This is a genomic window from Pseudomonas sp. B14(2022) (assembly GCF_012030485.1).
In the GTDB taxonomy this organism is placed as follows: Bacteria; Pseudomonadota; Gammaproteobacteria; order Pseudomonadales; family Pseudomonadaceae; genus Aquipseudomonas.
Genome location: NZ_JAAUVM010000008.1, coordinates 1 through 230,686, shown reverse-complemented (window position 1 = coordinate 230,686; position 230,686 = coordinate 1). Strand labels below are relative to the sequence as shown.

Here is a 230,686-nt window from a genome sequence, read left to right as displayed (position 1 = left end):
GATCCAGCAGACCCTGCGCGAGTTTTACGTGCGCTCGCGCTTTCATGACGACCAGGCCGCTGCCGACCGCGCTGTCACCCTGCGGCGTTTACTCAGCCACCAGTCCGGCCTGCCCAGTGAACACCTGCGTGACCTGCGCAGCACCTACGCCATGGGGCAGATGCCGATGCGCGTGTCGGGGGTTTGGCTGAGCAGCCCGCCAGGCTCGCAGGTGGCGTATTCCAACCTCGGTTATGCCCTGGTGGGCGCGGCCATCGAGCGCAGCAGCGGCAAAAGCTTTGAAGCCCAGTTGCAAAACAGCCTGCTCAAGCCGCTGGAAATGAACCAGTCGAGTTTTGTCGGCACCGCCAGCCAGCAGGCGTTCCGCGCCCTGGGCTACACGGACGGCGTTGCCAGTACCGATGGCCCGGTGCGCGACATCGCCGCCAGCGGCCTGTGGGCAAGCCCGAAAGACCTCGGGCATTACGTGCACATGCTCTTCGCCCAAGGCGTCTACAAAGGCAACCGCGTGCTGGGCAGCACTTCGATTGACGCGATGTTCACCCAGCAGAACACCGGCAATGCGCTGGACTTCGATTGCCAGATGGGCTTGGGCTGGTTCCTCGCCCCATGCGGTGACGAACCCGTCGGCCCCGGTATACGCACCTACCAGCACAGCGGTGGCGGCGACGATTTTGCCGCGCAGTTGAGCCTGCTGCCCGACCAGCAACTGGCCGTGATCATCATGGCCAATGACAGCAACGCCGAAGACCTGGTGGCCGGCCTGGCCACCGACACCCTGCGCCTGCTGCTCCAGGCGCAAACCGGCCACGCGGTCTGCGCCGACGACTGCCAGGCGCCCAGCCACGGCCTGAAACTGCGCCACGTGCCGGCCGCCATCGACCGCAAGCGCCTGGCCGGGTTCTACGCCACCGCCTGGGGCGTGTTCCGGATCAAGGATGACGATCAGCGGCTGTCGGGCCAGTTGGCCGGCTACACCTTCGAATTGTTGCGCGACGACGACGGCTGGTTGCGCGCGCAGAAGAAAGTGCTCGGCTTCTGGCTCAAGGACCTCGGCGAACTGGGCCGCGTGCAACTGGACGTGATCAGCGTGCAAGGCCGCCAGATGCTCACCGCCCGCAGCCACGGCCAGCGCGTGGCTATCGGTGAGCGCATCGAGCCGCTGCCCTTGCCCTCGGCCTGGGCCGACACCATCGGCACCTATCAAGTGCTCAACACCCATGAGCCGGACGCCCCCCTGAGCGGCATCAGCGTGCGCCTGGAAGACGGCTTCCTGGTGATCCGCGGCCAACTGCACGACGAACCGCTGACCGACTACATCCTGCTGCCGATCGACAACGCCCATGCGGTCCTCGCCGGTAACGGCTACGGCCTGGGCGATACGGTGAGCCGCCAGATCAACGGTCTCAGCGCCTCGGGCTACGCCTTCAAACGCACCCGCTCCCCTCATAAACCCTTGGCCTTCTAACCCCATATGGAACCCTTTATGCGCTCAACCCCCCTGTACCTGTCGCTTTCCTCACTCTGCCTGCTGGCCGCTGCCGACCGCGCAATTGCCGAAGACTGGCAATACAGCCTCAAGGCCGGCATGGCCAACGTGCCCCGCTACAGCGGCAGCGATGAACGCATGACCGCGCCGGTGCTGGGCGGCAAAGTCGTCAGCCCCTGGGGGATCTTCCTCGACACCGACAAAGGCCTGGGCTGGGGCTATGAAGGCAACGCCTTGAGCTTCAGCACCTATATCGGTGCCAGCCATTCACGCAAGGACAAGAATCAAAGCCTGCACGCCGGCTCGAAGCGGCTCAAGGGCATGGGCGAGATCAAGGCCCGCCCGCAAGTGGGAGTGAGTGCCGGCTATAACCTGGGGGGTGTGATTGTCGGCGCAACCCTGGAGCACGCACTCAAGGAAGATGACCACAAGGACAGCGGCAAGGCGTTCACCCACCTGGAGCTGAGCCTGGGCACCACGCTCTACGACGGCCGCTACGGATCGGTCGATGCCAGCCTCAACAGTCACTTTGGTGACCGCAATTACCTGCAGACCTGGTACGGCGTGACCACCGGCCAGGCCGCGCAAAGTCGCTTCAAGGCCTACAAGGCCGGTGCGGGCAATATCAGCAATGGCATGAACCTGGTGTGGAGCCTGCCGATCAGCGAGCACACCCAGTTCTCGACCCTGCTGGATGTGCAATACCTGGCGGATGACGCGGGCAAGAGCCCGATTGTGGAGCGGCGCTTGCAGACCTCGGTGATGGGGGTGTTGGAATACACCTTTTGACCGGGTAAGCCCGTCAGAAAATGTGGGAAGGGGCTGGCTCCCTCCCACATTTGCCTCCCACTGTTCTCCGGATACCTATTCGGCATAAGCCCACGTCATGCGAAACGACGCCCCGCCCCACTCCGAATCCAACACCTGCACTTGCCCGCCATGCCACTGCGACACCCGCTGCACCAGCGCCAGGCCGAGGCCGAAGCCGCCGGTGCGGCGATCGCGGCTGGCATCCAGGCGTATGAAGGGCTGGAAGATCCTGGCCCGACCTTCCTCGGGCACGCCAGGGCCGTCGTCACACACACGCACTTCGTAGCCCTCGCCGAACTTGACCAGCGACACCTCGACCCGGCGCTCGGCATAACGGATGGCATTGCGCAGCAGGTTGATCACGGCGCGGGCCATGAAGCGCGGTTCGATCTGGATAACGTCGACCTCGCAGGTACGCAGCGTCAGCTGGATACCGGCCGCCTCCGCCTCCAGCGCGACGCTGCCGATCACGCTGTCGAGCCAGCTGTGAGCCTCGATGCGCTCGCGGGTAACCTGGGTGGCGCCGCGCTCCAGACTGGCGTAGGTGAGCAGTTCGGACACCATCTCCTCCAGCTCGCCGAGGTCGGCGTACATATCGGCGATCAATTCGCCCCGCTGGTGCGGGTCGGCCTGTTGCTTGAGCTGGTCGAGCTCGAACGATAACCGTGCAATCGGTGTACGCAGCTCGTGGGACACGGCATTGGTGAGTTCACGCTGGTTGGCGATCAGGCTTTCGATGCGCTCGGCCATCTGGTTGAAGTGCCCGGCCAGCGCACGCACGGTGGAGCTGCGCGGCAGCAGGATGCGCGAGCCGAGGTCGTTGTCGCCAAAACGTTGCGCGGCCAGGCGGATATGTTCCAGGTCGCGCCAATGCGGGCGCACCCAGAAATACAGGACGATGGCCAGGCACACCCCGAGAAAACCATACGCCCACAGGTATAACCACTTGGGCTCTTCCGGCAGCTTGATTTCCAGCAGTTGCGAGCCACCGTCGATGGCCGTGAGAAACTCCATGAAGTCGCCGCGCACTACCAGCAGGCCCTGGTCCAAGAGCTTTCGTTCGCGCTCGGTGAGGGCCTGGGTTTCCTTCTGCACCAGCTTCAGCAGCAACCCATAATGAGGCTGCAACTCGGCCAGCCGGGCCTGGCGCGCCTCGCCTTGCAGAGGACGCAATTGCTCCACCAGCCCATACGCCGGGCCACGCAGGGCTTCGCGATTATAGGTCTCGTTGGCTTCGGGGAGCAGCTCGTCGAAGGTGTAGTTGACCAGCCAGATCGCTCCTGCAAGGCCGATCGCCAGAATCACATACAGGCGCAGAAACAGGCGCAGCATCTAGACCTCCCACGCAAACGGATTGAATAGATAACCCTTGCCCCAGATGGTCTTGATGCACACCGGCTCACGGGGGTTGTCATTGAGCTTGCCGCGCAGCTTGCTGATGTACACGTCGACGCTGCGGTTAAGGCCATCGAAGGCGATGCCGCGCATGCGGTTGAGGATGTCGTCGCGGGAAAGAATCTTCCCCGCGCTGCTGGCCAGCAACCACAGCAGTTCGAACTCCATGGTGGTGAGGTCGATCTGCTCGTCCCCCAGGCTGACCACCCGGCAACTGCGGTCAATCGCCAAGCGGCCGAACGCGAGGGCGCCGCGCACCGTCGGCTCCGGCGCCTGGCGACGTTGCAGGGCGCGCAGGCGGGCCAGGAGTACCGGCGGCTTGATCGGTTTGATCACATAGTCGTCGGCACCCGACTCCAGGCCGAGGATGTGGTCGAGGTCGTCTTCCTTGGCGGTGAGAATCACAATCGGCGTGTCGGACACGTTGCGAATCTCGCGGCACACGTGCAAGCCGCTCTGACCCGGCAGCATCAGGTCGAGCACGACGATCTTCGGTTTGAACGCCAGGAACGCCGCGAACGCTTCATCGCCGCGATGCACCACGCGCACCTCAAACCCATGCTGTGACAGAAAATGCGCGATCAGCCCTGCCAGCTTCTCGTCGTCCTCAACGAGCAGGACCTTGCCCAAACCCAGGTTTTCCATAAGTTCTCAGTGTGCAGACGCAGATTGAAGAGCGGGCATTATAGGTGGCAAGCTGGGCAACTAACGTAACTGGCCAGCTGGCGCCGACGAAGCTTCATGCTTTTAAGAGTTTTTAACAAATAGCCTGCAATCTTTAACGCCATTCACAGGGAGTTGTATGCGCAAGGATTACCTGGCGTTCTTCGTTTCACTGTTCCTGTCACGGCTGGCGGACCAGATTCTGTTGTTTATCGTGCCGCTGATTGTGTTCCAGACCACCCACAGCGTGTCCTGGGCGGGGCTGGCGTTTTTCGTTGAGTCACTGCCGCGCTATCTGGCGTTCCCGGTGTGCGGGGCGTTGTGCGACAAGTATTCACCTGTGCGCATCCTGCATATCAGCCAGGTTTACCGGGCGTTGGCCTGTGTGGCGGCGGTGGCCTTGTATGGGATGTTCGACGGTATCTACTGGCTGGTGCTGCTGTCGGCGTTGTGCGGGGTGCTGACGACCCAGGGCATCATGGCCCGCGAAGTGTTGATGCCCCATGTCTTCCAGCAATACAGCTATGCCAAGACCCTCTCCTACTCGCAGATCGCCGACCAGAGCGGCCTGGTGCTCGGGCCGCTGGTGGCCGCGCTGATGCTGGAGGTGTGGGCCTGGCATTGGGTGGTGCTGGGGGTTGCCGGGTTGTTTGTGCTGGCGAACCTGGCGATGCTGGCCTGGCAGCGTAAAACCACGGCAAACCTGGAAACCCATCAGCAGCACCGGGATATCTGGCTGCAACCGCTGCGCATCGCCTTCGGGCATATCCGTAACCTGGTGGAGCTGAAGCGGATCATTACCCTGGCGGTCGGCGTGAACCTGATCATCGGCGTGACGCTGGCCACCTCCGCCGCCATGGTCACCGGCCTGTACGCCGCCGACAAGGACACCTATGCCCTGCTCCAGGCGGCCGGCGCGGGGGTGACCATCGCGATTCTGTTTTACCTGGCGCGCGCCACCTTGCCCTTGAAAGTGCTGGGCGGGCTGTCTTATTCGATGATAGGCGCCGGCGCGCTGATCATGGCGGTCAGCCCCAACCTGTGGGCGTACACCCTGGGCTTCCTGCTGGTCACCGGCTTCGACAAGATGTTCAACGTCTACCTGCGCAGCACCCGTCAGCGGGTCATTCCCGTGCAGGACTTCGGCAAGACGGTGGGCGTGATCACCTTGCTCAACAACCTGCCCCAGCCGCTGGCCGGCCTGGTGATTGCACTGCTGGCTGCGCCCTTGGGCACGCAAACGGTGATCCTGCTACTGACCGGGATCACCGCATTGATCGGCGTGGCCGTGGCCTCAGGCTGGCACGCCACTGTGAAAGCGGAACTCGATGTCGGGTGATTCGATCAGGTCCTGCTCCGCCGCCCTCACCCGCTCGATCACCTGGGCGATATCCTTGGCGTCGCCATACTGGTAGGCCAGCTTCAGGTAACCCTGGAAGTGCCGCGCCTCGCTTTTCAGCAGCCCGAAATAAAACTTGCCGAGTTCTTCGTCCAAATGCGGCACCAGTGCTTCGAAACGCTCGCAACTGCGTGCTTCGATAAACGCGCCGACGACCAGGGTGTCCACCAGCTTGACCGGCTCGTGGCTGCGTACCACCTTGCGCAACCCCGAGGCGTAACGCCCGGCATGCAACTGGCGCAGTTCGACTTTGCGCTTTTTCATCAGGCGCATGACCTGCTCGTGGTGCACCAGTTCTTCCCGGGCCAGGCGCGACATCATATTGATCAGGTCAACGTGGCCATGGTACTTGGCGATCAGGCTCAGGGCGGTGCTGGCTGCTTTGAATTCGCAGTTCTTGTGGTCGATCAGCAGGGTGTCCTGGTCGGCCAATGCGGCCTGCACCCAGGCATCGGGGGTGGAGCAACCGAGGAATTCGTGGATTTCGGGCAGGTTCATCGGGCTCACGGGCAAAGGATCACAAAAGGCCGCCGATTATACCGACCGCGCCGCAGACCACCAGCCACCGGCCTTGATGTGCATCAACATGACGTCTGGCGGGCAGCAACTATAGTTGTTCCACGCCCACCCTTTTGGAGATCCGACCATGCAAGCCATTCGCAGCATCCTGGTGGTCATCGAGCCCGAGCATTCGGAAAGCCTGGCCCTCAAGCGCGCCAAGCTGATCGCCGGGGTTACCGGCGCGCACCTGCACTTGCTGGTCTGCGACCGGAAACACGAGCACTCGGCGCTGTTGAGCCTGCTCAAGTCCGGTTTGCAGGAGGACGGTTACAGCGTCAGCACGGAGCAGGCGTGGAACGAAAGCCTGCATGACACCATTATCGAGGTGCAGCAGGCTGAAGGCTGCGGGCTGGTGATCAAGCAGCACTTTCCCGACAGCCCGCTGAAAAAAGCGCTGCTGACACCGGCGGACTGGAAGCTGCTGCGCTTCTGCCCGACGCCGGTGTTGCTGGTCAAGACGTCCACGCCTTGGGCGGAGAGAGTGATTCTGGCGGCGATTGATGTGGGCAACACCGATGCCGAGCACCGCTCGCTGCATAATTCGATCATCGATCACGGCTTTGATATCGCCAGCCTGGCGAAGGCGCAGCTGCACGTGATCAGCGCCCACCCATCGCCGATGTTGTCGGCGGCGGACCCAACGTTTCAACTCAAGGAAACCATCGAGGCGCGCTATCGCGAGCAGTGCAAGGCGTTCCAGGCGGAATTCGATGTGGATGACGCACACCTGCATATCGAGGAAGGCCCGGCGGATGTGCTGATTCCCTTCGCGGCGCATAAATGGCAGGCGGCCGTGACCATTATCGGCACCGTGGCGCGCACCGGGATTTCCGGGGCGCTGATCGGCAATACGGCGGAGGTGATACTGGATGCGGTGGAAAGTGATGTGCTGGTGCTCAAGCCGCAGACATTGATGGATCACCTGGAAGAACTGGCGACCAAGGCCTGACGCCGATCCCCCAGACAACCGAGATCCAATGTGGGAGGGGGCTTGCCCCCCCACATTTGGATGTGTGTTGTCAGTCAGCGAGCGCATCTTTCAGGAAAGCCGGGGCGATATAGCGCTGGTAATGCGCCTCGGACAGGATAAAGAACTCACGGTCGATGGCATCGCGCAGTTCCGGCAAGGCCCAGTCGCGAAACTCCGGCAACAGCACCATGCCGTACGCTTCCAGGTTATTGATCACCCGCGCCCCGCGGGCAATCAGCTGGTACGCCCAGCAGTACTCGGACTGGTGCGGCACGAAACGGATCTTGCGCTGCTCCAGTTGGCCTCGCAGGGTCTTGGGGTCGAAAATCTCGAGCTTGCCGGCCATCACCTGCACCAACAGTTGCTCCAGCCGCAGCCAGACCGCGCGTTTTTCTTCTTCGTTATAGCCATTCCACTGGATCACTTCGTGGTGGAAGCGCTTGCAGCCACGGCACACAAGATCGCCGTAAACCGTTGAGCAGAGGCCGACGCAGGGGGTCTTGATGGTTTGGTTGGACATGGGCAACAACACGCAAATCAGCGAAACAGTGCGCCATGTTAGCCCTTTGTCTAAGGTTGTTCACCCAGCAAACTTGGTGATGCAACTTACCTTTAGAAATTTTTTGCCGTAGAATCATCCGGCCTTGTAAGGCGCCAATAATCCGCTGGAAGCTGTTTTCAAAGCGTCACGAGCACAGTCGTTCCTTCAGAACGGTGTTGGCGATGGTTATCACCCGGTAGGTAATAGCCAGCGCCAACCCTCATCAGTTCCGTTCTGCAGGCGTAAAACTTTGAAAGCAGCTTCTGTAAGGAATGCCGGCAGCGCTGGCTTTGCGGCCCAAAAAGCCCCCGAGCGCATGCGTGCCGTTCATTTCTGGATGAGCGTCCCGTGGGACCACTGATGAGGGTAATAACTGTGCTTGAAGCCTACCGCAAACATATCGAAGAGCGTGCAGCACTGGGTATCGTTCCCCAGCCGCTTAACGCCGAACAAACCGCAGGCCTGGTCGAGCTGCTGAAGAATCCTCCGGCTGGCGAAGAAGAATTCCTCGTTGACCTGATCACCAACCGCATTCCACCAGGCGTTGACGAAGCTGCCTACGTCAAGGCCGGTTTCCTGTCTGCCCTGGCCAAGGGCGAAGCCACTTCCCCCCTGATCGACAAGAAACGCGCTGTTGAACTGCTCGGCACCATGCAGGGCGGCTACAACATCGTGACTTTGGTCGAGCTGCTGGACGACGCCGAGCTGGCGCCTGTCGCGGCCGCCCAACTCAAGCACACCCTGCTGATGTTCGACGCGTTCCACGACGTCGCCGAAAAAGCCCGCAACGGCAACGAGCACGCCAAAGGCGTGATCCAGTCCTGGGCTGACGGCGAGTGGTTCCGCAACCGCCCGACCCTGGCCGACAAGATCAGCCTGCGCGTGTTCAAGGTCACCGGCGAAACCAACACCGACGACCTGTCCCCTGCCCCGGACGCCTGGTCCCGCCCTGACATCCCGCTGCACGCCCTGGCCATGCTGAAAATGGCACGTGAAGGCATCGTGCCGGACGAGCAAGGCAAGACCGGCCCGATGAAGCAGATCGAAGAAATGCGCGGCCAAGGCTTCCCGATCGCCTACGTCGGTGACGTGGTCGGTACCGGTTCTTCGCGTAAATCCGCTACCAACTCGGTACTGTGGTTCTTCGGCGACGACGTTCCTTACGTGCCGAACAAGCGCGCCGGCGGCTTCTGCTTCGGCAGCAAGATCGCTCCAATCTTCTACAACACCATGGAAGATGCCGGCGCACTGCCAATCGAATTCGACGTGACCAACATGAACATGGGCGACGTGATCGACCTGTACCCTCATGCTGGCAAAGTCTGCAAACACGGCACCGACGAAGTCCTGACCACCTTCGAAATGAAGACCCCGGTCCTGTTGGACGAAGTTCGCGCCGGTGGCCGTATCCCGCTGATCATCGGCCGTGGCCTGACCGACAAGGCTCGCGCCGAGCTGGGCCTGGGCCCTACCGACCTGTTCAAGCTGCCTGAAGCACCGGTCGACACCGGCAAGGGTTTCACCCTGGCCCAGAAAATGGTCGGCAAGGCGTGCGGCCTGCCGGAAGGCAAAGGCGTTCGTCCAGGTACGTACTGCGAACCGAAGATGACCACCGTGGGTTCCCAGGACACCACCGGTCCGATGACCCGTGACGAGCTGAAAGACCTGGCGTGCCTGGGCTTCTCGACCGACCTGGTGATGCAGTCCTTCTGCCACACCGCGGCGTATCCAAAGCCGATCGACGTGACCACCCACCACACCCTGCCTGACTTCATCATGACCCGTGGCGGTGTATCGCTGCGTCCAGGCGACGGCATCATCCACAGCTGGCTGAACCGCATGCTGCTGCCGGATACCGTCGGCACCGGTGGTGACTCCCACACCCGTTTCCCGATGGGCATCTCGTTCCCGGCCGGTTCCGGTCTGGTCGCGTTCGCCGCCGCCACCGGCGTCATGCCGCTGGACATGCCGGAATCGATCCTGGTGCGCTTCAAAGGCAAAATGAAACCTGGCATCACCCTGCGTGACCTGGTTCATGCCATTCCTTACTACGCGATCCAGGCTGGCCTGCTGACCGTAGAGAAGAAAGGCAAGAAAAACGCCTTCTCCGGCCGCATCCTGGAAATCGAAGGCCTGAACGACCTGACGCTGGAGCAGGCTTTCGAGCTCTCCGACGCCTCGGCTGAACGTTCGGCTGCCGGTTGCACCATCAAGCTGTCGAAAGACTCCGTCACCGAGTACCTGAACTCCAACATCACCCTGCTGCGCTGGATGATCGGCGAAGGCTACGGCGATGCACGCACCCTGGAACGTCGCGCCCAAGCGATGGAAGCCTGGGTAGCCAACCCGGAACTGATGGAAGCCGATGCCGACGCGGAATACGCCGAAATCATCGAGATCGACCTGGCCGAAATCAACGAGCCGATCCTCTGCGCACCGAACGACCCGGACGACGCCCGTCTGTTGTCCAGCGTTGCCGGCGAGAAGATCGACGAAGTGTTCATCGGTTCGTGCATGACCAACATCGGTCACTTCCGCGCTGCCGGTAAGCTGCTGGAGCAAGTCAAGGGTCAGCTGCCAACGCGTCTGTGGCTGTCGCCGCCGACCAAGATGGACGCTCACCAGCTGACCGAAGAAGGCTACTACGGCATCTACGGCAAGGCTGGCGCGCGCATGGAAATGCCGGGCTGCTCGCTGTGCATGGGTAACCAGGCACGTGTAGAGCCGAACTCGACCGTGGTATCGACGTCGACCCGTAACTTCCCGAACCGTCTGGGTGATGGCGCGAACGTCTACCTGGCTTCGGCTGAGCTGGCGGCAGTCGCCTCCACCCTGGGTCGCCTGCCGACCGTCGAAGAGTACATGGGCTACGCAGCGAAACTGGACACCATGGCCAGTGACGTCTACCGCTACCTGAACTTCGACCAGATCGCCGAGTTCCGCAAAATCGCAGCAAGCGCCAACATCCCGGTCATTCAAGCTTAACGGTGTGTTGATGTGAAAGACGCCGCGTATCGCAAGGTACGCGGCGTTTTTTTATGCCTGGAATACAAACACACTCAGTTCCGTCACTGACCCACCGCTATCGGGGGCAAGCCCCACGCGTCACGCTTTGCTCACCTCAAGCGCCAGCTGCACCGCGCCATCGACGCTCAAGCCACTGAGCAGCACATGGGGCGCCAATGCTTCAGGCAACCCCTGCAACACCTCACGGGCCTCATGCCGCACGCGGGCCAGCACCAGGCGCTTGCCCTCCCCGTGCACCTGGGCAAAGAACGCCGCCAGCGCTTCGATGCTGGTACCGTCGAGGTCCGGCGATTCTTCCAGGCTCAACACCACCGCCTCGACCGGCGACTGACGCATCAGGCGCAAGGCCGCGCCCAGGATGCGCTCGGCATTCGCAAAAAACAGCGCTTCGCTGGGCCGTACGATCAATACCCCCGGCACGGCCAGGGCATCGACATGGTGCTGGCGGTCGACAAAGTCATGGCTGCCACCCAGGCGGCCCAGCACTTGAATGTCGGCGGACGACATCTGGCGCAGCATCAACATCACACTGATCGCGACCGCGAGCAGCAGACCATCCAGCACGCCCAGCACCAGCACCGCCGTCACCGCACAGATCACCAGCACGCGATCGCGGCGCCACAGGAAATAACGCCCCAGCGGCTGCAAGCTCAAGCCTCGACCCAGGGCATAGATGACAACCGCCGCCAGCACGGGCTCCGGCGTGAGCGCGACATAGGGCAGCACCGTCAGCACGATCAGCAATATCACCAGCGCCGCGACAATCCCCGCCAGGCGCGAATAGGCGCCGGCCGCCTCGTTGGCCGAGGTCGCCGAATATCCGGCACCGGCCGGCATGCCGTGGAACAGACCGGAGACCAGATTGGCCGCGCCCAGCGCCAGCAGGTCACGGTTGGATGACACGCGGTCGCCATGCTTGAGCGCGAACGAACTGATAGAGCCGTAGGACTCTGCGTACAGGATCATCACCAGCGCAAACGCCAATTCCCCGAGGCGCAGCCAGTCGGCAAACGGCAGTACCGGCAAATGCCCCAGCTCCAGGCGCAGGTCGATCATGCCGATCTGCGCCACGCCATAGGCCTGCAGGTCCAGGTACTGCCCGGCAGCAATGCCGAGCACCACGACCACCAGGCCACCGGGCAGGCGCGGGAAGCGTGCGCACAGCCACAACACCAGCAACGCCAGCGCCGCCACCAGTGCCGCCGGCCAATTCCAGCGCGGTAGCTGCTCCAGCAACTGCGGCAGAAAACGGATCAGGTTGTTATCGGTCAGGTGCACGCCCACCACACTGGCCAATTGTTTAAGGATGATGGTCAGCGCCAGGCCGAAGGCGAAGCCACGCAACACCGGCTTGGCGATAAACGAGGTGACGCCGCCAAGCTTGAACAGGCCGGCCAACAGGAAAAACACCCCGGTCAGCAACACCAGCCCGAAGGCCAGGGACAGCCTCAATGTCGGGTCATCCCCCGCCAGGCTGGCCGTGGCGGCCGCCAACACCGCTGCCGACGACGAGGTGGCCGAGACAATCGCAAAGCGGCTGGTGCCGAACAGGCCGTAGCACACCAACCCGGCAAACAGCGCGATCACCCCGGCCTGGGGCGGCAGCGCGGCAATACTGGAATAGGCAACGGCCTCCGGCAGCAGCAAACCCGCGATGGATAAACCGGCCAGCACGTCTTGGATGCGGTTCGACGGTACGACAACGGGCGCATCGGTTTCAGTCTTCAATCGGCCCAACCCATCCTGGCAAAAAGCGTGCGTAAGCTTAGCCCTCATTGCCCGGCTGCGGTTGAGCCGCGTCAGCTTTTGCGCAGGCAAAAAAAAGCCGATTCGTGCTGTGCACGAATCGGCCTGTTTGCGTACGCCCCGGTGTCAGGACATCAGCGAGTAAATCAATGCAGTAATCGCCACCAGGCCCACCCCCGTGACAAACACGTTGGACGCCTGCCCACGGTACTTAGCCATGGCCGGCACCTTGCGGATCGCGTACATCGGCATCAGGAACAGGATCGATGCAATGATCGGCCCGCCCAGGGTCTGGATCATGCCGAGGATGCTTGGGTTCAGCGTGGCCACGATCCAGCACACCACCAGCATGAAGGCGGCGGTCATGCGGTCGAGGGTCTTGGCGGCCGGGCGGCGACCGCTTTTGAGCACCAGGCCCTTGAGGCCTTCGCTGGCACCGATGTAGTGGCCCAGGAACGACTTGGCAATCGCCACGAACGCGATCAACGGCGCGGCAAACGCGATGGTCGGGTTGTTGAAGTGGTTGGCCAGGTACGACAGGATCGACAGGTTCTGCGCTTTCGCCTCACCCAACTGCGCCGGCGACAGGGTCAGCACGCAGCTGAACACGAAGAACAGCACCATCACCACCATCAACAGGTGCGCGCGGGACAGGATCTGCGAACTGCGTTCATCGGCGTGTTCGCCATACTGGCGCTTCTGGTCGACTGCGAACGCCGAGATGATCGGCGAGTGGTTGAACGAGAACACCATCACCGGAATCGCCAGCCATAGGGTATTGAGCAGGGCCGCAGGCGCCGGGACCACACTCGCAGTGCTGAGGATCCCACCGTTCCAATGCGGGATCAGGTACACCGCGAGGAACAGCAAGGCGACGATAAACGGGTACACCATCATGCTCATGGCCTTGACGATCACCTGTTCACCGCACCGCACCACCGCCAGCAAACCGAAGATCAGCACAAACGCCAGCAGTGCCCGTGGCGGCGGCATGATGTGCAACTGGTGTTCCATAAAGCTGCTGACCGTGTTGGTCAGGGCCACGCTGTAGATCAGCAGGATCGGGAAGATCGCGAAGAAGTACAGCAGCGTGATCAACGCACCGGCCTTGACGCCGAAATGTTCTTCGACCACATCGGTAATGTCGGAACCGGCACGACCGGAGAGTACGAAACGGGTCAGGCCACGGTGGGCAAAGAACGTCATCGGGAACGCCAGCACCGCCAGGATCACCAAGGGCCAGAAGCCGCCCAGGCCGGCGTTGATCGGCAGGAACAAAGTGCCGGCGCCAATGGCGGTGCCGAACAGGCCAAGCATCCAGGTGGTGTCCTGGCGGCTCCAGCTTGTGAGGGTTGCAGGTGTCGTTGCATAGCGTTCGTCGACGCTATTGGCCTGATCATTCATCCGGTCGGATCTCCGCATTTACACGGCCGGGACGAGTCAGAAAAACCTGACAGGCAGCGCCCCGACCATAGAAGGGGCCGGATTGTCCGGGATTCTCGTGAATAAGCAAAGACTTAGCTGAGGAACGGTTGACCGGTGCAGGCGCTCAGGAGCAGCCATAGCCAAGGGTGCCAGGGTGATGCCGCCGGCTTCTTGAATGACTGCCAAGAAGCTTCCAAGAGATCGACTTGAGCGGCTGACTTTAATATTCCTCGTACTTTTTAGAGAAACCTCCTACAGAAAAACCAGATAACTTTCATAGCCAATTAAAATTCAAACCCCCAAACCATTATAATTGTTACACAACCATACATCGCCATTGAGCGCACCAGAACCCCGAACTAACATCGCGCCGCCTCAATCGAAAAAAAACAACAACATGCTATTTAAATAACAAGGATTCGAACATGCGAAGATTCACTGTTGTTTTTACTGGTTTGTTAATCACGGGCCTACTTTTCTCGTCCGAAAGTTACGCCAATCAAGCGGCACCTGAACCTGACATTCACGCACTGGCCTCCTCGCCCCAATGGCTGACCACCAAGGTTTATATCGAAGGCGAGCCGGACACCGACGTCAAGGCCAACTACCCCGGCGTGGTCGGCATCTCGATGTGGGACCCGCAGCGCAATCGCTATGAGTTCTTCTACACCGATACAGGCCGCTCGAAATACGCCGATGGCGGCGGCGGTTATTTCCTTGTCACCGGCGACAAGCAGACCCATATCCTGGTCCCTGACGTTGGCCCGACCAGAACCATTGTCAGAAGGCTCGAAAAACTCGACAGCAGCGAATTCACCTATTCTCGCGAAGTGCCGCGCGACATGGTCAGCACTAACCCTCCCGTTCGAATTTATGTGGTGCACGCGCCCTACACCGGCCCCATGAAGACAGTCATGTCGAACTAATTAAACATTAATGTTTAGCGATAATATCGAATAACAAGCGAGGCACCTGACAATGAACAAGCGCAAACTCTTAATACCTGCACTGCTGGCCGCAACCCTGTTAACCGGTGTAGCGACTGCACAAACGTCAACAACCCCTCCGGTAAAAAACGCGGCTGCCACGCCGGACAACGCCGTCATGTTGACCGTGTTTCTTAAACACGATCAATCACGCCCGCTGGGCGAGTTGAAAGAACAACTGGCCAAGCAGGCGTTTCACAAAGTATTCCCGCCTGCCGGGGTGGAAGTGGTCAGTTGGAACATCACCATGGGCATCGGGCAAGTCGTCGTGCTGCGCCTGCCGGCGTCGCGGCTGGCAGAAGTCAACCTGGCGATTGAAAACACCGCATGGGGTGTCTACACCACGGAATTCTTCCCCACCTACAATTTCATGCCCATCGCACAAGCAGAGCAGGAAAAGGCACGCCAATGAGCTGTCGGATCAGTCCCTAGGGGCCGTACGAAACACCCTACTATCCGTTGACAGCCGCGCGCGTGACGCAGCATGATCGGGGCCATGAACCTGACTCAGCCATTCCTCACCCGCACCACCACCACGACCGCTCCAGGCGGGTCGTGCGGTTGCCGTGGGTGCTTGAACTAAACACTTCACGGATTCACCCCAAGGCCCCGCCAGCAATGGACGGGGCCTTTTTATTGCTCCGTCGCCTGGCATTCACAAGGAGCAACACCATGACTGACGCCCTATTAATCATCGATATGCAAACCGGCTTGTACGACGCCCCGGACAAACCTTTCGAACGCGAGCGTGTCCTTGCCACCATCAACCAACTGATCGGGCGAGCCCGTGAAGCGAATAGGCCGATCTTCGTCGCCCGCCATACCGGCCCGGAAGGCTCGCCGATAGCAGCAGGCAGCCCGTATTGGCAACTGTGGCACGGGCTGCACGTAGACGAGGCCCGCGACCACCTCTTCAATAAAACCCGCCCCAGTTGCTTCCTGGGCACCAACCTGGCGCAGCAACTGCGCGCCGCAGAGGTCCATCAGTTGGTCATTGTCGGGATGAAAACCCAGTTCTGCATCGACACCACCTGCCGGGTGGCGGTAGAACTGGGCTTTTCGGTGGTATTGCCTGAAGACGGCCATACCTGCATGGACACCTTGGCACTGAACGCCAAGGCAATTATCGAGCATCACAACGCGACGCTGGCGGGGGCGTTTGCGCGGCGTGTGAAAGCAGCTGACGTCAACTTCTGACAAGGCATTGACGACAATTCATTTAAATCAGGAACGTTAATCCCAAACCGCCCCACCCAGATAACGCATCTAACTTTGGAGATTTCACCATGACCACTTCCTCCCTGAACCTGTCCAACGCCGGTCAGTTGGTCGACAGCGTATCGTCCTACATTGCCGCTCAAATCGATCCAAAAGAAAAGCCCAAGCCACCGCAGACAGATACGTTCCCGTTCAACGGCATTGAGTATTCCGCCGCGCCCAAACCTCGCAACACCATGATCCCCACACCGCGAATTGGCTAAAGCGCCGTGACTCATCAGGGTGGTGGATCCATGCGATGGGTTCATCGCCCCCTCACCGCGCCTTAAAGCCTCTCACGCCACCGTCACGGGAAATGTCGCATACTCTCTCTTCCATCCTGCCCCTTAGGAAGAGCCGCCTCATGCCCGCAACCGTTCTGGTCCTGGTTGAAACCATCAACGACTACCTGCCGATCATCGAGAGCAACGACTTTCATGTGATTCTGGCGCCAACCCCCTCCGAACGCGCCCAAGCCATCAAGACCCATGGCGGGCAAATCAAGGCCGTGCTCACCCGTGGCCCGCTGGGGCTGTACGCCGAGGAAATCGCCGCCCTGCCGCTGCTGGAGATTATCTGCGTGATCGGCGCCGGCTATGAGCATGTAGACCTGCAGGCCGCCAGCAATCGCGGGATTGTCGTCACCAATGGCGCCGGGGTGAATGCGCCGTCGGTGGCCGACCACGCCATGGCGCTGCTGCTGTCGCTGGTGCGCGGCATTCCCCAGACGGACGCAGCGGTGCGCCGTAGCGAGTGGCCCAAGGTCATGCGCCCGTCCCTGGGCGGCAAGCAACTGGGTATCCTCGGGCTGGGTGCGGTGGGCCTGGAGATCGCCAAGCGCGCAGCCCTCGGCTTTGGCATGCAAGTGAGCTATCACAACCGCCAGCCGCGCGATGACGTGGACTACACCTACTGCTCCACTGCCGTGGAACTGGCGCGTGCCTCGGACTTCCTGATCCTGGCCACGCCCGGCGGCGCCGGCACGCGCCACTTGATCGACCGTCACGCCCTTGACGCCCTCGGCCCGAATGGTTACCTGGTGAATATCGGCCGTGGCAGCGTGGTGGTCACCGACGACCTGGTCGCCGCCCTTGAGCAACGCCGTATCGGTGGCGCCGCGCTGGACGTGTTCGACGATGAACCCAAGGTGCCGGATGCCCTCAAGCGCTTGAGCAATACCGTGCTCACGTCCCATGTAGCCGGGCTGTCACCGGAAGCCGCCCACGATACCGTGCAGCGTGTGGCCGACAACCTGCTGGAGTACTTCGCCGGCCGTCCGGTGCTCACCCCGGTCGTCCTGCCCCCGCCCGTAAAATGACCAATCAGGCACGCTGATCACCCTTCAACACGCTAACCTATTAAGCCGCCCCGTCCTTGTCGCTGGGCGGTGGTGCGCATTAGATTAGGAAATAGTCCGACGCCTTTAGAATAAGCAGAAGGGATAAGCATGGCGCTTAACGACCAATCGACCCAGATTCGCCCAGGCGAAGAACTTGATGCCAACCTGATCGATCCCTACCTCAAGGCCCATATCCCGGGCCTGAGCGGCATGCCCACGATCAGCCAGTTCCCCGGTGGTGCGTCCAACCTCACCTACCTGCTGGAATACCCGGACCAGGAGTTCGTGCTGCGTCGCCCACCCTTTGGCCACAAGGCCAAGTCCGCCCACGACATGGGCCGCGAATACCGCATTCTAAATCAGCTCAAGGATGGCTTCCCGTATTGCCCCAAGGCCTATGTGCACTGCACCGACGAGTCGGTGATCGGCGCCGAGTTCTATGTGATGGAACGGGTCAACGGCATCATCCTGCGTTCCGACCTGCCCGCCGAACTGGGCCTGGATGCCACCCAGACCGAGGCGCTGTGCAAAAGCTTTATCGACAAGTTCGTCGAACTGCACCAGGTCGACTACCGCGCCTGCGGCCTGGCCGACCTGGGCAAGCCGGAAGGTTATGTGGCACGCCAGATCGGCGGCTGGAGCGATCGCTACGAGAAAGCCCTGACCCCCGACGCGCCCAAATGGGAGGCCGTACGCGCCTGGCTCAACGAAAAAATGCCCGCCGACCATCCCACCTCGAGCATCGTGCACAACGACTACCGCTTCGATAACGTGATCCTCGACCCGCACAACCCGATGCAGATCATCGGCGTGCTGGATTGGGAACTGACCACCCTCGGCGACCCGCTGATGGACCTGGGCAACACCCTCGCCTACTGGATCGAAGCCGGCGACCCGGCACCGGTACAACTGATGCGCCGCCAACCGAGCAATGCCCCCGGCATGCTCACCCGCCGCCAGTTCGTGGATTACTACGCCGAGCGCTCGGGCATCCAGATCGACAATTTCGACTTCTACTACACCTACGGCCTGTTCCGCCTGGCCGGCATCGTGCAGCAGATCTACTACCGCTTCTTCCACGGCCAGACCCAGGACAAACGCTTTGCGCAGTTCATCCAGATGAACAAGCTGCTGGAGCAGATGAGCCTGAATGTCATCGGTAAATCAGCCCTCTAAGGAATCGCTAATGTCCAAGACCCACCTGTTCGACCTCGACGGCAAGATTGCCTTTGTGTCCGGCGCCAGCCGTGGCATCGGTGAAGCCATCGCCAAGTTGCTGGCCCAGCAAGGCGCCCATGTGATCGTCTCCAGCCGCAAGCTCGAAGGCTGCCAGCATGTGGCGGATGCCATCATCGCCGACGGCGGCAAGGCCACGGCAATTGCCTGTCATATCGGCGAGATGGAGCAGATCACCCAAGTGTTCGCCGGGATTCGCGAGCAGTTCGGCCGCCTGGACATCCTGGTCAACAATGCCGCGACCAACCCGCAGTTCTGCAACGTACTGGACACCGACCTCGGCGCCTTCCAGAAGACCGTGGACGTGAACATTCGTGGCTACTTCTTCATGTCGGTGGAAGCCGGCAAGCTGATGCGTGAGAACGGCGGCGGCAGCATCATCAACGTGGCGTCGATTAACGGTATTTCGCCGGGGGTGTTCCAGGGCATCTACTCGGTGACCAAGGCCGCCGTGATCAACATGACCAAGGTGTTCGCCAAGGAATGCGCCGAGTTCGGCATTCGTTGCAACGCCCTGCTGCCGGGCCTGACCGACACCAAGTTCGCCTCGGCGCTGGTGAAGAACGACGCGATCCTGAAAATGGCCCTGGCGCAGATCCCGCTCAAGCGCGTGGCCGACCCGAGCGAGATGGCCGGCGCGGTGCTGTATTTGGCCAGCGACGCGTCGAGCTACACCACCGGTGTGTCGCTGAATGTGGATGGCGGCTTCCTGTCCTGAGTGCGCCTGGGTTTCTACAGATCGATTTACGCGTAACCTTGGCGCAGATCGATCTGTCTCAGGATGAAACATGGAACTCCACATCGTCATCAACGGGCGCAAGGACCTGGCGGCCCAGCTTTATCAGCAGTTGCGTGAAGCCATCGCCACCGGGCGTCTCTCGGCGGGCGCGCAACTGCCACCCAGCCGCCTGCTGGCCGAGCAATTAGGTGTATCGCGCAAGACCGTATCCGACACCTACGCCACGTTGACCTACGAAGGCCTGCTGGTGGGCAAGATTGGCCGTGGCACCTTCGTCAACGCGTGGGCGCCACAGCCGAATCGCGTGCAGACCGCCACCGACGTGGCCTGCGCCGCCAACCTGGCGAAGTGGCAGTCGCTGCCCTCGCCCATGCGCCATCCCACCCGCGACAGCACGTTGCGCTACGAATTTATCGGCGGCGCCACCAGCCGCAACCAGTTCCCCCAGGACGAATGGCGGCGCTGCACCCAGGACGCGCTGCGGCGCATCGCCCAGAACAGTGGGTTCTACAGCCAGCCCGAAGGGTTGCCGGCACTGCGCAGTGCCATCGCCGGGCATATCGCGTTTTCCCGTGGGGTCAAATGCCGCGACAGCGACATCGTGGTCACCAACGGCGCGCAGCAGGCGTTGGATCTGATCGCCCGTGTGGTGCTGGAGCCGGGCAGCATCGTCGCCATGGAAGATCCCGGCTACAGCCCCGCGCGCCAGTTGTTCATGGCGATGGGGGCGCGGGTCATCGGTGTGCCCGTCGATGAGCAAGGCATCCAGGTCGAGCAGGTCCCCGATGGCGCACGGCTGATCTACGTCACGCCCTCCCACCAGTTTCCCCTCGGCATGCCCATGAGCCTGTCACGTCGAGAGGCACTGCTGGCGCGCGCCTTCGAGCTGGGTGCGATCATCATCGAGGACGACTACGACAGCGAGTTCCGCTACGAAGGCCGCCCCACCGATTCCCTGCAAAGCATGGACAGCCGTGGCGTGGTCACCTACGTCGGCACCTTCTCTAAAACCCTGCTGCCCGAGCTGCGCCTGGGCTACGCGGTGCTGCCACCGGCGATTTACGGCGCGGTGCTCAAGGCCAAGCAATTGACCGACCAGCACAGCTCCACGTTGCCGCAATGGGCGCTGGCCAAGTTCATCAGTGAAGGCTATTTGCTCAAGCATATTCGCCGCTGCCACACCGTGTACGCCGGGCGCCGCGAGCGCATTTTGCAGCGCCTGGCGGGCGACCTGTCGCCGTGGTTCGAAGCGGTCCCCACCGTGGCCGGGTTCCATATGGCGGCGTTGAGCAAAGTACCGGTGAATATCCCGTTGTTGATGGAACTGGCGCGCCAGGTGGAAGTCGGCCTGTACCCGCTGGATGTGTTCTTCCACGACACGCCGGTGCGCCCGGGCCTGATCATCGGGTTTGGGGCCATCGAGACCCTCGACATCGACCCGGCGCTGGACAAGGTGCGCGATATTCTCCAGCAGATTGGCTAAGGGGTTTTCCGGCGGATTGGTCATTGGTCGCTCGAAAATCCCGGCGTACGGTGGGCAGGTCTCGAACTTCTCGGAAACTTCGCCATGAAACGCCTGCTCGCCACCCCCCTGATGCTCGCCTCGCTCAGCGCCTTTGCCCATGAGCCCGTGTACAACCAGGAATCGATCAAAGTCCTGCAAGAACACGCGCTGACCACTGTGCCCGGCAAGAAAACTCTCATGCTCACCGTCGACTACGCCCCCGGCCAGGCCAGCGTGCCCCATAGCCATACTGGCACGGCCGTGGCCTACGTGCTCGAAGGCGCGATCACTTCGCGGGTCAATGATGAGAAAGCGAAAACCTACAAGGTCGGCGAATCGTTCTACGAGCCGGCCGGCTCGCGGCATTTCGAATCCAGCAATGCCAGCCAGACCCAGCCGGCCAGGTTGCTGGTGGTGATGGTGCTGGATGACAAGGCCGAGGTGCTGACCCCGCTTCCAAAATGATCAACCGAACCACCAATCAGAGGTGTGGGTGGGGTGCTAAATGTGGGAGGGGCTTGCCCGCGATAGCGGTGAGTCAGCGACTCACGGGCGTTTGAACTGGCGGCGCAGCGCTTCAATCTTTGGACGGCACGCACACCCTTCAAGGTGATCATTGACCATCCCCATCGCCTGCATCAGCGCATACATCGTGGTCGGCCCGACGAACGTCCAGCCACGTTTCTTCAAGGCCTTGGACAGTCGCACCGAGGCCGGTGAGGTGGGGTTGCCAATCCAGTAAGCCAGGTCCACCACTGCCGGGCGCTCTTCGGGGCCGGGTTCGAATGCCCACAACCACTGCGCCAGCGAGCCGGTCTCTTCCACCAGCTCACACGCCCGGCGGGCGTTGTTGATCGTGGAAACGATCTTCGCCCGATTACGCACGATGCCCGGGTCCTGCATCAGCCGCTCGATATCCGCCTCGCCGTAATGCGCCACCCGGCGAAAATCAAACCCTTCGAACGCGGCGCGAAACTGCTCGCGCTTGCGCAGGATGGTGATCCAGGCCATACCGGCCTGAAAACCTTCCAGGCAAATCTTCTCGTACAGCTGAACATCATCCGCCACCGGCACGCCCCACTCGTGGTCGTGATAACGGGGGTATTCCGGCGCAGCCGTGCGCCAGGTGCAGTGGGTCTGCCCGGTTTCGTCGGTGGTCAGTCCTGAGTTATCCATCCATCACCTCATGTGCCAGGCGGCGGATGATAAGCGAAAAAATTTGTGCGCCGCCAACCGCTCAAGCATCAACCTTCTCGACCAACTGGTCAGACCGCAACCTTCCAACCGACGAATTATTACTTGTGATTTCAAAAATACCTGGCCTAGACTGGCCACGCACTGGACTTACCGGTATGACCACAACAATTAAGCCCCGGAACCACCGGGGCACCGAATAGAGATCTCTCCCATGCTCAGATGGTGCTCGCGTTCGATTTTCCTGCAAGTCGTGATTGGCCTGATGCTCGGCATCGTGTGCGGCCTGGCCCTTCCCGAATTCTCCTCGCAACTCAAGCCCCTGGGTGACGGCTTTATCAAGCTGATCAAGATGCTGATCGGCCTGATCGTGTTCTGCGTGGTGGTCAGTGGTATTTCCGGGGCCGGCGACTTGAAGAAGGTCGGGCGCATCGGCCTCAAGTCGGTGATCTACTTCGAAGTGCTCACCACCATCGCGCTGGTGATCGGCCTGATCATGGCCTTCAGCACCGGGATCGGCACGGGCGCCAATATCCATCTGGAACAGCTGTCCTCCGCCGGCCTCAATGAACTGGCCGACAAGGGCCAGCACATCAAGGGCACCAGCCAGTTCCTGATGGACCTGATCCCCAACTCGGTGATCGGCGCCTTTGCCGACAACAATGTGCTGCAAGTGCTGCTGTTTTCGGTACTGTTCGGCAGCGCGTTGAACCTGGTGGGCGAAGCGGCTTCCGGTATCACACGGCTGATCAACGAACTGAGCCACGTGATTTTCCGCATCATGGGCATGATCGTGCGCCTGGCGCCCATCGGCGTGTTTGGTGCGATCGCCTTCACCACCAGCACCTACGGGCTGGACTCCCTGCAACACTTGGGGAGCCTGGTGGGCCTGTTCTACCTGACCTGCTTCGCCTTCGTCGCGCTGATCCTCGGCCTGGTGATGCGCGTGTCTGGGCTGCGCATGCTGCCGCTGCTCAAGTACCTGCGCGAAGAGCTGCTGATCGTGATGGGCACCGCCTCCTCCGACGCGGTGCTGCCGCAGGTCATGCGCAAACTCGAACACCTGGGCATTGGCAGCTCCACCGTGGGCCTGGTGATTCCCACCGGGTATTCATTCAACCTCGACGGTTTCTCGATCTACCTGACCCTGGCCATCGTGTTTATCGCCAACGCCACCGGTACACCGCTGTCGATGACCGACCTGATGACCATCCTGCTGGTGTCGTTGATCACCTCCAAGGGCGCCCATGGGATTCCCGGCTCGGCGCTGGTGATCCTGGCGGCAACGCTCACGGCGATCCCGGCGATTCCGGTGGTCGGTTTGGTGCTGGTATTGGCAGTGGATTGGTTCATGGGCATCGGTCGCGCCTTGACCAACCTGATCGGCAACTGCGTGGCCACCGTGGCCATTGCCCGCTGGGAAAAAGACATCGATATCCAACGCGCCAACAAGGTGCTCGACGGCCAGCAAGGCTATGCGTTCCAGGCCAAGAAGCCGGTAGTGCCGGCGCACCAGGAGTTCTAACGCTGTCTCATGGGCAACACTGGCTAATGTGGGAGGGGGCTTGCCCCCGGATGAGGACGGTCAGTTGATCTATCTGTAACTGATCCACCGCCATCGAGGGCAAGCCCCCTCCCACATGACTGTATTAGCAACATTAAGGAAGTATCGACGTGATCAGCACCTCAACCGTCGTCAATTCAGTCGTAGAAAAACTCCGCGCCGCCCTGGCGCGGGGTCAGTGGCGCCGGGGCGAAATGTTGCCCGGCCAGCGCGAACTGGCCGAACAGATGGGCATCAGCCGCCCCAGCCTGCGTGAAGCGGTCATCGTGCTCGAAACCCTCGGCCTGGTGCGCTCCATGCCCGGCAAAGGCGTGGTTGTGCTCGAAACCAGCGTCAGCGAACCGCAATCGAGCGACGCCGTGGCCGACGCCAGTCTCGAAGACATCCTTCAACTGCGCTACACCCTCGAACCCTTTATCGTCGGCCTTGTGGCCCAGTCCATCAGCAGCAAGGAAGTCGGCCAATTGCGCCTGACCCTGATGGACATGCGCGAGGCCCTGGATGCCGGTGACGCCGAAGCCGGCATGAACGCCTACCTCGATTTTCACGAAGAACTGTTCGCGCTCACCTCCAACCCGATCTTCCAGAACGTGGTTCAGCAAACCAGCAACGCCCTCAAGCAAAGCGCCCAGGTACTGCGCAACTCCCCCGAGCACCTGGCGGAACGCCTGCAGGAAAATGAAGCGGTGGTCCGCGCCATCCGCAACAAGAACAGCGCCCTGGCCAGCGCCGAGATGCGTCGGCACATCCTCCAGGAAGGCCTGCGCATGGGCATTCACTTGAACATCCCGGACGACCACCTGGGCAGTTGATTTTTTGGAGACCGGCCATGACCGCTCACGCCCTGCAACACGACCCCTTCCTGCCGACCCTGCGCCTGGTGGCCGGTAAAAAGCCTTCGGTGGATGACATCTACCCACGGTTGTTCGACGCGATCCTCGAACAACGCATCGCCCCGTCCAGCCGCTTTACCGAAGAGGGCCTGGGCGAAAGCTTTGGCGTCAGCCGCAGCGTGATCCGGCGGGTGCTGGCCAAGCTGTCCCATCAGCAAGTGGTCATCCTGCGTCCCAACCAGAGGGCCCAGGTGGCGGCGCCGGATGCCCAGCAGGCGCGGCAGATCCTGGAAGCACGGCGCATGACCGAAATCACGGTGGTGCAATTGGCCTGCGCCCAGGCAACATCCGCGCATATACGCCAGCTGCGCGAGCTGATAGCACGGGAACGCGACTGTATTGAACGCAACCAGCGAGGGCCGGCGATTCGATTGTCAGGGGAGTTTCACCTGCAATTGGCGCAGATGGCGGGCAACGCGCCGTTGGCGCAGTTCATCAACAGCCTGGTGCCGTTGACGTCGTTGATCATTGCCCAATTCGAAGCAAAAGCCTGCACGTATTGCGCGTGGCAGGAGCATGTGGCGATTGTGGATGCGGTGGAGCAACGCGACTCAAGCACCGCAGTGGCCCTGATGACCCAGCACCTGGATCACCTGGAAAGCAAATTACTCAAACACCACTGACCTTCAGATAAATGAAGATCCAAATGTGGGAGGGGGCTTGCTCCCGATCGCGGTGGGTCAGTCATGTATGTATTGACTGACCCACCGCGATCAGGAGCAAGTCGAATCGTCGCACCGCCCCTCCCACATTGGTTTCACCCAGGCATCAAGCCGGTTGCAGCACCGACTGACCACTCAACGCCAGGTCCAGCAACTCACGGTTGGCCACCGCGTACATGGCGTAGTCCGTGCCGACCGCAGCACGAATTTCCACCATCATTGCGACCCAACGATCAGCCATGTCCTTGTGCTGCTCAAGCCACAGGGCCACGCGGGCTTCCATGTCTTGTGGCGCGTCGGCCATTTGCAGGACGGAAATGGTGATCGCCCGTTGCTGCCAGTCCACATCGTCGCGGAACGCTTCACGAGCCTGGGCCTGCCAGTTGTTAGCCACGGGCAGATCGCTGATCTGCTGCAGGTACCACGGCAGGTCCAGGGCGCTGCCGACGGCGAAGTAGGCCCTGGCCACTTCGGCGGCGTCGTGCCCGGTGACGTCGGCGGCTTCGATGATCGGCAGCAAGGTGTACAGGTGAGTAGTGCCTGCAACCATGCGCGCCAACAACTCCGGTACACCGGCTTCGGTGTAGGCCTGGTAGCGGGTCTGCCAGCCTTCGCGGGTCGGACCTTCCAGCAGTTCGTCGAGCTTGAGGCCCAACGCAGCCAGGTGCGGACCGAAGTGCGCGGTGTCACGGCCGGCGTCCTGCTCGTTGCGACGGCTGCGCAGGAACCAGCGCGTGGCGCGACGGCCCAGGCGCATCAGCTCATCCATCAACTGCAATTGCACGTCAGCGGAGACCTGGTGGTCCAGGGCTTCGATCTGACGGAACCAGTGCGGGAGGTGGAAGATGTCGCGCACGATCACATAAGCACCGGCCACGTTCGCCGGGCTCATGCCGGTCGACTCCTTGAGTCGCTGAACGAAGGTGATGCCCATGTGGTTGACCAGGTCGTTGGCGATCTGGGTGCTGACGATCTCGCGCTTCAGGCGATGGCGGCGCATGGCCTCGCCGAACTTGGCCACCAGGCTCGGTGGGAACGCAGTCTCCATGTCACGGGTGAGGTATTCGTCATCCGGTACCAGCGACTTGAGCAGCGCTTCCTTGAGGTCGATCTTGCTGTAGGAAATCAGCACCGACAGCTCCGGACGGGTCAGGCCCTTGCCGGTCGCGGCGCGCTCGGTGAGCTGCTCCTCGGTCGGCAGGTACTCGATGGCGCGGTCCAGCTTGCCACGGCCTTCCAGGTCGCTCATCAGGCGCTTGTACTCGGCAGCACGCTCGTAGGCACGTCGTGCAGCCAGGGACAGGGCCTGGGTCTGCTTGTAGTTGTTGCCCAACACCAGGCTGCCGACTTCGTCGGTCATGCTCGCCAGCAACTGGTTGCGTTGCTTGTCGGTCATGTCACCGGCCTGCACCACTTCGTTGAGCAGGATCTTGATGTTCACTTCGTGGTCGGAGCAGTCCACACCACCGGCGTTGTCGATGAAGTCGGTGTTGGAGCCGCCGCCATTGAGGCCGAACTCCACACGACCCAGCTGGGTCATGCCGAGGTTACCGCCCTCGCCCACTACCTTGCAGCGCAACTCGTTGCCGTTGACGCGCAGCGCGTCGTTGGCCTTGTCGCCTACATCGGCATGGCTTTCGGTGCTGGCCTTGACGTAGGTACCGATACCGCCGTTCCACAACAGGTCCACCGGCGCCTTGAGCAAGGCGTTCAGCAGTTCGGTCGGGGTCAGCTTGTCGGCCGAAATGTCGAAGCGTTCCTTCATCTGTGGCGAGATGGCAATGCTCTTCGCGCTGCGCGAGAAGATACCGCCGCCTTCGGACATGATGCTGGTGTCGTAGTCGGTCCAGGCCGAACGCGGCAGCTCGAACATGCGCTGGCGCTCGACGAAGCTGGTGGCCGGGTTCGGGTTCGGGTCGATGAAGATATGCAGGTGGTTGAAGGCCGCGACCAGTTGCAGCTTGTCGGACATCAACAAGCCGTTACCGAACACGTCACCGGCCATATCGCCGACGCCCACCACGGTGATGCTGTCTTCCTGCACGTTGATGCCGCGCTCACGGAAGTGACGCTGCACACCGACCCACGCGCCCTTGGCGGTGATGCCCATTTTCTTGTGGTCGTAACCGGCGGAACCACCGGAGGCGAACGCATCGCCCAGCCAGAAGCCGTAGTCGATGGCGATGCCGTTGGCGATGTCGGAGAAGGTCGCAGTGCCCTTGTCCGCTGCCACCACCAGGTACGGGTCATCGTCGTCATGGCGCACGACGTTGGCCGGCGGCACCAGAGCGCCGTCCTTGAGGTTGTCGGTGATGTCCAACAGGCCGGAAATGAAGATGCGGTAGCAGGCGATGCCCTCGGCCGCGATCTCGTCACGGCTGCCGCCCAATGGCAGGCGACGCGGCAGGAAGCCGCCCTTGGCGCCCACCGGTACGATCACCGAGTTCTTCACTTGCTGGGCTTTTACCAGGCCGAGCACTTCGGTACGGAAGTCTTCTTCACGGTCGGACCAGCGCAGGCCGCCACGGGCAACGTTGCCAAAGCGCAGGTGCACGCCTTCGACACGCGGCGAGTAGACAAAGATTTCAAACTTCGGCACCGGCTTGGGCAGCTCGGGGATGGCGCGCGGGTCGAACTTGAAGCTGAAGTACGACTTGTTCTGGCCGTTGGCGTCGGTCTGGTAGAAGTTGGTGCGCAGGGTGGCCTTGATCAGGTCCAGGTAGCGACGCAGGATGCGGTCTTCGTTGAGCACCTGGACGTCGTCCAGGGCCGTGAGGATCGCTTGTTCCAGGCGCTGCTGCTTGTCTTCCAGGTCATCGGCGGTGAGCTTGCGCGCCAGGTAGAAGCGGGTCTTGAACAACCGGGTCAACTCGCGGGCGATGTCGGTGTGGTTGTTCAGGGTGCTGGCGATGTAGCCGAGGTCGAAGCCCAGGCGGATCTGCTTCAGGTAACGGGCGTAGGCACGCAGCAGCGCGACGTCGCGCCATGGCAGGCCAGCGGTGAGCACCAGGCGGTTGAACGCATCGTTTTCGGCGTCGCCATGCACGATGTGCACGAACGCGTCCTGCAGGGTGTCGTTGAGCTGCTGGATATCCAGGTTCACGCCTTCGGCGGCGATGAACGCGAAATCATGGATCCAGAACTCGCGGCCGTTGGCATGGCGCAGGCGGTACGGGAATTCACCCAGCACGCGCAGGCCAAGGTTTTCCAGGATCGGCAACACGTCGGACAGCGCCAGCGGGGTATCCGCGTGGTAAAGCTTGCAATGCAGCTCACGCTGGCCGGACACCTGGCCCAGCGGCTGATAGAAGCTCATCACCAGCGGATTGGCTTCGGTGAGGCTGAGCAGGTGCTGCATGTCGACCACAGCCGAATGCGCAGCGAAGCGCTCGCGGTAACCGGCCGGGAAGCCTTTCGGGAAATCCGCCAGCACGTTGGTGCCGTGGGCTTCGCCGAAGCTTTCCACTACCAGGCTGGAGTAGTCGTCCTGCCAACTGCGGCAGGCCTGCACCACTTCTTTTTCCAGTTGCAGCGTGTCGATGTCCAGGCGGTTCTTCGGGTCGACCCGCAGAATCAGCTGCACGCGCGCCAGCACGGATTCGGAGAAGAAGGTCCAGAATTCGCAGTCCGAGGCTTTCAGGCGATCCATCAGCACTTGCTGGATCTTCTGGCGCACTTCGGTGGAATAGATGTCGCGCGGCACGTAGGCCAGGCAGTAGCAGAAACGACCGTACGGGTCTTTGCGCAGGAACACGCGGATCTTGTTGCGTTCCTGGATCTGCACGATCGACATCACGGTGCTGAACAGCTCGTCGACCGGGGTCTGGAACAGGTCGTCACGGGGCAGCACTTCAACGACCTGGGCAAGCTCCTTGCCCAGGTGCGCCTTGGCCTGGAAGCCCGAACGGCGTTCGATCTCCGCGACCTTGCGGCGGATATAAGGGATGACGCGCACGCTTTCGCCATACACCGAAGAGGTGTAGAGGCCCATGAAGCGGCATTCCTTGATCACCTTGCCGTCGGCATCGATCTGGCGGATCGACACATAGTCCGGGTAAGCCGGGCGGTGGACGCGGCTTGGGTGCGCGGCCTTGGCGAACGACAGCACGGTCGGCTCGCGCAGGTACGACACGGCGTAGTCTTCGATGCGCAGGTCGTCGGCGGTCAGGCCGGCGCGCAGCAGTTTGGTCAGACCGAGGAACGAGCTGGCGTCATATTCGATATGACCGCCTTCCGCCTCGTCACGTACCACAAACTCTTCATAGCCGAGGAAGGTGAAGTGGTTGCCCACCAGCCATTCCAGGAAGTTCTTGATCTCGGCTTTCTCTTCGCCGTCGATGCCGAACGGGCTGGCGTCGATACCGTCGAGCAGCTCCTGGACCTTGGCCTTCATCGGTTCGAAATCGGCCACGGCCACGCGCACTTCGCCCAGTACCTGCTCAAGCTCTTTGCTCAGCACGTTGAGTTCGGCAGCGTTGGCACAGCGGTCGATTTCCAGGTACATCAGCGATTCTTGCTGGATGCCTTCGCCCTGGGTGCCCTTGGGCAGGATTTCCAGCAACTCGCCCTTGCTGCCACGGCGCGCGCTGAGCACGGTGGTCTGCAGGGTGTGGATGCTGTAGCCACGGCGGTTCAGCTCGGTGCGTACCGAGTCCACCAGGAATGGCAGGTCATGGTGCAGCACTTCGACCGCGGTGTGGGTCGATTGCCAGCCATGACGTTCGTAATCGGGGTTGTAGACCCGCACTTGCGGTTGGGTGTGATCAAAGCGCTCAAGCAGGCGCCAGGCAGACAGGGTGCAACCGGCCAGGTCGGAAAGGCGACGCTGGGTCAGTTCATCCAGGGAAATGATGCCGAAGAATTGTTCAGCGAACAGCGCCACTTGTGGCAGTGCCTGTTCACTGATGTGCTGCGCCAGTGCCGCTTGCAGTTGATGCTGGAAGTCGGCCTTGCTGGCTGCGGTGAAGAACGCCATCTGTGGTACTCCGCTTGGGCTTGTTATTGATGGAAGCGTCGCGTGTTATCCCCTGGTGGGGAGACCGTCAGCTCTGTTCGCAGGTAACGAGTTAAGCACCATAAACGAATCAGGGTGACAGGTGGGTGAAGCTGGACAAGACAGTCAGGTCACATACAACGTCCATAAGATGCGCACCTTGCCGGGTGACGGTACGACGGGCAGGTCAGGCGCCTGGCACATGCACATCCGTTGCGCAGCTTAACGAGTGTGGGAAGCCAGCTGCTTGCGATGCTGCGACATATTCGGTCATCGGTACGCAGGGTTGGGGTTGCGTCTTGGGCAACCCGGAATTCCCGGTAGAAAAACCGGCTATTTCCCCCGCCACGAGTACCGAAAATGACTGGTATTGCCCGTCAGGTCATGCGCTGGGTCTGACACAGGAAGCAGCACAAAATTCGCCGCAATGGCACAATTGCCTACGCAACGCCCTACCCCAGACAGGATTCCCCATGCTGCAACTGAAAACCGACGCCCTGATGGCCACCCCGTGCGACGACGAAGAAGACAACATGGCCATGCTCTGCTGCCACGGCAAGAACGGCGAGATGTTCATGCTGACCCGCTACCCCGACGAAGACGAAGTGGAGCTGACCTGGGACTACGAGCCTTCGACCCTGGACGGCTTGAAAGTCACCCTGGGGGACACAACCCTGCGGGTCGAACTGGCCGCAGGCGATGCCGATGCCCTGGGTGGCAAGGACCAACTGGAGATAACCCACGCCACCGCCACGGCGGATATGGCAGAAGTGGAACAAACCCTGCAGAACATTCTCAAGGGCACCGGCACCTACATCCGCACCTGAATCGCAGTTGCGCAGCCAGCAACGACGGTGCTTGACCGTTGGTCGCCACTGTTATTTCTAACGGTACCCGGCCCCGTGTTTTAAGCCTTAGCTGATCAAAGCAACGGTAACTGCACGGGTGCCTTGATGAAACCCATCAGCGAGTTTCCGGCTATTGGGCTTTTGGCCACTGCTTCATCAGCGCTGGCGGCATCCGCAGCCAACACTGATTATTCGCACTTGATCCTGCTGATCAAAGACGACGGATCCAGGTCGCGAAATCTTCAGGACCGTGTCGATCCCTCCAGCACCTTCCAGCACCACGTGTCCAACATCAAGCCGCTGATAACGCCGACCAAGACCCGCACGCAGGGGGATGTAGAAGCCCTGCGCCGGCATCGACAGGACCGCTACTACACATGATCATCAAAGCCCCTGACGCGCCTCCGGTCGGCGACTGCACCGCCCCGTGGATTGCGAGCAAGGTGTATGCCGTGGTCGGCGTCGCCGTGAGTGACGGACGCGGCGGGGTGCCCTGCCCTTGAAGCAAAGGCGGTGAGCGGGCATGCCTGCTCACCGCCATTTGTGCCTCTCACACAATTTTCCTACAAGTTTTGCTAAAAATACCCCGCGCGCCGTTAGTCGCCACCCCCTGCCATGCATTAAAGTAGGCGCCCCAGGCTGTCGTTTGTTACATGACGCACAGGCTCATCTCTCCAGGAACCGTCATCGATGGAACATCGTGAAGCGCTGCTCGCGCTGCGAACCTTTCTTTCTACGCAGATTCTCGGCCAGGAAAAACTCATCGATCGCCTGCTGATCGCCCTGCTTGCCGACGGCCATATGCTGGTGGAAGGCGCGCCGGGCCTGGCCAAGACCAAGGCGATCAAAGAGCTGGCCGAAGGCATCGAAGCGCAGTTCCATCGTATCCAGTTCACCCCCGACCTGTTGCCCGCGGACATCACCGGCACCGAGATCTATCGCCCGGAAACCGGCAGTTTCGTATTCCAGCAAGGGCCGATCTTCCACAACCTGGTGCTGGCGGACGAAATCAACCGCGCCCCGGCCAAGGTGCAATCAGCCCTGCTGGAGGCCATGGCCGAACGCCAGGTCAGCGTCGGGCGCAGTACCTACGACCTGTCTCCGCTGTTTCTGGTGATGGCCACTCAAAACCCCATCGAGCAGGAAGGCACCTACCCACTGCCCGAAGCCCAGCTCGACCGTTTCCTGATGCACGTCAAGATCGGCTTCCCCGACGCGGCCGTCGAACGGCGCATCCTGCAACAGGCGCGTGGTGAAGCCCTCAACGGTGAAACCAAGCCCGAGCGCCGGGTCAGCCAGCAGGCGATCTTTGCCGCGCGCAAGGAAATCCTCGGCCTGTACATGGCCGATGCGGTGGAGGAATACCTGGTGCAACTGGTCATGGCCACGCGCACCCCGGCCAAGTTCGACCCGGAAATGGCCGAGTGGATCGCCTACGGCGCCAGCCCGCGTGGCTCCATCGCCCTGGACCGCTGCGCACGCGCCCATGCCTGGCTGGCCGGCCGCGACTTTGTCAGCCCGGAGGATATCCAGGCGGTGCTGTTCGACGTGCTGCGCCATCGCATCATCCTGTCGTTCGAAGCCGAAGCGGCCGGGATTGACCAGGACCGTGTGGTGCAACGCATTCTCGACGTCGTTGCCGTCGCTTGAAGTCGATGAACGCCAGCGATGGGGTGCGCGTCACGCTCAGCGAACTGATCGAGATGCGCCACCGCGTGCGCGAAGTGCAGCTGTTTTCCACGCCAAGCCAGCGCAGCCCGCTGATCGGCCTGCACCACTCCAAGCTGCGCGGGCGCGGTGTCGACTTCGACCAGGTGCGCGTGTACCAGGCCGGCGACGATGTGCGCACCATCGACTGGCGCGTGACGGCGCGCACCCAGGAGCCGCACACCAAGCTGTTCCACGAAGAGCGCGAACGGCCGATCTTCATCATGGTGGAGCAAAGCTGCCGGCTGTTTTTCGGCTCGGGGCAGATGTTCAAGTCAGTACTCGCCGCTCAAGCCGCCAGCCTGATCGGCTGGGCGGCCCTGGGCCACAACGACCGCGTCGGCGGGCTGGTGTTCGGCGACAACGAGCACTACGAAATCAAGCCGCGACGCAGCAAGCAGAGCCTGCTGCAATTGCTCAACCGCTTGGTGCGCGTCAACCAGAGCCTGGACACCGAAAGCCGCCCGGAGGCCGACGCCCTGGGCATGGCCCTGCGCCGTGGCCGCGAAGTGCTGCGCCCCGGCAGCCTGGTGATTGTGATCTGCGACGAGCGCGCCCTCACCGAAGGTGCCGAGCAACAATTGAGCCTGCTGTCACGCCATTGCGACTTGCTGCTGTTGCCGATCTCCGACCCGCTGGACCACGCCCTGCCCGCCGCCGGGCTGCTGCGCTTTGCCGAACGGGGCGCGCAGCTGGAACTGGACACCCTGAACTTCGACTTGCGCCAGGCCTACAAGGCCCAGGCCGAAGCGCGCATCGCCCGCTGGGAACTGCTCGCGCAGAAACTGCGAATCCTGCTGATGCCCCTGAGCACCCAGAGCGAAATGGTCGAACAACTGCGCGAATACCTCAACCCGCAACGCCCGGTTAAAAAGCAATGAGCAGCCTCGACCAACTGCAACCGCTGATCGCCCCGCCGCCCATTGGCTTCTGGCCCCCTGCGCCGGGCTGGTGGTTGCTGTTGCTGATGATCCCGCTGCTGGGCTGGGGCCTATGGTCGCTGCGCCGTTTGCTGCCGACTCGACGCCCCATGACCCGCGCCGAACAACCGCTGGACCCTTTGCGCATCGCCGCGCTGGCCGAGCTGGCATTGATGCCCAAGCCTTACGACGGCGCCCCCGCCGGGGCCTGGCTGCAACAGCTCAACGGCTTGCTCAAGCGCCTGTGCCGCAACGACTACCCCTATAGCCAAAGCCATACCCTCAACGGCCGCAAATGGCTGGCATTCCTCGACAACCGCTGCCCGGCCGCCGGCCTCACGCGCTGGATGGTATTGGTCGAAGGCGCCTATAAACCCGAATGCAAGCTCGACGACAAAGCTATCGCCGGCCTGACCCAAGCCGTCGATACCTGGATTCGCAAACATGTTTGAGTTCGCCTGGCCGTGGATCTTCGCCCTGTTGCCGCTCCCCTGGTTGATGCGTTTTATCCTCCCGGCGGCCGACAGCGGCGAGCCGGCGCTGAAAGTCAGCTACCTCGGCGACCTCGAAAGCCTTGCGGGCCGCCGTGCGCGGGTCAACTTGCCGGGCTGGCGCCAACAGGCGCCCTTCGTGGTGCTGTGGCTGCTGCTGCTGACCGCCGCTGCGCGCCCGGAATGGCTCGGCGAACCGCTGCCGATTGCCGCCAGCGGCCGCGACTTGCTGGTGGCGGTGGACGTGTCCGGCTCCATGGACTTTCCCGATATGCACTGGCAGGGCGAAGACGTGAGTCGCCTGAACCTGGTCAAGCATCTGCTCGGCGACTTCCTTGAAGGCCGCGAAGGCGACCGCGTGGGCCTGATCCTGTTCGGCAGCCAGGCCTACCTGCAAGCGCCACTGACCTTCGACCGGCGCACCGTGCGCACTTGGCTGGATGAAGCGCGCATCGGCATCGCCGGCAAGAACACCGCCATTGGCGATGCCATAGGCCTGGCGCTGAAACGCCTGCGCCAGCGGCCTGCGCAAAGCCGTGTACTGGTGCTGGTCACCGATGGCGCCAACAACGCCGGGCAGATCGACCCGCTGACCGCCGCGCGTCTGGCGGCCGAAGAAGGGGTGAAGATCTACCCCATCGGCATCGGCGCCGACCCTGAACAAACCGGTTCCCTGGGTATCCTGGGCGTCAACCCGAGCCTGGATCTCGACGAGCCGGCACTCAAGGCCATCGCTGAAGCCACCGCAGGCCAATACTTCCGTGCCCGCGATGGCCAAGAGCTGGAAGCGATCAAGCAAACATTGGACAAGCTTGAGCCCGTCGAACAGCAACCCACCCAGGCACGCCCGGCGCAGGCGCTGTACAGCGGACCGTTGGCCCTGGCGCTGATCCTGAGCATGTTGCTGGTGATCCAGGAACGCTGGCCGAACAACGCACTGCAACGCGCGTACAACAAACTGTCGAGCAAGGGGATCTTCCTGCAACAGCATCCGGAATGGCGCCAGCGTCTTAAACGCCTGCGTTTGCGGAGGCGTCGATGATCGCCCTGTGGCCGCACTGGTTCCGCCCCTGGTGGCTGTTGCTGCTGCCGCTGCTCGGCTGGTTGCTGTGGCAACTGTGGCACCGGCAGAAGCGCGCCGGACGCTGGCAGATGATCCTGCCGCCGGCCTTTCACGCCGTGCTGCTCAGCGGCGGCAACGGGCGCGAAAGCAAGTCGCCGTGGGTGTTGCTGGGCCTCGCTTGGCTGCTGGCCGTGCTGGCGTTGCTGGGTCCCAGTTGGCAACGGGTTGAACAAACCAGCCAGAAACCCTCCGACCCATTGGTGGTGCTGCTCGAGCTGACCCCGGAAATGCTCGCCACCGACAGCCCGCCCAACCGCCTCGAACAGGCACGGCGCAAGCTCTTCGACTTGTTGCAGGCGCGCAGCGACGCGCAAACCGCCGTCGTCGTGTATGCCGGTAGCGCCCACACCCTCGTGCCGCTGTCGGACGACCTGGCCACCAGCCGCAACCTGCTCGACGCCCTGCGCCCCTCGATCATGCCGGAGTCCGGCCACCGCGCCGACCTCGCCGTGGAGAAAGCCCTGGAGCTGCTCAAGCAGGGCGGTCTGGGTCAGGGTCGCCTGCTGCTGGTCGGCTCCTCGTTGTCAAAACAGGAACGCCAGGGCATTCGCCTGCTGCTGCAAGGCAACCAGGCGCCGAGCCTGTCGATCCTGGGCGTCGGCAGCCGTGAAGGCACACCGGTGACCCAGGAAAGCGGTGAATTCCTCAAGGACGAGCAAGGCGCGATCCTGGTACCCCGCCTCGACAGCCCGACACTCAAGGCCTTCGCCAGCGAAATGGGCGGCCGTTACCGCGCCGCGCGCCTGGACGATCAAGACCTGCGCCAGCTCGGCGTGCTGGACCCGCCCCAAGCCCTGCGCAACGATGGCCAGTTGCAGCACCTCGACACCTGGGCCGACCAGGGTTACTGGCTGCTGCTGCCGCTGTTGCTGCTGGCCGCCTGCGCCGGGCGGCGCGGCTGGTTGTTCTTTTTACCACTGCTGCTCCTGGGCGCGCCGCAACCCAGCTATGCCTTTGAATTCCAGGATTTGTGGCTGCGTGCGGACCAGCAGGGCCAATACCTGCTCAAGAAGAAACGCCCCGCCGAGGCCGCAGAGCACTTCCAGGACCCGCAGTGGCAAGGCGTCGCCCTGTATGAGGCCGGCAACTATGCCGAGGCCATCAAGCGGTTCGCCGAGGGTAATGACGCCTACTCCCACTACAATCGTGGCAACGCCCTGGCCAGGTCAGGTGAACTCGAAGCAGCCATCGACGCCTACGAACAAGCCCTGGAAGCCCAGCCCGACCTGCAACCGGCGCTGAAAAACAAGGCCCTGGTAGAAGCGCTGATCCAGGAACAGGCAGAACCCGAGCCTGAGAAGCCTGCAAAAAACGAGGATGACGAAACCACCCAACCCGGCCAAACTGCGCAACCGGGCGCCACTGGGCAAAATGCCACAGGTGGCGAGCAGTCGTCCCAGGGCCAGGGCCAGGGCGAAGCCGGCAGCGGCGATACCCAGGCCGGCACCCCGCCGCACGCCGGCGGCAACGACGTGCCGAGCAGCGAGTTGGGCGATGAGCAAACCACCACCCCGCCGCTGCGTCCCACCGACGCCAACCTCGACGGTGAACACCGCCAGGCCCTGGAGCAATGGCTGCAGGAGATCCCGGACAACCCCGGCGAACTGCTGCGACGCAAATTCTGGTACGAACAGCAACAGCATCAGGACAAGACTCGATGAGCCGCCGCACCACCCTTCTGCTTCTGCTCGCGTTGTCGGCAGGCCACGCCCAGGCGGCCAGCCTGGTCGCCAGCGTCGACCGCAACCGCCTCAATTCCGGGGAAACGGTGGAACTGACGGTGGAATCCACCGATGTCACCCAGTTCGGCAAGCCCGACCTGTCGCCCCTGGATGCGCAGTTCGAAGTCAGCGGCACACGCCAGCTCAACCAACTTACGACGCTGGGTGGCGATAACCATGCGACCACACGCTGGATCATTACCCTGCTGCCCAAGGAAAACGGCACGGTGGTGATTCCGCCGTTGCAAGTGGGCGAATACACGACCCAGCCGATCAGCCTGCAAGTGCTGGAAACCACCAGCCAGGACACCAACGCCGAGCTGGCCCCGGTGTTTGTCGAAGCCAACATCGACCAGACCAGCGTCTATGTGCAGGCCCAGGCATTGTTGACCGTGCGCGTGTACCACTCGGTGTCGCTGTACGACGACAGCAGCTTGACGCCGTTGCAGATCCCCGATGCTCGTGTCGAGCAGTTGGGCGAGTCGCGCACCTATGAAAAGGTCATCAACAGCATCCGCCATGGCGTGATCGAAACCCGCTACGCGATCTACCCGCAACACAGCGGCCCCCTGGAGATTCCCTCACAGACGTTCAGCGCCACGCTGGTGGAGTCGCGTCCGCCCCAGGAAAATACGCTGCAAGGCACCAAGCCCGGCAAACTGATCCACGTGAGTTCGGCGGCGCTGCCACTGGTGGTCAAGCCCAAGCCGGCGCTGTACCCCGTCGATGCCCCATGGTTGCCGGCCCGCAGCCTCATCTTGAACGAGAGCTGGAACCCGGAGCCTGAGCATGTACAAGTCGGCGACTCCCTGACCCGCAGCCTGACCGTCAAGGCCGAGGGCCTGTCCAGCGCCCAACTGCCGGCCTTGCCCAGCACCGACATCAACGGCCTGCGCCGCTACCCGGACCAGCCGGTGCTCGGTAACCAGACCAGTGACCGTGGCCTGATCGGCAGTCGCGAAGACCGCGAGGCCCTGGTGCCCAACCGTGTCGGCGCCCTGGAACTGCCCGCCGTCGAGGTGGTGTGGTGGAACACCCACGAAGACCACCTGGAGCGCACCAGCCTACCGGCCCGCACCCTGCAAGTGGCCAACAACCCCAGCCTGGCGGTGGACACGCCGGCCACCCCGACCATCATCACCGCGCCGGACGACAGCCGCCTGTGGTTGTGGCAACTCAGCACACTGATCCTGGCCTGCACCACCCTGCTGGGCTTCGGCCTGTGGTGGCGTGCCCGTTGGCAACCGGCGGTACTACGCGCTGCGCAAACCGGCCCGAGCCCACGCACCTTGCTCGACGACCTCAAGCGCGCCACCCAGGCCAACGACCCCCAGGCCACGCGCCAGGCGCTGGATGCCTGGGCGCGGCAACAGCCGGAAACCCTGGCGGATATGGCGGCGCGGTTTGTGCCGTTGTCGGATGCGTTGGATGGGCTCAATGGCGCGCTGTACAGCGAGAGTGGCCAGTACTGGCTGGGCGAAGACCTGTGGCGCGCGATCAAGGCCATCCCGATGACCGAGCGTGAGCTGGACCCGGCAACCGATACCACCAGCCTGCCGCCGCTGTACCCCAAATAAGCTGGATTCAGCCCACGCCACGCAACCCCGTGGGAGCGAGCTTGCCCACGAAGGCGGTCTGTCAGTAAAAAATCTGCTGCATGTTGATGTGCGTCGCCCCGTGCCTGCGTGCGGGCATCGACAGACGTCTTCCATTAATGACTGCCCACTCGTCGCTACTGTTAACTCTGACAGGTGCTGAATCGCATCTATTTGACGCTAAATCCTGTGTACGACCTGCCGCGCGTCACTCGCCGGTACGGGTCATTTCGCTACTCACAGGACGCCTGATCATGGATCAAGAACAGCTCTCCAACCCGCGGCTGCCTGCCGTACGCTCGCCCTTACATCCTGAACCTGGGTCTGACGACTTTTTCGACCTGACCACCCCCGAATACCATGCCCCCGTGCCGTTTTCCGAGCTCCCACTCTACATCCCCGGCATGACCACGCCTGTGGTCGGCTTCGACGGTGGGATCAATTTGGCCGCCCTGGACAACCATCGCGACGAGGGTCTGCTGTGCATCCTGTTGCCCTATCTGGACATGACGCAACTGGATTTCATCGAGCTGTTCTACCGCGATGTCATCACGCCCGTAGCGACTCACACGGTGACCAAGGAACAAGCCGACAAGGGCATTCAGATCCCGTTGTACATCCCCCGTACACGGTTTACAGACGGCCCCGTGGAACCGGTTTTTTTCCGGGTTACGCGAGTGCTTGGCGGAACGGAGGAGACTCGCCGCTTCAGGCTCAAAATCGACACTGTAGCGCCTGCCGGGCCGGATCCGATACCTAGCGAACCGTGGCATTCCAACCTTGGCGCGCCCGAGCCGGATACCGACTTCGTCGATGAAACAGCAGCCGGTCTGGGGGTGAAGGTGACAATTCCCTTCTACCCCCTCGACATCAACAGGCCCGCCAACACCCACCGCACGGTGCGGGACCGCATTCGCCTGAGCATTGGCGGATTTATCCTCAACCACCGGATCACCGAAGGCGAGGCGGCCGGCCGCGAGCCGATTGTAATCTGGGTGTATGCGGGCACCTGGGCGCAGATCGGCAGCGGCTCACACGTCTGCGAGTACGAAGTCGTCGATGAGGTGGGTAACTATTCCCCAGGCTGGTCACCGGCGGTGCTGATCGAGGTCGAGCTGGATGATGGCGCCGAACCGCTGCTGCCTGAGTGCTACATCTACGAAGCACCTGCGGACGTCCTTGATGTGGACGAGCAGATGGGGGCAGACGCCACCATCGAAGTCTCCGTTCATCGCTTTGACTATGTGGTCGGCGATCTGATTCGGGTCAGGGCTATTGGCCGCAATGCGCAGGGGGCGAGCGTCACCACCTACTACGAACACCGCGTCACTGTCACCGGGCGCAATGCCCGCATCCCCTTCCCGTTCGAGGATTTTGCGCCACTGGTGGGCGGCCGTGTGCAATTGTCCTATGAGCGCATACGCGCTGGCGTTCCAAACCGGCGCTCGCACACGACTATCGTGCAGGTCACCGGCACACCGATCAACATCAGCTTGCCAGCACCTCGCGTGGATGAGGCGCCGGACGGCGTCACCCTGCCGCCGGAATCGGCATATGTCACCGTGAGAATTGACGAATACACAGGCCAGGATCCTTTCGACCTGGTCACTCTGTTCCTGGTTGGCGTGTATGCCAACGGTTCGCGGTATTACCGCGAGGTTTACAAAGCGGCCGGCGAAGGGCCTATCACCTTCCGGTTGGCGAACGGGGTCAACGGCGATATCGCCAAACTCGAAGGCGGTACCCTCAGGCTTTCTTATACCGCCACTAACGCCCAAGGAACTCGTCCCTCGCAGGATCTGCTGCTCGATGTCGGATTACCCCAGGCTTCGTTGCCTGAACCATTCGTGGAACAGGCACCGCCCCCCGAGTATGTGTTCGATCCAGACCAGTCGAGCGGTGACGCACACATCCTGGTCCGGGCACACACCGATATACAAGAAGATGACATCATCACCTTGTACTTCGAAGGTAGCGCCAGCGGCGGCAGTGCGCCCCCCATCATCTTCCAGGTATTGCCGCACTGGGTTGGCCGCGATCTGCCATTTAACGTCCAGCGCCAGTATGTTCTGGCCAATCTCAACGGATCGGCGCGCATTTACTACACCCTCACCCGTCCGGGTGCGCGCACGCGATTATCCCATGCCGTCGTGATGAAAGTCGGTGCCATGCTGACCTTGGATGTACCTGAAGTGCTGGAGGCCACGAAGACAGGCCCGACGAGTGCGCAGATGAATCCGTTGCATATCGATCAAGCGGCGGTATTCACCATCCGCGTGAGGTATGCGCCGATGCTTTATACCGATGACATCACCGTCTTCCTGTTCGGCAAGCCCGGTTTCGCGATACCGGCCATCAAACCGAAGCCCGGCGACCCGTCCTTGGGGTATGTTGATTTCTATGCCTCCGGCAGGAATATCGCGGCTCATCTGGGGCAGGTACTCAGAGTGGGCTATAGCGTCCACCGCCAGGGTGCCCTCACAAACTCCGAGATACTGGACTTGCGGGTACTGGCGTTTGATGAGCTGACGCCCAATCCACTTCCCTTTCCAAGGATCAACGACATCGCCCCCGGCGGAACGCTGAACCTCAACACCATTGCCGGCGATGCGACCGCCGCCGTGGCCAAGTGGCCCCTGAGTGCGGCGGGCGATTGGGTGTGGCTGACCTGCAGCAGCGCAGGCGTAGATGACTTGAACCTGTTGACGGCGCACCCGCTTACCTCAGCGGAGGCGGCGAATGGGTTGCACAACCTGCCAGTACCGCGCAGTTGGCTGGAGTCGATCCCCAACAACAGTCCCATCCATGTGAAGTTCCAGGCAACGTTCGATGGCACCCTGGATGCCGAGAGCATCGTCACCTTTCCGATCACGACATACACCGTTGTGCAGCGGAGCAAGCTGTCGATGGAATGGCCTTTCACTACCGGCAGCTGGCACGGCTGGAGCCCAGATGGACAATACCGAGACACAAACAACATCGCCAATGAAGGCGTAGGGCTTGGGATTGGCTCGTATACCGACGGGCCTTACAACTTTTCCGGGCCGGTCATCGCGTATACAGTCCAGGTACAAGCCAACAAGACCTATGACTTGAGCTTTTCACTGCGCGCGATACGAGCCACGGGCGCAAACGCAACCAATATCTATCTCACCGTCAGTGGCAGCGCTATCGGCTCAGCCGTGAACACACAAAGACAGACGATCTGGCGCACCGGCACTGGTGTCTATACCGCGCCGGTCACAGGCTCGGTAAAGCTTGGTCTACACAACACGATCTCCAGTGGCGACGGGAATGACTTCTACATCGGGCATGTCACGATGAAGGAACGGTAACTAACTGAAACAACTGATCGTTCCCACCTCGCCCGGGAACGATCAGCCCTCTCCTCCAGGTTTACAGGTAAACTCCCCCCTTTTCAGCTTCCCCACGGAGTTCGCCTTGCGTCTGTTCCACACCTCCGACTGGCACCTTGGCCAAAACCTCCACGGCCAGGAACGCGACTTCGAACACGCCTGCTTCCTCGAGTGGCTGCTGCGCCAGATCGCGGCCCAGCATCCCGATGTGCTGTTGATCGCCGGCGACATCTTCGACACCGTCAACCCGCCGCTCAAGGCCCAGGAGCGGCTGTATGACTTCATCATCAGCGCCCACGAACAAAACCCGAAACTGACCATTGTGATGATTGCCGGCAACCACGACTCCGGCTCGCGGATCGAACTGCCCGCGCCGTTGATGCGGCGCCTGCGCACCCATGCGCTGGGCCGCGTGCTATGGCTGGACGACGGCCAGCTGGACGCAGAACGCCTGCTGATTCCCCTGCCGGATGCCAAGGGCAAGGTCGCCGCGTGGTGCCTGGCGCTGCCGTTCCTGCGCCCGGCGGAAGTTACCGGTGCGCACCTGGGCGATGATTACCTGCACGGGATTGGCCAGGTCCATGAATGGTTGATCGCCGCGGCTAACGCCAAGCGTAAAAAAGGCCAGGCGCTGATTGCCATCAGCCATGCGCACATGGCCGGTGGCTCAGTGTCGGAAGACTCCGAGCGCAGCCTGATCATCGGCAATGCCGAGGCGCTGCCGGCCAAACTGTTCGACAAAAGTATCGGCTATGTTGCCCTCGGCCATTTGCACAAGCCGCAAAAGGTCAATGGCGAGGAGCGCATTCGCTACAGCGGTTCGCCGATTCCGCTGTCGTTTTCCGAAATTGGCTATAAGCACCAGATTCTCGACGTGACGTTCCAGGGCGAACGATTGGTCAGCGTCGAACCGCTGCTGATTCCCCGTTCGGTCAACCTGCAACGCCTGGAAGCCGCGCCCCTGGCCGACATCCTCAAGGCCCTGGCGGACTTGCCCGATATCGACCTGCTCGCCGAAACCCAGCGCCACCCCTGGCTGGAAGTGCGCGTGCGCCTCGACGAGCCGCAACCGGACCTGCGCCAACAGATCGAAACCGCCCTGCAAGGCAAGGCGGTGCGCCTGGTGCGCATCGCTGCCGAGTACGCCGGCAAACGTGGCAGCGACACCACCGATGATGAGCGCCTGATCGAACTCGACCAGCTCACGCCCCAGGAGCTGTTCAGCCGCGCCTGGCAGGACAGCTACGGCAGTGAAGTGGATGAACAGACCTTGAAGGATTTCGCCGTGCTGCTCCAGGAAGTGCAACAGGCAGGTGAACAGCCATGAAGATCCTCGCCATCCGCCTGAAAAACCTCGCGTCCCTGGCCGGGCCGTTCGAGATCGACTTTACCGCAGAGCCCCTGGCCAGCGCCGGACTGTTCGCCATTACCGGGCCGACCGGCGCCGGTAAAAGTACCCTGCTGGATGCCCTGTGCCTGGCGCTGTTTGGCGCCGTGCCACGCCTGGGCGATACCGGCCAGGCCAAGATGCCGGATGCCGACAGCGATATTTCCATCGGCGACCCACGCACCCTGATCCGTCGCGGCACCGGTGGCGGTTATGCCGAAGTTGACTTTGTCGGCGTCAGCGGCCGTCGCTACCGTGCGCGCTGGGAAGCCAATCGCGCCCGCGACAAGGCCAGCGGCAAGTTGCAGAACAGTCGGCAAAGCCTGATCGACCTGGACAGCGACCAACTGCTGGCCAGCCAGAAGACCGAATACAAGACCCAGCTGGAATTGGCCCTGGGCCTGAACTTCGAGCAGTTCACCCGCGCCGTGCTGCTGGCCCAGAGTGAGTTCAGCGCCTTCCTCAAGGCCAATGACAACGAACGCAGCGAACTGCTGGAAAAGCTCACCGACACCGCGCTGTACACCCAGCTCGGCCGCCGCGCGTTCGATAAGGCCAAGGAGGCCAAAGACGCGCACAAATACTTGCAGGACCAGGCCACCGGCGTGGTGCCCCTGGCCCCTGAAGCGCGCGCCGAACTGGACGAGCAATTCGACGCGGCCCAGCAACAGCTCAAGACCCAGCAGGCGCAGCTCAAGCAGCTGGAATTGCAGCACACCTGGCTCAAGGAATTGCGCGAATGGCAGGACCGCCAGCGCAATGCCACCGAACAGTTGCAGCGCGCGCAAGCGGAGTGGGACAGCCAGGGGGCACAGCGCCAAGACCTGAGCCGCCTGGACCAACTGGCGCCGCAACGACATCAGTTTGCGCGCCTGGCAGAACTCGACACCTTGCTCAAGCCGCTGGCTACGCAAATTCAGGCGCATATCGAGCAACAGGCCGAGTTGCAGACTCGTCAGGAACAGGCCCTGCAACAGCAGGCCTCAGCCCAAGCCGCTTTGGCCGATGCCGTGAAGCAACAGACCGACGCCGCCCCGCTGCTGCACCAGGCCTTCGCCGAACAGAACACCCTCGCCCACTTGACCAAGGACCTGGCCAAGCGCAGCGAGGATAAGCAGCAACAAGAAGCCGCCTGCGCCGAAGGCCAGACGCTGCTCCAAGGCTTACAGGCCAAGCACACCCACGTTGCCGAACGCCTGCAACGCCTGGCCGCCGAACTTGAACGCAGCAGCGCCCTCGCCCCGCTCAGCGAGGCTTGGAACGCCTACCGCGATCGCCTGCAACAACTGATGCTGATCGGTAATCGCCTGAAGAAAGGCCAGGCCGAACTGCCGCAACTGGAACAACGTGCCACGACCGCCGCGGAAAAATTCGCCCAACAACGTGACGCGCTGGACCTGCTGTACCAGGAAGCCGGTGCCGAGCCGCACGCCGTGGCCGAGCAGGTCCAACTGCTGGCCAGCCTGCTGCAAGACAATCGCAAGCAGCAACGCGCCTTCGAAGACCTGTCTCGCCTGTGGGACAGCCAACAACAGCTGGACCAGCAAGCCACAGTCCTGACGCAAAAACTCGCAGACGCCCAACAGCAGCGCGAACAACTGAACCAGACCGGCCTGCAAACCAAAGCCGAACTCACCGTTGCCGAACAGACCCTGACGGTGACCAAGCAACTGCTGGAACGCCAACGCCTGGCCCGCAGCGCCAGCGTCGAGGAACTGCGCGAGCAATTGCAGGACGGCCAGCCCTGCCCGGTGTGCGGCAGCCACGAGCATCCGTATCACCAGCCCGAAGCCCTGCTGCAAAGCCTTGGCCGCCACGACGACCAAGAAGAAGCAACGGCGCAGAATACCGTTGATACCCTCAAGGAAAAACTCACCGAGTTGCGCGGCGAAGTCGGTGGCTTGATTGCCCAACAGAAGGAGTTCCTGCAACAACAGGAGCAACTGGCCACCCAGCAGCAAGCGCTCAAACCCAGCCTGGACGCCCATCCGCTGGCGGCCTCGCTGTTCAACCAAGACCAAAGCAAACGCAGCCATTGGTTGGCCCAGCAACTCAGCCAACTGACCCAAAGCATCACCCAGGACGAACAACGCCAGGGCGCCCTGCTCAACCTGCAGCAAAACGCCGGGCGCTTGCAGCAGCAACTGCAAGCCGCCCAGGACGCGAGCCAGCAGGCGCGCCAATTGCTGGTGGACCAGCAGCGCGAGCTGTCCAACGACCGTGAACGTCTCGACGAAGAACTCACCGCCTTTGCCCACCTGCTGCCCGCCGACACACTGGAAGGCTTGCGCAGCGACCCGGCCGCGACCTTTATGCAGTTGGACCAGCAGGTCAGCCAACGCCTTGAACAGCTGGGTCACCAGAAGGATGAGCTCGCCGAGCAGCAGGAACGCCAGCAGGCCATCGAGAAAGAGCACACCCATCAGCTGCATCGCCAACAGCAACTCGACGCCCTGAACCAGCAATTTACCGAACTGGCAGCGCAGCAACAGGCCGCCCAGGAAAAACTCAGTGCCTTGCTGGGCGAGCACGCCAGCGCCGAACACTGGCAGCAGCAGTTGGAACAGGCCGTGGTGCAGTCACGCCAGAGCGAGGCCGACGCCAACCTACAGTTGCAGGACATCCGCAACCAGCTGATCCAACTGGCCGCCGACCTCAAGGCCCACCAGGAGCGCCAGCAATCCTTCGAAGCCGAACAGCACACCCTCGAGGCCCGTACCAACGAATGGCGCGCCCTGCACCCCGAACTGGATGACGAGGGCCTGGCGCGTCTGCTGGCTTTCGATGACGCGCACATCAGCGCGCTGCGCCAGCATCTGCACAGCAGCGAAAAAGCCGTCGAGCAAGCCAAGGTGTTGCTGCAAGAGCGCGAACAACGCCTCGCCGAACACCAGGCCCTGCACAACGGCAACCTGGACGCCGAACAACTCGATGGCGCCCTGGCCGCGCTCAATCAACAATTGGCCGAGGGCGAGAAACACTGCGCCGAACTGCGCGCGCGCCAGTCCGAAGACCAGCGTCGCCAGGACGCCAACAGTGCCCTGGCCGAGCAAATCACCAAGGCCTATGAAGAGTGGCAACGCTGGGCGCGCCTGAACGCGCTGATCGGCTCAGCCAGCGGCGACACCTTCCGCAAGATCGCCCAGGCCTACAACCTCGACCTGCTGGTGCACCACGCCAACGTGCAGCTGCGCCAACTGGTGCGCCGCTACCGCCTCAAGCGCGGCGGCAGCATGTTGGGCCTGCTGGTGATGGACACGGAAATGGGCGATGAACTGCGCTCGGTGCACTCGTTGTCCGGCGGCGAGACGTTCCTGGTGTCCCTGGCGCTGGCGTTGGGTCTGGCGTCGATGGCCTCAAGCACGTTGAAGATCGAGTCGCTGTTTATCGACGAAGGCTTCGGCAGCCTCGACCCCGAGTCCCTGCAATTGGCGATGGACGCCCTCGACGGGTTGCAGGCCCAGGGGCGCAAAGTGGCAGTGATCTCCCACGTGCAGGAAATGCACGAACGCATCCCGGTACAGATCCAGGTCAAGCGCCAGGGCAATGGCTTGAGCACCCTGGAGGTCAAGTGAGCGAGGCGCTGCTGTATTCGTTCCGGCGCTGCCCCTATGCCATGCGCGCACGCCTGGCGCTGCGCTACTCGGGGGTGGCGGTGCGGATTGTCGAGGTGAGCCTCAAGGCCAAACCGGCCGAGATGCTGGCGCTGTCGCCCAAAGGCACGGTGCCGGTGCTGGTGGTGGATGGCGAAGTGATCGACGAGAGCCTGGCGATCATGCGGTGGGCCTTGGCCCGGCACGACCCGGATAACTGGTTGTTGCAGGGAGATCCGGCGGTACTTGAGCTGATCGCCGAGAACGATTCGACGTTCAAACATCACTTGAATCGATACAAGTACGCCGAACGCTACCCCGAGCAGCCGATGGAACACTATCGAGCCGAAGGCGAGGTGTTCTTGCAGAAGCTTGAGGGGTTGCTGGCCCAACACGCCTATCTGCTGGCCGACCACCCTAGCCTGGCGGACATGGCGCTTGCGCCGTTTATACGGCAGTTTGCCCACGTGGACCGCGAATGGTTTGCCGGTACGCCGTACAAAGCGTTGCAACGCTGGTTGGAAGACTTCCTGCAATCCCCCCTGTTTATCGGCGTGATGGCGAAGGCTTAGCCTTCGATCAGGCTCAACAACCGCTCGCGGGCGATCTCCGGTTCGCCGTCCGACAACTGCACGGATGACAGGATCGGGGTGGAATAAAGGGCGAGGATAAGTGCGGCGAGTCGAAGTGCCATGCTGTCGATTCCATGAAAGAGGGCGTCAATATTTAAGCGTCAATTTTAACACATGGCAATACGCCACCACCTCATTTTTTTCTTTGACAGATACACAAACGCCAAACCACTCGAACGCGCGCTTACGTTCCAGTGGTTTGGCGTCTGCTTGTGTGCAGGGTCAATCAGCGCTCATTGCTGGGTCTTGTGATCCAGGGCGGCGTAGAAGTTGGCGCTTTGTTGCAGGTATTTCTGGGTGTAGGCACTGGTGCTGGATTTTGTGCCGCTGACTTCCACGCTGGCAGCGGCAGGCAGGGCCACGGTGGCGGAAACGGCGGAGGCGGCGATGACGGAGAAGAGATTCAAGTTCATGTCGGTAACCCTTGTATTCGTTTGGTTGGGTGGCCGGGGAAGGCCTTGGAACCCAACTTACGCCCGAGGGTTGAAGCTTAGAAATGCTTTGAAACAGTAGCCGCTATTAATACAATTAATACTAAGGGTCAGGCCCCGCACTGCGAGGCCTGTGGCTTATTGACGCACCAGAAACTTGAGGTCGCTGGGGGCATCGATCGGCAATTTCTGCACGGTTTTACCCAGCAGGCCGGTCTTGGGGTCACGCTCGACCACCACGATTTCGTTGCTCTTCTGGTTGGCGATCAGCAGGAACTTGCCGCTCGGATCGAGGCTGAACTCCCTCGGGTGGTCGCCTTCGACGCTGCGGCGCTGCAGCTCCTTGAGGTGGGCGGTGGCCGGGTCCACGCCAAATACGATGATCTGGTTGGCGGTGCCGCGATTGCTCACGTAGAGGAACTTGCCATCGCTGGAGGCGTGCAGTGCGGCGCCGGCCTTGTCGGACACCGGTTGCCCGGCGGCGTAGTCGACCAATTGGGTCTGGCGAAGCGTGCCGTCGGCGTAATCAAACACCGCGATCTGGGCGCTCATCTCGGTGGTCAGCCAGGCATGCTTGCCATCGGCGCTGAACAGCAGGTGGCGCGGGCCGCTGCCCGGTGGCAAGGGCACCGATGCCGGGTTGGCAGGGGTCAGCGGCAGTTCGTGATTGGCCTTGGGGTCGTAGCGGTAGGCGAAGACCTTGTCCGCGCCCAGGTCCTGCACAAACACGTACTTGCCATCCGGCGACGACACCACCGAATGCACATGGTTGGAGGCCTGGCGCTCGGGATTGACGCGACTGGCCGGGTGCCCGCTCAACTGCACCGGGGCCGACAGCTTGCCGGCAGCGTCCACCGGCAGGATTGCCAGGCTGCCGCCCGGATCTTCCACCACCGAATAATTGGCGACGAACAGGTAACGCCCATCCGCGGCGACGCTGGAATGGGTCGGCTCGTTGCCCAGGCTCTGCACCTGGTTGATCAGGGTGAGCTGATGACTCTTCGGGTCGATGCTGTAGCTGCTCACGCGACCGACCGGGTCTTGCTGGCCAGGGCCGTTCTCATTGACCACAAACAGATGCTTCTGGTCTTTCGAGACCGTCAGCCACGACGGGTTGGCGGCCTTCGCGGCCAGTACCGGCTTGCCTTGGAACTGACCGGTGCGGCTGTCGAATTGCAGGCGATAAATGCCTTCGCTGGAGCCGGCGGTGTAGCTGCCCACCAACAACTCATAGGTGTCAGCCGGTGCAGCCTGCACCGACATCGCGCCCACACTGCCGGCCATCAGCAGCGGCCAGAATTTACGCATCATCATGCTCGTCTTCCTCGTCGTTATTGTTGCCGGTGAAGGCGGCCATGCACACCAGGCGGTGCTCGCCCGAATCACCGGTGAGGGTCCAGCTTTGCAAGGCGTCATCAAAGGTCGCAGCCTCTATTTGCGCCAGGCTGAACGTCCAGCGTTTCTCGGCCCGACCGTCCATGCTCTTGATCAGCAGCTGTTGATCGTCGAGCGTGAAATCAAAGGCGTGCAGCCCATCGATTTCGAGCATGTCGCTGGTTTGGAGTTCAGTAAGCAGGGAGGCGGCAGTCATCAGGTTCATTCATCGCTGGAAAAAACGCTGATGATAGGCCAATCCGGCGATGCCGTCGTGCCGCGATAGCGGGCTACCGCACCGCGGCGGCCGGCGCTTGCCATTCTGGGGGCGAACTCCCCACAGAACGGAATCTCCTATGCCAGACACTTCAATCGCCCCGCCGACGGGGCCCCTGCAGTTCGCACACCGCAGCAACACCCCCGCCCTGGCGGTCTCCCAGCAGTTCGCCACACGCCCGACGTTGCGCCAGGTGGTCGAACTGCACCTGCACGAACGCCTGCAGGAACAGTTCCCATCGCTGCATCTGGATCTGTCCACCCTCAAGCTGGCCATCCCCAACCAACGGCGCGGCTGGGACCTCAGGCGCTTGACCGATGTGGTCCTCGAACACCTGGGCAATGGCACGGCCCTGAACCTGACCCAGGCGGTCGACCAGCGCCGCTGCTTCCTGTCCCAGCGCCCGCCCTCACGCTTGACCTTTGAGGCCAACGGCCCGCGCGAGCCGGACATGGCGGTGATCGAACGGCTGATCCTGGACCTGGCCTTCACCCTGCCCATCGCTTTTCAGCAAGCCCTGGCCACCTATTGGAACGGCGATGCCGACACGGGCACCAGCCGCTGGCAATGGCTCGGCGATCTGCTGGCGGATACCCTCAAAAGCAGCGCAAGTCTGCTGCCCGCCGGCACGCCGCGAGACATGCTGGACAGCCTGACCCGCCAGCCTGACCGGCGCGAACGCCAGGCGGGGCCCGGCGGCTTTGTGCATGCTTACTGCCTGGAAGCCTGTGTGACCCAGCAGGAACGCGAAGCTCGCCTGTTGAGCAGCGACCTGCTGTTGGTACAAGGCCACCAGGCCTTGCTGTGCCAGGCGTCGGGCAGCGTCGAGCCATTTGCTTCATTGGAGGCCTTCACCCAAGCCTGGGGCCAGCGCCTGAGCCAGCGGTTGCAGGTCGACAAGGTGGTGGTCAGGCGCTACGAGCCCGATGGCAATCTCTTCGATACCCAGGCCGCCCTGTTGCTCAACCAGCAACTGGACGACCTCGAAGCCATCGCCCTGCCCGCCACCGACGGCGTGCGCAGTCTGGAGCAGCGATTTGCCCAGGCGACGGACCCCAGCTCAGCCTTCATCGCTGCGCCGGCGCCCGACCCGACACATCAGGACGCCATCCACACGGCGCTGCCCGCCTGGCTGCAGACCGCCACTGCCCAGCAGCGCTTCGCCTATCGCCAGGGTCTGTTGGAACAGGCACACCTGCAGCGCCAACAGACCGGGGCGTCGTTCCTGGACGGGGTCGAGAGCCTGCCGGCCTTTGCCTCCCGCACCCTGCGCGAGCAGATGCGCCGCGACCACCCCGGCTCCACCGTGGACCCGGACAACCTGCGGCTGACCTTCCACGTCCCGGTGGGTGACTTGCACGGCGGCTACCTGGCACCGGTGACCCTGGGCCTGACCGAGCTGGCCATCAAGAACCTCGCCGCCGCGCCTCCCGGCCGCATGACCTTGCAGGACACATCCGGGGCCGCCCTCCCGGCCTGGCTGACCGAGGACTACATCCTCGGGGAAAAAGGCCTGTTCCACAGCACGCCCGGCCTGATCCGCCAAGTGGATATCGGCCGGGACTACCCGCAACAGCTGCGGGGCCTGCTGCTGGGCGACACCCCACAGGTACGCCGGCGTGAGATGCTGTTCGGCCAGGCGCTGACGGTGCAACTGCCGCGCCAGGCCCTGGAACTGGCGATTCGCGGGCAACAGGGCTTCAGCTTCCTGGGTTATCGCTACGTCAAGGCCGTGCTGCACGCCAGCACGGCGGGGCGCGTGGTCGATACCCTCGACATCGTGATGCGCCCGCTGGCCTTCGCCCGCAAGCCCGCTGCCGTGCCGGATATCGTCGGCAATATGTTTATCGTCGAGGCCCGTGACATCGACGCCGGGCCGTGCATTCTCTACCGCCCGCTGTACTCAGACGCGTTTCAGCAATTCGCCAGCCGCGCGGCCCTGTTCGACGCCATCGCCCAACCCGGTGCGCTGCAAGACAGCGTGCTGGCCTGGATGACCGACAAGGCCCGGCCGATCTACAGCCACGATGGCTTCCGCAGCCCGCATATCCTGCGCTTCGGCCAGGGCGACGACACGGTACAGTGGCCAGCACCGCCGCCTGCACAGTTGGCACATGACGCCAATGGCGACGAGGTCCAGGGTTCCCTGGCCCAATGCCTGGCCACCGGCAACCTGACCCAGTATCTCTACGGCAGCAACGCCCGGGCGCTGGTGGACCTGGCGGACCGCGACTCGGTGTCCAATGCCGAAAGCCGTTGGGCGGTGTTGCTCGAAGGGGGCTGGTTGTTGTTCAACGCCCTGCTGATGCCGCTGCTGCGCGGGCCGGCGATGGTCGCCGGCTGGATGGTGCAACTGGCGGTCAGCCTCCAGCACGATATGGCCGCCCTGCAAGGCGACGATGCCGCCGCCCGCGAGCTGGCCTGGGTCGACGTGCTGCTCAATATCGGCCTGATCCTGCTGCACATGGGCACCCGGCAACACCCGACCATCGAGTTACCCTCGGAGCCCGCCTTGCCGGCCACCCTCGCGGCCCTACAGCGCCCCACAGGCCTTGCGCCACACCCGACCACACCGGTGGAACTGGGGCCGGTGGGCCTGCCCGCGGAGCCGCCGGCCGGCGACCGGACCCTGGTCGACTTCATTCACTCCAACGCCCGCGACGCCAGCCGTCGACGACTGCTCGATGCCCTGCGCGAGCTGCGGGTGCCATGGCCGGTGCCGGCGCCCGAGCCGCTGGAAGTCGGCATGTTCAAAGGGCTGTACCGCATCGACCAGCAATGGCATGCCTCGGTGGCAGGCCTGCTGTTTCGGGTCGCCATCGTGCCGGAATTCGGCGAAGTGACGCTGATCCACCCGCAAAAACCGCAACATCCGGGGTTTGCACTGGCACGCAATGCCCGTGGCCAATGGGGCCTGGACCTGGGCCTGAAACTGCGCGGTGGCGGGCCGAAAAACCGGCTCAAGGCCAAGCTGGCGCAGATCGACCAGCAGCGCACCCAAGTGTCGGATGAAATCAATCGCATCAGTGATGAGGTCAGCAGCCTGATCAAACGCCTGCAGCCTATCGACCAGGTGCTGGATGCCGCCCGCCTGAAGTTCGAGCAGGCCCACAATGCCTTGGGCCTGGCCCGCAACCGCTTGCGCGGCGCACCTGACGACCCGACGCGGGTGGCCGAGCACCTGGCCAGCGTCGCTCAGCGCTCTCGGGCCAGGGCCGGCTTCCAGGCATTTCAGGAGCGCTTCGACGTGGCCGCCGCCGAGTTGCTGCAACAACGGCGCACGTTGATTGAGGCCTACGCCCGGATGAAGGCGGTGGACAGCCACTTTGACTACGAAGGGCTGTGCGTGGAGCAATACCAGTCGATCCTGGCCACCGATGAAATTCGTGTCAGCCAGTTGTCGTCCCTGTACCTGGCGACGTTCATGTCCGAGCAGGGTGAGTCGCTGATCGACCTGCAAAGCCGCGCCCAGGACGCGGGGGCAATCCGCTATGTCAAAGACCTGCTGGAAACCAACTTCGCCGTGTCCGAGCGCCATGCCCAGGCAATGATCGCCATCGAGGACACCCTGGAGGCGATGGCCACACGCTTGAAAACCGGCGCGGCCCAGCGCCTGAACTACCTCAACGGGCATCCCAAGCGCCGGTTCTACAACCGCCTCAATGCCACCCTCGAATCCCTGGATGTACTGACCGAGTTGAGCATCGACCAGACGATCCCGGCCACAACGCCCCAGGAGCAGTATTTCCTGGCCCGCCATGAGCACCTGCAATCCTCCCTGTCTTCCCTGGAAGACTCACACCTGGACCTGCTGACCACCGAGGGTTTCACCCCGACCGAGCGCAAGGAGGTGCTGGCCAACCTGGTCAGGCATTACAACCGGCGCTTGCAGATTTACCAGAGCCTGCTGGAGCTCGACTCGCCCCTGGTGCACCCGCGGCATATGCCGCTGTTGATCGAGCGCTTGTACACCGCGCGCGACAGCGCCGAGGCCGACCTGGCCGCGCTGCTGCGCGAAGATGAATTCCTGCCGCCGCAACCGGGCGCCTTCAAACCGGTGCGATCCCCGTCAAGAACCAAACGCGTATTCAAGTCACGGGACAAAGGCGCCTTGGTCGGTGAACTGGAGCCGGCACAAAGTGACCAGCCCTTCCCTACCATCGTGACCCGCAACCCCATTACCCAGCAGGTCAGCGGGCGCTTCATGGAGCACCCCAACGAGGGGTGGGTGGAGATTATCGAGGCCAGGCCCAGCCGCCCCGTCGAGCCACCCCAGGCCCCCGCGCTGTCCACGCTGCGCAGCCAGGCGCAACGGTTGCTGGAAGAAGTGCCGGCCATCGAGCGCTCTATCGAGTTCCAGAAGAAGAAACTCGGCGACCCGACGCGTCGAGATGATCTCAACCCGCGTGACTGGCACGACATGCTCGCGCACCAGGCCGAGCGCCTCGACAGCGTCGCCGTCGAGTTGTCCAGCCACACGGCCGATAAGCCGGACGTGCTCCAGACCGTCGAGCGCCTGCGCCTGCGCGCCGACGAGTTGCGCAGCCAAGGCCGCCAGCATTGCATCGAGGGCTACAAGGCTCAACGCCCGCGCCAGGAAAACATCGAGTTCCTGCGGGCCCATGCCGCGATCGATATCGGCCTGGTCCACGGCCCGCAACGCACCGCCGCCAAGGACTATGTGTCGGAGTTCGCCGTGCGCGAGAAGAACCGTCTCACGGTGCTGTGGTATGCCCACTTTCACTACAGCCAGGCCGACAGCCCGCCGGGCGCTTATACGGCGGCGCATCTCAAGCGTCCCGAACAGCGCTTTGTCACCCTCAAGGACCTGATCGCCCAGGCCGGGGCAGACAACCGAAGCATCGTGCGCGACCTGTACAACCCGATCACCGCACCGCTGGATCAGCGCCTGTTCCTAAGCCTGCTGCCCAGCTGAAATCCCGCCATGAACGGCATCGCTTTGCCAAAAAGGATGTTTATGCAAGCCCCTCATTCTATTGCCCACGCCGTCAGCGCTCGCTTCGCTGATCGACCGACACTGGACAGCGTGATTCGCCAGCAACTCGCCACGGCCATCGGCGCCGGATACCCCAGCCTGAGCCTGGACCTCAGCCGCACACGCCTGGCCAGGCCACAACGCCGAGGCTGGCTGCTGCAGCCCTTTATGCAGGTGGTCCACGACGCCCTGGCCAGTGGTGTGGCGTTGGACTTCAGCGACGTGAACGGCTCGCCCTGGTACCTCTCGGACGAGCCCCCCAAGCGCCTGAAGTTGCCCGGTGTGACCGGGGAAAAACTCGATATGCAGGTCATCGCGACGCTGGTCGACGAACTGCCACGCATCCTGCCCATCGCCCTGCAAAATGCGCTGACCGAATACTGGGATAGCGGCCCCTGGCGCTGGCTGGCTGGCGTATTGAGAGACGCCCTGCGCATCAGTGCCCTGAGCCAGGCCAGTCTGGACCCACCCGCCAGGGAGACCCTCGAGCAGTTGCTCGAGAGGCCGGACCGCGAGGCACGCATCGCACGTCATGGGGCGAATGCCGTGATTGCGTACAGCCTGGAAGCCACACTCACAACCGCCGAACGCAGCGTGACCCTGATCGGGCCGCAGTTGGCTCTGGTCCGCGCCTTCAACGGCAAGGTTTCGGTGCTGTTGTGCAGCCCGGAACACTCCGTCGAGACGTTCGAGAGCATGGACGCACTGATCCAGGCCTACGGCCAACAATTGAGCCGCCGGTACCAGGTCGATGACATCTTGATTCAACGCTACGAGCCCGACGGCGATCCCTTCGAGCACCAAGCGTCGATGATCCTCAATCGCCAACTCGAAGACCTGGGCAGCCTGCGCCTGCCCACCGGCCAGCCCTTCAGCACCTGGCAGGCGCTGTACGCCGACATCACCGACCCGGGGCATTTTTTGCGCGATGCGCCGGCCGCCCCAGCGCGAACCCTGGACAGCTTGCGCCAGCACCTGCCGACCTGGCTGCGCGACGCCAGTTCCGACGACCAGGCCACGTACAGGCGCTATACCCTGGCGCTCGCCGGGGCCAAACGGCGGGCTGCGGGGCGTAACGCGTTCAGTGACATCGATGACCTGCGTACCTACACCGTCAACGCGCTGTTGCAAGCCTTGCAGCAGGATGCCGTGACCTTGGGCATGTCGGCGCTCATTCCGCCCTCGGTCGCCGCCCTGCATCCCGATGACCTGCAACTGAGCTTCGCCATCGCCGCCGGCTATCCGGGTACCGCCGGGATCATCCGGCATGAACGCATGAGCCTGACCGACCTGGCCATCGACAACGTGTCCAGCCGCCCCAGCGGCAGCGTGACCCTCACCCACCGGCTCGGCTTGCCCCTACCGGCCTGGCTGACCGCCGACTACCTGATGGGTGCCGACGGCCCGGTGGCACGCGCGGACATCGGCCAGTACTACCCGCGCCTGCTGGAAACACATCTGCTTGGCGAAAGCGCCGAGGCACGCCAGCGTGAAACCCTGTTCGCCGAACAACAGGCCGTGCAGTTGCCCTTGCTGGCCCTGGAACTGAACCTCAAGCAGCAAGCGGGCCTGAGCGCCACGGGTGCGCGCCTGGTAGCGGCACTGATGGAGCCTGATGCTGCCAACCACAGGGCCGACCAACGGCCCGTGGTGATCCGCCACCTGGCGCTGCTGCGGACGCCCGGCGCCCAACCGGACACGGTCACCGCGATGTACTTGATCGAGGCCGAAGACATCCGCGTCGGCCCCCATGTGTTGTACCGCCCGCTGTATGCCGAGGCACTCCAGGAATTTGCCAGCCGCGAGGCCCTATTCGAGGCCATCGCGGAGAGCGGCCCCTTGCAGGACAGCGTGTTGACCTGGCTGAGTGACAAAGCCCGGCCCATCTACGCCAATGGCGGGTTCCGCGAGCCCCACTCGCTGCGCTTTGGCCAGGGCGACGAATTCGCCCCCTTGAGTAAACCGGCGCCGGCCACGCTGTCCGTCGATGGTATCAATGACGAGCTGCAACAATGCCGGGTGACCGGGCGCCTGATGAGCTACTTGTACAGCGACCACGCGCGGGCCCTGGTGGAGCAGGCCAATCGTGAATCGGTGTCCAACAGCGAAGGCCGCTGGCAGGTGCTGCGCGAAGGCAGCAGCTTGTTGTTCGGTAACCTGTTGCTGCCACTGCTGCGTGGGCCGGCCATGCTGACCGGCTGGCTGTGGGGCCTGATGGCCAGCCTGGACCAGGACATCCCGGCGCTGGCCTCCCAAGACCCGCAAACCCGAGAGCTGGCGACCGTCGACCTGCTGCTCAACCTCGGCTTGCTGTTGCTTGAGGCCGTTCCCGTGGTGATCGCCGCACCCTCTGCGCTGGAGGTAGGCCTCAAGGACGAAGCATTGCCCGAGCCCCTGGCCCCGTGGATCGCCGAGGAGTGGCCGCTGCCGCCACCGCCCAGGATCCGTGAAGGCGCTGTCATCCTGCCGGGCGCGCCAGCGCAGACGGGCAAAACTCTACTGGACTTGAGTTTTACCCAGGCACGCCAGCGTCTGACCACGATCCAGCGCAGCCGCCTGACCAGCTTCCGCGCGCATCGCCCGACGCCCCTGCCCCAACCGGTATTGAACGGGCCACGTCGCGGGCTCTACCTGGTGGAGAACACCTGGCATGCCCTGGTGGAGGACGAGTGGCTGCAGGTGGCCCTGGAGCCGGAGGGCGATATCCGCGTGGTGATGCCTGGCGACGCGACGCACCACGGCCCCTACTTGCGCAGCGAGAGCGACGGGACCTGGTCGGTCGACATGCGGCTGCGCCTGCGTGGCGGCATGCCGCCCAAGCGGATTGCCGCCGAACGCCAGCGCCAGGCGCAGCGCATCAGCGAACTCAAGCTCAGCTTCGAACAGTTCATCCAGGGCCAGGCGGCCCAGCAGAGTCGGATCGACATTATCCTGGGGGTGATGACCAGAACCGACGAGGACCCACGCTTCAGCGAAACGCAACGGGCCGACAGTCGCCAACGCTTCGATACGGCGCTGCAGGAACAGACGCAGGCCTACCAGCAACAGCTGGACAGCCTGCAAGAGCGCAGCGCGCTGGGGATTGCCTTGCCGCCCCAGGCGGTGGCGAGCTTATTGGAAAATATCGTCAACAACGCGCGCAAACATGTGGTGGTGGCCGAAAAAGACCGTACAGCGCTTTACCACAACAACAGTCGCTTCACCGTCAAGGGCGCACGCCTGGCCGAAGCGGTACTGACCGACTTCGCGGCTTACCGCGAGTTCATCCGCGCAATGACTGCCATCAATGAACGCTCGGCCCATTGGCTCGAACGGCGTGACCGCTATCTCGACCAGCTGTTCAGCCTCGGCGACGCCGGGGCTGAATACTACAAGCGCCTGACCTGGGAACGCCCGCAGGAAATCAGTGCCTTGGCCGTCAAGGCCCTGCTGATGCGCAACTATGAACTGATGACCCATAAACACCCTGATCATCCCTTGGTGAGTGTACTGATCGATATCCTCGATCCGCTTCAGGAGCACTTGCGTACCCACAGTGACCTGAACGACCTGGAACTGTCGGCAGAGGAACGCATCAACGTGCTGGAAAGCCTGGTGGAGCACTATGGGCGAGGCCTGGACTCATTGCAGGGGGTTGGCATCGTCAACGCCGATGAGCTCGACGGCGACTATTTCCCCAAGCTGGTCACGCTGGTGAGGGAGCTGTATCAGGAGGCGGCCAGGCAGTTGGCCAGCGAAATCAAGCCGATTGCCCGGCCCCCCCGGCGCCCGAATCGGCGCAGCCCGACGGCCGTGGGCCGACCGCAGAAAAAAGTCATACGCACGCCCAAAAAAGGCACCTTTATCGGCGAAGTCAAACCCCTGGGTACCCTGGAAACCGTCGAGGTTCGCTCGGAAGTCACCGGCGAGGTGCTGGGTACTTATGCGCAACGAGGCGAACAATGGATCGAGTTCAAGGAATCGGTACTGCCGACAGCCGCACCGGCTCCCCGCAGCCTGAGCCTGGTCAAGGGTGAAGCCCGCAAGCTGCTGGCCATGCTGGAAGAACACCTCAAGCGCGGCGATCAATACATGAAAATCTCCAGGCACCCGGAAGAGGTCCAGGAGGTGCTGCAACATGAGTCGGTACGCTACGACAAATTGGCCAACGAACTGTACCGGGCCATCCAGGCCCAACCAGCCGAAGCCCGTACGCCCGCAGACCAGACGCTGGAGCGCGACATGCGCCAGGCCGCGGTGCGCCTGAATGAGCGTGGCCTGGCGCTACGCATTCAGCTGTGCCTCGAATTACCTCCCACCCACGGCAACCTGGAATTCCTGATCGAACAAAAGCGCGCGAACATGGCGCTGCTGGGCGAGCGTATCCAGCTCAGCGGCGACCGGCGGGACTTTGTCCAGGAATACGCGGTCAACGACCAGGGTGGCTACCCCTTGTGGTACGCCCATTTCCATTACCCGGCGGCTGACACGCCCAAGCAGAACTACACCGCCGCGCACCTGAAAATCCGCGAGCAACGCCGGGTGAGCTACTACTCGCAGCTGGCCAGGGCCCAAAGCCCCCAGGCGGTGGTGGATGTGCATCGCGGGTTGATCGGCAAGGCGCTGGCGGAGCGTTGGTTCCTGCCGCTGGCCTCCTGAAAAACTGTGGCGAGCCCGCTTGCAGTGCCAAGCGGGCTTTCTGTGGCGAGCGGGCATGGAGATTGTTTTTTACCCAGGCTTTAGTGGGCAAACAACGAGTTGCCCTTCTGCCCCGCCAGCTTCTCGGGCTTGATCAGGAAACGCGCGAGTGCCGGCAGCAGCCACAGTGCACCGAACATGTTCCACAGCAGCATGAAGGTCAGCATCAGACCCATGTCGGCCTGGAACTTGATGGCCGAGAAGATCCAGGTGCACACGCCGATGGCCAGGCACAAACCGGTGAACAGCACCGCTTTACCGGTGGACTTGAGCGTCTGGTAATAGGCTTCCTGCAACGGCAAACCTGCCCGCAGGAAGCTTTCCAGGCGGCTGTAGATGTAGATGCCGTAGTCCACGCCGATCCCCACGCCCAGGGCCACCACCGGCAAGGTCGCGACCTTGACGCCGATGCCCATGAACGCCATCAGCGCGTTGCCCAGCACCGAGGTCAGCACCAGCGGCAGCACGATGCACAGGGTCGCTGCCCAGGAACGGAAGGTGATCATGCACATGGTCGCCACGCACAGGTACACCAGGATCAGGATGGTCAGTTCCGACTCCTTGATCACCTCGTTGGTGGCCGCCTCGATCCCGGCGTTACCGGCGGCGAGGATGAATTCCAGGCCGTCCTTGTTGTTCTCCTTGGCGAAGTCCTGCACCGCATGCACCGCGCGGTCGAGGGTTTCGGCCTTGTGGTCGTTGAGGAACACCAGCACCGGCGCCAGTGAGCAATTGTTGTTGTACAGGCCATCGGCACGGGCGATGGAGTTGTTCAGCACGTCGGGGTTACGCGACAGGGTTTCCCACTTGAGGTTGCCCTCGTTCATGCCCTTGATCATCTGCTTGGACACGGTCACCAGCGAGATCGCCGACTGCACGCCTTCGGTGTTCTGCATTTTCCACATCAACTGGTCGATGGGCGCCATGGCTTCATAGCGCGAGCAGCCTTCGGCCTTGGTCTTGACCATCACCACCAGCACGTCGGAACTGGTGGAGTAGTTGCTGATGATGAAGTTGTTGTCTTTGTTGTAGCGCGAGTCGGGACGCAGTTCCGGGGCGCCCTGGTCGAGGTCGCCGATCTTCAGGTTCTGGCTGTACCAGAGGCCGCCGCCAAACGCCACCAGCGCCAGCAACACCGACACCGGCGCCACTTTGGCGCTGGCGAACTTCGACAGCAGGCGCCAGAACGGGTGTTCGCGGTGCGCGTCCTTCTTGCTGCGGGCGATGGCACGCTTGCTGATGCCCGCATAGGAAATCGCCACCGGCAGCAGGATCAGGTTGGTGAACACGATCACCGCCACGCCGATGGACGCGCCAATGGCCAGTTCGCGGATTACGCCGATATCGATGATCAGCAGCGTGATAAAGCCCACGGCGTCCGCGAGGATCGCGATCATCCCTGGCAGGAACAGTTGCCGGAAAGTCCGCCGCGCGGCGGTCAGCGCGTTGTCTGCCTCGCTGGATTGCAGGGCGATACCGTTGATCTTCTGCACCCCGTGGGAAATCCCGATGGCGAAGATCAGGAACGGCACCAGCATCGAATACGGATCCAGCCCGAAGCCGAAGAAGTGCATCAGGCCGAGTTGCCAGACCACCGCCACCAGTGTGGTGCTCAACACCGCAATGGTGCTGCGCAGGCAGTTGGTGAACCACAGCAATAGAACCAGGGTGATCACGAACGCAACGCCGAAGAACAGCACAACCATCACCAGGCCGTCGATCAGGTCGCCGACCTTCTTGGCGAAGCCGACGATGTGGATCTTGACGTTGGGGTTCTGGGCTTCGAACTTGTCGCGGATCTTGTCTTCGAGTTCATGGGAAAACTTGCGGTAATCCAGGGCCAGCAACTTACCCTGGTCCTGCGGGTCCGGGTAGGACTCCAGCAGCGGGATGTCGACGATACTCGACTTGAAATCGTTGGCCACCAGGCGCCCGACCTGGCCGGACTTGAGCACGTTGTTGCGCAGTTGATCGAGGCTTTGCGGCGAGCCGTTGTAGCTCTGCGGGATCACTTCACCGCCGGCAAAGCCTTCTTCGGTCACTTCGGTCCAGCGTACGCTGGGGCTCCACAGCGACTTGAGGCCCGAACGATCGACGCCGGAGATGTAGAACACCTCGTCGTTGATCTGCCTTAGGGTCTCCATGTATGACTGAGTGAAGATGTCACCGTCCTTGGCCTCCACCGAGATACGCACCGTGTTGCCCAGGTTGGCGAGGTCGTTGCGGTGTTCCATCATCTTTTCGATGAAGGGGTGCTTGAGCGGGATCATCTTTTCAAAGCTGGTGGACGGGCGAATCAACGTCGCCTGCCAGAACAGGAAAATGCTCACCAACAGGCAGATCACGATGACTGCCGGGCGGTTGTTGAAGATCAGGCGCTCAAGAAAGGTCGCTTTATCGTTGTGATGACTGCTCATGCGTTCCCCGCCTTCTTATTGTTGTGTCGGTTCGGCGCCAGTGGGTGTGGCGACGCGAACACCACCCTGCCCGACCAGAATCAAGTTGCCATTGCCTGCCGCCGTGACGGCCGACAACGAAATGCGGTCCGGGCGATTGAACACGCTGAAGGTCTGGCCGTCGTCATGGCTGACCACCACGCTGCCGCCATTGCCGACGACAACGATGGCGCCGTCCTCGAGCAACGTCGCCCCCGACAAACCGAACTCCAATGCGCCGCGTGCGGCATTCAGTTCGACCTGTTCCCAGGTGCTGCCGAAATCCGTGGAACGGTAAAGGTTGCCGCGCAAGCCGTAGGCCAGCAGGGTTTGAGGTTGTGCGGTGCTGATCACGCCAAACAGCGAGCCCTCGTACGGGCCTTCGAGTTTTTCCCAGGTCTGGCCGTCGTCGCTGGAGCGGAACATGCTGCCCTGCTCGCCGACGATAAACAGGCCGGCGTCCTTGATCCGGGCAATAGCGTTGAGGTGGAACTGGTCTTCATTGTCGAGGCGGTCGCTGACGTCGTTCCAGGTCTTGCCGCCGTCGGTGGTCTCGATCAGCGCCCCGTAGGCGCCCACGGCCAGGCCGTGGCTGGCGTCGTTGAACCAGATGTCGAGCAGCGGGGATTCACGCTTGAGGTCCTGGTATTGCTGGGTCCAGGTGGCGCCGCCGTCGGTACTGGCGAGGATTTGCGCATCATGGCCAACCGCCCAGCCCTGCTTGTCATCGACGAAATACACCGCCGTGAGCAACTGCTGGGTGGGGACTTTGGCTTGGGTCCAGGTGTTGCCCTGGTCATCGGAATAGAGGATGTGCCCGCGATCACCGACCGCCACCAGGCGCTTGCCGGCGTGGACGACATCGATCATCAGGCCTTTGGCGGCCTTGGGGGATTCAATCGCAAAAGGGGTATCGCTGGCGGCCTGGACGACAGTCGGCAACGCGACAGTCCCAAACAGCGAGAGCGCTGCGGCCAGCAACGCAACCCTGCGTGCGGCGCGTGGGCGGCAAACAACCCAACCCATGACAGGCTCACTCATAGACCTTTCTCCCATTTATTATTGTTAGGTCGTCTCGCCTTCCCGGGCCCTGAAACCTGCAATCTAGAGCGCCTGGAGGAAGCAGGGGCCATCCTATCGGGCTTTCGAATCGTCTGACAATCGGTGCTACGTTATCTTTTGTTAACTGACGGCGTTTGGCCATGCCTGAATAGGAGGGTATTAGCCAGGCTGATTAATGAATTTTTATTCCATCTATTGAATTATTTGAATTTTTATTCCATTAATAACCCTCCTGAAAACAATAATCCAAAGGACCACGGCTATGCGTGAACTCGGAATCGGCTTGATCGGCACAGGCTTCATGGGCCGCGCCCACGCCCTGGCATTCAACAATGCCCGGGCGGTATTTGAACTGCCGGTACACCTCAAGCTGGCCGCCCTGGCCGATGCCGACACCGAGCGCGCCCAGCGCTGTGCCACGGCCTGGGGGTTTGCCCAGGCCCACGGCGACTGGCAGGCGCTGATCGACGACCCCGCCGTGGATGTGGTGGCCATCACCACGCCGAACCACCTGCACTTTCCCATGGCGATGGCGGCCATTGCAGCGGGCAAGGCGGTGTACTGCGAAAAACCCCTGGCGGTCAGTCTGGAGCAGGCCGATGCCATGCGCCAAGCCGCCCGCAAAGCCGGGGTGGTGACGCGGGTCGGCTACAACTACCAGCACAACCCGATGATCGGCCTGGCGCGGCAACTGATTGCCGAGGGTGACCTCGGCGACATCATCAGCTTCCAGGGCGAGTTCAGTGAAGACTTCATGGCCGACCCGGCGTCACCGTGGTCGTGGCGTTGTGAAGTGGGGCACGCCGGTGGCGCCCTGGCGGACCTGGGCAGCCACTTGCTGTCGATGGCGCGTTACCTGGTGGGCGATGTGACCGGCGTATGCGCCGACACCCAGACCGTCCACGCCCAACGCCCGGCCGTCAACGGCAGCGCCGAGCAGAAAGCCATCGCCGTGGATGACCAGGTGCACGCCCTGCTGCGCTTCGCCAACGGTGCGCGCGGTACGGTGAGCAGCAGTTGGCTCAAGCATGGTTACAAGAACCACCTGAGTTTCGAGATCAGCGGCACCAAGGGCACGTTGGCGTTCGATCAGGAGCGCTTGAATGAACTGCGCCTGTGCCGTGCCGGCCAGGACGGTTTCCAGCGTTTGCTGGCCGGCCCTGCCCTGCCCGGCTACGCGGCGTTCAGCCCGGCGGCGGGGCATCAGTTGGGGTACAACGAGCTGAAGACCCTGGAGGTGCAGGAGTTGATCATGGCCGTGACCGGCCAGGGCGCGGATGGCACCGACTTTGAAGCCGCGTGGGAGGTGGAGCGGTTGGCGACGGCGATTCGTGTGGCTGCCCAGGAAGAACGCTGGGTCAACGTGAACTCGCTCTGAAAATGTAGGAGGGAGGCCCCACTACCTCTGTGGCGAGCGGGCTTGTCCCGCGTTGCCGTGCGAAGCGCCCCTGATGAAGACGAATGCGGTGTATCAGGCACTCCACTGCGGCTGGTTTTGGGGCTGCTCCGCAGCCCAACGCGGGACAAGCCCGCTCGCCACAGGGAGATTTGTCAGGGTCTGAAAAGTTGTGTAGATACCCATGCCGCCGATGGCGGAGCGTCAACCATCTACACAACGTTGTAGCAGCCAACGGTAACCACGATGCGAAGCGAGCCGCTCTTGATCTTGCTTTTGATCTTGATCTCAGGCGCCCCGTTAACCACGCTGGCCGGAATCCGATAGTGATTTGGGGGGTAAACCGGCAGGGATGCCGGTTTAGCCGCCCCGCGCCATGGATGGCGCGGGGCGGCGGCCCCCCAAATCACTGTCGGATTACGGGCACACCGAGCCTAGGCGAGGTGCCGAGTGGTGGGGCGAAGCGTTTTTGGTTACTTTTGGCGCTCTTCCAAAAGTGACCCGCTGTAAGAGCGGAACCCTAGGTGGCCGTTACCGCAGCAACGGATATGTACTCATTCCAACCCCAGCACATGGTCGGCCCAGAGGCCGCCATCGGGAGCAAGCCCCCTCCCACATTTAGATCGCGTACACACATTTAAATCAGCGCAAGGCTCGACGCAGCACTTTGCCCACTGTCGTTTTAGGCAACTCGGTAGTGCGAAACTCCACATACCTGGGCACCTTGTAACCCGTCAGGTATTCCCGGCAATGGGCGAGGATCTGCTCCTGGGTCAGGTTCGGGTCCTTGCGCACCACGATGATCTTGACCTTTTCCCCCGTCACGCCATCTTCCACCCCAATGGCCGCCACTTCACCGACGCCCGGGTGCAGCGCCACCACGTCTTCGATTTCATTGGGGTACACGTTGAAGCCCGAGACCAGGATCATGTCTTTCTTGCGGTCTACCAGGCGGATAAAGCCGCGTTCATCCATCACGCCGATGTCACCGGTCGACAACCAGCCTTCAGCGTCGAGCACTTCGGCGGTTTCCTTCGGCCGCTTCCAATAGCCCTGCATCACCTGCGGGCCGCGCACTTGCAGTTCGCCCTGCTCGCCGATATCGGCCAGTTCGCCGTCTTCCCGCATAAACCGCACCCAGGTCGACGGCAGCGGGACGCCGATGCTGCCGGTGAATTCCATCTCGCGCATGCGCGCAATGTCGATCGGGCTGATGCTCACCACCGGCGAGCATTCGGTGAGGCCGTAGCCTTCGATGATCGGCAGCCCGGTGACTTCCTTCCAGCGCTTGGCCACCGCCGTGTGCGTGGCCATGCCGCCGGCAATCACCATGCGCAGGTCGGAGAAGTCCCGCGCACAGAACTCTTTGTTCTCCAGCAGGCCGTTGAACAGCGTATTGACCCCGGCGATGCCATTGAAGCGCTCCTTGCGCAGGATCATCTGCACCCGCTTCACATCCCTGGGGTTGGCGATGAGTATGTTCCGCCCACCCAGGCACATGAACATCAGGCAATTCACCGTCAGCGAAAAGATGTGGTACAGCGGCAGCAGGGTGACGTTGGTTTCCTGTTTGTCCTGGTCCAGCTGGTCGCCGACCCAGGCCTTGGCCTGCAACAGGTTGGCGATGATGTTGCGATGGCTGAGCATCACGCCCTTGGCGTCCCCCGTGGTGCCGCCGGTGTATTGCAGGAAGGCCAGGTCGTCGAGGTGCATGTCCACCGGGAAGTGGTTGAGCGCGCGGCCCTGTTTCAGCACCTGGTTGAAACGCACCGAGCCCCTCAGGTTGAAGGCCGGCACCTGCTTTTGCACGCGGCGCAGGATGAAGTTCATCGCCGCGCCCTTGAAGGTGCCAAGCAAGTCGCCAATGGCGGCCACCACCACGCGCTTGACGCTGCTGCCGGCAATGACTTTTTCCAGGGTGTGGGCGAAGTTTTCGAAGATCACCACGGTTTCGGCGCCGCTGTCCTTGAGCAGATGCTTGAGCTCGTGGGAGGTGTACAACGGGTTGACGTTGACCACCACCGCGCCGGCCAGGATGGTGCCCAGCAGGCAGATCGGGTACTGCAAGCAGTTGGGCATCATCAGCGCCACGCGGTCGCCCTTCTTCACCCCCTGGCCCTGCAGCCAGGCGGCAAACGCAATGCCTTGCACCTGCCAGTCGGCGTAGGTCATTTCGGTGCCGATGCTGACGTAAGCCACCCGCTCGCGAAATTTCTCCAGATGCTCCAGGAACACCTCGCGCAGCGACGGGTAGTCCTCGATAGCGGCATCGATGTCTGCCGGGACGCCGGGCAGGTAAGCGTTCAACCACACCCGTTCGGCGTGTTCCAGGCTGATAGCGTTCATGGCAGTCTCCTTGTTGTTGTTTTTGTTGGCGTTACTTTTCGACGATGGCGGTAATGCCCAGCCCGCCCGCCGCGCAGATGGATATCAGGCCGCGACCGCCGCCCCGCTCGTGAATGGCCTTGGCCAGCGCCGCCAATTGCCGGCCACCGGTGGCGGCAAACGGGTGACCGCAGCCGAGGGAGCCGCCGTTGACGTTCATTTTGGCGCGATCGATGGCCCCCAGTGGCGCGTCCAGGCCGAGCCGTTCGCGGCAGTAATCGGCGTCTTCCCAGGCCTTGAGCGTGCACAGCACCTGGGCGGCAAACGCTTCGTGGATCTCGAAGAAATCGAAGTCGGCGAAACTCAGCCCTTCGCGCTTGAGCATGCGCGGTACGGCGTAGGCCGGCGCCATCAGCAGGCCTTCGCTGCCGTCGACAAAATTCACCGCCGCTGTCTCGCCCGTGCGCAGGTAGGCCAACACCGGCCAGCCATTGGCGGTCGCCCACTCTTCGCTGGCCAACAGCACCACCGAGGCGCCATCCGTCAGTGGCGTGGAGTTGCCCGCCGTGAGGGTGCCGTTCTGGCGATCGTAGGCCGGGGACAGCCCGGCGAGTTTCTCCAGGCTGGCGTCGGCGCGCAGGTTGTTGTCCCGCACCAGGCCGCGATGGGGGCTGATCAGGTCGTCGAAGAAACCGCGCTGATAAGCGGCATCCAGGCGCTGGTGGCTGGTGAGGGTCAGCTCATCCTGGGCCAGGCGCTTGATCTGCCAGCGCTGGGCCATTGCCTCGCAATGCTCGCCCATGGACAAGCCGGTGCGCGGCTCGCCATTGCGAGGCAACAGCGGCTTGAACAACATCGACGGACGCACCTTCAGCAGCGCCTTCAACTTATCGCCCATGCCCTTGGCGCGGTTGGCCGCGAGCAAGGTGTGGCGCAGGGACTCATTGATGCCGATGGGCGCGTCGGAGGTGGTGTCGGCGCCACCGGCGATGCCCACCTCGATCTGGCCGAGGGCGATTTTGTTCGCCACCAGCAAGGCTGCTTCCAGGCCGGTGCCGCAGGCTTGCTGCACATCGTAGGCCGGGGTCTGCGGGGACAAGGTGGTCGACAGCAGTGACTCACGCGCCAGGTTGAAATCCCGCGAATGCTTGATCACCGCGCCGGCGGCAAACTCGCCCAGGCGCTGGCCGTGCAGGTTGTAACGGTCGACCAGGCCTTGCAGCGCCGCCACCAACAGGTCCTGGTTGCTGTCGTGGGCGTACACCGTGTTGGAACGGGCAAACGGGATGCGGTTGCCGCCGATAATCGCCACGCGGCGGGTCGGGGCCGGATTGAAGCTGTAGTCACTCATGTAGGGCTCTCATTCCAGACAAATAGCCCGCGCATATGCGGTTTGTCGCCGGCGAAATTGCGCACTTCGAATTCGCGGCGCGGGCCGCTCACGGGGTGTTGCCACAGGGCGACCTGGCCGGGCAAAAAGATCGGTAGCTTGAAGTCGCAATGGGCTTGGGCCTGATCCAGGCCACCGGGCGGTTGTTGAGCGGCCAATGCGCGGCCGAGTGTCCACATGCCATGGGCGATGGCGCGGCGAAAGCCGAAGAGCCTGGCGCCGATCAGTGAGGTGTGGATCGGGTTGAAGTCCCCCGAGACCTTGGCAAAGCGCCGCCCCAGATCGGCCGGCAACACCCAGCGCTGCGTACGCAACAGGCCCTCCTCCTGCAACGCCAGCGCGTCCTCCCACGGCTCTCCGACGGGACTTTTGACCTCGCGGCGCAGGTACAGGCTGTCGCTTTCCCACACCAGGGTGCCGCTGCTGTAGGCACGGGTGGCGATGCTCAGCGCCTGGCCCTTGGCATGGGCCACCCAGCGTTCACAAAAGACTTCCAGGCGCAGCGCCTGGCCTTCCCGCAGCCGCTGGTGCTGCCGGATGCGGTTGGCCAGGTGCACCATGCCGCTGGCCGGGTACGGAAAACTCGGACGGGTCAGCAGCATCAGGTGCAGGGGGAACGCCAGCACATGGGGGTAAGACAACGGCACACCCTGCTCGCGGCGAAAACCACAGGCACGGCCATAGGCGGCGATACCGGCGGCGGACAACTCCACCGCCGAGCGCACCAGGCGCTCCTTGGGCAACAGCGGGGCGCCGTCGAACTTGGGCTTGCGCAAGCCACGCACGCCGTCCAGCAACAGGCGCGTGCGTGATGGCGGTGGGTCGATGATCTGCGTCACGTAGTCCATGGCTCAGGCTCCCAGCAGGCTTTGGCCGCACACGCGCACGACCTGGCCGTTGACCCCGCCGGACGCAGGATGCGCCAGCCAGGCAATGGTTTCGGCCACATCGATCGGCTGCCCGCCTTGGGACATCGAGTTCATGCGCCGCCCCGCCTCGCGAATCATCAGCGGGATTTTTGCGGTCATCTGGGTCTCGATAAACCCCGGCGCTACGGCATTCACCGTGACCTGGGCCGCCGCCGCATGCGGCGCCAGACCTTGCACCAGGCCAATCACGCCGGCCTTGGAGGTGGCGTAGTTGCTTTGCCCGAGGTTGCCGGCAATGCCGGAGATCGACGACACGCACACGATGCGCCCACCGGGGTTAAGGCCCTGGCATTCCAACAGGGCGTTGCTCAGGTTCAACGGTGCTTCGAGGTTGACCGCCAGCACGCTGCGCCAGGCCGCCTCCGTCATCTTGGCGATGGTCTTGTCGCGGGTAATCCCGGCGTTGTGCACTACCACGTCGAAGGCGCCGTATTGGCTGACGTGGGCTTGAAGCTGTACAGCGGCGTCCGCCGCCGTGATGTCCAATGGCAGCGCCGAACCGTCCACACTGGCGGCCGCCTGTTGCAGCGATGCCTGGGCCTGGGGCACGTCCACGCAGACCACATGGGCGCCGTCGCGGGCGAGTACCTGGGCAATCGCCAGGCCGATGCCACGGGAAGCCCCGGTCACCAGCGCGCGTCGGCCGGCGAAGGGTTTGTCCCAATTGACGCTGACATGACCATCCACGGGTTTTTCCAGGCGCACCACTTGCCCGGAGACGTAGGCCGAACGGCGCGACAGGAAGAAACGCAAGCTGCTGTCCAGCGCATCTTCCGCACCGGGCGCCACGTACAACAACTGCACGGTGATCGCCCGGCGCAGCTCCTTGGCCAGCGAGCGCACCAGCCCTTCGAGGGCACGCTGGGCGATGGCCTGGGGCAAGTCCGCGCAGTGTTCGGGCGCCGTGCCCAACACCACCACTCGACCGTGCTGGCCAAGGCGTTTGGCGTTGGCGTGGAAGAATTCGTACAGCTCATCCAACTGTTTCAGGTCGACCACAGCGCTGGCATCGAACACTGCGCCCTGCACCTTGACCGTGGACGGCGCCTTGAGCGTCGCCGGGGTGGCGGTGACCGTGTCGGTGGCGCTGAACACCTGTTGCACCTGCGCAACCATGCGCCCTGCCCCGGCGACAATCACCGGGTTGGCCAGGCCTGGCTGGCCGCTGCGATGGCGCTGCAACGGCACGGGCTGAGGCAAGCCCACCGCCTGGGCCAGGCGACGGCCCCAGGGGGAATTGACGAACGATAGGTAGCTGTCACTCATATCCGCATTCACTCACAACACATTCTGACCTTGTAAACCCGATCCAATGTGGGAGGGGGCTTGCTCCCGATAGCGGTGGTTCAACCAATGAGTCGGTGACTGATGGATTGCTATCGGGAGCAAGCCCCCTCCCACATTGACCGCGTTTGTCCTAGTTGACCGAGGCGTTTTCGCTTTGGCTGCTGCGGCGCTTGGGCGCCGGTTCCAACGTCTGCTTGCGCTGCTGCAACGCCTCCAGCAAACCGAAGTCCTGGGGGAAGTCATCCACCTGGATAGCGTGGTCGGCGTATTCCACATAGCGCGCCAGCAAGGCGTCTTCGTCGTCGCTGATCAGGTCCAGCGCCCGCGCCTTGACGCGCCAGACGGTAAACGCGGTGGTGGAGATCGGCATTGGTTCGAGCAGGCCTTGCTTGATGGCCGGCTTGAGTCGGGCGTCGATCAACTCCACCTGCGGCAACAGGCGGAAGCCCAGTTCGCCATAGGCCAGCTTGTCGATTTCCGGGCGCGGAATGTAGGAATTGGCCAGCAGGCGGTCGCGGGTTTCGCCGGGGGTCTGCACCACATCAGCCACCTGGGCCAGCAGGTGGTCCGAGGGTTTGCGCAGCGGAATACCGAACGGGAACGTCAAGCCTCGCAGCACCGCAGCCGCCGCCGTGGAGGGGTAGTTATCCAGCACTTCGGCGAGGGCTTCATGGGCACGCAGCAACGCGTCCTGTGCCGCCCAATGCACCAGCGGCAGGTCTGTCTGGGGCCGGCCGTCGTCCTCAAAGCGCTTGAGCACGCAGGACAGGATGTACAGCTGCGACAGAATATCGCCCAAACGCCCGGTGATACTTTCCTTGCGCTTGAGGGCACCGCCCAGCACGCCCATGGAAATATCCGAGACCAGCGCCAACACCACCGACAGACGATTGGCCTGGCGATAGTAGGTTGCCAGCGCCGGGTCGGTTTTGGCCGGTGCGGAAATCAGCCGCCCGCCTGTCAGGGCATGCACCGCCGCACGTACGGTGTTGGCCAGCACGAAACTCACATGGCCGAACATCGCGCTGTCGAATTCCTCCAGCGCCTTGCGCCGGTCCGCGTTGCGGGCGGCTTCCATTTCGCGGAATACATAGGGATGGCAGCGGATCAGGCCCTGGCCATAGATGATCAGGCAGCGCGTCATGATGTTCGCGCCTTCCACCGTAATGGCGATGGGGCTTTGCTGGTAGGCGCGGGCGAGGAAGTTATTGGGGCCCATGCAGATGCCCTTGCCGGCAACAATGTCCATGCCGTCGTTGACGATCATCCGCGCGCGTTCGGTGACGTGGTATTTGGCGATGGCCGAGATCACCGAGGGTTTCTCACCCGCATCCAGGGACGCCACCGAGACCTTGCGCACCGCATCGCAGGCATATAGGTGTCCGGCCATGCGTGCCAACGGCGCCTGCACGCCTTCGAACTTGCCGATGGGCAGGCCGAACTGTTTGCGCATCGCGGCGTAGGCCGTGGTACCGCGCACCGCGACCTTGCCCAGGCCGACGTTGGCCGACGGCAGGGAAATCGCGCGGCCGGCGGCCAGGCATTCCATCAACATGCGCCAGCCGTTGCCCACTTGCTCGCGGCCACCGATGACCCATTCCAGCGGGATGAACACATCCTTGCCGGTGGTCGGACCGTTCTGGAACACCGCGTTGAGCGGCCAGTGACGACGGCCGCTGTTCACGCCGGGATGGGAGGTAGGAATCAGGGCACAGGTGATGCCCAGTGAACCTTTCGGCCCCAGCAAACCGTCCGGGTCTTCGGCACGAAACGCCAGGCCAAGCACCGTGGCGATCGGCCCGAGGGTGATATAGCGCTTGTCCCAGGTCACGCGAAAGCCCAGCACTTCCTGGCCTTCATGGGTGCCTTTGCAGACGATGCCCAGATCGGGAATCGCCCCGGCATCGGAGCCGGCATACGGGCTGGTCAGGGCAAAGCACGGGATGTCTTCGCCACGGGCCAAGCGCGGCAGGTAGTAATTGCGCTGGGCGTCGGTGCCGTAGTGCAACAGCAACTCGGCCGGGCCCAGGGAGTTGGGCACCATCACCGAAATCGCCGCCGCCGAGCAGCGCGTCGAGAGCTTCATCACCACCTGCGAGTGCGCATAGTGGGAGAAGCCTTTGCCGCCGTACTGCTTGGGAATGATCATGCCGAGAAAGCCGGCATCCTTGGTGTACTGCCAGCCTTCGGGGGACATGTCCTGCCAGACCTGGGTGGTTTCCCAGTCGTTGGCGATGTCGCACAGGGTTTCCACTTCATTGTCGAGGAAGGCTTGTTCCTCGGCGCTGAGGCTCGCCGGGGCGGCTTGCAGCAGGCGCTGCCAGTTAGGTTTGCCGCTGAACAGCTCAGCGTCCCACCACACCGTGCCGGACTCGATGGCGGCGCGTTCGGTGTCGGACATCGCCGGCATGATCGTGCGAAACAGGCCGAGGGCCTTGCTGGTCAACAACGTGCGGCGCAGCGGTTTAATGGTCATCAGCAAAGCCGGTAACACCACCAGCACCGCCGCGACGGTGGCGCCGACCGCCGCCACCACGTTGAACAGGTAACCAATCGCCAACCAGACCAGGCCGGCGCCCAACCACAGGGTGGCAGCGGCTTGTCGATACGCCAGGGCAATCGCAGCTGCGAAACCCACCAATAACCAGATAACCATGGGGATACCTCTACTCGATTCAGGGCGTGGTTTACGTGCGGAAGGTCGGATTGACCTGCGGCGTAAAGCCACACTACAAACTTGGAAAGCTAAATTCAAATTTTGTTTTGAAATTTTTATTTAATGCTTGGGCGAAAAAATAGCGGCTGAATGAATCAGCCTGGGAACGCCAATACTCAAGGAACTGTCGACGTGGAATGAGGGTGAAGGCATCAAGATGCGCTTGGTGCCTTTTCCATCACCCTCTATGAAACATCAGAACGCGTAGGTGGCCGACACGCTCACCACATCGCCCGACGACTCCGCCTTGCCATTCAGGCTTGCACCACCCAGGCGATCGACGTTTTGAGTCTTGAGCTTGACCTCTTGCACGAACTGGTGGGAATAGGCCAAGTCAAGACTGAGGCCTTTGATTGCTTTCACATCGTAACCAGCCCCCAACGACAGGAATGTACGGTCGCCATCCGGGATTCGCGGGTCGCGGGTCGAATTGCGTGTAGGTGTCTGGTCAAGGGCTACACCTGCACGCAAGGTCAACTCATCGGTCAAGCGGTAGTCTCCGCCGAGGGAGTACATCCAGGTGTTCTTGTAGTTGTAGGGAATGGACACAATGGTGGTGCCACCGGACTCGAGTGTCAGGTCTTTGAAAGAGGACCACTCAGTCCAGGTCACACTGGCCCCCAGGGTGAAGCGATCGTTGAACTGGTGCACCCAGTCCAGGCCAGCCGTGGCAGGAATGTCCAGTTGGACACTGGCATGGGCGCCGTCCGGCGCCAGCTCTAACCCTGGATAAGCGGTATTCACCAACGTACCGCTACCGCCAAACGGGCTTGGCTGGGTCATCAGGTTGTAGGAAAACTGATCGGCGTAAATATTGTATTTGCCGGTCATCTTGTTCTTGATCTTGGCGTGGTAATTCAAGCCAAGGGTATCTCGTTCCGTGGGTTTCCAAACAATGCCGGTAAACCAGCCCGCTGAAATGTTGTCGACCTTCACACGCATCAAGGCACTGCCGACATCAGACGGAAAATTGATCCCGCCCAGCACGGAATCGGACACCGCGGCGGCAGACAACAAGTCCACGTTTTGGCTGACGAAGCCCTTGCTGTGTTGCACGATCACGCCACCGCCGATAGAGAATTGGTCATTCACCTTAAAGGACAGGGATCCGGTCAACCCTACGGTTTCAATTTTGGTGTCCACCGCAAAGTCGCGCAGTTTCGAGTCCTGATCCCAAGTGGAGCGCATACCTTGCGGCACAACCTGGCTCAGGCCGAAAGCGAACCGATCCCCCAGGGGCATGACCATGAAACCGGTTGGCAACCAGGCAGTGAACCCGCCTTGACCACCGTCGTTGTTATTCACCGTAGTCGCTGCAACGTCGGGAAACCCATTGGCGTCCAAGGGCGTATTGGAAATCGGGTTGCCTGCATAATCAGAGGCGTCACCTTTGTACTTGATCTTGATGCGGGCATAGTCGACGGTAAATTGCGCCACGTTGTGTTCGACAAACGCCATGGCCGCCGGGTTGTTGTACGCGGAACTGGGATCGTTCTTGAACAACGAACCACCGGCAAATGCCCGGCCCCAACCGGGTGCGCCGTAGGTCGGTGTTGAAAAACCGCCGGCCTGTGCGGGCGCATTCACCATCGCCCCGCCTATCAGTGCCAGCCCCAACAAAACCTGCACGTGTTGTTTCTTATTATTCATGCGGCACTCCTTATTGTTATTTCTCTGAGCCGGCCCCGCCGGTTCGTTTTGCTTCCGGCAGTTCACAAACTGGCGCCCGATCGAGGCGCCAGTCTTTCAACAGGTGATCAGCCCGGTGTGTCCGTTGCCCATCAAGGCACGATGGTAAATGTCGGGCTTGGGGTAACGCTGAGGCTCACCACGGTGCAGCTGCCGCTCAGGGTCTGGTTGGAGGCGGTCAGCACACCACCGCTGTAGCCCACGGTAATGGTGGACGGACCGCAATTGGACGCCGGGTACAGAACCGACGCGGCGATGGTGTAACCAACGTTGCTGACCGAGCCCGCAGCGGCACCGGTGGCGGTCAAGGTCCATGGCAGACCGGTGATTTTCGGCAGCGCACAAAGACCACCGCCGGTCACCGCCACGCCAGTGATTTTTGCGACACCGCTGGCATCGACGTTCCCGGTAAAAGTTGCGCCGCAGTTAACAGTGGCCTGGAACGAGGATGGTGACTTCACCGAAATGGTGCCTGGCGCAGTGAAGCTCGAGTTCACCGGGGTGATGCTATAGGCATTGGCCATCGAAGCAGCGCCCATGCAAACAGCCAAAGCAGACAACGACACGAGGGTTTTCAAGCTTTTCATTGTTTTTCCTCACATGTAATGGCGAGTCATTCGCCAGGGGGTAATGGCCATGAACGAGAGGTCACGGTGAAACTGCAGAACTTCCCTTTCCAGCCAAATTTCAATTCAATTACCGCAGCACGTTATTCAACAACTTTGAAGTTCGGCGGCATCTTGATCGACACCGTCTTGATCTTGCAGTCTTCGCCAATCGGTACATTGGCGGCTTCCAACTTACCGGTGGCGTTATCCCAGGTGCCATCGGCGGTGGAAGGCCCACACTTGCCGCCCAGGCCGAAGGCATGAACATCGACGCTGATCTTCGACATGGAACCGCTCCTGGTATCTTTGGCGACCAGAATCCACGGCAAGTTGATGGCTTCGACGCGGCTGCATTTGAGGCCGCCGTCGAATTCGACTTGGTCGACATTGACCGAGGAACCGTCCGCAGCGACCTTGCCGGCCACCTTGATGGTGCAATCGGCGCTGATCAGCGCGCCCTTGGAGAAGCTGATCGGGCCTTGGGCGGTAAACGCGCTGCCGGCCGGTTCGATACGTGCGGCCTGGGCCTGGTGATAGGCGATCAAGCCCAGCGCGGCGAATACGATATGGGTGGTGAACTTGGCAGGTGTTTGCATGGTGTACGTCCTTCCCTTTAATTATTTTTGTTCGGGTCAAAGCACTTTCTCTGGGCGATAAAATCCTGCGCGGCAATCAGGCCCCGAGCACACAACAAAAACTAAGTGTTATTTCAGATCAAAACGGCTTGGCACTGCCGCTGTACTTTTCCAGGTACTTCAAACGCTGTGAAGGTTGAAGATTGGTCAGGGTGATATCCCCGGCATAGTGATTAAGGACTCGATGGTCCATGCGTCGTCGCCACAAGTACGGCACATACGCCCAGACAATCATGCTCGCGTAGCCATAAGGCAGCTGTGGCGATTCATCAAAGTGACGCAACGACTGATAACTACGGGTGGGGTTGGCATGGTGATCGGAATGCCGCTGCAACTGGAACAGAAAGATATTGGTGACAATCCGATTGCTGTTCCAGGAGTGCCGAGGCGAACAACGCTCATAACGACCGTTGGGCAACTTCTGGCGTTTAAGGCCGTAGTGCTCCACATAGTTCACCACTTCCAGCAACGAGAAGCCGTAGATGCCCTGGATAATCAGGAACGGAATCACCGCTGCCCCCAACCAGGCAATCATCGCGCCCCACAACACCACGCTGTACATCCAGGCACTGAGCACAGCGTTTTTCCAATGCCAGGCCGGCAGGCCGAGTTTGCGCAGACGCTCGCGCTCCAGGTTCCAGGCTGAGTGTGCGCTGAACCACACCGAACGCGGCAGGAAAGCCCAGAAGCTCTCGCCCAGCCGCGAGCTGGCGGGGTCTTCCGGCGTCGCGACGCGCACGTGATGACCACGGTTGTGTTCGGTGTAGAAGTGCCCGTAGAAAGTCGGCGCCAGGGTGACCTTGGCCAGGAACACTTCCAGGGCATTGGGCTTGTGCCCCAGTTCATGGGCCGTGTTGATGGCGATGCCGGTGGCGGCGCCGGTCGACATGGCCATGCCCAGGTAGGTGAACCAGCTCGGTTCGCCATGCAGTTGCGTACGGTCGGTGATGTAACCGGCGGCGTGGACCAGCCAGCTGGAAGGCTCAAGGTTGGCGGTGGCATGCAACAGGCCGCCCTGGATGATCCAGTCGATGCCGCCGGCGGCCAGCCATCCGGTAATCACTACCGACGAGATGACGAACAGCACACCGGTGTAGACGATCCAGCGGTAGTAGCTTTGGGATTCGAGGTGGCCAACGGCGGATTCGGGCGGGTTACTCACGTCTTCACCGAGCAGGCCGTCGATCAATGGGATCAGGCCGAAGATCACCAGCACGCCGACCCACCACAGTTGTTGAATGCCGGTGGTAATGGCGAGTGCGCCGGACAACAGAGGGGTAGCCAACGGCATGATGCCCAACCACCACAGGTGGCGCTTGCCGTCGGTCCAAACGCTTGGCGCTGCCAGAGTCTGGTTCATGGCAGCCTCCGTGGCAGGCAGGCGGAAAACAGGTTCAGGGAGCACTGGGTGCCCCGGGAAATCAACCATGCGATAAAAGACGTTTTTTTCATTTTTATTCGCTCTTAGGCATTTCAAAAATCATTTCAAAATAAATATTGAAATATTTTTTTAAATAAATAACGCGGAATCGTTAGGTCGTCAACTACTTTTTCGAAGCCTTTTTGGCGTGACCGAGCAGTCTCTTTTTCAGCCGTCTGGTCAGGTCTCTAGGGCAAGCATTTGCGACGTTTGACCCCACGATGAGGGCCACGATTATTTGTTCGCCAAGGCAAAGGGCGGATGCAGGACCGTGGCCGTTTCCACAGGGCGCACGCGCTTGGCCACGTGCAGCACGGCCTCGACCACCCGCGCCGTGGCGGTGATCGGCAGCATATGGCCGCGCCCTTCCACCACTTGCAACTTGAGGCCTGGCACTTTGTCGGCGAGGGCCTGGCCATGAGTGCGAAAGTCCAGCACCTTGTCCCGCGCGCCATAGATAAGGCCGATGGGCAGGGTTAGTTGCGGGTAGCGCTTGACCATCCCGGGCAGGCAGTCGTTGACCAACGCAATCTCGCTGGAGGCGGCGTAAAAGTTGTCGGGGCGCATCCCCAGCAAGCCGCCACCCTGGGTGGCAAAGTCCGCGGGAGCGGCGTCCGGCGCAAACACGCCCTTGACCACGGAACGTCGGGTCAACAAGCCCATTGGCACGGTGAGGGTGTTGGCCACAAAGCGTCGCAACCAGGCCGGTCGTACCGCCAGCGACCAGAACACCAGCGGCAACGTGGGCTGGGGATGGGTCAACGGTGCCACCAGCACAAGGCCCGATACCGTCTCGGGATGATCGAGGGCCAGGGCCAGGGAAATCGCGCCGCCGAGGGAATGCCCCAGCACCACAGGCTTGTCCAGGCCAAGCTGGTTGATGAAGGCCGCGACTTGCCGCGCCTGGGCCGGCAAGTCCGCAGCGGTACCTTTATGCCGCGTGGAATAACCCGACCCGGGTCGGTCGAGGGTGATCACCCGAAAGTGCTCACGCAACTGGCCGGACAAGGCATAGGTCAGGTTGCGACTGCTGCCCATCAGCCCGTGAATCATCACCAGGGGTGGGCCCTTGCCCTCTTCCACATAATGAAAGCGCTCGCCATCCACCTCTACGAAGCGCCCGTTGATTGGAACAGCGGCTTCGATGCGCCGTGTCATCCAGGCGCTGAAACCCCATAGCACCGCACTCGCACCCGCCGCAGCGGCAACCCACTCCACAGCCATAGCTCGGTCCTCAGCTTCCCTGTTGCCGGCGACCTGACCGGAATTGATCAAGGCCTCGGCCAACGTCCACACCCTGGACCTGACGGCGTGCGTACCACGCTCGTCCGTCGGACAAGTCGCACACAAGGCACAAGTTCCTAGCGTAGGCGCTATTTTCAGGTAGATTATTTAAAATCTTTTTTTAAAATAATTAATTCAATTTTTCTTTGCAATGGTGTTCTATCTAAAAGACAAAACAAAAACAGGAGCACATCCGATGCCCACGAAGGTCCGCCTATGAATGCCCACAGTGATTCCATCGACATCGCCATCATCGGCTCTGGCTTTGCCGGCCTGTGCATGGCCATCAAGCTCAAGGAAGCGGGGTTCACCCACTTCTTTATCGCCGAGCAGGCCGATACCCTCGGCGGCACCTGGCGGGACAACCATTACCCAGGTTGCGCCTGCGATGTGCAGTCCCATGTGTATTCGTTTTCCTTTGCGCCCAACCCGGACTGGACTCGGCAGTTCGCGCCGCAAGCGGAAATCCGCGCCTACCTGGAACACTGCGCTGCGCGCTTCGGGTTGGCGCCGTACCTGCGCTTCGGCATGGGTCTTGAGCGCGCGGTGTTCGACGACCAGCAACAGCGCTGGCAGTTGAACTTCAGCGATGGTCGCCAGGTAAGCGCGCGGGTGCTGATATCCGGGATGGGCGGGCTGTCGCGTCCGGCGTTGCCGGACATACCGGGGCTGGAGAACTTCAAGGGCAAGCGTTTCCACTCCCAGCAGTGGGATCACGCGTACGCCTTGAAAGGCAAGCGCGTGGCGGTGATCGGCACCGGTGCCAGTGCCATTCAATTCGTGCCGCAGATCGCGCCGCAGGTGGCCCACCTGGACCTGTTCCAACGTACCCCGCCGTGGATCATGCCCAAGCCCGACCGAGCCATTTCGTCCTTCGAACGTTGGATGTTCAAGCACCTGCCTTTCACCCAGCGCCTGGTGCGCGCTGCCTTTTACTGGGCCCTGGAAGGCCGCGTGGTGGGCTTTTCCCTGCACCCGCGCCTGATGAAAATGGTACAGAAAATAGCCCTACGCCACCTGCACAAACAGGTGGCCCGCCCTTCCCTGCGCAAGGCCCTGACGCCGGACTACACCATCGGCTGCAAGCGCGTGCTGATCTCCAATGACTACTACCCGGCGCTGTCGCGCAGCAATGTCGAGGTGGTCACCGAGCCGGTGCTGCGCATCGAAGCCGACGGCGTGATCACCGCCGACGGCCTCAAGCATCCGGCTGATTGCCTGATCTTCGGCACCGGCTTCCAGGCCACCGACCCGCTGCCCCGCGACTGCATCATCGGTCGCGACGGCGTGGACCTGATGGACACCTGGCGCGACGGTGCACACGCCTATAAGGGCACCACAGTGCCGGGCTATCCCAACCTGTTTCTGATCATCGGGCCCAACACCGGCCTGGGCCATAACTCGATGATTCTGATGATCGAGGCGCAGGTGACCTACATCCTCGACGCGCTCAGGCAGATGCAGCGCCATCGCATCGCCACGGTGGACGTCAAACCGACAGTGGAACAGGCCTATAACCGTCAATTGCAAGACAAACTCAAGCGCACCATCTGGAACACCGGCGGTTGCCAGAGCTGGTACCTGGACCCACGTACCGGCAAGAACACCACCCTGTGGCCCGCTTCAACATGGCGCTTCAAGCGGGTCACCCGGCAGTTTTCACTCAAGGACTATGTGGTCGACCTGTTGCCCCTCAACACCCCGCTCCGTCCGGCAGCGGCGCCCCACTCCAGCGCAGAAGGCAGCCTCTCATGAAGTCATTCAACGGCCGCGTGGCGGCGATTACCGGCGCGGCGTCCGGCATGGGCCGCGCATTGGCCCTGGCACTCGCGCGCGAAGGTTGCCACCTGGCACTGGCGGACAAAAACGCCCAGGGCCTGGAGCAAACCCTGGCACTGATCAAAACTTCAACGCTGGCGCCGGTGACGATCACCACCCAGGTGCTGGATGTTGCCGACCGCCAGGCCATGGAGGCTTGGGCGGCGCGCTGCGTGGCCGAGCATGGCCAGGTCAACCTGGTGTTCAACAACGCAGGCGTGGCCCTGTCGAGTACCGTCGAAGGCGTGGACTACGCCGACCTGGAATGGATCGTCGGCATCAATTTCTGGGGCGTGGTCCATGGCACCAAGGCGTTCCTGCCACACCTCAAGGCCAGCGGCGAAGGCCATGTGATCAACACGTCCAGTGTATTCGGCCTGTTTGCCCAGCCCGGCATGAGCGGTTACAACGCGACCAAATTCGCCGTGCGCGGCTTTACCGAAGCCCTGCGCCAGGAGCTGGACCTGCAACGCTGCGGCGTCTCGGCCACCTGCGTACACCCCGGCGGCATTCGCACCGATATCTGTCGCAGCAGCCGCATCGACGCGAACATGACCGGCTTCCTGATCCACAGCGAACAGCAGGCCCGTGCCGACTTCGAAAAACTCTTCATCACCGACGCCGACCAGGCCGCCAAGGTGATCCTGCAAGGCGTACGCAAAAACAAACGTCGTGTGCTGATTGGCCGCGACGCATATTTCCTCGACCTGCTCGCCCGTTGCCTGCCGGCGGCCTATCAAGCGCTGGTGGTGCTCGCCAGCAAGCGCATGGCCCCCAAGCAACGCAGGCCAGTGTTTGAAACCAACGACGAGCCCCGTCTCTGAACAGGAGCACGAATTATGTTGCCAATCCGCCGCGACCTCCATTTTGCCCTGCCCGCCGAGCGCATCACCGACTGGCACGAACAGGGTCCGTTCATCACGCATTTCTTCAATGCCTTGTCGCTGCTGTTCCCCCAGGGCGAGCTGTTTTTCATGGACAGCGTGCGCCACTACCGCCAACGCATCGACGACCCGGAGCTAAAGAAACAGATCCAGGGATTTATCGGCCAGGAGGCCATGCACAGCCGCGAACATGTGGCCTACAACGACCTGATGCAAGCAGCCGGACTTCCGGCGCACACCCTGGACCGTCGGCTGAAGTTCATCCTCGATCTGCAGAAGAAACACTTCGCGCCGTCGTTCAACCTGGCGATCACCATTGCCCTTGAGCACTACACGGCGATGCTCGCGGAGATCCTGCTGAGCGATCCGTCACGCTTTGGCGATTCGCTCAAGGGTTACCAACAGATGTGGTATTGGCACGCCCTGGAAGAAACCGAACACAAAGCCGTGGCATTTGATGTGTGGAATACGGTGATCGAGCCTGGGCCCAAACGCTACCTGCTGCGCACGGGCGCCATGCTCACCACCACAGTGTTTTTTTGGCTGGTGGTGCTGGATTTTCATGTGCGCCTGTTGATTGCCGACCGCAAGGCGGGTGGGCACCTCAAAGGCTTCTGGCGCATGTTGAAATTTCTTTATGGTCCCAAAGGAGTTTTCCCACGCATGCTGCGGCCGTGGTTGCACTACTTCAAACCCGGCTTTCACCCCTGGGATCACGACAACCGTGCACGCCTGACAGGTATCGATAGCTTGGTCGAGGAGATCGAACAGACCCAGCGCGGCTACTAGACCTGCGCCATGGCCGCACGCTCGCGCACAAAACCTTCCAACTGATCGCCCGGCAGCGCCTTGCTGAAATACCAGCCCTGAATGATCAGCTCGGCGCCGGTGTTCAAGAAGGCCAACTGCTCGGCGGTCTCCACGCCCTCCACCACCACGCCCAGGTTCAGCGCTTCGCAGAAACGCAGCATGCCAGTCAGGACCTGGGCGCCCTTGGGATCGTGCTGCGCCACCACGAAACTGCGATCGATCTTGATGAAGTCCACCGGGAACTGGTGCAGGTAACTCAAGGCCGAAAACCCGGTGCCGAAATCATCGATATAGACCTTGGCGCCGATGGCCTGCAATTTCTGGATATTCTGCCGCGTGGCCGGGATGTCACTGACCAGCGCGTCTTCGGTGATCTCCACCGACACCTGGCCATGGGCCTGGGCGAGGATCTCCACCAGGCGTTCGCCGTGGGCGGCGTCGGTCAGGGTGGCGCTGGAGATATTGATGGTCATCGGCAGAGCAAAGCCGAGCTTCTGCCATTTCTGGTACTGGCGAATCGCCTGGGATGCCACCCACACATCCACGTCCGGCATCAACCGAGCCTGGGCCAGCCACTGCAGGAACTCCCACGGTGAATGCACCGTGCCCTGCGCATCGCGGGCGCGCATCAGCGCTTCGCAGCCCGTACACAGGCCGGTGCGGGTCGAGACCTGCGGCTGGTATTCAAGATAGAACTCATAGTCGCTGATCTGCTGGATGCGGCTCAGTTCATTGGCCTGGCGCGCCACGGTCTTGTGGGAGGCCAGGACCGGGTCCAGTTCGCGCAGCCGGCCTTTTTCTTCCAGGCCGCGGAAGGTCATATCCAGAGACTTGAGGTACACCGTGCCACCTTCGGCAACCTGGCGATGAATCGCGCGCACATAGGGTGCGTACACCAGCGTGCCCAAGCCCAATAACGCCAGTTGCAGCGCTACCGCCGCCAGGTCGCCGTGGGTACTGAGGTAGGCATTAAGCAGTACCGGCGCAGTGAACGGTACACTGGCTACCGCCGGCGACACCCACCCCATCTGCACCACCGTCAACGCCACCATGGCGTTGACGGCGGGCACTAACAGAAACGGTATGAACAAGCGCGGGTTGAGAATGATCGGCAAGCCGAACAGCAGCACCTCGCTGACGTTGAATAGCGAGAGCGGCAAACTCGCCACCGCCAGCAGACGCATGGACTGGCTCTTGGAAAACAGCAGGATCGCCAGCAGCAGGCACAACGCACCGCCCGAGCCGCCGATAAAAGCAAAGCTGCCCAGCAGGCCGCTGTTCAACACATACCTGATCGGCTCGCCCGCCGCCGACGCCGCGTTATTGAGCACCACGGCCTGGTCCAGCACATCAAACAGTGGTTGCATGGCGTAGACGCCGTGGATCCCGAAAAACCACAGCAATGAGTTCATCAGGGTCACGAACAAACCGCTGCCATAGGGCGACTCCAGAGCATCCAGCACCTGAGGCCCCTGGAGCTGCGCCACAGACGGAACCTGCAACAGCGAGGACAGCACCACCACCAGCAACAGGGCCGTGATGAGGCCTGGCACCACCATATTGATCGTGCCCCTGAGGTTGTGCCCCACCAGGTCCTCGTTGACCAGGCGGGTCCAACGGAAACGGTGCAGCCAGGCAATGGCCGGCACATTGAGCAACGGCGAGGCGATAGCAATGAACAGTACGAACGTCGCCGAGGCTCGGGGGTATTCGCGCAGTATGAACGTCGCCACCACCACATGGGCCAGGCACAGGAATGCCACCGGCAACTGTGGCAGGCGGTGCTGGATAGCCAGCATGTAACCGATGGAGGCGGCAACCAACAGCGGGATCACTGAGCTGATCTGGTTGTGCAACCCGGCCAGGAATGTCACTACCTGTGGGTCGAAGCCCAGCACTCGGGCGCATTCGGACAGGATCAGAAACCCTGCCGACACCAGCAGGCATGGCAGGATCCACAACAGCCCTTCACGGATGGCACGCAACGACTCGGTGCTGGCCAAAGCCGCCAGGCGCTGAGTCAGGAAAAGTTTGAATAGCGTTTGCGCCATGCCCCATCCCTCTGCCCATCGCTCTCTGCCCCCAGGGGCAGGCCCGAAACCCCTGTAACGCTACACGCCCTGATGCCGTGAGCGAAAGACTTTTGCCACACTACCGGTCATTATTCCAAATCAATTTAGGCCCTTGTGGACGATTGGCGCCCCGACGCCGAGAACATGCCGAGGGCCCCGATACCGTTCCCTTTCAGGAGTTAACCTTTGACACCACCTGGCGATAACCACCAACGCGCCCTGGATAGATTCCTGAGCGAACATCCGGGCGTAGCCCTTGAACTCAACACCCTTAACCCGCTTGCCGCCCAAGCCAAGGGCGAAACCCTCGCACAGTACCGCGATGAACGCCTGCATGAAGCCTTCGAGGCTGAAGCCGAGCGCCAGGGCCTGTTTGCCTGGGAATTGACCCTCAAGCTGACTGCGGACTCCCGCGAAGCCTTTGAGGCCCAGCGTCTTGAAGTGCACAAGGAAGTGGCGCAGATGGCCGGCCTGAGCTGGGCCGAGTACTGTCAATTGCATGACTTGCCCGGCTGAACCCGCAACGGCAGGTACCAGTGCCGCCTGCCATCCAGCGCCTCGCGCAACTCGGCGACGGAAACGCTGCGCCGCTGCGGATCCATGGCCAACGCTGAGTGCAGCGCCGACCAGCAATGCCTGGGCAATCGGCGCGGCCGCGGCAGTGGTCGATCGGGCTGGCGCTCGCCCAGGCGCTCGCCCTGGGCCAACTCATAGATCACGCAGGCCGCGCCATACAAATCGGCGCCGGCTGACAAGCCCCCACCCGCCATCAGTTCCGGCGCTGCATACGCGGGCGTCCAGGCGTTCAAACGGCTGCGGTTCAAGCCCGGCAGCCCGGCTGTCTGCTGCATTTTCGACCGGCCCAGGCCGAAATCGAACAAACGCAGTCCCTGCTCACCCATCATGATATTGGCGGGCTTCACATCGCCATGGAGAATACCCTGCTGGTGGGTGTACGCCAGCGCGTCCAGCAGTTGCAAGGCGATGGGCTGAAGCTCCTGCCAGGGCACTCCTTGTGGACACTCCACCAGCAGCCGATCCAGGGTCATGCCGTGCAGCAACTCCATGGTGAAGAATGCCACCTGGTGCAGCGTGTCGACTTCGAAGGAAAACACCCTCACCACATGGTCATGCCGCAAGCGGCGTGTGAGGGCGAACTCGCTGTACAGCAGCACATGGGCGTCAGGGCACGCGGAAAATGTTTCGTCCAAGCGTTTCAGGGCCACGCTGGAGGCGGGCTCACCGAACGCCTCATGCAGCAGGTCCCGGGCGCGATAGACCACCCCCATGCCGCCTGTGCCCAGCTTGCGCTCAAGCTGATAGCGCCCGGCAAGCAAGTTCGGCGGGCGTGCCTCCTCGCTCATGGCTGGATCACGACGGCCGTAAGGTCATCCCGCGCCGGCCCACGCAACACGTCGCTGAACAATCGATCCACCACCCGCCATGGCGTGCCTACGCTCATGGCGCCGCCCAGTTCGCCAAGGCTGAGCCCCTGGTACAGGCCGTCGCTGCACAACAAAAATACATCCCCAGGCTGGGTACTGAGTTCCAGCACCTCCAGGCTCAGCGCCTGTCGGGCGCCGATCGCACGGGTCAAGGCCCTGGCGCCCGGATAGACCTGGGCTTGTTCCAGGCTCAACTGCTGCGTATCCATCAGTTGCTGCAACACGGTATGGTCACGGGACAGCTGGTACAGCCGCTGCCCGCGCCACAGGTAGCAACGGCTGTCGCCCACCCAAATGCAGGCCGCACGCTGGTCTTCGAGCAACAGTACAACCACGGTACTGCCCATGATGCCTGCCAGGCCGTCGACCGGCGCAATCGGCGCCTGCCCCAGTTGGCTGTCGAGCCCGCGCAGGCAGCGCCGGACTGCCTCGACACGCTGATCAAAACTGCCCTGATCTGGCAGCGCGGCAAGACTGCTGATTACCCATTGACTGGCCACATCCCCGGCCTGGTGGCCCCCCATTCCATCGGCGACCGCCCAACACCCACGCTGTGGGCAATCGAGGAACGCGTCCTCGTTGCGCGAACGCAACTTGCCTTGAACCGTGCGCCCGGCGCTTCGCCAGGTGTGCGCCGGGTTCACAGTTGCTCCGGCAGGCGGAACGTGCGCCATGCCGCCATCTGGAACGGGCTCGGGTTGCGCTGGCTGGTCAGCAGGTAATTGGCGCGCAGGCCGGCCAGATCGGCCTTGAGAATGTGCGCATCCCTGCCATTTGCCGGCTCACTCTGCAACAGGTCGAAGAAGCGGAACAACGACCACTCGCCACTGTTTTTTTCGATCCCCAGGGGTCGCTCCGTACCCCGTTCCAGCACCAGACTGCTGCGACTGCCAGGCGCCTCGCCTGGCCAGTGGAAGGCCATAGGCACAATCGGCCCATGACGGTATTCCAGTTGTTGGTCACCCACCCGCAGGATCGCCCGGCTGACGGCTTGATCGAGACTGTAGGGCGCCAAGGTGAATCGAACGGCCCACTCACCCTGCTCCTCGGTGAAAAAACCTTGCCGAATCATCTGGGCCCTGGCCAGTTGGTCCAACAGCGAGCGCGATATCGGCACGCTGCGACCGTCCAGCCCCCGCAGTCGATACCGGTTGCCATCAACGCTGACAAAAGGCCGCAGGTACGTTTCATAAAAGCGTGCCATAGCACCTCGGGGTTTGAAAAATGCCTGGAAATCGCCCAAGGCAACGTCACTGGTGGCATGCGCATTGAACGGGTAGCGACGCTGGATGGCCTTGGCGTAAAAACCATAGAGCTCGCTTTGGTAACGCTGGTTCACGTAGACATAGGTGCCATCGAGCAGATGACGCCAGACGTGGTCGGCAATGTCTTCGAGCCAGCCCTTGAGCGGCAGCGGCAAGCGTGCGGCGGCATTACGCAGGTTGGCCAGAAGAGGCTGCTGCCCTTCCATGCGCTGCTTGACCAAGGTGAACGCTGCCTGCTCCGGGGAACTCTCCCGGCTCAGCGACGACAATTGCAGGTGTAATTCGTCGAGCAGCCGAAATGCCTGTGTCAATTCAGCCCCCGGGTTCTGCTCTTCATCGAGTAGCTGGTGCAGCGGTTCGAAGCGGCGCTGCAGCGCACGCCGGGCCGTGTCAGGCAGTAGTTGGCCCTGCAACGGTTTGACCATCGCACCGGACACCGCGGCACTTAACTCACCGGCCTGCTGGCTCAGCGCCTCGACCCGATCGTGGGCCGGTAACAGTCGAGTGTTTTCGCGAACCTGCTGCAACAGGCGTACCAACGCCGACTGGGCGGATATCAGGCTCGCCAACTGCTCGGCGCTGTGCCGCAGATTGTCATTTTCCTGCAGGCGGACACGACCGAGAGCCTCACTCCAGGCATCGGCGTACTCACTCAAATAACGCTGTTCCAGGGCCTGCAGCAACCGGCGCATATCCACGGCGCTGAGGTCGGTACCTTCCCCAAGCACCCAGTTATCCTGGGCAATGGCATTGACCAGCGCAGGGCCCTGCTTTTCGAAATACTGCTGGTACCTTTTGGTGTAGAAGCCGGGTATGGGCGGTTCAAGGTTGGCGAACACGCCGCCATCGGCCAGTCGCAGAGGCTCCAGGCTGCGGGCTTGTTCGCGCAGCGCGCGGTAGACCACCTCTGCCAGCGACTCGCCGCGTAATGCCTGGCGGGCCTGGGCCACCAATGCATCGTTCAACGGGGCTGCGAACGGTTGCTCCAGCAACCGCCCGAGGTGTTCGTTCAAACGCTTCTGCATCGAGGTATCCCCCGCATAACGGGCAGACCAATGGCCTGCCATGTACTCCGCCAACCACGCGTTATCACGCCGTTCGCGCAAGTTGAGCATCAGGTACGCCCGCAAGCTGTCCAGCAATCGCTCGCGCTCGCCAAGGCTGGCCTGCACCTGTTCTTCGAGCAGGGTTGCCACGTGCGGCAGCAACTGATGGCGCAAGCTCTCGTCATAGGCATTAGTCAATAACGGACTACTCACCTGCCCTTGATACAAGCCGGCTCGATCGACCCAGCGGACCTCGGTGACGGGTGGAAACACCCGAGTCGCTGCCAGACGACTGTCCAGCAGCGCCAGCAATACCCGGCTCTCGTCCGCATCAGGTTGAGCAGGCGCAGGCATGTTCAGCGCCTGCAACTGCACCAGACGCTGATGATTGAACGAATAACTGTGCCCCCATAACCACCCCGCCATACCGATGACCAGCGCCGTGGCCAGCGCCAGCCCCCCTTGGCGTCGATGCAGGCGCCGCCGCTCGGGGGTATGCAGCCCGGCAAGATCGGCCTCGGCGAAAATCACCCGGCGGAACAAGCCCTGGACAAACTGCGAGCGCGTATCGCCCACGTTCGCACACGTCAGGTAGAACCCTCGCAGGCCATTGATGCGCTGATAGCGCGGGGCGGAAAACGCCGTCTCGACAAACAGGCCCAAGCGGTCGCCCAGGCGTGCGACCTGCCGAGGAAAATCCAGCATACGACCGCGGCGCTCGCCGCTGCGCTCCTGATGCAAGCGTGGGATCAGCTCCGCCCCCAGGCGTTGCAGCAGCGCCTCGAAGGCCTCGCGCACCTGAGCAATGTCAGTTCCGGTCTTGCCCGCCACCAGGTGCCCGCCCAATATGTCTTCCGTGCCGTCGCCCTGCTGCGCATCAAAGAACTCGGCGAACCCTGGCAAACAGTCGGCCCGGGTCAACACCAGATAAACCGGCACATCTACATGCAGCGTCTGCTGGATGTCCTGCAAGCGGGTATGGACATGACGCGCATGGAGTTCCAGGTCGTGCTCATTGCCCCCCCAAAGCGTGTCCACCGACAACGTCACTACAACACCGTTGAGCGGGCGAGCCCGGCGGCGCGACCTGAGCAGACCGAGCAGCGTCGACCATCCCGCCGCATCCACCGTACGGTCAGGCTGGTCCAGGTAGCGCCCGGCAGTCTCCAGCAGCACGGCGTCATCGGCGAAGTACCAGTCGCAGTAGGCCGTTGTACCCGGGGTTGGCGACTCGGCCCGATCGAGTGGAAACTGCAATCCATTGGCGGCCAGCAGATGGGTCTTGCCACTGCCTTGATGGCCGATCAACAGGTACCAGGGCAGCGTATTTCGCCAACGCTCACTGCGATCACCGTAGCGGCGGGAGGTTTTCAGGGTCTGCAGCGCCTCCTTGAATCGCCCGCGTACCTGCCTCTGCTCATCGTGGATCAACCCCAGGCGCTGATGATGCGCCTGGTGTTCCGGCTGGTTGAGCCGTGCGGCGCGACGCGCGCCAACCACCACCATCGCCAGCCCCCACAGCAGGAACAGGCAACAGATGGTCAGCAAACGAGCCGTCGCGCCTTGCCAGAACCGATAGTCATCCACCGCCAGCAAGGGCCCGAAAAACCACACCAGCAACGCGCTGGACAGCACCAGCAACAGGCTCCATAACCAAATCTTGCGCAGCACCGTGCCCGCGCCCTTGAAGAATGCGTTCATTCATTGCTCCCAGCGTTACAAGGGCGTCTGAGCCTGGTCCGACGCCAACGATTGAAAAGGTTGCAGCACCGTCATGCGCTCCGTGCCCAGCACCCAGGCAAACCCTGAGTACATCACCAGCAAACAGGCCAGCCCGACAGCCATGAGCCACTTGGCACAGAGCATGCGCACCGGCACGGCGCGGACTTTCCCTGCGTGCGATGGCGCGGCCATCGAGAGCCGATCTCCCCGCACATGCCTGATCTGCCGGTACAGCGCGTCGCGTACCCCTTCAAGCTGAGCGCCTCCCCGCTCCATCACGCGGTATTGGCCTTCGAACCCCAGCGACAGGCACAGGTACATCAGCTCCAGCATGGCCACGTGCTTGACGGGGTCGCGGGACAATCGCTCCAGCAGCAGGAAAAACTTCTCGCCGCCAAAGGTTTCGTTGTGAAAGCGACTCAACAGGCTGGACCTGGACCAGTCGCTGCAACCGCCCCACGCGGTGGTGACCACCGCCTCGTCAATGAAACTGCACAGCACATAGCGCGCCGACATCACCTGACCTTCCTCGCCCCCCAGGTGCAGGGCGTGCGCTTCAAACGTCGTGATGCCCGAAGACAACCGGTCGTTGAGGGTCTGCAGGCTCTCACGGCCGGAGCTGCCCTTGAGCTGCACCACCTGCAACAACAATTCCCAAGCCGCTGCCACCAGGGTGTTGGGGCCCACATTCACACTCTGCGAGCTGTGCAGCCGGGCGGTATAGATCATCCTGTCCTCCAACTGCTCGAAGCGCGGCGGCGATGGGAAGTCCGTCACAGCCCCCTGCGCCGGACCGCGTCCCTCGCGGTCAAGCAAGACGGTTTTCTCGTCCTGCGGGTATTCACTGTCCATCATCATGGGGTTCAGTTCCTGATAGCCCAGAAGTTGAGTTCCAGCTCGGTAAACTCGCCGCTGGCATGCAAGGCGAATCCACCTGACTGCTCCAACTGCGCGATATCCGGGGCGCTGAGTTCGAGCATGAAATAGGTCTTGCCCGCGTGGAACGGAATCTGTCGCGGCGCTACCGGCAACGGTTTGATCCTGATACCGGTGAGGTGCAGGTTGACCAACTCGCGGATGCGCTCCACCGGGCCAATCTTGAGATGCGCCGGCAGCCGATGACGCAGCGTTTCCGAATCACACTGTGCGGTTGCCGCCAGGATGAACGTCGCCGTCCCCAGCAATTTGAGGTCACTCACCGGGCATACCAGCACACCGTACTGACGTGGTTGCAGCGTCAACTCGATGGCATGCTGCTCCAGTACCCGCGACAACACTGCGCGCAGGTGCTCCATCAATTCGCGAAAACTCGCACCTTGATCACCATGCTGGTAACGCACCTCCAATTGGGCGCGCTTGCTGTCGGTGGCGAACGTGGCCAATTCACCAAGGATCGACAGCAGCTCGCGATACAACGCCTCCGGGCGCACCTGGGCCTGGCTCAAAAAGTGGCGCAACATCAATTCAGCGCGATTGATCAGTTGCAGCATCAGGAGGTCGCCAACCTGCGCCCCGGCCGACGCGCCGTTACCCTGGATGCGCGCGGCAATCGCATCTCCACGGCTGGTCAGCAGACTGATGACCTCCTTGACGCACGACGACACATACCCGGAGCCCTGCAAAAAAATGAACGTCGGCACAAAATCGGTATCCAGTCGCACGCCGCCTTCACGGGTGCAGTCCAGCACCTGAGCGACCTGCAGCTTCACGTTGAACGGCTCACCGGGATGCTCCCCCAGCATCAGGCGCAGATCCGGACGCGCACAGCTGATCTGGCAACGGGCATCGACACCGGCATTGGAGTCCCCGATCTCCATTTCACAGGCAACATAGCGCGCCAGGATTTCGTGTTGCTCCGGCCTGCGCACTTCAACCTGATTGTCGGTGACCAGCGGCAACGCCAGGTACACAGCTTGCCGGCCGACGTTGGCAGGCACTTGCAATACCAGAGGTTCCATCGCGCCATTGAGCTCGAACAGGCTGCCGTCCGGCAATATGCCGCTGGCCTGGTTGACGACCACCTTGCCCAGGTTGAGGTACTGCATATCGATGTCCAGGGTCAGGAACCCCCAGGCGTCGCAGCCCAGCAAGCGCGTACGGTTGAGCTGCTGATGGTAGTAGCGGTCGTTGTGCTGCAAGTGCTGGGGCCGCAGCAACATGCCTTCCTGCCAGATAACGTTATGGATGTGCATCTCAATCCTCCGCCCGGTCGGTTTGCGGGGCGGCAATACGAACACCGCTCTGGTCCAGCATTATTCGGGCCCGTGTCCGTTGCTGGGGGGCAACAGGCAGCACCAGTCGCCATTGCACATTGGGCAGGTCGCGATAGGCCGCCAGTACGCCGACATAGCGGCTTTGCGGCTCGATACTGAGCTTGAGCATCAACCGCTCACCGGGCCGCAGCTCCAGCTCTTCGCTGCTGACCCAGTCCTTGGGCAGGGTCTGCTCGGCCCGCCCATAGAGGCTGAAAAAGTCGGCATTCTCGAATGCCACGGGGTGCCGCAGTTCAAGCAAATGCACCACCACAGGTGAAGGACGGCCATGAAGGTCGGGGTTGACCTCGTCACTGGCCATCAACGCCAGGTCCAGCTTGGTCAAGGTCGAAAAGGGTGAAACGCTGCTGCAGCCGGCCAACATGCCCAGTGCCAGCAGTGTTGATGCAACGGTGGTTAGATACATGAACGTCATCCCGGGTAAGCCGCATGCAGGCTGGAGACCAGGCGCACCTGCTCTTCGTAGGCCTTGCAGAAGTCGTTGCGTAATAATTGATCGCCCAACGACGCCTCGTCGGTCAGCCGTCGGTAATAGCGCTGGTACGCCCGCCAATGAGCGCCATCGGTGAGGAGCCTGGGCGGCTTGTCCTCGCGCTCGAAGCACAGCAGCAGGTGACCTGGAGCAAAGGCCGCCAGCGCGCTGCGAACGACGGCACGGCAGGCCACCACCAAGGCCAGCTGATGAATCTGCAAGTCCCGGCAGGCGTGGGCTACCGCCCGTTCGGGCGGCAGACGCCCCCACTCACCGCCCCCCAACAGCGCCGTCAAGGCCGCCTGGGCGTCTGGGCAATCCACCAAGGGGTTCTGCCGCATAAGCGCCGGGGAGGTCCAATCCAGATGCACCTCACTGCTCAGCTCGTCGCGAGTTCGCAGGCTTTGCTGCAAACCTTCGATGGCTTGCCTGAACAACCCGGCCACCTTGATCGCAAGGGCCTCGCGGGCCGGCGTATCGAGCGCCCCCACCTCCATTCCCAACACCTCGCCGAACTGCGCCCAGAACGTCTCAGGGACTGCGGATGCAGCCGCAACGGGCTGTGCAGGTACTACGTCACTGACAGGCTCAGCCCATTGCGGTACGACCAGATGGTCCTGGTCCACGGTTCCCGGACAGAATGCCTGGGCGGTCGACTCCGTCAACGTGTTCAATGCCTCCAGCTCTTGCGATGACTCGCCGCGTCGTTGTTCGCGATCCAGCGCCTGAATCGGGTCCAGCCCCAGGAAAGCATCGTCTGGAATCACCTCGCTCCGCCCGAGCGACGGTCGTTGATGCTCGACCAGTCGCGCACGAATTTCCAACGCCCCCAGTTGGTATACGTCTGCATCACTGATCTGCCGCGCGTGCCCCTTGCGCAAGCGCTCCAGGCTGCCGGATACGCCAATACCGTTGCTGCTGATATCCGTCAAAAAGTAATGGCCGTCGCGAAAACTGACCAAGCCATGGTGGCTGGAAATCAAGCGCGCGGTGTCGGGGATGACCCAGTCACACGCCGTCCCACGGCCGATCACACCGCCGACGCCATCAAAGGTTTTGCGGGCTGGCGGCTCACCACTGGCGGAACACACTTCAAGCACTAATTGCATGGCAAGGCTTCCCTGTTCAATGACCACGACGGCTCGCCTGGGGGTCACCCAGTGGACGGTAGTCAGCATCGTCAAAGACATAATTGGCGTTACAGCCACCCAGCAAACACAGCACAAGCGTCACGGCTTGCCACGGACGAAGAGGCATCAGGAATCTCCCATGAAAGTAAGGTGTCCACGCATACGCTATTCAGCATTCCTCTCGGGCATCGCCAACCGGAATCTTCAAGCGCGCCAGACGGTAGAGCAGCGTGCGGCGCGCGACGCCCAACTCCCGCGCGGTACGGGTACGATTGCCACGGTTCTTGTGCAGGCAATCAATCAGGAACACCCGCTCCACTCGCTCCAGGCGTTGACGCAACGTTGCATCGACAGCATCGTTGGCGGGTGCCGATGACAGGGAAAGGTGCGCCGGCAGGATCACACCGTCGTCACAGAGCAGTACCGCGCGCTCCACCAGGCATTTGAGTTCTCGCACATTGCCGGGGAAGCCATGGCTGGACAGTTGATCCAACGCCGCACTTGACCAGCCCACCGATACGCGACCCAGCGCAGCGCAGGCCTTTTGCGCAAAATGCCGAGCCAACAGCAACGCATCGCCATCACGCTCACGCAAGGCCGGTAACTCAATGGGGAACTGCGCGAGCCGGTAATACAGGTCCTCGCGAAAGCTGCCTTGGGCCACCATCGCAGGGAGATCACGGTGCGTCGCAGCGATAATGCGTACATCGACCTTATGGGCCGTACTGGCACCCAATGGGCGAATCTCGCCTTCCTGCAAAACCCGCAATAATTTGGCCTGCAACGACAACGGCATATCGCCGATTTCGTCGAGTAGCAATGTGCCGCCGTGAGCGGTGTCGAACAAACCGGTGTAGTTGCGTTCAGCCCCCGTGAACGCCCCCTTGCGATAACCGAACAGTTCACTTTCCAGCAGCCCTTCGGGAAAGGCTGCACAATTTTGCACCACGAAGGCTTTAGCACCGCGTGGACCGGCGGTATGGATGGCGCGCGCCACCACCTCTTTGCCGGTACCGGTCTCGCCATGCAGCAGCACGGTGTAGGGCGTATTCAGCACCTTGCCGATCAAGCGGCACGTCTCATCCATGGCCTTGCTGTTGCCGATCAATCCGAACGTGGCATAGGTGCCCGGCGTGCGGCACGTAGGTGGCGTGACACTCACCGCAGGACTCAGACGCTGCATCAGTGCAAGTTGCCTCAAGGCAAAGCTGCCCAGTTGGGTCAATGAGTGGGTGTAGTGCTCCAACTGTTTCGGACGCTGGCTGGCGCACAGCAACACGCCCGCGAGAGTCCTGTGCTGACCGAACAACGGCATGCACGTCAACGATTGCCAAGGCGTCGCCATCGCAGGAAGGAACTGGCTTTCATAGAAGCTGTTTTCCAGATGCTCAAGGCTCAAGGCAGTGCGCTGACTGAGCACATACTGCAACACCTGCTCATGTTGGAAATCCGCGCCTGAAGCCAGCTCGTCGGGTGGCCGCACGCCTGGCAAATGCTGGGCAATCAGGGCAAGCCGACCTGTCGCCTCGTCGCGCCAATACAATTGGCTGAGTTCGCACTGGCTCAGTTGAGCTACCGCCGCGACACACAGATCCGGCAAGGTTGTCGCGTCACCTTCGATCCCCAGACGGGTGAACCAACTCAGCATCGCGTCGGCGTACTCCGAGGGGTGGGGCAACCGGTTGAAAGAATTTTCCGTCATTGGCTGACCTCACAGACAGGACAACCGCTGCCATCCAGGCCGGCATGCACCCGGGACAGCGATTCGCCCCCGGCCATGGCCTCCAGCAACCGATCCGCCACCTGCGCCAGCAAGTGTGCGTCGATCCATTGATCGATAGAGCGGGCACCGCTGTCACCCTCAGCGCAACGCTCGGCGACGCACGCAACCAGTTCGGGCGTATAGCTGAAGGTGAGCTTGCGCAGTTGCAACCTTTGCCCCAAGTGGTCCAGCTTGAGCCTTGCCAGATCATGCAGAACCTCGCCCGTGATCGGGTAATACGGCACGACATGCATTCGCGCCAGTAAGGCAGGCTTGAAGTGCTTGCGCAGCAACGGGCGAATGGCTTCGTGCAGGACCTCCTCAGCAGGTCGCCGGTCGCCTGCGCACAATTGATCGATGCACTCGCTGCCCAGGTTGGAGGTCATCAGGATCAGCGTGTTGCGAAAATCGATTTCCCGACCTTCCCCGTCATTGGCCAGTCCCTTGTCGAAAATCTGATAGAACAGGTTCACTACTTCCGGATCAGCCTTCTCGACCTCGTCCAGCAGCACGACCGAATACGGGCGTTGGCGCACAGCCTCCGTCAACACGCCGCCCTCGCCAAAACCGATATAACCGGGGGGAGCACCAATCAGCCGGGAAAGGGAATGCTTTTCCTGGAACTCCGACATGTTAAGGGTGGTGACAAAACGCCGCCCGCCGTACAGCAGGTCGCCGAGGGCCAGGGCCGTCTCGGTCTTGCCCACGCCACTTGGGCCAACCAGCAGGAATACGCCGACCGGGGCATCCGCCTTATTGAGCCCGGTGGCAGCCGCGCGCAAGTTGCGTTCAAGTATCTGCACGGCGTGTTCCTGGCCGAGGATGCGCGAACGCAATGCATCGGCAAAGCCCAACACCCTTTCACTGCTTTCCAGGGCCAGTCGTTCGACAGGAATACCGGTCCAGGCGCTGACGACCTGTGCCACCAGACCTGGACAAACCTCGATGCCGGCCAATGGCTGGCCGTTTTGTTGCGCGTGCAGTACCTGGCGCTGTTGGGCCAAGGCATGTTCAAGGGTCTCAGTGTTCTGCCCTGCACCACGAGCAGCATCCAATTGCTGGCGCAGCGCTAGCACCTGCTGCGCCGATGCTCGCTGTTCCAACCAGTGTTGCTCCAGATGTTCACGCTCGCGCTCCACGGTCTCCAGGCGCAGGTTCAACGCGTGCAAGGCCTGCTCGTCCACAGGCAACCCGGCATCCCTGTCGCGATTCAACGCCTGGCGCTGGCGCGCGCCTTCCGCCTGCTCGGCGTAAAGGCGTTGCAATGCCTCGGGCGCCGTCTCCCAGCTGGTTCTCATGCGGGCGCAGGCGGTGTCCAGCACATCCACGGCCTTGTCGGGCAACTGCCGCCCAGCCAGGTAGCGCGCGCTCATGTGGGCTGCCGTGACAATGGCATCATCCCGCACATACACGCCATGGCTGCGCTCATACGCCGGAACCAGGCCGCGCAAGATCGAAACCGCCTGCTCAACACTGGGCTCGCCGACCTGCACAGGCTGGAAACGCCGCGCCAATGCCGGGTCTTTTTCGAAGTACTTCTTATATTCCGACCAAGTGGTGGCGGCGATGGTGCGTAACTCGCCACGGGCCAGGGCGGGCTTGAGCAGATTGGCAGCATCGGACCCACCTGCCTGGGCGCCCGCGCCCACCAGTGTATGCGCCTCGTCGATAAACAGGATCACCGGTGTTGGTGAGGCGTTGACTTCATCGATCACGCCTTTGAGGCGCCGTTCGAATTCCCCCTTGATCCCCGTGCCGGCCTGAAGCAGGCCCATATCCAGGGTCAACACCTGTACGTGTTTGAGCGGCTCCGGCACCTCTGCGCTGGCGATGCGCAGGGCAAGCCCTTCAACCACGGCGGTTTTACCCACCCCGGCTTCGCCAACCAGGATCGGATTGTTCTTGCGCCTGCGCACAAGTATGTCGATCAATTGGCGAATTTCGGCATCGCGACACAACACCGGGTCGATACCGCCTTCCCGGGCCTGACGGGTCAAGTCATGGGTAAAGCGCGCCAGCAACGCATCGCTGCTCGACACAGGGTCGACCTCAGGCGCCAGGCTCAACAAATAACTGCACACACGCTGTGCATCCAACCGGTTCAGTACCGCCTGATAACCACTGCCGGCGTGTTGTAACGGATGACGCAACAGCGCCAGTAACAGAGCGCCGTGATCAACGTCCGCCTGCCGCAGCTCCAGGCGGGCCAACATCAGGGCTTGCTGCAGCCATTGCACCAGGGCCTGGGTAAACACAGGATTACGCGAGGCACTCGTGCCAGCTTGGGGATGCAGGGCCGCCTGCAGCTCGCCTGGCTCCACACCCGCATCCACCAACGCCCGCACCAGAATGCCGTGGGGGTATTCCAGCAGGGTCAGCAGCAGGTCCTCCACCAACACTTCCCTGCCGCCGCGTGCCACGCAACGTTCCGCCGAGCGTTCAAGGTCTCGGCGCGCCTGGGGAGCCAATGTCTGGATAAGTTGTTGCAGGTCCACATTCATCATAATCATTCATCCCTAATCAGCATTGCTGGTCACAATGACCACACCGTCGGCACACCCATGCGCCAGCCAAGTTGTCCAGCCGAGGCGGCAGACGTTGTGTTCGCCGATGTGCAATGGCCTGATTTCCTCCTTGAGCAGTACCAGGCGCAGGTCATAGGCCAGAGGGTCGCGTGCCGTCAGCCGTAGCAATGCGCACAGCAACGGATAGTCCCCACCCGTGGGTAAAAACTCATGAAAACGCTGCCAGCCCAGGCCCTGCACATGCACCCTGAACTTGCCGCTGCGGTCAGTGACCCGACTACCCAGCACCTGGTCATGACCGAGCACACTGTTGGTGGCACCCAGCCGATTTTGCTGGGGGACGGCAATGACCACCGAGCGTTCTACCCACTGCTCGACGAACAAGCGGGTGTGCTTGAAGTAGTAACGCAGCACCGTCTCGATCAAGGCTGCCGAATGGGCTCGCAGGCTGAGTAACCCCAGGTAGGGCAATAGCCGTTTGCAGTTCAATTGGGTAGTCGCGCGGAGGTGCTGGCCCTTCAACCCGATCAAGGCAAACATCTGCTCGGAAAAGACATCCCGGGCGCCAGCCTGAAAAAACGCCCGGTACCGGTACTTGCGCCAGATCGGCAGCATCAGCCGTTGTAACCGATGATGAAACAGGTCGAGGAAGTCCCGGGTAGCCTTGCCGCCCGCACCGTCAACAATCGCTTGTTCGCCATAAAACGCCGGCAATGGCGAACAAGCGCCGCACAGCCCCAACACGTTGAGGCAAAGACGCGCGCGCAATTGACCGTGTTCAACAAAAAACTCCACCCGCTCAATATCGTGACCGGGGAAACCAAGACCTGGGTTGGCCTGAAACTCCAACAAGTCATACAGCGCGTCGTCATCCAGCATCGGATGAGCATCGCGCAAACGCCTGATCACCTGCAAAACCGCCTGGAACAGCGAGTATTCGCGGATGACGCTGGACAGTGCCGTCAAAGCAGGGGCTGCTGGCCCATCCGGGGTGGCCATAGGTACACGTCTCCTTGTGTGCTGATGACTCGCAATTCGTGATAGGTATTAAGGCTGGCGTAAAGCGCGAAGAATTCGTTGAGTACCGACGCGAACACAAACACCTCGCCCTGGCCAAGAAAGCCTTGTGGATCAATCGTCAGGTCGATTCGTAAGCCCCTGAACGGCAAGCCACGGTGCAGTCGGTCGACAGCCGAGTGCCTGATGGATCGCAATGCGCCAAGCTTTCGCTCACTGACTTTCTGCGCCTGCCGGTCGTGGTAGCGCGGCAGGTCGTAGGTTTCGAGAATGACCTTCAAGGCATTGATGTCGGTCAATGACAGGTAGTTGAGCGACATGTTGCTGATGAGCCGCCAGAGAAAGTCCTGCTCCAGGGGGGGCGAATAGCTCGCGGTCGGCATGCAGATATTACGAAACGACAACCCTTCCGGTGTCTGCTCGCAAGGTTGGTTGATCTCCCCGATCTGAAGCAGCCGAGGCAGGTCGTGGTTGGTACACGTCAGCTCGATCGACAGGGTTTCCGGGCCATGCTCCGGAGCATTGGAAAACCCTAGCCAGGTATCGAGGCCCGCGTGCTGTGCCGATGCATGTTGGCGAATGCTGTAGCTGGCGGAGGCCGCCGACAGTGCGTCATCGCTGTCATGCTCGAAGGACTCAAACGGTACGTAGGTCCGATATCCCGACCCGCCGGGGCGCCAACCCGTGACACTGTCCACGGAAAATACACAGGCGTTTTCCCGTGAGTATTCACCCGGTATCACCAGGTATTCGTCCTGCTTGCCGTCCAGGCGGATCGGCACGGCGTCATGTTTGAACAAATTGGCGATGGGCGTGCAGTACAGCTTCACGTTGTCCAGGGTGGGGTGATGGGGATCACGCCATGGGTTACGCAGTTTGAAACGCAGCACCACCGCACACACCTGCTTGAGCAGCTCATGGGGCAAACCGTGCAGTACATCCAGGCCCACCACGTCGACAAACAGGTACTTGTCAGGAAAGGCAAAGTACTCCTGCAAATGACGATATCCACGAAAGGTATTCATTGGATACGGAATCAACGCCTGCTCCTCGCTGAATCCCACCGGGCGTACCCGGTCGGCGCCCAATCGCAACGAGAGGGGTTGCCCATCCTCCCCACTGACCGGCAGGCCATCGCGACCCAAAGGTAGCAACTCGATACCCTCGAGATGACGCAACAGGCTCAGGTACAGCCCTCGGCTGATGCAGCGATCACCCGCCAGGTGCAGACGTAGTTGATCGAACGTCCATTCACTGAAGTTGCCCCCGACACTCATGTCCAGGTGCAGGCTCAACAGCGCAACCTCGCCCTGGAGGCTGTATTCCAGAGCGCTCAGTTGCAGCGGCAGGACTTGCGTGGCGTAACAGGTACGGAAGCGACAACGCTCACCCTTGAGGGCAGCACTTTCGACCGGGGTATCCCGCGCGACCATCACCCCAGGGCCGACGTGCTTCAACGGATCAAACTGCAAGATGCTGAAGGCGGGCATCGGCCGCATGTAGTTGGGCCACAGCAAATGCATCAAGGAATGAGTCAGCTCAGGCAGCTCATCATCCAGTTTCTGGCGCAAGCGACCGGTGAGAAACGCGAAGCCCTCCAACAACCGTTCCACATCCGGGTCCTGCCCTGGGTCGGCAAGAAACGGCGCGAGCGCAGGGTTACGTTCGGAGAAACGCCGCCCGAGTTGACGCAACGCACTCAGCTCGCTCTGGTAATAACGATTAAAGGACATCCGGCAAAACCTCGACTCGTCCGGGCTCGCATAGTCGCGCAACGAACACCACGGGCTGCTTGACACCCGCCACCATCAGCGTGGCCTCAATGGAGAACGCCTGGGCCAGAGGGTCGTGATCGCGCGGCAATGCAGTAACCTGCACCTGCTTCAATCGTGGCTCGTAGGCCCGTATGAATCGCTCGATCAACAAGCGCGACTGGCTCAATGACTCATGCAGGCTCTGGTTCATATCATTAAGATCGGGCAAGCCGTAGTCCGGCAATGTCTGAACACTGCCCGCACGGATACTGAGCATTTTCCCCAGGTGGCTGGCAATGGACGTCACGCCACAGGCATGTGCGGCCGCCGGGCGTTCGAGGCGCTCGAAAAGGCTATGTTTGTGGGGCATCCCCTGACCTTCTTTCATTCTTTGTCGAGCTTGCCAACCAGAGACAAAGTGAAGTCCGCCCCCATGTACTTGAAGTGCGGTCGCACACTCAGGTTGACGCGGTACCAGCCAGGCTCGCCATCTACGTCACTGACAACGATGCGGGCCGCTCGCAGCGGACGCCGCCCACGCACTTCGGCACTGGGGTTTTCCTGGTCGGCGACGTACTGGCGAATCCACTTGTTGAGCTCCAGCTCGAGGTCTGTGCGCTCTTTCCACGAACCCAACTGTTCACGCTGCAATACCTTCAGGTAATGGGCCAGCCTGTTGACCACCATCATGTAGGGCAACTGGGTCCCCAGGCGATAGTTCAGCTCGGCGTCCTTGCCCTCTGCGCTGATGCCGAACTGTTTGGGCTTCTGCACCGAACTGGCGGAAAAAAACGCGGCATTGTCACTGCCCTTGCGCATCGTCAAGGCAATGAAGCCCTCTTGCGCAAGTTCGTATTCGCGGCGATCGGACACCAACACTTCGGTGGGGATCTTGGTCTCGATTTCGCCCATGCTATGGAAGTGATGCAACGGCAAGTCTTCCACGGCCCCTCCGCTTTGCGGACCGATGATGTTCGGGCACCAGCGGAACCGCGCGAAGCTTTCGGTCAGGCGTGTGGCGAAGGCATAGGCGGTATTGCCCCACAGGTAATGCTCGTGGCTGCTCACCACGTTTTCCTGGTAGGCAAAGGTCTTGACAGGACACTCAAGGGGATCATAGGGCGTACGGAGCAGGAAGCGCGGCACGGTCAGACCGATATAACGCGCATCTTCGCTCTGGCGAAAGCTTTGCCATTTGGCAAATTGCGGCCCTTCGAAATGGTCCTTGAGATCCTTGAGGTCAGGCAGTCCCGTGAAGCTTTCCAGGCCGAAGAACGCCGGCCCGGCTGCGGCAATAAAAGGCGCGTGCGCCATGCACGCGACACTTGAAGCGTATTGCATCAGTTTCACATCGGGCGCGCTGGGGGACAGGAAGTAATTGGCAATGATCGCGCCCACAGGCTGACCACCAAATTGACCGTACTCAGCGCTGTAGACATGTTTGTACAACCCGGATTGAGTCATTTCCGGTGAGTCTTCGAAATCATCCAGCAAGTCTTGCCGGGAGACGTTCAACAGTTCGATCTTGATGTTTTCACGAAAATTGGTGCGGTCGACCAGCAATTGCAAACCTTTCCAGGAAGCTTCCAGGGCCTGGAACTCCGGGTGGTGCAAAATTTCATCCATTTGCTGGCTGAGCTTCGTATCGATCTCGGCAATCATTCGGTCGACCAGGCGCTTCTTGACGGGCTCGCCGTGGTTCTGTGGTTTGATCAACTCCTCGATAAACGCCGAGACACCCCGCTTGGCGATGGCATAGGCCTCGTCATCCGCACTCAGCAGTGTCTGGGCAATGATGTTGTCGAGGATGCTGTAATCCTCACTGGTGTGTTCCGGTATCGGATTCTGTTGGGTGGTCATGCGGTCAGTGTCCTTTTACTGAAAATGTCAGGCGGTGTGGTTGCCCAGTTCCAACTCGGCCAATACCCGGGCGCGGGACTCGTCATCCGCCAGGGCGTGCTCAATGGCTTTGCGAAAGCTTGGTGTATTGCCCAGCGGTCCTTTGAGAGCCATGAGTGCTTCACGCAATGCCATCAGCTTGTGCAATTCGGGTATCTGCTCCACCAGGTTCGCGGGATTGAAATCCTTCATGGCATTGATACGCACCTCAATGGCCAGCTCCTCGACCTCAGCACACTCCTGCAGGCGATTGGGTACGTTCAGCGTCAGGCTTAGCGCTTGCTTGGCCAGCACGTCATCAAGGGTGTTCTTGTCGATGGCAATGGGCTTGCGGTCTTCAAGCTTGCGTACATCCTCACGCTGGGTGAAGTCACCCAGCACCAGCAGCTTCAACGGCAGTTCGACTTCATCCTGCGCCCCACCGATGGCGGGCTTGAAGGTGATATTGATACGTTCCCTGGGCGCTACCGAACCTTCTTTGGCCATTGTGTTTCTCCTTTTCCAAGTGGCTCGAAAGCCTATTCAAGTACCGCTTCAAGATCGAAGAGGCATAGCCTGCGATGGGTGTCTTCCTTACGCTCGCGCACGGCCTGGTTTTGTGGCAACAAGTCACAGCAACGATGAAGCAGTTGGGTCACTTGCAAGGCCAACTCCGGCTCCCAGTGTTCCAGGCCCCTGCGTTGCAGCTCGTTGTCCAGATGTTCGAGCTGGATCTTCGCCAACTCGTGTTTGCCCGCCTGCCCACATAGACGCGCCTGCGCAAGTCGCCAATGAAAACGGGCACGATCGCTGTGAGCGGCATGCATGCCCTGCTTGAGTTCATGGACGGCCGCCTTGAGCCCGTCCTTGCGCAGCCGCAGTCGTGCCGCTTGCAAGGCCGCCTCCCAAGGCTCGGCATCGGCATCCACCACTGTCAGTGATTCGGGCAACTGCAGATGACGGGCAACCTGCTGCGCGATCCAGTTACGCGTGGGGACATCGGCAAAGGGAGCACCATCGTGAAAACGAAACTCGGGCAGGTTGGGCAAGCGCTGCAGCAACAGGGCAAAGCTCACTTCCAGCTCAGTCATGGCCAGGTCGGCCTGCAGCGCCTCCAGGCACTGCCAGACCATGTACAACCCGTCAAACCAGAACAGCGCACCGGCGAGACTGGCCTCGAGTTCGAGCATCAAGTCGGTGTAATAGCCTTGGGCAAGCCGCTCCTGATAACGCTTGAGCTTGTCGGGTGCAGGCCCGCGCAAGGTGGTTATCCGTTCGCTGTCAGCGTCCGGGTAGCTGACGAGGGTCAGCCAGGTCAGCGCCCGATTCAGGCGCAGTGCGCGCAGGTCAGCGGCGTTCTGGCGCAACCACCAGGCACACAAAGGACGGGCCTGATCCTGTAAGGCGCGCAGCAACTTGTGGGCATCTTTCTCGGTGCCCACCACAACCTCGGCATTCTGCAACAGAGTGGTCACCTGCTTGACCTGCCCCTGCCCGGCAATATCGCCCAAGCTCGCGACCGGAGAATCGTCTTGCGCAACACGCTCCAACCGCTGGGCCAGTTGCCTGCGAATCGGCAGGAACAGCGGCGCGTTATCTTCCAGGCGCTCGACACAGCACTTATCGAGACACACCAGATGTTCAAGCACGGATTCGAACAAGGGCTGCTGACCCTGCAGCGACGGGTTTTGCGCGAAGAGGGACTCGAGGCGCCCCGCCAGCCAACTGAAGGCTGCGCCACGAGTACGCGGTTTTTCGGGATAGACCGCAGACCAATGATGCTCACAGAGATAGCGCAATAACCCAAGGCCGGCCAACAGCCCTGGAAAGGATTCCCGTTGATACAATGCCCAGGTCAGCCAGACGACGACCCGCAGATCCTTGGATTGTTGACGCAACAGGTACTCGCCGATTTCCAGGACCTTCTGCCAGTCGGTCTGGACGCCCGCATGAATCGATTGCGCCTTGCCCAATTCGAACTCCAGAACTTCATACTCACTTGAATAGCGCATATCGCTGCCGGCAAAACTCGTCCGCGTGCAGGGCGACCGTGCAAGTTCAAGGTAATCGTTATAGAGTTTTTCTGAATAAGACATTCGGCACAATTACCCAAAACAAAAAGTTCAAAGCATTAACATTTAAACCATATATCAAAGCGCCATCCAATCTTCGCCAGCGCCACCGCAAAGTTCGTAAACCTTAGCCATGCAAACAGCATTCAACAAGCAGCGCCTCGACACTTAAGTAATTTCCTACAATCACTGCAATTCAAGGCCTGCGCAGGGTTTTGCGCAGTTAAACCCTCATCTGTTTCCGAATATCCTTGCCAAGCCCAATACCAACAAACCAAACTCCATGAGCAACTAAATGCGCACTTATGCGCAACGTATTCTGCATATATTCGATTAAATCATGCACCTCCAATCAAAAAACCACCCCACTGACCGCCGGACCCACTGTTTTTATTGGGACTGATACTTTCGGGCACGCTTCTTGTTAATGAGAGTTGCCCGACCGGCACCATTACCGGTTGGAACGACCTCATCAATCAGGCAAGGAAACCCGTCATGCCAACACCCGCGTATCTTTCCATCACCGGTGTCAAACAAGGTTTGATTACGGCAGGCACTTTTACCCAGGACTCGGTAGGCAACATTTATCAGGAAGGCCATGAAGACCAGATTCTGGTCCAGGCCTTTGCTCATCAGGTGATCATCCCCCGCGACCCGCAGTCGGGTCAGCCGACGGGCCAGAGGGTCCACAAGCCGTTGATGATCAGCAAGGTCTTCGATAAGTCATCGCCCTTGCTGTTCAGCGCATTGACCAGCGGTGAAGAGGTCAAATGCCGACTGGAGTGGTTCCGAACATCATCGGCCGGCACCCAGGAGCACTACTTCACGATTGAACTGGAGGGCGCGACGCTCGTGGACATCCAATCCCGCATGCCCAATTGCCAGGACCCGGACAATGCCCACTTCACTCACCTGGAGGATGTGTATTTCACCTATCGCAAGATCGTATGGACCCACGAAGTGTCCGGCACATCCGGATCGGATGACTGGCGCAGCCCGGTAGCGGGTTAAGTCGGACCTGTGCAGGAACGGGTGCCAGGGATGGCACCGTTTCTGCCAAGCAGCTACACCATCGCCAAGGGATGCTTGCGCTTGGGTGCGCCGAACACCCGATCGATGGCATCCAGGTCGTGCTCATCCAGCAGCACCTTGGCGGCGGCCGCATTAAGCCGTACATGCTCCGGGGTGACCGCCTTGGGGATGGCGATCACACCGTCCTGGCGCAGCACCCAGGCCAGGGCGACCTGGGCGGGCGTGACCTCGTGGCGGCGGGCGATCTGCTTAAGGGTCTGGCTGGACAGCAACGCCCCACCCTGGGCAATCGGGCAGTACGCCATCAGCGGCAAATGGTGTTGTTGCCACCAGGGCAACAGGTCGAATTCGATCCCGCGCTCTTCGATGTTGTACAGCACCTGATTGGTCGCGCAGGCCGGGGATGCGAGTTCCTGCAGGTCGGCCACATCGAAATTGGATACGCCCCAGCGGCCGATCTTGCCCGCCTCACGCAGGCGCTCGAACGCTTCGACGGTTTCTTCAAGCGGGTACTGGCCACGCCAATGCAACAGATACAGATCAATGTAGTCCGTGCCCAGGCGCTGGAGGCTGGCTTCACACGCACGGGGCACGCCCTTGTGGCTGGCGTTGTGCGGGTAGACCTTGCTCACCAGGAACACCTGGTCGCGCCTGCCGCTGATGGCTTCGCCGACGACCTCCTCGGCGCCACCCTCGCCATACATCTCGGCGGTATCGATCAAAGTCATGCCCTCGTCGATCCCCAGTTGCAATGCCGCAACTTCGGCGCGGCGCCGGTCTGGGTCTTCGCCCATGCGCCAGGTTCCCTGGCCGATGACAGGGACGGGAACGCCCGCCAGATCAATGGTGCGCATGACAACCTCCTGATGAATTCGCGGATTAACAGTGTGGCATTACCCGGACAAAAGGGTTCAATCGAAGTATGGTTACCCTTTGCCAAGTCGCCAGGAAGGACCTGCAATGCTGTTTGTCGTGATGCTCGGGGGCAAGCACCCACGGGCAAGAATTGAAGTTCACGATGTGGTGTTCGCCGTAGCGGACACGCTGGAAGGCACCTACCCGCAATTGCGCGAGGGCTGGTTTGGCAGCCCCAAGGGTGTGCATATTGATTCGTGGATGGCGGTGGATGGCGTCGACGGCTGGAAGGTCGAACTCAGCCAACTGGCCCCCGCTGCCGACGCCCATCACCTGTACTTCATCAACCTTGGCGGCTATGAAACCAACAGCTTTGGCGAAGCCCACCACTACCTGCTGGTGGTCGCCCGCAACAAACAGGAGGCAACCCGCAAGGGCAAGCAACAAATGTTGCGCCACTGGTCCCAGGCCCACACCGACGGCGTGATGGATATCGACGACTGCCTGCCCATCGACCTGGTGGACGGCCGCTACCTGCACCTGGTGCAAGGTGACCATCGGCCGATCATTCAGCAGAATGACTACATCGTCTTGAATTGATGGGGGTTTATTCGACCGGACATCAGATGACTTAGGTAATGTCAGACGCAACACTGCTGTTGCTGTTGCTGTTGCTGTTGCTGTTGCTGTTGCTGTGGCTCTGGCTCTGGCTCTGGCTCTGGCTCTGGCTCTGGCTCTTGATCTTGATCTCAGGCGCCCCATCAAACACGCTGGCCGAACGCAGGCTTGAATCCGTGGGTAACCCGGCAGGACGCCGGGTTAGCCGTCCTGGGCCAGGGATGGCCCATGACGGCGGCCCACGGATTCAAGCCTGCGTTCGGGCACACCGAGCCTAGGCGAGGTGCCGAGTGTTGGGGCAAGAGCCCTTTTGGTTACTTTGGGCTGGGCCGGCATTCCGGCTCTTTTCCAAAAGTGACCCGCCGTAAGGGCGGAACCCTAAGTGGCAGTTACCGCAGCAACGGATATGTACTCGGTCTGATCCAACATCCTGGTCGGCTGTCATGCCGCCATCGGGAGCAAGTCGAATCGTCGCACCGCCCCTCCCACATTTGATCGCTATGCATCAGGCAGATATCAGTCTGCTCTGGATCTCACTCCATCACGCCAATACCCAAGCTCAACGCACCAACCAGAAACCCAGCGGAACTTTGCCAGGAAATAACCGCCTGAATCCGGTACGCTCACCGTTTTTACTCAAGGAGTTAATCCCCATGGCCAAAGCCACCGCCCGTCACATCCTTGTTGCCACTGAAGACAAGTGCAACGAACTCAAGGCCCAAATCGAAGGCGGCGCCGATTTCGCAGAAATCGCCAAAGCCAACTCCAGCTGCCCATCCAGCCGCCAGGGCGGTGACCTGGGTTCGTTCGGTCCAGGCCAGATGGTTAAAGAATTCGACACCGTCGTCTTCAGCGCCCCGGTCAACACCGTGCAAGGCCCGGTGAAAACCCAGTTCGGCTACCACCTGCTGGAAGTCACCAGCCGCCAGGACTGATCCCGTCCGCGCTGCTGCTTGAAACAACGGCCCGCCTTTTGGTGGGCCGTTGTGCATGTGACGACTGGCGACGCTGATGCTGTTAGCGTACAAATCCTTATTCTTCTTCACCCGGCGTTCAAGGCTGACAATGCGATTGGCTTTTTCCAGACTGCTCAGTACCTCCCTGGCCCTGCTGCTGGCCAGCACCGCCGTGATCGCGGCGCCCCAACCGTCAATGACCGTATACGGCGAGCCGGCCAAGTATCCCGCCGGTTTCAGCCATTTCGACTACGTCAACCCCAACGCCCCCAAGGGTGGCAGCCTGCGACGCTCGGCGATTGAAATCGGACGTTTCGACCATGTGCTGCCGTATATCGACAAAGGCATCGGCGTCTCCCAGGTCGACGGCTGGCTGTATGCGCCCCTGGCCCTGCGCTCACTGGACGAACCCTATACGGTGTATGGCCTGGTTGCGGAGAAGATGGACCGCGCGGACGACGGCCTGTCCCTGCGTTTCTTCCTCAACCCCAAGGCGCGTTTTGCCGATGGCAAGCCGATCACCGCCGAGGATGTGCGCTACAGCTTCAACCTGCTGATGACCCAAGGCAGCCTGCGCTTTCGCACGTTGTTCGCTGACGTCAAGCACGTCGAAGTCGAAGGCCCGCGCCAGGTCCGTTTTGATTTTTCCAGCAACGAAAACCGCACCCTGCCCCTGGATATCGCCACCCTGCCGGTGTTCCCCGAGCACTGGTGGAAGACCCGCGACTTCGCCAACGGCGGTGGCTACGAAGCCCCCCTGGGCAGCGGCCCGTACAAGGTCGGCAAGATCGACTCGGGCAGCACCATCACCTTTACCCGCGACCCCGACTGGTGGGGCAAGGACCTGCCCGTCAGCCACGGCCTGTACAACTTCGATCACCTGAGCCTGGAGTACTTCGGCGACACCGAGGTGGCCCGCCAGGTATTGCGTGGGGGCGCCTACGACTTCAACCGTGAGTTCTCCGCCACCGGCTATTCCATCGGCTACAACGGCCCGGCCCTGGACGATGGCCGCCTGCAACGCGCGCACTTGGCCAAGGACATGCCGCAACCGGCCCAGGGTTATGTGTTCAATGTGCAAAAACCAATGTTCAAGGACCGTCGCGTGCGCCAGGCCCTGGCGATGCTGTGGGACTTCGAATGGGCCAACCGGCAGATGATGCGCAACGTGTACATCCGCCAGCAAAGCTACTTCTCCAATAGCCCGTTGGCCGCCACCCAACTGCCCACTGCGGAAGAACTGGCGATTCTCGAACCCTTGCGCGGGCAGATTCCCGACGAGGTGTTCACCCAGGTGTTCAAGGCGCCGGTCACCGATGGCAGCGGCATGATCCGTGACAAGCAGCTGCAAGCCCTGGCGCTGCTGGAAGACGCCGGCTGGAAGCCAGACGGCGACAAACTGGTCAACGCCGAGGGCGAGCCGCTGGCGTTCACCTTCCTCAATGCCCAGAACGGGCTGGAACGCCTGTTGTTGCCGTACAAACGCAACCTGGCGCAGATCGGCATCACCTTGAATATCCGCCGCATCGATTCTTCGCAATACGTCAACCGCTTGATGGCCCGCGACTACGACATGATCGTGACGGGCTTCCCGGTCACCACATCGCCCGGCATGGAGCTGTACAACTACTTCGGCTCGACCGCCGCGTTCGATCCGGGCGCCAACAACTACATGGTGCTCAAGGACCCGGCCGTCGACAGCCTGATCAAGGGCCTGGTCAAGGCCGACACCCAGGCGCAGATGCTTACCTATGCCCATGCCCTGGACCGGGTGCTGCAATGGAATTACCTGTGGATCCCCAATTACTACCCGCCCGGCACCTCCGCCGCCTGGTGGAACCGCTTCGGCCGCCCGGCCATCGAGGCCAGGAATGATGAAGCCCTGGAAACCTGGTGGGAAATCAGCCCTACCCCGCTGACAAATGAACAAATGAATGCCGAATTGAAAAAACGCGCAGGAGCTCGCTGATGTTTGCCTATATCGTGAGGCGCCTGCTGCTGATCATCCCGACGCTGGTGATCATCCTGCTGGTGAATTTCGTGATCGTCCAGGCCGCCCCCGGCGGGCCGGTGGAACAAGCCATCGCTCACTTGCAGGGCATCGGCGGCGGCGCGGTCGGCGGCTCATCCGGCGACGGTGTCAGCAGCGGCTCCCGCGCCAGCCGTGGCCTGGACCCGAAACTGATCAAGGACATCGAAAAACAATACGGCTTCGACAAGCCCGCGCCGGAACGCCTGTGGCTGATGCTCAAGAGCTACGCCCAGCTGGATTTCGGCAACAGCTTCTTTCGCGGCGCCACCGTGATCGACCTGATCCTGGAAAAGATGCCGGTCACCATTTCCCTCGGCCTCTGGGCCACGCTGATCACCTACCTGGTGTCGATCCCCTTGGGCATTCGCAAGGCGGTGCGCCATGGCAGCAGTTTTGATGTGTGGAGCAGCACCGCCATTGTGATTGGCTACGCGATGCCGGCGTTCCTGTTCGCGATGTTCCTGATCGTGGTGTTCGCCGGAGGCACGTCATTGAACTGGTTCCCGGTGCGCGGGCTGGTCTCGGAAAACTTCGCCGAGCTGAGCACCGTGGGCAAGATCGCCGACTACTTCTGGCACCTGGTACTGCCGGTCAGCGCGCTGGTGATCGGCGGGTTCGCCACCCTGACCATCCTGACCAAAAACTCGTTCCTCAATGAAATCACGCGCCAGTACGTCGTGACCGCCCGCGCCAAAGGCTTGAGCGAACGGCGGGTGCTGTACGGCCATGTGTTTCGCAACGCCATGCTGCTGGTGATCTCGGGGATTCCCCAGGCGTTCATCAGCGTATTCTTTGCCGGCTCGCTGTTGATCGAGGTGATCTTTTCCCTCGATGGCCTCGGACGCATGAGCTACGAAGCCGCCGTGTCCCGGGACTACCCGGTGGTGTTTGGCTCGCTGTTTATCTTCACGTTGTTCGGCCTGCTGATAAAACTGATCGGCGACCTCTGCTACACCCTGGTGGACCCGCGTATCGACTTCGCCGCGAGGAACGCCTGATGCTTAACCTGTCTCCCGTGGCCCGTCGGCGTTTCGAACGGTTCAAGAAAAACCGTCGCGGCTGGTGGTCGCTGTGGCTGTTTATCGGCCTGTTTATCCTGACCCTGGGCGGCGAGCTGATCGCCAATGACAAGCCCTTGGTGCTCAGTTACAAGCACGAGCTGTATTTCCCGGCGTTCAAGCGCTACACCGAGCAGCAGTTCGGCGGGCAACTGCCGTTCCAGGCCGATTACCGCAGTGACTACGTGCAAAAGCTGATCAAGCAGGGCGGCGGCTGGATGCTGTTCCCGCCGATTCCGTTCAGCGACGACACGCCCAACTACGAATTGACCCGCCCGGCCCCCAGCCCGCCCTCGACGGTGAACTGGCTGGGCACCGATGACCAGTCGCGGGATGTGTTGGCGCGGGTGATCTTCGGCGCGCGGGTGTCGATCCTGTTTGCCCTGGCGCTCACCACCATCAGCGCCGCCATCGGCATCGCCGCCGGGGCCTTGCAAGGCTATTACGGCGGCTGGGTGGATCTGCTCGGCCAACGCATCCTTGAAGTGTGGTCCGGGCTGCCGGTGCTGTACCTGCTGATCATCCTGTCGGGGTTTGTCGAGCCGAACTTCTGGTGGTTGCTGGGGATCATGGCGCTGTTTTCCTGGCTGGCCCTGGTGGATGTGGTGCGCGCCGAGTTCCTGCGTGGGCGCAACCTGGAGTACGTCAAGGCCGCACGGGCGCTGGGCCTGGGCGACGGCAAGATCATTCGCCGGCACATCCTGCCCAACGCCATGACCGCCACCTTGAGCTACCTGCCGTTTATCCTCACCGGGGCGATTTCCACCCTGAGCGCCCTGGATTTCCTTGGTTTCGGCATGCCTGCGGGCAGTGCTTCACTGGGCGAGTTGATTGCCCAGGGCAAGCAGAACCTGCAAGCGCCGTGGCTGGGCTTGACGGCGTTTTTCACCTTGGCGCTGATCCTGTCGCTGCTGGTCTTTATCGGCGAGGCATTACGCGATGCCTTCGACCCACGCTCATGAGTGATTGCGTATGAACCTGATCGAAATCCGCGACCTCAGCGTCGCGTTCAGCGGCCAGACCGTGGTGCGCAACCTGAGCCTGGACGTCCGCCCCGGCGAGTGCCTGGCGCTGGTGGGCGAATCCGGCTCCGGCAAGTCGGTGACCGCCCACTCGATCTTGCAACTGCTGCCCGAGGCCGGTACCGACACCCGCGGTTCCGTGAAGTATCGCGGCCAGGAACTGATCGGCGCCTCGGCGTCGACCTTGCAGAAACTGCGCGGCAACCGCATTGCGATGATCTTCCAGGAGCCGATGACCTCCCTCAACCCGCTGCACAGCATCGAAAAACAGATCGGCGAAACCTTGCTGCTGCATAAGGGCATGGGCGGCAAGGCGGCGCAGGCACGCATCCTTGAGTTACTCGAACTGGTGGGTATCCAGAAACCCCAGGAACGCCTCAAGGCTTATCCGCACCAACTCTCCGGGGGCCAGCGCCAGCGGGTGATGATCGCCATGGCCCTGGCCTGTGAGCCGGAGCTGTTGATTGCCGACGAGCCCACCACCGCCCTCGACGTGACCGTGCAACGCAAGATCCTGCTGCTGCTCAAATCCCTGCAACACCGCCTGGGCATGTCGCTGCTGCTGATCAGCCATGACCTCAACCTGGTGCGCAGCATTGCCCAACGCGTGTGCGTGATGCATGCCGGCGAGATTGTCGAGCAGGCCGGCTGCGAGACCTTGTTCACCGCACCACAACATCCCTACAGCCGCCTGTTACTGGACGCCGAGCCATCCGGCGATGTGCTGTGCAGCGACCCACGGGAGACCGTGCTGGAGGTGGACAACCTGAGCGTGCAATTCCCCCTTGGCGGCGGCCTGTTCCGGCGCAAGACCTACCTGCGCGCGGTGGATGGCATCAGCCTCAGCGTGCAGCGCGGCAAGACCCTGGGGATTGTCGGCGAGTCCGGTTCGGGCAAGTCCACTCTCGGCCAGGCGATCCTGCGCCTGCTGGACTCCACCGGCAGCATCCGCTTCCAGGGCGAGGCCCTCGACCCGCTCAACCACAAGCAGATGCGCCCGTGGCGCAAACAGATGCAGGTGGTGTTCCAGGACCCGTATGGCAGCCTCAGCCCGCGCATGTCGGTGCAGCAGATCATCAGCGAAGGCCTGGAAGTGCATGCGCCGTGCAGCCTGGCCGACCGCGATGCGCAAGTGATCCAGGTGCTCAAGGACGTGGGCCTCGACCCCGCCAGCCGCCATCGCTTCCCCCATGAATTCTCCGGCGGCCAGCGCCAACGCATCGCCATCGCCCGTGCGCTGGTGCTCAAGCCGGCGTTGATGCTGTTGGACGAACCCACCTCCGCCCTCGACCGCACCGTGCAGAAGCAGGTCGTAGCGTTGTTGCGTGAGTTGCAGGAGAAGTACGGCCTGACCTACCTGTTTATCAGCCATGACCTCGCCGTGGTGCGCGCTATGGCCCATGACATGATCGTGATCAAGGACGGCAAGGTGGTGGAGCGCGGGCCGAGCCATGCAGTCTTCGACGCGCCGCAGCACCCGTATACCAAAGAACTCCTGGCGGCGGCCGGCGGGCTGTCGTCATGAGTACCAGCCTGACGGATTACCAACAGGTTCGCGGCCTGGCGATCCAGTCGCTGTTCGAGATCATCGAGCAGTCCAGCGAAGGCACGGTGATTGTCGACCGCGACGCCAATATCGTCTGGATGAACGAGCGCTACGCCAAGCGCTTCGGCCTCAAGAGTGCCGATGAAGCCATCGGCCAGCCGTGCGAGCGGGTGATTTCCAACAGCCTGTTGCGCCAGGTGGTACGCACCGACCGGCCGATTCTGCTGGACATCCAGGACACCCCCAAAGGCCCGTTGGTGGTGATGCGCCTGCCGATCCACAACGATGCCGGGGCGGTGATCGGGGCGATTGGTTTTGCCTTGTTCGATGAGCTGCGTAACCTGTCGCCGCTGATCGAACGCTACCTGAGCATGCAGCAGGAACTGGCCTCCACCCGTTCGTTGCTGCGCTCACGCCAGAGCAAGTACAACTTCGCGCATTTTATCGGCACCAGCGCCGCCAGCCTGGAAGTCAAACGCCGTGCACGGCGCAGCGCAAGCGCCGAATCGCCGGTGCTGCTGCTCGGCGAAACCGGCACGGGCAAGGAATTGCTCGCCCAGGCGATCCACGGCGCCTCACCGCGTGCGCACAAGGCCTTTGTCAGCATCAACAGCGCGGCGATTCCCCATGACCTGCTGGAAGCAGAATTCTTCGGCACCGCGCCGGGCGCCTTTACAGGCGCCGATCGCAAGGGCCGTCCGGGTAAATTCCAGATTGCCCAGGGCGGTACGCTGTTCCTCGATGAAATCGGCGATATGCCGCTGCCGCTGCAAAGCAAACTGCTGCGGGTGTTGCAGGAAAAGGAATTCGAACCGGTGGGTTCCAACGAGATGCTGCACAGCGATGTGCGGGTGATCGCGGCCACCTCCATGGACCTGGAAGCGGCGATCAAGCGCGGTGAGTTTCGCGCGGACTTGTATTACCGCCTGAATGTGCTGCCGATCCGGGTGCCGCCGCTGCGTGAGCGGCTGGAGGATATCCCGGCGCTGAGCGAAGCGATCCTCGAAGACCTGCGCAGCCAGCATGAGCTGGACCGCGAGGCCCTGGCGCTGTTGGCGCAACATGCGTGGCCGGGGAATATCCGCGAGCTGCGCAACGTGCTGGAGCGCGCGGCGTTGCTGAGCGATGACCTGGTGCTGGACGCCAGGGAAATTCGTGCGGCGATTGGCACGTTCAGCCCGGTGGAACGCGGGGCGGTGGATACGGTTGCGGGTGAGACGTTTGCAGCAGCGCGGGAGCGCTTTGATCGGCAGGTGATTACGGCGGCGCTCGAGGCGTGTGGTGGGAATGTGGTGGAGGCGGCCAGGCGATTGGGGCTGGGGCGGTCGACGCTGTACAAGAAAATGGTGGCACTGGGGATTGCCTAGTCTCCATATAGAGACTCCATTCTCCAGACAAAGACAATCCCTGTGGGAGGGGGCTTGCCCCCGATAGCATCAGGTCAGTTAACACATATGCTGGCTGATACACCGCTATCGGGAGCAAGCCCCCTCCCACATTTGATCTTCACCTGTCTCCAAATTGAGACAAAATTCAAAAATCCTCGAAAAAAATTCAAAAATACCCATATATTTCAACAAGTTGAAAACATGGCACACATCTCGCTATAGCCCTCCCCACCGCTTCACCCACAACAATAACAATCCGATGGAGACACACCATGAGTGTGATCATTGCCCTGGCAGCGCTCGCGTTGCTGATGCTGGCTGCCTACCGTGGCTATAGCGTTATCCTGTTTGCCCCCATCGCCGCCCTCGGTGCCGTGCTGCTCACCGACCCGTCCGCCGTCGCCCCTGCCTTTACCGGGGTGTTCATGGAGAAAATGGTCGGCTTTATCAAACTGTATTTCCCGGTGTTCCTGCTCGGTGCGGTGTTCGGCAAGCTGATCGAGCTGTCGGGCTTCTCGCGCTCTATCGTGGCCGCGGCGATCCGTTTGCTCGGCACGCGCCAGGCGATGCTGGTGATCGTGCTGGTCTGCGCCCTGCTCACCTACGGCGGCGTGTCGCTGTTTGTGGTGGTGTTTGCGGTGTACCCGTTTGCGGCGGAGATGTTCCGCCAGAGCAATATCCCCAAGCGCCTGATCCCGGCGACCATCGCCCTCGGTGCGTTTTCGTTCACCATGGACGCCCTGCCCGGCACGCCGCAGATCCAGAACATCATCCCCAGCACCTTCTTCAACACCACCGCCTGGGCGGCGCCGTGGCTGGGGCTGACCGGCACGATTTTCGTGTTCTGCGCCGGCATGCTCTACCTGGCGCGCCAGCGCAACAAGGCCCAGCGCGCGGGTGAAGGCTACGGCACCGAGCTGCGCAACGAGCCTGAGACCGCCGAGAACATTGCCCTGCCCAACCCTTGGATCGCGCTGTCGCCGCTGATCCTGGTGGGCGTAATGAACCTGCTGTTCACCCACTGGATCCCGCAGTGGTACGGCAAGACCCACAGCCTCAGCCTGCCGGGCATGAGCGCGCCGGTGACCACTGAAATCGCCAAGCTCACCGCGATCTGGGCGGTGCAGGCGGCGTTGCTGGTGGGGATCCTGATGGTGCTGGCGTTCGGGTGGTCGGCGATCAAAAGTAAGCTCGCCGAGGGCAGCAAAAGCGCGGTCAGCGGCGCGTTGCTGGCGGCGATGAACACCGCTTCCGAATACGGCTTTGGTGCAGTGATTGCCTCGCTGCCGGGCTTTCTGGTACTGGCGGACTGGCTGAAAGGCATCCCCAACCCGCTGGTCAACGAAGCGATTACCGTGACCCTGCTGGCCGGTATCACCGGCTCTGCGTCCGGTGGCATGAGCATCGCCCTGGCGGCCATGTCCGAGAGCTTTATTTCGGCGGCCCATGCGGCCAATATTCCCCTTGAAGTGCTGCACCGGGTCGCAGCCATGGCCAGCGGCGGCATGGACACCCTGCCCCACAACGGCGCGGTGATCACGCTGCTGGCGGTGACCGGCCTGACCCACCGCGAAGCCTACAAGGACATTTTCGGCATCACGATTATCAAGACCCTCGCGGTGTTCGTGGTGATCGGTACTTTCTACGCCACCGGCATTGTGTGAGGTTTTCATGACGACATTGAACGGCAAGACCGCCCTGGTTACCGGTTCCACCAGCGGCATCGGCCTGGGCATCGCACTGAGCCTGGCCAAGGCCGGCGCCAACCTGATCCTCAACGGCTTCGGCGACGCCAGTGCGGTGGTCGCCCAGGTGCAGGCGTTTGGCGGCAAGGTCGGCCATCACCCGGCGGACGTCAGCGACCCGGCGCAGATTGCCGACATGCTCGCGTACGCCGAGCGTGAGTTCGGCGGTGTCGACATCCTGGTCAACAACGCAGGCATCCAGCATGTGGCGGCGGTGGAGGACTTCCCGGTGGAGCGCTGGGACGCGATCATCGCGATCAACCTGTCGTCGGTGTTCCACAGCACACGCTTGAGCTTGCCAGGCATGAAAGCCAAGGGGTGGGGGCGTATCGTCAACATCGCCTCGGTGCACGGCCAGGTCGGCTCGGTGGGCAAGGCCGCGTATGTGGCAGCCAAGCACGGCGTGATCGGCTTGACCAAGGTGGTGGGCCTGGAGACCGCCACCAGCAACGTGACCTGCAATGCAATCTGCCCCGGCTGGGTGTTGACGCCGCTGGTGCAGAAGCAGATTGATGATCGTGTGGCCAATGGCGTCGACCCGCAGCAGGCGCAGCATGATCTGCTGGCGGAGAAACAGCCGTCGCTGGAGTTCGTGACACCGTCGCAGTTGGGTGAGCTGGTGCTGTTCTTGTGCAGTGAGGCCGGTGCGCAGGTGCGGGGTGCGGCGTGGAACATTGATGGCGGCTGGCTGGCCCAATAAAACCAGACACTGGATATCTAAACTGTGGGAGGGGACTTGCTCCCGATGGCGGAGGGTCAGTACCACACGGGCTAGCTGATACTCCGCTATCGGGAGCAAGCCCCCTCCCACAGTAGAATTCTATTGTTTTGAAGACCTGCATAAAAACAAGAGACCTTGCTGATGTCCGAGATCCTCTGGCAACCCTCCCCGGAACGCATCCGCAACACACGGATGGACCAGTTCCGACGCTTTATCAATGATCGCCACGGCGTGCAGCTCAACGACTACCCGGCCCTGCACCAGTGGAGCATCGACCAGCGCCCGGACTTCTGGCAGGCAATCGTCACGTTCTTCGAGGTGCAGTTTCGTAGCCCACCCAGCGCAGTGTTGATCGAAGACGCCGAGATGCCCAGCGCCCAGTGGTTTCCGGGCGCGAGCCTGAATTTTGCCGAACACCTGCTGCGTCGACGCGACGATCACCCGGCCGTGGTCGCGATCAGTGAAGACGGCCAGCGCGAACAACTCACCTATGCCGAACTGGCCGCCCATGTCGCCGGCCTGCAAGACAGTCTGCGGGCGGCCGGTGTCGGCAGCGGTGACCGGGTGGCCGCGTGCATGCCCAACACCTGGCAAACCCTGGTCGGCATGCTCGCCACCACCAGCCTGGGCGCGATCTGGTCGTGCTCCTCACCAGACTTCGGCACCCAAGGCGTCATCGACCGCTTCGGCCAGATCGAGCCCAAGGTGCTGATCACCTGCGCCGGCTACCGCTATGCCGGCAAAACCATCGACCAAAGCGCCAAGCTCAATGAAATCCTCGAACGCCTACCGTCCCTGGAACAATTGATCATCGTCCCGTATGCACGGCCCCACGCCTGCGTCGAGGACTATCAGACCCAGGCCCGCGTTGCCCTGTGGAACGACTTCTACCAACCCGGCGGCGAGCCTGCGTTCGTCGCGGTGCCGTTCGATCATCCGCTGTACATCCTCTACTCCAGCGGCACCACCGGCGTGCCCAAATGCATCATCCACGGCACCGGCGGCGTGCTGCTCACCCACCTCAAGGAACACGGCCTGCACGCGGACATATCCCGCGAGGACTGCCTGTTCTACTACACCACCTGCGGCTGGATGATGTGGAACTGGCTGGTCTCGGTGCTGGCGATCGGGGCCACGGCGGTGCTGTATGACGGCTCGCCATTTCATCCCGGCCCGGAACGCTTGATCGACCTGATCGACGCGGAAAAGATCAGCGTGTTCGGCACCAGCCCCAAGTTCCTCGCCACCCTGGAAAAGGCCGGGCTGCAACCGCGCCTGAGCCACGACCTGAGCAGCCTCAAGGGCCTGATTTCGACCGGCTCGCCCTTGTCGCCCCAGAGCTACGACTACGTCTACCGCGAGATCAAGGCCGAGCTGTGCCTGTCCTCAATGTCTGGCGGCACCGATATCGTCTCCTGCTTTGTGATCGGCAACCCGGTGTTGCCCGTACGGCGCGGTGAAATGCAATGCAAGAGCCTGGCGATGGCCATTGAGGTGTGGGACGACCAGGGCCAACCGCTGCTCGAGGAAAAAGGCGAACTGGTGTGCACCCGGCACTTCCCGGCGATGCCCATCGGCTTGTGGAACGACCCGGACCAGAAGAAGCTGCGCGCCTCGTATTTCAGCCAGTTTCCCGGCGTATGGGCCCAGGGCGACTACGCCGAACAACGCGCCAACGGCAGCTTGCTGATTCACGGCCGCTCCGACGCGGTGCTCAACCCGGGCGGCGTTCGCATCGGCACTGCGGAGATTTATCGCCAGGTGGAAAAAGTCCCACAGGTGCTGGAGAGCCTGGCCATCGGCCAGCGCTGGCAGGACGATGTGCGCGTGGTGCTGTTTGTGCGCCTCGATGACGGGATCGAACTGGATGAGGCCCTGGAGCAGCAGATCCGCCAGGTAATACGCGCCAACACCACGCCGCGCCATGTGCCGGCGAAGATCCTCGCCGTCAGCGATATTCCCCGTACCATCAGCGGCAAGATCGTCGAACTCGCAGTGCGCAACGTGGTGCACGGCGAGCCGGTGAAAAACACCGACGCCCTGGCCAATCCGGAGGCCCTGGCGCAGTTTCGCGACCGACCTGAGCTGGCGTAAAGATGAAAGGTTTCAGCCTTAAAGCACTCATTTGAAGACAAACCCTCAATGCATGCTATTTTTCGAGGGTAGTCACCCATAGGTTTCCCACGGGATAATGGGTGTTGTCTTTTTTCAAAGCGTTACGCTCAGGGCTTTTTATGAAGGGAACAACCACCGGTAGCGAAGCCGCTGCATTGATTGCGCGGCTGGACTGGGCACACAGCCCCCTCGGTGAGGCCAATGATTGGCCGCAAAGCCTGCGCACAGCCGTGGACATCGTCATCCACTCACCGATGCCGATGCTCCTGCTGTGGGGCAGCGAACTCACCCAACTCTACAACGACGGCTTCGCCCTGCTGGCGGGCAACAAGCACCCCGACGCCATGGGCCAGCCGGCGCACCAGACCTGGCCGGAACTCGAAAGCTTCACCGCACCGATCTACGACGCCGTACTGACCGGCCAGGTGCGTACCTTCAGCGAGCAGCGTTTCGTCCTGCAACGCAACAATCGCGACACTGAAATCTGGCTGGACCTGACCTACAGCCCGGTCCGCGATGAAAGCGCCAGCGTGGCCGGCATCCTGGTCACGGCCATCGAAACCAACGAACGTCGCAGAGCCCAGCACAACACCGAGCAGCGCCTGCAACTGGCCCTCGCCGCCACCGACGCAGTGGGCACCTGGGATTGGGACATTGGCGAAGACCGCTTTATCGCCGATGCCCACTTCGCCTACCTGCACGGGGTGGACCCGAGCAACGCCAGCCTGTTGCCCATCAGCGACTACCTGCACGGCGTACACCCCGAAGACCGGGGCACCGTGACGCGCAGCATCAAGCACTGCATCACCCACGGCACCGAATACGCCGAGGAATACCGCCTGCAACAAGCCGACGGCCAGGTGCGCTGGGTGTTTGCCCGCGGGCGTTGCTACAAGGATCATCAAGGCCGCCCCGCGCGCTTCCTCGGCGCGGCACTCGACCTCACCGAGCGCAAGCACACCGAGCAGGCCCTGCGCCAGAGCCAGACCGAGCTGCAGTTGATCATCAACGCCATGCCGGTGCTGATCGGCTACGTCGACCACGAGCAGCGCTTTCGCCTGAACAACAGCGCCTACCTCGAGTGGTACGGCATGACGCCTCAGGAGCTGTACGGCAAGACCATCCGCGAGGTGCTCGGCGACGAAGTGTATGCCGGGCGCGAGGACAAGATCACCGCTGCGCTCAAGGGCAAGGCCTGCAGTTTCATGACCATCACCCCCCATCGTGATGGCCGCCCACGCCATGCGCTGATGAAATACCTGCCGCGCTTCAGCAATGACGGCTCGGTGAACGGTTTCTATATCTTTGTGATCGATGAAACCGAACGCAAACTCACCGAAGAAGCCCTGCGCCACCTCAACGAGAACCTCGAGGAGCGTGTGGCCCAGCGTACCCAGGCGCTGGCCGAAGCCAACGAACGCCTGAAAACCGAGATGTTCGAGCGTGAGCGCGCCGAAGACGCCCTGCGCCATGCGCAGAAGATGGAAGCGGTGGGCCAGCTCACCGGCGGTATCGCCCACGACTTCAACAATATGCTCACCGGTATCATCGGCAGCCTGGACCTGATGCAGCGCTACATCGCCGCCGGGCGCAGCGAGGAAATCGGCCGCTTTACCGAAACCGCCGTATCCTCGGCCCATCGCGCGGCCGCCCTCACCCATCGCCTGCTGGCTTTCTCGCGACGCCAGTCGCTGGACCTTCGCCCACTGGACCCCAACCAGTTGGTGGCGTCCCTGGAGGAGCTGTTCCAGCGCACCAAGGGCGCCCATATCACGCTCAAGGTGCAACTGGGCCGCGATATCTGGCCGGTCAACACCGACGCGAGCCAACTGGAAAATGCCCTGCTCAACCTGGTGATCAACGCGCGCGACGCCATGCCCGACGGCGGCGAACTGCTGATCGAAACCGCCAACAGTTACCTCGACGGCACCGATATCACCACCCTCGAACCGGTCAGGGCCGGCGACTATGTGATGCTTGGCGTGTGTGACAACGGCAGCGGCATGGCACCGAAGATTCTCGCCAAGGCGTTCGACCCGTTCTTCACCACCAAACCCATCGGCCAGGGCACTGGCCTGGGGCTGTCGATGATCTATGGGTTTGCCCAGCAGTCCGGTGGTCACGTGACCATCCAGAGCGAACCGGGCCAGGGCACCTGCGTGCGCTTGTACCTGCCGCGCCTGCACGGCACCTCCCTGGAAAGCAGCCTGCCCGCTCAATTGGGCGAAGTTCCGGTAGCCCTTGCCGGCGAAGCGGTGGTGGTGGTCGAGGATGACCCGGCGGTGCGCATGCTGGTGGTCAATGTACTCGACGAGTTGGGCTATACCGCGCACCAGGCGGCGGATGCGCGTGCGGCGCTGCCATTGCTGGAGTCGGACCTGCGCGTGGACCTGCTGGTGACCGATGTCGGCCTGCCCGGCATGAACGGCCGCCAACTGGCGGAGATCGCCCGCCAGCATCGGCCGGGCCTCAAGGTGCTGTTCATGACCGGCTACGCGGAGAAAGCCGCCGAGCGCCAGGGCTTCCTGGAGGACGGCATGGACATGGTCGCCAAGCCTTTTTCCATCGACCTGCTGGCGACCAAAATCCGCAGCATGATCAGCGTCGATGATTCAGTTCAGGCATAATCGCGCGCCGTCGCACACCTGGTAGAGATCAATGAAAGCCCAAGCCCGCCATATCCTGGTGAAAACCAGCGAAGAAGCCGAACAACTCAAGCAGCGCATTGCCAAGGGCGAAGCCTTCGATGTGCTGGCCAAGAAGTACTCCACTTGCCCGTCCGGCAAGCGCGGCGGCGATTTGGGTGAAGTGCGGCCTGGGCAGATGGTCGGGGTGATTGATGCAGTGATCTTCAAGAAGCCGGTGAAGGTGGTTCACGGACCGATCAAGAGCAAGTTCGGGTATCACCTGGTGCAGGTGTTTTACCGCGATTGAGGCGTTGACTTAAGACCGCTATCGGGAGCAAGCCCCCTCCCACACTTGACCGCATTTCATCTGGAGGAATGCGGTCAACTGTGGGAGGGGCGGTGCGACGATTCGACTTGCTCCCGATCCGCCGCAGGCGGCCATTCACCTACTCCCTGGGGATCAGCGCACCGGGCACCTGGATAACCCGGCTCGCCAGCCGATGCCCGGCCAAAGCGGCCTCCTGCGGCGAACCACCCTTGAGCCGACAGGCCAGGTACGCGGCACTGAACGAATCCCCCGCCGCCGTGGTGTCCACCACCTTCTCCACCTTCAATGCCGGCACACCAAAGCGCTCGCCGTCGCAACGAATCAAACACGCATCCGCACCGCGCTTGAGCACCACTTCCGCAATCGCCGGGTACGCCGCGAACACCTGCTCGCTGTCGGCATAACCAAACAGCGCGCGCTCGTCATCTTCAGTCAGCAAGGCGATATCCACCTCGGCCAGTACGGTGCGATAAGCCTCACGGGCAACGTCCACCGTGGCCCACAGCCGTGGCCGGTAGTTGTTGTCGAACACCACTTTGCCGCCACGTCGGCGGGTTTCGATCAGGACTTCGAGCAAGCGCTGCCGCCCGACTTCACCCAGCACCGCCAGGGTAATGCCGCTGAAATACACCACGTCGTACCCCGGCAATGCCGCCAGGATCGGTTCGGCGGCTGGCGTGGTAAAGCAGTCGCGCACCGCCGCTTCGTTACGCCAGTAGAGAAATTTTCGCTCGCCGTTGGCGTCGGTCTGGATGCAGTACAAGCCGGGCAAACGTCCAGACAGGCGCTGGACTCTCTCCAGCCCAAGCCCCTCTTCCTGCCATTGCCGGCACATGGCATCGCTGAAGCTGTCATCGCCCAGGGCGGTAACGTAGTCGACACTGCCGACATCGCCCAGCTCACGGCGCAGGTACACCGCCGCGTTCAGGGTGTCGCCGCCGAAGCTCTGTTGCAGGCTGCCGTCGGCGCGGTATTGCAGTTCGATCATGCATTCGCCGATCAGGGCAATGCGTGGAGAGGCGGTGGTCATGGTTTTACACTCAGAAACGGGTTTCCAGGGACTCGATCACCTGCAACTGCTCATCCACCAGGCAACCGACCTGCCACTTGTCGAAGGTCAGGCAAGGGTGCGAGGTGCCGAAGGAAATGATGTCGCCGATACGCAGCTCGACACCTGCCGCCACGGTCATGAAGGCGTGCTGGTCCATCACGGCGGTGACGGTGCAGGCGCTCACATCATCGCCTTCAGCCGGGAGAATCCCGGCCCGATAGCGTTTGAGCGGCACCGGCAAACCGGCGTCGTAGGCCACGTCGCGCTTGCCCAGGGCGATCACCGCAAACCCCGGCTCAGGCAACGATTGCACATGGGCCCAGACTTCCAGGGCCGGGCGCAGGCCTTCATGAAGGTCGCTGCGGCGGTCGAGCACGCAGCACTGCGCCGCTTTGTAGATACCGTGGTCGTGGGCCACATAACTGCCGGGGCGCAGCACACTGAGGAAACGGCCGGCGGCGTTTTGCGTTTCGAAGGACTCGGCGATCAGGTCATACCAGGCCGAACCCGACGCCGTGATAATGGGCTTGGGCAGGTCGAAGGAACCGTTGTTTTGCAGGTCCACGGCCAGGCGCACCAGGCTCGCGGCGAAGTCGCGGATGCCACTGATGGCGTGTTCGCCGTGGATCACCCCTTCATAGCCTTCGATACCGGTGAGGGCCAGGGCCGGTTGGGCCTTGATCGCCTTGGCCAGGTCGCGCACTTCCTGCTCGCTGCGGCAACCGCAACGGCCGCCGACCACGCCGTATTCGATCATCACATTCAAGCGCAGGCCACGGGCGGCGAAGAACAGGCCCAGGTCGGCGACGTTGTCCGGGTGGTCAACCATGCAGTGGAAGTCAAAATCCTTGTCGGCCAGCAGGTCGGCGATCAACGCCATGTTCGGCGCGCCCACCAACTGGTTGGCCATCAGCACACGGCGCACGCCACCGGCATAGGCGGCGCGGGTCTGCACGGCGTTGGCCAGGGTGATGCCCCAGGCGCCTTGGGCGATCTGGCGCTGGAACAGCGCGGGCATCATGCTGGTTTTGCCATGGGGCGCAAGTTCGGCGCCGCTGTTGCTGACGAAATCCTGCATCCAGCGAATGTTGTGTTCCAGGGCGTCGCGGTGCAGCACCAGGGCGGGCAGGCTGACGTCACGGACCAAATGGGCACCGACGGCGGCGGCGCCCTTTTCAACGGCATTGATGGCAGACATGGAAAACTCCTATTCGTTGATGCGACGGGCCAGGTTATTGGCGCTGTCGATCAACACCCGGCGATAGTCGTTGTAGTTTTTGCTCGCATCGGCGCGAGGGGCGACGATACACAGGGTCGCAATGCTGATGCCCTGCGCGTCCCGGACCGGGGCGGCAAAGCAGTGGGTAAAGGTGTCGGCCACGCTGTCGAAGGAAAAGAACCCATCGAGGGTGGCCTGGCGGATCTGCGCGAGGAAGGTCTCCAGCGGCAGGCGCTGGCCATCCGGCAGGATAAAGTCGTCGTAGTCGATCAGGTCGATGATCTGCTGGTCGCTCAAGTGCCCCAGCAACAGGCGCCCGGAGGCCGTCCACGGGATCGGCGCGTTTTCACCGATGTCCGAGGAAATGCGGAAATGCCGCTCGCCTTCTCGCATCAGCGCCACCGTGTATTTACGCCCGTTGAGCAGGCACATCTGCGCGGTTTCGTGGGTTTGGCTGACGATCTCCTGCAAGGCGTGGTCGGCCTCGCGGGTCAGGTCGAAATGACGCAGGTGCGCCTGCCCGAGGAAGTACAGCTGGCGGCCGAGGTAGACGTGACCGTCCTTGCCCACGGTTTCGAGGATGCGCCGCTCCAACAAGGAGGCGACCAGCTCGTAAACCGTGGATTTGGGGCTGCCGATGCCGCTGGCAATATCATTCGGGCGCAGGGGCTGGCCGATCTCCTTGAGAAAATCGAGGATATCGAATGCACGGTCCAGGCCCTTGGCGCGGCGTTTGATGGTGTCTTCGGTCATGGCAATTTCGGTCCGGTCGAAATGGTAGGGCTGGCGCAGGTCCACTGTGGGAGGGGCAAGCCTCCTCCCACATTTGATCTCTGGTGGGCTTAAGAGTGGGGGCAATTTAGCCCTTTTTCTTGTAGGCCACGCAATCAATCTCGACTTTGCAGTCCACCATCATGTTGGCCTGCACACAGGCCCGCGCCGGAGCGTGTTCCGGGGTGAAGTACTCGCCGAAGACCTTGTTGAAACTCCAGAAGTCCCGTGGGTCTTCCAGCCACACGCCCACCCGCACCACGTCTTTCAACTCGTAGCCGGCTTCTTCGAGGATCGCCACCACGTTGCGCATGGTCTGGCGAGTTTGCTCGATGATCCCGCCAGTGATGATTTCGCCGTCCACCGCAGGCACTTGGCCCGAGACGTACAGCCAACCGTCCGCTTCCACCGCGCGGGCGAAGGGACGAGGCTGGCCACCGCCGGCAGTGCTGCCGGCTCCGTAACGAGTGATGCTCATAAAACGATGCTCCTGATTAAAAACGAATGTTCTTGAGAAATTCCGCCAGGCGCGGCGATTGCGGCCGCTCGAAGATATCCTTCGACGAGCCCTGCTCTTCAATCCGGCCCTGGTTCATGAAGACGATCTTGTCCGAGACTTCATAGGCAAAGCGCATTTCGTGGGTGACCAGCAACATGGTCATGCCCTCTTCCGCCAAGCCCTTGATCACACTGAGCACCTCGCCCACCAGTTCCGGGTCAAGGGCCGAAGTGACTTCGTCGAACAGCATCAGGCTCGGGTTCATGGCAATGGCACGGGCAATCGCCACACGCTGTTGCTGCCCCCCGGACAACTGGCCCGGGAAGTGATTGCGGCGCTCCAAAAGTCCTACACGGTCCAACCATTTTTCCGCGAGTGCCACCGCCTCGTCCTTAGGCATTTTCTTAACTTTCAACAGGCCGAGGGTGACGTTCTGCAACGCGGTCAGATGGGGAAACAGGTTGAACTGCTGGAATGCCATGCCGGTCATCGCCCGGTGCTGGGCGATCACGCGCTCGGGGTGACGCACGCGCTTGCCGCCGATGTCGCTGTAGCCGATGGACTCGCCATCCAGGGTGATCTGCCCGCCCTGGAATTCTTCCAGCAAGTTGACACAACGCAGCAACGTGGTCTTGCCCGAGCCGCTGGAGCCGATCAACGTCACCACGTTGCCGCGCTGCATGGACAGGTCGACGCCCTTGAGCACTTCGACCTCGCCGTACTGTTTACGCAGGCCGCAGATATTCAGCAGCGGTTGGTTGGTTTGAGGTTGGTTCATGGCAAGGCCACCCGCTTTTCAATGTAGCGCCCGAATAACTCGATGGCGTAGTTGATGACAAAGAACAGAAACCCGGCGAACAGGTAAAACTCCAGGGTCATGAAGGTACGTGCGATCACCTGCTGGGTACTCAGCAGCAATTCAGCGACGCCGATCACCGAGAGCAAGGTCGAGGCCTTGACGATTTCCGTCGAGGAATTGACCCAGGTCGGCAGGATCTGCCGCAGCGCCTGGGGCAACAGCACGTAGGCCAGGGACTGCCGGAACGTCAGGCCTATCGCCTTGCCGGCTTCCAGTTGACCACGGGGAATGGCTTGCAGCGCACCGCGCACGATTTCCGCGACGTGGGAGCCGCAGAACAGCGTAAGCCCGACGGCGCCGGCCTGGAACGCGCTGATTTTCCAGCCGAGCGCCGGCAGCATGTAGAAACACGCCAGCACCAGCACAAACACCGGGGTGCCACGGATCAGGTCGACATACAGGCGAAACGGCGCACGCATCCAGAATCTGCCGTAGGTCAACACCAGCCCGGCGAATATGCCAATCAGGGTGCCAAAGATAATTGCCAGCGCCGAGCAGTAAATGCTGGTCTGAAACCCCGCCCAGAGCGTATCCCGGGCGATCCACAACTCATGCAGCCAGCTGGGGGACTCGTACATGGAAACCCTCCTTAACGACGGATCGCCAGACGCTGTTCCAGGTAACGGAGCAGCATGGCGATGAGATAACAGGCCGCCACGTAGAGCGCGGTCGTGACCAGCCAGGTTTCAATCACCCGGTAGCTTTCGACGTTGATCTTGCGGGCGTAATAGGTCAGCTCGGGCACCGCGATGGCGGCGGCCAGGGAGGTGTCCTTGAACAGCGAGATAAAGTTGTTCGACAGCGCGGGCAGTACGTTGCGCAGCATCACCGGCACGGTGATATACGCGCGGATCCGCCATTCGCCGAGGCCGATGGCCAAGCCGGCTTCGCGCAAGCCCTTGGGAATATTCAACAGCCCGGCGCGGAACACTTCGGTCAGGTAGGCGCCGGCGTACAAGGACAAGGTGATGATGAACGACGGAATCTTGTCCAGGCGGATGCCGAGGCTGGGCAAGGCGAAGTAGATCAACAGGATCAGCACCAGGATCGGCGTATTGCGGATCACCGTCACATACACCGAGGCCAGGATGCGCAACGCGCGGTGTTTGGACAGCATGGCAAACGCCATCAACAGGCCGATCACGCAGCCGATGGCGATCGACAGCAATGCCAGTTGCAGGCCCAGGCCGAGCCCCGCCAGCAAGGTGTCGAAATCACGCCATACGGCGGCAAAGTTCAACTGATAGTTCATGGTCAGCAGTACCTGATGGGGGCGCCGTTGGCGGCGCCCCGGTTTTCACGAATCACTTGAACTCGACGGGGAAACCAATCGCAGGTTCCGGCAGGTCCACACCGAACCACTGCTTGAACGACGCCTTGTAGGTGGGGAACTCCACACCGGTCATGGCTTCATGCAGTGCGGTGTTGACGAAGTTCAGCCAGTCCTGGTCGCCACGCTTGACCGCACACGCGTAGGTCTGCGGGCTCCAGGCATAGGCCGGGCTGCGGTAGCGGCCGGGGTTCTGCACCATCAGGTACTTGACCGAGGACTGGTCGGTGGCGGCGGCATCGGCGCGACCGGAGTTCACGGCCTGGTACATCAGGTCGACGCTGTCGTACTGGTCGACCTTGGCCTTGGGCAGCGCCTGGTGCACCAGTTCTTCGGCATACACGTTCTGCAGCACGGCCACGGTGACGCCATCGCCCGCCGCCTGCAGGTCTTCGATTTCCTTGTACTTACTGTTGTTCGGCAGCAACAGGCCCACGCCTTCGCGGTAGTACGGCAGCGTGAACGCCACTTGCTGCGCGCGGCTGGCGGTGACGGTGATGAACTGGCAGCTCATGTCGACCTTGTCGGTCAGCAGGTTGGGAATGCGTGCGTCGGAGGACTGCACCACAAACTCGACTTTGCTCGGGTCGTTGAACAAGCCCTTGGCCACAATGCGGCCGATGTCGATATCAAAACCCTGCAACTTGCCATCCGCTCCCTGGAAGTGCCACGGCGCATTGGTACTGCCTGTACCCACGATCAGGTGCCCACGCTTGAGCACATCATCGAGCTTGCTGTCCGCCGCCTGCACGATGCCTGCGAGGGAAGCCGATGCGGCGAAGAGAAAAACACACGCTTTAAACACGGAAGGTCGGTGATGCATGACAAGCACTCCAGGAGTTGTGTATTCCGCTATACCGGAACTTAGTATGTAACAACGGAATAGACAGCAGAAAGTGTGCCACACGCACCGAGCAAAACCTATGACTACGATAAAACGCTTATTAATCAGACAGATAACTCGCGACGTGAGATGCGGCGTCGCGCCAGCACTTGCAAGCAGATTGCTACCCAAGGCCTCACGCGAGGGTGACAGCACGATTCAAGTGCGTCACCGCCCTGTTACTACGCACATCGGCGGTGCACCCTCCCATGGAAAATCCGCGGTGCTGGACTAGCCTTTGGCACACGCCTCATGACAAGGACCGCACTCCGATGAAGTTCAGTCTTACCCTGGTTTTGCTGTGTTTTCTGGCAGCCGGCAGCGCGCAGGCCAGCAACGACCGCCGAGAATGCAAAGAAGAACTGCGCAAGCTCAAAGCAGCGTTCGACACCAACTACACCAGCCAGAATCACCATGGCTATCGCCGCGCCAAGGCCTCCCGTGACAATGAGGAATATCGCAAGTGCGCGAGCCAGGCGCGCAAGGCCCGGGAACGTGCGGAGCGTGATGCGGACCTGTGAAGGTTGACAGTAGACGGTAGTGGTCCCCCAGCTTAGCGTTGGCGAAAGCCTGTTCGGCTCAAAGGGAGATGATCATGGGGATTGCCACAGCAACCATTGCCAATGCCGAAGACTACCGCCGCGCGCTGAGCACTTCGCGCCCGGTGTTCATGCTGTTTGTCTCAGATCACTGCCCGGCCTGCGGAGTAGCCGGGCCGCTGTTTGAACTGATCGCAGCCCGGTATCGATCAGTGGTGAGCATGGTACTCGATTGCGCGAAAACACCGAGGCACCCAGAGGTTACAGGCACCCCGACGCTGCTGATCTTCCAGAACGGCACCTTGAAGGAAACATTCAAAGGTTTCGGACCGGAAGAGCAGCAAGCGCAGTTTGTGGAAGATACCTTCAGGCGCTATGCACGCCGCAAGGGTGCAATAACACCTGCGTCACCCGCCGCTCCTCCACCGCAGCCACCGTCAGGCGCCAGCCCTCATGCTCCAGGCTATCGCCCACCATCGGCAGGCGGTCGAGCAGGCTCATGACCAAGCCGGCCAGGGTCTGGTAATCCTCGGTCGCGACAGCCTTGAAGCCGGTGCGCTGACGAATCTGGGTGAGGTTCAAGCCGCCATTGGCACGGAAGCCAGCGCCTTCCTCGACAATATCCGGCCCTTCGATCTCACTGGCATCCGGCAATTCACCGGCGATGGATTCAAGAATGTCGGTCATGCTCAATACGCCCATGAAGTCACCGAATTCGTTGATCACGAAGGCGATATGGGTCGACTCCTGGCGCATCTGCTCCAGGGCATTGAGGATCGAAAAGCTCTCCAGCAGGTTGATTGCTCGACGCGCGAGGTGCTCCAGGTTCGGCTCGTTGCCGGCCAGGTATTCCTTGAGCAGTTCTTTCTTGTGCACAAAGCCCAGCGGCTCATCCACCGCGCCATTGCGGATCAACGGCAGGCGCGAATAAGACGAATGCATCAGTTTCAGACGAATCGTGTCGGGATCGTCAGCCAGGTCGATAAAGTCGACGTTGGCCCGCGGCGTCATCAAGGTGCGAATCGGCCGCTCGGCCAGTTGCAGCACACCGCTGATCATCACCCGTTCACGTCGGTCGAATAGCGGCCCTTGCGCAGCATCCGTCTCGCCCAACAGGTCCGCCACGTCTTCGCCCACCTCTTCCACCGCCAGGCTGCGGCCGCCGAGCAGGCGCATCACCGCATGGGCCGTCCGCTCACGTACCGGCAACACCCCCTGCGCAGATTTCTTGCGACGCGCGCGGGCAATCTGGTTGAACACTTCGATCAGGATCGAGAAACCAATCGCCGCGTACAGGTAGCCCTTCGGAATATGGAAACCCAGGCCCTCGGCGGTCAGGGCAAAACCGATCATCATCAGGAAGCCCAGGCACAGCATGATCACCGTCGGGTGGGCGTTGACGAAGCGCGTAAGCGGCTTGCTCGCCACGATCATCAGGCCGATGGAAATGATCACCGCGATCATCATCACCGCCAACTCATCGACCATGCCCACGGCAGTAATCACCGCATCCAGGGAGAACACCGCGTCGAGCACCACGATCTGCGCCACGATCGGCCAGAACATGGCGTACGCCACATTGCCGGTGCGCTGGGCCACATGACCTTCCAGGCGTTCGTGCAGTTCCATGGTGGCCTTGAACAACAGGAACACACCGCCGAACAGCATGATCAGGTCACGCCCGGAGAAGCTCTTGTCGAACACCTCGAACAGCGGCTGGGTGAGGGTCACCAACCAGGAAATACTCGCCAGGAGGCCCAGGCGCATCAGCAGCGCCAGGGACAAACCGATCAACCGCGCACGGTCACGCTGCTCCGGTGGCAGCTTGTCCGCCAGGATCGCAATAAACACCAGGTTGTCGATGCCCAGCACCAGTTCCAGCACAATCAAGGTCAACAGGCCGAGCCAGGCCGTTGGATCCGCTAACCATTCCATTTATATAAGTCTCTTTACAGGTTTCAGAATGCCGGACACGGCAACGCACGATCGGTGGGCCGGGACAAGGCTAGCAGTCGGAATACGGGATGTTTCAGCGGGAACAGCGGCAGCAAATGTCTTGGGGAAAGACGACCGGGAGGCTCCGAGAGGATGTTCATGCACGTCCTGAAATAACAAAAGGACTTGAATCGTACAGTCGAAACACAAATGTCCCACAACGCAAAAGTATTACAAAACCTGTCTTCGAACCCCACACAAAATCATGTGGGAGGAGGCTTGCCCCCCCCACACTTGAGCACTGGCGTGTCAGGTCTTACGGGTTGCATCGTCCAGCGCGAGGATGGTGTGGGCATTAGTGACGGTGGTTGCGAGGGTATTGATCACCCCCGACCGCAACGCCCCCAACGTCGCCGCCGCCTTGGTGTTCTCACTGGCAATCGCCACCACGTCCGGGATGCGAAACAACTCCTGCACCGTCAACCCGATCACCCGCCCCTGAATCGCGTTGACCGCTGGCTGGCCGTGAATATCGATGAAGTCATAGCCCATCATGTCGCCCACGGTGCCGGATAGGCGCGCCTGGGCAATCTCCTGGGGCGAGAACCAGCCCATGCGCACCATGTTGCTGTTTTCGCTCATGTCACCGATGCCGATCAGCGCCATGTCTGCCCGCCGCGCGCGGTCGAGAGTGGAGCGCACCGTATCGTTATTGATCAACACCCCGCGCAGCTCCGGGTTGGCCACCAGGGCCGGGGCGTACAGGCTTTCACTCTCGCCGCCAAAACGCAGGGCCAGGCGCCGGCAGATGTGATCGGGGTTCATGTATTCGCCGGCCTTGAGCGAACCGCCAATGGCGCAGACAAATGTGCAGTTGCGCGTCACCGGCAGGAACACGTTATCGGCCACGGCACCGACATTGCGGCCCATGCCGACGGCGACGATCATGCCGTCGCTCAAGGTCTTGTTCAGGTAGTTGGCCACCAGGCTGGCGACGGCCGAGCGCTGGGTATCGGGATCACTGTGATCGACTGCGATCAACGCGCGATCCAGCTTGAAGCGCGCCACCAGCGCCTGTTCCAGCTCGTTATTCATCGCCGGATGCTGCAAAACGCGCACCTCGACAATGCCTTCATCCCGCGCGCGCTTGAGCAATCGGCTGACTTTTGCCCGCGACAGGTCGAAGCGCTTGGCGATGGCTTCCTGAGTGACGTTCTCGAGGTAATAGAGCATCGCCACTTCAGTCATCTGATCAATATCGCTGGCCATGCGCTGGGTACTGTCACTCATGGGGACGGGCTTCCGTTTCGGCGTCAAAGGCGCATTCTCCCGACTCTTGCCCTGCTACGTCCACTATTGATGCCCATCGCGCTCGATCGCATTGATGCGCTCGACCTTGGCCCCGGAACGGGCCGCCTCGAACTCCGACTCCAGGAACGACTTGACGATACTTTTCGCCAGTTCGGCGCCGATCACCCGCGCGCCGATCGACAGGATCTGCGCATCGTTACTCTTGCGCGCCCGCTCTGCCGAGTAAGTGTCATGGGCCTGGGCCGCACGGATCCCCAGCACCTTGTTGGCCGAAATCGCCATGCCAATCCCCGTGCCGCACACCAGCACGCCCAGGCGCTGCTGCCCGGCGTTGATGGCGGTGGCCACGGCCAGGGCGATGTCCGGGTACAACACCGGCGCGGTGGAATGGGTGCCGAAGTCGGTCACCGGATAGCCCAGCGCCTCGATATGGCGCTTTAAAAGCTCCTTGAGCTCAAAACCCGCTTCATCGCATCCGATAGCCACCGGGAAAGGTGTGTTCATGGCGTCTGGCTCCGCTGCCGAGGTCGTGCTTACGACTGATCAATTGATCACTCAGTGAAATTTCTCTCATTCATTTCGCGGGCTTTACCCCCTTCCTGTCAAGCATGATTTAACTGACCTGCCAGTCAAAGCCGTCTAAAAAAGGCTAATTGGCGTAAAAGATCAGAATCACACCATTTACATGAAAGAGATTGACTGATCAGAATTTCATTTGATACACATATGATCACAGCGAAACATGACTGTGCGACCTAATAAGAATTCACAGCACGAGGACACGCCGATGGCCACGCCATTACTGCTCCAGGCTGAACACGTCGCCAAGGCTTACGCCGGGATCCCTGCCCTGCGTGACGGGCGCCTCTCTCTGCGGGCCGGCAGCGTCCACGCCCTGTGCGGCGGCAATGGCGCAGGCAAGTCGACTTTCCTGAGCATCCTGATGGGCATTACCCCGCGTGATGCCGGCAGCATTCTGCTCAACGGCACCCCCGTACAGTTCAACCGCCCCAGCGAAGCACTCGCGGCGGGGATCGCGATGATTACCCAGGAACTGGAACCGATCCCCTACATGACCGTCGCCGAAAACATCTGGCTGGGCCGCGAACCGCGCCGCGCCGGCTGCATCGTCGACAACAAGGCCTTGAACCGCCGCACCCGCGAGCTGCTGGAAAGCCTGGAATTCGAGGTCGACGCCACCAGCCCCATGCACCGCCTTAGCGTGGCGCAGATCCAGTTGGTGGAAATCGCCAAGGCGTTCAGCCATGACTGCCAGGTGATGATCATGGACGAGCCCACCTCGGCCATTGGCGAGCGCGAAGCCGAAACCCTGTTCAAGGCGATCCGCCGTCTCACCGCGCGCGGCGCCGGCATTGTGTATGTGTCGCACCGCTTGAGCGAACTGGCGCAGATCGCCGACGACTACAGCATCTTCCGCGACGGTGCCTTTGTGGAAAGCGGACGCATGGCCGATATCGACCGCGACCATCTGGTGCGCGGCATCGTCGGCCAGGAACTGACCCGCATCGACCACAAGGTCGGCCGTGAATGCGCCGCCGACACCTGCCTGCAAGTCGACAGCCTCAGCCGCGCCGGCGAGTTCCACGACATCAGCCTGCAACTGCGCCAGGGTGAAATCCTCGGTATTTACGGCCTGATGGGCTCGGGCCGCAGTGAATTCCTCAACTGCATCTATGGCCTGACCGAGGCGGACTCCGGCAGCGTCACCCTGCAAGGCAAGCCCATGCCCATCGGCCTGCCCAAGGAGAGCATCAATGCCGGCATGTCGCTGGTCACCGAAGACCGCAAGGACAGCGGCCTGGTGCTGACCGGCAGCATTCTTTCCAACATTGCGCTGTCGGCCTACAAGCGCCTGTCGAGCTGGTCGCTGATCAATGCGCGCAAGGAAACCCAGCTGGCCCAGGACATGGTCAAGCGCCTGCAGATCAAAACCACCTCACTGGAACTGCCGGTGGCGTCCATGAGCGGCGGCAACCAACAGAAAGTGGTGCTCGCCAAATGCCTGTCGACCGAACCGGTATGCCTGCTCTGCGATGAGCCGACCCGGGGGATCGATGAGGGCGCCAAGCAGGAGATCTACCACCTGCTGGATCAATTCGTGCGCGCCGGTGGCGCGGCCATCGTGGTGTCATCCGAAGCCCCGGAACTGTTGCACCTGAGTGATCGCATCGCCGTATTCAAGGGCGGCCGCCTGGTGACCATCAGCACCGACACCGCCCTTTCCCAGGAAGCCTTGTTGAGTCTTGCCTCATGAATGCCAAAACCATTGCCGCCCCTATCACAACAGCGCCACGCAACCGCCTGCGCCTGTCCCTCGACCGTTTCGGCCTGCCGCTGGTGTTTATCCTGCTGTGCGTGGTGATGGCGTTTTCCAGCGAGTACTTCATGACCTGGCGCAACTGGATGGACATCCTGCGCCAGACCTCCATCAACGGCATCCTCGCGGTGGGCATGACCTACGTGATCCTGACCAAGGGCATCGACCTCTCCGTCGGCTCGATCCTGGCCTTTGCCGGGTTGTGCAGCGCCATGGTCGCGACCCAGGGCTACGGGCTGCTGGCGGCGGTGAGTGCGGGGATGTTTGCCGGGGCGATGCTCGGCGTGGTCAACGGCTTTATGGTCGCCAACCTGTCGATCCCACCGTTCGTGGCCACCCTCGGCATGCTCAGCATTGCGCGCGGCATGACCTTCATCCTCAACGACGGCAGCCCGATCACCGACCTGCCCGACGCCTACCTGGCCCTGGGCATCGGCAAGATCGGCCCGATTGGCGTGCCGATCATCATCTTCGCCGTGGTCGCGCTGATCTTCTGGATGGTGCTGCGCTACACCACCTACGGTCGCTACGTGTACGCGGTGGGCGGCAATGAAAAAAGCGCGCGCACCTCCGGGATCGGCGTGCGCAAGGTGATGTTTTCGGTGTACGTGGTGTCCGGCCTGCTCGCCGGGCTGGCGGGCGTGGTGTTGTCGGCACGCACCACCTCCGCCCTGCCCCAGGCCGGGGTGTCCTATGAGCTGGACGCGATTGCCGCCGTGGTCATCGGCGGCACCAGCCTGTCGGGAGGCACCGGCAGCATTGTCGGCACGCTGTTCGGCGCGCTGTTGATCGGCGTGATCAACAACGGCCTGAACCTGCTCGGCGTGTCCTCCTATTACCAGCAGGTCGCCAAGGGCCTGATCATCGTGTTTGCAGTACTGATCGACGTGTGGCGCAAGAAAAAACGCTAGAGAACGACCACTACAACAATAACCGGAGTTCCCCCCATGAAACTTGGTACCACCCTGGCCGCCGCGGCGGCTCTCTCCCTGCTCGCCGGCAGTATCGCAATGGCTGCCGATGGCAAGACCTACAAAGTCGGCGCGGCCGTCTATGGCCTCAAGGGCCAGTTCATGCAGAACTGGGTTCGCGAGCTTAAGGAACACCCGGCGGTCAAGGACGGCACCGTGCAGTTGACGGTGTTCGATGGCAACTACGACGCCCTGACCCAGAACAACCAGATCGAAAACATGGTGACTCAGCGCTACGACGCGATCCTGTTCGTGCCGATCGACACCAAGGCCGGCGTCGGCACAGTCAAGCAAGCCATGAGCAACGACGTGGTAGTGATCGCCTCCAACACCAAAGTCGCCGACGCCTCGGTGCCCTACGTCGGTAACGATGACGTCGAAGGCGGCCGCCTGCAGGCCCAGGCCATGGTCGACAAGCTCAACGGCAAGGGCAATGTGGTGATCATCCAGGGCCCGATTGGCCAGTCGGCGCAGATCGACCGCGAAAAAGGCGAGCTGGAAGTGCTGGGCAAGTACCCGGACATCAAGATCATCGAGAAGAAGACCGCCAACTGGGACCGCGCCCAGGCCCTGGCGCTGACCGAAGACTGGCTGAACGCCCACCCCAAAGGCATCAACGGCGTGATCGCACAGAACGACGACATGGCCCTCGGCGCCGTGCAGGCCCTCAAATCCCACGGCCTGACGTCCAAAGATGTGCCTGTCACTTCCATTGACGGCATGCCGGACGCGATCCAGGCGGCGAAAAAAGACGAAGTCACCACCTTCCTCCAGGACGCCCAGGCTCAGTCCCAAGGTGCGCTGGACGTGGCCCTGCGCGCACTGGCCGGCAAGGACTACACGCCGCAGTCGGTGATCTGGGAGCGCTATGCCAAGGACGTGAAATGGGGTGATGGCACGGCCAAGACCTACATCCTGCCGTGGGTGCCAGTGACTAACGCCAACGCCGATGCTCTGTACAAACAGGTCAGTGGCAGTAAGTAATCATTGGCTTGAAATACAGTCAAGTGTGGGAGAGGGCAAGCCCCCTCCCACCCGAGATCTTCACTGTTTTCGAAAATGGAGTCATGTAAATGCCTGGATTCTGGAACCAAGCCTTCGACCTCAGCGGCCGTTGCGCGGTGATCACCGGTGGTGCCGCCGGTATCGGCCTGGCCTGCGCCAGCCTGCTGGTGCAGCGCGGCGCCCGCGTGGCCTTGCTCGACCGCGACCCGGCGGTGGTTGAAGTGGCAGCAAGCCTGGGTGCCGGGCATCTGGGCATTGCCGTCGACCTCAGCCAGATCAACCAGGTGCAACACACCATCGATCAGGTCTTCGAACACTTCCAACGCCTGGACTACCTGATCAACAGCGCCGGCGTGGCCCTGCTGGACAAGGCCGTAGATGTCAGCGAAAGCGCCTGGGACACCACCCTGGACATCAACCTCAAGGCCAGCTTTTTCGTGGCCCAGGCCTGCGCGCGGCACATGCTGGCCCAGGGCAGCGGGCGCATCGTCAACCTCGCCTCCCAGGCCGCGGTGATCGGCCTCGACCGCCACGTCGCCTACTGCGCGAGCAAGGCGGCCATTGTCGGCATGACCAAGGTGCTGGCCATGGAATGGGCGCCGCACATCAACGTCAATGCCATCTCCCCCACCATCGTCGAGACCGCGCTGGGCAAGAAGGCCTGGGCCGGTGAAGTCGGCGAGCGGGCCAAATTGCAGATCCCGGCGGGCCGCTTTGCGCAGCCGGAGGAAATCGCCGGGCTGGCGCTGTACCTGCTCAGCGATGCCGCGCAGATGATCACCGGCGCCAACATGGTGATCGACGGTGGCTACAGCATTCAGTAATTCATTTATCTGTCGTGAGGTTTTGTCATGTCCACCGTCACCGAACGCACACCCGAACAACTCTTCCCGGTCATCCCGAAAACCATGCAGGCCGTGGTCTGCCACGGCCCGGAAGACTATCGCCTGGAAACCGTCGACGTGCCCACGCCCGGCCCCGATGAAATCCTCACCAAGGTCGAGTTGTGCGGCATTTGCATGGGCGACATCAAGACCTATCGCGGCGCACCGTCGTTCTGGGGCGATGCCGAGCAACCGCGCTATGTCAAGCCGCCGATGATCCCCGGCCATGAGTTCGTCTGTCGTGTGGTTGCCCTGGGGCCCGGCGCGGAAAAGCGCGGCGTGAAGGTCGGTGACCGGGTGATCTCGGAGCAGATCGTGCCGTGCTGGGGCTGCCGCTTCTGCAACCACGGCCAGTACTGGATGTGCCAGAAACACGACCTGTATGGCTTCCAGAACAATGTGCAGGGCGCCATGGCCCAGTACATGATCTTCACCAAGGAAGGCATCATTCACACAGTGCCGGAATCCATCGCCCCCGACGAAGCGATCCTGATCGAACCCCTGGCCTGCTCACTGCATGCAGCGGAGCGAGCCAACGTCGACCATGACGACGTCGTGGTGGTCGCCGGCGCCGGCACCCTGGGCCTGGGCATCATCGGTGCCGTGCGTTTGCGCAACCCGAAAAAACTCATCGTGCTCGACATGAAACCCGAACGCGCCGCCCTCGCCCTGCGCATGGGCGCCGACGAAGTGTGGAACCCGGCCGAAGTGGACGTCATGGCCAACATCCGCGCGATCACCGACGGCTACGGCTGCGACATCTATATCGAAGCGACGGGGCACCACAAGGCGGTGAACCAGGGCCTGGCGATGCTGCGCAAGCTGGGGCGCTTCGTGGAGTTCAGCGTATTCAACGACGAGGCGACGGTGGACTGGTCGATCATCGGCGACCGCAAGGAACTGGACATCCTCGGCTCGCACCTGGGGCCCTACATGTACCCGAGGGCCATCGACTTTATCGGCAACCGCAAGATTGATATGCGTGATGTGGTGACTCACAAGTTCGCCCTGGCGGACTTCAAGGAAGCGTTTGCGGTGATGGAGCGTGGCGACAAGTCGCTCAAGGTTGTACTCGAACCCTAGGAACACACAACCGCTTTTACTGTAGGAGCCGAGCTTGCTCGCGAAGGTCGACAACGATAACGCGGGGCTTCTGAGTAAACGCGGTGTCTTCACGTTTTTCGCGAGCAAGCTCGCGCCTACAAAAAGAACACAGGAACCCGCGTTATGAATCGAGTCATCAACGATCCGGACCAAGTGGTCGAGGACATGCTGCGCGGCATCCTGGTCGCGCACCCCGAACTGCGCCAGTACGAAAGCAACCCACGGGTGATCGTCAAGACCAGGCCTTCCGGGCCAGGCCGAGTCGGCATTGTCACGGGCGGAGGTTCCGGCCATGAGCCGGCGTTTCTCGGCTATGTCGGCCCCGGCCTGGTCGATGCCGTGGCCGTCGGCGAAGTGTTTTCCTCGCCCACCGCCAAGAGCTTTTTCGACGCCTTCCGCGCCGCCGACCAGGGCGCCGGCGTGGCCTGCCTGTACGGCAACTATGCCGGCGACAATATGAATGTGAAGCTGGCGATGAAAATGGCCGCCAGCAAAGACATGCGCATCCGCACCGTGGTCGCCAACGACGACGTGGCTTCCGCTCCCAAGGCCGAGATCGCCAAGCGCCGTGGCGTGGCCGGGGAAATCTTCATGTGGAAGATCGGCGGTGCCGCGGCCGCCCAGCACTACGACCTGGACGGCGTGATTCGCGTCGCGCAGAAAACCGTCGACCACTGCCGCTCGATTGGCATCGGCCTCACGCCCTGCACTATTGCCGCCGTAGGCAAGCCGAACTTCCAGATCGCCGACGGCCAGATGGAATTGGGCATCGGCCATCACGGCGAACCGGGCATTGAGGTTGTCCCGATCGAATCCGCCGCCGCCATGGCCGAGCGCATGCTCGCGCCGATCCTCGCCGACCGCGACTTCAGCCAGGACGACAGCGTGGTGGTGCTGGTCTCCGGTCTCGGCGCCACGCCGGTGATGGAGCTGTATATTTTCTACGCCGAGGTGGAACGCCAACTCAACGCCAAGGGCTTGAAGATTCACCGTTGCTACGTCGGCAACTACTTCACCTCTCTGGAAATGATGGGCGTGACCCTGACCCTGCTCGGCCTCGACGCGGAGCTCAAATCCCTGATCGACCAACCCTGCCGCTCCATCGGCATGACCCAGGCGGACTGAACCATGAGCCAACATTTTTCCAGCCACGACGGCAGCGCCATCGTCACCGACCTGGTCAGCGTGATCGTGGCCAACCGTGAATACCTCAGCGAAGTCGACGGCGCGATTGGCGACGGCGACCATGGCATCAACATGGCCAAGGGCTTTGCCCATTGCGGGCGCACTATCGAAGGCCGCCAACTGACCCTCGCCGAGGCCCTGGATGAACTGACCCTGAGCCTGATGGAAGGCATCGGCGGCTCCATGGGGCCGCTGTATGGCAGTCTGTTTATCGGCATGGCCGACGAAGTGCGCGGCCGTGACGACATCGACGCGGCCACCTTCGCCCACCTGCTGCGGGGCGGCCTGACCTCGTTGCAGGACATTACCGAAGCGGGTGTGGGCGACAAGTGCCTGATGGATACGTTGATCCCGGCGGTGGAAGCGTTTGAACGCGCACACGCCTCGGGGGCGTCGTTCACCGATGCACTGGACGCGATGAAAACCGCCGCCTCCCAGGGACGCGACTCCACCAAGGACCTGGTGGCGAAGATCGGCCGCGCCAGTCGCCTGGGCGAGCGCTCACTGGGCGTGCTGGATGCGGGGGCGGTGTCGTGCTGCCTGATCCTTACGCGCCTGGCAGATTCGGTGCAGCCACGCCTGAGTGCTTGACCTGCTGGATATACCGCGCCACCGCCGGCGCTTTCTCGAAGCGCCGGTGAATCAGCGACAACCACGACGATGCATCGCTGCCCTGAATGCTGCGGTACACCACGCCCGGCAACTGCACATGCCCGACCATTGACGCGGGCACTACCGCCACGCCCTGCCCCATCGACACCAACGCCACCACCGCGACCAGCCCGCCCGGCTGTGGCCCCAGGCGCGGGGCATAACCGCCTTGCGCGGCGACATGCAAGGTGCCGCTGATTTGCTCCGGCAAAATAAATGTCTCGTTTTGCAGGTGTTCGCAGCCAATGGCCGCGAGCCCCAACAACCAGGAATCCTGGGGCAGCGCCAAGACAAAACCTTCGCTGTCCAGGCGCACCGCCTCCAGGCCCTCGGGCAAGGTCATCGGCGAGCGGATGTAGCCGATGTCGTAGCGCCCATCCGCCACCGCGCTAGGCAACGTGGCCATGGCGCATTCGCGCACAGTCACGCTCACGTCAGGAAACGCCTGGCTGAACCCCTGCATCTGCCGTTGCAACAGCCCGGAGTACACCGCCGAGGCCACATAACCCAATTCGATATGGCCGATCTCGCCACGCCCGGCGCGCTGGGCATGACGTTGGGCGAATTCGAACTGGCGCACGGTAGCTTCGGCCTCGATCAGCAAGGCCGCGCCGGCTTCGGTGAGGCTGACTTCGCGTTGCCGGCGGATAAACAGGCGAGTGCCCAGGCTGGTTTCCATGTCCTGGATCTGCCGGCTCAGGGTCGGCGGCGCGATCCCCAACTGCTCGGCGGCGCGGGTGAAGTTGCGCTGCCTGGCCACGGCCAGGAAGTAGCGAAAATGGCGGATGTCCATAACAGGATTAGCTCAAAGGTAATGAAGTGCTCCACACGGGCTAACAATGTCAGCAGCAGCCGGGGATAAGCTCGAAGCACTTCAACACTAGAGAGCCTTTGCGATGTGCGTCAACCGTATTCCTCCTATTGCCTGCAAGGTAATCCAATCATGAGCCGAGTCAGCCCACGCCTGACGTTGCTGACCGCGTCCGGCGTTTGCTCGCTGATCGTGCTCGACACCAATATCGTCGCCGTGACGCTGCCGAGCATCGCTCGCGACCTGGGGGCTAACTTTGCCGATATCGAATGGGTGGTCAGCGCCTATATGCTGGCGTTTGCCGCCTTGTTGCTGCCGGCCGGGAGCGTTGCCGACCGGTTCGGGCGCAAGAAATCCCTGGTCTGGGGTCTGAGTATTTTTATCCTCGCCTCCCTCGGCTGCGGGGCGGCGCCGAGTGCGTTGTGGCTGGATATCGCCCGTGCGGTAAAGGGCGTCGGCGCAGCGTTATTGCTCACGTCAGCCCTGGCCTCCATTGGCCACACCTTCCACGATGAAGTGGAGCGGGCCAAAGCCTGGGCGTTCTGGGGTGCCTGCATGGGCGTGGCGATGACGGCCGCGCCGACCCTGGGCGGGTTGATCACCGAGTACCTGGGTTGGCGCTGGATTTTCTACCTCAACCTGCCCGTGGGCCTGGCGCTGATGGCCTTGGTACTGCGCGCGATTCCGGAATCCCGCGATACCCAATCCGCCCGCCTCGACCCGTGGGGCAGCCTGGCCTTCAGCGCGAGCCTGTTGTGCTTGATCTGGGGCCTGATCGAGGCCAACCGCATCGGCTGGGATAACCCGCTGACCTATGTGCGCCTGATCGGCGGCGCGGTGTTGCTGGGTGTATTTATAGGGGTCGAACGTGTGCAGCAGCGGCCCATGGTGGACCTGCAACTGTTTCGCCACCCGCGCTTTATCGGCGCCTTGCTCGGGATGTTTGCCTATGCCGGCTGCGCCCAAGTGATGATGACGTTGCTGCCGTTCTATCTGCAGAACGGCCTGGGCTTCTCCGCGATTATCTCGGGCCTGGGCATGCTGCCGTTCGCCTTGACCATGCTGGTATGCCCCCGAATCGGCGCACGCCTGTCGGCTCGCTTCGCGCCGGCAACGATGATGGCAACCGGCTTGGCCCTCGTAGGCGGCGGCAACCTTTTGAGCGCCTGGGCCGTGAATATCGGTGGTTACCTGCCCTTTGCATTGGCTATTGCGGTCACGGGGGCCGGTGCGGGCTTACTCAACGGCGATACGCAGAAAAACATCATGGCCTGCGTGCCACGGGACCGCGCAGGGATGGCCTCGGGCATGAGCACCACCATGCGTTTCAGCGCGATCATGCTGGCGATTGGTGTGTATGGGGCACTGCTGAGCAGCCACAGCGAGCAATTGTTACGCGCAAGTATCGACCCGCAATGGCAGGCGCAGGTGGCGGGCATTGCTTCACGGGTAGTGGCTGGGGATATGCCGGCGGCAATGGGCTTATTGCCGGATCCCGCACGGGCTGTGGTGCAACCGCTGGCGCAGCAGGCGTTTGTGGACGGGTTCAGCAGGGTGTTGTGGGTGGCAGGGTTATTGGGATTGCTCGGAGCGCTGGTGGTGGGGAGGCTGATGCGCAAGCCCCTTCCCACACCGAACTAATGTGGGAAGGGGCTTGCCCCCGATGAGGGTGTGTCAGTAAATGCAACTGTGACTGACCCACCGCCATCGGGGGCAAGCCCCCTCCCACAGGTATTACCTATACCCCAAAGAGGCTTACCAGAACCGTTGCTGGGTCAGGCGGCTCCACCAGGTCAGCAGCACGCGGTCCACCGAACCGCTGGCCGCCAGGCCCACCCGTTCCTGCAGGCTTTTACGCTCGGCATAGTGCAGGTGGAACACCTCGGCGGTCTTGGCCTTGGTGGCCAGGTATTCGTCGCTGGTTTGCAGTTCGTCGACCAGTTGCTTATCCAGCGCGGCAACACCCAGCCACACTTCTCCGGTCGCTACGTCGTCAATCGCCAGCTGTGGGCGATAACGCGAGACGAAGTTCTTGAACAGCTGATGGGTGATGTCCAGGTCTTCCTGGAACTTCTCGCGGCCCTTCTCGGTGTTTTCGCCAAAGACCGTGAGGGTGCGTTTGTACTCGCCGGCGGTCAGCACTTCAAAGTCGATGTCGTGCTTTTTCAGCAGGCGGTTGACGTTGGGCAACTGCGCCACCACGCCTATGGAGCCGAGGATGGCAAACGGTGCGCTGATGATCTTCTCGCCGATGCACGCCATCATGTAGCCGCCGCTGGCCGCGACCTTGTCGATGCACACGGTCAACGGTACGCCAGCCTGGCGGATACGCGCCAGTTGCGACGATGCCAGGCCGTAGCTGTGCACCATGCCACCGCCGCTTTCCAGGCGCAGCACCACTTCGTCCTTGGGCGTGGCCAGGCTCAGCAGTGCGGTGATTTCATGGCGCAGGCTCTCGGTGGCCGAGGCCTTGATGTCGCCGTCGAAATCCAGCACGAACACCCGTGGTTTGACCTCGGGTTTCTTCTTGCTGTTCTTCTTTTCGGCTTTGCTTTCGGACTTGCGCAGGGCCTTGAGTTGCTCTTTGTCGAGCAAGCTCGACTCAAGGCGCTCGCGCAGGCCTTTATAGAAGTCATTGAGCTTGCTGACCTGCAGTTGGCCGGCGGCTTTGCGGCGACCTTTACTGCGCAGTGCCGCGAAGCTGATCAAGACCACCAGAATAGCGACCACCAGGGTGACGGTCTTCGCCAGAAAGCTCGCGTATTCAGCCAAAAAATCCATGTGTCTCCTTAAAAATGCACGGCGCCAGGCGCGGATTGGCCAAGCATACCGACGGGATCGCCGGGCGGCCAGTGCTCAAACCGCCAGCAGATGCGCGCTCTAACGAGGTTTTAAAACAAGCGTATGTTTTTTCATTGACAGCTCCCTGGCATCCTCATAACCTCGCCAGACTTTCAACGTACCGGGAAAACGGACGTGGGCAGCATCTATTTGATTCGACATGGCCAGGCCTCCTTCGGTGCAGACGACTATGACGTGCTGTCGCCCGTTGGCGTGGAACAAGCGCAAGTGCTCGGCCGCCACCTGGCGGATATGGGCTTGGTGTTCGACCGCTGCATAGCCGGCGACCTGCGCCGCCAGCAACACACGGCCACTGCCGCCTTCGATCAATACAACACCCTCGGCGTGCCTGTTCCTGCATTGGAAACCGACAGCGCCTTCAACGAATTCGACGCCGACGCGATCATCCGCGCCCTGCTCCCAGACCTGCTCACCACCGAACCCGAAGCCCTGGACATCCTGCGCAACGCCGCGCAAAACCGCAGCGAGTTCCAACGCATCTTCGCCCTGATCATCGAGCGCTGGCTGGCCGGCACCTATGACACGCCAGGGCTGGAAAGCTGGCTGGGCTTCGTGGAGCGCGTCCAGGGTGGCCTGCAACGCATTCTTGAAGCGGCAGACAACACGCAGAAGATCGCCGTGTTCACCTCCGGCGGCACCATCACCGCCCTGCTCCACCTGATTACCCGGATGCCTGCCGCCCAGGCCTTCGAACTGAACTGGCAAATTGTTAACACCTCGCTCAACCAGCTGAAATTCCGCGGTCGCGAGGTGGCACTGGCTTCCTTCAACAGTCACACCCACTTGCAACTGTTGAAGGCGCCGCAACTCATCACCTTCCGATGAAGTGCGGCCAACCGTGACCCCAAGGTCACTGGACTCACCATAAAAGGATCGAAACCATGACTGACGTAGCCAAAGCTGTAGAAGCAATGAAAGCCAAATTCAACCCAAGCGCTGCTGAAGGCTTGGACCTGGTGTTCGGTTTCCGTATCGACGACACCAAGAACTTTTCCCTGGTGGTCAAAGACAAGACCTGCGAACTGCAAGAAGGCGAAAACCCGGACGCCCAGGTGACTCTGGTCATGGACAGCGAGACCCTGGAAGGCATCGTCGACGGCTCCACTGACGGCATGCAGGCCTTCATGGGCGGCAAGCTGCGCACCGAAGGCGACATGATGCTGGCCATGAAGCTGAGCGAACTGTTCCCTTCCTGATTCACGGGCAACCCTGAATCCCTGTGGGAGGGGGCTTGCCCCCGATAGCGGTTTGTCAGTCGCTTCATCAGTTGACTGATTCACCGCTATCGGGGGCACGCCCCCTCCCACATTTGGGCTGTAGCAGCAACGCCACCAACGCACTCCATCCGGTCTGGTGCGAAGCCCCCAACCCCCGCCCCGTCTCGCCATGGAAATATTCATGGAACAACACCAGGTCACGACTGGCCGGGTCCGCCTCCAACTGCGCATACCCCGCCATCGACGGTCGTGAACCGTTTTCATCCCGGAGAAACAAGCGGGTCAACCGCTGACTGAGGCTGTCGGCCACTTCCTCCAGCGATGCCAGATACCCACTGCCCGTCGGGTATTCCACCGAGAAGTTGTCCGCGTAATAGCGGTGAAATTCGCGCAGCGATTCAATCAGCATGTAGTTCACCGGCATCCACAATGGCCCGCGCCAGTTGGAGTTGCCGCCGTACAAGCGCGAGTCGGATTCCCCCGGCTGGTAACGGGCGCACAGGGTGTCGCCATTCATCTTCAGCGCCAATGGCTGCTCGGCGAACGCCTTGGACAGGGAACGCACGCCAAAGGCCGAGAGAAACTCGTCATCATCGAGCATGCGCCGCAGCAGATCCTTGGTGCGTTCGCCACGCAACAGCGCGAGTAACAGGCGATTGCCCTGCCCCGGTTCGTTCCAGCGCGACACCAGCTTGGCCAGGTCCGGCCGGTGATGCATGAAACCCAACAGCCGTTCACGCAACCCCGCCAGCCCTTCGTGTTCGCGCTGTTCCAGCACCAGCACGGCAAACAACGGCATCAGGCCGACGATGGAGCGCAGGCGCACCGGCTCGTTCTGGCCGTCGGGACGGTGCAGTACGTCATAGAAGAACAGGTCCTGCTCGTCCCACAGGCCTTCGGCGCTGTCGTCGACACGGTTGATGGCGCCGGCGATGTACAGGAAGTGCTCGAAAAACTTCACCGCAATATCGACGTACACGACATTGCGCTTGGCCAGCTCCAGGCCGATGCGCATCAAGTCCAGCGCATACGCCGCCACCCAGGCGGTGCCGTCGGCCTGATCGAGCTGATAACCCGGCGGCAAGTCGGCCGAACGGTCGAACAAGGCGATATTGTCCAGCCCCAGGAAACCGCCCTGGAACAGGTTGCGGCCTTCGGCGTCCTTGCGGTTGACCCACCAGGAAAAATTCAGCAGCAGCTTGTGAAAGATCCGCTCAAGGAAATCCAGATCGCCCACACCGGTCAGCGCCTTGTCCTGCTGATACACGCGCCAGCTGGCCCAGGCATGCACCGGTGGGTTGGCGTCGTCGAAACGCCACTCGTAGGCCGGCAGTTGGCCGTTGGGGTGCATGAAGCGGTCCTTCACCAGCAATAACAACTGTTGCTTGGCATACCCAGGATCCATCAGTGCAAACGCCACCGCCTGGAAACCCTGGTCCCAGGAGGCGTACCACGGGTATTCCCAGGTGTCGGGCATGGAGAGGATGTCGAAGTTGGACAGGTGCCGCCAATGGGTATTGCGGATATGCAGGCGCTCGGGCGGTGGCGCGGGCTGGGCCGGGTCGCCGTCGAGCCACTGGTTCACATCGAAATAATACAGCTGCTTGGACCACAGCAAGCCGGCCAGGGCCTGGCGCTGCACATTGCGCGCGTCGTCATCGGCGATGCCTTGCTGCAAGGCGGCGTAGAAGTCATCGGTTTCCTGGCGACGCTGTTCAAACAGTTTGCGCGCGCTGACCTCGGGCGCATCAACGGGCGCAAAGCGCAGGTAAAGACTTTTGCTTTGCAGCCCCGCCAGCTCAAGGATAAAGCGCGCGGCAACCTTGGTACCGGTGTCGCGACGAATCGCAGCGTCCAGCCCTTCGACCACGTAATCGTTGATCCCGTCCTTGAACGGCCCCGGCGCCGGTTGCCCGTCGAGCAACGGGAAGTTGCTTTCGTTCTCACAGAACAGCCATTCCAGGCCGTCCTGGCCCCAGGCGCTGAGCTGCCGATCGGGCAGTTCATGATGACGGGCCAGCACGTGTTCGCCCTCCAGCCTCAACTGCGGCTTGGGCGCATCGAAGGTCCAGCTCCAGTCATTGCGCGCCCACACCTGCGGCAACACCTGCAGGCGCGTCGGCTGCTGCGAACGGTTGTGCACGGTGACGCGCATGAAAATATCGTCAGGCTGGTGCTTGGCGTATTCGACGCTGATATCGCAGTAGCGGTTGTCTTCGAACACGCCGGTATCGAGGATCTCGTACTCGGCATCGCCCAGCCCGCGACGGGCGTTCTCGGCGATCAGGTCGGCGTAGGGAAAGGCGGCATGGGGGTATTTGTAGAGCATGCGCATGTAGGCATGGCTGGGCACACCGTCGACGAAAAAGTACAGCTCCTTGACGTCTTCACCGTGGTTGCCCTCGGCGTTATTCAGGCCGAACAGGCGCTCCTTGAGGATCGCGTCGCGCTCGTTCCACAGGGCCAGGCCCAGGCACCAGCGTTGCGCTTTGTCGCTGAAACCGGCCAGGCCATCCTCGCCCCATCGATAGGCGCGGCTGCGCGCATGCTCATGAGGGAAGTAAGCCCAGGCGTCGCCGTCGGCGCTGTAGTCTTCGCGCACCGTGCCCCATTGGCGTTCGCTCAGGTAGGGGCCCCACTCGCGCCAACGCTCGGCATCCTGCGTCGCCAGGCGTTGGCCTTCAATCGTGTCCAGTATTCGGGTGTCGGGTGTGGCCGTCATCGGGTCCTCCATCGCCTACCAGGTGCGGAGCAGTGTAGAGCCCAATGACGCCCGGGTGCACATGAAGACTTAGAAGATGGCGTAGGTGTAGTTGAAGATCAGGCGGGTCTGGTCCTGGTCGGCGGTGCCGGTGTTTTTGCCGTGATAGGTACCGGTACGCAAGGTGGTACCGAAGCCTTTCAGAGGACCGGCCTGCACCACGTAGTCCAGACGCAAGTCGGTTTCGTTTTCTTTCTGGTCAGGGCCACCGGCGACCTTCGACTTGATATCCGTACCGTCCAGGTAGGCCACGGACGCTTTCAGGCCCGGCACGTAGGCCTTGAAGTCATACGAGTACTGCCCGAAGTTGACCTGCTCGCCCGCCCGGGAGAATTGGCCCACCACCGCGTCGGTGAACAGGTAGAAGTCGCTGCCGCCGGCTCCTTGGGCGTGCGGATCGGCGAGGCTGCCCTGGTTGACCCACACAAAGCCGCCATCGTCACCCACGCCAATGTGGCCGAGCATCAAGCTGCTGCCGCCCAGTTGGTAGGTGAACGCGGCACTGTAGGTTTTGTTGTCCACTTCGTTCGCGTGCTTGGCGTAGCCGCCGTTGTTGTTGAACTGGTAGCCACTCTGGCCATTCCTGCCATCGCTGCTGCTGTCGAAGTAACGCAGGTCGGTCTTGAACGACTGGTCATTGCCCAGCGGCAGCACGTGGGCCAGGCCGAAGTAGTTCTGTTTGTAGAAGTCCTGCAACTGGGCGTAGTAGTACTGCAACGTCAGGTTTTTCGCGATGGCGTTGTCGGACGAACCAAACGGCTTGTAGTCCACCCCACCGAATTTGAAGCTGTCGCTGTCGCGCGTACCGCCGGCCACGCTCAAGCCCGTGGAGTTGCTGGAGGCACGGCCTTCGACGCGGTTCAGCTCGCCGCCGGTGAAGGTGACGTTGGGAATATCGCTGGAGGTAAGGATGCCGCCGTCAAAGGTTTGCGGCGCCACGCGGCTGTCGTTGGAGACCAGGATCGGCAGCACCGGCGCCAAACCACCCCCGACATGCAACTCGGTCTGGGAAATGCGGAACTTCACGTTGCCGGCCGCGCGACCGAAGGCATCCGCCGGCTCGGTGCCGTTGTTCCTGGTCGGGAAGAAGCTGTTGCCATTACCCGCCAGGCCAGGGCCTGCGGCGTGACCATCGCCACCGTCCAGGCGCAGGGCGCCGAAGGCCATCACGTCAAAACCCAGGCCAACGGTGCCTTGGGTGAAACCGGATTTGTAGTCGAAACGCAGCGCGGTTGCCGCTTCGCGCAAGTCGTTGTTGGTCCCCGAGCGGTTATCCGCGCTGTAGTACATGGTCCGCGAACTGACGGACGCATGGCTGTCTTCGAGAAAGCCGCTGTGGCCATTGCCCGTGCCCAGCGAGCCGAGCCCGAAGTCATCAGCGTAAGCCTGTTGCGCAAGAACGGCGGCCGTGATCGACAACGCCAGTGTAGAAATTTTCATTAACTGCGGCCCCTGAATGTTTTTTTATCGTGCTTGGCGTGCAAACCCATCGTGGGCTCTGCAAACGTGACGATTCTTTCATGCTGGCCCGGGCGGACCTCGTGAAGCTTTCTTTAGAAAAGTGCCTGGAAAATGAAATTTTCCTGCCGCCGTTTTTTGTCATATTCACGTCATTTCATTCATTTGCAGAATGAAGTCCAGAGGATTCTTCGTTTGCACGCCCGCCCACAGCCCAACAAAATCCAGGCACAGGCCGCACCCATCTCCACCCATCTTCATCGCCATCAGGAATTTTTCTATGCACACCACCGCACATGTCAGCCCCGACGAGATCCGCAAGGGTTTTTCCAAGGCCATGTCCGACATGTACCGAGATGAAGTTCCCCTGTATGGCGCGCTGATGGAGCTGGTCGCCGAGACCAACACCCACGTACTCGACACCGAACCGGGCCTGGCGCACCAGCTGCAACGCACCGGCGAGATCCAGCGCCTGGACATGGAACGCCATGGCGCCATCCGCCTGGGCACTGCGGCGGAACTGGCGACCATCAGCCGCCTGTTCGCGGTGATGGGCATGCAGCCGGTGGGCTACTACGACCTGACCCCCGCCGGCGTACCGGTGCACTCCACCGCCTTCCGCGCCGTGCATGAACGCGCGCTGCAAACCAGCCCGTTTCGCGTGTTCACCTCGCTGCTGCGCCTGGAGCTGATCGAAAATCCCGAGCTGCGTGCGTTTGCCGAAACCGCCCTGGCCAAGCGCTCGATCTTCACCCCCCGCGCCCTGGCGCTGATCGAGCAATCGGAGAAAGACGGCGGCCTCACTGCTGAGGATGCCGATGAGTTTGTGCGCCAGGCCCTGGAAACCTTCCGCTGGCACCACACCGCGACCGTGACCGCCGCGCAGTACCAGCAACTCAGCGACCAGCACCGCCTGATCGCCGACGTGGTGGCCTTCAAGGGCCCGCACATCAACCATCTGACCCCGCGCACCCTGGACATCGATCAGGTCCAGGCCGCCATGCCCGGCAAGGGCATCACCCCCAAGGCCGTGATCGAAGGTCCACCCCGCCGCCAGTGCCCGATCCTGTTGCGCCAGACCAGCTTCAAGGCCCTCGACGAACCCATCGCTTTCACCGATGCCCAGGGCAGCCATAGCGCGCGCTTCGGTGAAATCGAACAGCGTGGCGTGGCGCTGACGCCCAAAGGCCGCGCACTGTACGACCAACTGCTGAATGCCGCGCGGGACGAACTGGGCGCGTTCCCCAACGAGGGCAATGCCGCGCGCTACATGCAATTGATGGAGCAGCACTTCCAGGCCTTCCCGGATACCCACGCGCAAATGCGTGAACAGGGCCTCGCCTACTTCCGCTACTTCGCCACGGAAAAAGGCCTGGCAGCCCGCGGCCAGGCCGATCAACCGCGCACGCTGGAGGCACTGGTCGCCGCCGGCCATGTGGATGTCGAACCGTTGGTGTATGAGGATTTCCTGCCGGTGAGTGCGGCGGGGATTTTCCAGTCGAACCTGGGGGACGCGGCGCAGAGTCACTACGCGGTCAATTCGAACCAGGCCGAATTCGAGAAGGCCCTGGGGCGCAAGACGATTGATGAATTGAAGTTGTATGGCGAGACGCAGCAGCGTTCGATGGATGAATGCACCCGGACACTGCTGGCGTAAAAACAGCAAGTGCCACCCGGCTCACCGGCGCAATCCTTGCGCCGCAACAGTCCCCTGAGCCGGGTGGGCGAGCGGCATCATAGACAGTGGCGTGAATGATGCCCCTAAGGCAATTCTGAATAAATACGCTGTGCTTTTTGTAGGAGCGAGCTTGCTCGCGAAAAACTTGAGAACGCCGCGTTAAATCAGAAGAGCTGCGTAATCGTTGACGTTCTTCGCGAGCAATCTCGCTCCTACCGGTGGGTCAGATTTTCATTTAACCCAATCGCCCCACGATCTCGTCTTTGACCAACAGCCGTTTCTTTTTCAGTTTCTCCACATCCTCATCGCTGGCTTTGGCCGATTCCGCCTTCAACACCTCCCCGTCGGCAGCGTCGTATTGAGTGAGCAGCGAGTCCAGGCGTTTGTCGCTCGCCCTGCGTTCGTGAACGGCTTCCTTGCTCAACCCCAAATCCTGATACAGGTCGTGTTTCACTGGCATGGCGTACCTCCGCAAGTTGATCAATGGCCTACACCCTTGAAGCTAGCCCATTCCAACCGGTCTTGTCATGTTTAGGCTCAATCCATCCCCGTTCGTCGCGGCGCAGGCAATGGGATCAAACCTTTGCCACACCCTGCCCTCAACTGTAGATCGCCACCCGAGGGAGAACGGTTTCATGACTCACGCTGCCACTGCTGTCGACACCCAATGCATCAACACCCTGCGCACCCTGGCCATGGACGCCGTGCAGAAGGCCAACTCCGGCCACCCCGGCACGCCTATGGGCCTGGCGCCGGTGGGCTATACGCTGTGGAGTCGCTTCCTGCGTTACCACCCCGAGCATCCCGATTGGCCCAACCGTGATCGCTTTGTGTTGTCGGTGGGGCATGCGTCAATGCTGTTGTATTCGCTGCTGCACCTGGCCGGCGTGGTCGAGATCGATGCCCATGGCAAACGCTCGGGGCAACCGGCGATCAGCCTGGACGACATCAAGCAGTTCCGGCAGATGAGTTCCAAGACCCCCGGGCACCCCGAGTACCGCATGACCACCGGCGTGGAAACCACCACCGGGCCGCTGGGCCAGGGCTGCGCCAACAGCGTCGGCATGGCAATGGCCGAGCGTTGGCTGGGCAAGCGCTTCAACCGCGACGGCCGCGTGCTGTTCGACTACAACGTCTACACCCTGTGCGGTGACGGCGACATGATGGAGGGCATCAGCAGCGAAGCGGCGTCGATGGCCGGGCACTTGAAGCTGGATAACCTGTGCTGGATCTACGACAACAACACCATCAGCATCGAAGGCCACACCGAGTTGGCCTTCAGCGAGGACGTGATCAAGCGCTTCCAGGCCTATGGCTGGCACACCTTGCACGTCACCGATGCCAATGATCTGCAGGCCTTGAGCGAGGCGCTGAACACCTTCAAGCGCAACACCGGCGCGCCGACCCTGATCGTGGTCGACAGCGTAATCGGCTATGGCTCGCCGCACAAACACAACACCGCCGCCGCCCATGGCGAGCCGTTGGGCGACGATGAAATTCGCCTGACCAAGGCCGCGTATGGCTGGCCCGAAGACTCCAGTTTCCTGGTACCGGACGAAGCCCGCAGTGTGTTGCGTGATGCGCTGCTGGAGCGCAGCCGGCCGCTCTATGAAGCATGGAACCAGCACCTGGCGCAGCTTGAGCAAGCCGAGCCGGCATTGGCCGACGAGTTGCGCCGCATGCGTGCCGGCGAAATGCCGGAGCACTGGCAGGATGACCTGCCCCGCTTCGACACCGACGCCAAGGGCGTCGCCAGCCGCGCCGCCGGTGGCGAAGTGCTGAATGCGTTTGCCCAGCACATCCCGTGGTTGCTCGGCGGCTCGGCGGATTTGTCGCCGTCGACCAAGACCAACCTCACCTTCGACGGTGCCGGGCGCTTCAGTGCCGACGACTACAGCGGGCGCAACCTGCACTTCGGCATCCGCGAACACGCCATGGGCGCGATTGCCAATGGCATGGCGCTGTCCTACCTGCGGCCGTACACCTCGACGTTCCTGGTGTTCAGCGACTACATGAAGCCGCCGATCCGCCTGGCCGCGATCATGGAGTTGCCGGTGGTGTTCGTCTTCACCCATGACTCGATTGGCGTGGGCGAAGATGGGCCAACCCACCAGCCCATCGAACACCTGACCCAACTGCGGGCCACGCCGGGGTTGCTGACCCTGCGCCCCGGCGACGCGAATGAAACCCTGGAACTGTGGAAGGTCGCACTGGCGCAAACCCACCGGCCAAGTTGCGTGGTGCTGTCCCGCCAGCCGCTGCCGACGCTGGATCGTACGCAGTATGCGGCGGCGTCGGGTGCGGCCAAGGGCGCGTATGTGTTGGCGGGGGTTGATGATCCTAAAGTGATTCTGTTGGCGACGGGCAGTGAAGTCAGCCTGGCGGTTGCAGCCTATGAGCAGTTGAAAAGCGAAGGGATTGCCGCGCAGGTGGTTTCAATGCCCAGCTGGGAGCTGTTCGAAGACCAGGACCAGGCCTACCGCGACAGTGTCTTGCCGCCGGCAGTGAAGGCACGGGTGGTGGTGGAACAGGCCGGGCCACTGGGCTGGGACCGCTACGTCGGCCAGACCGGCGCCAAGGTGGTGATGAACAGCTTCGGCGCGTCGGCGCCGCTGGCGAAGTTGCAGGAGAAGTTCGGGTTTACGGTCGAGAACGTGGTGAAGCAGGCCAAGGCACAGATCCAACTGACCCAACGCTGAGCAAAATGCGGGAGGGGCGGTGCGACGATTCGACTTGCCCCCTCCCACATTTGGACCACACCGCCGGTTAGATAAGCTCTCGAGCCAGGAACGGTGTGGTGCGGCTGGTTTTGTTTTTGGCCACCTTCTGCGGCGTTCCACTGGCAACCACCTTGCCGCCCAAATCCCCTGCCCCCGGCCCGATGTCGATCACCCAATCACTCTGGGCCACCACGCGCATTTCATGTTCCACCACGACCACCGTATGCCCCGCCTCCACCAGATGATTGAGCTGGCTGAGCAAGCGGTCGACATCCCGTGGGTGCAGCCCGGTGGTGGGTTCGTCCAATACGTACAACGTCGCGCCGCGGGCGTTGCGTTGCAGCTCGGTGGCCAGTTTGATCCGCTGCGCTTCGCCGCCGGACAGTTCCGTCGCCGGCTGCCCCAGGCGCAGGTAACCCAGGCCGATATCCCGCAGCACTTGCAGCGAGCGCAGTACCCCCGGCTGCTCGGCAAACACCTCCACCGCTTGTTCCACGGTCAGCCCCAGCACCTGGGCGATGTTCAAGCCTTGCCATTTGACGGCCAGGGTTTCGGGGTTGTAGCGCGCGCCGTGGCAGGTCGGGCACGGGGCGTACACGCTGGGCATGAACAGCAATTCAACGCTGACAAAACCCTCGCCCTCGCAGTTCGGGCAACGGCCCTTGGCGACGTTAAAGGAGAACTGCCCGGCGTCGTAATCGCGCTTCTTCGCCGCAGGCGTCGCGGCGAACAACTTGCGCACGTTGTCGAACAAACCGGTGTAGGTCGCCAGGTTGGAACGCGGGGTGCGGCCGATGGGTTTCTGGTCCACCTGCACCAGGCGACGGATATCCTCCAAGCCGGCACCGATGCGTCCGCCGCTGGTTTGCGGGGCGTCATCTTCCAGGCTCGGTTCTTCGTCGCTGTCCACCCGGCTGCCGAGGCCGCTGCCGACCAACTCCAGCAGCGCCTGGCTGACCAGGCTGGACTTGCCCGAGCCGGAAATGCCGGTGACCGACGTAAAGCAGCCCAGCGGGAAATCCACGCTCAGGTCCTTGAGATTATTGCGCGTGACGCCTTCCAGGCTCAGCCAGCCGGTGGGTTCACGGCGCGCCTGACTCGCAGGGCGCTTGTCGGCAAACAGATATTCCCGGGTCTGCGAGGCTTCGACGTCCGCCAGGCCGGCAGGCGGCCCGCTATAGAGCACTTGCCCGCCATGTTCACCCGCGGCCGGGCCCACATCGATCAGCCAGTCGGCGCGGCGCATGGTTTCCAGATCATGTTCGACCACAAACAACGAATTGCCCGCCGCTTTCAAGCGTTCAAGCGCGGTGAACAACGCTTCGCCATCCGCCGGGTGCAGGCCTGCCGAAGGCTCATCCAGCACATAGATCACCCCGAACAACTGCGAGCCCAATTGCGTGGCCAACCGCAAGCGCTGCAACTCCCCGGACGACAGGGTCGGCGTGCTGCGCTCCAGGGACAGATAGCCCAACCCCAACTCGATCAAGGTACTGACCCGCTCCAGCAGATCCTCGGCGATGCGCTGGGCCGCGAGGCGTTTTTCCACCGACAGCTTCATCTTGTCCTGCCCCGCCGCCACCGGCCGCAACAACGCGGCCAATTGCGTCAATGACAGTTGCGACAACTCACCAATGTCCACCCCGGCAAACTTCACCGACAGCGCCGCCTTGGTCAACCGCTTGCCATCGCACAACGGGCAGGCGCTGCCTTGCATGAACTGCGAGACACGCTTCTTCATCAGCGCGCTTTGCGTGTGGCTGAAGGTGTGCAGGATGTAGCGCCGCGCGCCGCTGAAGGTGCCCTGGTAGCTCGGCTCCAGTTTGCGTTTCAGCGCTTCGCGGGTCTGCTCGGGGGTGAAGCCGGCATACACCGGCACGGTCGGGGTTTCTTCGGTGAACAGGATCCAGTCGCGCTGCTTTTTCGGCAGGTCGCGCCACGGAACATCCACGTCATAGCCCAGGGTCACGAGGATGTCGCGCAGGTTCTGGCCCTGCCAGGCCAAGGGCCAGGACGCCACTGCGCGCTGGCGGATGGTCAGGGACGGATCGGGCACCATCAGCGCCTCGGTCACTTCATACACGCGCCCCAGGCCATGGCACTGCGGGCACGCGCCTTGGGGCAGGTTCGGCGAAAAGTCCTCGGCGTACAGCATCGCCTGTCCCGGCGGGTAGCTGCCGGCACGCGAATACAACATGCGGATCAGGCTCGACAAGGTGGTGACACTGCCCACCGAGGAACGCGCACTCGGCGTACCGCGCTGCTGTTGCAAAGCCACGGCGGGGGGCAGTCCTTCGATACTGTCCACATCGGGCACGCCGACCTGATCGATCAGCCGTCGCGCATAGGGCGCCACCGATTCGAAATAGCGGCGCTGGGCTTCGGCATACACCGTGGAAAACGCCAGGGACGACTTGCCCGAGCCCGAGACGCCGGTAAATACCACCAGGGCATCCCTGGGAATATCCACGTCGACGTTCTTCAGGTTGTGTTCGCGGGCGCCGCGCACCCGTACAAATCCAAGGTGCTGGGCAGTGATCGGGGGGAGGGTGCGCTGTGAAGTCATGAACAACCTTGTCTGGCGGTGAGCACGCTGCGCAGCCGTTGCGTCAGGGCCTCGGGGCTGTAGGGTTTGCTCAGCAGGTGGATGTCAGCGCTGAGCAGGTGATTGCTGGAGAGAATGTCCCGCGTGTGCCCCGAGGTGAACAGCACCGCCACCGGCGGCGACTGGGCACGGGCCCACTCGGCCAGGTCGGTGCTTTTGACCCGGCCGGGCATCACCACGTCGGTGAAGATCAGGTCGGGCCGCGCCCCGTCCTGCAAGGCTTGCATTGCGCGGTCGCCGTCCTCGGCGGTCAGCACGGTGTAGCCCGCTTGTTCGAGCAGATCCACCACGGTCACCCGTACGTCCTCGTTGTCCTCGACCACCAGAATGGTTTCCTGGCCCACGTCGTGCGGCATGGGTTCAGGGTGAGTCTCCTGGACTTCTTCGCCCAGGCTGCGCGGGAAGTACATTTGCACCACGGTGCCCTTGCCCTCCTCGCTCCACACATCCACGTGCCCACCGCTTTGGCGGACAAAGCCAAACACCATGCTCAAGCCAAGACCGGTGCCGTGGCCGTTGCGCTTGGTGGTGAAAAACGGCTCGAACACCCGCGCCAGGATCGTCGCCGGCATGCCCACGCCAATGTCCGTGACGGCCAGGCGCACATACTCGCCCGGCTTGATGCTTTTGCCGATGCAATCCCTGGGGTTGAGGATGATGTTTTCGCCGGTGATGCGAATCACGCCCTCGCCTTTCATGGCATCGCGGGCATTGATCGCCAGGTTGAGCAACGCATTTTCCAGCTGGTTGCGGTCGACGTTGATGCACCAGGAGTCCTGCGGCAACTGCACATCGATATGAATGGTTTCGCCGAGTGCGCGTTGCAGCAACTCGCCCAGCCCGGCATAGATGCGCTGCGGGTTATACACGGCCGGTGACAACGGTTGGCGACGGGCAAAGGCCAACAGTTGCGACGACAGTTTGGCGCCACGCTCCACCGCCGCGATGGCCGCCGTGACGCGCCGCTGTACCTGGGCATTCTCCGGTTCATGGCGGGCCAGTAAATGCAGGTTGCCGGCGATCACTTGCAGCAGATTATTGAAGTCATGGGCCACGCCACCGGTCAGGCCGCCGATGGCCTCGAGCTTTTGCGCCTGGCGCAGTTGGTCTTCGGCGGCGGAACGCGCCTGGACTTCAGCGGCCACGCGCTGCTCCAGGTTATGGGTCAGTTCCTGGCGCAAGCGTTCGGAATGCACATGGGCGGTGGTCTCCACCACAATCGCCAGCACGCCGGCCGGTTGCTGGTCGTCGCCAGGGACGGGGCTGTAGTAGAGATCCAGCCACACCGTTTCCGGCTGGCCGTTGCGCAGCAGCACCAAGTCCTTGTTGTTGAACGACAAGGTGCCGCCGGCCAGGCAGGTGTCCACCACATGGCGGTTGAAGTCGGCCACTTCCGGCCAACCCAGCTCCACCGGCGAGCCGAGCAAATACGGATGGCGGCCACCGGCGAACACCGAATAGCTGTCGTTGTAGATCATGTACCCGGCCCGGCCCCACAGCATCACCATGGGCACGGGGGACGCCAGCATCATCTGCACGGTACAGGCGAGGCTGGTGGACCAGCGGTCAAGCGGTCCCAGGTCGGTGCTTGACCAGTCAAATGCGCGAATTCGCTGGGCCATTTCGCCGGCCCAACCTTCACAGCCGTGGGGATTGGATAAGAATTGCATCGTTCGGCTCTGCGCAGAGAAAGGACAGTCGCAATTTTTTGAGCGCATCAAGGGTCGATGGTTTCATTTTGTATAAATTAGGGGTTAATCACCGCAAGCGCTACCGGCCTCAGTGAAAATCCCGGCTGCGCACCGTGATGCCTTCCAGCAGCGGCGTCAGGTCGGTCAGGCGCCCGGCGATCAGGTGTCGCACCTCACCCACCGCCTCCCAGCGTCCGTCCACCTTGAGCAGGCGCGAACCCACCAAGACCTGGCGCTGACGTTCGGCCAGGTCGCGCCAGACCACCACGTTGAGGTTGCCGAATTCATCTTCGAGGGTGACAAAGGTCACGCCACTGGCAGTGCCGGGACGCTGGCGACCGGTCACCAGCCCGGCAACGCTGACAGTGCGGCCATGTTCCACCGCCATCAGTTCGTTCGAGCTGCGGCAGCGCCGTTTACGCAGCTCGGCGCGCAACAGCGCCAACGGATGCGGGCCAAGTGTGGTGCCGAGCAGGGCGTAATCGGCATGCAGGTCCTCGCCCACCGTCGGTGTTGGCAGTTCCACCCGTGCTTCATCGGGGCTGGGAAGGCCAGCAAATAACCCTAGCTGCTTATGCACCCCAGCCACGGCCCAGCGCGCCGTATGCCGATTGCCGGCCAGCGCGCGCAAAGCCCCGGCATCCGCCAGCAACGCCTGGGCACGCGCCTCCAGGTCGGCGCGCTGGTCCAGGTCGGCAATGTCGCTGAACGCCCGGCGCTGACGTGCAGCTTCGATACGCCGCCCATCCTCTTCGCGAAACCCCGAGATCATGCGCAAGCCCATGCGAATCGCCGGTTGCTGGCCGTCGATGGGTTCCAGGCTGCAATCCCAGTCGCTGGCCTGCACATCCACCGGACGGATCTGCAAACCATGGCGCCGCGCATCCTGCAGGATCTGGTCCGGGCTATAGAAACCCATGGGCCAGCTGTTGATCAGCGCACAGGCGAAGGCCGCCGGCTCATGGCACTTGAGCCAGCAACTGGCGTAGGTCAGCAAGGCGAAACTGGCGGCGTGGGACTCGGGGAAACCATAGCTGCCAAAGCCCTTGATCTGTTCGAAGATCTGCGCGGCAAAAGCCTCGGTGTAGCCATTCTTCAGCATGCCGGTGCGCAGGCGTGCTTGATGCGGTTCCAGGCCACCGTGACGTTTCCAGGCGGCCATGGAACGGCGCAACTGGTCGGCCTCGCCGGGGCTGTAGTCGGCGGCGACCATGGCGATCTGCATCACTTGCTCCTGGAACAACGGGATGCCCAGGGTGCGCTTGAGCACCGCCTCGAGCTCCGGCGACGGATAGGTGGTGGGTTCCTCTTTGTTACGCCGGCGCAGATAGGGATGCACCATGCCGCCCTGGATCGGCCCGGGGCGCACGATGGCCACCTCGATCACCAGGTCGTAGAATTTTTGCGGCCGTAACCTGGGCAACATCGACATCTGCGCCCGCGACTCGATCTGGAACACGCCAATGGTGTCGGCCTTGCTGATCATCGCGTAGGTGGCCGGGTCTTCCTTGGGGATCGTCGCCAGGGAAAAGTCCAGATGGCGATGGCGACGCAGCAGATCGAAACAGCGGCGGATCGCGCTGAGCATGCCCAGGGCGAGAATATCCACCTTGAGCAGGCCCACGGCGTCGAGGTCATCCTTGTCCCACTGGATGATGGTGCGCTCGGCCATGGCGGCGTTTTCCACCGGTACCAGGGTGTCCAGCGGGTACTCGGAAATCACGAAGCCACCGGGGTGCTGGGACAGGTGCCGGGGAAAACCGATCAGTTGCTGGGTGAGCGTCAGTACGCGGCGCAGGATCGGGCTGTCCGGGTCGAAGCCGCCTTCGCGCAAGCGTTCCAGGGGCGGCGCATCGTCACTCCAGCGGCCGCAGCATTCGGCCAGCGCGTTGATCTGGTCCGGCGGCAAGCCCAGGGCCTTGGCCACATCGCGCACCGCACCGGCTGCGTGGTAACTGCTGACCACCGCCGTCAGCGCCGCGCGCGTGCGGCCATAGCGCTGGAACACGTACTGCAGCACTTCTTCGCGGCGTTCGTGTTCGAAGTCGACGTCGATGTCCGGCGGCTCGTTGCGCTCGCGCGACAGGAAACGCTCGAACAGCATGTTCATCAGGCTCGGGTTGATCTCGGTGATCCCCAAGGCAAAACACACCGCCGAGTTGGCCGCAGAGCCGCGCCCCTGGCACAGGATCGAACGGCTGCGCGCAAAGCGCACGATGTCGTGCACGGTGAGAAAGTAGCTTTCGTAGCCCAGCTCGCTGATCAGTTCCAGTTCGTTGTTGATCTGCTGCAAGGTCTTGGCGTCGACTCCTTGCGGCCAGCGCTGGGCGATGCCTTCTTCGGTGACGGCGCGCAGCCAGGATTTGGCGTCATGGCCCTCGGGCACCAGCTCGCGCGGGTAGTGATAGCGCAACTGGCCAAGGTCGAAGGTGCAACGGTGCGCGATGTTAAGGGTCTCGTCGAGCAAGGCTTGCGGGTACAGCGCGTCCAGCGCCTCGATGCTGCGCAGGTGGCGCTCGCCATTGGGATGCAGGCGCGTGCCGGCTTCGGCCACCGGCACGTGATGGCGGATCGCGGTCATGGTGTCTTGCAGGGCGCGGCGGCCGCGCGCATGCATATGCACATCGCCGCAGGCCACCGCCGGGATATGCAGGCTGGCGGCCAGTTGCAGGCGTTGCTCCAGATGCCGCGCATCGTCCTGGCCGCAGTGCAGGTGCACCGCCAGCCACAGGCGTTCGGCGAAGGTACGGCACAACCACTGGATGGAGGCCTGGGTGTCGCTGTCTTCGGCAATCCATAGCGCCAGGAGGCCGTTGAGGGGGCGTTCGAAGTCTTCTTGCAGCAGGCGATAACTGCCCTTTTCAGCGCGGCGGCGGGCCAGGGTAATCAGGCGGCACAGGGACTGGTAGCCGCTGAGGTCCTGCACCAGCAGCACCAGTTTCGGGCCGTTCTCGATGCGCACTTCGCTGCCGATAATCAGCGGCAAGCCCACCGCCTTCGATGCCTGCCAGGCCCGCACAATGCCCGACAAAGTGCATTCATCGGTGATCGCCAGGGCGCTGTAACCCTGGCGTTTGGCCCGTTCGAACAACTCCAGCGCGCTGGAGGCACCGCGCTGGAAGCTGAAGTTCGTCAGGCAATGCAGCTCGGCGTAACTCATGGCCACCGCCTCCTACAGAAGGCCGGTTGCAGCCTATGGGGACTCATGCGAACCAGCCTTGCAGCCACAGCCCATCGCTTTGCCCCACGCTGCGATAGGCCCAGCCTTGCTGGCCGGCGCGGGTACGGATCAGGTAGTAGTCGCGGCGAATATCGGCGCCGTCCCACCAGCCGGATTCGATGCGCTCCGGCCCCATGAGGATCTGCACGCCCTGCTCGGCCAGCAAGGTCGGTTCGTTAAGCAGCCAGCCGGGACGCTGGACCTTGTTCAAGGTGACGCACGGGCTTTTATCCGCCGCCATTTGCCAGGCGCATTCGGGGCGATGGTCGGCATGGAAGCGCAGGCCTTGCACCGCCTCATCCCCCAGGCGGGCCCGCAGGCGTTCGCGCAGTTGCTCCCACGGCAAGGTCTGTTGCGGGCGATCGTCGAACAGGTCCTGGCGTTGCGGCACGAACACCGGCAGGTCCTGGGCCACCAGGCGAAAGCCGCGCACCGGTGAAGTGACCTGTACCTGCTCCAGGCGCCCACGGGCCAGTTCGAACAGCATCGCCGGTTCGCGCTCGGCGCTGAGCAGGCCGACCTTGATCACGCTGTCCGGCGCCTGGGCATGTTCCAGGTGCAGGTCGAAGCGTTGCACGCCACTATCGCGACCGCAGAGGAAGGCCGAGAGGTCGCCGGTCAAACGCCGCAGGGGGAATAACAAGGCCTGGTGGGATTGCACATCGAAATTCAACTCGATGCGCACATCGAACTGGTCCGGCGGCTGATAGAACGCCAGGGCCAATGGTCGTTGCCCGGTCAACGCATCCAAGTGCTTGAGCAGGCCGGCGTCAAAACGCCGCGCCAGGGTGTGCCGGGGCAACGCCTGTACCTGGGCCAGGGTACGCAGGCCCATGCGCGACAACGCGGTGGCCGCTTGCGGGTCGAAGCCGGCGCGGTCGATGGGCAATGGCGCCAGGGCCTGGAGCAACCCATCCTCATCGGCCACGGCCAAGCCATCGTAGAGATTGGCCAGCACCCGCGCCGCCGCCGGGTTGGGCGCGGCGACGATACGGTGACGAAAGCCCAGCTCGGTCAGTTCCTGGCGCAAGCGTGCCTCGAACTGTGGCCAAGGCCCGAACAGGCCCAGGCTCGATTCGATCTCGAACAACAAGGCGCGCGGGTAATACACGCTGACCTGGGAGCTGAAGCGGTAGGCCCAGGCCGCCAGGAATTGCTGCCAGCGTTCGATTTGCACGGGGTCGTATTCGGCGCTGGCAAAGGTCTTGGCCAGGGCATGGGCGGCCGTCAGCGATTGACCGGGACGCAGGCCCACTGCGCGGGCGGCGTCATTGACGGTTTGCAGCACGCGCCGCTGCGGCGTGCCGGCCAGCAGCGCCAGGGGTTGGTCGGGCTCGGGGTGCAGGCGCTGCACCCCGTCCAGCGCCAATTGCGGGAAGACAATACACACCCAGCGCATGGCAACCTCAGTGCCCCGCCAGTGCAATCGGCGCCGGGTGAGCCAAACCGCCCCGGCACTTGAGCACCCGCACCTGGGCAGGTTTGGCCTCGACGGCCAGGCGCAGGGCGGCGGGTGAAGCGTTGATCGCTTCACTCAAGGCGCGCCAGGCAAACGCCAGGGTCTGCCCGGTTTCCGCGGCCACCTGCAAGCGACGCAAGGCGCGGTCATCCGCCTTGCGCGGCCAGCACAGCACCGCGCCGCAACTGCCGGAGCGCAGGCACTGCTCCACCGCCCACAACACATCGCGCGCCTCGGCCTGGACCACCGACAGCTGGCGCAAATCTACCCCGGCGTTCTGCCAGGCGTGGGGGTACGGGGTGTAGGGCGGCGCCACCAGCACAATGCGCTCCCCCGCCGCCGATAATCGCGCGAGGGTCGGCAGCACCAGTTGCAGTTCGCCCACGCCTTCCTTGGCCATGAGGATTTCGCTCAAGGCCGACTCCGGCCAGCCGCCCGTGGGCAGCACCGCATCCAGCGCCGCCAGCCCCGTGGGGTGTACGCTGGCCGGGGGCGCGGCAGGCCGGCCTTTCCAGACGCGACCGCCATTGAACAGCGTGTCCAGTGCAATCACGGCGCCCATCAGCCTTGCCTCACCAGGCCGCAGAATACCCCTTCGATGGCCAGGTCCTGGTCGGGGCCTACCACGATAGGTTCGTATGCGGGGTTACGCGGCAGCAGACGCACACGCTCGCCACTGCGTTCGAAACGCTTGATGGTGACTTCGCCGTCCAGGCGCGCCACCACAATCTGCCCGTTCACGGCTTCGGCACTGCGGCGGACGCCCACCAGGTCGCCGTCGAGGATGCCGTCTTCGATCATCGAATCACCTTGCACCCGCAACAGGTAATCCGGGGTTTTCGCGAAAGTAGCGGGGTCGAGTTGCAGGCGGCTGTGCACTTCGGCATCCGCGCCGATGGGCAGGCCTGCTGCCACTCGGCCGAGCACCGGGACATCCAGCCACTCCGGGCGCATGGGCTGGTTGAGCAAACGGATACCACGCGCCTGGTTGGGATTGACCTCGATGAAGCCGGCCTCGGTCAGGGCCACTACGTGTTTACGCGCGACGCTGCGAGAGGCAAAGCCGAACGCCTCGGCGATCTCGGCGAGGCTGGGGGGTTGGCCTTGCTGCGCGATACGGTCGCGGATGAAGGTCAGGATGGCGGTGCGGCGGGGGGTCAGGGTTGTCATGGAGTACATTTGTACTCTTTTGGGAAATTTCTTACAAGGACCGGTAGTCGGGGTTGGGGGGGTATGCACATTTAACCGAGTACACCAAGCTCACAACTCCGGTCGGCCCAGAAGCCGCCAAGCTCACCCCCCTCCCGCCATATGCTGCGCAATCCTGCCCCTCAACCACCGCTCCGCCGGGTCATTGTCATGCACCCCACTCCACACCATCGACAACTCCGCCGCATCAATCGCAAACGGCGGATCCTCTGCCCGCAGCGCCGTGCCCTCGGTCAACGCACACGCCGCATAGTCCGGCACCGTCGCAATAATCTGTGTACCGGCCAGCAACGCCCGCAAGCCACTGAATTGCGGCACCGCCAGCACCACCCGGCGGGCACGGCCGATACGCGCCAGGTCCAGGTCGATATTGCCGCTCAAGTCTCCCGAGAACGACACCATCGCATGGGGCCGCGCGCAATAGTCGTCGAGGGTCAGCGGTTCAACGCCGTCATCACCGCGCAGTACCTTGCAGGGTATGTCCCGCAGTTTCTTGCGCTTGGCATTCGCCGGCAGTTCGGTGGTGTAGCTCACGCCTACCGAGATCTCGCCACTGGCCAGTAATGCGGACATCAGCAGGTAATTGGCGCGGCGTACCACCACGATGATGCCCGGGGCTTCTTCGCGCAGTTGGCTGAGCAACGGCGGGAACAGGCCGAACTCGGCGTCGTCGGACAGGCCGATGCGGAACACCGCACAGCTGGTGGAGGGGTCGAAGTCCTTGGCGCGGCTGACTGCGCCTGAAATGGTGTCCATGGCCGGTTGCAGCTCCTTGAGTATCGCCACGGCGCGTGGCGTGGGCTCCATGCCCCGGCCGTTGCGCAGCAGCAACGGGTCGTCGAACAAATCTCGCAGCCGACCCAAGGCCGCGCTCACCGCCGGTTGGCCCATGAAGAGCTTTTCGGCGACCCGGGTCAGGTTCTTCTCGAACATCAGCGCTTCGAAAATCACCAACAGGTTCATATCGACGCGGCGCAGGTCGTTGCGGTTCATGGCGGTATCCAAACGGTTAGCAGGCTGCCAGCTAAGCAGGCAAAACACTGCCTGGATTGCATGCCTGTGCTGTCTTTTTCGTGACCGAACCTGGCGAAATTAACAACGATTAACTCGCCAGCCAGACGGTGCGGCGCCAAAAATGAGCCGGTCTACACTGCATCCATTCACCGGGAACGCTCCCATCGACTGCGGATATTCGTCATGGCCCGACCTGCGTACTGTGCTCCTCGCTTATCCGCTACCGGCGGCCTGTGCCCCCGGCGCGAGCGGATCGCCAAGCAATTGATCCTCGCCAACCTCGGCGAAAGTCTGGCGATTGCCGACCTGGCCCAAGCCTGCGCCCTGTCGCGCAGCCATTTTTCCCGCGCATTCAAGTGCACCACCGGGCTGTCGCCCCAGGAATGGATACGCCAGCAGCGCATCCAGCGGGCCAAGGAACTGATCACCGGTTCCTCCTTGAGCCTCACGCAAATCAGCCTGGAGTGCGGGTTTTGCGACCAGGCGCATTTCTGCCATATGTTCACGCGCAGCGAGGGCGTCAACCCGATGACCTGGCGAAATCACCAACTGCGTCACAAGCCTCAAGAGATCGCTGCCTAGTGGTCTGCATGCACCTGGAATATGCTGGCCGCTTACTTTTCCCAGAACATGGCCACCCATGAGTGCCCCACGCGACCAGGCCGTGCATTTCGGTCCTTACCGTATCCACCCGCGCCAGCGCCTGGTGCTGGAGGCCGGTCGCCCGTTGCGCTTGGGCCGGCGGGCAATGGACATCCTGCTGATCCTGTTGGAGCAGGCCGGCACTGTGGTGAGCAAGCAGGAACTGATCGCCCGGGTCTGGCCCAAAAGCGTGGTGGAAGACGGCAACCTGCGGGTGCATATGGCAGCGCTGCGCAAGGCCCTGGGCGATGGCCAGGCCGGGCAGCGCTATATCGTCACGGTGGCCCAGCGGGGCTACAGTTTTGTAGCACCACTGAGCATCGAGCCGATGAGCCTACCGACCGAAGGCGCGCCCCCACGCCCGGGCCACAACCTGCCGTTGCGACGCACGCGCATGCTCGGCCGCCAGGCCCTGATCGACAGCCTGGTGCAGCAGCTGCCCGAGCAACGCTTTATCACCCTGACCGGCGCCGGCGGCATCGGCAAGACCACCGTCGCCTTGCGCGTGGCGGAATTGTTGATCGGACATTACCGCGACGGTATTCGCCTGTTGGACCTGGCGCCTCTCAGTGCACCGTCGATGATCCTGCCCAATCTCGCCGCGCTGCTCGACCTCACCCACACTGAGCACGAACCGCTGGCTGTGTTTGCCCGCCGTCTGCAGGAGCACCAATTGCTGCTGGTGATCGACAACTGCGAACACCTGCTGGACGACATCGCGCTGATCAGCGAGACCCTGCTGCGCCACGCGCCCAAATTGCACATCCTCACCACCAGCCGCGAGGCATTGCGCGCCGAGGGCGAGTCGGTGCAACGCCTGGAGCCCCTGGCCTGCCCGCCCGCCACCGGCAACCGCGCCCAGGCCCTGGGCTATCCGGCCCTGCAACTGCTGATCGAGCGGGCCATGTCCCATCAGGACAGCTTCGAACTGAGCGAAGCCGAACTGCCCCTGGCTATCGACATCTGCCAACGCCTGGACGGCATCCCCCTGGCAATCGAGTTGGTGGCCGCGCAGATCGAGCGCTTCGGCCTGCCCGGCCTGCTGGTGCAAATGGAAGACAACTTCCGCCTGCTCACCCGTGGCCGGCGCAGCGCCCTGCCCCGCCATCAAACCTTGCGCGCCACCCTGGACTGGAGCTTTGAACTGCTCACCGGCTGCGAGCAAATCTGCCTGCGTCGCCTCGCGGTGTTCCGGGGTGGCTTCAGCCTGGCCAGTGCCGCAGCGGTGATCGCAGGGCAACAGGTTGCGCCGGCCGCGGTACTGGGTTCGATCACCCAACTGGTGGCGAAATCCTTGCTCAATGTGGAGGCTGGGGATGACGAGGTGATCTATCGCCTGCTGGACATCACCCGCACCTACGCCCTGGAAAAACTCAGCGTCGCCAATGAACTCGACGCCACGCGTGAACGCCACGCCAACCGTTGCCTGGTCCTGATGAACCAGGCGCAGGCCGATTGGGAGCAGACGGCCACCCAAACCTGGATCGACCGCTATGCCCCGCTGCGCGAAGACATTCGTGCCGCCCTCGACTGGGGCCTGGGCGACCAGGGTGTCCACCTGCTGGGCATTCGTCTCACCGTCAGCGCCATGCCGTTGTGGCAGGAGCTGTCGCTGCTGCGCGAACACGGCCTGTACGTGAGCAAGGCCCTGGCGCGGCTGGGGCAATCGAGCACGCCGAGCCCGCACTTGAACATGGCCCTGCAGTTGGCCTTCGGCAGTTTTTCCTATCACACCCTGGGCGGTACGCCGCAGACCATCGAAGCCTTTGCCCATGCACGGCGCCTGGCCGAAGCCGACAGCAACCTGGTCGGCCAACTGCGCGCGGTGTCGGGGCAAATGACGGTCAGCCTGTGCGGAGGCAACTACCGCGAGGCCCTGGAGCAAAGCCTGCATTTCGACCGGTTGGGGCCTCAGGCCGAGCCGTTGCTGGCCCTCAGCGCCCAACGCCTGAGGGTGCTGGCGCAGCACTTCGCCGGCCACCAGGCGCTGGCGCAGCAGAATGCCGAACAGGTGATCCAGCGCATGGCCCAGAGCGGCCATCTCAACCGGTTTACCCACGGCTTTGGCGTGCAGTACGACCAGAGCGTGGCCTCGTTGACCATCCTCGCACGCATCCTGTGGCTGCGCGGTTTTCCCGAACGCGCGTGGCGCACCGCAAGCCAGGCGCTGGCGCTGGCATTGCAGATCAATCACGGCACGTCGATTTGCTACACCCTGGCCCTGGCCGGGGTGGTCATCGCCCACTACAACGGTGACTCCGTCGCAGCCCGCGACCAGTTGGACCTGCTGCTGCAGCAGGCGCAAAAGCATTCGGTGCAGTTGTTCCACACCTGGGCGCAGTGCTACGAAGGCACGGCGCAGATCGACGATAGGCAGGGATTGGGGCTGGTCGAAGACATCCTGGTGACCTTCAACGCCCGTGCAGTGGATGAGGCCTTGTTCGAACGCGCCCGGTGCGGTGCCGCCGGCTGGTGCAGCGCGGAAATCCTGCGCGTGCGCGCCGAGTCCATGCCCGACATCCACGGGGCTGAGGCGCTGCTGCTCGAAGCCCTGGGCCTGGCACACCAGCAAGGCGCGCTGGCCTGGGAGCTGCGCTGTGCGGACTCCTTGGCGCGGCTGTGGCAAAAGCAGGGTCGTGTGCAGGCCGCCCGCGACCTGCTGGGTTCGGTCTACGCGCGATTTACCGAAGGCTTCGCCACCCAGGACCTAGTCCGCGTACGCTGCCTGCTCGACGAGTTGCAGGACAAACGGCCGGCCTGAAAACGTCCCCAGGTAATGCCCATAACCCTGCTGCAAACGGGCAACCTGCTGCGGGTTGCGCAGGAGTGCCAGGCCATAGCTGCGCACGCTGTTGAGCAGGCGATAGCGCGGATAACCCGGACCGGGTTCGAGGCTCAACAGCGAGGTACCGACCAGGCGCGTGAGCAAATACGACAAGTCGGCGTGTTCCAGCTCTGTGCCGGCGACCAGCTGATTCAGGGTGGGCGCGGTCACGGCCATCTTGAACAGGCTCAATTGCAGGAACAGCCAGCGCTCCGGCAGGCTCAGGCGCTCGTAGGTCCAGTCCAGGGCGGCGGCCAGGGATTGGTGGCGCTCCACCGCCGTGCGGCGGCCCCGGGCCAGTACCTGCAATCCACTGTGCAACTGCGCCTGTAAACCACGTACGCCCAGCGCGTCCACCTGGGCGGCCGCCAGTTCAAGGGCCAGGGGAATACCGTCGAGGCGCCGGCAGATGTCCCGCAACGGCGTCAGATCCTGTTGGCGCAACACAAAGCCCTGTTGACCGGCACACGCCCGTGCGACGAACAGTTGCACGGCGGGGAACGCCATCGCCTGTTCAATACTGCCCACCGCCGACGGCGCCGGCACGGCCAATGGCGGCACGCGCAGCACCCATTCGCCTGGGGCCTGCAACGCTTCGCGACTGCTGACCAGCACGCTGACCTGGGGCGCGGTTTCGCGCAGCACCCGCAAAAGATGTCGACAGGCACCGAGCAACAGGTCGGCGCCGTCGAGTACCAGCAGCAATTGCCGGGACACCAGCTGGCGGCACAACTCAGTGACACTGCCGCTGGGTTCCAGATGCAGGATCGTGGCCAGATGGCGCAGCATCATCAGCGGCGCCTCCACCGTGGCCAGGTCGACCCACCACACACCGTCGCGGTAGCGCGGCAATACACGCTCGGCCAGGGCCTGGGCCAAGACGCTCTTGCCCACGCCGGCGCAACCGGTGAGGGTCATCAGGCGCTGCCCGGACAAACGCCGCACCAGCACGCCCAGCAGCTCATCGCGACCGATCAGCGGGCTGAGCCGGGTTGCGAGGTTATGCCGGCGCAGCACCGCTGCGGCCGGGCCATGTAGGGATGCGGCGAAACAGTAGCCGCGCTGGGGGTCGTTAATAATGAAGCGTTGCCCGTCAAGGGCACGGCGCAGTGCGGCGATGTGCACCCGCAGATTGCTCTCTTCCACCACGCTGCACGGCCAGACCCGCTCGATCAAGGTAGCCTTGCTGATGAATTGCCCTGGCGACTCCAGCAGCACCGCAAGGACATCCAACGCCCGACCGCCCAACGGCACCGGCCAACCCGCCTTGCTCACCAACCGCTGCTGCCGGTGAAACGCATAGGTGCCGAAGCGCACCGTGCCATCCGCGTCAATCGCCTGAGGCTCATTCATGTCTGCAATCGCGCTGAAACGCCCGGTCTTGGGCATCCGCGCATCCTTTTCCATGGGCTCGACGTTATCTTGCCAGCTACCTGTAACAGGGCAATGCTGGCACAGGGAGCGATACGGACAATCGGGTGCGCGAGACGGACATCCCGTCGTTAACTGAACTGTTGGCGGTATTGGGTAGGGTTCAAGCCGAGTTTTTCACTGAATAGAAAGCGCATGTGCCGCACGCTGCCGAAGCCTGCATGGAACGCCACGGTCTTGAGCGGCAGGTCGGTGGTTTCCAGCAATTGCCGGGCGCGGTCGATGCGCGCGCCCTGCAGGAAGGCCATAGGCGTCATCTGCACGTCCTTGGCGAACAACCGGGCAAAGTGGCGTGGGCTCATGCCAGCCAGTTCGGCCATGGACTCGATGGTGAAGGGCTGGTCCAGATGGGCGAGCACATGGTTCTGCACGCGGGTGATCGCGGTTTCCTGGGGCGCCACGGACGCCGTCATCGGACTGAACTGGGCCTGGCCGCCCTGGCGTTTCATCACCACCAGCAGCACCTTGGCCACATCCACCGCCACTTGCTTGCCATGGTCCTGGGCGACGATCGACAGCGCCAGATCGATACCGGCGGTGACCCCGCCCGAGGTAATCAACCGCCCATCCTGCAGGTAGATGCGATCCGTCTCGACGATGGCCTTGGGGAAGGCCTTGATCAGGCGTTCGGTGTAGTGCCAGTGGGTGGTCACGCGGCGTTCGTCGAGCAGCCCGGCGTGGCCCAGCACAAAGGCTCCGGTGCAGATCGAGCCGAAGCGCCGCGCCCGTGGCGCCGCCGCCTTGAGCCAGGGCAGCAGCGACGGGTGGCATTCGTTGTAGGCACCCGGGCCGCCGGGCACCAGCAGCAGGTCATAAGCCGCCTGGGCCTGGTCCAGCAGCAGGTCAGTCTGGACCATCACCCCATTGGAGGCGCGCAACGGACCGGGCTCGGTACCCAGGGTGAGAATCTGGTAATGCTCCGCCGCCGGCAGGTAGCGGTTGGCAATGGAAAACACTTCGAGCGGCCCGGCCATGTCCAGCAGGAGGAAGTCCGGGAACAGCGCCATGGCCACGGTTTTCATACGGGAAGAATCCATCGAGGGAAGAAAGCGGCAGATATTATGACACGCCTTTTTATTGTCAACATATAGGGGACAGTTATTCAGATTCCAGCTTCTTAATGAATATTTCAGTTACCAGTAATCTTCTTCTCAACGCAAGCGCCCTGCATCTCGCAGCCCGCGCTCACTTGAGGACAAGACCATGCTGACCCTTCGCAAAGCTTCCGAACGCGGCGCCGCCAATCACGGTTGGTTGAAGTCGTTTCATACCTTCTCGTTCGCCAACTATTGGAACCCCAATGAACAGGGTTTTTCCGACCTGCTGGTGATCAACGACGACCGCGTCGCGGCCGGCAAAGGCTTCGGCCAGCACCCGCACCGCGACATGGAGATTTTCTCCTATGTGCTTGAAGGCGCCCTGGAACACAAGGACACCCTGGGCACCGGCTCGGTGATCCGCCCCGGCGATGTGCAACTGATGAGCGCCGGCAGCGGCGTGGCCCACAGCGAGTTCAACCACAGCCAGACCCGCAGCGTGCACTTCCTGCAAATCTGGATCGTACCCGCCGTGGCCGGTGCCGAGCCGCGCTATCAACAGGAGCACTTCAGCGCGGCGCAGAAACAAGGGCGCCTGCAACTGATCATCTCGCCGGACGGCACCGACGGCTCCCTGACCGTGCGCCAGGACGCCAGGGTGTACGCCGGGCTGTTCAACGGCGACGAAGCCGCGACCCTCGACCTGCCGCCGGATCGCCACGTGTACATCCATGTAGCTCGGGGCAGCGTGGACATCAATGGCCAGCGCTTGCAGGAAGGCGACGGTGCCCGAGTGCGCGATGAGCGGCAAATCCGCCTGAGCCAGGGCCAGGATGCCGAGGTGCTGGTGTTCGACCTGCGTCCCCAGGAATTGCCGCAGATGCCGTGACGAGCACGGCGATGGCCCTTTGAAACGGGCCATCGCTGGCATCGATAGTCACCATCAGCCCAATGAAGTTCTCTTAAAAAATGCAACGCGTAACATCAAACCCATACCAGGCAACACCCAACTAAAACACTCGGAGCACACCATCATGAAACGCCAAATCTTGCTTAGCCTCGCTTTCTCGGTACTCGCTGCAAACGCATTTGCCCACCCTGTTGTTGCTGAAGGCGGCGCGGATCGCCTGATCGAAAATCGTGTTGCTGAAGGTGGCTCGGATCGCCTGCTGGAACGTCGTATTGCCGAAGGTGGCTCGGATCGCCTGCTGGAGCGTCGTGTTGCCGAAGGTGGTGCTGATCGCTTGCAGCAACGCGGTATTGTTGAAGGTGGTGCCGACCGCCTGCAAGGCAACCGCGTTGCCGAAGGTGGCGCTGATCGCCTGCAGGAACGTGGCCTGGCCGAAGGCGGTGCCGATCGTTTGCAGCAACGCGGTATTGTTGAAGGCGGTGCCGATCGCCTGCTGGACAACCACGCTTAATCCCGCTGTTCGCGGGGCCCCCCAAACCGGCCTGATCAGCCGGTTTTTTTTCGCCTTCGATTAATGCAGGTCGCAGTCCACCCACACCACAGCCTTGCCGATCTGTTGCCGCTGGTCATGGCATTTCTGGTGGCGTGCATCGAGGCCGAAGTGCAGTTGCGCCGTTGAGTCAACGGGCGGCGGCGTCCGTCAATCGTCGGGTCGCCCGGCCGGGCGATTTTTCCGGCCTGAGCAGGCAACACGTAAACCTGCGCCCTTCAGAAAAATCGTTGAAACTAAAATACTTATCGCACATTAAGAGTTTGCACTAGCATAAGTGTAAGTCCGTACACCCCCGTGCACTATCCCCCTACTACCCTCCTGCGCTCGTAAAAAACAAGTGGCGAATGTTAAAATTTGTCACGTTTTAGCAGAATCAATTCGATTAGTATCTAAACGCTAGCATCGATTGAACTGACGGCCTTGCATGCCAGAAAAGGGAGTAGGTGATGCATTTTTCCAATGTCCTCGCTATTGCACGGACTCAATCGAAATCGGAGGACTTTCGGGATTTTTTAGTTCGTACTGTAGCGAATAATTTAAAAGTCGATACACGCTGCTACGGACAACTAATTGACGCCAAGGAAAGTCACGGCCATTACCGTGCCATTATTATAGAAATTGATACACCCTCCGCCAGCAACCTGAGCCTGGACATAATAAAAAAAGCGCGAACTGAAAACCCTGACTGCACGATATTCGTCGTCATCACTTTTGCGTCCACCCTGAGCAAAACAAAATATTACTTGGCCGGTGCCGATTACTGCATCAAGGTGATCGAAACCTCACCCGAAAAAAACTTGAATCTGTTTGACGCCTTCCTCAGTGAAAGCGCTCGATTCAATCAGTGCGACCTGATACTCGACCAGGACCGCATGTGCCTGTATGGCGATGGAAAAAAGTTGGAAATATCCTTCGTCGAAATGCAAGTACTGGAAGCGCTTATTCATCACAGACTGCTCAGTCATAATGAGATCGCCAGTGCCATGGGACTTAATATCAAGTACTACGACTCCCGCGCACTGGAAAAGTCCATCAGCCGTTTGCGCGGAAAAATCAAGGCGCACTACGGTGAAAACATCATCCAAAACATTCGCGGTTATGGGTACAAACTCAGCCGGAGCCTTATTTGCGCCAGTCATTTCCACCCCACCAAGGAGGGGTCGAGCCGTGAATAGTAAAAAACCGCACGATGTACATGCCCCGGACTTCAAGATCATCAGGCAAGCCATCGTTGATCGCAGTCATGCCTGGTGGGGAAGTGAAATCAGCGTCGCAGGTGTCGTGGACCTCAAAGAACTTGAAAGTGCCTGCACTGAGGCCTTGCGCCATGTCCACCCACCGCGCAAAGCGCTTAAGGCGGTCAGCCCGGCGACGAGTCATACGCTCCTGCGCATGGGGCAATCGGCGCTGATGAACAACGACATCCTCAAGGCGATCATCGAGGCTGCACGGGCATTGGAATATCACAAACAACCCTTCACCCTCAGCCTTGACAACCCGCTGGACGCCCTGCCCGGTCCGGTAGAACGCCGGGCGATGGTGCGCCAGTTATATAAGTTGAAAGACCAGAGCGGTATCACGTTGGCCTACAACAACTACAGACTCGATACAAAGCCAGCGGACCTGCTGATCGACCTCAAGCTCTACGACTATATAAAAATGCCCTTTCCGGATTCTGCCCTGCGGCTCAGCCTGAATACCCGTTCGGACCTGTTCGACCGGCTCTATGACCGCATGCTGGAGCTGATCAGTGCGAGCAGAGTGTGCTTCATCGCTGACCAGGTCGAATTTGCCGACAGCGCCATGCTGGCAAAAAACCTGCCGTTCGAATACTTTCAGGGCGGCTATTACTCCCCCGCTGACTGCCTTTAACAATCGCTACTTCCTGATATGGGTGGACCCTATGAGCTCCTTCAAGAAACACGCCTTTGCTCCAACACTTCCTTCTATCGCACTGCTGGACTTCACGCCCAACGCAGAGTGCTGCCATTACGATGCAACGCCGGAGACGACGGACCCCGCCGATAAAAACCTGGCATTTTCTCACCTACAGATCACCCCGCGTTTTAATACGTACATTATTACCCACAGCCTCAACCTGCCCTCGCAACCATTTAACGCCAAGCGCCAAGAATCCAGAATGCCAACCGTCACGGACCCTGACAGCGCGCCGAACAACCCTACGCGTACCCAGGAGATCAGCGCCGAACGAACGCAACTGTATCCACAGGATTTCTGGCTGCTCACCCAACATGACCGGGCATTGGTCAAAGGTGGACTGCGCATTTCCTTGACCAATATTGAATCGGCGCTGATTAAAAAAATGCTGCACCATGAAGAACGTGTGGTCAGCAAAGATGAGTTGATCCGTAATATAGGTCGCGAACCCGAGTTATACCGCGGTCTGGAAATGTGCCTGAGTCGCCTGCAGGAAAAGTTCAAGCGAGTCAGCGACGGTGAACGCCTGTTTCGTGCAGTAAGAAACCGTGGTTATTGCCTGACGCAAAAAATCAAAAAGCCGCTAGAGCTGAATCAACCACGCCGTTAAAGAATAAAAACAATCCAGAACTTAGCATGCACCCTGCCTATTACCACACTCTTCTACCTGCCCTTTTATAACATCCATTTGGCTTACTCCCCACTGACCTTGTTATAAGTCGTCAGCCTCTGCCCCCTGCCGTTCATTACTATCAATAGGCACGCGCCTGCGCGTGCCTGTCGTTTATAACAGTTAACCCTTAACGCCTGCCACCACGTGCGCGGTCATCACCGGGAGCAGAACTATGCTTAATAACACTAGAATGCATCGCAACCTGACCCCCAGGGGTTTGACGTTCTGGGGGCAATGGACACTCGCATCGAGTTTAGTTGTCGCGCTGTTATTTACGCTGGTTATCGTAAAGACTGGCCAATTGGAGTATTACTACCGCGTCCTGGCCGCCTTTACGATATTAGCCTCTCTCCCGGCGTATACCTTGTGCGATGTCTACAGCAAGAAAGATGATTATGCCGTGGGCCTGGGACGCTTGTTCATGGGCTGGCTGTTAACCATGGGTATATTGTTTGCCGTGGGCGTAGCGTGTAATGCCAGCGCACTGTTCCCCGTGGAAACCTTATTACTCTGGGCGGCGGTCAGTTACCCGTTATTGGCACTGTGTTACATACCACTGCACAGCCTGTCCCGGTATTACCACCGCCAACTTCACGAGCGCCAAAAATCATTGATCGTGGGCACTGGCAAGCTTGCGGTGGACCTGGCCAGAACCCTCTCACGGCAAAAACGCTCGCCCTTGGTGGGCCTGGTCGGCAGCCGTGCCGAGGCGGCCGAAGATGCACAAGCGCAGATACTCGGCGAGCTGCCGCAACTGCCTCAATTGATCCGGCAGCACGGCATCCGCCGGCTCTACATCACCCATTCATTGCAGGACGCCACCCACATTGAGGCGCTGTACCTCAACCTGCTGGAGATCAGCGTGGATGTGATCTGGGTGCCCGACCTCAATAACATGCTGCTGCTCAACCATTGCGTGGCCGAAGTGGATGGGCTGCCGGCGATCTACCTCAACGAAAGCCCGCTGACCAGCCGCCCCACCGCTGCGCTGAGCAAGTCGCTGCTGGACAAGAGCCTGGCGCTGCTGGCTATCATCGCGCTGAGCCCACTGCTGTTGCTGGTCGCCCTGCTGATCAAGCTCACCTCCCCCGGCCCGGTGATCTTCAAACAGGACCGCCACGGCTGGAATGGTGAGGTGATCAAGGTGTGGAAATTCCGCTCCATGCGTGTGCATGACGACCATGAGGTACGCCAGGCCAGTCGCAACGATTCGCGCATTACGCCGGTGGGCCGGTTTATCCGACGTACCTCCATCGATGAATTGCCGCAGCTGTTCAACGTGCTGCAAGGGCACATGGCACTGGTCGGCCCGCGCCCCCATGCGATTGCACACAACGATTACTACTCGGGAAAAATCCGCGCCTACATGGCCCGCCATCGAATCAAACCCGGCATCACCGGCCTGGCTCAGGTCAATGGCTGCCGGGGCGAGACCGAGACCCTGGAGAAGATGCAACAGCGCGTCGACATCGACCTGCGCTACATCAACACCTGGTCGCTGTGGCTGGACATCAAGATCCTGTTGAAGACGCCATTTACGCTGCTGTCCAAGGACATCTACTGATCCCCTACGTGTAGCAGCTGCCGAGCGCAAACGAGGCTGCGTCAGCGGTGTGCCAGGCAGGCCGTAAACGCAGCCTCGCCGGGGCTCGGCAGTTGCTACGGATTTGAGCGGTGTTGGATGAGACAGTGTCTATATGGGTGCATTTATTCGGTGATCTTGTCGATGTTCTTGTAGAACAGCTCACTGTCGCGCCCATCGGTCATCGAATGCAGTGAGTAGGCGCGGTTCAAGCGTGCGCCGCCGTCGCGGGTCAGCGGCGCCCATACCAGGTTGGCGCGGCGCATGGTCGACAGGCTCATCAACTCATCGAAGGGAATGGACAGGTAGAGGCCCTTGTCGAAGCTGCCTTCGCCATATTGCTCTGTCGACGCGGTGGTCCGGGTGACCCATGCCCCTATGCGCACGCCATTGGTGAATTGGCGCGACAGGTCCAGGGTCGCGCCCCAGTCCCTGGCCAGGTAGCGGCCGACACTCAAGGCGCCCTGAATGTTGAACGGCAGATCGGTATAGCCGGTGATATGTCCGGTGACGGTGCGGTAATCGCGCAAGCTGAAATCCTGCTCGAAACCGCGCTGGCGCACGTAGTTCAGGTCGGCACCCAATGCCCAGCGTTGGCCCATCGGGCGGTACAGCACTTCACTGCCGACACCGGCATACATCGATTCAAGCAAGCCGCCGTAGACCATGCCGTAGAGGTCCTGGTCCAACTGCACCGCATGGTTGAGCTGAAAGGTCGGCAGGGTCACATCGGACGTGGTCATGTACCGGCGCAGGTCAGTTCGTACCCGCGGCAAACCACTGGGGGCATCGTAGGTAAACCCGTCGTAGTTGTTCAGCAGGTTGACGCTGAGCAGGCCGCTCCACCAAGTATTGCGGGTGAAACGATACTCGGCGTCGAGGTCGGCGGACACCTGGTAGAGCAAGCCATCCGGCCCGCCGACGTTCTGTTTGTAGCCAAGGCCCACACCGTAGCTGAAGGGTTTGGGGGGCTGGGTGTAGAGTACCGTCTGGGTGTTGATGTTGGCGCGATTGACTTCAGCCTGTCGGTGCAGGTTTTGCAGGGATTCGCGGTTGTTGACCACCTCGCGGAAGGTCTTGCGCGGCACACTGGTTTCCTCGATCGGCATGGCGTAGCGCTCGCTCACCAGCGTAAACCAATCGATCTGGTCATTGACGCTGTTATCCAGGATACGACTGGCGCGACCCACCGCCTTGGCGCTGTAGAAATAGCGTTGCTGCTCGCCATACACCAACAGCTCCGGCCCGCGCTGGGCGATGCGCTGCACGTTGTAGCCGGCATTGTCGTGCAGGCGCTGGGATACGGCGGCCCAGTCCACCTGATCCATCGGCGTGGTGGGTGCCTTGGTGGGCAGTTTCGGCGCCGGTGGGTCGTAGGTCTTCGCCGGCGCCTTGCGACTGACGAAATTGGTGTGCAGGGTGATACCGAACATGGCGGTGTTGCCACGTTCCCAGGCGGCACTCACGTCGATGGCGTCGGCCACCTTGTAGACCAGGCCCAGGTTGATCGGCGAGTCCTGGCGAAAGCTGTTGTCCCGAGGCTCGTTCTTGTAGTCGTTACCTTCCACCTCGAGCTTGAGGCTCAGTGGCGCCCAGGGTGTCTGGTAGGCGACACCGCCGAACAAGGAAGGCCGGCCGCGAAAGTAGCCGTTGGAAAAATTGCCGGAGCCCTCGGCGCTGGGTCGCTCCTTGAAGCGATCATCCAGCGCGCCCAGCGGGTTGTCCAAATCACCGCGACTGCCCAGGTAGCCCCAGGCGATGCCGGCACTGAAATCCAGATCGCCATAGCGTTTGTTAGCCACCAGGTACTCACTGGAAAACAGCCCGGTGCCGCCCAAGTCCATGAACCCCAGCGCCACCTCCGGCAGCCAATGGCTTTCCTGATACAGGCGCACCTTGGCATCGACCGCCTTGTCCTTGTAACTCTGGCCGCCGCTGAACGACTCGGCGCCATACGGGCGGTTGGTAATCGCGGTGTAGCGAAAGGTGCCTTCGAGCCAGTCCAGGGGCTGCGCGGAAAAACTATATCGACTGTAAGGTTCGGTGCGATTGGCATTCACGCTGAGTTCGCCAGTGGGCGCCATGCGCGCGGTAGGGGTTTGCAGCAGCCCGACGCCGCCGAAATCGCTTTGGGTGTAACGGGGATCGCCATGCACGACGCCAAAGGGCACCAGCAGCACGGCCGCAATACATAATTTCAAGGCATGACCTCGGCCAGGGGTTGGGTGGCAAGAAACTCGGCCAGTTGCTGATTGAGCTCAGGGGTGGGCGGGTTCAGGTCATCGTTGCGGATCGGCACCAGCAGCGTGCTGCCGGGCGCAGGGGGCGTGCCCTCCTCGCGATTCCACGCCGCGATACCCAGGCGCGTGACATGGCCATCGGGCTGGATCAGCCACAGGTAATCGCGGTCCGCTTCCGTCAGGGCCGGACAGGCATGAAGATAATCGAGGGGTCGCTGCAGCGGCGCGAATGCCAACGTGCAGGGCGCGGCGACGGCCCCCACGACGCGCACGCTGTGCGGCCTCGGCGGATAAACCAGGCGGTCGCCATCACTGACCCGCGGGTTGGGTGCAAAACCGACTTCCACCGCCACCGGATCCAGCATCGCCGTTTGGCGGCCGGTCACCGGCAAAGCCTGCACTTGTTGGTAAAGCTGAGCCGCCGCACGCGCCCGACCTTCGCGTCCGGCAGCCAACGCGGCCCCGTGCAGGGTTTGCAGGTCAAACAGCACACCGGCCTTGAGCCGTGCCTGCTGCGCCAGCAAGGGTTGGTGCAGCCAGGCCGCGCCCAGCCAATAGCCCTGGGCATCCGGTTGTGACGCGGTGATTACATCCAGCAAGCGGGTCTCGGGGTGCAGCGTGATTGCGCCGGGATTGCGCACCTGGCCGCTGACCGTCATTGCGGCGTGGCACGCACTGGCGCATCCCCACAACAACAGCAGCGCGCCTAATCGTCGGCCAGTCATCGGGCATCCTTGCGGGTGGGTTGCAGTTGGGTAATGGTCAGGGTCAGGGCGGGCGTGAGGTGCTGCTCGCTCTGCACGACAAAGCCGTTTTCGGGATCGACCCAGTAACGGTTGCGTGCCTGAAAGCCCAGCGCCTCGGACTCGATGTCTTCGTCTACGCGCAGCAAGGCATAGGGTTTATCGAGAATCTCGACGGTCTCGATGCCTTTGCGCCTCATGTGACTGGTGACCACCACGCCCAGGCGATAGCCACCGACCAAGTCGATCTGGCGCGTGCTGCGATAGCCATCCGGCACGTGATGCAGCCCTTGCTGGAACGGCGACTGGCCCTGCCAGCGCGTGCCATCCAGGTCGGCACCCAGACCGACCGTGCGCACCACCAGGCCATCGCGCACCAGCAACACCTGCTTGCCGGAGGCCACCCAGAATTGCAAGTCGCCGCGCTGGCGAATCAGCGCCATCACCCCTTCACTGGACACCGTGGTGACCTTGATCTGGGGAAACGGCACCGCATCCACCTGGGCTTGGCTCAACTGCAACGGTGCAGGCCCGCCCACGGCTGCCTTGAAGGTATCGAGTGAGGCCGTCATCAGCGGATTACAGCCAGCCAACAGCCACGCCAACCCCGCGTACGTACCGATTTTCAGACTGTTCACGCAGGTACCACCCTATCGGCTGCTGGCTTCGCTCAGGTTGTTCTGGGTGGATGCACCAATGCCGATGATCGACGCGGACGGCACCAGTTGGCTGATAAAGCGGTTCCAGCGCGTAATATTCGCGGGGCCGACAAACACCACATCCTGAGGCTGCACATCAAAGCGCGTGGCCAGGGCCATGGCCGACGGCGAGCCGGCTTCCAGTTGGAATACCTTGGCCGGTTCCACATCGATGTTCTGTGCGCCGCGAATCACATAGATGGCATCGGCGTTGGAGGTGTTCTGGTTGACCCCACCCACCGAACCGAGCACGTCGGAGAGGTTCATGCTGCGGGTCTTGAAACTCAGCGCGCGGGGTTGCATCACCTCGCCCATCACGTAGATGCGCTTGCGGTCGTTGTAAGCCAGGTACAGCTGGTCGCCGTCCTTGAGGTAGACCTCGTTCAAGCGCGACGCTTCGAGGTTGAGCGTGTCCAGGTCCAGGGTGTAGCGCTTGCCGCCACGGGTCAGGGTCAGGTTCGACAGGTCGGCATTGAGCGGGTCGATACCGGCCACCCCCAAAGCTTCGCTGACGTTCATGGCAATGGTGGTGATGGGCACCGGCCCGGCCTTGACCACCGCGCCGCTGATCACCACTTTCTGGCTGGCAAAGCGCAACACACTAACATCCACCTGGGGGCTGTCGATGTAGCGGCGCAGCTTGTCGGTGATCTCGCTGCGCAGCGCTTCAATGCTGCGCCCCTTGGCAACCAGTTCGCCCACGTAGGGGTAAAACAAGTTGCCCTCGGGGCTGACCAAACGACCGTTGGCATCGATCTGCTGCTGCGGGCCGGACGGTGCGGTGAGTTCAGGGTGATCCCACACCGTGATATACAGCGCATCATTTGGGCCGATCAAATACGGCTCGGGTTTATAATTCAATAGTTCCGCAGGAATGGAATAAGGCACGTGGCTTGCCGCGTCCATGGCCAATAACTTTGGCGTAATCGGAATTAAATCCACGCGACTGTTTTCAGGCCCGCCCTTTTCGGTCAGGGCGGCCGTGTCCATATATTGACCCGGGGCAAAAATGCAGCCTTGCAACAATGCAGCGGCCACGGCTGCAATAGAAAAAATACGCATCATAGTGCTAGGACACTCGCGATAGACGACAAGAAAAAAAGACCACTTGGGCGGGGAATCCAAGCGATCTTAAAAGCGGAGGGTGTACGACTAGTTGGTGGTACCGGTAGTGCCGGTAGTACCCGTGGTGGTGCCGCCATTGGAGCTGCCACCGCTGTTTGAAGCAGCGGCAACACCCGCAATCAGGGCAGCGCTAACCAACAACGTCTGCCCCACCGTAACGGTTCCCACCACTGCGGTATCAAGCCCCAATGGGAGCTCGTCGGCCATCGCCGAAGTACTCAAGACACTGAGTACCAGAATAGCCAGTGATTTTCTCATTTCAGACTCCTTATCATCAGTGAGCAGGCAAACCGATAGTGCCATTCAACTAAACAGCGCACCAGACGGATAATATTTAACCGACTTAGTTGAAAATAACGTTTTCCCGGCAAGCCCCCCGGCTTTCAATGCATTGAGCCCGACAAAGTTATTTAAAACGTTATTAATTGTCGGAAAACTTCAGGCCCTGCCGTACTTGTCTTCGAAGCGCACAATATCGTCCTCGCCCAGATAAGAGCCCGACTGCACCTCGATCAACTCCAGCGGAATCACCCCCGGGTTTTCCAGGGCGTGCACCTGGCCGATGGGGATATAGGTCGACTGGTTTTCCGACACCAGGTAAGTCTGTTCGCCATTGGTGACCCGCGCCGTACCGCTGACCACAATCCAGTGCTCGGCGCGGTGGTGGTGCATCTGCACCGACAACTTGGCCCCCGGCTTCACCGTGATGCGCTTGACCTGATAGCGCTGGCCGTTGTCCACCGAGTCGTACATGCCCCATGGCCGATACACCTCGCGGTGGTTGAGATGCTCATGGCGCCCGGCCTGCTTGAGCAGGTCGACGATGCCCTTGACCTGCTGCACCTGGTCCTTATGGGCCACCAGCACCGCATCCTTCGTCTCGACAATGATCAGGTCCTGCACCCCCACCGTGGCCACCAGCCGACTGTCGGCGTGAACGTACGTGTCACGGGTGTCCAGGCTCAGCCCATCGCCGCGGATCACATTGCCGCTGGAGTCTTTTTCGCTGGCCTCCCACAACGCCGACCACGAGCCGATATCACTCCAGCCGGCCTGCAACGGCACCATCACCGCGTCATGGGTGTTTTCCATCACCGCGTAATCGATGGAATCGTCCGGGCACGCGGCAAAGGTCGCGGCATGCACGCGGGTGAAGGGTTGATCCTGGCTGCCCCCTTCCAGCGCCACGCGACAGGCTTCGAGGATCGCCGGCTGGAAGCGTTCCAGTTCCTCCAGGTAACGGCTGGCGCGGAACATGAACATGCCGCTGTTCCAGTAATACGCACCGCAGGCCACATACGCCGCAGCGGTGGCGGCGTCGGGTTTCTCGACAAAGCGCTTGACCCGATAACCGCCCTCGCCCGCCGCCGCGCCTTGTTCGATATAGCCGTAGCCGGTATGGGCGCTGGTGGGCGTGATACCGAAAGTCACCAGCTTGCCGTCACGGGCCAGCGGCAACGCCACTTCCAGGCTGGCATGAAACGCAGGGATGTCTTCAATCAAATGGTCCGCCGCCAGCACCAGCAGGATCGGGTCCTGTTGCTCGGCAAGCGCCTTGCACGCCGCCAGCGCGATGGCCGGCGCCGTGTTGCGCCCCACCGGCTCCAACAGGATGCTGGCCTGCTCCATGCCCAACTGGCGCAACTGCTCGGCCACCAGGAAGCGGTGCTGTTCATTGCAGATCAACTGCGGCAGCGCGACGTTGGCGCCTTCCAGCCGCGTGATGGTCTGCTGCAGCATCGACAGGTGCGCGTCGGTCAAGCGCAGGAACTGCTTAGGGTTCAGTTGCCGCGAAAGCGGCCACAGGCGCGACCCCGAACCGCCTGCCATGATCACGGGTAATAACATGAGAGCGTCCTCGGGAGAGAGTCAGAAGTAGGCGCGAGTGTGTTCATGCACCCGCAGGCTGATGCGCAGTTCATCCTCGGACCACCAGCGGTAATGCTGGTGTTGCTCCGTGGGCGGCTGCAGGGTCTGGCCTTGCGCCAGGTCCAGGCAATAGCTGAGCACCACATAATGGGTGTCCGGCCCGGCCCCGGCGTTGGCAAACACGCTGTCGTCGTAGAAGTGCTCGAACACCCCCCGCAGCCGCGCCTCGGCGCGCTCGAAGGTGTGCCCCAGTTCGTCGTGGGTGATGCGCCGGAATGCGCTGTCGAGGTTTTCGTTTTTCTGGATACGCCCGCCGGGCACGAACCAGAAGCCGTACGCCGGCCGATTGACGCGCAAGCCCAGCAGGACCTCGCCACGGGTATTTCTCACCACCAGGTCGATCGCCACCAGCGGCGTCGACGCCACGACCGTATTGAAGGTCGGTAAATCAAGCCACATACCCATCAGACCTGTGCCAGAAAGCGTTGCAGAATGCGTTCCTTGTCGAGGAACTCCTTGGCGTAGTTCAGCGCCACCTCGTTGCGCGCGGGCAATGCCAGTGCCCGCTCGATCCCTGTGTTCAACGCCGCGACGGATTCCGGTTCAGTCAACACCGCAATGCCGGGGTGTTCCTCGCACAGGCGCCCGAGGGTGGTGTCGGGGTCGGCGGTGATGATGGCGTGGCCGCCCACCGCCAGGATATTGGTCAACTTGGAAGGCAGCACTGCGTCCGCCACCCCGCGCTTCTGGATCACCAGGTGCACATCGGCCGAGGCCAGCAGCGCCGGCAAATCCTCGTAGGGCTGCAACGGCGCAAACAGCACATTGTGCAGGCCATCGCGCTGTACACGCTCGAGCAAGCGTGCCTTGCCGGTGCCCTGGCCGACGATCAGGAACACCAGCTCCGGGCGATCGGCATAGGCCTGGGCGGCGTCGAGGATCAGTTCCAGGCCCTGCTTCTCACCGATATTGCCGGAGTACAACAGCACCTTTTGGCCCGGCGCCACACCCAGGCGTTGCAGCAGCCCGCAGCTGCGAGGCACCTGGCGAAAGCGGGCGGTTTCCGACCAATTGGGAAAGAACAGCAGGCGCTTGCTGCTCACGCCTTTGCCCCGAGCCTTGTCGAGCATGCCGCTGGAAATCGTCGAGACCCGGTCAAAGCGCCGCAACAGCCAGCGTTCAAGCTCAAACGCCAGGCGACGCATAACGGAGCCGCCACCAATGCCGAGGCCGAACATCGCGTCCACCTCGTAGTCCTGGATGTGCAGCACCGAGCGCGCGCCACTGAGCTTGGCCAACAACAGTGCCTGGGGCGCACAAAACAGGGTCGGCACTACCAGGATCACCAGGTCCGGTTTCCAGCGCAACTGCCCCATGACCGCCAGAAACGAACTGGCGGAAAAGCTCATCAGGTGCAGCAAGCGCGTCAACGCCGTGGGCTGGCGTGGCACATACAGCGGGCAACGAATCACCGTCACACCCTCATCCTGCTCGGTGCGAAAGCGCCATGGTGAATACCCATCGCCCACCTGCCACTGCGGGTAATACGGCGGCGCCGTCACCACCCGCACGTCATGCCCCTGGCCCGCCAGCCAGCATGCCTGTTCACCGCTGTACTTGCCGATGCCGGTGAGCTCCGGGCTGTAGTTGATGCCGTACAGGAGGATCTTCATCAGTGGCCCCGAGGCTGTTCAAGGGCCGCGAGGTAGGCGTTGTAGGCGTCGCGCAGGCCCTCCTCCAGCGGCACATAGGCTTCCCAGCCGAGGGCGTTGATCCGGCTCACATCCAGCAGCTTGCGCGGCGCGCCGTCGGGCTTGCTGGCGTCAAAGCGCAACTGCCCCTTGAAGCCGGTGACCCGCACCAGCGCCTGGGCCAGTTCGGCGATGGTGCAATCCACCCCCGTGCCGACGTTCAAATGCGAACGCATCGGCAGGGTCTGCTCGCGGTAGCGTTCCTGGCTAAGCTCCATCACATGAACACTGGCTGCCGCCATATCATCCACATGCAGGAACTCGCGCCTCGGCTTGCCACTGCCCCAGATCACTACTTCCTCATCGCCGCGCTGGGTCGCTTCATGGAAGCGCCGCAGCAAGGCGGCGATCACATGGCTGTTCTGCGGATGGTAGTTGTCGCCCGGCCCGTACAGGTTGGTCGGCATCACGCTGCGGTAATCGCGGCCATGCTGGCGGTTGTAGCTTTCGCACAGCTTGATCCCGGCGATCTTGGCCACCGCGTAGGGTTCGTTGGTGGGTTCCAGCGCGCCGTCCAGCAACACCGCTTCGATCATCGGTTGCGGTGCATGCACCGGGTAGATGCATGACGAGCCCAGGAACAGCAGCTTCTCCACGCCATGGCTGTGGGCGGCGTGGATCACGTTGGCCTGGATCATCAGGTTCTGGTAGATGAAATCGGCCGGGTACGTCGCGTTGGCGTGAATCCCGCCGACCTTGGCGGCCGCCAGGTACACCTGGTCCACACGGTGCCTGGCGAAGTACGCCTGCACCGCCGCCGGGTCGAGCAGGTCCAACTCGTCACGGCCGGCGGTGAGCAACTGCGTGTAGCCCAAGGCCCACAGGCGCCGCACGATGGCCGAGCCGACCATGCCGCGATGGCCGGCCACAAAAATCCGCGCATCAAAGTCACGAGCCATGTTCAGTTCTCCACGGCAATCGGTGCATCGTGACCATGGGAGCGCAACAAGGCGTGGCGCTGGGCGATCTTGAGGTCTTCGCGGACCATCTCGGCGCACATTTCCTGGGCGCTGATTTCCGGCACCCAGCCGAGCAGGCGCTTGGCCTTGGCCGGGTCGCCCAACAGCGTCTCGACTTCCGCCGGGCGGAAGTAACGCGGGTCGACGCGCACAATCACATCGCCCACCAGGATGCCCGGCGCCAGGTCGCCGTCGATCTGCTCGACCACCGCCACCTCTTCCACGCCCTCGCCGACAAAGCGCAAATGCAGCCCCAGTTCCGCCGCCGACCAGCGAATAAAGTCGCGCACCGAATACTGCACACCAGTGGCGATCACAAAATCCTCGGGGTGTTCCTGTTGCAGCATCATCCACTGCATGCGCACGTAGTCCTTGGCGTGGCCCCAGTCGCGCAGTGCATCCATGTTGCCCATGTACAGGCACTGTTCCAGGCCCAGGGCGATGTTGCTCAGGGCACGGGTGATCTTGCGCGTCACGAAGGTTTCACCGCGACGCGGCGACTCGTGGTTGAACAGGATGCCGTTGCACGCATACAGCCCATAGGCTTCGCGGAAGTTCACGGTGATCCAGTAGGCGTATAGCTTGGCCACCGCATAGGGCGAACGCGGGTAGAACGGCGTGGTTTCCTTCTGCGGGGTTTCCTGCACCAGTCCGTACAGCTCGGAGGTCGAGGCCTGGTAGAAACGGGTCTTCTTTTCCAGGCCCAGCAGGCGGATCGCCTCAAGGATGCGCAAGGCACCCAGGGCATCCACATCGGCGGTGTACTCCGGCGAATCGAAGCTCACCGCCACGTGGGATTGGGCGCCGAGGTTGTAGATTTCGTCGGGCTGGATCTGCTGGATGATGCGTGTCAGGTTCGACGAGTCCGCCAGGTCGCCATAGTGCAGGATCAGGTTTTTATGCAGGGCCTGCGGGTCCTGGTAAATATGATCGATGCGCTGGGTATTGAACGACGAAGAACGTCGCTTGAGGCCGTGCACGGTATAGCCTTTTTCCAGCAGCAGCTCTGCCAGGTACGAGCCATCCTGACCGGTGATCCCGGTAATAAGCGCGACTTTATTCATGTCTGTCTCCCAATTGATAGGCGAGCGAAGGCCGACACCCAAACTTGGGTGTTTGTTAAAAACGCTCAGTTACTTCGGTGTGGGCAGGTTCAAGTTATGTCCGGTCAACTTTGAGAGTTCCCGGACAATGGCTTCCTTATCGTTTAAGTGCGCAATCGCGGTTTCCAGTTCGAGCACTTTGGCGCCCACCAGAAAGCGGTACCAATAGCCCTGAAGCAGGTGATAGACCAGGCCACTGCGGCCATCGAGAAACCCCAGCTGGATGATGTAGCGCCACAGGAAATACGCGGTGGAACTGAGGGTGAACGGCACGCGGTTGTACACGCGGTTCTTGACCAGGCGCTTGGCCTTGGCCTGGAACGAACTCTGCCCGGCATGCAGTTCATCGCGTATCGCAAACAGCCCCAGCCGCGCGTTAAGCACTTCAATCGCTTCGCGCGTGGCGTACTGGTTGTGCTTGTGGGTGAAGAAGGTCAGGTCATGCAGGTTATGGTCGGCAAACCCGCCTTCGAGGGTGATGGTGCGGCCCTCGGCGACCGAGATGTGCTCGTCCATCCAACGGTCCTCAACGCGCCCCTGCCCGGTGCGCCACAGCCGCAGCATTTTCAACGGATAGCGGCCGCCATGGCGCACCCAACGCCCCATGAAGATATGCTTGCGCTTGAAGTTGATGCCGGTGATGTCGCGAGCCAGGGTCGGCAGTCGGGTATTGATCGCGGCGGCAAGGTCGGCCTCGATGATTTCGTCGGCATCCAGGCGCATCGTCCAGTTGCCGGTAATCGGCAGGTGATCCAGCGCCCACTGGAACTGCTTGGCCTGGTTGACGAATACATGCTGCACCACCAGCGCGCCATGGCGCCGGGCGATGTCGCAGGTGTCGTCGGTGGAGAACGAATCGACCACCAGCACTTCGTCGCTGAAGGCCCGTACCGACTCGATGGCCCGGGCGATATGCAGGCTTTCGTTGTAGGTAAGGATGATTACAGTGACGGTTTCACGAGTCATGGCATCACCTCGTGCAAGTGTTGTGTACGCTGGCCGATTTGCCGGGCGGGATGCCCGGCGTGGACGGTCCACGGCTGCGCAATGCTCTTGATCACCAGGGTGCGGGCGCCCACTACCACGCCATCGGCAATACAGACTCCAAGGGTGACAAACGCGTCGGCGCACACCCACACATGCTCCCCCAGCACAATGGGTTTTGCGAACAACTGAAAGTTTCGACTGTTGTAGTCGTGGGAACCGCCGCACAAATGGGCTCCCTGGGAAATGACGCTGTAGCGTCCGATGGAAATCATGGCCATGTTGTAAAGATTGGTGCCATCGGCAATCCCCACGTGATCACCGAGTTCAAGGTTCCACGGCGCCCACACTTTCGCGCGCGGATAAACATGTACACCTTTGCCCAGGCGTGCGCCGAACAGTCTCAATAAAAAGGCTCTCCAGGCGTGAAACGGGCGTGGACTGGGCCGAAACAGCAACACGTACACCATATTCCAGAGCTGGCGACGCACCCGGTGTGCGAACGAAAACGAGGGCGAGTGATGGGGGTCATTGCCTTGAAGAATCATGGGAGGCACTCCCGCACGATCTCCAACAGACGCTGAGCACCACGCCGGATATGAAAGCGCTCGGCGAAGCACGCTTGCGCTCGCTCGGACATTTGCCCGTAACCGGGCAAGTCGAGTCGCAACCAGCGTTGCAGGTTTTTCACCGCGCCGGCAGCGGTGTCTTCGCTGACAAACCCTACGGCGTCCTTTTCGATTTCACGCCAGATATTGACCTTGTTACTGATCAGCACCGGTTTGCCACAGGCCAGCGCCTCAGCCACGACTACGCCGAAATTTTCCTGATGTGAAGGCAGGCAAAATACCTCGGCCGCGTAAAACGCCCCCCACTTTGCCTCCCCCTGCAACATGCCAGGCCACGTGACTCGATGAGCCACCCCCAAGTCCACGGCCTGGGCCTTCAGCGCCTGCACCCAGCCCCCTTGATCAGGGCCGGCCATTACCAGATGCAAACGTTCGTCCTGCCCTGCGACCTGAGCAAATGCCTGTAACAGTTGGTCGCAACCTTTCTTTTCATGGATACGACTCAAGAACAGGATCACCCGCTTGCCCTTCAGCTCCGGGTGGTCATTGACGAAAGCTTGAGCCAATCGTGCATCGTCGGACGGCGGACTGGCGGTCCCATAGGCCGTTATCGTTTCATTAGCCCGGTACAACCAGAACGACTCACGCGCGCGGATTTTCTCTTCTTCACTGGTAAATACCACACGCTTGGCATCCCTCAGCACCCGGTACTCACCCCACGGCCAATACAACCATTTCTTCAAATGCTTGAGTGGATAAGCGTGCTTGAACCAGGGATCCAGCATGCCGTGGGTATACACAATGTAGGGTCGGCCCAACTTGTTCAGCACTTGGCGAGCAACGAAACCGTGGTACTGCCACAACCCGTTGATGATAAAAAAGTCATACTGCCGCGCGTGCTGTTCAAGCCACTTCCGAATGTTTGCATTCAACCCGTAGCCGAATCGGCTCGGCCCCATGAAGTGCACCGTTCCCGGATAGTCGACAGCGAAATCCGCATCCAGCGTCAATACATCAACACGATGCCCGTCCTGAACGAGAACCTTGTCAATTTCCCGAGCGGCATTAATAGGACCGCCATTTTCCGGTTTAACCGAAGAGATGATTCTTAATAACTTCAAGTGCTGTCCGCTCATCCGTTGAATAGATTCAAATCTTCTTACACGTAGCAAGAACCAGGCAGACGGCCTTCACGCCAGACGCTCATGAATTGGCCCTGCCCTTAAATAAAGTCGGCAATATGAAACTCGTACACTGATAAATAGCCACTGTGATCTCAGGGTCCGCACCGAATACGCCTTTCTGACACCGCGCCAATTCAAAGAGCGCGGTATTGGCGCGCCAGGTGATCTTGCCCTATTAATTAAAGCCTGCTAACGCCCCTCAGCGGCAGACTGAATGCCTGCTCTGCTTGTAGAAAGTTCATAAGCAAAACAACCCTCTCACTCCCCTCCATTGCCAGAAAGATTGCCTTCAACCCGGCAAAGTGGCCTTCATTAATACGCACCGCCTCACCGGGAGTAAGACACGCCGCTAAGGGAGCGTCGCTATCACGCTCGTAAAGCTGAGCAATCAACGCATCACGGACCGGCAGTGGCTTACCACCAAATGCCACAACTCGTAAGACTCCCCGCGTCGAACGCAGGGGCCCCCAGTTTTCGCTTGAACTGACCTGGATAAATAAATAGCTGGGGAAGAGAGATTCACACACCAGCCTTCGTTGTCCTTTTAAAATCCGCTCACGCCGATACGTGGGACGAAAGCAGGTATAGCCTTGGTCAATCAGGTTGTTTTCGGCTCGCGCATCCTGATTCGCCTTGCATTGGACTAAATACCAGGCAGTGGAACCAGCGCCCTCACTTTGGATAATCGGAACACGCGCCCCGTCATGTGCCAACACTCTCAGCCTCCCAGTACGCAGGATTAACGGACTTCCGCTCCCCTAACTTAAAAACAACTAACTCACCTTATACCGAGCGACACCCCAAAAATCCATTAATGTTATTTTTTGTCGGCAGGAAACTAGAATGTTATTTTTTGTCGAACTTTAAAAGCTGGCGAACTTCGAACAATATGGCATTAAGTACCCAGGTAATCTTTAAGGGTTGCTGTTACGGCGCGTTCAACGTTAAGCTCCTCAACGTGAACTCCTTTAATCAAACTATTCATCTCACGCTTAAACCTTACAACCCCCCTCAGCATTCTCGAGTGGGCTAGTTCATCTGAGCACCTGTCTACGCGCCAAGGAGGTTGCCGTGTTTAAAAAAATTCTAGTCGTCTGCATCGGCAACATTTGTCGCAGTCCTACTGCAGAAGTTTTGTTACGGGAAGCCCTCGCTCGTTCCGACATCGAAGTTAGCTCGGCTGGCCTCGCTGCCGTGGACGATAACCCTATCGAGCCGACTGCACGAATGGTCCTTGAAGAACACGGCCACGTGCCCACAGCGCACAAAGCCAGTCAGCTCACGTCAGAATCCGTATGTGGGTCGGACATTATCCTGGTGATGGAGCAAGGACATATCAAGGGAGTTCTGAACATCGCCCCCGAAGCACGGGGAAAAGTTTTCTTGCTGGGTAAATGGCAAGACAACCGTGAAATCAGAGACCCCTACCGCCAAGGGAAACCTGCTTTTGTACATGCTTATACGTTGATAGAAGAAGCTGTACAGGCATGGGCACAGCGTCTCGCACGCTGAGTGTCACTCACCACATAGTCATCAGGGCCGATAAACTAACTTATGCAACAGTCAACCGTAGTGAATGCGCAGCATTATGACGATGACGAGATTGATCTTCTCGGCATGTTCGGAACAATGATAGATCACAAATGGTTGATTATGGCAATTACCGTGATCTTTATGATTGTGGGTATTGCCTATGCGCTGTTGGCCCCGCCCATCTATCAGGCGAACGCGCTGGTTCAAGTTGAGTCCAAAAAAAATGACCTGCTCGGGTTCTCGGATGTCAGTAGTATGCTCGGCAAGGAATCTCCTTCTACCACCGAGATTGAACTGATCAGGTCGCGTGCAATTATTGGCGAGACGGTCGATAAACTACAACTTGATATTGTCATCGTGCCGAACTACTTCCCTGTAGTGGGTGAGTTCATTTCTCGTCGTTTCAAAGGCACGGCTCAGGGCGAGATCGCCAGCCCGTGGCTGGGTATGAACAGCTTCGCCTGGGGAGGCGAGACTCTTAAAGTGTCTCAACTCAACCTGCCGGAAAGTCTACTCGGTAAAAAACTGACCCTCGTCGCCGGCGAAGGCGGGCATTACGCACTACTCGACGAAGACGGCAATCTGCTGGTGGAGGGCGACAGGGGGCAAGCAGTCGATCAGCGCGGGATCAAACTGCAAATTGATGAACTTCGCGCGAATCCAGGAACGAAGTTCAGCGTCGTCCGCAACCCTCGTCTGAACAGCATCCTGGAATATCAAGACGCCCTGGATGTGCTTGAACGTGGCAAAGAATCAGGCATTCTCAATCTTTCACTCGAAAGTAAAGACGCGAGAAAATCGGTAAAAATATTAAATACGATTGCTGACCTTTATGTACGCCAAAACGTGCAACGCACCTCGGCAGAGGCTGCTCAAAGCCTCGACTTTTTGAGAGAAAAGCTCCCAGAGATCAGGAAAGATCTGGAAAAGGCCGGGAATGCCCTGAACCAATACCAGACCCGTAACAAGTCCGTAGACATCAGTCTGGAAACCAAGTCGATCCTTGAGCAGATGGTGAATTTGGATACCAACATATCCAACATGAAGCTACAGCAAGCAGAAATGGATAGAAAGTTTACCCCTGAACACCCCGCTTACCGTGCTTTGTTAACGCAGATCGGTGAATTGACCGAAAAACAAAAGATGCTGGAGAGAAAAGTTACCAGCCTGCCCGCCACCCAGCAGGAGTTGCTCAGCCTCACTCGCGATGTTGAGGTGGGCACTGAGGTCTATACACAGTTGCTGAATAAATCCCAGGAACTTGATGTGATGCGGGCGGGTACCGTCGGAAACGTGCGCCTGATCGATACTGCGGATGTGAATCTTCAGAAGCCCGTCAAACCCAAGAAATTCTTGATCGTACTGGGTGCTACCCTGTTCGGCGGTTTCTTCGCCGTGGCCCTGGTGTTATTTCGAAAGGCATTGAATAAAGGGTTGGAAAACCCGGATGCCATCGAGCAATTAGGCTTGCCAGTGTATGCCTCCGTTCCCTACAGCATTTTGCAGGAATCGGAGGAAGCAAAGACCCATCGAGGTAAGGGTCTTTACAAGGCTGCCGCTTTGCTCACCCTGTCCCACCCTACCGACCTGGCGATTGAAGCGCTGCGCAGTCTGCGCACCAGCCTGCACTTTGCAATGCTGGAAGCGCCTAACAACCGTTTGATGATCTCCGGTCCCAGCCCGCTGGTGGGGAAAACGTTTGTCTCGGCAAACCTCGCCGCGGTGATCGCGCAGGCAGGGCAGCGGGTATTGTTGATTGATGTGGATATGCGCAAAGGCTATTTGCATAAAGTGTTGGGCACGCCAGCAGAAAATGGTCTGTCCGACTTGCTGGTTAAACGCTGTGATCTCATCACTGCCATACACAAAACAGATATCGAAAACTTTGACATCATCGGCCGAGGGCAAATCCCTCCCAATCCGTCGGAACTGTTGATGCACTTCAACTTCAGTGAATTGTTAGATCAAGTCAGCGCCCTGTACGACCTCGTAATTCTTGATACACCACCACTATTGGCAGTGACAGACGCCGCCATTGTTGGACGCCAGGCCGGTACCAGTTTGATTGTTACGCGCTTTGGCATGAGCCCGGCCCGTGAAATTGAATTGACCATGCGTCGTTTTGCGCAAAATGGCATACCCCTGAAAGGTGCCATCTTTAACGGGGTTAAAAGACGAGCATCGGCCGCTTATGGTTATTCAACTTATGGCTACTACCACTATGACTACAAGTCCGACAAGGCTTAACGCGCCCCTCACTACAGGTGTTTCAATGTTTTCAGTTTCGCTGTGTATTCAGTAAGCGCCGACTAAGCCTATCGGCGTGGATGTAATTAACTTATCCACACAGACCGCTCTCAGGGACTAGCAGAATAATCCTGGGGCGGTAGCGTGCCAGACACATAAACTTTTCGCGCTTAAATACTTCCATAGAGAATCGACATGAAAGTCACCGTTTTCGGCATTGGTTACGTAGGGTTGGTCCAAGGCGCAGTCCTGGCCGAAGTCGGTCACGACGTGGTGTGCGTGGACATCGATGCGGATAAGGTCCAACAACTCAAGCAAGGGCACGTACCGATCTATGAGCCGGGCCTGGAAACCTTGGTCAAGGAAAATTACGCAGCGGGTCGTCTCACTTTCACCACCGATGCGGTCTCAGCGGTAAAGCATGGCGATGTGCAGTTTATTGCCGTTGGTACGCCACCCGATGAAGATGGATCGGCCGATTTAAAGTACGTACTCGGCGTTGCCGAAACGATCGCCCAGTACATGGAAAGCCATAAGACAATTATTGACAAATCCACCGTGCCCGTTGGGACGGCTGACAAGGTCAATAGCCGTATCGTGGAAGTGCTTGCTCAGCGAGGGCGTGAAGAACTGACATTCGAGGTCGTGTCAAATCCCGAGTTTCTCAAGGAGGGTTCCGCAGTCGCAGACTGTATGCGCCCTGATCGTATTGTCATCGGCACCGGCAGTGCCTATGCCGAAGAGGTAATACGTGAACTGTATGCACCGTTCAACCGTAACCATGAAAAAATTATCGTCATGGATGTACGCAGTGCAGAACTGACGAAATACGCCGCCAATTGCATGCTTGCCACCAAAATCAGCTTTATGAACGAAATGGCTAACCTTGCGGCGATGCTCGGCGCGGATATCGAGATGGTTCGCCAAGGCATAGGTTCGGATCCACGCATCGGCTACCACTTCATCTACCCGGGTGTCGGTTATGGGGGGTCGTGCTTTCCGAAAGATGTTCAAGCGCTGATTCGGACAGCCAGCAGCATCAATTTCGATGCCAGCATCTTGAAAGCGGTTGAACACCGGAACAATGAACAAAAACACCTCCAGTTCAAACAAATCCATAAGCATTTCTCGGGTGATCTGGTCGGTAAGACATTCGCGGTCTGGGGCCTGAGTTTCAAGCCCAATACTGATGACATGCGTGAGGCCCCCAGCCGGGTACTCATGGAAAGGTTATGGGAAGCGGGAGCCAAGGTTCGGGTCTACGATCCGGAAGCCATGGAAGAAACCCAGCGTATCTATGGCGTTCGCGACGATCTGAATTTATGCGGCACCAAGGAAGCAGCATTGAAAGGTGCAGAGGCACTGGTGATTGTTACCGACTGGCCCGCATTCAAAGCACCGGACTTCGAGTTCATCAAACAGCAACTCAACCAGCCCGTGATTTTCGATGGCCGAAATTTGTATGAGCCCGCACGGATGAAAAAGAAAGGCATCCTTCATTACTCTATCGGGCGATAAGTCAATCAGGCCTCCCGCCCCTTGAACTACCGACTTCATTATTGACGCAAGCCCCTGCACCGACCAAACCAGAGATCTTATGCTGTGCGTATAGATGATCGACTTCGAAGGCTGGTCAAGAATATTTTTGGGTCCGCGGCCGCCCGGTTATTTAATCTGTTGATTGTAATGGCTCTTATCCCGCTCACTATTAACGCGCTGAGCGTGGTGGATTATGCCTTTCTGTCAATGGCCATATCGTTATCAGTACTGTCCGCCTACGCGGACTTCGGTATTGGGTTGGCTATCGTCAACACCCTCGCGGGAGAGAGTAAAGACTCAGTGTCCGAAGGCTCACGCAAAGCGGTTTCGGTGGTCTGGTTTACATTACTGACAATTGCATGTGTGGCCCTGATCGTGACGGGCGGGTTAGCACTGTGGGTCTACCACTACGCCCCTATCGCCGACATTCCACGCTACCAGGCAATGTTATTGGGTTCCGCCTGCGTGTTCGTGGGTTTGCCATCAGGACTCATCCAACGGATTTTGTTCGCACGTCACCGTACGACGGAAGCTAATGCCTGGACCACCAGTGGACGCTTGCTGTCCCTGCTGTTTGTATGGGGCGTGGTAGAGAGCGGAGCCGCAGACTTGTCACTGCTCGTCTTCGGCGTGATTGGCGTACCGGTTATCATTGGCTGGCTTTCAGTGCTGGTGGTATTTCGTAGAAGCAGCATGAAACCATTGGTCCCTCGATTTAAATATTATGACCACGCCCTTTTAAAACCTTACTTGATGACAGGGCTGTCATTTTTGATTCTGCAGGTCGTTCCGTACGCGGAAGTAGGCATAAATACCCTACTGGCCGGCAGTTTGATCGGTATCGACATCGTCCCCTCGCTGGATGTGTACACCAGGCTGTATACGTATGTACCCGCCCTCGTGTCCATTGCGTTGTTTCCTCTCTGGCCAGAAATTGCCAACGCTAAAGCGGAAGGAAATGGCGCCTGGATTTTAAAAATCACACGCTGGGCTTATTACCTTACAGGCATGCTGGCGTTCGTTATAAGCCTGATTCTTTTATTATTCGGGGAACAACTGGTCAACGTGTGGACCCACCAGAACCTTACACTCCCCTCCCCTGTGCTGACCGGCATGGCAGTATTCGCAGTACTCACGTGCATAGGCACCGTACAATCGATGGTATTAAACGGTGCGGGGGTCATCAAGCAACAGGTACAACTGTATATCGTGTACTTATTAATTTTATTCAGTGCAAAAATATTAGCCACCTCCACCCTGGGATTAGTCGGAATGATCTGGTCATTGAATGCTTGCCAGGTACTCAGGCTGGTGGTTGGAGGAAGCCTTCTCAGAAGTCACATTAAACTGACGCTCCCCACCCCCCTGAAGACAAGCTGTCCTTAGCTAGTAAAAAATGTGAATCGCGATGGGACTTCTCGAAAATGGATCAGCGCTCTTCGGTTGATTGGATACGTGAGCGCAATCAAACTCACAACACCTTGTTCAATGAACAACCTCGCGCAACTACCGCGCCTACCTTATTGTGACTGGGACTTTTTGCATGCCCGACTTTTATCCTTTAGCGGGTCGACCCACGGTGGTCCCACCGCTTAAAAAGACTATCGAACTGAACAGATCTCGACTGAAAATGGCACTCCGATTGACGCCATTATTCATCGGCTTTGTCTCCAGCCAAAAATTATCCTTCGGCGGTGAGATTTATACAGGAGAGATCCTTGCGCTCATTTATCTGGCGTTGAATCTGGGCCGTCTTAAGTTGGGAAAGAGTCTCGGCACACTGATTGTATTCGGGATGATCTGGGCTATCTGCCAATTTATTTCCGATCAAGTCAATCAATCTGAAACCGTAGACTCGGTTAAAGGTATTGGCGCACCTGTTATTTTTTTGTGTACGTTCGTGGCCTTATCGACATATTTTGATCGTGATATCCGGCGCATGCCATCTTTTCTACTCGGTGCCTACCTCGGCGCCATTCCTCAGTTTATTTTATTTCCCAGTGAGTACTTCCTGGGTAATGCTTGGAAATGGGGCATAGGCCAAACGGTCATTGCCCTCTTTGCAACGACTTATACTTTTTTCATCGCGCGAAAAAAAAATGCCCACCTTGTCCTATTGATATCGATTTTTTCAATCTTCAGTTTTTTTAATGATTCACGCAGCATGGCCATTTTTCCACTGCTCGCGGTCACCGCTTATATACTGCTGAGTCGGAAAAATTTCGCCGCGGCCCTTAGCAGTATAAAAGGATCATTTGCCGCGACCAAAATGCTTGTTTTTATTTTTGCATTCCTGCTATTAATCAATGCGGTTTTCACCTCGGTTTTTTCATCAGACTGGTTCCTGGATAAACTGCCCGAAGAGTCGGCGAAAAAATTTCAGATTCAAGCCAGTGGCGAATATGGCGCTCTGCTCGGGGGGCGCAGTGAAATGTTGGTATCTGTAGGTGCTTTCCTCGATAAACCCTTATTCGGACACGGCTCATGGGCAAAAGACACGGGAGGTTACCAAGACAAACTGACTGCGCTTAAATTTGCATTGGGCTATTCGGAAAAAGACGAAGCAAACTACAACACGGATCTCATACCGGTTCATTCCTACCTCATGGGTGGACTGGTCTGGGCTGGCGTTGGCGGTGGGCTTTTCTGGATAGTCATGAGTCGATGGCTCTTAATCGAGTTCATTAAAAACTTCAGGTTTCTCGGATTCTATTTCTATAACGGCATCATAGAGTTATTCTGGAACATTATGTTCTCACCATTTGGCGCGAGTGCACGGTGGAGTACGGTCATATTTATTGCTGCGCTCTATTGCTACTCAAGGCACATTTCAAAGAACGGAAAAGCACATTGAAAATCTCAATCGTCACTATTTCATTCAACCAGGCTGACTATCTAAAAAAATGTATAGACTCAGTTCTTTCACAACGCTTCAACGATCTCGAATATATTGTAGTTGACCCTGGCAGCACTGATGGTAGCCGAGAAATAATTGAGTCGTATGGGGATCGATTAATTAAGGTTTTCGAAAAAGACAATGGTGCCGCCGACGGTCTTAACAAAGGATTCTCACGCGCCACCGGCGATATTTTCGGCTTTATCAACTCCGACGATGAGTTGCTTCCTGGGGCGCTCGAGAAAGTCGCAAACGCTTTCCGAACGAACAGTCAAACCGGTGCCATTTCAGGGTGTGGTTATTTTGTTGATGCCTCTGGGGCATTTATAAAGTCAATTACCCCGTCGAAATTTACAGCTTGGCGGTATGCATATGGCGCAGTTTCAGTCTTTCAACAGGGCACTTTTTTCCGTAGCGAATGGTTCAAAAAAGCAGGCGGGTTCAATACTGAAAACCGTACATGTTGGGACGGCGAACTGTTTCTAAACATGTCCCTTGCAGGCGCGCGTTTCAATACGATTGGTGAAGAGCTGGCTATTTTCCGCCTGCATGACGCCTCTATCACGGGGAGCGGGCGTCTGAATGAATTGTATGCGAGAGATGCCGATCGGATTTTCCGCTCAGCGCTCAAACGACCGCGATCCGAACGAGATCGTTACATCGCTATTCTGGCAAAGCTGCGCAAATGGCTTTTTGAGCCGTCATGGTTGATACGACGTATCGCCCGTCTCCGATAGCTGAAGGACAATTCGATATGCATACCGTTCGTCCGCCCCTGAGCCGGCTCATTATTTGGGAGCCCTCACTGTCCCCGCACAAGGCCGATTTCTTCGCAGCACTGGCAAGCTTGAACCCTCAACTGGAATTGATTTGCTGTGCCGATAAAGAACTCTCTGAGGGTCGTCGCGCGCTAGGCTGGAGTGTTCCCGACCCAGTAGGCTACACAACCATTATTGCTCCCGCCCCCCAAACTATCGAATCGTTAGTGACAGCGTCCGTTTCAAGTTCGTTGCACATCTTTTCAGGGATAAGGTGGGTTCCCACGATCCTCAAAGGGCTGGCGTCCATAAAAGCCAATAACGCGCGCTATGCCATTATGTCTGAACCGCGCGTATCCTCAGGCTGGGCAGGTGCATTGCGGTGGCTGCAGTCTTGGGGCGAAGAACGCTATCACCGTCGTCATGCTGCGTTTATCCTGGCCATCGGTCGTAATGGACCACCGTGGTTTACATCGATTGGCTATCCTGCGGAAAAAATCATTCCATTTGCCTACTTCATATCCCCTCCGATCGTGAAGACGCATATACCGCCGCCTACTGCAAAACTACGCATCGGTTACTTGGGGCGGCTGGTGAAGTCAAAAGGTGTATTTGATGTGGTTGACGCGCTGGCGCAACTGAGTGGCCGCGTAACGCTCGATATCGCCGGTGGCGGTCCCGAAGAAGAAGCAATGAAAGCCCACTGTATCTCAGCCGGGGTCGAGGCGACATTCCGCGGCGTATTGCCCATGAGCGAAGTTAATTGTTTTTTCCGTCAGATCGATGTCCTGATATTGGCCTCTACCACGTCCGACGACGGGTGGGGTGTTGTTGTCAGCGAAGCCCTCATGTGCGGCGTCGCCGTTGTGGCCACGACAACTGTCGGCGCCTCGATAGTCCTGGACCGAAACCTCTTCGGTCGTTGCGTCCCACCCAATAACCCCGCAGCGATCGCGGATGCCATTGAGCAGCTAAGAGACGCTGGCGAACTAAAACCTGCCAAGAGAACGCTGCGCACTGCCACCGCAGTTAACATTCTCTCAGCGTATGCGGGTGCCGAATACCTCATGCAGGTGATCTCCTGGAGTGACGGGCACTGTGCTCGACCGCAGGCTTTTTACCAGAAACATGAAGAATGCCGTTAGCGGCCTTCCTCTCTCCGCCTCACTTGATGACTCTTAACTTTACGCCAAGTAATGACGGGCTAAAAACCTCAACCAACCCGTGTTAAAAACTCAACCCAGCCTGTTAATTTTTGTCGGATTAAAACCGTCGCCGCCGTTCAGGACTATGCGTATCGTCGCCACATCCACCTACTATAAGTGCATCGTTGCGCCTCCTGAAATTGGGCACACGATCAAGAACCATTAATGATCGAGCAGACCGTATGAACAATGCTTTTTTGATCGTTACGGCATATAGCATTTCTCTGCTTTTTATAAGCCTGTCCTTTGCACGTCTCAACCTCTTGACCGAGCAGACCTTCTTGAGGTCTTCGCCCATTGATGCCCTTCGCGGCCTGCTGGCAACGTCTGTGGTTTGTCATCATTTTGCCGTGACTTACCACTGGAAGGTCAGTGGGGTTTGGGAACGCCCACAAAGTGCCATTTTAAATAATATGGGGGTGGTGCCAGTTTCGCTTTTCTTCATGATAACCGGCTTTCTATTTTTCGGAAAAATATACCAAAAGAAACCACAGTGGAGCCAATTGCTAAGATCAAGAATTCAGAGAGTGATGCCGCTTTATATATTTGTCGTGTTCATGGTCTTTGTCATCAGCCTTATAAAAACCGGTTTTATTTTTGATCACGACACCAAAGGACTCATAAAAGGCTTGGTGAGTTGGGGGCTTTTTGTGGGTTCGTCCTTTAATGGGTCGCCGGACAGTGTTCATATGACATCAGGCGCGCATTGGACGCTCCGATATGAGTGGCTTTTTTATTTATCTCTTCCCGCAGTGGCGGCTATTTTCAATAGGCGCTGGTACGGAAAATATCTCGCTTTATCAGTATTCATTATGATACTGGCGATCCCAGGCATCTACCTCGGCCTGGTAGTTCCTAAATTAGCACTGCTATTTCTTATTGGCTTTACCCCTGTAATCATCAATATAAATTTTCCAGAGGTTTCGTCGCTGGCCAAATCTAGGACGGCGTCTCTGGTGGTGTCGGCTTTTATCGTTTCAGGGATGCTTATTGACCAAGGTTATTCTATTTTGCAGATGCTGATACTGGGCGTCCCTTTCATCATGATTGCCCTCGGCAATACCATTTTTGGTGTGCTTGGCAGTAAGGGGCTCAAGACCCTTGGCGAAGTGAGCTATAGCATCTACCTGATCCACGGACTGATTCTTTATATGCTGTTCTCAGTGTTCAACGTATTTTCTTTCGAGAACGGCAACGCACTTCACTATATCGCATTATTACCGATTGTACTTGCGTTGGTCTCAGCCGTTTCCGTTTTGACTTTTTCCACCATAGAAAAGCCATTTATCTTTGTAAGGGATAAAAAACTTACAGCTTTACCCTGATACGATCAGTTTATTGATTGGCTGTCTGTACCTTCCTGCACATTGGGCGCGACAGCAATATAGGCTGCTGACATGCCCACACAACTATTGGCGCCCCTTTCATGATCGGCAATTACTCATGCTCCAGGCCCTTTCGGTGGAGTCTGGGTTTATTGAACAACGCAACGGAGTACTCTCATGAAAAGTCCAACGTTATTGGTAGAGCGTATCGGCCTATTTCCTTCTTCAGGAAATATACATATCGAGGTGAATAACTCGACCCGTGTCGTCGAACGCATGCAGGTGTTGTACGCCGACAACTCTCTGGACAGCGACGACTCCGGCGCCGGGCTGTCCATGGTCTTCGCCGACTGGCGTTTCAAGCTGCAGGTCAGTGATGCCCTGTCGGTGTGCCTGTGTGTGGAAAGCCGTGGCGACAGCCAGTTCATGCAGGTCAAGACCGCTGAGTTGCTGGCCTATATCTCCGGCACCGAGGAGCGGCCATGAACCTGTGGGGGCACCTGCGCCGTAGCCATGCCTTGAGGAAACTCACGGGCATGTTTGAGGGGTTTGTGGAGCCCGCAGTCGGCGCGCAGTATCAACAGAACACCCGGGCAATAGGTCACTGGCTGGACCAGTTGCAAAACAGCTCACCCCAGCAAATCACCCGTACGCTGCTCAAGCAGATGCAGGATGCACAACGTCGGGGCGATAGGCGGCGGTTCAATGCGCAAACGGTGTTGCTGGAATTGATGGTGGATAGCAACCGGGCCCTGGACTTGGTGACCTATTCGGCCCTGTCATGCGTGGAGCCCAAGCGCCAGGCAGGCTCCTGATGGGCTTGCTCTGCCCCTGAAAGGCCCACGGCAACGCGGTTGAGCAGCAACTCCGCGTTGTATTTGGGCACCAGCGCAAAGGCCAGCAAAAACACCAGCCCACCGCCCATGAACGAGCGGGATACCTTGATGTCTGCGCCATCAATACGCCAGAGAAAGGCAATCGCGCCGACAGCGCCCAGTGCAGCACCGGCCAGGGCTTCATTCAGTGGATGGATATAGGGTGCGACACAATAAGCACTGAACCCGATACTCAGCGTGAGTCCCACCCAAGCAGCCGGCCAGCGCCACGCCAAATTGAACTGGCGCGCCAACAGACTTGTTGCCACCGTCACCATCAAACAGGTGTTCATGGCATGGCCGCTTATTACCGCAATGTCCAAGTGCTGAAAGGATAAGCCCCAACCTTTAAACAGCAACTTGCTGGCCGCCACGATCGAATAAGTAATACCCAGCGTTATTATCCAGGCCCGCAATGCCCACGGCGTGGAATACCTTAACCAGACAGCAATCACCAGTGCGGCCGGAATCATGACGGTAATGCCACCATATTGCGCAAGTTCTGCCCGCATCACTGCCTAACCTTCGAGGTGCCGTTTTCGGCGCTCATCAGACCTCAGGCCCGAAAAAAACACAACGTTATCTAGCGTCAGCAACGCCTTCAAAATGCAATTTACTGATCACTAAATACAGACATGATTCTATATTTTAATAATTAGGTTAGAACCAAACGGCGTTTTACACAGGCTGTCGCGGCTCCTACCGTGTACGAGCATGACCGCCCCCCTGCCCGGCGGAGGTACTCACCCCCTACTCGACAAGGACAGACCATGAGCATTGAATTGGCGGCGCAGGGCTCGCGGCTGGACAAGCGTTTGTGGACAGGGATTGCGGGGTTGCTGGGGGCGCAGGGGAACTCCACCTCGTTGGTGGGGACCGCCGAACAGGTGGCTGAGGCATTGCTCGATTATTACGACCTCGGCATCACCACCTTCCTGATCCGTGGGTTTGATCCGCTCAATGATGCGATCGACTATGGCAAGCGGTTGATCCCCCTCACCCGCCAGCTGATTGCTGAACGCGAGCAGAAAGTCGCCTGACCAAACACCACATGGATCAGGCGGCGTTGCGGACTTTGTGCAGGGACGCCGCCACCCGCTTGCCAAACGCATCCACCGGCCCCTGCAGGTTGCCCAGGAAGTGCGGATAGATCAGCCACAGATCCATCACCGGCTTGAAATCCTTGAGCGGCATCACCACCAGTTGCTCGCGGTGCGCACTGCGTTCCAGCAACGGCCGTGGCACCAGGCCCTGATCGGACAAGGTGCGTTGCAACCCGGCGCGGAAACCGCAGCCGTCCGGGTTGAGGACCCAGCCGTTCTGGTACACATCGGCCAGCGTGCACGGCTTTTTCGGCTTCGACGAACACCAGACCATGAGCATCCCCACCGGCATCAGCGTGCCCGGTGCCGAGCTGGTGCTGCGTGCGCGTGAACTGGCGCGCCTGGCGGTGGCTGAGGTCGAAGCGATCACCGGCAAGCAAGTGTTCCTGCCACAAGACGGCACCGGGAGTTCGGTTTGGTCGAGCAACTGGCCCGTGATGGGACCCATGGGTTTTACGTCATTTGACCCCAGGCACGCCTGCCCCCATTGCGGGAGCAGGCGCTGCCCCAGGCTGATGGGGCGGGGGTACTGCGTTACTTTCTTTCTTCTGTGTCGGTGCAAGAAACCGTCCCCGAGCTACCGCTCAATTGAGACTGCATGGCGTGGACACCCGCCTCCATTTGCGAGGCCACGCTGAACTGGGCGCCGAACAGCAGGCTGAACATGACGCATGTGGTTGCCAATAATTTGAACATGACGAATCCTCACTGGTTGGCTGAGAGGGTAAAAGCACCCCCATCGTTTATTCGCAGCTGACTTGGCTGCGTACTGTCATTTTCTGCCCGGCGCAACGCCTGAACACCTGTGAAGAATGACAGTGGCCTAGACCACTTCGCACTATGCAAACCTGCGCTGAGAGCGATTGGCGCCGCCCCCCTTGGACACCCAGGCGCCCCAGCCGCAATTACACAGCTTAAAGATAACGGCCAGATCGGCCTGGCATCGCTCGACGTGACCGAACCGGAGCCCCTGCCGGATGGGCACCCGTTGTACAGCCACCCACGGGTGCGGTTGTCGCCGCATACGTCTGCGATTTCGACCAATAGCCGCAACGAGATTGCCGATACGTTTTTGGCGAATCTGGAGCGCTACGTTTCAGGGATCGCACTGGCGAATCCAGCTAACGCCTGACGCGAAAGTGATTCACTGCAGGAGCGAGCTTGCTCGCGAAAAACGCCGAGCCAACGCGTTCATTCTCGATAAACGTGGCGGCCCTGAGTTCTTCGCCAGCAAGCTCGCTCCTACAAAATGCCTTAACTGACTGGCATTGGGTCGACGGGGAAATATCATTTGATGCGGTAGTGGAAGGTGTTGCGCACTGCCGGTACGGCCACGGCCTTGCCATCAACGATCCTCGGCTGGTAGCGGAAAGTGTTCGCCGCCGCCAGTGACGGCCGGATAAACAATGGGTGGCAGCCGTCCAGCACCTTGGGGTTTTCCACGCGGCCTTGGGTGTTGACGCTGTACTCCAAGGTGCAGTCGCCTTCGATGTTCTTGTCCAGGGCGCGCTCGGGATAGTCCGGTGCCTCCTTGCTCAGGGGTTGGTATTGGCGGCTGTCGAAGGCGGGGGCCGGGGCTGGCGCGGGTGTGGCAACCCGGGCTTTTTCAGCGGCCAGGCGTTGCTGATTGAGGCGTTGTTGTTCCAGCTCGCGGTTGCGTTGTTCGTTGGCCAGGCGTTCCTGCTGCTGCTCGATTTTCTTGTCTTCGACGCGTTTACGCGCCAGGGCGGCTTTCTCGAGTTTTTGCGCCTGGACCTGCGGGTCTACCGTGGGCTTTGTCGGCACCGGCACCGGCATCACCACCGGCTCCGGCGGTGCGGGTGCAGCCACCACCGGTTCAGGCTCGGGCGCTGGCGCCGGTGGCAGCATGACCAACTGCGTGTGCATCACCCGAGGGGCATCCACCACAGGCTTCTCCGTCGACCAGCCCAGCATCAACGCGGCCAGCACGCCGACGTGCAGCGCCACCGCCAGGCTGGCGGCGAGGCTGTTTCTCCAAATCCCGGAAGCATCCCGGGGCGCCATCGTCAGGGAGGGACTGTGCATGATCATCGCCGTCATTGCGGGGCCTCGGTCACCAGCCCCAGGTTGCTGACTCCACCCTTCTGTAACACCGCCACGGCCGCGACCACACGGCCGTAACCGGCGTTGTCGTCGGCGCGGATATAGACCTGGGTGTCGCTGCGCGCCGCCACCACCTGCATGACCTTGGCGCCCATTTCATCCAGGCTCACGGCGCTGTCGGTCTGGTGTTGGGTATCGAGTTCGCCGCCGAGGTTCCAGTAGTAGCCACCGTCGGCCTTTACCGACAGCGTGAGGATCTGCTGGCGGGTGTCGGTAGCCAACGCCTCGGCGGCGACCTTGGGCAGGTCGATCTTCACGCCCTGGGTCAGCATCGGCGCGGTGACCATGAAGATCACCAGCAGCACCAGCATCACGTCGATATACGGCACCACGTTCATCTCGGCCTTGGGCCCGTGCTTGCGTTGCGGCCTGACTAACATGGGAGTTGCTCCTTTCAGGCGGCGGCGGCCAGGTTGATCGACGTACCGCGCAGGGTGCGGTGCAGGCGCACTTGCAGCTCGTTGCCGAAGGCGTAGTAACGGGTGAGCAGAGTCTGGCCGCGCGCCGCGAAGCGGTTATAGGCGATCACCGCCGGGATCGCCGCAAACAGGCCGATGGCCGTGGCGATCAAGGCTTCGGCGATGCCCGGCGCTACGGTGGACAACGTCGCCTGTTGCACCTGGGAAAGACCGATAAAGGAATTCATGATGCCCCACACCGTGCCGAACAGGCCGATATAAGGGCTGACCGAACCCACGGTCGCCAGAAATTGCAGGCCCTTTTCCAGCTCGATTTCCTGCTCGGTAATCGCCACCTGCAAGGCCCGCTCCACGCCTTCAAGCACCGCCGGGTCATGGCTGTGCAGGTGCTGGTATTCCTGGACCCCTGCGATAAAGATCGGCGCAATGCCGCCCTCGCCCGCCTGCTGGATCTCACGGGACAGTGCCTGCAAATCCGGCGCGACGCGAAAGCGCTGCACAAACGTATTCAACTGCCGTTCCAGGCGGCGCAACACACTGCCGCGCTGGATAATCAAGTACCAACTGAGCAAGGACGCCAACAGCAAGGTGACCATGACAGCCTTGACCAACAGGCTGGCGTCGCTGATCAAACCCCAGATCGTCATATGTTCCATCGTCGCGTGCATAGTGAATCTCCCATTCGATTAAAAAGTGATGACCGGTTGATGACGGTTCACGGCAATTTCAATGCGCGGGTGACCTCGGCCCAGGGCACGAACTTGAAGTTCTGGGTTTGCTCGGGCATGCGCTTGCGCCCGTCCTGCACCACCAGCATGCCTTGGCTCCATGGCCCGCCGAGGTTGATGGCGGTGACTTCCAGGCCATCGGTTTCCGACGCGCCGTCGATACCGGCGGCGGCGTTCAAGCCGACACGGAAGCCGCCGTGCACGGCAAACGGCGGTTCGGCATCCACCACCAGGTAGCTGTCATTGCCTTGGCTTGAGATCACCAGGTAGTCATGTTTATCGCTCTGGTACAGCGCCAGGCCCTCGACATCCGCATGCAATTGCGGGCCGACCTTGATCACGCTGGTGAGCGTCGCCGGTTGATCGGCGCGCGCATCCACCGCCCATACGCCGACGTCCTCCTCACCGATAAACAGGCGCTGGCGCTGGTCGTCGGCCACACAGCCTTCGGGTTGGCTATCGACCTTGAACTGGCGCACCAGCTCGCCGTGCACACGGCCGTCCGGCGCACTGAGGCGGTATTGCAGGAAGGTGCCATCCTTGCCGTTGGCAATCGCGTAGATCTCGCCGCTGGCGGGCTGGAACAGGCAGATACCGTAGATTTCCTTGAGCGGCGTGGGCACTTCACCGGCCTCACGCAGCTCGCCGCTACGGCGGTCGATGCTGAACAGACTCAGGCTGTTGTGGTCGCGATTGCTCGCCACCGCCAGGTCGACCGTTTGCGCGCCGAGCTTGAAGTTGGGGCGTACGTCCACATTGTTCAGGCGGCCCACCGCCAGCTCCTGCAACAGCTTGCCGTCGAGGTCGTAGGCGAGCAGGCCCTGTTTCTTGTTGGTGCCGAGCACACGGCTGTTGACCGGTGTTTCCGGGTGAATCCAGATCGCCGGGTCATCCGCCGCATCGCCTTGGCGGCCGACCGGGTCGCTCTGGCGCAAGGCCGCGACTTCCGGCAGCACCGCAGCCGCCGCGACGGGCGTGGCCTGCCAGTCGAGCCTGGCCTGGTAGAGCGTGCCGCTGTCGTCATCGCGTACCAGCAACTGGCGGCCATTGATCGCCAATTGCTCCGGTTCTTTCAGGCCCGGCAGGCCCAGGCTCGATTGCTCCACCCAGCGCTCGCCGGTGTGCTGGAACAGGTGTAACCGGGCGCTCTTCGGGTCCAGCGCAACCACGCCACCGGGTACCAACGCCATGGCACCGGCTCCGCGCTTGGGAGTGTCGAACAGCGCCACCGGCGTGCGTTTCACCTCGGCTTCCGGGTGCGCCGGGTAGGCCCACCAGCCGACATTCTCTTCATTCACCAGCAACTGCTGGGTGGCATCGTCCACCTGGCAGAACTGCGCCGACGGCGGCAGCGGCAAACCGCGTACGCGCTGGGGATCGGTGAGCAGCGTCGAGCCGTTGCCCACCAGCCATTGCTCGCCCTTGCCCTCTTCGCCCACCAGGAACACAAACAGGTTGGCCGCTGCGTCGCGGTACAGGCACAGGCCGTTCACCGGGTAGTCGCGGGTCGGCAGGTACAGCGGCTTGCCCCAGTTTTTGCCGGCGCTGTCCAGGCTGATCAGCAGCGCCTGTTGGCGGTCGTTGTCGAGGCTGGCGACCAGCACCTGGGCACCTGCGGCGCGGGTGTCGAGGCTGCTGAAATTACCTTTGAAACGCGCCAGCTCGGCGCCCTTGCTGTCGAGCAGTTGCAGGCCGTCACGGGTGCTGGCAGCCACGCGCTCGGTGGCGTTGGGCAGGAAGGCCACGGCTTGGGCCTTCAGGCTGGGTGCCCACGGGGTCAGCGCCAGGTCGGCGGCGAACGCATTGCCGCTGGTGACCAGGGCAATCAGCAGGTACAGCTTGGAAATTCTCATGAACAAGCAAATCCTTCGGAAGCAATAGAGATCCAATGTGGAAGGGGCGGCGCGACGACTCGACTTGCTCCCGATAGCGGTGTACCAGTCAATAAATTTGTATCTGGCCTACCGCCATCGGGAGCAAGCCCCCTCCCACATTTGGCATGTGTTGAATTCAAAAATGAGTGAAGGTCAGGCCCACTTTGTAGGTGGGGCCGTACTCTTCGTATTGGCCGTTGTAGCTGCGGTGGCCGGTGTAGACGAAGTACGACTCATCGGTAAGGTTCTGGGCCTCGAAGCTGACCTTCAGGTTCTTGGTCAGTGAGTAGCGCGCGCTGAAGTCGACGAAGGTCTGCGCGTCGACGTGCAGGTCGTGGGCCTTGTCGTTGATCGAGGCCAGTTCATACAGGTAGGCCGACTTGTAGTTGGCCGACAGGCGCAGGCTGAGCTTGTCGTCCTCCCAGCCGAGCATCAGGTTGCCGACGGTGTCCGACTGGTTGGGCAGGCTGATGTTGCGCTTGCGATTCGTGCCGCTGGCGGCGTCGAAGCCTTCGATATCGGCGCTGGAGCGGCTGAAGGTGCTGTTGGCGCCGACCAGCAAACCGTTCCACGGCGCCGGCAGCCAGTCGAACTTCTGTGAGTAGGCCAGTTCCAGGCCGTAGAGCTTGGCGCTGTCGCCGTTGGCGTAGGTGTGAGCCTCGGAGAAATTGGTCCAGGCGCCGGTGCCGGCGAGGTCGGTGTTGTAGACGAAGTTCTTGATGTCCTTGTAGAACACGAACGCCGACACGGTGCCGGCACGGCCCATGAAGTGCTCGATACCCAAGTCAAGGTTGCTCGATTCCAGGGGCTTGAGGTCCGGGTTGCCGAAGGTGGCTTCGTCATCGTCGATCACAAAACCCGGCGCCAACTGGCCGAACGTCGGGCGCACCACCGACTTGGTCCAGGCCGCGCGCACCTGGGTGTTCTTGTCGATCTTGTAGCGCGCATGCAGGCCCGGCAGCCAATGATGATAGCGGCGCTTGGTCTCGGTGGGGGTGAACACGCCATCGGTGGCGCCGGTGCCCTTGGCTTCGAACTCGGTACCTTCGTAGCGCAGCCCGGCGATAAAGCGCCAGTCGTCGATGTCGAGGGTGTTCATCAGATAGCCGGCGTTGATGTCCTCGCGGATGGTGAAGTCGTTGACCCGCGATTCGGTCTGGTCATAGAAGTCCGCCGGGTTGAGGCTGCCGATCAGCTGCTTGATGGCGCCGGGGCTGATGCCGGGGCCGTAGTTGCCCAGGCGATAGTCGACGCTGCCCTTCTGGAACCGGGTGAGGTTGAGCTGGTCGGAGGTGAAGCCAAGGGTGTCGAGGTCTTCGTAGACCCAGGCTTCCAGGTCGTTGTCCTTGTTGCGACGGCTGACCTTGCCACCGAACTTGACCTGGGACGCATAGCCGCTCAGGTCATAGTCGCGGGCCAGGTCCAGGCGCAGGTTTTTCTCGGTGTCCTGGGTGTTCTGTTTTTCCCAATCAACCTTGTCGAGGCTGAAGTTGCTGGCGTCGTAGAAGCCGCTGCCGATGATCGGGCGGGGTTTGTCCTTGTCGTAGAAACCGCTGTTGGCAAAGTCACCGCCGTCGAAGGTGGCGCCGGCGATATGCGCCGGGCTGTCTTCGCTGGACTGGCTGTAGCCGGCCTGGCCGCTTAAGGTCCACAGGCCGAGCATGCGTTCGCCGCCGAACACATAGGATTGAATTTCCTGGGTTTCCTCACGGTTTTTCAGCTTGCGCTTGCCCTCGGCATCGCCCAGTTGGCCCGGGGCCTGGGGGTCGGCAAATTCAATGCTGGTGGAGTTGCGGGTTTCGGTGTCGGTGTAGCGGCTGTAGAGGGTGCGCAGGTAGTAGCTGCTGAGGTCATCGGGCTTGTAGTCGAAGTTCAGGCCACCGCCGGCGCGTTCGCGGCTGATGTCGTAATCGCGTTGTTCGAACTCGTTGAGCCGCGCGCCGTCGGTGAAGTCCCAGGCGCCACCGGTTTCGACGTTGTCCGAGCCGAAGTCGCGCTTTTGCCAGCTCAGCGCTGCAGCCACGCCGAAGTTGTCGATGCCGTCGCCGAGGCTGAAACGGTTACTGGCGGCGCCGGAGAATTTCGGGCTGGTCTGGCGGGTGTTCTTGTCGTAGCTGGCTTCGCTGCTGCCGGTATAGAACAGGCCTTTATGGTCAAAGGCCGAGAGGCTTTGCACATCGACGGTGCCGCCGAGGGAGTTGGCGTCCATGTCCGGGGTGAGGGTCTTGATCACCGACAGCGACTGCACCAGCTCCGAGGGCAGCACATCGAGGGCCACGGCGCGGCGCGCGCTTTCCGGGGCGGGCACCAGGGTGCCGTTGATGGTCACGCTGTTGAGGTCCGGGCCCAGGCCGCGCACGCTGACAAAACGCCCTTCGCCCTGGTCGCGCTCGACACTGATGCCCGGCAGGCGCTGCGCCGCTTCGGCGACGTTCTGATCCGGCAACTGGGCCACGCCGTCGGCATGCACCACGCTCTTGATGCTGTCGGCGCTGCGTTGCTCCTTGAGTGCCTGGTCGATGGCGGCAGCCTGGCCGATCACTTCGACATGCTCGGTGGCGCTCGCTTCGGCGGCGCTCAACCGTTCACTGGCCATCGCCAGGGCCAAGGCGGTAAGCGTAAAGCTGACGAGCCCGGTGCGCTTGTACATGCAATCCTCCCCAAGAATCCGTTGGCGCCAGGCAACGGGCCCGGCAACTGGGAGGGCAAGCTAGGGGTGGGGGATGACGGTTCTGTGACAGAAGGTCTGTGGCAGGCCTATAAACCGAGGGGTTGAGCCGATTTCCGGTTTGAAATGAGCTGAAATGACCTCAGCAGATCGAATGTGGGAGGGGGCTTGCTCCCGATAGGGGTGGGTCAGTCACCTGTTTCTCTACTGATCCACCGCTATCGGGAGCAAGCCCCCTCCCACATTTTTTCATCTCCAGTGTGTTTGAGCTGAGCTGATTCGACCCTCCTCCACCGTCATCCAACGGTCACATCCATCTGCTGTGCTGGCGCCCATCGCTCATTTGTCCAAGGACCCGCGGCCATGTTTTCCGTGCTCAAGCCCCACCGCTGGAAACTCTCGTTGCTGCTGATCGCCGCCAACCTCGGGCTGATCCTGAACCTGGCCTGTGGCGAGTTGAAAAGCGTCAGCGAATGGGTGTGGCTGGATATCTTCGGCGAAGGCGGTTCCGCCCTGCTCGCCCTGGTGTGGCTGGGCCTGGTGCTCAAAAGCCGCCCCGCCGGGCGCGTCACCAATTACCTGGCGCTGGGCCTGTCGTGCATCTTTTTTTCCTGGTGGATCGACAGCCTCGACGAATTTATCCGCCTGCCCGACAGCATCACCTGGGACCATTGGCTCGAGTCCGGGCCGATGCCGGTGGGCATGATCCTGCTGACCATCGGCATCTACCACTGGCACCGCGAACAACTGGCGATCAGCGCGCAGATGGAAAAACGCGAGCGGCTGTTCCGTGAGCATCGGCTGTTCGACAAACTCACGCCGCTGGCCGGCGCCGACTACCTCAAGCGCCAATTGGCCGACAGCCTGCAAGACAGCCGCGACCAGCAACAACCGCTGTCGCTGCTGGCCCTGGACCTGGACAACTTCGCCGCCATCAACCAGGCCTACGGGCATGCCGAGGGCGACGCGGTGTTGCAGGCGCTCAGCCATTTGCTGCTGCTCAACCTGCGCCGCCAGGACCTGCTGTGCCGCCTGGCCGGCGACCGCTTTGTGGTGCTGCTGCCCAATACCGGCGAACGCCAGGCCAAGGAGCTGGCGCTGGAGTTGCAGCAAGCGGTGCTCGGCCTGGCCCACAAGACCCGGCAACAAGGCGAACGCCTGCAACTGGCCGCGACCACCGCCGTGGTCATGGCCCTTGAAGAACCGCCTCAGGACTTGCTCAAGCGCCTGAACCTGGCATTGGCCAGGGCCAAGCAACCGCTTGCGAAAAGTGCCTGAGATGGCCGTGAAAACCAGCTGGTATGAAGCCGACAGCCGCTTTATCCCAGGGCATTACCAACCCGCCACGCTGATCGACCTGGCCTTGTCCCGCGACATCGACAGCCATCGCCTGCTGCGCGGCACCGGGCTGTTTCACGAGGACATCCTGGCCGGCACCGCGCACCTGAGCCCGCAGCAGTTTTTCGGCTTGATCGGCAACAGCCGCAAGTTACTGGACGCCGACGACAGCAGCTTCCTGTTTGGCCAGCGCCTGCTACCCGGCTACTACGGTGCCGCCAGCCACGCCCTTGGCCATGCGCAGAACCTGCACCAGGCCCTGGAGATACTGATCCAGCAACAGGTGCTGCTCAGCCCGTTGGCCACCCTGCAACTGGAGCTGGATGAGCACCACGCCTACCTGTACTGGCTGGACAGTTGCGGCGCCGGCGAGCACTGGCGTTTCCTGCTGGAAGCCAGCATGACCTCGCTGGTTGCCATGAGCCAATGGCTCAGCGGCGAGCGCCTGCCGTGGACGTGCAGTTTCAGCCATGCCGAACCGCGTTATATCGAGCAGTACTGGGTGCACCTGGGCGAGAGCACGCGCTTCGAGCGCCCGCTGGACATGATGAGCATCCCGCGTGAATACCTCACCCGCACCTGGCCTGGCGCCTCGGCCACGGCCGGCCAGGTTGCGCGCCGCCAAGCCCGCGAGCAGATCGAACAATTGGGCTTTGCCAACAGCTTTCTCGACTGCCTCTACGAGTACCTGCGCGACCAGGTGCGCCAGCCGCCCAGCCTGGAACAGGCGGCACAGGCCTTCGCCATGAGCCCGGCGACCCTCAAGCGCAAGTTGCACAAGCACGACACCGGTTTTCAACAGCAGGTGGACCGGGTGCGCAAGCAGGTGGCGTTGCACTTGTACCAGGTCAAGGGCTACAGCAATGATGAAGTGGCGGCGTACCTGAACTTCAACGATGCGGCGAACTTCCGGCGTTCGTTCAAGCGCTGGACCGGCAGCACCCCGAACCTGATCCGCCAGCTGTTCAACAGCCGCTAGCCAGGCGTTCGCGCAAAAACTCCACCAGCGCCTGCACCGGCCGTGAGCTTTGCCGATGCTGGGGATACACCGCCGACAGGGTCAGGGCTTCGGGGGCAAAGTCATCGAGGACGGTGACCAGGCGCCCGTCCTTCAAGGCGTCGCCGACGATAAAGGTCGGCAAGTAGGTCACGCCCAGCCCCGCGATGGCGGTGTCGCGCAACAGGTCGCCGTTGTTTACACGCATGCGGCCGCTGACCGGCAGCGCCTGCAACTTGCCCTTGAAGCGCCATTGCACCTGGCGGCCATGGCCGTAGGGCAGGCAGTCGTGTTCGGCGAGGTCTTCGGGTTTAAGTGGTGTACCGCGCAGTGTCAGGTACTCGGGGCTGGCGCAATACACGCGCTCGATGCTGGCGATACGACGAGCTATGAGGGTGGAATCTTCCAGGGTGCCGATGCGCAGCACCAGATCGTAGCCCTCACCGATGAGATCCACCGGGCGGTCGCTGAGGTCAACTTCTACCGACACCTGGGGGTGGCGCTGCAAAAACAACGGCAACAGGCAACCCAGATGGGCCATGGCAAACGACAACGGCGCGCTGAGGCGCAGGGTGCCGCGCGGTTCGCTGTTCTGGCCGGCGATGCCCTGCTCCACTTGCTCGACTTCACCGAGCAGGCGCAAGGCGGATTCGTAGTAACTCTGGCCCAGGGGCGTGATATCCAGGCGGCGCGTGGAGCGGTTGAGCAGGCGCACGCCGAGGCGGTCTTCCAACTGGATCAGGCGGCGACTGACAAATTGCTTGGACAGGCCCAGCTGTTCGGCGGCGGCGGTGAAGCTGCCGGACTCCATGACCTGGCAGAACAGGCGCATGTCTTCGAAGGGGTTCATTGTCGCTTCTCGGTGGACAGTTTGGAGATTTATAACTGGATGGTCGCAACATCACAAATCAAATGTGGGAGGGGACTTGCCCCCGATTGCGGTGTGTCAGTCTCAATAGCTTTGACTGATACACCGCTATCGGGGGCAAGCCCCCTCCCACATTGATCACCTAAAGGCTTGAAAACCGGTTACTTGGCAGTGAACGCCGAGTAGCTGTTCATCAGGTTGCGGTAGTTGGGAATGCGCGGCGACAGCAGGTTGGCCAGGCCTTCCATGTCGTTGCGCCAGTCCACTTGCAGCTCGCAGGCCACGGCGAACCAGTTCACCAGTTGCGCACCTGCGGCGGTCATACGGGCCCAGGCGGCCTGCTGTACGGTTTCGTTGAAGGTGCCGGAGGCGTCGGTGACCACGAACACCTCGAAGCCTTCGTCGAGGGCGCACAGGGTCGGGAACGCTACGCACACATCCGTCACCACGCCAGCAATGATGATCTGCTTACGACCGGTAGCCTTGACCGCCTTGACGAAATCTTCGTTGTCCCAGGCGTTGATCTGGCCAGGACGGGCGATGTACGGCGCGTCCGGGAACAGCTCCTTGAGTTCCGGCACCAGTGGGCCGTTAGGACCGCCTTCAAAACTGGTGGTCAGGATGGTCGGCAGGTTGAAGAACTTCGCCACGTCGGCCAGGGCCAGTACGTTGTTCTTGAATTCGTTAGGGGAGAAATCCTGCACCAGTGAGATCAGGCCGGTCTGGTGATCGACCAACAGGACAACGGCGTCATCTTTGTTCAAGCGCGAGTAAGTCATGGGGTAACTCCTTTGGGTAGTGAAATCAGAAGGCAAAGCACGAGCAGCCAAACGCGCCCCAGAACCCCTGGAAGTCGCTGACCGGCACGCTGGAAAGGCGCGCTTTTTCGTGGCTGTGGGAATGCACGCCGCACGGGCCGCTGCATTGGTGTACTTGAGCTTGCAAAGGCGAACTCGGGCGCCAGTGCCCCGGCACCTTGACCACCGGCGACCAGTCCGGCAGCACCGGCACGCGTGGCGGTGCGAAGTCTTCAAAGTCGCCGGCGCCGTAGACCACCTTGCCGCCCACGACAGTGAGCACGGATTCGATCCACTTGATGGCTTCTTCATCGACGCTGAAAAAGTCCGCCGACAGCGCCGCCACGTCCGCCAATTGGCCGACCTTGATCTGGCCTTTCTTGCCCTGCTCGGAGGAGAACCAGGCGCTGCCATGGGTGAACAGCTCCAGCGCGGTGAGGCGCGGCAGGCCTTCGGCGTGCAACTCCAGGCCGCCGACGGTGCGGCCGCTGACCATCCAGTACAGCGAGGTCCACGGGTTGTAGCTCGAGACCCGCGTGGCATCGGTGCCCGCCCCTACCGGCACGCCTTCGGCCAGCATGCGCTTGATCGGTGGCGTGGCTTCGGCGGCCTTGGCGCCGTAGCGCTCGACAAAATATTCGCCCTGGAACGCCATGCGGTCCTGGATCGCAATGCCGCCACCGAGGGCGCGGACCCGCTCGATATTCTTCGGGGTGATGGTTTCTGCATGGTCGAAGAACCACGGCAAGCCATTGAACGGGATGTCGCGGTTGACCTTCTCGAACACATCGAGCATGCGCGAGATGGACTCGTCATACGTGGCATGCAGGCGGAACGGCCAGCGCTGTTCCACCAGATGGCGCACCACCGGTTCCAGCTCCTGCTCCATGGTCAGCGGCAGGTCGGGACGGGGTTCGAGGAAGTCTTCGAAGTCGGCGGCGGAGAACACCAGCATCTCGCCGGCGCCGTTGTGACGCAGGTAGTCATCGCCCTGGTGCAGGGTGACGCTGCCGGTCCAGTTCTTGAAGTCGCTGAGTTCTTCCTTGGGCTTCTGGGTGAACAGGTTGTAGGCGATGCGCACCGTCAGCTGTTGATCCTTGGCCAGTTGCTCGATCACCGCGTAGTCATCGGGATAGTTCTGGAAACCACCGCCGGCATCGATGGCGCTGGTCAGGCCGAGGCGATTGAGTTCACGCATGAACTGGCGGGTGGAGTTGACCTGGTATTCCAGCGGCAGTTTCGGGCCTTTGGCCAAGGTCGAGTAGAGGATCATCGCGTTGGGTCGCGCCACCAGCATGCCGGTGGGGTTGCCGTTGCTGTCGCGCACGATCTCGCCGCCCGGTGGGTTTGGCGTGTCCTTGGTGTAGCCGGCCACGCGCAGGGCGGCGCGGTTGAGCAAGGCGCGGTCATACAGGTGCAGCACGAACACCGGGGTGTCCGGTGCGGCCTGGTTGAGTTCTTCCAGGGTGGGCATGCGTTTTTCGGCGAACTGGAATTCGTTCCAGCCACCCACCACCCGCACCCATTGCGGCGTAGGGGTACGGTCGGCCTGCTCCTTGAGCATGCGCAGGGCATCGGCCAGGGACGGCACGCCTTCCCAGCGCAGCTCGAGGTTGTAGTTCAGCCCGCCACGGATCAGGTGCAGGTGCGAGTCATTGAGGCCGGGGATCACGGTGCGGCCCTTGAGGTCGATGACCTGGGTACCGCTGCCACGCAGGGCCATGGCCTCGCCATCGGTGCCAACGGCAACAAAGCGCCCCTCGCGGATGGCGACGGCGGTTGCCCGCGGGTTTTCACGGTCCACGGTGTGGAACTGGCCATTGAACAGAATCAGATCGGCGTTCATAGGGTTTCCTTTACAGAGGCTTCAAGCCAGGGAGCGAACAGGCGAGTGGCGGCCGGCATCAGCAGGTAGACCACCAGCAGGACGATGGTCACGGTGACCAGGAAGGTCGCGACCACATAGTTGGACAGGAACGGGTGCAGGCCGAGGATCGGACCCCACACGATCGGCACCAACAAGGTCAGCGGCAGGATCACGCACAGGGTGACCACCGCCTGCTTCCAGCGCGGCGGCTTGGCGGCGCTGTCAGCCAGGGGCGTGAACCAGAATTCGTTGACCGCACCGATTTCGGTCTTGTCGCCGTCGGCCAGCATGGGCGTGGCTTCGGCGATCAGGGTGTTGCGCTCGGGGGAATTGAGCCAGGTTTCCAGGTCAGCGGTGGAGCGGTAGCGCAATACGCAGGTGAACAGCGTCAGGCCGCTCTGTTTGCTGCGCACTACGTCGACACCGAGGTGGCCGGGACGCTCGCCGGCGATGCGCACGGTACGGCGTAGCCAGGCTTCGTAGTCGGCTTCGCGGCCTGCCTTGATCAGGTGTTTCACGACCAGGGTGACGATTTCGTCGGGCCCTGTCTGTGGTGCTGGGTCCATGGGATGCCCCTCTGCCTTGAAATGTCAGCGATGAGGGGAGTTTGCCGGGGCCAGCGTTGGGAAAATTGGATATACGTGCTGTTTAAGCGGGGCGCTGGAAGGGTGTCACCAGCCTTCTTTCAGCATGCGCAGTTCCAGGTGCTGCAACAGCATGATGGTCTTGCCGTCGGCGATCTCGCCGCTCTGCACCATGGCCAGGGCCTGCTCGAAACCCAGCTCCAGCACCTCGATGTCCTCGCCCTCCTCTTCCAGGCCGCCGCCACTGCCAACCCGGTCTCCTGGCTGGTATTCGCCGAGAAAAAAATGAATCCGCTCAGTGACCGACCCCGGGCTCATGAACGCCGCATAGATCTTCTCCACATGCCCGACGCGATAACCGGTTTCCTCCTCCGCCTCCAGGCGAATGCGCTCTTCAGGGCTGGCGTTGTCCAGCAACCCCGCAGCCGCTTCAATCAGGTAACCGGGGTAGTCATTGACGAAGGTGGGCATGCGGAACTGGCGAATCAGCAACACCGTGCGTTGCTCACGGTTGTACAGCAGGATGGTCGCGCCATTGCCGCGGTCATACACCTCGCGGGTCTGGGCTTGCCAACTGCCGTCGCGGCGACGCAGGTCGAAGCTGTATTTTTTCAGCAGGTACCAGTTGTCCGAGAGAGTCTCTTCGGCGGTGATGCGAACGGGGCTGTTGTCCATGGCTGGCTCTTTTCCAAAGGGGTGATCGGGGTTCACGCTTGTTTGATGCGAGGCCACGCGGCCGCAACTTCTTCAGCACTGCCGGCGTGGATCCGCGCCAGGTTGCGCGGGTAATCCACACCAGGATTCTCAGTGAAGCGCGTTGCGGTGAATTGACCGTTGCTGGCCCGCAGGACGTAGCCGGTGTCCTCGCACTGTGTGGAGGCGAGGAACAACACGCCCGGGGTTACCCAATCAGGCTTGAGCTCGTCGGGCTCCTCGGTCACGCCCCACATCCGCGTCTTGGCCACCGGCGAAATCGCATTGACCCGGATGCCGGCCTCGGCGCCCTCATGGCTCAGCGCGTTCATGATCCCCAGTTGCGCCATCTTGCCGGCGCTGTAGGCCACCAGGCCGGTCTGCTCGTATTGTGCGTACATGGCGCGGTCGGAGGTGGTGAGGATAATGCGTGGTGCGGTTGAACGCAGCAGATGCGGCCAGGCGTGTTTGCACAACCAAAGTGGCGCGTAGAGGTTGATGTCCATGGCCCGCTGCAGGAACGCGGCATCCAGGTCCTGGATGTTCTGGTAACCCACCCAACCGGCGTTGTGAATCAGGATATCGAGTTGACCGAAGGCCTCGACGGCATATGCAACCAGTTGCCGGCAGCCCTCGTGGGTGGACAAGTCACCGCCATGCGCGATCACCGCCAGCCCTTCGGCCTGCAAGGCTTCTGCCGCCGCCTTGACCACCGAGGCATCGTTGCCGGCGCCCACCTTGTCAGCGCCGATATCGCTGATCACCACCCGGGCACCGCCCAGGGCCAGTGCCCGTGCATAACTGAGTCCCAACCCGCGCGCACCGCCGGTGACGATGGCGGTTTTACCTGTGAAATCCATGTGCTTGCTCTCCTGTTCGGCCGCCTACCCTAACAACCGGTGTACGGGTTGTTCAATGCTGTAACACTTTGCAAGCAATCGCCGTGGGCGGCCGTCGAATTTATACCTGCCTGTGTAGGCCATCTGGTAAAACCCCCACTTCACCTTTGCCCTGGAATCTTCATGCCCTCACGTTTTCTATCGCGCCTGAGCCTGCGCTGGTTTCCCCTGCTGTGCATGGCACTGTTGATCGTCGGCCTGCCAGTGGGCTGCGCGGTGCTGCAACACAAGGAGCGCGAGCTGGTGTTTCGCATCGAGCCCGGCACCGCCAGTTGGTACAGCGGTTTGCCCAAGGCGGTGCAGGAATTCGAACTCAAGCCCGCCAGTTTCAAATCAGGGCAGAACATTCATGGCTGGTGGTACCCGGCAGCCAACAAGGACGCGCCGGCGATCCTCTACTTGCACGGCGTACGCTGGAACCTCACCGGGCAGCTGTTTCGCATCGAGCAATTGCACGCCCTGGGTTACTCGGTGCTGGCCATCGACTATCGCGGTTTCGGCCAGAGCCATGGCGAACTGCCGTCGGAAACCACGGTGTATGAAGATGCACGCATCGCCTGGGAACGTTTCCAGGTGCTGCAACCGGACCCCGGCAAACGCCTGATCTACGGGCACTCACTCGGCGGCGCGGTGGCCATCGACCTGGCGGCGGAGCTGGGCCGGCAAACGCCGCTGCCGGTGCGTGGACTGGTGATCGAGTCCACCTTCACCTCCCTGGCCGATGTGGCCGCAGCGGTAGCCAATACATCGTTGCCGGTGCGCTGGCTGCTGTCGCAGAAGTTCGACTCCATCGACAAGATCGCCGACATTCACATGCCGCTGCTGGTGGTCCATGGCCTGGACGACCGCTACGTGCCGCCGCGTTTCAGCGAGCAACTATTTGAAGCGGCCCGGCAACCCAAACGCCTCTTATTGGTGCCGGGTGCCAGCCATAACAACAGCATGAGCCTGGCCGGTGGCAGCTATCGCCAGGCACTCAATAACCTGATGCAAGCGAAGATGCCAGCACAGGTGGTCAACCACACTCCAGGTCATAACAACGAGTCATAAATCTGCTTTTCGGCACTGGGTTCGCGCTTGGCTGTCAAGCGCAAACCCTGCCCATACTGGACATGGCCGGCAGTTGATCAAATATTAACCTTTGGTTAAATCGCCAACCCTGCCGGGCGTTCGCAAAGTTATCCACAGAGATACCCACGGTTTTCGTGGACAACTCTTTTTATTTTTTTACGATTTTTTTGCTCACTAAACGGTTTCGGGGAATGTACCCGGCAGCAAAATCTCGCGATTCACATCGCGTATATCGTTATAGCCACACAGTGCCATCGTTACGTCCAGCTCACGGGCGATGATGTCAAGCGCCTTGGTCACCCCCGCTTCGCCCATCGCGCCCAAGCCATACAAATGCGGGCGACCGATCATGGTGCCTTTGGCGCCGAGTGCCATCGCCTTGAGCACGTCCTGACCGGAGCGAATGCCGCCGTCCAGCCACACTTCAATCCGCTCACCCACCGCGTCGACAATCGCCGGCAACTGGCTGATGCTCGACGGCGCACCATCCAACTGGCGGCCACCGTGGTTGCTCACCACCAGTGCGTCGGCACCGGAATTGGCGGCCAGGCGCGCGTCCTCAACATCGAGGATGCCCTTGATGATCAGCTTGCCGCCCCAGCACTGCTTGATCCATTCCACATCGTCCCAGCTCAGGCGCGGGTCGAATTGCTGGGCGGTCCACGATGACAACGAACTCATGTCCGCCACACCCTTCACATGCCCGACGATATTGCCGAAGCCACGCCGTTGGGTGCCGAGCATGCCCATCACCCAGCGCGGCTTGGTGGCCATGTTGAGGATGTTCGGCAAGGTCAGCTTGGGCGGTGCCGACAGGCCGTTGATCAAGTCCTTGTGGCGTTGCCCGAGGATCTGCAGGTCCAGGGTCAGCACCAGTGCATCCACACCGGCCGCCTTGGCACGTTCGATCAATTGCTCGACAAATGCGCGGTCGCGCATCACATACAGCTGGAACCAGAACGGCTTGCCGACCTGTTCGGCGATGTCTTCGAGGGAGCAGATACTCATGGTCGACAAGGTGTAGCGCAGGCCAAACGCAGCGGCGGCGCGGGCGGTAAGAATCTCGCCATCGGCATGCTGCATGCCGGCCAGGCCCGTAGGTGCGAGGGCCACCGGCATGGCCATGTCCTGGCCGATCATGCTGGCTCGGATCGAGCGTTCATCGATATTGCGCGCCACGCGCTGGCGGAATTTGATCCGGGCAAAATCGCTTTCATTGGCCCGGTAGGTGCTCTCAGTCCAGGACCCGGAATCGGCGTAATCGTAGAACATCCGTGGCACACGCTTTTGCGCCAGCTTGCGTAAATCTTCGATGGTTGTAATCAACGACATCTAGGTCACCTCTCCCTGAACTGAGCACAAAGAGTAACCGCCCCTCGGGTGGGCAACCAGCCATTGCGTTTATATCGACTGCGGACTAATCTCGCACAAACCCGCAAAAAAGCGCACAAACATGCATAACACCCATCAAGCCATCGACCTGCCTTCCCTGCGCAAACAAAAGATCCTGTTATTGCTGGAACGCGACGGCAAAGTCACCGCCTCGGAACTGGTGGAACACTTCGCCGTGTCCCAGGACACCATCCGCCGCGACCTCGGCGAACTCGCCGCCGCCGGCCTGTTGCAGCGCGTGCACGGTGGCGCCCTGCCCCGGCCCAAGGACACCGGCAAAGACTTCTTCACCCGGGTCGGCGAGACCAATGAAGCCAAGCGTCAACTTGCACAACTCGCCGCTGACCAGGTGCAGGACGGCCAGATTGTGCTGTTCGATTCCGGCTCCACCACGTTGCAGATCGCCCAGTCATTGCCGCGCTCGATCCGCCTGACCGTCGTCACGCCGTCACCGATGATCGCCATCGCCCTGGCCGACCATCGCGATGTAAAAGTGATTCTCGCCGGCGGCCAACTCAACCCGGCCACCTTGTCTACCAGCGGCCAGGAAAGCGTGCGCCTGATCCAGAGTATCAAGGCCGACCTGCTGTTTACCGGGGTCTGCGCACTGCATCCGCAAGTGGGCATCAGCTCGCTGCATTTTGACGAGGTCGCGGTCAAACAGGCCCTGCTCGACAGCGCGTCCCATGTGGTGGCGGTGACCCTGGCGGACAAACTCGGTGCGGTGGAACCGTTTGTGGTGGCGCCGTGCAACCGTATTCACACGTTGATCACGGAGTGGCATGTGCCGAGTGTGGAGGCGTATGAGCAGTTAGGGTTGGAGGTGTTGCGGGTGGAGGTCGAGTAGCAGCAGGGCATCAAATAGCTGTGTGGCGGATTGGCTTTTGTGACTGGCAGACTTGTTGTGGCCAGCAAGTTTATTGTGGCGAGCGGGCTTGCCCCGCGTTGGGGCGCGTAGCGGCCCCACATAAGGTCACCGCCACTATCCTGCCTAAACGCGGTGGCAGGTTTTAGGGCCGCTTCGCAGCCCAACGCGGGGCAAGCCCGCTCGCCACAAAAAAAGCTCGCTCACCACGACAAGCTCGATAGCCACAACAAGCCTGCTCACCACGACAGCACCTTGGCCGCATCGCGCATAAAAATCTCGATGGTCTTGGGCCCCACGCCGTCAAATTCCCCCAGGCGTTTTTCGAACGCCTGGCGGTTTTCGCTGGCACTGCGAATGTGGCTGATCTTGCCGGCGTACTCGGCGTTGAGCTTGGCACTCAGGTCCAGCAAGCGCTGCGCGGTGCTTTCGTCGTACCGCACGTAGTGAGCACGCCCGAGCATGGAGACCAGCTCTCGGGAGGTGCAATGTTGCAGCTTGCGCGCAGTATCACGCCCCTCTTCCTCAACGATCACCTTGTACGCCTGTGCCGCGATGGGGGCCTGGATGCGCTTGCCCATCAGGAAGCTGGCGACAAACCACTTGAACAGGCTGCTGTCATCCTCCGGCTTGAGCTCAATACCCAGTTCCGACGCAGTAATGGCACGAGCCATGTTCAGTGGCCCAGCTTGCGCTCGGCCTTGGCGGCCTGCTCGTTGATGGCATCGGTCTGGCGTTCAGTGTCTTTGATCGAGGTGGGCGTCAACACTTTATCGACGGTTTCGGTCTTTGGATTCGGGCGTTCCAGGGTCTGGCCTTTGGCAGCTTTATCAGTACCTTTCTGAGCATCTTCAGAGCTGATCGGCGCGGGGGTTTTGTCGGCAGTCATGGTCTCTCTCCAAGGGGTTGAAGGCCCACGAAAAAGCGCGGCCACGTATGCAGCAGAGGCCGGTGGATTTAGATAGTTCAAGGAAATTGCCCGCGCCAAACCGCCGGCGAAATAAGCGCAAATTAATTTAAACCTTTGCCGCCCGGACTCGATCCACTCTCCCATATCGCTTCTTTAATCCACCCCTCAGGAGACACTCGATCATGAGTTCACACCTTAACGGCAAGAAAATTTTGATCATCACCTCCAACACCGGTATCGAGCGCGACGAGCTGCTCAAACCCCTGGACGCCTTGCGCGGCTACGGCGCCACGGTAACCCACGCTTCCAGCAAAGGCGGCACCACCCAGACCTTCGTCGGCGACACCGAGAAAGACAAAACAGTGGAGTCCGAGGTGCAGCTGTCGGACGTCGTCAGCGGCGACTTTGACGCCCTGGTCATCCCTGGCGGTACCGTCAATGCCGATACCCTGCGCCAGGATGCGGCGGCGCTGCGCCTGATCAAGGACTTCGCCGACGCCGGTAAAACCATCGCCGCGATCTGCCACGGCCCATGGACGCTGATCGATGCCGGCGTGATCAAGGGCAAGACCCTGACCTCCTATAAGAGCGTGCGCATCGACCTGGAAAACGCCGGCGCGGCTGGATGGGTGGATGCCGAGGTCAAGCAATGCCAGGCCAATGGCTGGACGTTGATCACGTCGCGTACGCCGGATGATTTGCCGGCGTTCAACGAAGCGATTGCCAAGGCTGTCGCTGGTTGAACGGTCGCTGTTGAACGTAAACAGGCGCCTCTCGGCGCCTGTTTTTTTTCCCCAAGCCCTTCAGTTCTTACGCTGCTCCGGCATCTCACGCTTGGGCCCGAACATCGCCCACGCAATCAAGCCAAACAACGGCACAAAGATCAGGATCACCAACCACAAGCCCTTGCTCTCCCAACCACCGGTGCTGCGCAGGACGATATTGATCGCCCACAACTCCAACAGCAGCAGAATCACCGCCAAGCCGATCCAGATATATTGAATTTCCATGCTTCACCTCCTAGGTCGTATGCATTAGGTCAAGCATCGGCCGCGAGGGTTCATTTAAATTTTCCGACGTTGTGGAATGCAACGCGCCGCAGCGCCGACCATGCAACCTGCACGACAATCGCCCCCCTGATCACATATAACCTGTTGAATTAACGAATAATTTAAAAACTGCTCAAGTTGGTACACCTGATGCACCTGTCAACTGGACGAGGCGTGCATGTCGACACGCCCTGAAATGCCCGTGAGGTGTCACCGATGAATGCCATTGATCTGCTCAAAGCCGACCACGAACGCGTGAAGGCCCTGTTGACTCAACTGAGTGAGTCCACTGAACGCGGGGTTAAAAAACGCACTGAATTGCTGGCCAAGCTGGAAGCGGAAATCAGCCTGCACACCAAGCTGGAAGAAGAAATCCTCTACCCGGCATTCAGGAAGGCTGGCGGCAAGGAACAGGACATCATGTACCACGAGGCCAAGGAAGAGCATCGCACCGTCGACGCCCTGGTACTGCCCGACCTGAAGCAAACCGAACCTTCGACCACCGAGTTTTCCGGCCGCGTCAAAGTGGTCAAGGAATTGCTGGAGCACCATATCGAAGAAGAGGAAACCGAGATGTTCCCGCAGGCTAAAAAGCTGCTGGGCAAGGCGCTGCTTGAAGAGTTGGGCGCTGAAATGGAAGCCATGAAAGCGGCGCATAAAAAGTTGCAGTCGAGCAAGCCTATGGCGGCTTGATCGAGGCATGACAAGAGCCTGGAATTCATCCAGGCTCTTGATACATCCACACGATAGGGGATAGCGTCATGAAGACCAGATCGTCCCAACGGATTGTGCTTATCGTCGGCCTGTCAGCCCTGCTCACCGGCCCCGCCCTCGCCGCCTTTGGCGATAACCCTGAACCTGCCTCCAACGCCTTGAGTGGCGACAGCGCCGCCGGCTCCGCCCTGCCACCGGGGACCTACCCCAGCAGCCCTTCCAACAGCGACAAAAAAACCAAGGACACCGCCAAACCGCCGAGCAAACCCGCCAGGCCGGCTGACACCCATAAAGACGGCAAGGAAAAACCCCGCTCAGGCAGCTGACGGTTCATCCGCAACCGGCGGCTCGGGTGCAAGCCCCCAGTCGCCATGCTCGTACCAGTCGTCCCCGATCATCTCGGCCGGGTGCATGGTGCGGTCGGCGCCATTGCCGCACGCCAGGTCGGTGGCGGCACAGTAGCGATCACAGCCCCAACAGATACGTTCAGGATGCTTGGGATGCAGCGGAAAAGGCTTGGCCATGCGTGGACTCCCTGGCGACGAACACTCCCAGCAACCTACCCCGATAAAACCTGTACAACCTTGACCGGCATCAAGCCTGGCCAAGATGAAATATCCTCGAAACTTGACAGGAATCATTATTATTTACGGCTGACCTTCCTAGACTCGGGTTCTCTCTCCTCACCCGTCAGGAAGCCTCGATGCGTAGCCCTTCTTTGTTGTCCCTTGCCCTGCTGCTGAGCACCTCCGTGGTGTTTGCCAAGGAGTACCCCATCGGCGAACCACAACACTGCCCCGGCCTGGAAATCGGCGCGGTGTATCTGCAACCGATCGAGATGGCACCCGCCGGCATGATGCGCGCCACGGCCGATTCCGATGTGCACCTGGAGGCCGACGTACGCGCCACGGCGGACAATGCCCAAGGGTTTCAGGAAGGCAGTTTCGTGCCCTACCTCAACCTGTCTTTCACCCTGAAGAAACAAGGCAGCGACACCCCCATCAGCGGTGATTTCCACGCCATGGTCGCCAATGACGGGCCGCACTATGGCGATAACGTCAAGCTGCAAGGCCCCGGCAAATACACCCTCACCTTCAGCGTATTGCCGCCCACCGGCCATCACTCCCTGGGTCGTCATACCGACAAGGAAACCGGGGTCGCCCCGTGGTTCGAACGCTGCGAGGTGCATTACGAATTCGTCTACGCCGGCATCGGCAAAAAAGGCGGCTATTGATGCGCCGCGCCCTGTTGCTGGGCGGCCTGCTACTAAGCGGCGCGGCGATGGCAGCGCCGTTGCCCACCTATGAGTTGAGCCTGCAGGACGGCCATTTCGACCCGCCACAACTGGTGGTCAAGGCCGATGAGCGTTTCAAGATCGTGCTCAAGAACATCGGCCAAGGCCCGGCCGAATTCGAAAGCACGCCCCTGCGGGTGGAGAAGGTGTTGTCTGCGGGGGTGACCACCTTTGTGGTGATCCACCCGCTCAAGCCGGGGTTGTACCCGTTCTTCGACGAGTTCAACCCACAGTTGCCCGAAGGCAGCATCCTCGCCGAATAGGAGCCGTTGATGAACCAATCGATGTTTATTGTCTGGCGTGAAAGCGTCGAGGCCCTGCTGGTGATCGGCATTCTGCAGGCCTGGATCAGCCGCCAGGCCGGACATGCGCAACTGGCCCGCTTCCTCTGGGCCGGGGTGCTGCTGGGGTTGTTGTGTTCGGCCGGTCTGGCCGGTTTGATGCTGTGGGCCGGTGACACCATGACCGGTCCACAGGGCGAGTGGCTGCAAGCGGCGCTGACCCTGTTGGCCAGCGGCTTGATGGTGCAGATGGTGTTCTGGATGCACCGCAACGCGGCCACGCTCAAACACACCCTGGTACGCGAAGCCGATGAGCGCCTGGCGCGCCAGGGCGGCTGGGGCGTGCTGTTACTGGCGCTGCTGGCGGTGAGCCGCGAAGGCAGTGAAACCGTGGTGTTTTTGTATGGTGCCGGTGCGCGCCTGCACGAGGAGGCGCAAGGCCTGTTCGCCGTCGGCGGCGTGCTCGGCCTGGCATTGGCGGGGCTCACCGTGCTGCTGTTGCGCGGCAGTCGGCGCTTTATCTCCTGGTCACTGTTTTTCGCCCTCAGCGAGGCGCTGCTGTTGCTGCTCGGCGGTGCATTGCTGGTGGCGGCCGTGGATCGCATCAGCGGGCAACTGCTGGGCATGGACATGCCCGAGTGGGCCTACGCCGCCTTCGGTGACAGCCGCTGGGACAGCAGCGCACTGCTCAGTGACAGCCATGGCCTCGGCGCACTGCTGGCCGACTTTGCCGGGTACCGCGCGGCCCCCAGCCTTATCACCGTGTTGGTACTGCTCGGCTACTGGCTCTGGGTGGGCAACGGCCTGCGTCGCGCCCGGCACGCGGCATGAGTTGGCTGCGGCAACTGGGCGATGGCATGCGCCGCCATGCCCGGCTGATCCGTGCCATGCAATGGGCGGTGGTGCTGGTCTACGCCGTATTGCTGGTGCTGCCCACCGTGCTGCCGTTGCCGGATAGCCAGGCGCGTGTGGTGAACAACCTGACGCTGCTCGCGCAATTTATCTTCTGGGGGATCTGGTGGCCGTTCGTGTTGCTGTCGATGGTGCTGTTCGGGCGCCTGTGGTGCGGCGTGCTGTGCCCGGAAGGTTCACTGAGCGAATGGGCCAGCCAGCACGGGCGCGGCCTGGGCATACCGCGCTGGCTGCGTTGGGGCGGCTGGCCGACCCTGGGCTTTTGCCTCACCACGCTCTACGGCCAGTTGATCAGTGTGTACGACTACGCCCAGGCGGCGTTGCTGATCCTGGGCGGCTCGACGTTGGCGGCGGTGGTGGTCGGCCTGTTATTCGTGCGCGGCAAGCGCGTGTGGTGCCGTTACCTGTGCCCGGTGAGCGGCGTGTTCGCCCTGCTCGCCCGCCTGGCGCCGCTCCATTTCGCCGTGGATGAACAACGCTGGAAAGCCAACAGCGCCCCGCGCCTGCCTCTGCCCAACTGCGCGCCACTCCTGGACATCCGCCGCCTGCAAGGCGCCAGCGACTGCCACGTCTGTGGCCGTTGCAGCGGGCAACGCGGCGCGGTGCAACTGATCGCCCGCTCGAGCAATCAAGAGATTCTGCAGGCGCCCCGACAACCCGGCTCGCAATGGGATGCGCGCCTGCTGCTGTTTGGCGTGATCGGCCTGGCCATGGGCGCGTTCCAGTGGACCGTAAGCCCGTGGTTTATCGCCCTCAAACAGGCACTCGCTGAATGGCTGGTAAGCCGCGACTGGCTGTGGCCGTTGCAAGACAACGCGCCGTGGTGGCTGCTCACGCACTACCCGCAACTCAACGACAGCTTCAGCTGGCTCGATGGCCTGTGCATCGTGCTGTACCTGGGTGGCAGCGCACTGCTGATCGGCGGTGGCTGCTGGCTGCTGCTGCGCCTGGCCGCGTCTGTGGCCGGAGATCGCGCACTGTTTCGGCCCTTGGCACTGACGCTCACGCCCCTGGGTGGTGCAGGGCTGTTCCTGGGGCTGTCGGCGACGACGGTGAAGTTGTTGCGTTATGAAGGGTTGGCATTGGCGTGGGTGCAACCGGCGCGCGCACTGATGCTGAGCGCCGCGATTGGCTGGTGCTTGTGGTTGGGGTGGCGGCAGCTCCAGGGGCTGGAAACCCGGCGCCGTTGCCTCGGGTGGTTGTGCGTACTGCTGAGTAATGGGCTGGTGGGGTGTGGCTGGTGGTTGCAGTTCTGGGGGTGGGCTGGCTGATGCACACCGATCCAAATGTGGGAGGGGGCTTGCCCCCGATGAGCATGGGTATCTGTGGCGCGGGCGCTTGCTCCCGTGGCGGCCTTCGGGCCGACCATGTCGTTGGGGTTGGAATGAGTACATATCCATTGTTGCGGTCACGGCTGCTTAGGGTTCCGCCCTTACGGCGGTCACTTTGGAAAAGCCCCAAAGTAACCAAAGGGCTCTTGCCCCACCACTCGGTACCTCGCCTAGGCTCGGTATGCCCTCACTCCGGCGTGGTTAACGGGGTGCCTGAGATCAAGATCAAAAGCCAGAGCAAAAGCCAGAGCAAAAGCCAGAGCAAAAGCCAGAGCAAAAGCCAGAGCAAAAGCAGGCTGAGGTCTACCAGCTGGATGGAGATCCAAATGTGGGAGGGGGCTTGCCCCCGATGAGGGAGTGTCAGTTGATGGATTTGGTACTGACCCACTGCAATCGCGGGCAAGCCCCCTCCCACATTTACCGAGTACACCAGCCCCAACTCCGGTCGGCTCTAAGGCCGCCGCGCTTTGGCTTTTGATCTCAAATCGCCCCGTCAAACACGCTGGCCGAACGCAGGCTTTGGAGCGTGGGTAACCCGGCAGGACGCCGGGTTAGCCGCACTGGGCCAAGGATGGCCCATTGCGGCGGCCCACGCTCCAAAGCCGGAGTAAGGGCACACCGAGCCTAAGCGAGGTGCCGAGTGTTGGGGCGAAGCGTTTTTGGTGGACTTGCTCCCTCGCAGCGGACGCCAAGAAGCGATATTTTAATCGTAACCTTGGAGGCACTTATGGCACAGCAAACCCGCCGCAGTTACACCGACGACTTCAAAGCCCAGGCAGTGACACTCGCC

The 230,686-nt window shown here is 61.3% G+C and carries 190 protein-coding genes and 5 pseudogenes (1 of these 195 cut by a window edge); 95 read left to right on the top strand and 100 right to left on the bottom strand.

The annotated features are described in order from the left end of the window. Both HCF10_RS14810 and HCF10_RS14805 read left to right on the top strand, forming a co-directional pair. On the top strand, positions 1 to 1,468 hold the 3' portion of the coding sequence (locus tag HCF10_RS14810) for a serine hydrolase domain-containing protein (protein ID WP_131696073.1). Its footprint begins 356 nt before the window's first position; the window shows 1,468 of its 1,824 coding nt (coding positions 357-1,824); the start codon falls outside the window, past its left edge; its stop codon occupies positions 1,466 to 1,468. Positions 1,469 to 1,486: 18 nt separating this feature from the next. Further along, entirely contained in the window at positions 1,487 to 2,278 is a 792-nt protein-coding gene (locus HCF10_RS14805; RefSeq protein ID WP_145337569.1) for a MipA/OmpV family protein, read from the top strand. Between the two features lie 75 nt (positions 2,279 to 2,353). Here the strand turns inward: HCF10_RS14805 and HCF10_RS14800 are convergent, their stop codons facing one another. Further along, positions 2,354 to 3,631: an ATP-binding protein gene (locus HCF10_RS14800; RefSeq protein ID WP_167655840.1), complete on the bottom strand. Its 1,278-nt coding sequence runs from the start codon at positions 3,629 to 3,631 to the stop codon at positions 2,354 to 2,356. Beyond that, positions 3,632 to 4,339 carry a winged helix-turn-helix domain-containing protein gene (locus HCF10_RS14795; RefSeq protein ID WP_131696070.1) on the bottom strand — a complete coding sequence of 236 codons (708 nt, stop codon included), beginning with the start codon at positions 4,337 to 4,339 and terminating at the stop codon, positions 3,632 to 3,634. It lies immediately after the preceding gene. A 157-nt stretch (positions 4,340 to 4,496) separates the two neighbouring features. Between HCF10_RS14795 and HCF10_RS14790 the strand changes: the two genes are divergently transcribed. Continuing rightward, a complete protein-coding gene (locus tag HCF10_RS14790) occupies positions 4,497 to 5,696 on the top strand; it encodes an MFS transporter (RefSeq protein ID WP_167655839.1) in 1,200 nt (399 codons plus the stop codon). Here the strand turns inward: HCF10_RS14790 and HCF10_RS14785 are convergent. Next, positions 5,652 to 6,254: a tRNA-(ms[2]io[6]A)-hydroxylase gene (locus HCF10_RS14785; RefSeq protein ID WP_167655838.1), complete on the bottom strand. Its 603-nt coding sequence runs from the start codon at positions 6,252 to 6,254 to the stop codon at positions 5,652 to 5,654. The genes HCF10_RS14790 and HCF10_RS14785 overlap by 45 nt on opposite strands. Positions 6,255 to 6,402: 148 nt before the next feature. Between HCF10_RS14785 and HCF10_RS14780 the strand changes: the two genes are divergently transcribed. Then, a complete protein-coding gene (locus HCF10_RS14780) occupies positions 6,403 to 7,266 on the top strand; it encodes a universal stress protein (protein ID WP_131696067.1) in 864 nt (287 codons plus the stop codon). 70 nt (positions 7,267 to 7,336) lie between these two features. On the opposite strand, the gene HCF10_RS14775 is transcribed toward HCF10_RS14780, so the two are convergent. Continuing rightward, the gene (locus tag HCF10_RS14775; RefSeq protein WP_131696066.1) at positions 7,337 to 7,807 is read right to left on the bottom strand and encodes a DUF1289 domain-containing protein; all 471 of its coding nucleotides are present in this window, start codon (positions 7,805 to 7,807) and stop codon (positions 7,337 to 7,339) included. A 396-nt stretch (positions 7,808 to 8,203) separates the two neighbouring features. Here HCF10_RS14775 and acnB point away from each other — a divergent pair, with 396 nt between their 5' ends. Continuing rightward, complete coding sequence (gene acnB / locus HCF10_RS14770; RefSeq protein ID WP_131696636.1) at positions 8,204 to 10,813, top strand: bifunctional aconitate hydratase 2/2-methylisocitrate dehydratase; 2,610 nt, start codon at positions 8,204 to 8,206, stop codon at positions 10,811 to 10,813. Between the two features lie 120 nt (positions 10,814 to 10,933). Here acnB and HCF10_RS14765 read toward each other — a convergent pair whose 3' ends face one another. Beyond that, positions 10,934 to 12,583 (bottom strand): SulP family inorganic anion transporter, encoded by a 1,650-nt coding sequence (locus HCF10_RS14765; protein WP_145337566.1) that lies wholly within the window; start codon positions 12,581 to 12,583, stop codon positions 10,934 to 10,936. 144 nt (positions 12,584 to 12,727) lie between these two features. After that, positions 12,728 to 14,005: a serine/threonine transporter gene (locus tag HCF10_RS14760; RefSeq protein ID WP_145337565.1), complete on the bottom strand. Its 1,278-nt coding sequence runs from the start codon at positions 14,003 to 14,005 to the stop codon at positions 12,728 to 12,730. A gap of 446 nt (positions 14,006 to 14,451) precedes the next feature. On the opposite strand from HCF10_RS14760, the gene HCF10_RS14755 reads away from it, so the two are divergent. From HCF10_RS14755 to HCF10_RS14715, 9 genes are all read left to right on the top strand, one after another. Beyond that, the gene (locus HCF10_RS14755) at positions 14,452 to 14,952 is read left to right on the top strand and encodes a DUF4822 domain-containing protein (protein WP_145337564.1); all 501 of its coding nucleotides are present in this window, start codon (positions 14,452 to 14,454) and stop codon (positions 14,950 to 14,952) included. 52 nt (positions 14,953 to 15,004) lie between these two features. After that, positions 15,005 to 15,424: a hypothetical protein gene (locus HCF10_RS14750; protein WP_131700596.1), complete on the top strand. Its 420-nt coding sequence runs from the start codon at positions 15,005 to 15,007 to the stop codon at positions 15,422 to 15,424. Positions 15,425 to 15,684: 260 nt separating this feature from the next. After that, positions 15,685 to 16,209: a cysteine hydrolase family protein gene (locus HCF10_RS14745; RefSeq protein ID WP_167655837.1), complete on the top strand. Its 525-nt coding sequence runs from the start codon at positions 15,685 to 15,687 to the stop codon at positions 16,207 to 16,209. Between the two features lie 89 nt (positions 16,210 to 16,298). After that, on the top strand, positions 16,299 to 16,493 hold the full coding sequence (locus HCF10_RS14740) for a hypothetical protein (RefSeq protein WP_131700594.1): 195 nt from the start codon (positions 16,299 to 16,301) through the stop codon (positions 16,491 to 16,493). A gap of 140 nt (positions 16,494 to 16,633) precedes the next feature. Beyond that, complete coding sequence (locus HCF10_RS14735; RefSeq protein WP_131700593.1) at positions 16,634 to 17,587, top strand: 2-hydroxyacid dehydrogenase; 954 nt, start codon at positions 16,634 to 16,636, stop codon at positions 17,585 to 17,587. A gap of 129 nt (positions 17,588 to 17,716) precedes the next feature. Continuing rightward, positions 17,717 to 18,784 carry a phosphotransferase family protein gene (locus HCF10_RS14730; protein ID WP_167655836.1) on the top strand — a complete coding sequence of 356 codons (1,068 nt, stop codon included), beginning with the start codon at positions 17,717 to 17,719 and terminating at the stop codon, positions 18,782 to 18,784. Between the two features lie 10 nt (positions 18,785 to 18,794). Further along, complete coding sequence (locus HCF10_RS14725) at positions 18,795 to 19,562, top strand: SDR family oxidoreductase (RefSeq protein WP_027608558.1); 768 nt, start codon at positions 18,795 to 18,797, stop codon at positions 19,560 to 19,562. Between the two features lie 70 nt (positions 19,563 to 19,632). Then, positions 19,633 to 21,066: a MocR-like pyridoxine biosynthesis transcription factor PdxR gene (gene pdxR, locus HCF10_RS14720; RefSeq protein ID WP_167655835.1), complete on the top strand. Its 1,434-nt coding sequence runs from the start codon at positions 19,633 to 19,635 to the stop codon at positions 21,064 to 21,066. A gap of 84 nt (positions 21,067 to 21,150) precedes the next feature. Then, entirely contained in the window at positions 21,151 to 21,552 is a 402-nt protein-coding gene (locus HCF10_RS14715; protein ID WP_131700590.1) for a cupin domain-containing protein, read from the top strand. Positions 21,553 to 21,633: 81 nt separating this feature from the next. Here the strand turns inward: HCF10_RS14715 and HCF10_RS14710 are convergent, their stop codons facing one another. After that, the gene (locus HCF10_RS14710; protein WP_167655834.1) at positions 21,634 to 22,263 is read right to left on the bottom strand and encodes a DNA-3-methyladenine glycosylase I; all 630 of its coding nucleotides are present in this window, start codon (positions 22,261 to 22,263) and stop codon (positions 21,634 to 21,636) included. A 232-nt stretch (positions 22,264 to 22,495) separates the two neighbouring features. Between HCF10_RS14710 and HCF10_RS14705 the strand changes: the two genes are divergently transcribed. The 3 genes from HCF10_RS14705 to HCF10_RS14695 all read left to right on the top strand — a co-directional run bounded on the left by HCF10_RS14705 (position 22,496) and on the right by HCF10_RS14695 (position 25,361). Beyond that, positions 22,496 to 23,806, top strand: a complete 1,311-nt coding sequence (locus HCF10_RS14705; protein ID WP_145337557.1) for a C4-dicarboxylate transporter DctA — start codon at positions 22,496 to 22,498, stop codon at positions 23,804 to 23,806. Positions 23,807 to 23,955: 149 nt separating this feature from the next. After that, positions 23,956 to 24,657, top strand: a complete 702-nt coding sequence (locus tag HCF10_RS14700) for a FadR/GntR family transcriptional regulator (protein WP_131700587.1) — start codon at positions 23,956 to 23,958, stop codon at positions 24,655 to 24,657. A 17-nt stretch (positions 24,658 to 24,674) separates the two neighbouring features. Further along, a complete protein-coding gene (locus HCF10_RS14695) occupies positions 24,675 to 25,361 on the top strand; it encodes a GntR family transcriptional regulator (protein ID WP_131700586.1) in 687 nt (228 codons plus the stop codon). A 145-nt stretch (positions 25,362 to 25,506) separates the two neighbouring features. Here HCF10_RS14695 and HCF10_RS14690 read toward each other — a convergent pair whose 3' ends face one another. Then, positions 25,507 to 30,375, bottom strand: coding sequence for an NAD-glutamate dehydrogenase (locus tag HCF10_RS14690; protein ID WP_131700585.1), 4,869 nt, complete (start codon positions 30,373 to 30,375; stop codon positions 25,507 to 25,509). 491 nt (positions 30,376 to 30,866) lie between these two features. On the opposite strand from HCF10_RS14690, the gene HCF10_RS14685 reads away from it, so the two are divergent. The 12 genes from HCF10_RS14685 (at position 30,867) to HCF10_RS14630 (ending at position 47,706) form a co-directional block, all read left to right on the top strand. Then, positions 30,867 to 31,220 carry a hypothetical protein gene (locus HCF10_RS14685; protein WP_131700584.1) on the top strand — a complete coding sequence of 118 codons (354 nt, stop codon included), beginning with the start codon at positions 30,867 to 30,869 and terminating at the stop codon, positions 31,218 to 31,220. A gap of 126 nt (positions 31,221 to 31,346) precedes the next feature. After that, on the top strand, positions 31,347 to 31,622 hold the full coding sequence (locus HCF10_RS14680; RefSeq protein ID WP_167655833.1) for a hypothetical protein: 276 nt from the start codon (positions 31,347 to 31,349) through the stop codon (positions 31,620 to 31,622). A 309-nt stretch (positions 31,623 to 31,931) separates the two neighbouring features. Then, a complete protein-coding gene (locus tag HCF10_RS14675; RefSeq protein ID WP_003174327.1) occupies positions 31,932 to 32,891 on the top strand; it encodes an AAA family ATPase in 960 nt (319 codons plus the stop codon). Between the two features lie 5 nt (positions 32,892 to 32,896). After that, positions 32,897 to 33,829 carry a DUF58 domain-containing protein gene (locus tag HCF10_RS14670; RefSeq protein ID WP_131700583.1) on the top strand — a complete coding sequence of 311 codons (933 nt, stop codon included), beginning with the start codon at positions 32,897 to 32,899 and terminating at the stop codon, positions 33,827 to 33,829. Continuing rightward, the gene (locus HCF10_RS14665; protein WP_131700582.1) at positions 33,826 to 34,320 is read left to right on the top strand and encodes a DUF4381 domain-containing protein; all 495 of its coding nucleotides are present in this window, start codon (positions 33,826 to 33,828) and stop codon (positions 34,318 to 34,320) included. Before HCF10_RS14670 ends, HCF10_RS14665 begins: the two co-directional genes overlap by 4 nt. Beyond that, on the top strand, positions 34,313 to 35,401 hold the full coding sequence (locus tag HCF10_RS14660) for a vWA domain-containing protein (protein WP_131700581.1): 1,089 nt from the start codon (positions 34,313 to 34,315) through the stop codon (positions 35,399 to 35,401). Before HCF10_RS14665 ends, HCF10_RS14660 begins: the two co-directional genes overlap by 8 nt. Beyond that, a complete protein-coding gene (locus HCF10_RS14655) occupies positions 35,398 to 37,143 on the top strand; it encodes a tetratricopeptide repeat protein (protein WP_167655832.1) in 1,746 nt (581 codons plus the stop codon). Before HCF10_RS14660 ends, HCF10_RS14655 begins: the two co-directional genes overlap by 4 nt. Continuing rightward, positions 37,140 to 38,780 carry a BatD family protein gene (locus tag HCF10_RS14650; protein WP_167655831.1) on the top strand — a complete coding sequence of 547 codons (1,641 nt, stop codon included), beginning with the start codon at positions 37,140 to 37,142 and terminating at the stop codon, positions 38,778 to 38,780. Before HCF10_RS14655 ends, HCF10_RS14650 begins: the two co-directional genes overlap by 4 nt. Before the next feature lie 272 nt (positions 38,781 to 39,052). Continuing rightward, positions 39,053 to 42,133: a hypothetical protein gene (locus HCF10_RS14645; RefSeq protein WP_131700578.1), complete on the top strand. Its 3,081-nt coding sequence runs from the start codon at positions 39,053 to 39,055 to the stop codon at positions 42,131 to 42,133. Between the two features lie 106 nt (positions 42,134 to 42,239). Next, positions 42,240 to 43,481 carry an exonuclease SbcCD subunit D C-terminal domain-containing protein gene (locus tag HCF10_RS14640; RefSeq protein WP_131700577.1) on the top strand — a complete coding sequence of 414 codons (1,242 nt, stop codon included), beginning with the start codon at positions 42,240 to 42,242 and terminating at the stop codon, positions 43,479 to 43,481. Further along, a complete protein-coding gene (locus tag HCF10_RS14635) occupies positions 43,478 to 47,116 on the top strand; it encodes an AAA family ATPase (RefSeq protein ID WP_167655830.1) in 3,639 nt (1,212 codons plus the stop codon). Before HCF10_RS14640 ends, HCF10_RS14635 begins: the two co-directional genes overlap by 4 nt. Further along, positions 47,113 to 47,706: a glutathione S-transferase N-terminal domain-containing protein gene (locus HCF10_RS14630; RefSeq protein WP_167655829.1), complete on the top strand. Its 594-nt coding sequence runs from the start codon at positions 47,113 to 47,115 to the stop codon at positions 47,704 to 47,706. Before HCF10_RS14635 ends, HCF10_RS14630 begins: the two co-directional genes overlap by 4 nt. On the opposite strand, the gene HCF10_RS31710 is transcribed toward HCF10_RS14630, so the two are convergent. The 4 genes from HCF10_RS31710 to HCF10_RS14615 all read right to left on the bottom strand — a co-directional run bounded on the left by HCF10_RS31710 (position 47,703) and on the right by HCF10_RS14615 (position 49,788). Beyond that, positions 47,703 to 47,828, bottom strand: coding sequence for a hypothetical protein (locus HCF10_RS31710; RefSeq protein ID WP_259242710.1), 126 nt, complete (start codon positions 47,826 to 47,828; stop codon positions 47,703 to 47,705). The genes HCF10_RS14630 and HCF10_RS31710 overlap by 4 nt on opposite strands. Before the next feature lie 171 nt (positions 47,829 to 47,999). Beyond that, a complete protein-coding gene (locus HCF10_RS14625) occupies positions 48,000 to 48,179 on the bottom strand; it encodes a hypothetical protein (RefSeq protein WP_131700574.1) in 180 nt (59 codons plus the stop codon). A gap of 156 nt (positions 48,180 to 48,335) precedes the next feature. Then, complete coding sequence (locus HCF10_RS14620; RefSeq protein WP_167655828.1) at positions 48,336 to 49,511, bottom strand: lactonase family protein; 1,176 nt, start codon at positions 49,509 to 49,511, stop codon at positions 48,336 to 48,338. Next, a complete protein-coding gene (locus HCF10_RS14615; RefSeq protein WP_131700572.1) occupies positions 49,498 to 49,788 on the bottom strand; it encodes a DUF5629 family protein in 291 nt (96 codons plus the stop codon). The genes HCF10_RS14620 and HCF10_RS14615 overlap by 14 nt, the downstream gene beginning before the upstream one ends. A 139-nt stretch (positions 49,789 to 49,927) precedes the next feature. Between HCF10_RS14615 and HCF10_RS14610 the strand changes: the two genes are divergently transcribed. Both HCF10_RS14610 and HCF10_RS14605 read left to right on the top strand, forming a co-directional pair. Next, positions 49,928 to 54,784, top strand: coding sequence for a hypothetical protein (locus HCF10_RS14610; RefSeq protein ID WP_167655827.1), 4,857 nt, complete (start codon positions 49,928 to 49,930; stop codon positions 54,782 to 54,784). Between the two features lie 42 nt (positions 54,785 to 54,826). Beyond that, positions 54,827 to 59,482, top strand: coding sequence for a hypothetical protein (locus HCF10_RS14605; protein WP_167655826.1), 4,656 nt, complete (start codon positions 54,827 to 54,829; stop codon positions 59,480 to 59,482). An 80-nt stretch (positions 59,483 to 59,562) separates the two neighbouring features. Here the strand turns inward: HCF10_RS14605 and HCF10_RS14600 are convergent, their stop codons facing one another. Then, positions 59,563 to 61,938 carry an efflux RND transporter permease subunit gene (locus HCF10_RS14600; protein ID WP_167655825.1) on the bottom strand — a complete coding sequence of 792 codons (2,376 nt, stop codon included), beginning with the start codon at positions 61,936 to 61,938 and terminating at the stop codon, positions 59,563 to 59,565. Between the two features lie 15 nt (positions 61,939 to 61,953). Beyond that, a complete protein-coding gene (locus tag HCF10_RS14595; protein WP_178116777.1) occupies positions 61,954 to 62,982 on the bottom strand; it encodes a WD40/YVTN/BNR-like repeat-containing protein in 1,029 nt (342 codons plus the stop codon). A gap of 298 nt (positions 62,983 to 63,280) precedes the next feature. Here HCF10_RS14595 and HCF10_RS14590 point away from each other — a divergent pair, with 298 nt between their 5' ends. Next, positions 63,281 to 64,396 (top strand): Gfo/Idh/MocA family protein, encoded by a 1,116-nt coding sequence (locus tag HCF10_RS14590; RefSeq protein WP_131700567.1) that lies wholly within the window; start codon positions 63,281 to 63,283, stop codon positions 64,394 to 64,396. A 660-nt stretch (positions 64,397 to 65,056) separates the two neighbouring features. Here HCF10_RS14590 and HCF10_RS14585 read toward each other — a convergent pair. The 10 genes from HCF10_RS14585 to HCF10_RS14540 form a co-directional block, all read right to left on the bottom strand. Next, complete coding sequence (locus HCF10_RS14585; protein WP_167655824.1) at positions 65,057 to 66,760, bottom strand: AMP-binding protein; 1,704 nt, start codon at positions 66,758 to 66,760, stop codon at positions 65,057 to 65,059. 31 nt (positions 66,761 to 66,791) lie between these two features. Next, the gene (locus HCF10_RS14580; protein ID WP_131699332.1) at positions 66,792 to 68,090 is read right to left on the bottom strand and encodes an acetyl-CoA C-acetyltransferase; all 1,299 of its coding nucleotides are present in this window, start codon (positions 68,088 to 68,090) and stop codon (positions 66,792 to 66,794) included. Continuing rightward, complete coding sequence (locus HCF10_RS14575; protein WP_167655823.1) at positions 68,087 to 68,977, bottom strand: MaoC/PaaZ C-terminal domain-containing protein; 891 nt, start codon at positions 68,975 to 68,977, stop codon at positions 68,087 to 68,089. The genes HCF10_RS14580 and HCF10_RS14575 overlap by 4 nt, the downstream gene beginning before the upstream one ends. 3 nt (positions 68,978 to 68,980) lie before the next feature. Continuing rightward, positions 68,981 to 70,324: a 3-oxoacyl-ACP reductase gene (locus tag HCF10_RS14570; RefSeq protein WP_167655822.1), complete on the bottom strand. Its 1,344-nt coding sequence runs from the start codon at positions 70,322 to 70,324 to the stop codon at positions 68,981 to 68,983. 151 nt (positions 70,325 to 70,475) lie between these two features. Beyond that, positions 70,476 to 73,001 carry an acyl-CoA dehydrogenase gene (locus tag HCF10_RS14565; RefSeq protein WP_167655821.1) on the bottom strand — a complete coding sequence of 842 codons (2,526 nt, stop codon included), beginning with the start codon at positions 72,999 to 73,001 and terminating at the stop codon, positions 70,476 to 70,478. A gap of 255 nt (positions 73,002 to 73,256) precedes the next feature. Continuing rightward, the gene (locus HCF10_RS14560) at positions 73,257 to 74,711 is read right to left on the bottom strand and encodes an outer membrane protein transport protein (protein WP_131699328.1); all 1,455 of its coding nucleotides are present in this window, start codon (positions 74,709 to 74,711) and stop codon (positions 73,257 to 73,259) included. 131 nt (positions 74,712 to 74,842) lie between these two features. After that, entirely contained in the window at positions 74,843 to 75,337 is a 495-nt protein-coding gene (praB, locus tag HCF10_RS14555; RefSeq protein WP_027608591.1) for an alkane oxidation protein activator PraB, read from the bottom strand. 122 nt (positions 75,338 to 75,459) lie between these two features. Then, entirely contained in the window at positions 75,460 to 75,954 is a 495-nt protein-coding gene (praA, locus tag HCF10_RS14550) for an alkane oxidation protein activator PraA (protein WP_145337539.1), read from the bottom strand. Positions 75,955 to 76,072: 118 nt separating this feature from the next. Further along, a complete protein-coding gene (locus tag HCF10_RS14545) occupies positions 76,073 to 77,353 on the bottom strand; it encodes an alkane 1-monooxygenase (RefSeq protein WP_167655820.1) in 1,281 nt (426 codons plus the stop codon). 294 nt (positions 77,354 to 77,647) lie between these two features. After that, on the bottom strand, positions 77,648 to 78,637 hold the full coding sequence (locus HCF10_RS14540) for an alpha/beta fold hydrolase (protein WP_237683125.1): 990 nt from the start codon (positions 78,635 to 78,637) through the stop codon (positions 77,648 to 77,650). A 276-nt stretch (positions 78,638 to 78,913) separates the two neighbouring features. Here HCF10_RS14540 and HCF10_RS14535 point away from each other — a divergent pair, with 276 nt between their 5' ends. Genes HCF10_RS14535 through HCF10_RS14525 form a run of 3 tightly spaced genes read left to right on the top strand, consistent with a single transcriptional unit; the run spans position 78,914 to position 82,188 of the window. After that, the gene (locus tag HCF10_RS14535) at positions 78,914 to 80,452 is read left to right on the top strand and encodes a flavin-containing monooxygenase (protein ID WP_131699324.1); all 1,539 of its coding nucleotides are present in this window, start codon (positions 78,914 to 78,916) and stop codon (positions 80,450 to 80,452) included. Next, the gene (locus HCF10_RS14530) at positions 80,449 to 81,339 is read left to right on the top strand and encodes an SDR family NAD(P)-dependent oxidoreductase (RefSeq protein WP_131699323.1); all 891 of its coding nucleotides are present in this window, start codon (positions 80,449 to 80,451) and stop codon (positions 81,337 to 81,339) included. The genes HCF10_RS14535 and HCF10_RS14530 overlap by 4 nt, the downstream gene beginning before the upstream one ends. Before the next feature lie 15 nt (positions 81,340 to 81,354). After that, positions 81,355 to 82,188: a metal-dependent hydrolase gene (locus HCF10_RS14525; protein ID WP_131699322.1), complete on the top strand. Its 834-nt coding sequence runs from the start codon at positions 81,355 to 81,357 to the stop codon at positions 82,186 to 82,188. Here HCF10_RS14525 and HCF10_RS14520 read toward each other — a convergent pair. Continuing rightward, positions 82,185 to 84,260, bottom strand: coding sequence for an EAL domain-containing protein (locus tag HCF10_RS14520; protein WP_131699321.1), 2,076 nt, complete (start codon positions 84,258 to 84,260; stop codon positions 82,185 to 82,187). The two genes, HCF10_RS14525 and HCF10_RS14520, sit on opposite strands and share 4 nt — an antisense overlap. A gap of 207 nt (positions 84,261 to 84,467) precedes the next feature. On the opposite strand from HCF10_RS14520, the gene HCF10_RS14515 reads away from it, so the two are divergent. After that, positions 84,468 to 84,797, top strand: a complete 330-nt coding sequence (locus HCF10_RS14515) for a DUF6388 family protein (RefSeq protein WP_131699320.1) — start codon at positions 84,468 to 84,470, stop codon at positions 84,795 to 84,797. Here HCF10_RS14515 and HCF10_RS14510 read toward each other — a convergent pair. Genes HCF10_RS14510 through tssA form a run of 16 tightly spaced genes read right to left on the bottom strand, consistent with a single transcriptional unit; the run spans position 84,773 to position 104,666 of the window. Then, positions 84,773 to 85,645 (bottom strand): serine/threonine-protein kinase, encoded by an 873-nt coding sequence (locus HCF10_RS14510; RefSeq protein WP_131699319.1) that lies wholly within the window; start codon positions 85,643 to 85,645, stop codon positions 84,773 to 84,775. The two genes, HCF10_RS14515 and HCF10_RS14510, sit on opposite strands and share 25 nt — an antisense overlap. Further along, positions 85,642 to 86,400 carry a PP2C family protein-serine/threonine phosphatase gene (locus HCF10_RS14505; protein WP_145337534.1) on the bottom strand — a complete coding sequence of 253 codons (759 nt, stop codon included), beginning with the start codon at positions 86,398 to 86,400 and terminating at the stop codon, positions 85,642 to 85,644. Before HCF10_RS14505 ends, HCF10_RS14510 begins: the two co-directional genes overlap by 4 nt. Next, positions 86,367 to 89,738 carry a type VI secretion system membrane subunit TssM gene (tssM, locus tag HCF10_RS14500; RefSeq protein ID WP_167655819.1) on the bottom strand — a complete coding sequence of 1,124 codons (3,372 nt, stop codon included), beginning with the start codon at positions 89,736 to 89,738 and terminating at the stop codon, positions 86,367 to 86,369. The genes HCF10_RS14505 and tssM overlap by 34 nt, the downstream gene beginning before the upstream one ends. A 15-nt stretch (positions 89,739 to 89,753) precedes the next feature. Further along, positions 89,754 to 90,617 (bottom strand): type IVB secretion system protein IcmH/DotU, encoded by an 864-nt coding sequence (gene icmH / locus HCF10_RS14495; protein ID WP_178116773.1) that lies wholly within the window; start codon positions 90,615 to 90,617, stop codon positions 89,754 to 89,756. A gap of 5 nt (positions 90,618 to 90,622) precedes the next feature. Beyond that, complete coding sequence (gene tssK, locus HCF10_RS14490) at positions 90,623 to 91,951, bottom strand: type VI secretion system baseplate subunit TssK (protein WP_167655818.1); 1,329 nt, start codon at positions 91,949 to 91,951, stop codon at positions 90,623 to 90,625. A gap of 1 nt (position 91,952) precedes the next feature. Beyond that, on the bottom strand, positions 91,953 to 92,438 hold the full coding sequence (tssJ, locus tag HCF10_RS14485; RefSeq protein WP_131699315.1) for a type VI secretion system lipoprotein TssJ: 486 nt from the start codon (positions 92,436 to 92,438) through the stop codon (positions 91,953 to 91,955). Between the two features lie 5 nt (positions 92,439 to 92,443). Beyond that, positions 92,444 to 93,613: a type VI secretion system-associated FHA domain protein TagH gene (gene tagH / locus HCF10_RS14480; protein WP_167655817.1), complete on the bottom strand. Its 1,170-nt coding sequence runs from the start codon at positions 93,611 to 93,613 to the stop codon at positions 92,444 to 92,446. Positions 93,614 to 93,629: 16 nt separating this feature from the next. Then, positions 93,630 to 93,761 carry a type VI secretion protein gene (locus HCF10_RS31425; protein ID WP_131699313.1) on the bottom strand — a complete coding sequence of 44 codons (132 nt, stop codon included), beginning with the start codon at positions 93,759 to 93,761 and terminating at the stop codon, positions 93,630 to 93,632. Positions 93,762 to 93,803: 42 nt separating this feature from the next. Continuing rightward, positions 93,804 to 95,336: a sigma-54 interaction domain-containing protein gene (locus HCF10_RS14470; protein WP_167655816.1), complete on the bottom strand. Its 1,533-nt coding sequence runs from the start codon at positions 95,334 to 95,336 to the stop codon at positions 93,804 to 93,806. Further along, complete coding sequence (gene tssH, locus HCF10_RS14465) at positions 95,333 to 97,900, bottom strand: type VI secretion system ATPase TssH (protein WP_167655815.1); 2,568 nt, start codon at positions 97,898 to 97,900, stop codon at positions 95,333 to 95,335. The genes HCF10_RS14470 and tssH overlap by 4 nt, the downstream gene beginning before the upstream one ends. A 12-nt stretch (positions 97,901 to 97,912) precedes the next feature. Further along, positions 97,913 to 98,920 carry a type VI secretion system baseplate subunit TssG gene (gene tssG / locus HCF10_RS14460; RefSeq protein ID WP_167655814.1) on the bottom strand — a complete coding sequence of 336 codons (1,008 nt, stop codon included), beginning with the start codon at positions 98,918 to 98,920 and terminating at the stop codon, positions 97,913 to 97,915. Further along, positions 98,884 to 100,671, bottom strand: a complete 1,788-nt coding sequence (gene tssF, locus HCF10_RS14455) for a type VI secretion system baseplate subunit TssF (protein ID WP_167655813.1) — start codon at positions 100,669 to 100,671, stop codon at positions 98,884 to 98,886. The genes tssG and tssF overlap by 37 nt, the downstream gene beginning before the upstream one ends. Then, positions 100,661 to 101,062 carry a type VI secretion system baseplate subunit TssE gene (tssE, locus tag HCF10_RS14450; RefSeq protein ID WP_145337601.1) on the bottom strand — a complete coding sequence of 134 codons (402 nt, stop codon included), beginning with the start codon at positions 101,060 to 101,062 and terminating at the stop codon, positions 100,661 to 100,663. Before tssE ends, tssF begins: the two co-directional genes overlap by 11 nt. A gap of 14 nt (positions 101,063 to 101,076) precedes the next feature. Beyond that, the gene (gene tssC, locus HCF10_RS14445; protein ID WP_131699307.1) at positions 101,077 to 102,552 is read right to left on the bottom strand and encodes a type VI secretion system contractile sheath large subunit; all 1,476 of its coding nucleotides are present in this window, start codon (positions 102,550 to 102,552) and stop codon (positions 101,077 to 101,079) included. A 27-nt stretch (positions 102,553 to 102,579) separates the two neighbouring features. Further along, positions 102,580 to 103,077, bottom strand: a complete 498-nt coding sequence (gene tssB / locus HCF10_RS14440; RefSeq protein ID WP_131699306.1) for a type VI secretion system contractile sheath small subunit — start codon at positions 103,075 to 103,077, stop codon at positions 102,580 to 102,582. Between the two features lie 32 nt (positions 103,078 to 103,109). Further along, positions 103,110 to 104,666: a type VI secretion system protein TssA gene (tssA, locus tag HCF10_RS14435; protein WP_167655812.1), complete on the bottom strand. Its 1,557-nt coding sequence runs from the start codon at positions 104,664 to 104,666 to the stop codon at positions 103,110 to 103,112. Between the two features lie 471 nt (positions 104,667 to 105,137). Here tssA and HCF10_RS14430 point away from each other — a divergent pair, with 471 nt between their 5' ends. Beyond that, a complete protein-coding gene (locus HCF10_RS14430) occupies positions 105,138 to 105,653 on the top strand; it encodes an Hcp family type VI secretion system effector (RefSeq protein WP_048729440.1) in 516 nt (171 codons plus the stop codon). 53 nt (positions 105,654 to 105,706) lie between these two features. Here HCF10_RS14430 and HCF10_RS14425 read toward each other — a convergent pair whose 3' ends face one another. Next, complete coding sequence (locus HCF10_RS14425; RefSeq protein ID WP_131699304.1) at positions 105,707 to 106,528, bottom strand: aldo/keto reductase; 822 nt, start codon at positions 106,526 to 106,528, stop codon at positions 105,707 to 105,709. Between the two features lie 106 nt (positions 106,529 to 106,634). Between HCF10_RS14425 and HCF10_RS14420 the strand changes: the two genes are divergently transcribed. The 12 genes from HCF10_RS14420 (at position 106,635) to HCF10_RS14365 (ending at position 122,664) form a co-directional block, all read left to right on the top strand. Further along, positions 106,635 to 107,129 (top strand): DUF1543 domain-containing protein, encoded by a 495-nt coding sequence (locus HCF10_RS14420; RefSeq protein ID WP_131699303.1) that lies wholly within the window; start codon positions 106,635 to 106,637, stop codon positions 107,127 to 107,129. Between the two features lie 671 nt (positions 107,130 to 107,800). Further along, positions 107,801 to 108,082, top strand: coding sequence for a peptidylprolyl isomerase (locus tag HCF10_RS14415; protein ID WP_044274278.1), 282 nt, complete (start codon positions 107,801 to 107,803; stop codon positions 108,080 to 108,082). 130 nt (positions 108,083 to 108,212) lie between these two features. After that, on the top strand, positions 108,213 to 110,072 hold the full coding sequence (locus HCF10_RS14410; protein ID WP_167655811.1) for an extracellular solute-binding protein: 1,860 nt from the start codon (positions 108,213 to 108,215) through the stop codon (positions 110,070 to 110,072). Continuing rightward, positions 110,072 to 111,133, top strand: coding sequence for a microcin C ABC transporter permease YejB (locus HCF10_RS14405; protein ID WP_027608619.1), 1,062 nt, complete (start codon positions 110,072 to 110,074; stop codon positions 111,131 to 111,133). The genes HCF10_RS14410 and HCF10_RS14405 overlap by 1 nt, the downstream gene beginning before the upstream one ends. Then, complete coding sequence (locus tag HCF10_RS14400; protein WP_167655810.1) at positions 111,133 to 112,155, top strand: ABC transporter permease; 1,023 nt, start codon at positions 111,133 to 111,135, stop codon at positions 112,153 to 112,155. Before HCF10_RS14405 ends, HCF10_RS14400 begins: the two co-directional genes overlap by 1 nt. A 10-nt stretch (positions 112,156 to 112,165) precedes the next feature. Beyond that, positions 112,166 to 113,740 carry an ABC transporter ATP-binding protein gene (locus tag HCF10_RS14395; RefSeq protein ID WP_131699300.1) on the top strand — a complete coding sequence of 525 codons (1,575 nt, stop codon included), beginning with the start codon at positions 112,166 to 112,168 and terminating at the stop codon, positions 113,738 to 113,740. Then, the gene (locus HCF10_RS14390) at positions 113,737 to 115,128 is read left to right on the top strand and encodes a sigma-54 interaction domain-containing protein (RefSeq protein WP_131699299.1); all 1,392 of its coding nucleotides are present in this window, start codon (positions 113,737 to 113,739) and stop codon (positions 115,126 to 115,128) included. Before HCF10_RS14395 ends, HCF10_RS14390 begins: the two co-directional genes overlap by 4 nt. Before the next feature lie 293 nt (positions 115,129 to 115,421). Continuing rightward, a complete protein-coding gene (locus tag HCF10_RS14385) occupies positions 115,422 to 116,813 on the top strand; it encodes a GntP family permease (protein ID WP_167655809.1) in 1,392 nt (463 codons plus the stop codon). Between the two features lie 7 nt (positions 116,814 to 116,820). Further along, positions 116,821 to 117,594 carry a 3-hydroxybutyrate dehydrogenase gene (locus tag HCF10_RS14380; RefSeq protein WP_131699297.1) on the top strand — a complete coding sequence of 258 codons (774 nt, stop codon included), beginning with the start codon at positions 116,821 to 116,823 and terminating at the stop codon, positions 117,592 to 117,594. Between the two features lie 162 nt (positions 117,595 to 117,756). Further along, positions 117,757 to 119,709, top strand: a complete 1,953-nt coding sequence (locus HCF10_RS14375) for an acetoacetate--CoA ligase (protein WP_167655808.1) — start codon at positions 117,757 to 117,759, stop codon at positions 119,707 to 119,709. Positions 119,710 to 119,849: 140 nt separating this feature from the next. Next, on the top strand, positions 119,850 to 122,357 hold the full coding sequence (locus HCF10_RS14370) for a PAS domain-containing hybrid sensor histidine kinase/response regulator (protein WP_131699295.1): 2,508 nt from the start codon (positions 119,850 to 119,852) through the stop codon (positions 122,355 to 122,357). Between the two features lie 31 nt (positions 122,358 to 122,388). Next, positions 122,389 to 122,664, top strand: a complete 276-nt coding sequence (locus HCF10_RS14365) for a peptidylprolyl isomerase (protein ID WP_010564624.1) — start codon at positions 122,389 to 122,391, stop codon at positions 122,662 to 122,664. A 139-nt stretch (positions 122,665 to 122,803) separates the two neighbouring features. On the opposite strand, the gene HCF10_RS14360 is transcribed toward HCF10_RS14365, so the two are convergent. The 8 genes from HCF10_RS14360 to HCF10_RS14325 form a co-directional block, all read right to left on the bottom strand. Next, positions 122,804 to 123,715, bottom strand: coding sequence for a sugar kinase (locus HCF10_RS14360; RefSeq protein WP_167655807.1), 912 nt, complete (start codon positions 123,713 to 123,715; stop codon positions 122,804 to 122,806). Between the two features lie 10 nt (positions 123,716 to 123,725). Then, positions 123,726 to 124,934, bottom strand: a complete 1,209-nt coding sequence (locus tag HCF10_RS14355) for an amino acid deaminase (RefSeq protein ID WP_145337517.1) — start codon at positions 124,932 to 124,934, stop codon at positions 123,726 to 123,728. Between the two features lie 9 nt (positions 124,935 to 124,943). Then, a complete protein-coding gene (locus HCF10_RS14350) occupies positions 124,944 to 125,708 on the bottom strand; it encodes an IclR family transcriptional regulator (protein ID WP_167655806.1) in 765 nt (254 codons plus the stop codon). A 106-nt stretch (positions 125,709 to 125,814) separates the two neighbouring features. Further along, positions 125,815 to 126,204 (bottom strand): RidA family protein, encoded by a 390-nt coding sequence (locus HCF10_RS14345; protein WP_010210958.1) that lies wholly within the window; start codon positions 126,202 to 126,204, stop codon positions 125,815 to 125,817. A gap of 16 nt (positions 126,205 to 126,220) precedes the next feature. Beyond that, entirely contained in the window at positions 126,221 to 127,003 is a 783-nt protein-coding gene (locus HCF10_RS14340; protein ID WP_131699291.1) for an amino acid ABC transporter ATP-binding protein, read from the bottom strand. Further along, a complete protein-coding gene (locus tag HCF10_RS14335; protein WP_145337515.1) occupies positions 127,000 to 127,662 on the bottom strand; it encodes an amino acid ABC transporter permease in 663 nt (220 codons plus the stop codon). Before HCF10_RS14335 ends, HCF10_RS14340 begins: the two co-directional genes overlap by 4 nt. 11 nt (positions 127,663 to 127,673) lie before the next feature. Next, positions 127,674 to 128,336 carry an amino acid ABC transporter permease gene (locus HCF10_RS14330; protein ID WP_115488214.1) on the bottom strand — a complete coding sequence of 221 codons (663 nt, stop codon included), beginning with the start codon at positions 128,334 to 128,336 and terminating at the stop codon, positions 127,674 to 127,676. Positions 128,337 to 128,388: 52 nt separating this feature from the next. Further along, positions 128,389 to 129,237 (bottom strand): transporter substrate-binding domain-containing protein, encoded by an 849-nt coding sequence (locus HCF10_RS14325; RefSeq protein WP_027608633.1) that lies wholly within the window; start codon positions 129,235 to 129,237, stop codon positions 128,389 to 128,391. Positions 129,238 to 129,569: 332 nt separating this feature from the next. Between HCF10_RS14325 and HCF10_RS14320 the strand changes: the two genes are divergently transcribed. Together HCF10_RS14320 and HCF10_RS31705 are read left to right on the top strand one after the other, a co-directional pair. Beyond that, positions 129,570 to 129,818: a hypothetical protein gene (locus HCF10_RS14320; protein WP_131699289.1), complete on the top strand. Its 249-nt coding sequence runs from the start codon at positions 129,570 to 129,572 to the stop codon at positions 129,816 to 129,818. Between the two features lie 68 nt (positions 129,819 to 129,886). Next, a pseudogene (locus tag HCF10_RS31705) lies at positions 129,887 to 130,183 on the top strand (thioredoxin family protein); the annotation flags it as partial. Between the two features lie 19 nt (positions 130,184 to 130,202). Here the strand turns inward: HCF10_RS31705 and HCF10_RS14310 are convergent. The 3 genes from HCF10_RS14310 to rpiB form a co-directional block, all read right to left on the bottom strand. Beyond that, positions 130,203 to 131,771, bottom strand: a complete 1,569-nt coding sequence (locus tag HCF10_RS14310; RefSeq protein ID WP_131699288.1) for a TerC family protein — start codon at positions 131,769 to 131,771, stop codon at positions 130,203 to 130,205. A 309-nt stretch (positions 131,772 to 132,080) separates the two neighbouring features. Then, positions 132,081 to 133,061 carry a sugar-binding transcriptional regulator gene (locus HCF10_RS14305; protein WP_027608636.1) on the bottom strand — a complete coding sequence of 327 codons (981 nt, stop codon included), beginning with the start codon at positions 133,059 to 133,061 and terminating at the stop codon, positions 132,081 to 132,083. Positions 133,062 to 133,124: 63 nt separating this feature from the next. Then, positions 133,125 to 133,586, bottom strand: a complete 462-nt coding sequence (gene rpiB, locus HCF10_RS14300) for a ribose 5-phosphate isomerase B (RefSeq protein ID WP_016969738.1) — start codon at positions 133,584 to 133,586, stop codon at positions 133,125 to 133,127. Positions 133,587 to 133,869: 283 nt separating this feature from the next. Here rpiB and HCF10_RS14295 point away from each other — a divergent pair, with 283 nt between their 5' ends. From HCF10_RS14295 to dhaL, 7 genes are all read left to right on the top strand, one after another. Further along, positions 133,870 to 135,357 carry a sugar ABC transporter ATP-binding protein gene (locus tag HCF10_RS14295; RefSeq protein ID WP_167655805.1) on the top strand — a complete coding sequence of 496 codons (1,488 nt, stop codon included), beginning with the start codon at positions 133,870 to 133,872 and terminating at the stop codon, positions 135,355 to 135,357. Continuing rightward, entirely contained in the window at positions 135,354 to 136,331 is a 978-nt protein-coding gene (locus HCF10_RS14290) for an ABC transporter permease (RefSeq protein WP_027608638.1), read from the top strand. The genes HCF10_RS14295 and HCF10_RS14290 overlap by 4 nt, the downstream gene beginning before the upstream one ends. A gap of 36 nt (positions 136,332 to 136,367) precedes the next feature. Next, the gene (locus tag HCF10_RS14285; protein WP_167655804.1) at positions 136,368 to 137,375 is read left to right on the top strand and encodes a substrate-binding domain-containing protein; all 1,008 of its coding nucleotides are present in this window, start codon (positions 136,368 to 136,370) and stop codon (positions 137,373 to 137,375) included. A gap of 89 nt (positions 137,376 to 137,464) precedes the next feature. Beyond that, positions 137,465 to 138,220 carry an SDR family oxidoreductase gene (locus HCF10_RS14280; RefSeq protein ID WP_145337511.1) on the top strand — a complete coding sequence of 252 codons (756 nt, stop codon included), beginning with the start codon at positions 137,465 to 137,467 and terminating at the stop codon, positions 138,218 to 138,220. Between the two features lie 27 nt (positions 138,221 to 138,247). Further along, the gene (locus HCF10_RS14275) at positions 138,248 to 139,363 is read left to right on the top strand and encodes an MDR/zinc-dependent alcohol dehydrogenase-like family protein (RefSeq protein ID WP_167655803.1); all 1,116 of its coding nucleotides are present in this window, start codon (positions 138,248 to 138,250) and stop codon (positions 139,361 to 139,363) included. Positions 139,364 to 139,507: 144 nt separating this feature from the next. Beyond that, the gene (locus tag HCF10_RS14270) at positions 139,508 to 140,509 is read left to right on the top strand and encodes a dihydroxyacetone kinase subunit DhaK (protein ID WP_145337509.1); all 1,002 of its coding nucleotides are present in this window, start codon (positions 139,508 to 139,510) and stop codon (positions 140,507 to 140,509) included. A gap of 3 nt (positions 140,510 to 140,512) precedes the next feature. Continuing rightward, positions 140,513 to 141,160, top strand: coding sequence for a dihydroxyacetone kinase subunit DhaL (gene dhaL, locus HCF10_RS14265; protein WP_167655802.1), 648 nt, complete (start codon positions 140,513 to 140,515; stop codon positions 141,158 to 141,160). Here the strand turns inward: dhaL and HCF10_RS14260 are convergent. Beyond that, positions 141,117 to 142,013 (bottom strand): LysR family transcriptional regulator, encoded by an 897-nt coding sequence (locus HCF10_RS14260; protein WP_131699281.1) that lies wholly within the window; start codon positions 142,011 to 142,013, stop codon positions 141,117 to 141,119. The two genes, dhaL and HCF10_RS14260, sit on opposite strands and share 44 nt — an antisense overlap. A gap of 150 nt (positions 142,014 to 142,163) precedes the next feature. Here HCF10_RS14260 and HCF10_RS14255 point away from each other — a divergent pair, with 150 nt between their 5' ends. Further along, complete coding sequence (locus HCF10_RS14255) at positions 142,164 to 143,672, top strand: MFS transporter (RefSeq protein WP_167655801.1); 1,509 nt, start codon at positions 142,164 to 142,166, stop codon at positions 143,670 to 143,672. A gap of 114 nt (positions 143,673 to 143,786) precedes the next feature. Here HCF10_RS14255 and sohB read toward each other — a convergent pair whose 3' ends face one another. Further along, a complete protein-coding gene (gene sohB / locus HCF10_RS14250) occupies positions 143,787 to 144,812 on the bottom strand; it encodes a protease SohB (RefSeq protein ID WP_131699279.1) in 1,026 nt (341 codons plus the stop codon). A gap of 195 nt (positions 144,813 to 145,007) precedes the next feature. Between sohB and HCF10_RS14245 the strand changes: the two genes are divergently transcribed. Continuing rightward, positions 145,008 to 145,718, top strand: coding sequence for a histidine phosphatase family protein (locus HCF10_RS14245; protein ID WP_167655800.1), 711 nt, complete (start codon positions 145,008 to 145,010; stop codon positions 145,716 to 145,718). A 56-nt stretch (positions 145,719 to 145,774) separates the two neighbouring features. Further along, positions 145,775 to 146,089: an SCP2 sterol-binding domain-containing protein gene (locus tag HCF10_RS14240; RefSeq protein ID WP_005788868.1), complete on the top strand. Its 315-nt coding sequence runs from the start codon at positions 145,775 to 145,777 to the stop codon at positions 146,087 to 146,089. Positions 146,090 to 146,156: 67 nt separating this feature from the next. Here the strand turns inward: HCF10_RS14240 and HCF10_RS14235 are convergent, their stop codons facing one another. Together HCF10_RS14235 and HCF10_RS14230 are read right to left on the bottom strand one after the other, a co-directional pair. After that, a complete protein-coding gene (locus HCF10_RS14235) occupies positions 146,157 to 148,832 on the bottom strand; it encodes an MGH1-like glycoside hydrolase domain-containing protein (RefSeq protein ID WP_145337504.1) in 2,676 nt (891 codons plus the stop codon). A gap of 69 nt (positions 148,833 to 148,901) precedes the next feature. After that, positions 148,902 to 150,311 carry an OprD family outer membrane porin gene (locus tag HCF10_RS14230; RefSeq protein ID WP_167655799.1) on the bottom strand — a complete coding sequence of 470 codons (1,410 nt, stop codon included), beginning with the start codon at positions 150,309 to 150,311 and terminating at the stop codon, positions 148,902 to 148,904. A gap of 298 nt (positions 150,312 to 150,609) precedes the next feature. Here HCF10_RS14230 and hglS point away from each other — a divergent pair, with 298 nt between their 5' ends. Next, complete coding sequence (hglS, locus tag HCF10_RS14225; protein WP_167655798.1) at positions 150,610 to 151,986, top strand: 2-oxoadipate dioxygenase/decarboxylase HglS; 1,377 nt, start codon at positions 150,610 to 150,612, stop codon at positions 151,984 to 151,986. Between the two features lie 256 nt (positions 151,987 to 152,242). Here the strand turns inward: hglS and HCF10_RS14220 are convergent, their stop codons facing one another. Beyond that, positions 152,243 to 152,467 (bottom strand): DUF465 domain-containing protein, encoded by a 225-nt coding sequence (locus tag HCF10_RS14220; RefSeq protein WP_053128262.1) that lies wholly within the window; start codon positions 152,465 to 152,467, stop codon positions 152,243 to 152,245. A gap of 175 nt (positions 152,468 to 152,642) precedes the next feature. On the opposite strand from HCF10_RS14220, the gene tkt reads away from it, so the two are divergent. Beyond that, on the top strand, positions 152,643 to 154,706 hold the full coding sequence (gene tkt / locus HCF10_RS14215; protein ID WP_167655797.1) for a transketolase: 2,064 nt from the start codon (positions 152,643 to 152,645) through the stop codon (positions 154,704 to 154,706). A gap of 67 nt (positions 154,707 to 154,773) precedes the next feature. On the opposite strand, the gene uvrA is transcribed toward tkt, so the two are convergent. The 7 genes from uvrA to HCF10_RS14180 all read right to left on the bottom strand — a co-directional run bounded on the left by uvrA (position 154,774) and on the right by HCF10_RS14180 (position 165,904). After that, positions 154,774 to 157,293 (bottom strand): excinuclease ABC subunit UvrA, encoded by a 2,520-nt coding sequence (gene uvrA / locus HCF10_RS14210; RefSeq protein ID WP_167655796.1) that lies wholly within the window; start codon positions 157,291 to 157,293, stop codon positions 154,774 to 154,776. Then, positions 157,290 to 159,002: an ATP-binding protein gene (locus tag HCF10_RS14205; protein WP_167655795.1), complete on the bottom strand. Its 1,713-nt coding sequence runs from the start codon at positions 159,000 to 159,002 to the stop codon at positions 157,290 to 157,292. Before HCF10_RS14205 ends, uvrA begins: the two co-directional genes overlap by 4 nt. Before the next feature lie 109 nt (positions 159,003 to 159,111). Continuing rightward, positions 159,112 to 162,183, bottom strand: a complete 3,072-nt coding sequence (locus tag HCF10_RS14200; RefSeq protein WP_167655794.1) for an error-prone DNA polymerase — start codon at positions 162,181 to 162,183, stop codon at positions 159,112 to 159,114. A 43-nt stretch (positions 162,184 to 162,226) separates the two neighbouring features. Next, the gene (locus HCF10_RS14195; protein ID WP_131699270.1) at positions 162,227 to 163,642 is read right to left on the bottom strand and encodes a Y-family DNA polymerase; all 1,416 of its coding nucleotides are present in this window, start codon (positions 163,640 to 163,642) and stop codon (positions 162,227 to 162,229) included. Positions 163,643 to 163,649: 7 nt separating this feature from the next. Then, positions 163,650 to 164,264, bottom strand: a complete 615-nt coding sequence (imuA, locus tag HCF10_RS14190) for a translesion DNA synthesis-associated protein ImuA (protein WP_145337499.1) — start codon at positions 164,262 to 164,264, stop codon at positions 163,650 to 163,652. Then, on the bottom strand, positions 164,264 to 164,881 hold the full coding sequence (gene lexA / locus HCF10_RS14185; RefSeq protein WP_131699268.1) for a transcriptional repressor LexA: 618 nt from the start codon (positions 164,879 to 164,881) through the stop codon (positions 164,264 to 164,266). The genes imuA and lexA overlap by 1 nt, the downstream gene beginning before the upstream one ends. Positions 164,882 to 164,995: 114 nt before the next feature. After that, positions 164,996 to 165,904, bottom strand: coding sequence for a LysR family transcriptional regulator (locus HCF10_RS14180; RefSeq protein WP_131699267.1), 909 nt, complete (start codon positions 165,902 to 165,904; stop codon positions 164,996 to 164,998). A 204-nt stretch (positions 165,905 to 166,108) separates the two neighbouring features. Between HCF10_RS14180 and HCF10_RS14175 the strand changes: the two genes are divergently transcribed. Then, positions 166,109 to 166,507, top strand: coding sequence for a helix-turn-helix domain-containing protein (locus HCF10_RS14175; protein WP_090403294.1), 399 nt, complete (start codon positions 166,109 to 166,111; stop codon positions 166,505 to 166,507). Positions 166,508 to 166,565: 58 nt separating this feature from the next. Further along, a complete protein-coding gene (locus HCF10_RS14170; protein WP_167655793.1) occupies positions 166,566 to 169,328 on the top strand; it encodes an ATP-binding protein in 2,763 nt (920 codons plus the stop codon). Here the strand turns inward: HCF10_RS14170 and HCF10_RS14165 are convergent. Beyond that, positions 169,275 to 170,798 (bottom strand): winged helix-turn-helix domain-containing protein, encoded by a 1,524-nt coding sequence (locus HCF10_RS14165; RefSeq protein ID WP_167655792.1) that lies wholly within the window; start codon positions 170,796 to 170,798, stop codon positions 169,275 to 169,277. The two genes, HCF10_RS14170 and HCF10_RS14165, sit on opposite strands and share 54 nt — an antisense overlap. A 95-nt stretch (positions 170,799 to 170,893) precedes the next feature. Then, positions 170,894 to 171,844 (bottom strand): GlxA family transcriptional regulator, encoded by a 951-nt coding sequence (locus HCF10_RS14160; protein ID WP_131699264.1) that lies wholly within the window; start codon positions 171,842 to 171,844, stop codon positions 170,894 to 170,896. Between the two features lie 181 nt (positions 171,845 to 172,025). Here HCF10_RS14160 and HCF10_RS14155 point away from each other — a divergent pair, with 181 nt between their 5' ends. The 6 genes from HCF10_RS14155 to HCF10_RS14130 all read left to right on the top strand — a co-directional run bounded on the left by HCF10_RS14155 (position 172,026) and on the right by HCF10_RS14130 (position 177,497). Then, entirely contained in the window at positions 172,026 to 172,748 is a 723-nt protein-coding gene (locus HCF10_RS14155) for a pirin family protein (protein WP_167655791.1), read from the top strand. Between the two features lie 145 nt (positions 172,749 to 172,893). Next, positions 172,894 to 173,280, top strand: coding sequence for a hypothetical protein (locus HCF10_RS14150; RefSeq protein WP_167655790.1), 387 nt, complete (start codon positions 172,894 to 172,896; stop codon positions 173,278 to 173,280). A gap of 488 nt (positions 173,281 to 173,768) precedes the next feature. After that, positions 173,769 to 174,497, top strand: a complete 729-nt coding sequence (locus HCF10_RS14145) for a winged helix-turn-helix domain-containing protein (RefSeq protein ID WP_167655789.1) — start codon at positions 173,769 to 173,771, stop codon at positions 174,495 to 174,497. Then, positions 174,490 to 175,194, top strand: a complete 705-nt coding sequence (locus tag HCF10_RS14140; RefSeq protein ID WP_167655788.1) for a hypothetical protein — start codon at positions 174,490 to 174,492, stop codon at positions 175,192 to 175,194. Before HCF10_RS14145 ends, HCF10_RS14140 begins: the two co-directional genes overlap by 8 nt. Positions 175,195 to 175,225: 31 nt before the next feature. Then, on the top strand, positions 175,226 to 175,870 hold the full coding sequence (locus HCF10_RS14135) for a winged helix-turn-helix domain-containing protein (protein ID WP_131699259.1): 645 nt from the start codon (positions 175,226 to 175,228) through the stop codon (positions 175,868 to 175,870). 235 nt (positions 175,871 to 176,105) lie between these two features. Further along, a complete protein-coding gene (locus tag HCF10_RS14130; protein ID WP_167655787.1) occupies positions 176,106 to 177,497 on the top strand; it encodes an undecaprenyl-phosphate glucose phosphotransferase in 1,392 nt (463 codons plus the stop codon). A gap of 143 nt (positions 177,498 to 177,640) precedes the next feature. Here the strand turns inward: HCF10_RS14130 and HCF10_RS14125 are convergent, their stop codons facing one another. The 14 genes from HCF10_RS14125 to rfaH form a co-directional block, all read right to left on the bottom strand. Then, positions 177,641 to 179,716 (bottom strand): YjbH domain-containing protein, encoded by a 2,076-nt coding sequence (locus HCF10_RS14125; protein ID WP_167655786.1) that lies wholly within the window; start codon positions 179,714 to 179,716, stop codon positions 177,641 to 177,643. After that, the gene (locus HCF10_RS14120; protein WP_167655785.1) at positions 179,713 to 180,480 is read right to left on the bottom strand and encodes a capsule biosynthesis GfcC family protein; all 768 of its coding nucleotides are present in this window, start codon (positions 180,478 to 180,480) and stop codon (positions 179,713 to 179,715) included. Before HCF10_RS14120 ends, HCF10_RS14125 begins: the two co-directional genes overlap by 4 nt. Beyond that, on the bottom strand, positions 180,477 to 181,136 hold the full coding sequence (locus HCF10_RS14115) for a YjbF family lipoprotein (RefSeq protein WP_306100597.1): 660 nt from the start codon (positions 181,134 to 181,136) through the stop codon (positions 180,477 to 180,479). Before HCF10_RS14115 ends, HCF10_RS14120 begins: the two co-directional genes overlap by 4 nt. A 12-nt stretch (positions 181,137 to 181,148) precedes the next feature. Continuing rightward, positions 181,149 to 182,261, bottom strand: a complete 1,113-nt coding sequence (locus HCF10_RS14110) for a polysaccharide biosynthesis/export family protein (RefSeq protein WP_167655784.1) — start codon at positions 182,259 to 182,261, stop codon at positions 181,149 to 181,151. A gap of 87 nt (positions 182,262 to 182,348) precedes the next feature. Then, positions 182,349 to 182,579: a hypothetical protein gene (locus tag HCF10_RS14105; protein ID WP_131699254.1), complete on the bottom strand. Its 231-nt coding sequence runs from the start codon at positions 182,577 to 182,579 to the stop codon at positions 182,349 to 182,351. 180 nt (positions 182,580 to 182,759) lie between these two features. Further along, positions 182,760 to 184,169, bottom strand: coding sequence for a mannose-1-phosphate guanylyltransferase/mannose-6-phosphate isomerase (locus HCF10_RS14100; protein ID WP_167655783.1), 1,410 nt, complete (start codon positions 184,167 to 184,169; stop codon positions 182,760 to 182,762). 21 nt (positions 184,170 to 184,190) lie between these two features. Continuing rightward, a complete protein-coding gene (locus tag HCF10_RS14095; protein ID WP_145337484.1) occupies positions 184,191 to 184,649 on the bottom strand; it encodes a GDP-mannose mannosyl hydrolase in 459 nt (152 codons plus the stop codon). 5 nt (positions 184,650 to 184,654) lie between these two features. Beyond that, the gene (locus tag HCF10_RS14090; RefSeq protein WP_167655782.1) at positions 184,655 to 185,863 is read right to left on the bottom strand and encodes a glycosyltransferase WbuB; all 1,209 of its coding nucleotides are present in this window, start codon (positions 185,861 to 185,863) and stop codon (positions 184,655 to 184,657) included. Continuing rightward, on the bottom strand, positions 185,863 to 186,840 hold the full coding sequence (gene fcl, locus HCF10_RS14085; protein ID WP_131699250.1) for a GDP-L-fucose synthase: 978 nt from the start codon (positions 186,838 to 186,840) through the stop codon (positions 185,863 to 185,865). The genes HCF10_RS14090 and fcl overlap by 1 nt, the downstream gene beginning before the upstream one ends. A gap of 2 nt (positions 186,841 to 186,842) precedes the next feature. Further along, the gene (gene gmd, locus HCF10_RS14080; protein ID WP_145337482.1) at positions 186,843 to 187,964 is read right to left on the bottom strand and encodes a GDP-mannose 4,6-dehydratase; all 1,122 of its coding nucleotides are present in this window, start codon (positions 187,962 to 187,964) and stop codon (positions 186,843 to 186,845) included. A gap of 69 nt (positions 187,965 to 188,033) precedes the next feature. Continuing rightward, positions 188,034 to 188,969 (bottom strand): glycosyltransferase family 2 protein, encoded by a 936-nt coding sequence (locus tag HCF10_RS14075; RefSeq protein WP_167655781.1) that lies wholly within the window; start codon positions 188,967 to 188,969, stop codon positions 188,034 to 188,036. Then, positions 188,966 to 189,535 carry a putative colanic acid biosynthesis acetyltransferase gene (locus HCF10_RS14070; protein WP_131699247.1) on the bottom strand — a complete coding sequence of 190 codons (570 nt, stop codon included), beginning with the start codon at positions 189,533 to 189,535 and terminating at the stop codon, positions 188,966 to 188,968. The genes HCF10_RS14075 and HCF10_RS14070 overlap by 4 nt, the downstream gene beginning before the upstream one ends. Further along, positions 189,532 to 190,677, bottom strand: a complete 1,146-nt coding sequence (locus tag HCF10_RS14065) for a glycosyltransferase (RefSeq protein ID WP_131699246.1) — start codon at positions 190,675 to 190,677, stop codon at positions 189,532 to 189,534. The genes HCF10_RS14070 and HCF10_RS14065 overlap by 4 nt, the downstream gene beginning before the upstream one ends. A gap of 242 nt (positions 190,678 to 190,919) precedes the next feature. Next, entirely contained in the window at positions 190,920 to 191,456 is a 537-nt protein-coding gene (gene rfaH, locus HCF10_RS14060; protein ID WP_443200912.1) for a transcription/translation regulatory transformer protein RfaH, read from the bottom strand. A gap of 355 nt (positions 191,457 to 191,811) precedes the next feature. Between rfaH and HCF10_RS14055 the strand changes: the two genes are divergently transcribed. From HCF10_RS14055 to HCF10_RS14010, 10 genes are all read left to right on the top strand, one after another. Beyond that, positions 191,812 to 192,252: an arsenate reductase/protein-tyrosine-phosphatase family protein gene (locus tag HCF10_RS14055; RefSeq protein WP_131699245.1), complete on the top strand. Its 441-nt coding sequence runs from the start codon at positions 191,812 to 191,814 to the stop codon at positions 192,250 to 192,252. Between the two features lie 42 nt (positions 192,253 to 192,294). Then, positions 192,295 to 194,520 carry a polysaccharide biosynthesis tyrosine autokinase gene (locus tag HCF10_RS14050; RefSeq protein ID WP_167655780.1) on the top strand — a complete coding sequence of 742 codons (2,226 nt, stop codon included), beginning with the start codon at positions 192,295 to 192,297 and terminating at the stop codon, positions 194,518 to 194,520. 195 nt (positions 194,521 to 194,715) lie between these two features. Further along, positions 194,716 to 196,038, top strand: coding sequence for a UDP-glucose dehydrogenase family protein (locus HCF10_RS14045; RefSeq protein ID WP_131699243.1), 1,323 nt, complete (start codon positions 194,716 to 194,718; stop codon positions 196,036 to 196,038). Positions 196,039 to 196,122: 84 nt separating this feature from the next. Then, on the top strand, positions 196,123 to 197,445 hold the full coding sequence (locus tag HCF10_RS14040) for a lipopolysaccharide biosynthesis protein (RefSeq protein WP_167655779.1): 1,323 nt from the start codon (positions 196,123 to 196,125) through the stop codon (positions 197,443 to 197,445). A gap of 157 nt (positions 197,446 to 197,602) precedes the next feature. After that, positions 197,603 to 198,913, top strand: a complete 1,311-nt coding sequence (locus tag HCF10_RS14035) for a hypothetical protein (protein WP_131699241.1) — start codon at positions 197,603 to 197,605, stop codon at positions 198,911 to 198,913. Next, the gene (locus HCF10_RS14030) at positions 198,910 to 199,692 is read left to right on the top strand and encodes a glycosyltransferase family 2 protein (protein WP_167655778.1); all 783 of its coding nucleotides are present in this window, start codon (positions 198,910 to 198,912) and stop codon (positions 199,690 to 199,692) included. The genes HCF10_RS14035 and HCF10_RS14030 overlap by 4 nt, the downstream gene beginning before the upstream one ends. A 17-nt stretch (positions 199,693 to 199,709) precedes the next feature. Then, a complete protein-coding gene (locus HCF10_RS14025) occupies positions 199,710 to 200,858 on the top strand; it encodes a glycosyltransferase family 4 protein (protein WP_167655777.1) in 1,149 nt (382 codons plus the stop codon). A gap of 242 nt (positions 200,859 to 201,100) precedes the next feature. Continuing rightward, positions 201,101 to 202,243, top strand: coding sequence for an acyltransferase family protein (locus HCF10_RS14020; protein WP_167655776.1), 1,143 nt, complete (start codon positions 201,101 to 201,103; stop codon positions 202,241 to 202,243). A 177-nt stretch (positions 202,244 to 202,420) separates the two neighbouring features. Next, complete coding sequence (locus HCF10_RS14015) at positions 202,421 to 202,729, top strand: phosphomannomutase (protein ID WP_237683124.1); 309 nt, start codon at positions 202,421 to 202,423, stop codon at positions 202,727 to 202,729. Further along, positions 202,726 to 203,058, top strand: a complete 333-nt coding sequence (locus HCF10_RS14010; protein WP_131699237.1) for a hypothetical protein — start codon at positions 202,726 to 202,728, stop codon at positions 203,056 to 203,058. Before HCF10_RS14015 ends, HCF10_RS14010 begins: the two co-directional genes overlap by 4 nt. Here HCF10_RS14010 and HCF10_RS14005 read toward each other — a convergent pair. Then, positions 203,010 to 203,630: a phosphatase PAP2 family protein gene (locus HCF10_RS14005; protein ID WP_237683123.1), complete on the bottom strand. Its 621-nt coding sequence runs from the start codon at positions 203,628 to 203,630 to the stop codon at positions 203,010 to 203,012. The two genes, HCF10_RS14010 and HCF10_RS14005, sit on opposite strands and share 49 nt — an antisense overlap. Before the next feature lie 174 nt (positions 203,631 to 203,804). Between HCF10_RS14005 and HCF10_RS14000 the strand changes: the two are divergent. After that, positions 203,805 to 204,158 (top strand): annotated as a pseudogene (locus tag HCF10_RS14000) (hypothetical protein); the annotation flags it as partial. 16 nt (positions 204,159 to 204,174) lie between these two features. Here HCF10_RS14000 and HCF10_RS13995 read toward each other — a convergent pair. Then, positions 204,175 to 204,498 (bottom strand): annotated as a pseudogene (locus tag HCF10_RS13995) (LysR family transcriptional regulator); the annotation flags it as partial. Between HCF10_RS13995 and HCF10_RS31415 the strand changes: the two are divergent. Beyond that, positions 204,476 to 204,559, top strand: a pseudogene (locus HCF10_RS31415) (hypothetical protein); the annotation flags it as partial. The pseudogenes HCF10_RS13995 and HCF10_RS31415 sit on opposite strands and share 23 nt — an antisense overlap. 196 nt (positions 204,560 to 204,755) lie before the next feature. Here the strand turns inward: HCF10_RS31415 and HCF10_RS13990 are convergent. Continuing rightward, the gene (locus HCF10_RS13990; RefSeq protein ID WP_167655775.1) at positions 204,756 to 204,917 is read right to left on the bottom strand and encodes a hypothetical protein; all 162 of its coding nucleotides are present in this window, start codon (positions 204,915 to 204,917) and stop codon (positions 204,756 to 204,758) included. A gap of 130 nt (positions 204,918 to 205,047) precedes the next feature. Here HCF10_RS13990 and HCF10_RS13985 point away from each other — a divergent pair. Continuing rightward, positions 205,048 to 205,353, top strand: a pseudogene (locus HCF10_RS13985) (NAD(P)-dependent oxidoreductase); the annotation flags it as partial. Positions 205,354 to 205,508: 155 nt separating this feature from the next. On the opposite strand, the gene HCF10_RS13980 reads toward HCF10_RS13985, so the two are convergent. The 5 genes from HCF10_RS13980 to HCF10_RS13960 all read right to left on the bottom strand — a co-directional run bounded on the left by HCF10_RS13980 (position 205,509) and on the right by HCF10_RS13960 (position 212,016). Beyond that, positions 205,509 to 206,282: an energy transducer TonB gene (locus HCF10_RS13980; protein ID WP_167655774.1), complete on the bottom strand. Its 774-nt coding sequence runs from the start codon at positions 206,280 to 206,282 to the stop codon at positions 205,509 to 205,511. Beyond that, entirely contained in the window at positions 206,279 to 206,725 is a 447-nt protein-coding gene (gene tolR / locus HCF10_RS13975) for a protein TolR (RefSeq protein ID WP_167655773.1), read from the bottom strand. Before tolR ends, HCF10_RS13980 begins: the two co-directional genes overlap by 4 nt. Positions 206,726 to 206,739: 14 nt before the next feature. After that, on the bottom strand, positions 206,740 to 207,432 hold the full coding sequence (gene tolQ / locus HCF10_RS13970; RefSeq protein ID WP_167655772.1) for a protein TolQ: 693 nt from the start codon (positions 207,430 to 207,432) through the stop codon (positions 206,740 to 206,742). A gap of 47 nt (positions 207,433 to 207,479) precedes the next feature. Beyond that, positions 207,480 to 209,345: a phytase gene (locus tag HCF10_RS13965; protein ID WP_167655771.1), complete on the bottom strand. Its 1,866-nt coding sequence runs from the start codon at positions 209,343 to 209,345 to the stop codon at positions 207,480 to 207,482. Positions 209,346 to 209,502: 157 nt separating this feature from the next. Further along, on the bottom strand, positions 209,503 to 212,016 hold the full coding sequence (locus HCF10_RS13960; protein ID WP_167655770.1) for a TonB-dependent receptor: 2,514 nt from the start codon (positions 212,014 to 212,016) through the stop codon (positions 209,503 to 209,505). Positions 212,017 to 212,397: 381 nt separating this feature from the next. Here HCF10_RS13960 and HCF10_RS13955 point away from each other — a divergent pair, with 381 nt between their 5' ends. Both HCF10_RS13955 and HCF10_RS13950 read left to right on the top strand, forming a co-directional pair. Beyond that, the gene (locus HCF10_RS13955) at positions 212,398 to 213,312 is read left to right on the top strand and encodes a GGDEF domain-containing protein (RefSeq protein WP_145337467.1); all 915 of its coding nucleotides are present in this window, start codon (positions 212,398 to 212,400) and stop codon (positions 213,310 to 213,312) included. Position 213,313: 1 nt separating this feature from the next. Then, the gene (locus HCF10_RS13950) at positions 213,314 to 214,351 is read left to right on the top strand and encodes an AraC family transcriptional regulator (RefSeq protein WP_145337466.1); all 1,038 of its coding nucleotides are present in this window, start codon (positions 213,314 to 213,316) and stop codon (positions 214,349 to 214,351) included. Here HCF10_RS13950 and HCF10_RS13945 read toward each other — a convergent pair. From HCF10_RS13945 to HCF10_RS13920, 6 genes are all read right to left on the bottom strand, one after another. Continuing rightward, on the bottom strand, positions 214,338 to 215,219 hold the full coding sequence (locus tag HCF10_RS13945) for a LysR family transcriptional regulator (RefSeq protein ID WP_167655769.1): 882 nt from the start codon (positions 215,217 to 215,219) through the stop codon (positions 214,338 to 214,340). The genes HCF10_RS13950 and HCF10_RS13945 overlap by 14 nt on opposite strands. A gap of 179 nt (positions 215,220 to 215,398) precedes the next feature. Beyond that, the gene (gene ycaC, locus HCF10_RS13940) at positions 215,399 to 216,016 is read right to left on the bottom strand and encodes an isochorismate family cysteine hydrolase YcaC (protein WP_131699228.1); all 618 of its coding nucleotides are present in this window, start codon (positions 216,014 to 216,016) and stop codon (positions 215,399 to 215,401) included. 25 nt (positions 216,017 to 216,041) lie between these two features. Beyond that, positions 216,042 to 217,880, bottom strand: a complete 1,839-nt coding sequence (locus tag HCF10_RS13935) for an amidohydrolase (protein WP_131699227.1) — start codon at positions 217,878 to 217,880, stop codon at positions 216,042 to 216,044. Next, positions 217,877 to 218,467: an antibiotic biosynthesis monooxygenase gene (locus HCF10_RS13930; RefSeq protein ID WP_145337464.1), complete on the bottom strand. Its 591-nt coding sequence runs from the start codon at positions 218,465 to 218,467 to the stop codon at positions 217,877 to 217,879. The genes HCF10_RS13935 and HCF10_RS13930 overlap by 4 nt, the downstream gene beginning before the upstream one ends. A 105-nt stretch (positions 218,468 to 218,572) precedes the next feature. Next, positions 218,573 to 219,160, bottom strand: a complete 588-nt coding sequence (locus HCF10_RS13925; RefSeq protein ID WP_131699225.1) for an NUDIX domain-containing protein — start codon at positions 219,158 to 219,160, stop codon at positions 218,573 to 218,575. A 32-nt stretch (positions 219,161 to 219,192) separates the two neighbouring features. Beyond that, positions 219,193 to 220,038, bottom strand: coding sequence for an SDR family NAD(P)-dependent oxidoreductase (locus HCF10_RS13920; protein ID WP_167655768.1), 846 nt, complete (start codon positions 220,036 to 220,038; stop codon positions 219,193 to 219,195). Between the two features lie 162 nt (positions 220,039 to 220,200). Between HCF10_RS13920 and HCF10_RS13915 the strand changes: the two genes are divergently transcribed. Beyond that, on the top strand, positions 220,201 to 221,127 hold the full coding sequence (locus HCF10_RS13915) for an alpha/beta hydrolase (protein WP_167655767.1): 927 nt from the start codon (positions 220,201 to 220,203) through the stop codon (positions 221,125 to 221,127). A gap of 195 nt (positions 221,128 to 221,322) precedes the next feature. Here HCF10_RS13915 and HCF10_RS13910 read toward each other — a convergent pair whose 3' ends face one another. Then, on the bottom strand, positions 221,323 to 222,480 hold the full coding sequence (locus tag HCF10_RS13910; RefSeq protein ID WP_145337461.1) for an alpha-hydroxy acid oxidase: 1,158 nt from the start codon (positions 222,478 to 222,480) through the stop codon (positions 221,323 to 221,325). 121 nt (positions 222,481 to 222,601) lie between these two features. Between HCF10_RS13910 and HCF10_RS13905 the strand changes: the two genes are divergently transcribed. Further along, the gene (locus HCF10_RS13905; protein ID WP_145337460.1) at positions 222,602 to 223,387 is read left to right on the top strand and encodes a DeoR/GlpR family DNA-binding transcription regulator; all 786 of its coding nucleotides are present in this window, start codon (positions 222,602 to 222,604) and stop codon (positions 223,385 to 223,387) included. 257 nt (positions 223,388 to 223,644) lie between these two features. Here the strand turns inward: HCF10_RS13905 and HCF10_RS13900 are convergent, their stop codons facing one another. Then, a complete protein-coding gene (locus HCF10_RS13900) occupies positions 223,645 to 224,079 on the bottom strand; it encodes a DNA methylase (protein WP_131699220.1) in 435 nt (144 codons plus the stop codon). A gap of 2 nt (positions 224,080 to 224,081) precedes the next feature. Then, complete coding sequence (locus HCF10_RS13895) at positions 224,082 to 224,294, bottom strand: hypothetical protein (RefSeq protein WP_167655766.1); 213 nt, start codon at positions 224,292 to 224,294, stop codon at positions 224,082 to 224,084. A 203-nt stretch (positions 224,295 to 224,497) separates the two neighbouring features. Here HCF10_RS13895 and HCF10_RS13890 point away from each other — a divergent pair, with 203 nt between their 5' ends. After that, positions 224,498 to 225,058 (top strand): type 1 glutamine amidotransferase domain-containing protein, encoded by a 561-nt coding sequence (locus HCF10_RS13890; RefSeq protein WP_145337457.1) that lies wholly within the window; start codon positions 224,498 to 224,500, stop codon positions 225,056 to 225,058. 60 nt (positions 225,059 to 225,118) lie between these two features. Here the strand turns inward: HCF10_RS13890 and HCF10_RS13885 are convergent, their stop codons facing one another. Continuing rightward, entirely contained in the window at positions 225,119 to 225,325 is a 207-nt protein-coding gene (locus tag HCF10_RS13885) for a PLDc N-terminal domain-containing protein (protein WP_145337456.1), read from the bottom strand. A 255-nt stretch (positions 225,326 to 225,580) separates the two neighbouring features. Here HCF10_RS13885 and HCF10_RS13880 point away from each other — a divergent pair, with 255 nt between their 5' ends. Together HCF10_RS13880 and HCF10_RS13875 are read left to right on the top strand one after the other, a co-directional pair. After that, positions 225,581 to 226,057 carry a hemerythrin domain-containing protein gene (locus HCF10_RS13880; RefSeq protein WP_145337455.1) on the top strand — a complete coding sequence of 159 codons (477 nt, stop codon included), beginning with the start codon at positions 225,581 to 225,583 and terminating at the stop codon, positions 226,055 to 226,057. Between the two features lie 68 nt (positions 226,058 to 226,125). After that, positions 226,126 to 226,404, top strand: a complete 279-nt coding sequence (locus tag HCF10_RS13875) for a hypothetical protein (protein WP_167655765.1) — start codon at positions 226,126 to 226,128, stop codon at positions 226,402 to 226,404. Here HCF10_RS13875 and HCF10_RS13870 read toward each other — a convergent pair. Beyond that, the gene (locus HCF10_RS13870) at positions 226,393 to 226,602 is read right to left on the bottom strand and encodes a DUF3079 domain-containing protein (RefSeq protein ID WP_053130271.1); all 210 of its coding nucleotides are present in this window, start codon (positions 226,600 to 226,602) and stop codon (positions 226,393 to 226,395) included. The two genes, HCF10_RS13875 and HCF10_RS13870, sit on opposite strands and share 12 nt — an antisense overlap. A gap of 179 nt (positions 226,603 to 226,781) precedes the next feature. Between HCF10_RS13870 and HCF10_RS13865 the strand changes: the two genes are divergently transcribed. The 4 genes from HCF10_RS13865 to HCF10_RS13850 are packed head-to-tail and all read left to right on the top strand — an operon-like array spanning position 226,782 to position 229,836. Continuing rightward, a complete protein-coding gene (locus HCF10_RS13865; RefSeq protein WP_131699214.1) occupies positions 226,782 to 227,312 on the top strand; it encodes an iron transporter in 531 nt (176 codons plus the stop codon). Beyond that, entirely contained in the window at positions 227,312 to 227,635 is a 324-nt protein-coding gene (locus tag HCF10_RS13860; RefSeq protein ID WP_131699213.1) for a cupredoxin domain-containing protein, read from the top strand. The genes HCF10_RS13865 and HCF10_RS13860 overlap by 1 nt, the downstream gene beginning before the upstream one ends. A 9-nt stretch (positions 227,636 to 227,644) precedes the next feature. Continuing rightward, positions 227,645 to 228,484: an FTR1 family iron permease gene (locus tag HCF10_RS13855; RefSeq protein WP_145337454.1), complete on the top strand. Its 840-nt coding sequence runs from the start codon at positions 227,645 to 227,647 to the stop codon at positions 228,482 to 228,484. Then, on the top strand, positions 228,481 to 229,836 hold the full coding sequence (locus HCF10_RS13850) for a 4Fe-4S binding protein (protein WP_167655764.1): 1,356 nt from the start codon (positions 228,481 to 228,483) through the stop codon (positions 229,834 to 229,836). Before HCF10_RS13855 ends, HCF10_RS13850 begins: the two co-directional genes overlap by 4 nt. The last annotated feature ends 850 nt before the right edge of the window (positions 229,837 to 230,686 follow it).

Bases quoted from the DNA above. Each gene is read 5' to 3' on its own strand.
- HCF10_RS14805 (WP_145337569.1), top strand. From the start codon at position 1,487: ATGCGCTCAACCCCCCTGTACCTGTCGCTTTCCTCACTCTGCCTGCTG.
- HCF10_RS14800 (WP_167655840.1), bottom strand. From the start codon at position 3,631: ATGCTGCGCCTGTTTCTGCGCCTGTATGTGATTCTGGCGATCGGCCTT.
- HCF10_RS14795 (WP_131696070.1), bottom strand. From the start codon at position 4,339: ATGGAAAACCTGGGTTTGGGCAAGGTCCTGCTCGTTGAGGACGACGAG.
- HCF10_RS14790 (WP_167655839.1), top strand. From the start codon at position 4,497: ATGCGCAAGGATTACCTGGCGTTCTTCGTTTCACTGTTCCTGTCACGG.
- HCF10_RS14785 (WP_167655838.1), bottom strand. From the start codon at position 6,254: ATGAACCTGCCCGAAATCCACGAATTCCTCGGTTGCTCCACCCCCGAT.
- HCF10_RS14780 (WP_131696067.1), top strand. From the start codon at position 6,403: ATGCAAGCCATTCGCAGCATCCTGGTGGTCATCGAGCCCGAGCATTCG.
- HCF10_RS14775 (WP_131696066.1), bottom strand. From the start codon at position 7,807: ATGTCCAACCAAACCATCAAGACCCCCTGCGTCGGCCTCTGCTCAACG.
- HCF10_RS14760 (WP_145337565.1), bottom strand. From the start codon at position 14,005: ATGAATGATCAGGCCAATAGCGTCGACGAACGCTATGCAACGACACCT.
- HCF10_RS14755 (WP_145337564.1), top strand. From the start codon at position 14,452: ATGCGAAGATTCACTGTTGTTTTTACTGGTTTGTTAATCACGGGCCTA.
- HCF10_RS14750 (WP_131700596.1), top strand. From the start codon at position 15,005: ATGAACAAGCGCAAACTCTTAATACCTGCACTGCTGGCCGCAACCCTG.
- HCF10_RS14745 (WP_167655837.1), top strand. From the start codon at position 15,685: ATGACTGACGCCCTATTAATCATCGATATGCAAACCGGCTTGTACGAC.
- HCF10_RS14740 (WP_131700594.1), top strand. From the start codon at position 16,299: ATGACCACTTCCTCCCTGAACCTGTCCAACGCCGGTCAGTTGGTCGAC.
- HCF10_RS14735 (WP_131700593.1), top strand. From the start codon at position 16,634: ATGCCCGCAACCGTTCTGGTCCTGGTTGAAACCATCAACGACTACCTG.
- HCF10_RS14730 (WP_167655836.1), top strand. From the start codon at position 17,717: ATGGCGCTTAACGACCAATCGACCCAGATTCGCCCAGGCGAAGAACTT.
- HCF10_RS14725 (WP_027608558.1), top strand. From the start codon at position 18,795: ATGTCCAAGACCCACCTGTTCGACCTCGACGGCAAGATTGCCTTTGTG.
- pdxR (WP_167655835.1), top strand. From the start codon at position 19,633: ATGGAACTCCACATCGTCATCAACGGGCGCAAGGACCTGGCGGCCCAG.
- HCF10_RS14715 (WP_131700590.1), top strand. From the start codon at position 21,151: ATGAAACGCCTGCTCGCCACCCCCCTGATGCTCGCCTCGCTCAGCGCC.
- HCF10_RS14710 (WP_167655834.1), bottom strand. From the start codon at position 22,263: ATGGATAACTCAGGACTGACCACCGACGAAACCGGGCAGACCCACTGC.
- HCF10_RS14705 (WP_145337557.1), top strand. From the start codon at position 22,496: ATGCTCAGATGGTGCTCGCGTTCGATTTTCCTGCAAGTCGTGATTGGC.
- HCF10_RS14695 (WP_131700586.1), top strand. From the start codon at position 24,675: ATGACCGCTCACGCCCTGCAACACGACCCCTTCCTGCCGACCCTGCGC.
- HCF10_RS14690 (WP_131700585.1), bottom strand. From the start codon at position 30,375: ATGGCGTTCTTCACCGCAGCCAGCAAGGCCGACTTCCAGCATCAACTG.
- HCF10_RS14685 (WP_131700584.1), top strand. From the start codon at position 30,867: ATGCTGCAACTGAAAACCGACGCCCTGATGGCCACCCCGTGCGACGAC.
- HCF10_RS14680 (WP_167655833.1), top strand. From the start codon at position 31,347: ATGAAACCCATCAGCGAGTTTCCGGCTATTGGGCTTTTGGCCACTGCT.
- HCF10_RS14675 (WP_003174327.1), top strand. From the start codon at position 31,932: ATGGAACATCGTGAAGCGCTGCTCGCGCTGCGAACCTTTCTTTCTACG.
- HCF10_RS14670 (WP_131700583.1), top strand. From the start codon at position 32,897: ATGAACGCCAGCGATGGGGTGCGCGTCACGCTCAGCGAACTGATCGAG.
- HCF10_RS14665 (WP_131700582.1), top strand. From the start codon at position 33,826: ATGAGCAGCCTCGACCAACTGCAACCGCTGATCGCCCCGCCGCCCATT.
- HCF10_RS14660 (WP_131700581.1), top strand. From the start codon at position 34,313: ATGTTTGAGTTCGCCTGGCCGTGGATCTTCGCCCTGTTGCCGCTCCCC.
- HCF10_RS14655 (WP_167655832.1), top strand. From the start codon at position 35,398: ATGATCGCCCTGTGGCCGCACTGGTTCCGCCCCTGGTGGCTGTTGCTG.
- HCF10_RS14650 (WP_167655831.1), top strand. From the start codon at position 37,140: ATGAGCCGCCGCACCACCCTTCTGCTTCTGCTCGCGTTGTCGGCAGGC.
- HCF10_RS14645 (WP_131700578.1), top strand. From the start codon at position 39,053: ATGGATCAAGAACAGCTCTCCAACCCGCGGCTGCCTGCCGTACGCTCG.
- HCF10_RS14635 (WP_167655830.1), top strand. From the start codon at position 43,478: ATGAAGATCCTCGCCATCCGCCTGAAAAACCTCGCGTCCCTGGCCGGG.
- HCF10_RS31710 (WP_259242710.1), bottom strand. From the start codon at position 47,828: ATGGCACTTCGACTCGCCGCACTTATCCTCGCCCTTTATTCCACCCCG.
- HCF10_RS14625 (WP_131700574.1), bottom strand. From the start codon at position 48,179: ATGAACTTGAATCTCTTCTCCGTCATCGCCGCCTCCGCCGTTTCCGCC.
- HCF10_RS14620 (WP_167655828.1), bottom strand. From the start codon at position 49,511: ATGATGATGCGTAAATTCTGGCCGCTGCTGATGGCCGGCAGTGTGGGC.
- HCF10_RS14615 (WP_131700572.1), bottom strand. From the start codon at position 49,788: ATGACTGCCGCCTCCCTGCTTACTGAACTCCAAACCAGCGACATGCTC.
- HCF10_RS14610 (WP_167655827.1), top strand. From the start codon at position 49,928: ATGCCAGACACTTCAATCGCCCCGCCGACGGGGCCCCTGCAGTTCGCA.
- HCF10_RS14605 (WP_167655826.1), top strand. From the start codon at position 54,827: ATGCAAGCCCCTCATTCTATTGCCCACGCCGTCAGCGCTCGCTTCGCT.
- HCF10_RS14600 (WP_167655825.1), bottom strand. From the start codon at position 61,938: ATGAGCAGTCATCACAACGATAAAGCGACCTTTCTTGAGCGCCTGATC.
- HCF10_RS14595 (WP_178116777.1), bottom strand. From the start codon at position 62,982: ATGGGTTGGGTTGTTTGCCGCCCACGCGCCGCACGCAGGGTTGCGTTG.
- HCF10_RS14590 (WP_131700567.1), top strand. From the start codon at position 63,281: ATGCGTGAACTCGGAATCGGCTTGATCGGCACAGGCTTCATGGGCCGC.
- HCF10_RS14585 (WP_167655824.1), bottom strand. From the start codon at position 66,760: ATGAACGCTATCAGCCTGGAACACGCCGAACGGGTGTGGTTGAACGCT.
- HCF10_RS14580 (WP_131699332.1), bottom strand. From the start codon at position 68,090: ATGAGTGACTACAGCTTCAATCCGGCCCCGACCCGCCGCGTGGCGATT.
- HCF10_RS14575 (WP_167655823.1), bottom strand. From the start codon at position 68,977: ATGGACTACGTGACGCAGATCATCGACCCACCGCCATCACGCACGCGC.
- HCF10_RS14570 (WP_167655822.1), bottom strand. From the start codon at position 70,324: ATGAGTGACAGCTACCTATCGTTCGTCAATTCCCCCTGGGGCCGTCGC.
- HCF10_RS14565 (WP_167655821.1), bottom strand. From the start codon at position 73,001: ATGGTTATCTGGTTATTGGTGGGTTTCGCAGCTGCGATTGCCCTGGCG.
- HCF10_RS14560 (WP_131699328.1), bottom strand. From the start codon at position 74,711: ATGAATAATAAGAAACAACACGTGCAGGTTTTGTTGGGGCTGGCACTG.
- praB (WP_027608591.1), bottom strand. From the start codon at position 75,337: ATGAAAAGCTTGAAAACCCTCGTGTCGTTGTCTGCTTTGGCTGTTTGC.
- praA (WP_145337539.1), bottom strand. From the start codon at position 75,954: ATGCAAACACCTGCCAAGTTCACCACCCATATCGTATTCGCCGCGCTG.
- HCF10_RS14545 (WP_167655820.1), bottom strand. From the start codon at position 77,353: ATGAACCAGACTCTGGCAGCGCCAAGCGTTTGGACCGACGGCAAGCGC.
- HCF10_RS14540 (WP_237683125.1), bottom strand. From the start codon at position 78,637: ATGGCTGTGGAGTGGGTTGCCGCTGCGGCGGGTGCGAGTGCGGTGCTA.
- HCF10_RS14535 (WP_131699324.1), top strand. From the start codon at position 78,914: ATGAATGCCCACAGTGATTCCATCGACATCGCCATCATCGGCTCTGGC.
- HCF10_RS14530 (WP_131699323.1), top strand. From the start codon at position 80,449: ATGAAGTCATTCAACGGCCGCGTGGCGGCGATTACCGGCGCGGCGTCC.
- HCF10_RS14525 (WP_131699322.1), top strand. From the start codon at position 81,355: ATGTTGCCAATCCGCCGCGACCTCCATTTTGCCCTGCCCGCCGAGCGC.
- HCF10_RS14520 (WP_131699321.1), bottom strand. From the start codon at position 84,260: ATGGCGCAAACGCTATTCAAACTTTTCCTGACTCAGCGCCTGGCGGCT.
- HCF10_RS14510 (WP_131699319.1), bottom strand. From the start codon at position 85,645: ATGAGCGAGGAGGCACGCCCGCCGAACTTGCTTGCCGGGCGCTATCAG.
- HCF10_RS14505 (WP_145337534.1), bottom strand. From the start codon at position 86,400: ATGGCGCACGTTCCGCCTGCCGGAGCAACTGTGAACCCGGCGCACACC.
- tssM (WP_167655819.1), bottom strand. From the start codon at position 89,738: ATGAACGCATTCTTCAAGGGCGCGGGCACGGTGCTGCGCAAGATTTGG.
- icmH (WP_178116773.1), bottom strand. From the start codon at position 90,617: ATGATGATGGACAGTGAATACCCGCAGGACGAGAAAACCGTCTTGCTT.
- tssK (WP_167655818.1), bottom strand. From the start codon at position 91,951: ATGCACATCCATAACGTTATCTGGCAGGAAGGCATGTTGCTGCGGCCC.
- tssJ (WP_131699315.1), bottom strand. From the start codon at position 92,438: ATGTATCTAACCACCGTTGCATCAACACTGCTGGCACTGGGCATGTTG.
- tagH (WP_167655817.1), bottom strand. From the start codon at position 93,613: ATGCAATTAGTGCTTGAAGTGTGTTCCGCCAGTGGTGAGCCGCCAGCC.
- HCF10_RS31425 (WP_131699313.1), bottom strand. From the start codon at position 93,761: ATGCCTCTTCGTCCGTGGCAAGCCGTGACGCTTGTGCTGTGTTTGCTG.
- HCF10_RS14470 (WP_167655816.1), bottom strand. From the start codon at position 95,336: ATGACGGAAAATTCTTTCAACCGGTTGCCCCACCCCTCGGAGTACGCC.
- tssH (WP_167655815.1), bottom strand. From the start codon at position 97,900: ATGATGAATGTGGACCTGCAACAACTTATCCAGACATTGGCTCCCCAG.
- tssG (WP_167655814.1), bottom strand. From the start codon at position 98,920: ATGGCCACCCCGGATGGGCCAGCAGCCCCTGCTTTGACGGCACTGTCC.
- tssF (WP_167655813.1), bottom strand. From the start codon at position 100,671: ATGTCCTTTAATCGTTATTACCAGAGCGAGCTGAGTGCGTTGCGTCAA.
- tssE (WP_145337601.1), bottom strand. From the start codon at position 101,062: ATGCCCCACAAACATAGCCTTTTCGAGCGCCTCGAACGCCCGGCGGCC.
- tssC (WP_131699307.1), bottom strand. From the start codon at position 102,552: ATGACCACCCAACAGAATCCGATACCGGAACACACCAGTGAGGATTAC.
- tssB (WP_131699306.1), bottom strand. From the start codon at position 103,077: ATGGCCAAAGAAGGTTCGGTAGCGCCCAGGGAACGTATCAATATCACC.
- tssA (WP_167655812.1), bottom strand. From the start codon at position 104,666: ATGTCTTATTCAGAAAAACTCTATAACGATTACCTTGAACTTGCACGG.
- HCF10_RS14430 (WP_048729440.1), top strand. From the start codon at position 105,138: ATGCCAACACCCGCGTATCTTTCCATCACCGGTGTCAAACAAGGTTTG.
- HCF10_RS14425 (WP_131699304.1), bottom strand. From the start codon at position 106,528: ATGCGCACCATTGATCTGGCGGGCGTTCCCGTCCCTGTCATCGGCCAG.
- HCF10_RS14420 (WP_131699303.1), top strand. From the start codon at position 106,635: ATGCTGTTTGTCGTGATGCTCGGGGGCAAGCACCCACGGGCAAGAATT.
- HCF10_RS14415 (WP_044274278.1), top strand. From the start codon at position 107,801: ATGGCCAAAGCCACCGCCCGTCACATCCTTGTTGCCACTGAAGACAAG.
- HCF10_RS14410 (WP_167655811.1), top strand. From the start codon at position 108,213: ATGCGATTGGCTTTTTCCAGACTGCTCAGTACCTCCCTGGCCCTGCTG.
- HCF10_RS14405 (WP_027608619.1), top strand. From the start codon at position 110,072: ATGTTTGCCTATATCGTGAGGCGCCTGCTGCTGATCATCCCGACGCTG.
- HCF10_RS14400 (WP_167655810.1), top strand. From the start codon at position 111,133: ATGCTTAACCTGTCTCCCGTGGCCCGTCGGCGTTTCGAACGGTTCAAG.
- HCF10_RS14395 (WP_131699300.1), top strand. From the start codon at position 112,166: ATGAACCTGATCGAAATCCGCGACCTCAGCGTCGCGTTCAGCGGCCAG.
- HCF10_RS14390 (WP_131699299.1), top strand. From the start codon at position 113,737: ATGAGTACCAGCCTGACGGATTACCAACAGGTTCGCGGCCTGGCGATC.
- HCF10_RS14385 (WP_167655809.1), top strand. From the start codon at position 115,422: ATGAGTGTGATCATTGCCCTGGCAGCGCTCGCGTTGCTGATGCTGGCT.
- HCF10_RS14380 (WP_131699297.1), top strand. From the start codon at position 116,821: ATGACGACATTGAACGGCAAGACCGCCCTGGTTACCGGTTCCACCAGC.
- HCF10_RS14375 (WP_167655808.1), top strand. From the start codon at position 117,757: ATGTCCGAGATCCTCTGGCAACCCTCCCCGGAACGCATCCGCAACACA.
- HCF10_RS14370 (WP_131699295.1), top strand. From the start codon at position 119,850: ATGAAGGGAACAACCACCGGTAGCGAAGCCGCTGCATTGATTGCGCGG.
- HCF10_RS14365 (WP_010564624.1), top strand. From the start codon at position 122,389: ATGAAAGCCCAAGCCCGCCATATCCTGGTGAAAACCAGCGAAGAAGCC.
- HCF10_RS14360 (WP_167655807.1), bottom strand. From the start codon at position 123,715: ATGACCACCGCCTCTCCACGCATTGCCCTGATCGGCGAATGCATGATC.
- HCF10_RS14355 (WP_145337517.1), bottom strand. From the start codon at position 124,934: ATGTCTGCCATCAATGCCGTTGAAAAGGGCGCCGCCGCCGTCGGTGCC.
- HCF10_RS14350 (WP_167655806.1), bottom strand. From the start codon at position 125,708: ATGACCGAAGACACCATCAAACGCCGCGCCAAGGGCCTGGACCGTGCA.
- HCF10_RS14345 (WP_010210958.1), bottom strand. From the start codon at position 126,204: ATGAGCATCACTCGTTACGGAGCCGGCAGCACTGCCGGCGGTGGCCAG.
- HCF10_RS14340 (WP_131699291.1), bottom strand. From the start codon at position 127,003: ATGAACCAACCTCAAACCAACCAACCGCTGCTGAATATCTGCGGCCTG.
- HCF10_RS14335 (WP_145337515.1), bottom strand. From the start codon at position 127,662: ATGTACGAGTCCCCCAGCTGGCTGCATGAGTTGTGGATCGCCCGGGAT.
- HCF10_RS14330 (WP_115488214.1), bottom strand. From the start codon at position 128,336: ATGAACTATCAGTTGAACTTTGCCGCCGTATGGCGTGATTTCGACACC.
- HCF10_RS14325 (WP_027608633.1), bottom strand. From the start codon at position 129,237: ATGCATCACCGACCTTCCGTGTTTAAAGCGTGTGTTTTTCTCTTCGCC.
- HCF10_RS14320 (WP_131699289.1), top strand. From the start codon at position 129,570: ATGAAGTTCAGTCTTACCCTGGTTTTGCTGTGTTTTCTGGCAGCCGGC.
- HCF10_RS14310 (WP_131699288.1), bottom strand. From the start codon at position 131,771: ATGGAATGGTTAGCGGATCCAACGGCCTGGCTCGGCCTGTTGACCTTG.
- HCF10_RS14305 (WP_027608636.1), bottom strand. From the start codon at position 133,061: ATGAGTGACAGTACCCAGCGCATGGCCAGCGATATTGATCAGATGACT.
- rpiB (WP_016969738.1), bottom strand. From the start codon at position 133,586: ATGAACACACCTTTCCCGGTGGCTATCGGATGCGATGAAGCGGGTTTT.
- HCF10_RS14295 (WP_167655805.1), top strand. From the start codon at position 133,870: ATGGCCACGCCATTACTGCTCCAGGCTGAACACGTCGCCAAGGCTTAC.
- HCF10_RS14290 (WP_027608638.1), top strand. From the start codon at position 135,354: ATGAATGCCAAAACCATTGCCGCCCCTATCACAACAGCGCCACGCAAC.
- HCF10_RS14285 (WP_167655804.1), top strand. From the start codon at position 136,368: ATGAAACTTGGTACCACCCTGGCCGCCGCGGCGGCTCTCTCCCTGCTC.
- HCF10_RS14280 (WP_145337511.1), top strand. From the start codon at position 137,465: ATGCCTGGATTCTGGAACCAAGCCTTCGACCTCAGCGGCCGTTGCGCG.
- HCF10_RS14275 (WP_167655803.1), top strand. From the start codon at position 138,248: ATGTCCACCGTCACCGAACGCACACCCGAACAACTCTTCCCGGTCATC.
- HCF10_RS14270 (WP_145337509.1), top strand. From the start codon at position 139,508: ATGAATCGAGTCATCAACGATCCGGACCAAGTGGTCGAGGACATGCTG.
- dhaL (WP_167655802.1), top strand. From the start codon at position 140,513: ATGAGCCAACATTTTTCCAGCCACGACGGCAGCGCCATCGTCACCGAC.
- HCF10_RS14260 (WP_131699281.1), bottom strand. From the start codon at position 142,013: ATGGACATCCGCCATTTTCGCTACTTCCTGGCCGTGGCCAGGCAGCGC.
- HCF10_RS14255 (WP_167655801.1), top strand. From the start codon at position 142,164: ATGAGCCGAGTCAGCCCACGCCTGACGTTGCTGACCGCGTCCGGCGTT.
- sohB (WP_131699279.1), bottom strand. From the start codon at position 144,812: ATGGATTTTTTGGCTGAATACGCGAGCTTTCTGGCGAAGACCGTCACC.
- HCF10_RS14240 (WP_005788868.1), top strand. From the start codon at position 145,775: ATGACTGACGTAGCCAAAGCTGTAGAAGCAATGAAAGCCAAATTCAAC.
- HCF10_RS14235 (WP_145337504.1), bottom strand. From the start codon at position 148,832: ATGACGGCCACACCCGACACCCGAATACTGGACACGATTGAAGGCCAA.
- HCF10_RS14230 (WP_167655799.1), bottom strand. From the start codon at position 150,311: ATGAAAATTTCTACACTGGCGTTGTCGATCACGGCCGCCGTTCTTGCG.
- hglS (WP_167655798.1), top strand. From the start codon at position 150,610: ATGCACACCACCGCACATGTCAGCCCCGACGAGATCCGCAAGGGTTTT.
- HCF10_RS14220 (WP_053128262.1), bottom strand. From the start codon at position 152,467: ATGCCAGTGAAACACGACCTGTATCAGGATTTGGGGTTGAGCAAGGAA.
- tkt (WP_167655797.1), top strand. From the start codon at position 152,643: ATGACTCACGCTGCCACTGCTGTCGACACCCAATGCATCAACACCCTG.
- uvrA (WP_167655796.1), bottom strand. From the start codon at position 157,293: ATGACTTCACAGCGCACCCTCCCCCCGATCACTGCCCAGCACCTTGGA.
- HCF10_RS14205 (WP_167655795.1), bottom strand. From the start codon at position 159,002: ATGCAATTCTTATCCAATCCCCACGGCTGTGAAGGTTGGGCCGGCGAA.
- HCF10_RS14200 (WP_167655794.1), bottom strand. From the start codon at position 162,183: ATGAGTTACGCCGAGCTGCATTGCCTGACGAACTTCAGCTTCCAGCGC.
- HCF10_RS14195 (WP_131699270.1), bottom strand. From the start codon at position 163,642: ATGCGCTGGGTGTGTATTGTCTTCCCGCAATTGGCGCTGGACGGGGTG.
- imuA (WP_145337499.1), bottom strand. From the start codon at position 164,264: ATGGGCGCCGTGATTGCACTGGACACGCTGTTCAATGGCGGTCGCGTC.
- lexA (WP_131699268.1), bottom strand. From the start codon at position 164,881: ATGTACTCCATGACAACCCTGACCCCCCGCCGCACCGCCATCCTGACC.
- HCF10_RS14180 (WP_131699267.1), bottom strand. From the start codon at position 165,904: ATGAACCGCAACGACCTGCGCCGCGTCGATATGAACCTGTTGGTGATT.
- HCF10_RS14175 (WP_090403294.1), top strand. From the start codon at position 166,109: ATGGCCCGACCTGCGTACTGTGCTCCTCGCTTATCCGCTACCGGCGGC.
- HCF10_RS14170 (WP_167655793.1), top strand. From the start codon at position 166,566: ATGAGTGCCCCACGCGACCAGGCCGTGCATTTCGGTCCTTACCGTATC.
- HCF10_RS14165 (WP_167655792.1), bottom strand. From the start codon at position 170,798: ATGGAAAAGGATGCGCGGATGCCCAAGACCGGGCGTTTCAGCGCGATT.
- HCF10_RS14160 (WP_131699264.1), bottom strand. From the start codon at position 171,844: ATGAAAACCGTGGCCATGGCGCTGTTCCCGGACTTCCTCCTGCTGGAC.
- HCF10_RS14155 (WP_167655791.1), top strand. From the start codon at position 172,026: ATGCTGACCCTTCGCAAAGCTTCCGAACGCGGCGCCGCCAATCACGGT.
- HCF10_RS14150 (WP_167655790.1), top strand. From the start codon at position 172,894: ATGAAACGCCAAATCTTGCTTAGCCTCGCTTTCTCGGTACTCGCTGCA.
- HCF10_RS14145 (WP_167655789.1), top strand. From the start codon at position 173,769: ATGCATTTTTCCAATGTCCTCGCTATTGCACGGACTCAATCGAAATCG.
- HCF10_RS14135 (WP_131699259.1), top strand. From the start codon at position 175,226: ATGAGCTCCTTCAAGAAACACGCCTTTGCTCCAACACTTCCTTCTATC.
- HCF10_RS14130 (WP_167655787.1), top strand. From the start codon at position 176,106: ATGCTTAATAACACTAGAATGCATCGCAACCTGACCCCCAGGGGTTTG.
- HCF10_RS14120 (WP_167655785.1), bottom strand. From the start codon at position 180,480: ATGACTGGCCGACGATTAGGCGCGCTGCTGTTGTTGTGGGGATGCGCC.
- HCF10_RS14110 (WP_167655784.1), bottom strand. From the start codon at position 182,261: ATGATGCGTATTTTTTCTATTGCAGCCGTGGCCGCTGCATTGTTGCAA.
- HCF10_RS14105 (WP_131699254.1), bottom strand. From the start codon at position 182,579: ATGAGAAAATCACTGGCTATTCTGGTACTCAGTGTCTTGAGTACTTCG.
- HCF10_RS14100 (WP_167655783.1), bottom strand. From the start codon at position 184,169: ATGTTATTACCCGTGATCATGGCAGGCGGTTCGGGGTCGCGCCTGTGG.
- HCF10_RS14095 (WP_145337484.1), bottom strand. From the start codon at position 184,649: ATGTGGCTTGATTTACCGACCTTCAATACGGTCGTGGCGTCGACGCCG.
- HCF10_RS14090 (WP_167655782.1), bottom strand. From the start codon at position 185,863: ATGAAGATCCTCCTGTACGGCATCAACTACAGCCCGGAGCTCACCGGC.
- fcl (WP_131699250.1), bottom strand. From the start codon at position 186,840: ATGGCTCGTGACTTTGATGCGCGGATTTTTGTGGCCGGCCATCGCGGC.
- gmd (WP_145337482.1), bottom strand. From the start codon at position 187,964: ATGAATAAAGTCGCGCTTATTACCGGGATCACCGGTCAGGATGGCTCG.
- HCF10_RS14075 (WP_167655781.1), bottom strand. From the start codon at position 188,969: ATGACTCGTGAAACCGTCACTGTAATCATCCTTACCTACAACGAAAGC.
- HCF10_RS14070 (WP_131699247.1), bottom strand. From the start codon at position 189,535: ATGATTCTTCAAGGCAATGACCCCCATCACTCGCCCTCGTTTTCGTTC.
- HCF10_RS14050 (WP_167655780.1), top strand. From the start codon at position 192,295: ATGCAACAGTCAACCGTAGTGAATGCGCAGCATTATGACGATGACGAG.
- HCF10_RS14045 (WP_131699243.1), top strand. From the start codon at position 194,716: ATGAAAGTCACCGTTTTCGGCATTGGTTACGTAGGGTTGGTCCAAGGC.
- HCF10_RS14035 (WP_131699241.1), top strand. From the start codon at position 197,603: ATGCCCGACTTTTATCCTTTAGCGGGTCGACCCACGGTGGTCCCACCG.
- HCF10_RS14025 (WP_167655777.1), top strand. From the start codon at position 199,710: ATGCATACCGTTCGTCCGCCCCTGAGCCGGCTCATTATTTGGGAGCCC.
- HCF10_RS14020 (WP_167655776.1), top strand. From the start codon at position 201,101: ATGAACAATGCTTTTTTGATCGTTACGGCATATAGCATTTCTCTGCTT.
- HCF10_RS14015 (WP_237683124.1), top strand. From the start codon at position 202,421: ATGAAAAGTCCAACGTTATTGGTAGAGCGTATCGGCCTATTTCCTTCT.
- HCF10_RS14010 (WP_131699237.1), top strand. From the start codon at position 202,726: ATGAACCTGTGGGGGCACCTGCGCCGTAGCCATGCCTTGAGGAAACTC.
- HCF10_RS14005 (WP_237683123.1), bottom strand. From the start codon at position 203,630: ATGCGGGCAGAACTTGCGCAATATGGTGGCATTACCGTCATGATTCCG.
- HCF10_RS13990 (WP_167655775.1), bottom strand. From the start codon at position 204,917: ATGTTCAAATTATTGGCAACCACATGCGTCATGTTCAGCCTGCTGTTC.
- HCF10_RS13980 (WP_167655774.1), bottom strand. From the start codon at position 206,282: ATGACGGCGATGATCATGCACAGTCCCTCCCTGACGATGGCGCCCCGG.
- tolR (WP_167655773.1), bottom strand. From the start codon at position 206,725: ATGTTAGTCAGGCCGCAACGCAAGCACGGGCCCAAGGCCGAGATGAAC.
- tolQ (WP_167655772.1), bottom strand. From the start codon at position 207,432: ATGCACGCGACGATGGAACATATGACGATCTGGGGTTTGATCAGCGAC.
- HCF10_RS13965 (WP_167655771.1), bottom strand. From the start codon at position 209,345: ATGAGAATTTCCAAGCTGTACCTGCTGATTGCCCTGGTCACCAGCGGC.
- HCF10_RS13960 (WP_167655770.1), bottom strand. From the start codon at position 212,016: ATGTACAAGCGCACCGGGCTCGTCAGCTTTACGCTTACCGCCTTGGCC.
- HCF10_RS13955 (WP_145337467.1), top strand. From the start codon at position 212,398: ATGTTTTCCGTGCTCAAGCCCCACCGCTGGAAACTCTCGTTGCTGCTG.
- HCF10_RS13950 (WP_145337466.1), top strand. From the start codon at position 213,314: ATGGCCGTGAAAACCAGCTGGTATGAAGCCGACAGCCGCTTTATCCCA.
- HCF10_RS13945 (WP_167655769.1), bottom strand. From the start codon at position 215,219: ATGAACCCCTTCGAAGACATGCGCCTGTTCTGCCAGGTCATGGAGTCC.
- ycaC (WP_131699228.1), bottom strand. From the start codon at position 216,016: ATGACTTACTCGCGCTTGAACAAAGATGACGCCGTTGTCCTGTTGGTC.
- HCF10_RS13935 (WP_131699227.1), bottom strand. From the start codon at position 217,880: ATGAACGCCGATCTGATTCTGTTCAATGGCCAGTTCCACACCGTGGAC.
- HCF10_RS13930 (WP_145337464.1), bottom strand. From the start codon at position 218,467: ATGGACCCAGCACCACAGACAGGGCCCGACGAAATCGTCACCCTGGTC.
- HCF10_RS13925 (WP_131699225.1), bottom strand. From the start codon at position 219,160: ATGGACAACAGCCCCGTTCGCATCACCGCCGAAGAGACTCTCTCGGAC.
- HCF10_RS13920 (WP_167655768.1), bottom strand. From the start codon at position 220,038: ATGGATTTCACAGGTAAAACCGCCATCGTCACCGGCGGTGCGCGCGGG.
- HCF10_RS13915 (WP_167655767.1), top strand. From the start codon at position 220,201: ATGCCCTCACGTTTTCTATCGCGCCTGAGCCTGCGCTGGTTTCCCCTG.
- HCF10_RS13910 (WP_145337461.1), bottom strand. From the start codon at position 222,480: ATGTCGTTGATTACAACCATCGAAGATTTACGCAAGCTGGCGCAAAAG.
- HCF10_RS13905 (WP_145337460.1), top strand. From the start codon at position 222,602: ATGCATAACACCCATCAAGCCATCGACCTGCCTTCCCTGCGCAAACAA.
- HCF10_RS13900 (WP_131699220.1), bottom strand. From the start codon at position 224,079: ATGGCTCGTGCCATTACTGCGTCGGAACTGGGTATTGAGCTCAAGCCG.
- HCF10_RS13895 (WP_167655766.1), bottom strand. From the start codon at position 224,294: ATGACTGCCGACAAAACCCCCGCGCCGATCAGCTCTGAAGATGCTCAG.
- HCF10_RS13890 (WP_145337457.1), top strand. From the start codon at position 224,498: ATGAGTTCACACCTTAACGGCAAGAAAATTTTGATCATCACCTCCAAC.
- HCF10_RS13885 (WP_145337456.1), bottom strand. From the start codon at position 225,325: ATGGAAATTCAATATATCTGGATCGGCTTGGCGGTGATTCTGCTGCTG.
- HCF10_RS13880 (WP_145337455.1), top strand. From the start codon at position 225,581: ATGAATGCCATTGATCTGCTCAAAGCCGACCACGAACGCGTGAAGGCC.
- HCF10_RS13875 (WP_167655765.1), top strand. From the start codon at position 226,126: ATGAAGACCAGATCGTCCCAACGGATTGTGCTTATCGTCGGCCTGTCA.
- HCF10_RS13870 (WP_053130271.1), bottom strand. From the start codon at position 226,602: ATGGCCAAGCCTTTTCCGCTGCATCCCAAGCATCCTGAACGTATCTGT.
- HCF10_RS13865 (WP_131699214.1), top strand. From the start codon at position 226,782: ATGCGTAGCCCTTCTTTGTTGTCCCTTGCCCTGCTGCTGAGCACCTCC.
- HCF10_RS13860 (WP_131699213.1), top strand. From the start codon at position 227,312: ATGCGCCGCGCCCTGTTGCTGGGCGGCCTGCTACTAAGCGGCGCGGCG.
- HCF10_RS13855 (WP_145337454.1), top strand. From the start codon at position 227,645: ATGAACCAATCGATGTTTATTGTCTGGCGTGAAAGCGTCGAGGCCCTG.
- HCF10_RS13850 (WP_167655764.1), top strand. From the start codon at position 228,481: ATGAGTTGGCTGCGGCAACTGGGCGATGGCATGCGCCGCCATGCCCGG.